A 226,011-nucleotide genomic window follows, 5' to 3' on the forward strand; every position below is an offset into this window, starting at 1 on the left:
GCGCCAACGCTGATGGCAGCGGGTGGCTGCGCGGCCAGTTCGAGGACCCGCTGGCCTTCGCCGCGATCCGCACCGCGATCGAAGCCCGCACCCGGCCGACTCCCGAGAACCGGGGCACCACCGCGGCGGAGCGCAACGCGGCCGCCATGGCGGAGATCTGCGGGTTCGCCCTCGACCACGGCGCCTCCGGCGAGGTCGGGGGAGAACGCCCCCGCGTCACCGTCACCCTCCGCCTGCAGGACCTGGAAGACCGGGCCCGCACCGCGATGCTCGACACCGGAGGACAACTGACTCCCGGGCAACTGCGGCGGCTGTTGTGCGATGCCCACCTGGTCCCGGTCGTGCTCGACGGCGACAGCCAACCCCTCGACGTCGGCCGCACCCACCGCCTGGTCCCCACGTGGTTGCGCCGGGCGGTTGCCCTGCGCGACCACGGCTGCGCCCACCCCGGCTGCGACCGACCACCATCCTGGTGCGAAGTCCACCACGTGATCGAGTGGCAACACGGCGGCGCGACCGCCTTGGACAACCTGGTCATGCTGTGTTGCCAACACCATGATCAAATCCACGCCACCGAGTGGCGCATCGACATGTCATCCGGGAAACCGGAGTTCATCCCGCCACCCTGGATGACCGACCTCTGGGCCGCGCCATGACCAGGGCGCCACTGTGCCCTCAGGCAGGTGTGAGGCTCCACCGTCGATCGGGCGTGCGCAGCAAGGCCGCAGCGCCGGTTCGGCCGCAAACACGCTTCATCGTTTGCGGTCGGGCCGGGGCTGTGGCATCCCGTCAGGGCGACCGATCGGCGGTGGAGCCGCCCGCGGTTTCCTGCTCCACCGGAGGGAGGGTCGGGGTTCGGGGCGGAGCCCCGAGACACCACCGGTCAGCTCTCTATCCCTGTGGCCTCGTGGGGGGTGCCTACCGGTTTGGACTCGGGGGAGCCGCGTTGGCGCAGGTAGATGGACAGGGCCGCCATCGAGGCTATGGCCAGGAACTCGGACTGCCAGTTCTGCAGGGTGCGGTTCCAGAAGTCGGCGGAGGTGACGTAGCCCCACCAGGTGATTGGGTCCTCCAGTTGGAGCAGGAGCTGGTCGTTGTAGGCGGCGAGGCCGGAGATGGACTGGGCGGCCCAGGAGCCGGCGAAGATCAGGGCCATCACGGTGCCCAGGGAGTTGGCGTAGAACCACAGCACCGCGCCCCTCGCCCGGCGGGCGGGGCGTGGCGAGTCGTCGGTCGCGTAGCGGCCGATCTGCTGGTCCTCCGCGGACTCGGTGCCGGCCTCGTCGAGCTTCTTCGACTCCGGCGAGCCGCGCTGCACCAGCCACACGGTCACGATGATGTACAGGAAGAACTGCAGGTACTCCGACTGCCAGTTCTCGGCGACGTCGGTGGCGAAGTCCGACGACGTCACGTACTCGCCCCACGTCGACTCGGCGACGCCGGCGGCCACCTGCAGGTGGTTGTGGTCGGCGAGGCCGGCGAACGCCTGGCCGACCACCGACAGCGCGAACAGGCCCGCGAAGCACAGCCACAGCCCGTTGTCGCGGAGGAACGCACGCACCGTCGTCCCCCTCACCGCTGTAGCAGGCCGAGCACGACGAAGTACGCGAGCCCGACCCCGACGATCAGCAACGTGGCCACGAACGTGGTGCGCATGCATACCTCCTCAGCCGTGGACGGCGCAGTCGTACGGCCCGCCGTCCCGTGGCCGGCAACCGGCGGCCCGCACCAGCCAGTGGTCCTCGAACAGGGCCAGGAACACCACGTCCGCGTCGAACCGCACCTGGGCGCTGTCGCCCCACACCTCGACGGTCCGGACCGTGCCCGGCGCCGGCAGCTGCGCCGCCGTGGCCGCGCAGCTGCGGCCGAACGACTCGACGTCGGAACGGGCCCGAGCGGTCAGCATCGAGCACACCCGGGCGCCGTCCCCGCGGCCGGCGGCCGACGCGTACGCGTCCGCTGCGGCCCGCACCTGCGGCTCCTCCGCCGACCCGCAGCCGGCGACCAGCGCGGCCAGGAGCGCGCCGAGTGCGACCTTCGTCGGGAACAGCACGACTACTGCGTTCCCGACCACAGTGGATCCAAACGCGGACTACCGCTGCTGGGCGGGCACGCTGAACGACACGGTGGTGCCGTGCTCGCTCGCGTCGACGGTGACGTCGTCGGCGATGCGGTGCACCACCACCAGCCCCAACCCGCCCGGCCGGTCGGGATCGGACGTCGGCGGCTGCCAGCAGCCGGTGTCGCGCACGGTGGCGCGCACGGCGTGCGGGCCCAGATGCTCCAGCTCCAGCTCGATCCCGCCGCCCGGCCTGCTGCCGTCCGGGAAGTAGGCGTGCTCGATGGCGTTCGTGGCGGTCTCGCCGATCGCGAGCTGCAGGTCGTCGACCTGGCGCGGGTTCAGCCCGCACCGGATCGACCAGTCCGCGACGAGCTGGCGCAGCTCCGCCAACGACTCCGGGACTGCCGGCAGGGACGCCCGCGCCGGCGCCGGCAACCAGCGCAGCACCACGAAGGCGACGTCGTCGCCGGGCGGGTTCTCCCCGATGAGCCCGTCGAGGACGGCCTCGGCGATGGCGTCGACCGGCTCGTCGCGGTGCTCCTCGACGATGCTGCGCAGGCGCTCCAGCCCGGTGTCGATGAGCTCGCCGCGCCGCTCGACCAGCCCGTCGGTGTACGCGACGAGGATGCTGCCCGGGGCGATGCGGCGGCTCGCCTGCATGTACGGGCGGCGGCCGCGCACCCCGAGCACCACACCGGAGCCGTGCTCGAGGAAGCATGATCCGTCCGGCTCGACGAGCACCAGCGGCGGATGCCCTGCGCTCGCCCACACGATCTCGCCGGTAGCGCGGTCGAGGGTGAGGCAGATGCAGGTGCTGCCCATGGCGTCGGGTTGCCGGGCCGTGAACCGGTCCACCCGTTCCAGGGTGGCCGCCGGGGAGCGGCCGTCGAGCAGGTAGCCGGTGGCTGCGGCGGACAGCCGACCCATGACGGCGGCCGCGCGCGGCCCGTGCCCCACGACGTCGCCGACGACGAGGGCGACGTGCTGGTCGTCGATCTCGAGCACGTCGTAGAAGTCGCCGCCGGCCTGCGTGTTCAGCGCGCCCGGCCGGTACCGGGCAACGCTCGCGACGCGCTCGAGCTGGGGGAGCGTGCCGGGCAGGAGGCTGCGCTGGAGGACCTCGGCGACCTCGTGCTCGGTCTCGCGCAGCCGGGCACGGTCCAGCGCCTGCGCGTACAGCTCGGCGTGCACCATCAACGCGCTGCGGTCCGCCGCCTCCAGCGTCACCGGGCCGCCGAAGTCCATGCCGAACGCGCCGACCACGGTGCCGGCCAGCGCGAGCGGGATCGCGACCTGGCCGGGCAGCCGCGGCTCGGTATCGGCCACGACCTGCCCCTCGGGTGGGGCCCACCGCGGCACCGCCGTGCGGACGACCTCGGCGAGCGGGTGCGCCGACCCCACCGACATCCGCGCCGAGCCGTCGCCGCGGGGGCGTCCGGGCGCCGCGAGCACCCGCAGGCCGTCGCCGTCGACCATGACGACGGCGGTGCCGACGGCGCCCATGGTGGCAGCGGTCTCGGTGACGACGGCGGCGACCTGCGCCGGGCTCTCCGTGAACGACAGTGCCGCGACCAGCGCTCCGGACTCCTCGGCCTGGCGCCGCGCGAGGCTCTCCGCCGCGAGCAGCCCCGCCCGGTCCAGCGCCTGCCCGCACTGGTCGGCCAGCGCCTGCACGGAGCTCGCGCGGTCGTCGTCGAGGTCCTGGTCGGCGGCGTACCCGACGATGACCGCGCCCACCACGCGGTCGCCGACCCGCAGCGGGATCCCGCCCATGGCCGCGACCCCGCACTGCGTGACGAGCTCGACCTCGTGCTGCGGGCGGCTCGCCCACCCGTCGCGGCCGGTCAACCAGATGCGCTGCCCCGAGCGCACGAGGTCCGGCAGCAGCAGCGGCGGCTCGCCGTCGGCCCGTCGCCACAGCTGCTCCGGGAAGCCCGCCACGGCGAGGTCGACGAGCGTGTCCCCGCGCAGGTGCCACACCGCCACCATCTCCGCGTCCAGCAGCGCGGCGAACTGGCTGACCGCGACCGCGGCCACCTCCGTGGGTGTCGCCGCGGCCGACAGGTAGCCGGTCGCGGCCTGCAGCACCGCCAGACGCCGGCTGGTGGCGCGTTCCCGCTCCAGCAGCGCGACGTTGTCCAGCGCGGTCGCAGCGCGCTCCCCGATCTCGGTGAGCACCGCGAGGTCGGTGTCGTCGAAGGGCGGTGCGGTGCCGGCGCGGCCGCCCGTGAGCAGGCCGATCGTCTGGCCACGGGTGCGCAGCGGCACCACGGAGTGGCTGTGCAGGCCGAGGTCGCGCAGCTGCCGGCGCATCTCCTGCTGGCGCGGATCGGGGTTCCGGCCGGCGATCATGGCGTCGTCGAACGGGCCGGCGCGGCCCAGGGCCGGGATCGACGGGTCGTCCGGGAACCACCACGGGTCCAGCATCTCCAGCAGGTGCTCCATGGCGCCGGTCGCGGCGGCCGCGGCGACCGGCCGGCCACTCGTGACGTCGCCGGGGCGCTCGAACGCGATCAGCCGCGCGGTGTCCACCACGCCCTCGTCGACGAGGGTCCTGACCAGCAGCTGACGCCGGTGGTCGAGGGTGGTCGCGAGGTCGAGCACGGTGCCGACGACAGCGAGCAGGCGTTGGCGCTCGCGGTCGCGCTGCCGGTCGTCGACGTCGAGGCAGCCGCCCACGAACCCGGACGACCCGTCCTCGAGGGTGAACGGGGCGCCGCGGTCGAGCACCCAGCGGTAGCGGCCGTCGTCGCGGCGGATGCGGTACTCCACCTCGAACGGGGTGCGTTGCTGCTCGGCGGCGGCGCGGACCTCGGCGTAGCGGGCGCGGTCGTCCGGGTGCAGGCGGTCCTGCCAGCCCGTGCCCAGGTCGGCGTGCGACGGTCCGGCGGTGGTGTCGGACGCCGACCGGTCACCGCCGACGAGCCGCGCCCAGGCCGCGTTGGCGAGCACGCGTTCCGCGCCGGGCCCGTCCACCCAGATGGTGGTGGGCACGGCGTCGGCCATGCTGGTGAACCAGCGTTCGGTGTTGCGGCGCAACCGCGCCAGCTCGATGCGGGCGGAGACGCGGGTGCGCAGGTCGAGCGCCGAGAACGGCTTGACCAGGTAGTCGTCGGCGCCGGCGGCGAGCCCGCTGAGCGCGGCCTCCTGCCCGGCGCGCGCCGAGAGCAGCATCACCGGCACCGCCGACGTCGCGGGGTCGGCCCGCAACGCCGCGAGCAGCTCCATGCCGTCCAGCCCGGGCATCATGACGTCGCTGATCACGAGATCGGGCACGTCCGCCCGGGCGACGGCGAGTGCGGTGGCGCCGTCGCCGACCGCGGTGATCCGGTGGTCCACGGAGAGGAGCCGGGTGACGTAGTCGCGCATGTCGGCGTTGTCGTCGACGACGAGGACGTGGGTGCTGGCCTTGGTCGAGGTGACCGGCATGTGCGCGGGTTCCGCGGTCTCGTCGGGCAGCCAGCGCAGCACCTCGGCCACGTACGGCGCGGCCAGCTCGGCCACCGACGGGCCGGGCTCGATCGGGTGGTCGACGACCTGGTCGGGCGGCAGGTGCGCCGAACCCGTCGGCAGCCACACACGGAAGGACGTGCCGACGTGCTCCGTCGAGGTGACCTCGACCCGCCCGCCGTGCAGCTCGACCAGCTCCTTGATCAGTGCCAGCCCGATGCCACTGCCCTCCGCAGAGCGTCCGCGGGTGCTGAGGACCTGGTGGAACCGCTCGAACAGCCGGTCCGTCTCGGTCTCGGGCACGCCCACCCCGGTGTCGGCCACCTCCAGCACGACCCCGGAGGAGAAACCGGCCGGGTCCGGGCCGAGCGTGACGGCGATGCGGCCCTCGAACGTGAACTTGACCGCGTTCGACAGGAGGTTGAGCACCACCTTCTCCCACATCGCCAGGTCGACCCAGACCGGCCCGGGCAGCGGCGGGCAGGAGAGGTCGAGCGCCAGCCCGGCCCGCGTCACGGCGGTCTCGAACATGCTGGCCAGCTCGGCGGTGATCGCGGCGAGGTCGACGGGCTCGAAGCGCGCCTCGATCCGGCCGGCCTCGATGCGCGAGAACTCCAGGAGGTGGTTCACCAGCTTGCCCAGCCGCAGACCGTTGCGGTGGATGAGCTCCACGTCGTGCAGCAGCACCGGGTCCTCCGCGATCGCGGGAGCCTGGCGCAGCTCGTCGAGCGGGCCAAGCATCAGCGTCAGCGGGGTGCGGAACTCGTGGCTGGTGTTGGAGAAGAACGCGGTCTTCGCGCGGTCCAGCGCGGCCAGCTCGTCCGCGCGGCGGCGCTGGGCCTGGAACGCCCGCGCCCCGACGAGCGCGGCGGCGATCTGCCCGGCGGTGAGCTCGACGAACACGCGGTAGGCGTCGTCGGCGGGGCGCAGCGGGTTGAGCCCGACCACCAGCACGTCGCGCGGCGTCTCCGAGGTCGCACCCGGCGCGTCCAACCCCACCACGGCGGCCTGCTGCGCCGGCCGCCCCCACGGGCCCGACGGCAGGTACGGGAAGCGCTCGCCCAGGTCGTCGAGCACGACGGCGCGTTCGGTGGGCGCGTCGGCGATCGGCCACGCCGTCGGGTCGGCCGCCGGGTGCTCCGGGCTGATCCCGACGGCCCGCGCCACGACCGGTTCGCCCGCCTCGTGCAGGACGAGCAGCGCGAACGGGACGTCGAGCGGGTTGGCCGCCAATGTCGTGGCCATGGCCTCGGTGACGCCGTCGACGCTGCGCTCGGCGGTCAGCGCGGCGGCGAGGTCGCGCAGGGTGGCCGTGCGCCGCGCGGCGAGCACCCGCTCGGTGTCCTCCGTGACCACGCACAGGAAGCCGCCCACCTCGCCGGACGGCTCGCGCAGCGGGCTGTAGGAGAACGTGTGGTAGGTCTCCTCGGGGTAGCCGCGGCGCTCCAGCACGAGCGGCAGGTGCTCGTCCCAGGTGGCCACGCCGGTGCGCATCACCGAGTCGGCACGCGGGCCGATCTCGTGCCAGATCTCCGCCCACACCTGGCGGGCCGGCCGCCCCAACGCCCACGGGTGCTTCGCCTGCAGCGTGTCGCGCTGGTAGGCATCGTTGTAGAAGAACGCCAGCTCCGGGCCCCACCCCAGCCACATGGAGAACCGCGACGCCAGCATGATGCTGACGGCGCCGCGCAGCGTCGGGCTCCAGGTCGCGGGCGGTCCCACCGGTGTCGCCGCCCAGTCGTGGTCGGCCATCACCGCGCCCATCCGGCCGCCGCCGGCGAACAGCGGGTCAGCCATCCGTCTGGCGCACGGGCACGTGCTGGTCGAGCCCGCTGATGGACAGCACCCGCGCCACGATGCCGCCCGACGGCACGACGATCTCCCGCAGCTCCGCCGCGTGCTCGTACACGGCCTTGATCGCCGCGCTGTCGAAGTAGCGTGCCGAGGTCAGGTCCAGCACCGTGCCGCCGCCGGTGCGCGCTGCGCTGCCCAGCGCTGCCCGCAGCTGGCCCACCGTCGCGAGGTCGACCTCGCCGTCCACGACGACGGTGGCACTGCCGTCCGCGGCGGAGACGGTGTTGATCGACAGTGGCATCGGGTTCCTTCGCCGGGCGGGGGGATGGGGGGTCACGATTCTTCCGTTCCTCGGACGTGGGGTGAAGACCTTGCACCCGGCAGGTTCACGGCGCGGGGTTGCTGCGCATCCGCACGCGCGTGCCCGCGTCGTCGGTCTCGACGCGCGACCACGCCATCAGGCCGTTGATGAGGATCAACCCGTTGCCGCGGCCCGCGTCCGGCCGCTGCGGGCGCCACCGGCCGAAGTCGGTGACCACCACGTGCATCGCCCGCGGCTCGTCCACCGCCGTGACGTCGACGGTCATCCGGCCGACCTCGAGCCCCCGGTAGGCGTGTTCCACGCAGTTGCTCGCGGCCTCGCCGATCGCGAACAGCAGCTCGTCGGCGGCACTGGCCGGCCAGCGCACGGCGGAGAGCCACGTCGACACCGCGAACCGCACGACACCCACGAGATGTGGTTCGGCGTCCGCGGCGACGTGCAGTTGTTCGCTCACGACTCGATGCCTCCTGCAGAGGCTCACAGTAGTTCTCCGCGCGGCACGGCCGTGCGGTACCCGAATCATGGTGGCGGCAATCGCCGGGTAGTGATCGGGGTCACACCGGGGTGGTCGCGCCGGTGATGCCGCGGCGGCGGTCACGCGGGTACGGGACGACGGTGCGCATGACGGCGGCCGGGGTGCGCTGCAGCTGGGCCAGCGCGCCGTCCAGGTCGCGCGCGGTGCGCAGACCGGCGAGCTCGGCGGCCACCCGTCCGGGCAGCAGCATGAGGTGCGCGGTGACCCCGATGACGATGACCCGGTCGTCGTGGAAGGGATCGAGCGCGTGCTCGGCGTAGGAGCGGACGTTGCCGAGGTCGACGATCGCGTGGACGAGCCCGGGGACGTGGTCGATGAGCCTCGCCACGTGCGCGCCGGCGGTGCGGTCGAGGTCGCCGGCACAACGGAACAGGTGGACGCCGATCCCGACGCGTTCGACCGCGATCGAGAACTCACCCATGACCCGTCCCTTCACCCGTGGCGCGCAGGCTCTCCCGTGCCCGGCCGTGCACCTACCCCACCCCACCGGTAGTCAATCCATGATCGGACCGCCGGGCGGGTGAACCCCCGGATCGGTTCTGCTCACGGTGCGTGCGCATGCGTCGGTCCGGCGCGGTGCGGGTACCCCGGCGCACATGACTGCCTTCGGCTACACCCTCATGACCGAGCAGCGGGGTCCCCGCGACCTCGTCGCCGACGCCGTCGGGGCCGAGCAGGCCGGATTCGACTTCGAGGTGATGAGCGACCACTACTTCCCGTGGCTCGACAGCATGGGCCACGCGCCGTACGCGTGGAGCGTGCTCGGCGCCGTCGCCTGTGCGACCGAACGGGTGGGCCTCATGACCTACGTGACGTGCCCGACGATGCGCTACCACCCGGCCGTCGTCGCGCAGAAGGCGGCGACGGTGGGCCTGCTCTCGCAGGGCCGCTTCACCCTCGGCCTCGGCTCGGGGGAGAACCTGAACGAGCACGTCGTCGGGCAGGGCTGGCCCAGCGCCGACGTCCGGCAGGACAAGCTGGCCGAGGCGATCGAGATCATCCGCGCACTCCTGGCCGGCGGCTACGTCAACCACGAGGGGCGGCACTACCGCGTCGACTCGGCGAAGCTGTGGGACCTGCCCGACGGTGGCGTGCCGATCGCCGTCGCCGTGTCGGGGGAGCAGTCGGTCCAGCGGTTCGCGCCGGTCGGCGACGCCGTCGTCGCGGTGGAGCCGCAGGCCGAGCTGGTCAGCGGGTTCCGCGACGTGGCCGGGGCGCAGGTGCCGGCCGTCGGACAGCTGCCGATCTCCCACGACCCGGACCCGCAGGCCGCGACCGAACGGGCGCACGAGCTCTTCCGCTGGTTCGGCGGCGGCTGGAAGGTCAACGCCGAGCTGCCCGGCCCCGCCGGCTTCGACGCCGCCACCAGCTTCGTCCGCCCCGAGGACGTGGCGGCCGCGATCCCGTGCGGCCCCGACACCGACGCGCAGGTGGAGGCGGTGCGCCCGTTCGTCGAGGCGGGGTTCAGCCACGTCGCGCTCGTCCAGATCGGCGGGGAGACCCAACCCGACTTCCTCCGCCACGCCGAGGCGGAGTTGCTCCCGGCGCTGCGCAAGGAGTTCGGGGCGGCCGAGGACGCGGCGATCAGGGTCCGGTGACGCGGCGAGGCGTCACGCCGAGCCGAGCCCCTGCGGGAACCGGAAGAGCCGGTCCGGGTCGTAGGCCTGCTTCGCGGCGCGGAGCCGGGCGAGGTTCTCGCCGTGGTAGGCCTGCGCCCAGCCGTCGAGGCACTGGTCGGGGAAGTTCGGGTACACCCGGCCGGAGCCGTGGGCGTGCGCGACCGTCCAGGAGCGGTCGACGTGGTCCGGTCTCCGCCCGACGTGCTCCAGCAGGAACCGTTCGCCGCGGTGCGCGAACGCCGTCGCGTCCACGGCGACCCGGTTGTACGCGCCGCCCATGGCGGTGAAGTTGAGCTCGGCGTGCTCGTGGGCGAGGCCGTCCAGGAGGTCGGTGATCGCCGCGGCCGGCAGCGGGCGGGCGAAGAACTCGGAGCGGCTGGTCACCGGGTCGGCGGGGCCGTCGCCGGCGAACGACCGCTTGAGGTCCCGGACGGGCAGGCCGCCGCGCAGGTCCACCCGTGGCGGCGCGCCTGCCAGGTCGATCAGCTCCGCCAGCAGCGGCGACGTCGCGTCTGGGTCGCGCAGGGCCGCGCCGAAGGCGGTGACGCGCAACGGGCGGCCGGGCTCGGCGACGACGGCGAGGTTGACCGTGACGTCGTCGGGTGCGTCCGGCGCCCAGGCCTGCCAGGCGGTGATCACGTCGGCCGCCGCGGCGGCCGGCCAGTGCAGCTCGATGCGGGTGGCCACCGGCTCCGGCACGGTCGCGAGGACGAGCGACGTGACGACGCCGAACTGGCCGCCGCCGGCGCCGCGCAGTGCCCAGAACAGCTCCGGTTCCGTGTCCGCCGAGCAGCGGACGCACCGCCCGTCGGCGAGGACGACGTCCGCCTCGACGACCGCGTCGCACGTCAGGCCGTGGCGGCGGCCGAGCAGCCCGATCCCGCCGCCGAGCGCGAGCCCGGCGATGCCGACGGTCGGGCCGCATCCGGCGGGGATGGTGCGCCCGTGCGCGTGCAGCGCGTCGTAGACCTGCGCGAGCCGGGCCCCGGCGCCGATCCGGGCCCGGCCGTCGGCGTCGACGGTGACGGCGTCGAGCGGGCCGAGGTCGAGCAGCAGCCCGTCCGTCGAGGAGCGGCCGGCGAAGCAGTGCCCGCCGCCCCGCGGGACGACGTGCGTGCCCGTCGTCGCGGCGAACCGCAGGGCGCCGGCGACGTCCCGCGCAGAGGCGCACCGGACGACGGCCAGCGGGCGCACGTCGCGCCACTGCGGCAGTGCGGGGAGCCGCGCGGCGTCGTAGCCGGGCGAGTCGGGGGTCAGGAGGGTCCCGTCCAGTGCCGCGCGCAGCCCGTCCAGATCGGTCATGGAGCCGACGCTAGGGTGCCGGCGGGACGCGACGCTTGAACGAACCGCGCGTCAACCGGCCCGCACGGCGCGGGCGCGGCCGGCGAGGAACGGGCCGTAGGACGCGGCGTGGTCGTGCCCGCAGCCGCACCGGTCCTCGCTGTCGTGCAGCAGCTCGCGCGGGGTGCTCCCGGTGAGGCGCTGGCACTCGCGGCTCAGGTGCGCGTGGTCGGCGTAGCCCAGCTCGGCGGCGAGGTCGGCCACCCGCCACCCGGCGTCACCGGCGGCGGCCTGCGCCAGCGCGAGGTAGCCCTGGAAGCGCAGCGTCCGCTGCAGGACCTTCGGCCGCACGCCGACGACGGTGAGGAACCGGCGCCGCAGCTGGCTGGCCGAGATCGACAGCTGCGAGGTCAGTGCGGTGATCTCCACCGGGTGCCACGGCATCAGCCGGTGCACCGCCTCGGTGACGAGCGGGTCCGGCGGGTCCGCGCGGTCCAGCCGGGTGACCAGGTAGCGCTGCAGCACGTCGAGTGCCGCGTCCGGCCCCGGTGCTGCGGCGAGCAGGTCGCCGAGCCGGCGCGCCTCGGCGCCCCACAGGTCGTCCGTCCGCACTGTCAGGTCGACGAGCTCGTCGGCCGGCAACCCGAGCAGCGACGAGCCGGCTCCCGGCCAGAACCGCGCCCCGACGACCGTGGTGTGCGGGGGCAGAAGGTGCACGTCCGGTCCGGTCAGCGGCCCGACCAGCCGCGGCAGCTCGCCGAGCGGGCAGTGCAGCTCGACGCCGCCGGTGGGCACGTTGCGCTGCAGGTACGGCTCCGCCCCGATCGTCTGGACCCAGACCGTGCGCACCCGAGCGGCGAGCGCCGGCACGGGAAAGCGCTCGACGTAGGTCTGCGCAGGCACCACCGGGCGAACCTAGTGCGAACCTCCCCGCGGACAGCAGATGCGAATGTCACGTTCTCGGGGGCTGCGGGGTCGTACCGGTATGACGAACACACTCTCCACCGATCTGGAAGCCCGCCTCCGCGCCGTCGCGGACCGCGTCGAGATCGACGCGCTGCGCGCGGAGTTCACCGACGCGGTGATGATGCGCGACCGCCCGCGCCTCGCGGCGCTGTTCACCGACGACGGGGTCCTGCGCATGCCGAACGTCCCCGCCGAGATGGTGGGCCCGGACGAGATCCGCGTGGGCGGCGAGGCGCTGCAGGCGCAGTGGGACTTCTTCGTGCAGACCGCGCACCCGGGCACGATCCAGCTGGACGGCGACACCGCGACCGGCCGCACCTACATGCAGGAACTCGCCCGCACCCTCGACGGCCACGAAGGGCAGAACTACGCCGTCTACCACGACCGTTACCGGCGCACCCCCGACGGCTGGCGGTTCGCGGAGCGGGTGTACGAGGTCCGCTACTTCGACCCGACCCCGCTGCCCGGCTCGGCGCCCGCGCGGCCGGCCTGAGCCACCTGGACCTCCTGCTCGGCGCCGGGAGCGGTGAAGTCGAGGAGCCGGTGGCCCTCGGCGGTGATCTCCGCGACGTCGTCCGAGCTCAGCGGGCGGTGCAGGTGCACGGTCAGCCGCCCGTCCGCGAGTGTCCAGTGGCCTGCCGGGACACCGTCGACCAGTACGGCTCCCGGCTGCGGCCCACCCCGGCGCGCGAACGCCGCGCGGAACGCGTCGGTGCTGATCCGGCGCCGGTCGGCGTGGGAGAGCAGCAGGTTGTCGAAGTCGTAGAGCAGCCGGACCGGGGCGGGCGTCTCCGGGTCGGGGCGCGGGGCGTCGGGGAGGTCGAACAGCTCCCGGTCCTGGTCGTCGCGGAACGTCCGCAGCTCGCCGCGCATCGGCTCCACGACCTCGCGCAGCCGGGTGAGGCCGGACCACGTCTGGACGTCCGCGACGGTGGCGGGGCCGAACGCCGCCAGGTAGCGGCGCACCACGTCCGCGGGGGTGTGGCCGGGCCCGGTGCCGATCCAGTTCTCGGCGCTGGTGTGCGCGATCGAGCCGCTGCGCCCCCACACCCCGCGCGGGGGCACCTGGACGAGCGGGAGCATGTTGCGCACCGCGTAGGCGAGCGTCGCCGGCGGCACGTCCGGCCACGTCGGCGCCAGCAGCGCACCCAGCTGCTTCGGGGTGCGTGGGCGCTCGGCGAGCAACGGGCGGGCCGCCTCGACGACGGCCGCGACGTCCACGCCCGCGATCGCCTTCCCGTGCAGCTGGTTGGTGAACAGGTCGCGGTCGAGCACCGGCTGCACGACGGGCCGCAGCCCGTGTGCGTCGCGGGCGGTGACCAGGTGGATCGTCGAGCGCATCAGCGCGATCCGCACGAGCGACCGGTCGACGAGCCGGTCTGCCGCGTCCTCGGGCCGGAAGCCGGTGATGCGGTTCCACAGCCCGAGGTACCAGGTGTGCGGCGTCTGCGCCTGCAGGCCGACGAGGTGCTCGACCACCTCGGGCACCGACCGGGTCGTGCGCTCCAGCAGGAACTGGCGCGCCAGCAGCGCCCGGTTCAGCGCCCGCGGGCCGAGCACCTCCGTCACGTCAGCCCCGCAGCCCGGCGAAGAACTGGCGCAGGTCGCCGACCAGCAGGTCCGGCACCTCGTGCGCCGGGTAGTGGCCGCCGCGGTCGAACTCGTTCCACGACACGATGTTGGCGTGGTCGCGCTCGGCGAAGCGCCGGATGCCGGAGAAGTCGAACGCGAACGCCGCCAACCCGAGCGGCACCGTCGTCGGCCCCTGCGGCTTGTCCTCCTCGGGCACGTGCCGATCCTCCCAGTAGAACCGCATCGCCGACGCGGAGGTGCGGCTGAACCAGTGGATCGCGGCGATGGTCAGCACGAAGTCGGGGTCGACGGAGTCGCCGAGCAGCTGGTAGCACCAGGCGAGCTGGCCTGCCGGTGAGTCGGCGAGCGCGTGCGCCAGGTTCTGCGGCTGCGTGGAGTGCAGCTCGCTGTAGGCCAGCTTGTCCGCGCTGAACTCCTGCAGCGTGGTCAGCTCCGCCATCTCCTGCTCGGACATGTCGGCGAACTCGGCCGGGTCGCCGGAGGGGAACGAGTAGATCTGGTCCACGTGCACGCCCACGACGTGCTCGCCGTCGAACCGCCCCAGCTCCGGCGCGACGAACGCGCCCCCGTCGTTGCCGTGCGCGCCGTAGCGCTCGTAGCCGAGCCCGGCCATCAGCTCCGCCCAGGCGCGGGCGGTGCGGTAGCGGTTCCAGCCCGGGTCCGTCGTCGGGCCGGAGAAGCCGAACCCGGGAATCGACGGGACGACCACGTGGAACGCCTGTGCGGGGTCGCCGCCGTGCGCCCGCGGGTCGGTCAGCGGGCCGATCACGTCGAGGAACTCGACGAACGTGCCCGGCCAGCCGTGCGTGAGGATCAGCGGGAACGCGTCCGGCTCGGGGGAGCGGACGTGCAGGAAGTGGATGCGCTGCCCGTCGATCGTGGTGGTGAACTGCGGGATCGCGTTGATGCGCTTCTCGACGGCGCGCCAGTCGAACTCGTCGCGCCAGCGGCGGACCAGCTCCCGGATGGGCGCCACGCGGACGCCGTAGTCGTTGCCGCCCGCGTCGTCGAGCTCCTCGGTCCAGCGGGTGCGGGCGAGGCGGTCGGCGAGGTCGTCGAGGTCGGCCTGCGGGACGTCGATGCGGAACGGGGTGATCTCCATGTCCAGAACACTACGAGCCCATCAGGCAAGGTTCGTTCCTGATGGTGCGGCAGACTTTCGCCCATGTTGGAGACGTCGGCCCGGCTGCTGCGCCTGCTGTCCTTGCTGCAGGCGCGCCGGGAGTGGACCGGACCGGAGCTCGCGGAGCGGCTGGAGGTGAGCGAGCGGACCGTGCGCAACGACGTCGAGCGGCTGCGCGCGCTCGGCTACCCGGTCGTCGCGAACCGCGGCTCCGTCGGCGGCTACCGGCTCGGCGCCGGCGCCCAGCTCCCGCCCCTGCTGCTCGACGACGAGGAGGCCGTCGCCACGGTGATCGGCCTGCGCTCGGCCACGGGGCTCACCGGCGTCGAGGAGGTGTCGCTGCGGGCGCTGGCCAAGGTGGAGCGGGTGCTCCCACCGCGGCTGCGGCGGCGGGTGGCGGCGCTGGGCGAGTACGCGCTGCGCGTGCCGGACGACACCCCGTCGCCGCAGGTCGACGCGGACGTCCTCACCGCACTCGCCGCGGCCTGCCGCGACACCGAACGGCTGCGGTTCGACTACCGCACCCACGACGGCGGCGCGTCCCGCCGCGAGGTCGAGCCCTACCGGCTCGTCGTGTGGGGCCGGCGCTGGTACCTGCTCGCCTGGGACGTGCAGCGCGGCGACTGGCGCACCTTCCGCGCCGACCGCATCACCCCGCGCACCCCCACCGGTCCCCGCTTCACCCCGCGCCCGCTGCCCACCGACGACGTCGCCGCCTACCTGTCCGGCCGCGTCTCCGCAGCGGCCTGGCGCCACCGTGCCCGCGTGCTCGTGCACGCGCCGGCCTCGGTGATCGCACCGCGCATCCCGTCCGCGGCCGGGCACGTCGAGGCCCGCGACGACGGCACGTGCGTGCTGCACACCGGCTCGGACACCCTCGACGGCCTGGCCGTGCACCTCGGCCTGCTGGGTGTCGACTTCGAGGTGACGGAGCCCCCGGAGCTGGTGGCGCGCCTCGCCGAACTCGCCGGGCGCTACGCCCGCGCCGTCGAACGCGCGAGAGGAACGTGAGCGGGGTTCTGGGGCGGTGGATTCAAGGAGTCGTCGCAACACCCTGTCTGAACTGGGGTGATGGGGTGGCAGGTCCTCCTCGGCTGCCGCGGGAGCGCGTGCGGGAGTTCTGGCGGGCGCGGATCGCGGGCGCGTCGATCACAGCTGCAGCCTTGGTGGCGGGCGTGTCGGAGTCCACCGCGGCGAGCTGGATGGCCAAGTCTGGCGGCATGATTCCGGATCTTGCGGAGCCGTCGGGTAGGTATTTGTCGATGCAGGAACGGGAAGAGATCGCGATCCTGTGGGAACAGGGTAAATCCCGGGCGGAAATCGCCCGACAGCTCGGTCGGCATCGGTCCACGATCGGTCGGGAGTTGGCCCGAAACCGGATCGTGCGCCGGCCGGCTCCCGGGCCAGGTCTCGGGCCGCGCGCGGACGGGCCGCGGCGGCCAGGGCCGAAACCGGGCACCAACCGGGGCCGGGACCGACCCGAGCACGAGCGGCTGCGGTATCGGGCCTCGGTGGCGCAGTGGAAGGCTGAGCTGCGGGCGCGGCGACCCAAGCTGCAGCTGCGCAAGCTGGCCACCCGACCCGAACTGCACGCCGAGGTGCTCGCCCGGCTGGAGAAGCGGTGGAGCCCGGAACAGATCGCCACCACCTTGTGCCGGGACTACCCCGAGCGACCGGAGATGTGGGTGTCGCACGAAACGATCTACCAGGCCCTGTTCGTGCAGGGCCGCGGCGAACTCCGCCGCGAACTGACCCAGTGCCTGCGCACCGGGCGGGCCTTGCGCAAACCTCGCAGCGTCCCCGGAGAGCGGCGCGGCAAGCGCACCATCCCGGACGAGCTCATGATCGTCAACCGGCCGGCCGAAGTCGAGGACCGGGCGGTGTCAGGACACTGGGAAGGTGACCTGATCCTGGGCGCGGGCAACCACAGCGCGATCGGCACCCTGGTCGAGCGCAGCACCCGGTTCGTGCTGCTGCTGCACCTGCCCCACGATCACAGCGCCGAGGCGGTGCGCGACGCCATGCTCGCCGCGATCTCCACCCTGCCCGCGCACCTGCGCCGGAGTCTGACCTGGGACCAGGGCTCGGAGATGGCCTGCCACGCCGAGATCACCATGGCCGCCGACCTCGACATCTACTTCTGCGATCCGCATAGCCCGTGGCAACGCGGCAGCAACGAAAACACGAACGGACTGCTCCGCCAATACTTCCCTAAAGGCACCGATCTGTCCGTGCACAGCGCCGCACACCTGGCCTCCGTCGCCGCCGAACTGAACGAGCGCCCCCGAAAGACACTGGGCTGGACAACACCAGCCCAGGCCCTCAACGAGATACTGTCACGCCGACAACCAACCAACGGTGTTGCGACGACCCCTTGAACTCGAGCGCCCAGAAACCCCGCTCACGTTCATCTCACCCGCGTCAGGCCTGCCCGTGCGACGCGCGGGAGCGGCGGGCCAGCGCGTCGACCGCCACGGCCAGGGCCAGCACCAGACCTGTGATCATGAACCGGAACGACGAGTCGAGGTTGAGCAGCGTCAGCCCGGACGAGATCGACTGGATGACGACCACGCCGAGCAGCGCCGACCAGGCGCTGCCGCGCCCGCCGAAGAGGCTGGTGCCGCCGATGACCGCGGCGGCGATGGCGTTGAGGTTGACGTCGCCGGTGCCGCTGGACTGGTTGGCCGACGCCAGCCGGGACGCGGCGAGGATGCCGCCGACCGCCGCGAGGCTGGAGCACAGCACGAACGCCGACGTGTAGACCATGCGCACGTTGATGCCCACCCTCCGGGCGGCCTCCGCGTTGCCGCCCACGGCGAACAGCGAGCGCCCCCAGGCCGTGCGGGTGAGCATGTAGTCCAGCGCCACCGTGAGCAGCACGAAGAAGACGAACATCCAGCCCACGCCGCGGCTCTGGTTCAGGTACCAGGCCACCAGCTCCAGCACGACGAGCAGCGCGCCGGCCCGGACGAGCAGCGCGGTCGTCGAGCGTGCCGAGAGCCCGGCCGCTCGGCGGCGCGCGGCCAGCCGCAGCCCGGAGCCGAGCACCACCGCCGCCGGGACGGCCGCGAGCACGTACGCCACGACCGGCGGCAGGAACCACAGCTGCGCGAACGACACCAGCCCGGACGTGAACGGGATGTTGATCGACCCGGCGGCCCCGAGGATCCACAGCTGCAGCCCGAGCAGCGCGAGCAGCCCGGCCAGGGTGGCCACGAAGCTGGGCATGCCCAGCCGGTTGAACATCTGCGCGTACACGTACCCGACGAGCGCGGCCGCGGCGACGGCAGCGACCACGGCCAGCGCGGCCGGCCAGCCCTGGTTCACGAACAGGACGGCGAGGATCGCGCCGGACAGCCCGCTGACCGAGCCGACGGACAGGTCGATCTGCCCGGCGATCAGCACGCACACGATGCCGAGCGAGATGACGCCGACCGAGCACAGCTCCAGCGTCAGGTTGACCAGGTTGTCCGGCGAGAGGAAGACCGGGTTCGCGATCTGGAAGACCGTCCAGATCACGACCAGCCCGACGATCACGGGCAGCGACCCGAGGTCGCCGCCGCGCATCCGGCGGCCGAACTCGGCGAGCGTCCCGGACAGCCCGGACGCGTGCTCGACGCGCACGTCCTGGCGGTCCAGCTCGGTGGCCAGGTCAGACATGGTCGGCCTCCTTGCGGCGCCGGGCCCGGCGCGTGACGGCGTTGTCGTCGGCCCCGGTGATCGCGGAGACGATCGTCTCGGTGCTGGCGTCGGCCGGGAAGTCGCCGTTGTTGCGGCCGAGTCGCAGCACGACGATGCGGTCGGCGACGGCCCGGACGTCGTCCATGTTGTGGCTGATCATGATGACGCCGAGCCCGCGCTCGCGCAGCCGTTCGATGAGGTCGAGGACCTCCGCGGTCTGCGCGACGCCGAGCGCGGCCGTCGGCTCGTCGAGGATGATGATCCGCGGGTCACCGAGCAGCGAGCGGGCGATCGCGACGGTCTGCCGCTGCCCGCCCGAGAGCGCCGCGATCGGCGTGCGGACGCTCGGGATGCGCGCCGACAGCTCGCCGAGCAGCCCCCACGCGCGCACCTCCATCGCCACCTCGTCCAGCCGCGGCCGGACGAGCTCGTGGCCGAGGAACAGGTTCGCGACGACGTCGAGGTTCTCGCACAGCGCGAGGTCCTGGAACACGGTCGCGATGCCGAGCGAGATGGCCGCGGCCGGGTTCGGCACCGTGACCGGGACCCCGTCGAAGGAGATCGTGCCGCTGTCCGGCGGGTGCACCCCGGACAGCACCTTGACCAGCGTCGACTTGCCGGCGCCGTTGTCGCCCACGATCGCGACGACCTCGCCGCCGGCGACGTCGAGATCGATGTCGGTGAGCGCGTTGACGGCGCCGAACCGCTTGGAGATCCCGCGCAGCGTGAGGGCTGTCATCAGCTCACCCCGTGACGCCGATGGCCGAGCAGGCCGCGGCGTACGTGGGAGTGCAGATGTCGCCCGGCGCGACGATCTTCTTGTCGAACAGCTCCGCCTTCACGTTCGCCTTCGTGACGAGCGTGGGCTGGAAGAGCTGCGTCGGGGTGTTGAACAGGGTCGTCGGCGCCTGCGGGGCCTTGCCGGTGAGCAGGCCGACGGCGGCGTCCGCGGCGGCGCCCGCGACGATCTCGCTCGGCTTGGAGATCGTGTTGTACTGGTCGCCGGCCACCACGAGCTGCACGGCGGCCGTCGTCGCGTCGTTGCCGGTCACCGGGGGCACCGGGTTCACGCCGGCGGCCTTGAACGCGGCGATCGCGCCGCCGCCCGTCCCGTCGTTGGCGGCGACCACGCCGACGATCTTGGAGCCGAACCGGGTGATCTGGCCGGCGACCCAGTTCTGCGCGGCCTCCGGCTTCCAGTCCGGGGTGTCGTACTCGGCGAGCAGCGGGATGCCGCCCGCCTCGATGCCGGCCTTCATGCCCTTCTTGATCAGGCCGGCCGCGGCGTCGGTCGGGGAGCCGTAGACGCCGAGCACACCGGAGCCGGGCGGGATCTGCCCGGTCTTCAGCTTCTCGACCAGCGACTGCGCGATCGCCTTGCCGATGGCCTCGTTGTCGAACGAGACGTAGTAGTCGGCGGCGATCGACGGGATGGGCCGGTCGTAGGCGATCACCTTGACGCCCTGGGCCTTCGCCGTGTTGACCATGGACGCGGCCGCGGTGGAGTCCACCGGGTCGAGCACGACGACCTTCGCGCCCTGGGCGATGGCCGAGTTGAACTGCTGCTGCTGCTTGCTCGCGTCACCCGTCGCGTTGTTGTAGAGCGCCTCGCAGCGCGGGCAGATCTTTGCCAGCTGCGCCTTGAAGCCCGGGGCGTCGTGCTCCTCGTAACGGGTGGAGGCCTGGTCGGGCATCAAGAACGCGATCTTGGCCTGCAGGTCGGCGCCGGAGCCGGCGGCCGGCGCGGCGCCGGACGATCCCGAGGGCGGGTTGGTTGCGCAGCCGGCGAGGACGAGCGCGGCGGCCAGCGCCGTGGTGAGTTGGCGGATCATGTCGGCTCCTTTGCGGACAGGGGGACGTTGAACGACAGGAGGGCAGCGGTGTCGGGACCCAGCGCGATCTCGGTGATCGCGACGTTGTCCAGGCGGGGGAACACCTGCCGGTAGCGGGCGACGGGCAGGCCGAGCAACGCGCACAGGCCCAGCCGCAGCAGGGTGTTGTGCGCGACGACGAGGACGGTGTCGTCGGGTCGGGCGGTGGCGATCGCGCGGAGTGCCGTGACGCACCGCTGCGCCGCGTCGACCGGAGGCTCGGCGCCGGGGAACGGGTGCGCCACCGGGTCGGCCCGGAACCCGGCCACGACCGCGGGATCGAGCTCGTCGAGGGTGTGGCCCTCGGCGATGCCGAAGCCGACCTCGCGCAGCTCCGGGCACTGTGCGAGCTCGACGCCGAGCGCGGCGGCCGCCGGTGCGGCGGTGGCGACGGCCCGGGGCTGCGGCGAGCTGACCACCGCCGTGACCCCGCGATCGACGGCCCACCGCGCGAGCCGGTCGGCCTGGGCCCGGCCCTCGTCGGTCAGGTCGGGGTCGCTGGCGCCGCCCGCGTAGCGGTTCTCCGCATGCCAGACGGTCTGGCCGTGCCGGGCGAGCAGCAGCGTCACCGGAGCACCTCGGGGTTCGCGCAGTGCAGGGGCGGCTCGCCGCGCCGCCACCGCTCCGCCTCGGCGGCGACCATCGCGGCGGCCCGCTCGGCGACCTGGCGGCTGGCGCCGGCCAGGTGCGGGGTGGTGACGAGGTTCGGCAGGCCGCGCAGCGGGTGGTCGGCGGGCAGCGGCTCCACGTCGTAGACGTCCAGACCGGCGGCGGCGAGGTGCCCGCCGCGCAGCGCCGCGGCCAGCGCGTCGTGGTCGACGAGCGCGCCGCGCGCGCAGTTGACCAGCACCGATCCGGGGCGCATGGCCGCGATGCGGGTCGCGTCGAGCATGCCGGTGGTCTCCGGGGTGACGCGCGCGTGCAGCGTGACCACCTGGGCGGCGGCGAGCAGCTCGTCCAGGTCGACGAGCGATACCCCGGCGGGCAGCGTGTCGGGCGCCGCGTACGGGTCGTGGACGAGCACGCGGGCGCCGAACCCGAGCAGGATGCGCGCGACCCGCGACCCGATCGCCCCGCCCCCGACGACGCCGACGGTGGCGCCCTCCAGCTCCAGCCCGGACGACTCGTAGACGAAGTTGTCGGCGTCCCACCGGCCGCTCGTCACCTCGAGGTGGCCGCGGCCGATGCCGCGCGCGGCCGCCAGGATCAGCCCGATCGCGAACTCGGCGGTCGCGGTCGCGTTGCGGCCCGGCGCGTAGGTGACGGTCACGCCGTGCTCGGTGGCGGCCCCGAGGTTGGCGTTCACCGGACCGCCCCGGGACACCGCGAACAGCCGCAGGTCCGGGCTGGCCTCGATGATGCGGCGGGTCAGCGGCGCGAGGTGGGTGAGGCAGACCTGCACGCCGTCGAGCGCGGCGATCATCGCGTCCTCGTCACCAGTCGCCTCGTCGACCTCGGCCACCTTGCCGAACGGGTCGTGCGGCCACCGGGTCGCCAGCTCCCGCACGTCCCAGGCAGCGGGGTCGTCGAGCGCGGCGCGCATCAGGTCGGGCCGCACGAACAGGTCGCCGGCGGCGAGCAGCGGGATGGGTGTCATGCGGCGGCCCTCCTGCGGGCGTGGGCGGCGATGCGCGAGTCCAGCCAGCCGTGGCTGGTCAGCGCGGAGAGGAAGCGGTCGTAGCCCGGGGCCAGCGCGGCGGCGCGGGCGGGGTCGGGGTGCAGCTCGGTGCGGACGCGGACCATGCGGGCGGCGGCCCCGAGCAGGTCGCCGTCGACGGTGCCGGCAGCGAGCACCGCCATGCCGACGGCCGGTTCGGCGTTCTCCGGCACCCGGACCGGCACGCCGAGCACGTCGCAGCGCAGCTGGTTCCACCACGCGTTGCGGGCGCCGCCGCCGGTGAAGCTGACCCGGCCGCTGACGTCGGCGCCGGCATCGTCGAGCAGGTCGAAGCAGAGCCGCTCCAGGTGCGCGACGCCCAGGCAGACGGCGGCGTACCCGGCGTCGGGCCCCAGCTCGCGCTCGACGCCCCCGTCGATCCAGAAGCCGCGCGCCTCCGGGGCGACGAAGGGGAACCGCTCGCCGTGGCCGGTCAGCGGGTAGCAGAGCGGGACGGACCGAAGCCGGCGCGCGGCGTCGGTGAGCGCGTCCAGGTCGGCGCCGGGGAAGAGCTCGGTGAGCGCGCCCGCGCCCGTGCTCGACGCCCCGCCGGGCAGCCACAGGTCGCCGTGCGGTGCGCGGTGGGAGTAGACGGCGCCGGTGGCGTCGCGCAGCAGGTGCCGGGTCACGCCCTTCAGCGCGAGCGTGGTGCCGAGCACCGAGTTCCACTCGCCGGGGGCGAGTGCGCCGGCGGCGAGCTGGGCGGCGCACCCGTCGGTCATGCCGGCGACGATCGGCGTCCCCGCCGGCACCCCGGTGCTGTCCGCCGCCGCGGCACCGACCTCGCCCAGCACCGCACCCGCGGCCACCACCTCGGGCAGCACGCCGGGGTCGATGCCCAGCTCCTGCAGCACGTCGACGGGCCAGCGCCGGTCCAGCAGGTCGTAGCCGGTCTTGAGGGCGTGGCTGGAGTCGGCGGCGACGGGCCGGCCGGCCAGCCCCGCCGTGACGAGGTCAGTCTGGTGGACGAGCCGCGCCCCGTCGCGCAGCAGCCCCTGCTCCCGCCACCACAGCAGCTTCGGCAGCGCCCACGCCGGCTGCATGCGGTAGCCGAGCCGCTCCCACAGCGCCGCCCCCGCCTCCTGGACGCGTGCAGCGAGATCGCCCGCGCGGGTGTCGTCGTACATCAGGCCCGGGGTGCGCGGGGTGCCGTCGGGGCCGGTGAGCGCGACGGTGCCGGACGTGCCGCAGACCGCGATCCCGCCGATCCGCGCGCCCGCGGGCAGGGCCGCCGTCGTCTCGGCCAGCACCTCCACCGCGCGGGCCCACCAGCTCGCCGGGTCCTGCTCGTGCCGGCGGCCGTCGCGCACGCTCACCAGCGGGCGGGTGGCCATGGCCAGCTGCACGCCCGAGGAGTCGACGGCGATCGCGCGGACGCTCTGCGTGCCCAGGTCGACGCCGATCCAGATGCGGTCAGGCATGGACGACCGCCGCGCGCGTGTCGAGGAACTCCTGGTGGCGCCCGTCGTGCAGGTCGCGTACCAGCGGGTCCGGGGCTAGGCGATCCCGTTCGCGCACCAGGTCGGACGCGGCGCTCGCGAGGTCGGGGTGGTCGCCCAGCGCCGCGCTCGCGACGACCAGCGCGCCCTTGGCGCCCACCTGCGAGTCCGCGGTGCGGGTGACGGTGCGGCCGGTGACGTCGGCGATGACCTGCGCCCACAGCTCCGACGCGGCGCCGCCGCCGCACAGGTGCAGCGGATCGTCGGGGCGGCCAGCCGGTGCGGCGTCGAGGCAGTCCCGCACGACGTGCGCGAGGCCCTCCAGGGTGGCCCGCGCGAGGTGCGCCGGACCGTGCGCGAACGACAACCCGGCGACGACGCCACGGGCCGCGGGCGCCAGGAACGGGGCGCGTTCGCCGGCGGGGGAGAGGTAGGGCAGCACGGTGACGCCGTCCGCGCCGGCCGGTGCCTGCGCCGCGAGAGTGGTCACGGCGGCGGCGTCGGGCAGGCCGAGCAGCGTCACCAGCCAGTCGACGACCCCCGTGCCGGCGAGCGTCGGGAAGGCGCGCAGCGCGAGGCCGGGCAGCCCGAGGTCGAGGGTCAGCCCGGTCGGCGGGGCGTCCGGGCCGGGCACCGCGTCCGCCGGCCGGATGATCGTCTCGGTGCAGAGCGTCGTGCCGAGGATGCTCACCGACTCGCCGGGCGCGGTCGCGCCGCTGCCGATCGCGGTGGTGGCGATGTCGTACGGGGCGAGGACGACCGGGATGCCGGGCGGGAGCCCGATGTCCGCGGTCAGGGGCTGGACGCGGCCGGCGTCCTCGATCAGCGGCGGCACGAGGTGGGCGAGGTCGGCCAGCCCGTACAGCGCGACGAGGTCGGGCTCGCAGGTGCCGGTGCGCTGGTCGATCCAGGGCGCCGAGGCATCGGAGCGGTCGACGCCCAGCACGCCGGTCAGCTGCAGGAAGAGCCACCCGCCGCAGGTGAGGGCGGCGTGCGCGGCAGCGACGGCGTCCGGCTCGGTCTCGCGCAGCACGGTGAGGATCGCGTGCGGCAGGCCCGAGTTGCCGAGGCTGCCGGTGCGACGGAAGGCCTCGTCGAGCACGCCGTCGGCGCGCCAGCGCTCCACGACCGACGCGGCGCGCGCGTCGTTCCACAGGACCGCCGGCCGGACCGGGCGGCCGCCGCGGTCGACCAGCCACGCGCCGTCGCCCTGCGCGGTGAGCGCGACCGCGCGCACCGAGTCGGCGTCCCCCGCGGTGACCGCGCGCACCGCGTCGACGACCGCGGCCCAGACCTCGCCCATGTCCTGCTCCGAGCGCCCGTCGGCGAACGTGCGGACGACCGTCGGGCGCCGTTCGACCCCGAGCTCGCGGCCCGTCGCGTCGTAGCGGACCGCCTTGATCAGGGAGGTCCCCGCGTCGACGCACACCACCGTCATGGGCGGGGAGTAGACCGAACTTCACAGGACATCGCAAGAAATCACATTCTGCGCCATCGAGTACGGAATATCCGCAGGTCAGTGGATCCCGGATGGGCCGGACTTCACATGCCGGCGATCTCGACGGTCACGCCGCGGCGGCGCAGGTCGCGCACTGTCTCCGGGGTCGTGTCGGCGTCCACGACCACCACGTCGAGGTCCGCGAGCGCCACCAGCCGGTGCAGCGCGCGCCGCCCGAACTTCGTGTGGTCGATCATCGCCACCGTCCGAGCCGAGGCCGCCACGAGCGCGTGCCGCGTGATCACGGTGTCCTGCGACTGGATGTAGCAGACGCCGTCCGTGACCGCCGTCGTCGACATGACGAGCAGGTCCGCCTGCAGGTCCGCCGCCGCAGCCGCCGTCGCCTGCCCGAGGAACGACTCGTAGGCGGCGACGTAGCGGCCGCCGAGCCCGATCAGCTCGATGCCCGGCTGCTCGCCCAGGATCCGCAGCACTGGCAGGAAGTGCGTCACCACGGTCAACGGCGCCCGCTGCGGCAGCAGCCGGGCCAGCGCGAGCGACGTGGTGCTGTCGTCGAGCGCGATCACCTGCCCCGGCTCGACGCACGTCCGCAGCACGTGCTCGGCCATCGCCTGCTTCTCCCGCGCCTGCGCCTGCATGCGGTGCGCCATGTCGCCGTGGAACGTGCGGGTGGGGGCGCTGGTCGCGCCCCCGCGGACCTTCAGCAGGAACCCCCGCGCCTCGAGCTGGTCGAGGTCGCGGTGCATCGTCATGATGCTGACGCCGTGCTCGCCGGCCAGCTCGTCGACCCGGACGAACCCCTGCTCGGCCACGCGCTGCCGCACCGCCTCGCGACGCAGCTCCGGGCTGGCGTGGGAGCGGGGACGCGAAGGCACCCGCACAGCTTGGCCGATGCGGGTCGCCACCGCTCACGCACACCGTCGGGTGCTCGCGCACATGCTGGGACGTGTGCGCGAGCACCCGAACGCATGCGTGAGCGGCTAGAAGAGGACCGTCATCGGCCCGGCCACCCGGATCGCCTGCGCGGCGACGGCGGCACCGCGCCGCGCGGCCGTGCGGGCGTCGGCACCGGCGAGGGACGCCGCGATGAAGCCGCCGGCGAACGAGTCGCCCGCCCCGTCCGTGTCGACGGGCGTGACGGCGACGGCGTCGACGGCCGTCTCGCCGTCCCCGTCCCGGACGAGCGATCCGGCCGGCCCCCGCGTCGTGCAGACGGTGGCGCCGCCGGCGACGAGCGCGTCGACGTCGGCCCCGAGCGCGTCCAGCTCGCCCTCGGTGGGCAGCAGCACGTGGGCCAGCGGCAGCACGTCGAGCAGCGCCTGGACGGTACCCGGCTGCAGCGACTCCGGGCGGACGTTGGGGTCGATCGAGATGCGGGCGCCCGCGCGGTGGGCCCGGTGCAGCGCGGCGAGCGTGGTGGACGCGAGCGGCTCGCCGAAGATGAGCGCCGAACCGGACACGTGCAGCCAGGTGGCGCGCTCGGGCAGGTCGGTGAGGTCGGCCTCGCCGACCTGCGTCGCGGCCGTGCCGGTGACGGCGAAGTCGAACTCGCGCTGGTCCGCTTCGTGGTAGGTGATGTGCGCGGTGGCCGTCGGCAGGCCGCTCCCCGTGACGAGGTGACCGAGGTCGACGCCGCCCGCCGCGAGCCCGTCCTGCAGCACCTGGCCGTGCGCGTCGCGGCCGACGCCGCCGACGAACGTCGTGGGCACCCCCAGCCGCCCCGTCACGTACGCGGTGATCGCGGGCGCGCCGCTGGGCCACGGCCCGGTGTACGGGCGCCCGAGTTCGCGCTGGTAGACGACGAGCGCCTCCCCGACGATCAGGAGCACGGTTCAGACCGGGGTCGGCTGCCGCGGCTCCAGGCCGGCGGCGCGGTAGCAGGCGTCGATGGCCGCCATGTTGGCGACGGCGTCGTCGAGGTCGGTGGGGAACGGCTCGCTGCGCAGCACGGCGCCGGCGAAGGCGCGGAGCTGGAAGTTGTACGTCGGTTCCTTCGTGACGTGCTCGACGCGCTTCTCGGTGCCGCGCCGCACCCGCAGGCGGTGGGCGAACTGGGGTCCGGTGAGGTTGCGGACGTCGAGGGTGCCCTCGGTGCCCTCCACCCGCGCGCCGAGGGAGAGCAGCCGCCGCGACGCCATCGACGCCGTGATGCCGCCGGTGCGGCCGTCGGCGAACCGCATCCGTGCCTGCACGAACCGGTCGACGCCCGGCCGCGCCGTGCGGGCCGTCGCCGACACCACCTCCGGCTCGGCTCCGGCGATGGTGCGCAGCTGGTGCAGCGCGTAGCAGCCGACGTCCATCAGGGTGCCGCCGGCGAGGCGGAGGTTCCAGCGGATGTCGCGGGGCAGCAGCAGCGGGATGCACATCCACGTCTCGATGTGCCCGACCTCGCCCAGCTCGCCGCTCGCCACGATCTCCAGGACGCGCGCGGTCATCGGGTGGTAGCGGTAGTGGAACGCCTCCATGACGACCTTGCCGCTGGGCCGGGCCACCTCGGCGACGGCGCGGGCCTCGTCGGCGTTCGCGGTGAATGGCTTCTCGCACAGGACGTGCCGCCCGGCCTGGACGGCGGCGATCGTCCAGTGCCCGTGCAGGCCGTTCGGCAGCGGGTTGTAGATCGCGTCGAGCGAGTCGTCGGCGACGAGGTCGGCGTACGAGCCGTGGACGGTCGGGATGCCGTGCTTCGCGGCGAACGCGGCCGCCCGGTCGCGGTCACGGGCGGCGACGGCGACGACCTCGACATCGGGCACGACGCGAGCCGGCCTGATCAGTGCGGTCGGGGCGATGCGGGCGGCGCCGAGGACGCCGATGCGGAGGGGCACCCCGCAGATGCTGCCAGCGCCCTACTTCGGCTTGACCGGGCGGGGCCGGCCGTTCCCTGTGCACATGGCGAGTCCTTCCTGTGATCATCCGGGACGCCAGTGTGGTCCATTCGTGCGCGCCGCCGCAGGCGAATGCGAGAGAAATGCGCGAACTGGACAGAGGGTGACGTGCGCTGTACAGCCGGTATCATCGTTCGGCCCTGTCAGCGCGCTCCGGCGCCACCTACGCTGGCTGGCCGCCACGTCAGTCGAGCAGAGGACCCGGCCATGGCAGAGGTGCGCGTGCAGCGGTCGACCCTCGACACCCGCGACCCGGACGAGGCGCACGACTACCTGCGTGCCACGTACGTCGACCACGCCGTGCAGCTGTCGGGGAGCACCGACCGGTTCCGCTTCCGCCACCACGTGGCCGGCGACGACCAGTTCTTCGTCGCCCGCTACGAGCACTCGATGAACTGCCGGGTCGACACCGAGTCGTTCGGGTACCTGCTGGTCGGCCAGATGCTGAGTGGTCGGCTGCGCCTGTCCGACGGCCGGTCGGAGACGAGCCCGACGGACGGCGAGCTGTTCGTGCTCGACCCCTCGGTGCCCATGCAGATCCAGTGGGACGCCTTCCGCACCGGGCTGGTCCGCCTCGACCTCGCCGTCGTGAACCGGGTGGCGAGCGAGATCGTCGGCGCGCCGCTGCCGGGCGGTGTGCGGTTCGGGGTGGCCAAGGTGCGGTCGCTGGAGCGGGCCCGACACTGGCAGGGGCTGGTGCGCCACCTGACCCACGACTTCCTCGCCAACGACGCCGCCTACAACAGCCCGCTCATCCACGCGCAGACGATGCGACTCATCGCCGCGACCGTCCTCGACATCTTCCCCAACACGACGGCGGCGGCCGATCCCGCCCGGGCCGGCCGAGCCGACGCCGGGGTCGTCCACCGCGCCGTCGCCTACATCGACGAGCACGCCGGCGAGCCGATCGGCGTCACCGAGATCGCGGCCGCCGTCCGGGTCGGGACCCGGACCCTGCAGGACGCCTTCCGTCGCCACCTCGACACGACCCCGATGGCGTACCTGCGCCGGACCCGGCTCCAGCGGGCGCACGAGCAGCTGCACGCCGCCGCACCGGGCGAGGAGACCGTCGCCGCGATCGCCGGCCGGTGGGGGTTCGCGCATCCCGGCCGGTTCGCGGTGCTCTACCGGGAGACGTACGGCCGCTCGCCCAGCGCGACGCTCGAGAGCTAGACCTGCGCCCCGAGCTTGAACCCCTCGTCGGGCCGGGTGTAGGAGAAGCCGTCGGCACCGATCGTGACGTCGGCCTCCCGCGCCTCCGTGCGCTCCTGCGGCGCGACCGGCACGCCGTCGAGGTCGAGCACGGTGGACGCCTCGGCGTACCAGGACGGCACGACCGGCGTGCCCCACCAGTCGCGGCGCTGGTTGTCGTGCACGTCCCAGCGGACGACCGGGTTGTCCGGGTCGCCGGTGTAGTAGTCGTGGGTGTAGATCTCGACGCGGTGCCCGTCGGGGTCGCGCAGGTAGAGGTAGAACGCGTTGGAGACGCCGTGCCGGCCCGGGCCGCGCTCGATCCTGTCGGACTGCCGCAGCGCCCCGAGGTGGTCGCAGATGTGCAGGATCTGGCTGCGCTCGTGGGTCGCGAAGGCGATGTGGTGCAGCCGCGGCCCGTCGCCGCCGGTGAGCGCGACGTCGTGCACGGTCGCCTTGCGGTACAGCCACGCCGCGTAGACGGTGCCGGCGGCGTCCTCGATGTCCTCCGAGACCGTGAAGCCGAGGCCCTCGTAGTACCGCTGGGCGGCCGGCACGTCGGGGGTGACGACGTTGAAGTGGTCGAGCCGGGAGATGGCGCCCGCGCCGTGCACGTCGTAGCGGCGGGTGAAGCGCTCGACGTGCTCGGCGTCGTGGAAGAACTCGATCGGGAAGCCGAGCGGGTCCTGGACGCGCACGGCCTCGCCGATGCCGCGCGTGGCGCCTGCCGGCACCCGTTCGACGCGGACGCCGAGCGCGCGGTGGTGCGCCTCGGCGAGGTCGAGGTCGCCGGGGGTGCGCACGCGGTAGGCGAGCCGCGCGCAGGCGGCGGTGTCGCCGCGCCGCAGCACCAGCGAGTGGTGCAGGTACTCCTCGAAGGCCCGCAGGTGGATGGCGTCGTCGTCCTCGAAGGTGACGACGAGCCCCAGCACGTCGACGTAGAACGCGCGGGAGGCGGCGAGGTCGGTGACGACCAGCTCGGCGTAGGCGCAGCGGATGACGTCCGGAATGCTCATCGCGGGTCTCCTCCGGCGCCGAAGCGGGGCGTGTGGACGTCGCCGAGGGTGAGGTGGACGGCCTGCTCCTCGGTGTAGAAGTCGATCGAGCGGTAGCCGCCCTCGTGGCCGAGGCCGGACGCCTTGACCCCGCCGAACGGGGTGCGCAGGTCGCGGACGTTGTGCGAGTTCAGCCAGACCATGCCGGCCTCGATGGACGGGGCCACGCGGTGGGCGCGGTTCAGGTCGCGGGTCCAGACGTAGCCGGCGAGGCCGTAGCGCACGTCGTTGGCCAGCGCGATCGCCTCGGCCTCGTCGTCGAACGGGGTGAGCGCGGCGACCGGGCCGAAGATCTCCTCCTGGAAGATCCGGGCGGTGGGCGGCACGTCGGCGAACACGGTCGGTTCCAGGAAGTTGCCCTCCGGCAGGTGGTCGGGCCGCTGCCCGCCGGCGACGAGCCGGGCCTCGCCCTTGCCGATCTCGACGTAGCCGAGCACGCGCTCGTAGTGCTCGGGGTGCACCAGCGCGCCGACCTCGGTGCGCGGGTCGTGCGGGTCGCCGACGACGATGGCGCGGGCGCGGTCGGCGAACCGCTCCACGAACTCGTCGTACACGCCTTGCTGGACGAGGATCCGCGAGCCGGCCGTGCAGCGCTCGCCGTTGAGGGAGAACACGCCGAAGAGCGCCGAGTCCAGCGCGGCGTCGAGGTCGGCGTCGGCGAAGACCACCACGGGCGACTTCCCGCCGAGCTCCATCGACAGGCCCTTGAGGTGCGGCGCCGACTCGCGGAAGATCGTCTGCCCGGTCGTGGTCTCGCCGGTGAACGAGATCAGCCGCGTGCCCGGGTGCGCGACCAGCGCCGCGCCCGCCTCCTCGCCGATGCCGTTGACCAGGTTGAACACGCCCCTGGGCAGCCCGGCCTCGGTGAAGATCTCCGCCCACAGGCTCGCCGAGAGCGGGGTGAACTCGGCAGGCTTCAGCACCACCGTGCAGCCCGACGCGAGCGCCGGCGCGAGCTTCCACGACTCCAGCATGAACGGCGTGTTCCACGGAGTGATCAGCCCCGCGACGCCGGCCGGCTTGCGGTGGACGTAGTTCAGCTGGCGGCCGGGCACCTGGTACGCGTCGTCGGACTGGGCGACGATCAGGTCGGCGAAGAACCGGAAGTTCTCCGCGGCGCGCTGCGCCTGCCCGAGCGCCTGCGTGATCGGCAGGCCGGTGTCGAACGTCTCCAGCTCGGCCAGCCGCTGGTCACGGGCCTCGACGAGGTCGGCGACCGCGTTCAGCACCCGGGCCCGCGCCCGCGGCACCATGGTCGGCCACGGGCCGTCGACGAACGCCCGCCGGGCCGCGGTGACGGCGGCGTCGACGTCGGCGGCCTGGCCGGCCGCGGCGGTGGCGTAGGTGCGGTTGGACACCGGGTCGAGGACGTCGAACGTCGCGCCGTCGACGGAGTCGCGCGGCTCTCCGTCGATGAAGTGCGGCTGGTGGCTCGGCACGCCGGTCATGCGACCACCTCGGCGGGGGTCAGGTACTTCGCTCCGGCCTCGGCGAGCGCGCGCACCCGCTGCTGCCCGGCGTCGGTCAGCCCGAGCAGCGGCGGCCGGACGTGGTCGGAGGCGATGAGCCCGCGCTCCTTCATGAGCCACTTTGCCGGGGCCGGGTTGGTCTCGGTGAACAGCAGGTCGACCAGCGGATGCACGCCGTAGTGGATCTCGCGGGCCCGATGCAGGTCGCCCGCCGTCGCGGCCTCGTACATCTCCGCGACGGCAGCGGGGGCGATGTTGGCCAGCGCCGACACGAACCCGACGCCGCCCAGTGACAGGATCGGCAGGCAGAGCAGCTCGATCCCGGACCAGACGAGCAGCTCGGGCCCTGCCGCGTGCAGCACGCGCGAGAAGTGCTCGAAGTCCTTCGTCGTCTCCTTCACGCCGACGAAGTTGTCGTGCTCGCGGAACAGCCGCGCGACCGTCTCCGGCGCGATCTCCACCGCGGTCCGCGACGGCACGTTGTAGGCGACGATCGGCAGGTCGGGGAACTCGCGGGCCACCGTCGAGTACCAGACGTGCAGGGCCTCCTGGGTGGGCCGCGCGTAGTACGGCGTGATGACGAGCGCGGCGTCCGCACCGGCGTCGCGCGCGGCCGCGGTCAGCTCCAGGGTCTCGTCGAGCTTGGCCGAGCCCGTGCCGGGCAGGAACGGCACCCGGTCGGCGATCTCGGCGGCGACCGTGCGGATGCCCGCCGCGCGCTCGGCGATCGTCTGGGCGGACGGCTCGCCCGTCGAGCCGCCGAGGGAGATGCCGTGCGTGCCCGCGGCGAGCTGCCAGCGGACGAGGCGGCGCAGGCTGTCGTGGTCGACGTCGCCGGCATCGGTGAACGGCGTGACGAGCGGCGCGATCGACCCGCGGATCCGTGCGGGATCGGAGCGGAACCTCATGCTGGTCCTTCCGGTGCGGCGGCCCGGCTGCGCAGGACCGCGTCGAGGGTGGCGAGGCGGTGGGCCCGCGCGGCAGCGTCGATCTCCGCTGCCGGGGCACCGCCGGCGATCAGGTCGAGGAGCGCGTCGTGCTCGGCGACGGACCGGCGGGCGCGCTCGGGGATGAACGAGAACACCGAGGTCCGCAGCGTGGACACCTGCGCCCACCCCCGTTCCACCAGGTCCCGCAGCTGCGGGTTGGGGCAGGGGGCCGACAGGACGTGGTGGAACCGCTGGTTCAGCCGGCTGTGCCGGACCGGGTCGAGGTCGTCGAGGCCCGCCCGCATGGCGTCGTTGATCTCGCGGGCCTCGGCGAGCGCGGCACCGCCCAGGTGCGCTGCGGCGAGGCCGGTGGCCGCGCCCTCGACGACGGCGAGCGTCTCCACCGTCCAGCGGTACTGGGCGGGGTCGAGCATGCGCACGGTGGCACCGACGTTGCGCACCACCTCGACGTGCCCCTCGGCCTCCAGCCGGCGCACCGCCTCGCGCACCGGCACGGCCGACACCCCGAGCTCCTTGGCGAGCGTGCCGAGCACGAGCCGGTAGCCGGGGGTGTACTCACCGTCGAGGATGCGCCGGCGGATCACCTCGTAGGCGAGGTCGACCTTGGAGACCGTTCGGTCCTCGGAGGTGATCACGCGTTCTCCTCGTCGTAGCGGGCGCGCCAGGCTCCCGCGAGCGGGTACAGGCCGTCGAGGGCGGCGCCCTCGCCCACCCGTGCGGCGATCCAGGCCTCCTCGCGCTCCTGCTCCTCGGCCGCGGCGACCACCTCCTCGACGAGGTCGGGCGGGATCACCAGCACACCGTCGTCGTCGGCGACGATCACGTCCCCGACCTGCACCGTGGCGCCGCCGCACGCGATCGTCACGTCCGTCTCCCACGGCACGTGCCGGCGACCGAGCACCGCCGGGTGCGCACCGGAGGAGTGGACGGGCAGGCCGAGCGCCGCGACGGCCGCGGCGTCGCGGACCGCCCCGTCGGTGACGATCCCGGCGGCGCCGCGCACCTGCGCCCGCAGCGCCAGGATGTCGCCCAGGGTGCCCGCCGAGGAGTCGCCGCGGGCCTCCATCACCAGCACCTCCCCGGGCTGCAGCGCGTCGACGACGCGCTTCTGGGCGTTGTGGCCGCCCCCGCGTGCGGCGAACAGGTCCGGCCGGAACGGGACGTAGCGCAGGGTGCGGGCCGTGCCGACGATCCGCCGGCCGGGCACGAGCGGGCGCACCCCGTCGATGCTCGTGTGGTCGAAGCCGCGGCGACGCAGCTGGACCGAGAGCGTGGCGACGGCGACGCTGCCCAGCCGTTCGCGCAGGTCGGGGGCCAGCGCAGGGGCGGGCGTGCCCCAGGCGTCGGCGCGGACCGCGTCGTCGACGGCGGCGGCGGAGCCCCACGGGCCCAGCGGCGGACCGGTGACCACCTCGGTGCGCAGCCGCCCGGTGCTGCGGCCGCCGTCGAGCGTGCACACCTCGACCTCGACGACCTGCCCCGGCCGGGCGACCGACGCCCCGGCCGGCGTGCCGGTGAGCACGACGTCGCCGGGTTCGAGGGTGAGCATCCGCGACAGGTCGGCGATCAGGTGCCCGAAGCCGAACAGCAGCGTGTCGCTCGTGTCGTCCTGGACGAGCTGCCCGTCGAGCCACGTGCGGACGCGCAGCCCGTCCGGGTCGACGTCGGCGGCCGCCAGCAGCGCGGGCCCGAGCGGGGTGTAGCCGTCGCCGCCCTTGGACCGCACGTTGGAGCCGCGGTCGGCCGCGCGCAGGTCGTGCAGCCCCAGGTCGTTCGCGGCGGTGACCCAGCCGACGTGCGCCCAGCCGTCCTCCGGCCGGACGCGCCGGGCCGTGCGCCCGACGACCAGCGCGATCTCCCCCTCGAACGCGAGCAGCTCGGTGCCCTCCGGCCGCTCGACGGTGCCGCTCCCGCAGAGCGAGCTCGACGGCTTGACGAAGTACGACGCCGCGGTCGGGGTGCGCCCGCGCTGGGCGGCCCGCGACGGGTAGTTCAGGTGGACCGCGACCACCTTGCCCGGCCGGGTGCCGAGCGTCGCGGTCACCGCGTCGGCCTGGTCTATGTCGTCGCCCCTTCCGCAGCCTGATCGTCTACGAAATCGTATATGGCACGGTCCAACACGGTGTCGCCGCGCTCCTGCTCGGCCTGGTTGTCCGGGCCGAGGTCGATGCCGGCCCGGTCGCGCAGGAGGCCGCACGCGGCGGCGGCGAGCGCGGCCATCCCGAGCAGGTAGCAAGCACCAGCGTCGCGACCAGGAGGTGGGGGAGGGGGACATCGAGGCTCCTCGTCGTCGAGGCGGGTCGTGTACGAAATCATATACGATTCGGATCCGGTTGAGTAAGTCACCCGTACAGCGTTTGCTCCAGATGCCGGACCGGCGGAGACTCACTGACTGCGCCGCCATCCACCTGCGGAGCGCTCGAGCGACAGCGGCGCCAGTGGGGAGGAGGGAGTTGTGCACGTACCGTCGGACTCTCCCGACCGCCGGGTCGTCACGGGTCTCCGCGCGCGCCACGAGCGAGCCGCACCGGGTGAGGCGGTGCTGGTGGTCGAGGGCGAGGTCGACCTGGTCACGGTGCCGGCGCTCACCGAGCTCCTCGACCAGGCACTCGCGAACAGCAGGCGGGTGATCCTCGACCTGGGCGGGGTCACCTTCTGCGGCGCCGTCGGGGTACGGGCGCTCGTGCGCGCCGCGGCGACTGCGCGGGCGGCCGGCGCCGAGCTCCGCCTGCGCGGCGCGAGCCCGATCCTGCGCCGGATCACGGCACTGTGCGACGCCGACAGCGAACTCTCCTGGGTCGAGCAGCGGCGCACGGGTCAGGTGGACGCCGGATGAAGTGGTCCGACCGACTGCTCAGCACGCGGACCGTGGAGGTCGCGGGCGTGCCGGTGGTCGAGCTCGACGGGCTCCTCGCGCGCCGTTCGACCGCGGAGCTGCACACCTTGCTCCGGAAGATCCTGCTGGATCGCGGACGGGTGCTGGTCGACGCCGACCGGCTGCGGATCTCCTCGACGGCGTCGCTGGCCGTCTTCCCGACCGTCCTCGCGCGGGTCGGCGGATGGCCCGAGGCGCGGCTGGTCGTGGTCGCGGCCGGCGGCCCGGTCATGGAGGGCATGCGCGCAACCGGCCGGCACCGGGAGGTCGCGGTCGCGCCGGACCTGGCCTGGGGCTTGCGACTCCTCGAGCGCCGCCCGCTGCGCGTGCGCCGCACCACGTCGCTGCCCCGGGCACCGGAGGGCACGACCGCGCTGGCCCGCGTCCTGTGCCAGGTGGCCTGCACGGACTGGGAGATCCCGAGCCACTACGCGGAGCGGCTCGAGTTCGTGGTGAACGAGCTGGTGACGAACGCTGTTCAGCACACGCAGAGCGAGCTGGAGCTGAGCCTGTCCCTCGACGGGGACGGGTTGCGGGCGAGCGTGCGCGACGGGCGCCGCGACGGCGTTCCGGCGCCCGGGTCCGGGCGGTACGGGATGCGCATCATCGCCGAGCTGTCGGACGTGTGGGGCGTCACCACCCACGCCGACGGCAAGACGGTCTGGGCGTTGCTGCGCGCCTCCTTCCCCGAGGAGGTCTGACGGGCTACGGCGTGCCGTTCTCCGGCGTCTCCTCCATCGTCAGTATCGCGCCCACCACGGACTCGTCGGCGCCGCGCAGCGGGCTGGCGATGACGCGCACGTCGATGCTGCGTCCACGGCGGTTGACCGCGGGCACCGTGATCTCGTGCAGGCCGTCCTCGCCGGTGAGGGTCCGGCGCACCACCGGACGCACCTCGTCGAGCGGCAGCCCGATGTCGAGGTTGAGCAGGTGCTCGCCGACCGCCTCGTCGCGGCGCAGTCCCCACAGCTCCTCGGCCTGCCGGTTCCACACCTGGACGTGCAGCTCGGAGCCGACGACGACGACGCCCGCGCGCAGGCTGGTCAGGATGGTCTCGAGGAACGCGTTGGTGCGGTCCAGCTCGCCGGTGCGGTCCTGCAGCTCGTCGTTGATCGTCTGCAGCTCGTCGTTGGTGGACTGGAGCTCCTCGTTCATCGTCTCGAGCTCCTCGTTCGTCGACTGGAGCTCCTCGTTGGTGGTCTCCAGCTCCTCGACGGTCGACTGCAGCTCCTCGTTGGTGGTCTCCAGCTCCTCGTTGGTGGACTGCAGCTCCTCGTAGGCCGTCTCCAGCTGGCGGTTCGCCTGCTCCAGGTCGTCCTGCAGGCGGCGGAAGTCGGTGACGTCGTGGAAGGCGACCGCGACGCCGAGCACCTCCGTGCCGGCGCCGACGAGCGGGATGACCTGCACCTCCAGGTGCACCACCTCGGGTCCGCGGTGGTGGACGACGTCGGTGACCCGCACGGAGCGCCGCTCGCTCTGCGCCTTCTCGATGTGGCGGCGCAGCTCCAGCGGGCGGTAGGACAGCTCCAGGTCGCGGAACGGCCGGCCGACGTCGCGACCGGAGACGCCGAACAGGCCTTCGAGCTGCCGGTTGACCCCCGCGATCAGCCCGTCAGAGGTGATGGTGAGCTGGGCCAGCGGTGCCGCGAGGGCGGCCTCGTCGCGCAGCACGTCCCGGCCGGTCAGCTCGGTGCGGCCACCGCCGGGCAGCGGGTCGAGGAACAGCGCGCCGTTCTGCGGTGCCGCCCGGGGAGCCCTGCGGAACAGGCGCCGCTTCAGGTCGATCGGCGTGAAGAGCGCGCCGTGGCTGAGCAGCATCTCGGCCTTGCCGAGGAACAGCACGCCGGTCTCGCCGAGCGCGAAGTGGAACCGCGAGAGGATGCGCGACTGCGTCTCGGCGTTGAAGTACATCAACGTGTTGCGGCAGACCAGCAGGTCGATCCGCGAGATCGGCGCGTCCTGGACGAGGTCGTTGCGCCCGAAGATGACCGAGCGGCGCAGGTCCTTCCGGAACGCGAACCGCCCGTTCACCTGGTCGAAGTAGCGTTCCAGCAGGTCGGACGGGATTCCGCGCACCTCCCGCTCGGTGAACACGCCCTGGCGCGCGTGCGCGAGCGCCTCCTCGTCGACGTCGGTGGCGTAGATCTTGACCCGGTCGCGGAACTCGGCGACGCCGAGCATCTCGGCCAGCACGATGGCGAGCGTGTACGCCTCCTCGCCGGTGGCGCAGCCCGCGCTCCACACCCGCACCGGCTCGGTCGGCCCCTTGCTCGCGAGCAGGGCCGGCAGCACCTCGGTGCGCAGGTGGTCCCAGGCCTCCGGATCGCGGAAGAACCCCGTGACGTTGATCAGGATCGTGTTGAACAGCGTGGTGAACTCCTCGGGATGGAGTTCGAGCCGGTCGAGGTACTCGGTGTAGTCGGCGGCACCGACCTGCGCCATCCGCCGGTCCACCCGCCGCAGCAGGCTCGACCGCTTGTAACCGGTGAAGTCGAAGCCGCGGCTGCGTTTGACGTGCTGCAGCAGCAGCTCCAGGTCCTGCTCGGATCGGCCCGGCGAGGCGGCTCCCAGCTCGTCCGCCGTCGGGTCCTCGCTCACGTCCGTCCTCCCTCGCTGGTCAGCATCCGGCGCAGCACCGCAGCCTCCGCCCCCGCCTGCGCGGCCTTGTCACGATGCCGGGCGGCCGAGCGCTGCCGCCCTGCGGCGCTCGCGTCGTCGGCCAGCCACCGCAGCAGCGCCGCCTTCTCCTCCAGCGCGCGCAGCGCCGACCACAGCACGACGTCGACGGTGGTCTCGTGCTCGCCGACCAGGCTCACGGGCGACCAGGCGTGGCCGACGCGGCAGCGGAACCGCGGATGCGGCGCGCCCGGCAGCTGGAACAGCACCCCGTCGCAGTCGGGGCACGACAACGGGGAGGCCACCGCCCCGTCGAGGTCGACGGTCGACGCGTCGGGATCGACGGCGGCGATGTCGACCTCGGCGGCCAGCAGCGGGTCCGGGCCGGTCGCGGGGCCGTCGGCGCGACGGGGGATCAGCGCCGCGATGGCCGCGCCCAGGTCCGCGGCCGGCACCGGCTTCGCCGACGGCACCGCGGCGAGCGCGCTGCGCGGCATGTCGGGGTAGAGCGCGTCCGCGGGTTCCTGCACCAGGCACGCCCCACCGTGGCGGGCGATCGCCACCAGACCCGCCGAGCCGTCGTCCCGGTTGCCCGAGAGCACCACGCCGACGGCGTGCGCGCCGAAGTCGGTGCCGGCCGAGCGGAAGAGCGGGTCGATCGCCGGCCGGTGCCCGTTCTCCACCGGTCCGCGGGACAGGTGCAGATACCCGTCGACGACGAGGACGTGCCGGTCGGCGGGGGCGACGAAGATCGTGCCGGGTTGGAGCCGCTGCGCGTGCGCGGCCGGACGGGCCGGCAACGGCCCGGCGCGCTCCAGGATCGCCGGCAGCGCGCTGGGCGCGTCCCGCGGGATGTGCAGGACGACCACGACGGCGGCCGCGAGGTCCGGCGGCAGGCCGGCCACCAGCGAACGCAGCACCTCCACCCCGCCGGCGGACGCGCCGACCACGACGATGTCGGTGACCAGCGGCGCAGGCGACTGCGACACGGTGCTCGTCCCTCCGGGTGCGCTCCGTCCGGCAGACGCGACGTTGCCGGCCGTGCCCCGGATCTGGCTGCTGGCAGCGTACTCGTCCCCGCAGCTCGCGTCGGTCGGCGATCACGGTTGAGCCCCGCTCAGCGGGGAACCCGCACACATGGCCCCCGTGCTGCTCGTCGTCGGCGCCTCCGCCGGAGGTGTCGAGGCGCTGCGCGCGCTCGTCGCCGGTCTGCCCGCCGCCCTGCCGGCTGCGGTCCTGGTCACCGTGCACGTCGGCGACCGGCAGGAGAGCCACCTGCCGCAGATCCTCTCCCGCTCGGGACCGCTACCGGCCGAGCACGCCCGCGACGGGCAGCCCGTGGAGGCGGGCCGGATCCTCGTCGCGCCCGCGGACCGGCACCTCATGGTCCGCGACGGCCGGGTCGTGCTCAGCCGCGGCCCGCGGGTCAACCGCTACCGGCCCTCCGTCGACGTCATGTTCGGCTCGGCCGCCCGCGCCGGCGGCCCGTCGGTGATCGGGGCCGTGCTCTCCGGCGCGCTCGACGACGGTGCGGTCGGGGCCGCGTTGATCGACAGCCGGGGCGGCGTCGTCGCCGTCCAGGATCCCGACGACGCCGGTACCGACTCCATGCCGCGGGCTGCGCTCACCGCCGTTCCGCACGCCATCGTCGCGTCGGCTGCCGACCTCGGGCCCCAGCTCGCGGCGCTGGTGCACAAGGTGATCGGGGAGGGAGTCTCGATGATCGAGCGCGACGACGAACCGGCCGCCGGGCAGACGATGAGCGAGTCGGCCGGCCCGGGGTCACTCGCCGGCGACGAATCCGCCGCGCTCCGGGTGGCCTGCCCGGACTGCGGCGGCGTGCTCGCCCGGATCGACCTGCCGCGCATCACGTACTTCCGCTGCCACGTCGGCCACCAGTACAGCCCGCTCACGCTGGAGCGCGCGCAGCGGGAACGTGCTGAGAACGCGCTGTGGACGGCGGTCGCCGCGCTGGAGGAACACGCGGTGACGGCCCGGTTCGTCGCGACGAACCAGCCGGAGACGGACGCGGACCGGGCCGGTTACGTGCGGGCGGCCGAGCGGTCCGACGCCGTCGCCGACGCGGTGCGCAGCCGGATCGACCGCACCGCGGACGCCTAGATCCCGGCGAGGTGGCCGGCGAGGTGGGTGACGATGTCGTCGGCGTCGGCGCCCGCTCCGTCAATGAGGGTGGACTTGCGGCGGCGCAGGAACGGCAGCCCGATCACGTAGAGCCCGGGGCTCGCGGTGACGACCCCGCCGTCGTGGCGGATGCGGCCCTTGCGGTCCCAGACCGGCAGGTCGCCGAGGAACCCGAGATCGGGCCCGAGGCCCGTCGCCCAGACGATCGAGCGGATCGCGCCACTGCGCAGGTCCAACTCCTGGGGGGTGGTGACGGGCAGGACGGTCGGCTCCACCGGCTCGCCGTCGGGGAACCCCGCGGTCCGCTCGGCGCCGGCGGTCGCGGCCCACTCGTCGAACGTCGCGAGCAGCCGCTTGACCTTGAGGTCGGCGAGCGTGCACACGTTGGGCAACGAGCCGGACAGCTGCGCCACCCCGTCCCGCAAGCCGGCCAGCCGGCCCACGAGCTGCACGCCGGCGCGGGTCAGCGCGTTCAGGTCGAGCGTCGCGCGCTCGGGCGTGCCGACCAGCTGCATCGACGGCAGGACCCGCGCCCGCTGCAGGTCCGGGATCTCGTCGTAGCGGTCGTCGAACAGGCCGGTCGCGTCCATCCACCACAGCACGTCCTGGCCGCGGTAGAGGCGCGGCATGCGCACGTGCTCGCCGACGGCGAGGGTCACCGGCCGCCCGGACGCCTGCACCTCCTGCGCGATCTGGATCCCGCTCGCCGACGGGCCGACCACCAGCACTCCGCCGTCGGGCAGGTCGTCGGGGCTGCGGTAGCCGGCGACCGCGCCGCCCGCGACCCGCTGCTCGATCCCGTCCGGCACGGCGTCGCGCAGCTCGGGCACCGACGGCACGGTCGCACCGCCCGCGGCGAGGACGACCGTGCGCGCGTGCCACGTCTCCTGGTCGGTCTCGACGGCGTAGCCGTCGTCGGTGCGGCGGACCGCGACGACGGTGGTGTTCGCCCGGACCGGCGCCGCGATCTCCTTGGCGTAGTCCTCGACGAACGCCGTCACCTCGGCTGCCGCGAGGTAGCCGTCCGGGTCGTCGCCGCGGTAGGCGTGGTCGGGCAGCCGGGTCATCCAGTTGGGGGTGAGCAGGCGGAGGGAGTCCCAGCGCTGGGTCCGCCACGAGTTCGCCACCTCGCCGCGTTCGAGCACGACGTGGTCGATCCCGCGCCCGGCGAGGTGGCGGCTCACCGCCAGCCCGCTGTGGCCCGCGCCGATCACGACGCTGGTCACGTGCGGCATGGGACTCCCTCCTCCGGTCCGCTCGATCAGTTGACGTCGACGGCGACCGCGACCGGGTTGGTCAGGCTGTCGTAGACCGCCGAGCGCTTCTGCGACTGGGCGACCACCGCGGCGATCTCGTCCGGGGTGGCGTCGGCGTCGATGTCGAAGTGCACCTTGATGCTCTTGAACCGGTTGGGCACCTCCGGGTCGGCGCCGAGGATGCCGAGGATGTCGTGCTCGCCGGTGATGGTGGCCTTCACCGAGCGCAGCTGGATGTTGCGCAGCTGCGCGACGGACGCGACGCCGCCGGTCAGGCACGCGCCCAGCCCGACCAGCACGATCTCCACCGGGGTGGCGCCCTGGTCCTCGGCGGCGAAGTGCTCCGGGTGGTCGGCGTCGAAGGTGAACGTGGAGATGTGCTCCTGCTCGCCGCCCAGGCCGTGGAAGGTCTTCACGGTGCCGCGGGAGTGGGTGCCCTTCAGCCACTCGGTCTCGGCGCGCCACTGGAACTGGGCGCCTGCGGGGGCGTCGGAGAGAGCGGCGCGCGCGTCGAGCAGCGCGCCCACGTTCACGCCGTTGTCGACGGCGGGGGATTCGGTGGAAGTCAAGGTGGCTCCTTGGGTCTGGTACGGATGGGCAGGCACGGACGGGCGTCGTGCTGCGCCGGGGCGCGTGGCGACACGGCGGTGCGCCTCGCACAGCGCAGGGAGGGGCCTACGTCCTCGGTTCCGCCGGAGCGGCAGTGATCAGCGGAGGATCAGCAGGAACCCGGACAGGCGCACGTCTGGACCAGACCGTGGTCGACGTGCCGACGCCGCACGAGCAGAGGGGCGGCGAACATGCGACGTTCGTACCATCCCGGCGCGGGCATGCCAAGGGCCGGGCTGAACGCGACAAGGGCAGAAGGTCGCCGGGAGCGATCTTCTGCCCTTGTCGGGTGATGCGGGTGGCGCGTGGGGCTGACCGATGGGTCAGGTGCGGATCAGGGCTTGCGACCGACCGCGCCGACGATGCACCGCTGGATCGGCGCCAGCGGCTTGACGTGCGGACCGTCCGGCCACCAGTTGGCGCACAGCACCAGTCCGGGTTCGACGAGCTCGAGCCCCGGCATCATGCTCAGGATCTGCTCGCGCGTGCGGAACCAGCCGCTGCCCATCGGGCTGTGCAGGAACACTTCCTCGAGCTTTCGCGCGAGCGGGCTGTCCTCGTTCTCGGGGTCGTAGAAATGGCTGACCGCCACGAACGATCCGGACGGGATCGCGTCGATGTACTCCTGCATGATGTCGGCGTAGTCGTCGCCGCTGTAGTGGTGGATGGTGCCGCACTGGTAGAGCGCGACCGGCTCGGAGAAGTCGATGGTCTTGCGCACGACCTCGTTCTCGAGCACCTCGCGCGGCTTGAAGATGTCGGCGCCGATCAGGTGCGTCTGGTCGTTCTCCTCCAACAGCGCCCGGCCGTGCGCCATCACGACCGGATCGTTGTCGACGTAGACGATGCGCGATTCCGGCTCGATCCGCTGCACGACCTGGTGGGTGTTCTCCGCGGTGGGCAGCCCGGAGCCGCAGTCCAGGTACTGCTTGATCCCGGTCTGGCGGGCGATGAACCGGCTGGCCCGAATCAGGAATTCGCGGTTGTCCCATCCCAGCTGCGTGGCTTCAGGCGCAACCTGCTGGATCCGCCGCAGCACCTCGCGGTCGATCTCGTAGTTGTCCTTGCCGTTGAGAAAGGCGTCGTACACCCGCGCGACGCTGGCCTTCGACACGTCGATGTAGGCCGGAATGGCGTCTTCGGAAGTGGCGGGCTCGGCGGCAGGCATACTCATCCCCTCGAGACTTGCGTCTTCTGAGGCGGCTTCGACCTCAGGTGGCGGAGTCTAGCGACAGCTACCGTGCGAGATGAAGTCGTGCCGCCGCGTGTTCGATACATGCTGCAACGTGTACGGTTCACTGTCGAGCCAGAGTGGGCGCCTCCCCCGCGATCACACCGGGTGTCGCGCGGTGTGCGCCCCCGGATCACGGAAGGTGCACGGGAGGAGCCATGGAGGAAGCCGGCAACTCCGAGGACGTCACACCTTCCGCCTTCGGCCGCGGATCCACCGCGCGCCGCATCGTGCTCGGCAACGCGCTCCGCAGGCTGCGTGAGCAGGCGGGCATCTCGCGCGCCGAGGCCGGCTACCAGATCCGCGCCTCGGACTCGAAGGTCTCGCGACTCGAGCTGGGTCGCGTCGCGTTCAAGGAACGCGACGTCGTCGACCTGCTCACGATGTACGGCATCACCGACGAGGGCGAACGCGAGATGTTCCTCGGGATGGTGCGGCAGGCCAACCAGCCGGGCTGGTGGCGGCGCTACTCGGACGTGATGCCCAACTGGTTCCAGGACTACGTGGGGCTGGAGGAGTCCGCGTCCCGGATCCACTGCTACGAGCTGCAGTTCGTGCCCGGGCTGCTGCAGACCGAGGCGTACGCGCGGGCCATCGCCACCCGTGGGCGCCCCGACTTCGCGCCGCCCGACATCGAGCGCCGCATCACGCTGCGCATGCAGCGGCAGCGCATCCTCACCGGCGTCAACCCGACCACTCTGTGGGTGGTGCTCGACGAGTCCGTGCTGCGGCGACCGATCGGCGGCCGCCGGACCCTGCTCGACCAGATCGACCACCTCATCGAGAGCGCGCGCCAGCCCAACATCACGATCCAGGTCGTGCCCAAGCAGCTGAGCGGCTACGCCGCCGAGGGTTCGTTCACGATCCTGCGCTTCTCCGAGCCCGAGCTGCCCGACGTCATCTACATCGAGCACCTCGGCGGCGCGCTCTACCTCGACAGCCTCGACGACATGGAGCTCTACGGCCGCGCGCTCGACCGACTGGCCGTCGACGCCGAGACGCCGGACAACTCCCGCCAGCTGATGGACAAGATCAGGTCAGAGGTCGCCGCCGGCAACCTCTGACCCGCTTGCGTTGCGCCGGCGTCAGCGCGGGAACTCGCCGCTCTCGACGCCCTGCACGAACGCGGTCCACTCGGCCGGCGTGAAGATCAGCGCGGCGTCGGCGGGGAACCGGGAGTTGCGGACGGCGATCTCGCCGGAGTCCAGCGCAGCCACCTCGACGCAGTTGCCCTGGTAGCCGCTGAAGCTGCTCTTGCGCCACTCGGCGCCGACGAGCAGGGCCGCCGACTCACCGTTGCGGTACTCGTGCTGCATGTCATCACCCATCTCGAAGCGACACCTGTTGCGACCCTCAAGGTACAGGCTTGCAGATGCACCTGCATCTGCAACCGGGAAATGCATCCGGCGAAGTTCTCGGCGCCTGCCGCCCTCGGGACTGGGACGGTTGCTGCGTATCTGCAGCTCAGAGGGGTATGCCGCCTTGCGGCGGCGTCGGAGGTAATATGGCCCGTGCGGATGCACGTGCACGTGCACGCGCCGTCTGCATGACTTGAGTGCATCTGCACGACTTCCTTGCATCTGCATGCCGGCACAGGCGATACTGCTCTCCGTGCACAACTCACCACTGATCGCGACGGACTCATGAGTACCGTGATCGGGGGGAGTGAGCCTCGCACACACCCTGGACGGGCTCCCGCTTCGGCATCTGCCGGGTCTCCGCACGGAGGCTTCGTTGCCCCGACTGGCACGCAATCCGATGGGAGCCGCAGTATGGACCGGGAGCCGTTCGACCAGATCCAAGGCATCGCCGAGATCCTCGCGGCCTCCTACACGCCCGAGGCGGTGCGCGGGATCCTCGCCGAGCACACGCCCGACGAGAGCGGGCACTGCCGCGGCTGCCGGCTCCCGTCCACCGCCGCCCCGGTCTGGCCCTGCCGGCTGTACGTGATCGGCAAGGAGTCGCAGCGCATCAAGCAGGCCCGCGCCGCCTCGTGATCCTCTGCACGTGCAGATGCACGCTCCCGGGCGGCCGCCGGGGCGCGGCGTGATGCCGGCGAGTCGCGGTTTCCGCGCGCGCGAGTCGTGGTTCCGGCGCGCGAGTCGTGGATCTCGTGATGGCGAGTTGCGGTTCTCGTCGTGAGGACCGCGGTAGGCCCGCGGTCCTCACGACGATCCGTCAGATCCGTCAGATGGTGAGCAGGCGCTCGAAGAACTTCCGGTAGCGCTGCATGGCCTGGCGGAGGTCCTCCGTGGACGTGCCGTCGTTGTCGAGGCCCTGCTCGAGGCGTGACCGATGCTCCGTGAACACCCGCCCGATCTCGTCCAGCACGTCGCCGACCAGCGCGTCCGCCTTGCGGACCGCGTCACGCGGCTCGTCGACGAACTCGCCCTTCACCTCGGCCCACCGCGCCGCGAAGCCCTTCGCGCGATCGGCCGGGACGAACTTCTCCGGGTCCGCCGGCACGTCCTGTGCACCCGCTGCACCGCCGTCACGCTCGGCGTGAGCCGCCTCGGGCCGCTCCGTCCGGTCCGCGGTCACACCCGCCGCGCCGGCCGTCGCGGTGGACCCGCCGTCGACGGAGGAGGACTGGTGCCGTCCGCCCGACTCGGTGCTGTCGGTCGTGCCGGCAGTGGTCATGTTGTCGACGCTGTCGTTGGTGCGGACCGTGGCCCGCGGGTCGGCGTCGGTGTCGATCGGGCGCTCCGGCTCCTGGTCGGTATCGGTGGAGTCGGTGTCCGTGGAGTGGGCGGCGCTCGACTCGGCGGCCGGTTCGGTGCTCGTGGGTGCCCCGGGGGTGCCGTTCGGTGTGCCGGTCGTCTCCTCGTCCGGTCGTCGACCGGGTTCCGACCAGGCCGACCGCCGGGACTGCTCGGACCCGGCCGGACCGCCCTGCTGCGGTACGACGGCCTCGGACGGCTGCTGCGGCGGCCGCGACCGGTCCTGCTCCTGCAGGTCGTCCTCGTCGGTCGGCGCCGGTGGCGCCTGCCCGGTTCCCCGGGCGTGCCCGGCGGCTGCTCCGGCGTGCACGGGCTGCTCCTGCGGCGCGGCCTGCTGAGAGGGGATGCGGTGGGCGGTTCCCTGCTGCGGAAGCCGCTCGGTGGCCGCGCCGGCGTCGGCCGGCTGCATGCCGCTGGCGTGCTGCGCGGACAGTTCGGGTCGCACGTCCGCCGGATGCGCGGCGCCGCTGAGCGGGGCGCGCTCGTCGTGGCGTTCGGTCTCCTCGTCGCGGGCGTCGTCGCGGGATCCGACGGCCTCCCGCCACGCCGACTTCAACCTGTCCATGGGGCCCTGCTCGCCACCGTGGTCGTTGCCGTGGCTCGTCATCGCGTCTGCTCCTTCGCGTGTTCGGCCGCGTGCTGGTCGCCCAACAGTGCCTCGACGAGGTCGCGGTAGGAAGTGATGGCGTTCCGTTGGGTCTCGGTGTCCACCGATCCCTGGTTCGTGGCGTCGCGGACGGCTCGGGCGTCGCGGTAGCGCTGCGCGATCTCGGGGTGGTCGACCGCGATGTCGTCGGTGCGCCGGTCGGCGTCGTCGGCCGGGAAGCCGCGCGTGCGCATGATCTCGACGACGAGTGCGTCCGCCTCGCGCACCGCCCGCACCGGGTCGTCGACGAACCCGCGTTGGACCTCCGTCCACGACGCTGCGAAGTGCTGCCGCTCCTCGGCGGAGAGGTCGCGCACGTCCAGCTTCTTGCGCCGGGCCTCCCGCTCGGCCAGCTCGGCCTCGGCCGCCCTGCGGTCGCCGGTCTCGTCGAGGCTGCGCTGGTACTCGGGGCCGTAGCGGTCCTGGAGCTGCTGCGAGCGCCGGGCCCGCGCGAGCATGAACCCACCGATGGCCACGACCAGCACGAGCACGATCACGACGATGATCAGGACGAGCGTCGTGGTGTCCACTTGCGATCACCCCTCCCTGGGTGTGCGACGTCGTCGTTCGGCGTTCCCGCAGGTCGCGGACGGTGAAACATCTGTCCCTCGCTTGGCTCGCGCCCGATCGGCTTCCTGAGCTACCCCTTCGCTGTCCTGGTCGCACGAGCGGTCGTTCTGGCGCTGCCGGGGTTCTCAAACGAATAATGTGGTCGACCTGGCGGCCGTACCCGACTCGGAACTCTGTCTGGCTGCCTCTCCTCGCTTTGCTTGCGTGGGCAACTGGCCGTGGTGCCGATTTCGAACACTTGTTTGGCGTGCCTGTTTTCGGTAGGATACAGGTATGTCCACGTCTGTCTTGGTTGCGCAGCTCGCTGAGGCTGTCGCGCGGCTCGAAGAGCAGAAGAATGCTCTCGCCGCGCAGCAGGCTGCGGCGATTCTTGCGCTCGGGCGGGCGGTGGCGGCTGAGCAGATCGACGCCGGTGTCACTGATCCCGACGATGTGCAGCGGGTCGTTGCCGAGCAGGTCGGGCAGGCGTGCCGGGTCTCCGCCTCCGAGGGCGGGAAGCGAGTACGGATCGCCCGGGATCTCCACGCCGGGCACGACCGGGTCCGCGCTCTGTTCGCGGCCGGACTGCTCAACGAGCAGAAGATCACCTTCATCACCAGCGCCGGGTCACACCTCGACCCCGACGAGCGGTCCTGGGTGGACGAGCAGCTCGCCGAGCGCGGCGTCGAAACCTTGAGCGTCCGACGCATCCACGACCTGGCCCGGAAGCTGGCGGCGGAGGTGGCGCCGGAGAAGTTCGCCGCACGCTGCGCCCGGGCCCGGTCCGGGCGGCGGGTGTCGGTGCGGCCTTCCACCGAGCCCGGCATGGCGGATCTGACCGCGCACCTGCCGGTGGAACAGGCGGTGGCCTGCTACGCGGCATTGCGCAAAGCCGGGAACGAAGTCTGGGTGCGACCGGAGCCGGTGCGGCGGGGGCGGGGCGAGATCATGGCCGACACCCTGGTCGAACGGCTCACCGGACAGGCCCAGGCCGAGGACATCGACGTCCAGGTGCAGATCATCGTGCCGTTCGAGTCGCTCCTTGACCCGGACAGCCCGCTCCCGGCCGAGGTCCCCGGCCACGGGCCGATCCCCGCCGACATCGTGCGCACCGGTGCCGGCCGCAAGACGTTCCGCCGGATCGTGACCCGCGACGGCATCGTGATCGGCGGCGACTCGGTGCAGCGCACCTTCACCGGTGTGCTGGCCGACCTGATCAAGATCCGGGACGGCGGCCGCTGCACCGCCCCCTACTGCGACGCACCCATCAGACACATCGACCACATCGAACGCTGGCGCGACGGCGGCCGAACCGAGTTCGACAACGGCCGCGGGCTATGCGAATTCCACAACCACCTGCGCGAAATCGGGACCACAGCCAGTCGACCACACAAGCAACGGAAGCGAAGGCACGCAGGCAGAGTTCCCAGTCGGGTACGGCCGCCAGGTCGACCATATGATGCAGTGAAAACCCCGGTCGAACTCCGACGAACCGGGACGCCCGAGCCGGAAAACCCCACTCGCGCCTAGGCGAAGCCGAACACCTGAAAGTGCCGGCTGACAGCGCGCAGAATGAGCTCACCGACGAGAAGAAGACGCGTAGCGCGCGGCCACTACGTGGAAGGATTCTTGGGCATCCAGGCCGTAGGGTCCTCGGCCGAGACCTTCACGACACCGAACCCGGCCTTGTCGAGGTCCCGGCGCGGGTCCGAGTGGTGGGGGTAGCCGGGCAGGGCGAAGGCGAAGACGAAGCAGCCGTGCACGCCGGACGCTGCGTAGAGGTCGATCAGCTCGCCCAGGTAGCGGGCCTGGGTCTGCTCGCTCCTCGGATGTTCGCCTGTGATCGTGGGCTCCTCGGCGGACCAGTCGACGATCCGAAACGCGGCCGGGCCCCTGCGTTTGGCGCCCTCGTAGGCGCCGCAGCCGAACTCGTTGACGACACTGACCCGTAGCCGACCGGGCCGCGGAACACCCGCCGCGCTGTCTCGGCCGCCCGGCCGAGCCGGACGTCGAGCCGCCGCCGCATCCGACGTCGCACCAGCGGGCGGGCCGCGAAGATCACCCGCAGGCGGAGGATCCCGCGGACGGTGTGGGTGAGCTCGCTGCCGACCAGCAACGTCACCCGTCCTCTCCAGGTGCGCGAGCACCTCGGGCCCGCGGCGGTCCACCAGGTGCGGCCGGATCCACGCGTCGAGCCCGATGTCCACCGCAGGACGTGCTCCGGCGCGTCGCCCACCAGGTAGTTCATCCCGCGAACGGTCGGCATGACCGCCATGATGCCGTTCTGGCATCAGTCGATGCCGACTTGGTGTTGGACGAGCATCGGCTGCGGCTCCTAGCGTCCTGGCATGCACCGGGACGGGGTGGGACAGGCGATCGACGTCGGCTCCTCGACGGTCCCGCGGCGCGTGCCGACGAGGTTCCTCGTGCTCGGGCTGATCTTCATCGTCACCACGATGAACTACGCCGACCGGTCCAGCCTCTCCCTGGTCGGGAGCAGCCTGCAGACCGACCTCGGCTTCAGCTCCGTGCAGCTGGGCTACATCTTCTCGGCGTTCAGCTGGGCCTACGTCGTCGGGCAGCTGCCGGGCGGGGTGCTGCTCGACCGGTTCGGCGCTCGCCGCGTGTACGGGGCGAGCATCGCGCTCTGGACGGTGGTGACGTTCGCGCTCAGCTTCGTCGGGCTGGTCACGCTGCCCGTCGTCGTCTGGGTGGCGGTGATCTTCGCGCTGCGCGTGCTGCTCGGGGTGTTCGAGTCGCCCGCGTTCCCCGCGAACGCCCGGGTGACGATGACGTGGTTCCCCACCGCCGAGCGCGGCCGCGCCACCGCGATCTTCAACTCGGCGCAGTACTTCGCCACCGCCCTGTTCGCGCCGATCATGGGCTGGGTCACGCACGAGTTCGGGTGGCGCTGGGTGTTCGTGCTGCTCGGCGTGATCGGGATCCTCCTCGCCGCGCTGTGGCTGCGCTGGATGCGCCCGCCCCGCGACCACTCCCGCCTGGACGCCGCCGAGCTGGCGACGATGGAGGCCGGGGGAGCGCTCGTCGACCTCGACACCGCGGGCACCACCGAACGGCGCGCACCGCTCAACCGGACGACGATCGCCCGCATCTTCTCCTCGCGCGCGCTGTGGGGCGTCTACGTCTCCCAGTACGCGGTGAACGCGCTGACCTACTTCTTCATCACCTGGTTCCCCGTCTACCTGGTGAAGGGCCGCGGTCTGACGCTGCTGGAGGTCGGGTTCGTCGCCGCGCTGCCGGCGCTGTGCGGGTTCCTCGGCGGGCTGGCGGGCGGGTCCGTCTCCGACGCGCTGCTGCGCCGGGGTGCCCCGCTCACAGCGGCGCGCAAGGTGCCGAGCGTCGTCGGGATGGCGCTGGCCACGGCCATCGCGATCTGCAGCCTCACCGACTCGACGGCGCTGATCATCGCCCTGATGACGCTGGCGTTCTTCGGCAAGGGCCTCGGTTCGCTGGGTTGGGCGATCACCACCGATCTGGCTCCTCCGCAGGCCGCGAGCTTCGTCGGGTCGACGATGAACGCGTTCGGCAACGTCGCCGGGATCGTCACGCCCATCGTCATCGGTTACACCGTCGACGCCACCGGCTCGTTCGACGTCGCGCTGTGGTTCGTCGCCCTGCACGGCCTGCTGTCGATCGTCGCGATGGCCGTCATGGGCCCGATCCGGCGCATCCAGCTCGACCCCGCGACATGATCCTCGCGCTGAACCGGGACGAGTACCGTCCTGGACCTGTGTACTCCCTCGACCAGGTGCGCGCCTTCGTCACCGTGGCCGAGGAGCGCAGCTTCCGGCGGGCCGCCGAGCGCCTGCGCATGACGCAGCCGCCGCTGTCGCGCCAGGTCCAGAAGCTGGAACGGGAGATCGGCGTCGTCCTGTTCGACCGCAGCAAGCGGCAGGTCGAGCTCACCCCCGCCGGCGCGACGTTCCTCGTGGAGGCCCGCCGCCTGCTGGCGCTGGCCGACGCGGCGCCCGACACAGCCCGGCTCGTCGCCGACGGGCACGCCGGGACCGTGCGGATCGGGTTCACCGCGGCGTCGGGCTTCGACTTCCTCGGCCGGCTCATCACCCGCATCGAGGAGGGCGCGCCAGGTCTCGAGATCGTGCTGAACGAGCTGGTCAGCTCCGAGCAGCTCGCCACCCTGCACAGCGGCGGCCTCGACCTGGCACTGGTCCGCCCGCCGGTCGGCGACGGGTTCGCGACGCGCGTCGTGCAGGTCGAACCGCTCGTCCTCGCCGTCCCCACCGGCCACGCACTCGACGTCGACGGGCCCGTCGCGCCGGCCGACCTCGGCGGGCAGACGCTGCTGCTCTACACCCGCGACCGCGCCCGCTACTTCGCCGACCTCACGGCCACCGTGCTGGCCGGGGTGCCGTTCCGCGCGGCCCACCAGCTCACCCAGATCCACACGATGCTCGGGCTCGTCGTCGCCGGGCGCGGGCTCGCGCTCGTGCCGGCCAGCGCGGCGGCGCTGCGGCGCGACGGGATCCGCTTCCGGCCCGTGTCGAACAGCCCCGACGTCGTGCTGGTCGCAGCCTGGCGCAGCGACCAGATCGGTCCCGCGCTGCAGCGCATCCTGGCGCTGCTCCCCCAGATGCACGAGGAGCCGTCATGACCGCGTCCGCCACCCTTGACCGGATCACCGCCGTCCGGCTCTCGTCGGTCACGCTGCCGCTGGCCACCGCGATCAGCGACGCCAAGGTGCTGACCGGTCGGCAGAAGCCGATGACCGAGGTCGCGATGCTGTTCGCGGAGATCTCGACCGAGTCCGGCGTGGAGGGCGTCGGGTTCAGCTACTCCAAGCGAGCCGGCGGTCCCGGCCAGTTCGCCCACGCCCGCGAGATCGCGCCGGCGCTCATCGGGGAGGACCCCAGCGACATCGGGCGGCTCTGGGACAAGCTGGTGTGGGCGGGCGCCTCGGTGGGCCGCAGCGGCCTGTCGGTGCAGGCGATCGCCGCCTTCGACGTCGCGCTGTGGGACCTCAAGGCCAAACGTGCCGGGCTGCCGCTGGCGAAGCTGCTCGGCGCCCACCGCGACGCGGTGCGCTGCTACAACACGTCCGGCGGGTTCCTGCAGGCGCCGGTCGAGGAGGTCGTCGAGAAGGCGCAGGCCGCCCTGGCCTCCGGGATCGGCGGCATCAAGATCAAGGTGGGGCATCCCGACCACGCCGTCGACCTCAGCCGCGTCACCGCGGTGCGCGAGGCGATCGGCCCGGACACCCCGCTCATGGTCGACGCCAACCAGCAGTGGGACCGGGCCGCCGCGCGCCGCATGTGCCGGGCACTCGAACCGTTCGACCTGACGTGGATCGAGGAACCCCTCGACGCCTACGACAACGCCGGGCACGCCCAGCTCACGGCGACGTTCGACACGCCGATCGCCACCGGCGAGATGCTGACCTCGGTGGCCGAGCACGCTGCGCTGATCAGCGCGTCAGGCGCGGACATCGTGCAGCCCGACGCGCCACGGATTGGGGGCATCACGCAGTTCCTCAAGGTCATGGCCCAGGCCGACGCCGCGCACCTGCAGCTGGCCCCGCACTTCGCCATGGAGATCCACGTGCACCTCGCCGCGGCGTACCCGCGCGAGCCGTGGGTCGAGCACTTCGAGTGGCTCGACCCGCTGTTCGACGAGCACCTGGAGATCGCGGACGGCCGCATGCACGTGTCGGCCCGCCCCGGCCTCGGCGTGACCATCAGCGAGCAGGCCAGGGCCTGGACGGTCGCCACCGAGACCGTGAAGGGCTGACCGATCTCAGGTGGTGGCGCCGGCGGCCCGCCGCTTCGTCCAGATGTCGTACGCGACGGCCGCGAGCAGCACGAGACCCTTCACCAGCATCACCCGCTCGCTCGGCGCCCCGATCAGCGACATGCCGTTGTTGATCACCGCCATGATCAGGCCGCCGGTGATCGCGCCGACCACCTTGCCGACGCCGCCCTGCACCGCGGCGCCGCCGATGAACGCGGCGGCGATGGCATCGAGCTCGAAGTTGATGCCCGCGGTGGGGCCGGCCTGGTTGAGCCGGCCCGCGAAGATCACGCCGGCGATCGCGGCCAGCACGCCCATGTTCACGAAGATCCAGAACGTGACCGACTTGACCTTCACGCCGGACAGCGTTGCGGCCTGCTTGTTGCCGCCGATGGCGTAGATGTGCCGGCCGAAGACGGCCCGGTTGGTCAGCAGCGTGTACCCGACGACCAGCGCCGCGAGCAGGATCAGCACGTAGGGCAGGTTGCGGAACCGCGCCAGCTGGACGATCACGAACATCATCACGATCGCCGGAACCGCGATCTTGAGGACGAACACGGGCAGCGGGTCGACGGCCTGGTCGTACCCGATCCGCGCGCTGCGGGCCCGCCACTGCGTGGTCGCGGCGACGGCGACCGCGGCGAGCCCGAGCAGCAGCGTCACGATGTCGGCGCCGCCGAGCGGGCCGAGGCCCACGTTGCCGAGGAAGCCGGGCGTGAACCCGTTGGCGAGGGTGCGCACGGCGTCCGGGAACGGGCCGATGCCCTGGTTGCCGAGCACCGTGAGCGTGACCGCGCGGAAGACGAGCATGCCGGCGAGCGTCACGATGAACGCGGGGATGCCGAAGTACGCGATCCAGTAGCCCTGGAACGCGCCGATCGCGGCCCCCACCAGGAGCGTGATCAGCACGGCGAGCGGCCAGGGCAGGTCCATGTTCACCATGAGCACGGCCGACACCGCACCCGTCGCGGCGACGACCGAGCCGGCCGACAGGTCGATGTGCCCGGCGATGATGATCAGGATCATCCCGATCGCGAGGATCAGGATGTAGGAGTTCTGGACGACGATGTTGGAGATGTTCTGCGGCTGCAGCAACGCACCGTCGGTCAGCACCGCGAACAGGGCCACGATCAGCGCGAACGCCACGTAGATGCCGCTCTGGCGCGGGTTGAGCGAGATCCGCCGCCGGCCGCCGGCGGGCGGCTCGGACGTGGTCGGGGGCGTGTCGGTCCCCGCTGGGACAACGCTGGTCACGACACGAGCTCCTGTCCGTTCGGGACCTGGGTCATCAACTGCATGAGGCGCTCCTGGGTGGCGTCCGCGCGGTCGAGGACGCCGGTGATCCGGCCGGCCGCGAGCGCGTAGATGCGGTCGCAGATGCCGAGCAGCTCGGGCAGTTCCGAGGAGATCACGAGGATCGCCTTCCCCTCGTCGGCCAGCCGGTTGATGATGGTGTAGATCTCGTACTTCGCGCCGACGTCGATACCGCGGGTGGGCTCGTCGAGGATCAGCACGTCGGGATCGGTGAAGATCCACTTCGACAGCACGACCTTCTGCTGGTTGCCACCGGAGAGCTGCCCGGTGACGCTCGCGACGGTCGGTGCCTTGATGTTCATGCTGCGGCGGAAGTCCTCGGCGACGCGGTACTCCGCGCCGCCGTCGACCCAGCCGCGGCGCGCGAGCTTGTCGAGCCCCGCGCCGGAGATGTTGCGCTTGATGTCGTCGATGAGGTTGAGGCCGTAGCGCTTGCGGTCCTCGGTGGCGTAGGCGATGCCGTGCTCGATCGCGTCGCGCACCGAGCGCACCTCGATCGGCTTGCCGTCCTTGACGATCCGCCCCGAGATGCCGACGCCGTACGAGCGGCCGAAGACGCTCATCGCCAGCTCGGTGCGGCCCGCGCCCATCAGCCCGGCCAGCCCGACGATCTCGCCGCGCCGCAGGGTCAGCGACGCGTCCCGCACGACGGCTCGTTCGGGCTGGCTGGGGCTGTGCACCGTCCAGTCCTCGATGCGCAGGACCTCGTCGCCGATGGTCGGCTCGTGCGGCGGGTAGCGGTGCTCCAGGTCGCGGCCCACCATGCCGGCGATGATGCGGTCCTCGGTGACGCCGCCGGAGCGCATGTCCAGCGTCTCGATGGTGCGCCCGTCGCGCAGGATCGTCAGCGTGTCGGCGACGGCGGCGATCTCGTTGAGCTTGTGCGAGATCACCACGCACGTGATGCCCTGGTCGCGCAGCTCGCGCAGGAGGTCGAGCAGGTGCGCGGAGTCGTCGTCGTTGAGGGCGGCGGTGGGCTCGTCGAGGATCAGCAGGCGCACCTGCTTGGACAGCGCCTTCGCGATCTCGACGAGCTGCTGCTTGCCGACGCCGATGTCGAGCACCGGCGTCACCGGGTTCTCCCGCAGGCCCACGCGGGCGAGCAGCTGCGCGGCCTCGTGGTTGGTGCGGTTCCAGTCGATCAGGCCGCGGCCCAGTCTCGAACCAGTGCGCTCGTTGCCGAGGAACATGTTCTCGGCGATCGAGAGCTGCGGGCACAGCGCGAGCTCCTGGTGGATGATCACGATCCCGAGGGCTTCGCTGTCGCGGATGCCGGCGAACGCGCACGGCTCCCCGTCGAAGACGATCTCGCCCTCGTAGGAGCCGTGCGCGTACACGCCGGACAGGACCTTCATCAGCGTGGACTTGCCCGCGCCGTTCTCCCCGCAGATCGCATGGATCTCGCCCCGGCGGACCGTGAGGTTCACGTCCGCCAGCGCGACGACCCCGGGGAACGTCTTCGTGATGCCCCGCATGGTGAGGATCGCGTCGGAGGTCGGCACGGCGGGGCTCACTGCAGCTGGGCCGCGGTGTAGTAGCCGGAGTCGATCAGGACCTTCTGGTAGTTGTCCTTGTAGACCACGACCGGCTGCAGCAGGTACGACGGCACGACCTTGACGCCGTTGTTGTAGTCGCTGGTGTTGTTGACCTCGGGCTTGCCGCCCTTGAGCACGGCGTCGGCCATCTTGACGGCCGTGTCGGCGAGCTGGCGGGTGTCCTTGTAGATGGTCGCGAACTGCTCACCGGCGATGATCGACTTCACCGAGGCGACCTCCGCGTCCTGACCGGTCACGGCCGGGTACGGCTGCGCTGGCGTGCCGTAGCCGTTGCTCTTCAGGGCGGAGAGGATACCGATCGATAGGCCGTCGTAGGGCGACAGGACGCCGTCGACGCGGGCTCCGCTGGAGTACGTCGAGGTGAGCACGTCCTCCATGCGCTTCTGCGCGGTCGCCGGGTCCCACCGCAGGATGGCGACGGTGTTGAAGTCGGTCTGCTTGCTCTTGACGACGAGGGTGCCCTTGTCGATCAGCGGCTGCAGCACCGACATGGCGCCCTTGAAGAAGAACGTGGCGTTGTTGTCGTCGGGTGAACCGGCGAACAGCTCGATGTTGAACGGGCCGGCCTTGCCGCCGTCGGAGCCGTCCTCCTTCTTGATCCCGAGCCCGACCAGCAGCGACTCGGCCTGCTGCACGCCGACCTTGAAGTTGTCGAACGTGGCGTAGTAGTCGACGTTCGGGCTGTTGCGGATCAGCCGGTCGTAGGCGATGACCGGGATCTTGTTGTCCTTGGCCGACTGCAGCTGCGTGGTGATCGCGGTGCCGTCGATCGAGGCGATGATCAGCAGCTTGGCGCCGCGGGTGATCTGGTTCTCGATCTGGTTCACCTGCGTCGGGATGTCGTTCTCCGCGTACTGGAGGTCGACGGTGTAGCCGAGCTTCTCCAGGGCCTTCTTGATGTTGTCACCGTCGGCGATCCAGCGTTCGGACGACCGCGTCGGCATGGTGACGCCGACCAGTGCGCCCGCCGCGGAGCCGGAACCGGCGGCCGGGGCCTGGTCGGCCGTCTTCGCGCTGGAGCCGCATGCGGCCAGCGTGACGGACAGGGCCACTGCCGCAGCTGCGGCGGCCCATCGGGTCAGTCTCATGGTCTCTCCGTTGAGTCGGTTCCGAAGCGGAGCACGATGCGGGTGGTGTGTTCCTCGCCGGGGCGCAGCACGGTGGCGGGGAAGTCGGGACGGTTGGGGGCGTCGGGGAACTGCTGGGGTTCCAGGCAGAACGCGCCGTGCCGGCGCACCCGCCGCCCGTCGTGGGTGATGGTGTCGATCCGGTTGCCGCTGTAGAACTGCAGGCCGGGTTGGTCGGACAGGACGGTGAGCGTGCGGCCGCTGCCCGGGTCACGGACGATCGCGGCGGGGCGCAGGCCGGTGCCGCGCACGACGAAGCAGTGGTCGAAGCCACCGGTCGTCGCGAGTGCGGGGTCGGCGAGCCGGTCGCCGATCCGCGTCGGTACCCGCAGGTCGAACGGCGTGCCCGTGACGGGATCGGGTCCGCCGGCCGGGATCAGGTCCGCGTCGACGGGCAGGTAGAGATCGCCGAGCACGGTGATCTCGTGGTCGGCGATCGTGCCCCGGCCACCCAGGTCGAAGTAGGCGTGGTTGGTCAGGTTGACCACGGTCGGCGCGTCGGTGGTCGCGGTGATCGTGATCGCCAGCTCGGGCCCCCGCACCGTGTAGGTGACGGTGACACTGAGCGTGCCCGGGAAGCCGCCGTCACCGGCCGGGCTGGTGTGCCGCAGCGTGACGGTCTGCCCGCCGGGGACGGCGGTGGCCGGTCCCGCGGCGAAGTCGGCGTGGTCGAACCCGGCCGGGCCGCCGTGGAGGGTGGCGCCCGGCTCGTTGCGCGGCAGCACGTACCGCCGCCCGTCGAGGACGAACTCGCCGCCCGCGATGCGGTTGGCGTAGCGGCCGACGGTGGCGCCGAGGTAGGCGGTGTCGGCCTTGTAGTCGGGCTCGGCCAGGCCGACCACGACCTGTCCCGGCCGGCCGTCCCGGTCGGGTGCGGTGAGCCGGGCCAGCCGCGCGCCGTGGGGGACCACGGCGGCGGCCAGCTCTGGGGAGCGGAGCTCGATCATGATCAGTAGGACCCGGCGAGGTGGTGGTAGACCTGGTTCCAGCGCAGTTCCTGGGTGAACCGGCGGGTGGTCGTGTCGTCGTCGATCACGAGGAGCTCGGTGCGGGCGAGCTCGGCGAGGTCGTGCACCTCGTCGGTGGTCAGCGCCGTCGAGAGCACGGTGTGGTGCGGTGCCCCGGCGAGGATCCAGGCCTCGGTCGAGGTGCGCAGGTTCGGCCGTGGCTCCCACACCGCCCGCGCGACGGGCAGGTTCGGCAGCGGCTCGTCCGGCTCGACGACGTCGACCTCGTTGAGCACGAGCCGGAACCGGCTGCCCATGTCCGACATGCCGACGACGACGGCCGGGCCGGGGGCGGTGTCGAACACCAGCCGCACCGGGTCCTCGCGCGCGCCGATGCCGAGCGGGTGGATCTCCAGGCGCGGCCGGTCGGCCGCGATCGACGGGCAGACCTCCAGCATGTGCGCGCCGAGGATCCGCTGCGGGCCGGGGCCGAGGTGGTAGGTGTAGTCCTCCATGAACGACGTGCCGCCGGGCAGGCCGGCACCGGCCACCTTGAGCGTGCGCAGCAGCGTCGAGGTCTTCCAGTCGCCCTCGCCGCCGAAGCCGTAGCCGTCGGCCATGAGCCGCTGCACGGCCAGGCCCGGCAGCTGGCGCAGCGGGCCGAGGTCCTCGAAGTTCGTGGTGAACGCCTTCGCACCGGCCGCGTCCAGCAGCGCCCGCAGGCCCAGCTCGATGCGGGCGCCGTAGCGCAGCGACTCGTGCCGCTCCCCGCCGCGCCGCAGCTCCGGCACCACGTCGTAGGCGTCCTCGTACTCGCCGACGAGCCGGTCCACCTCGGAGTCGAGGCTCGCGTGCACGGCGTCGGCCAGGTCGGAGACGGCGTACGCGTTGACGGTGACGCCCCAGCGCCACTGCGCCTCCGTGCGGTCCCCCTCGGTCACGGCGACGTCGCGCATGGTGTCGCCGAAGCGCGCCAGCCGCAGCGAGCGGACCTCGGCCCAGCCCAGCGCCGCCCGCGTCCACGACTCGACGCGGGCCACCACGATCGGGTCGTTGACGTGCCCGGCGACGACCTTGCGCACCACGCCCAGCCGCGCCCCGATGTACCCGAACTCGCGGTCGCCGTGGGCGGCCTGGTTCAGGTTCATGAAGTCCATGTCGATCGTCGACCACGGCAGCGCCTCGTTGGCCTGCGTGTGCAGGTGCAGCAGCGGCGCGCGCAGCGCGTCGAGGCCGTGGATCCACATGCGGGCAGGCGAGAACGTGTGCATCCACGCGATCACCCCGACGCAGGACGGGTCGGAGTTCGCCTCCAGCATCGCCTTCTCGATGCCGGCGGAGTCGGTCAGCACCGGGCGCCACACCACGTCGACGGTGGGGAGCTGCCGGTCCAGCGCCTCCGCGAGCTCCCGGGACTGGTCGGCGACCTGCTTGAGCGTCTCCTCCCCGTAGAGGCCCTGGCTGCCGGTGAGGAACCAGACCTGCGCGCTCATGCCGTCACCTCTTGTCCGTAGGCGGTCGTGTAGCGCTTGTGCAGGGCGTCGATGTCGTCCTGCGGGATCGGGACGAGCTCGCCGAGCTGGCGCGCGATGTGGGTGGTGCGGGCGACGTCCTCGCACATCACGGCGGCCTTCACCGCGGCACGCGCGTCGGGGCCGATCGAGAACACGCCGTGGTTGGCCATGATCACGGCGGGGGAGCGGTGCCCGGTGAGCGTCGCGACGATGCCCTCGCCGATCGAGGAGTCGCCGATCCGCGCGAACGGGCCGAGCGGGATCTCGCCGCCGAACTCGTCGGCCATCGCGGTGAGCGCGCAGGGCACGGCCTCGTGCCGCGCCGCCCACGCGCTCGCGTACGTCGAGTGCGTGTGCACGACCCCGCCGACGTGCGGCATGTGGCGGTAGACGTACGCGTGCGCCGCGGTGTCGCTGGACGGGCGCAGCCCCGGCTCGACCGGGTTGCCGTCGAGGTCGCAGACGATCATGTTCTCGGGCGTCAGCTCGTCGTAGTCCACGCCGGACGGCTTGATCACGAACAGGTCCTCACCGGGCACGCGCCCGGAGACGTTCCCGGCCGTCCAGGCGACCAGGCCGTAGCGGACCAGCTCGGCGTGCAGATCGCACACCTGCTTCCGCAGGTCGTGCACGGTCATCGAACTTCCTTCCGGGAGAGCGCCGCGACGCGGATCGCGTGCAGGCGGTGCAGGACGTCGTTGCCGCCCCGTCCGAAGTGGTCGTGCAGCAGCCGGTACTCCGCGTAGAGCGCGTCGTACGCGGCGGCGCGGTCGGGGTCGGGCCGGTAGCGGGCCCGCTCGACCTTGCCCATCGCGGCCGCTGCCGTGGGGACGTCGGGGTGCGCCCCGGCCGCGACGGCCGCGTGGATCGCCGACCCGAGCGCGGGGCCCTGCTCGGAGGCGATGACGGAGAGCGGGCGGTTGCAGACGTCGGCGTAGATCTGCATGAGCAGCGCGTTCTTCAACAGCCCGCCGGCCACCACGAGCTCGGCGACAGGCACGCCGGCGGCCTCGAAGGCCTCGATGATCGTCCGGGTGCCGAACGCGGTGGCCTCCAGCAGCGCGCGGTAGGTGTGCTCGGGGCGGGTGGCGAGCGTCTGCCCCACGACGACAGCCGACAGCTCGTGGTCGACGAGCACGCTGCGGTTGCCGGAGTGCCAGTCGAGCGCCACCAGCCCGTGCTCGCCGATCTCCTGCGCCGCGGCCAGCTCGGTGAGCAGCGCGTGGACGCCGATCCCGCGCGCGGCGCCCTGCTCGTGGTACGCGGGCGGCACGCACGTCTCGACGAACCAGCCGAAGATGTCGCCGACGCCGGACTGGCCGGCCTCGTAGCCCCAGCGGCCGGCGACGATCCCGCCGTCGACGACGCCGCACATGCCCGGCACCTCGCCGAGCTGGTCGGACACCATCACGTGGCACGTCGAGGTCCCCATGATCGCGACCATCTGGCCGGGCTCCAGCGCGTTCGCCGCCGGCGGGGTGACGTGCGCGTCCACGTTGCCGACGGCGACGGCGATGCCGGCGGGCAGGCCCGTCCAGGCGGCGGCCTGCGCGGTGAGCCCGCCCGCCCGCGCACCCAGCTCGCCGATCGGGTGCTCCAGCTTCTCCTCGACGAAGCCCGCGAACTCCGGGTTCAGGGCGGCCAGGTACTCCCGTGACGGGTACTGCCCGTCCTGGCGGATGCCCTTGTAGCCGGCCGTGCACGCGTTGCGGACGTAGGTGCCGCACAGCTGCCACACGATCCAGTCGGCGGCCTCGATCCAGTACCGGGTCCGCGCGTAGATCTCCGGGTCCTCCTCCAGCAGCTGGAGCGCCTTGGCGAACTCCCACTCGCTGGAGATGCGGCCGCCGTAGCGGGCCAGCCAGGTCTCGCCGCGCTCCTCCGCGACCCGGTTGATGCGGTCGGCGTGCGCCTGTGCGGCGTGGTGCTTCCACAGCTTCGGGTAGGCGTGCGGGCGGTCGGCCAGCTCGGGCAGCTCACAGAGCGGGGTGCCGTCCTCCAGCGTGGGCAGGACGGTGCAGGCGGTGAAGTCGGTGGCGATGCCGATGACGTCGCGCGGGTCGACCCCGGACGCCGCCACGGCCTTCGGCACGGCGGTGCGCAGCACTTCCAGCCAGTCGGCCGGCACCTGCAGCGCCCAGTCGGGGGGCAGCGCCGCACCGGTGGCCGGCAGCTCCCGCTCGACGGCGCCGTGCCGGTAGGGGTGGACGGCGTCGGCGAGCTCGGCGCCGTCGGCGACACGCACGACGACGGCGCGCCCCGACAGGGTGCCGAAATCGACGCCGACGGTGACTGCCCGCTCGAACGGCACGGACGGGCTGGTCATCGGCGACCTCCTGGTTGTGTGGGGGCCTCGGCCATCAGCCGGGCCTGCGGACGAGCACGCGCTGGAGGACGACGAACACCAGCAGCAGGCCGCCGATGACGATCTTGGTCCACCAGGAGCTGAGCGTGCCCTCGAACGAGATGAACGTCTGGACGATGCCGAGCACCAGCACGCCGACCAGCGAGCCGACGACGAGCCCGACCCCGCCGGAGAGCAGGGTGCCGCCGATGACGACGGCGGCGATGGCGTCCAGCTCGGTGCCGACGGCCGCGAGGCTGTAGCCCGACAGCGAGTAGAAGGCGAAGAGCAGCCCGCCCAGCGAGGAGCAGAAGCCGCTGATCACGTACACGGCGACCCGGGTGCGGGCCACGGCGAGACCCATGAGGAGCGCGGACTGCGCGTTGCCACCGACGGCGTAGACCGTGCGCCCGAACCGGGTCCAGGCCAGCACGTACGCCGCGACCGCCACCACGACGACGGCCACCAGCACCGACGGGCTGACGTACAGGTCGGTGCCGGGGATGTAGACCGCGCCGGTGGCGAGGTCGGTGAACAGCGGGTCGCGGATCGGGATCGACTCGACGCTGATCACATAGCAGAGGCCGCGGGCGAGGAACATCCCCGCGAGCGTCACGACGAACGGCTGGATCTCCAGGTAGTGGATCACCACGCCCATGGCGAGACCGAGCGTCGACCCGATCAGCAGCACCAGCAGCATCACCGGGATCGGCGCCCATCCCTGGGCGAGCAGCTTGGCCGCGAGCACGCCGGAGAGCGCGACGACCGAGCCCACGGACAGGTCGATGCCGCCCGTGAGGATCACGAACGTCATGCCGACCGCGAGCACGATGAGGAACGCGTTGTCGACGAACAGGTTGAGCAGCACCTGGCCGGAGAAGAACCCGTCGTAGCGCAGCGAACCGGCCGCGAACAGCACCACGAACAGCACGAACGTGGCGATGGTCGGGAGCGAGCGACGGCCGATCCGGCCACGGCCACCTGCAGCCGGGGTCGGCCCGACCAGCGGGGGCAGGGTCGCGGTCATCGTCCGCCCCCCACCACGCCGCGAGTTGCCCCGTTCAGGACGGTGAGTTGGCCGGATCGGGACTCCCGAGATCCGCAACTCGCCGTCGCGATCCGGGCAACTCGCCGTCCCGATCGGGGCAACTCGCCGTACGGGTGCGGGCAACTCGCGGTCATCGCACGTCCGCCTTCTCGAGAGCCGGGGCAGCCGCCGGCGTCGGACCGGATGTCGGTGGTGGGGCCTGCCGCCGGCGCAGCGCGCGGATCTTGGGCGACTGCGCCAGGCAGACGACGATGATCACGGCCGCCTTGAACACCAGCGTCACCTCGGGCGGGATGCCCATCGTGTAGACGGTGGTGGTGAGCGTCTGCAGGATCAGCGCGCCGACCAGCGTGCCGCTGATCGAGAACCGGCCGCCCGACAGCAGCGTGCCGCCCACGACGACGGCCAGGATCGCGTCCAGCTCGATCCACAGCCCGGCGTTGTTGGCGTCGGCGGCGGTGACGTTCGAGCTGATCAGCAGGCCGGCCGCACCCGCGCACAGCGCGGTGAAAACGTAGCCGCCCCAGATGATCCCGCGGGCGCGCACACCGGCGAGCCGGCTCGCGGCCGGGTTGATGCCGACCGCCTCGATCAGCATGCCCAGCGCCGTGCGCCGCACGACCAGCGCGACGACGGCGAACACGAGCGCCGTCAACACCACGGCGACCGGCAGGCCGATCAGATAGCCGCCGCCGAGCTCGCCGAACAGCGGGTTGCTCACGGTGATGATCTGCCCGTCCGTGATGAGCTGGGCGATCCCGCGACCGGCCGTCATCAGCACCAGCGTCGCGATGATCGGCTGGATGCCGAAGACCGAGACGAGCAGGCCGTTCCAGGCGCCCAGCAGGAGCGCGAGCCCGAGGGCGACCAGGGCGCCGGTGACGGCGGCGCCGGGAGCGGTGGGGTCGGGGGAGCCGGCGATCCACGAGCAGGCCACGGATCCGGCGATGGCGACGGTGGCGCCGACGGAGAGGTCGATGCCCCGCGTCGCGACGACCAGCGTCATGCCGAGCGCGATCAGCGCGGTGGGCGCGCCGTTCTTCAGTACGTCGATGACGCTGCCGTAGAGGTGCCCATCGTCGACGCGCAGCGCGAAGAACCCGGGGTTGAGCAGCAGGTTCAGCAGCAGGAGCGCCAGCAGCGCCACCACCGGGCGGACCAGTGGCGCCTGCAGGGCCTTACGCATCGCTGCCGCCTCCGCTCGCGATCAGCTCCATGACGCGGCCGGTGGAGGCCTCGTCGCGGGTCAGCTCGGCGATCTTGTGCCGGTCGCGCAGCACGGCGACACGGTCGGACAACCGCAGGACCTCCTCCAGTTCGGCGGAGACGAACACGACGCCCATGCCGTCGCCGGACAGGTCCGCAACGAGCTTCTGGATCTGCGTCTTCGCGCCGATGTCGATGCCGCGGGTGGGTTCGTCGAGGATCAGCAGCCGCGGTTCGGTGATCAGCCAGCGGGCCAGCAGGCACTTCTGTTGGTTGCCGCCGGACAGGTTGCGGATGAGCGCGTCGGGATCGGCCGGGCGGATGTCCAGCGCCGCGATCCACTTCTCGACCAGCGCGTCGGCCGTGCGGCGGGGGATCCGCCGCGCCCAGCCGCGCCGGGCCTGCAGGGCCAGCACGAGGTTCTCCCGCACGGTCAGGTCGCCGACGATGCCGTCGGCCTTGCGGTCCTCGGCGCAGTAGGCGATGCCACGGGCGATGGCCGGGAGCGGGGTGCGCAGGGCCACCGCCTGCCCGTCGACGACGATCTCGCCGGAGTCGGCGCGGTCGGCCCCGAACAGCAGCCGCACCAGCTCGGTGCGGCCCGAGCCGAGCAGCCCGGCCAGCCCGACGACCTCGCCGGGTCGCACGGCGAGGTCGGCCGGGGCGATCGCCCCGGTGCGGCCGACACCCGTCGCGGCGAGCAGGGGCGCCTCGCCCTCGACCGGCGCGGCCGGAGCACGGTCGAGGTCCTCCAGCTCGGCCAGCTCGCGGCCGATCATCTTGGCGACCATCTCCACGCGCGGCAGCTCGGCGATCCTGTACTCGCCGACGAGCCGGCCGTTGCGCAGGATCGTCGCCCGGTCCGCGATCGCGTAGACCTGCTCGAGGAAGTGCGAGACGAACAGCACCGCCACCCCGCGGTCGCGCAGGTCGCGGACCACGCGGAACAGCTCCTCGACCTCGCGGGCGTCGAGGCTCGACGTCGGCTCGTCCAGGACGAGCACCGCCGCGTCGACGTCGACGGCCCGCGCGATCGCGACGAGCTGCTGGGTGGCCAGCGGGTGGTCACCCAGCAGCGAGTCGGGATCGAGGTCGAGGTGCAGCGACGCCAGCAGCTCGCGGGTGCGTCGCCGCATCGTCTTCCGGTCGATCCGCCCGGCGCGCCGCGGCTCGCGGCCGAGCAGGATGTTCTCCGCCACCGTGAGGTTGGGGCAGAGGTTGACCTCCTGGTACACGGTCGCGATCCCAGCTGCCTGGGCGTCGGCGGGCGCGGCGAACACCGCATCGCGCCCGCCGACGACGACCGTTCCGGCGTCGATCGAGTACACGCCGGTCAGAGCCTTGATCAGGGTGGACTTGCCCGCCCCGTTCTCACCCATGAGGGCGTGCACCTCGCCGGGCAGCAACCGGAAGTCGACGCCGTCGAGCGCCTTGACCCCGGGGAAGCCGATCTCGATGCCACGCATCTCCACGATCGGAGGGTTCTGTGGGGCGGTCATGGCTCAGTACTGCCGGCTGGGCAGGGCCTCGGCAGCCTTCGCCTGGTCGAAGGTCGTCTCCTCGGTGAGCACGCGCTTCGGCACCTCCTGGCCGGCCTTGACCTTCTTCGCGAGGTCCATCAGCTGCGGGCCGAGCAGGGGGTTGCACTCGACGATGTAGTTGATCTTGCCGGCGGCCAGCGCGGTCATGCCGTCCTTGACGGCGTCGACCGAGATGATCGTGATGTCCTTGCCCGGCACCTTGCCGGCGGCCTCGATCGCCTCGATGGCACCCAGCGCCATGTCGTCGTTGTGCGCGTAGACGACGTCGATCTTCGGCTGCGACTTCAGGAACGCCTCCATGACCTGCTTGCCGCCGGAGCGCGTGAAGTCACCGGTCTGCGAGGCGACGACCTTCAGGTTCGGCGCGACCTTCGTGGCCTCGGCGAAGCCCTCCTTGCGGTCGATCGCCGGCGCGGCGCCGGTGGTGCCCTGCAGCTCCACGATCGCGACCGGGTCGGTCTTGCCCTGGTACTTCTGCACCAGCCACTCGCCGGCCTTCTTGCCCTCGACGGTGAAGTCCGAACCGAGGAAGGTCTTGTAGAGGCTGGTGTCGGGCGAGTCGATCGCGCGGTCGGTGAGGATCACCGGGATGTTGGCGCGCTTGGCCTCCAGCAGCACCGCGTCCCAGCCCGTCTCGACGACGGGGGAGAAGGCGATGATGTCGACCTTCTGCTGGATGTAGGAGCGGATCGCCTTGATCTGGTTCTCCTGCTTCTGCTGCGCGTCGGAGAACTTCAGGTCGACCCCCGCCTTGGCGGCCGACTCCTGGATCGACTTCGTGTTGGCGGTGCGCCAACCGCTCTCCGCGCCGACCTGCGCGAAGCCCATCGTGAGCTTGTCTCCGCCACCGGATCCGCCGGCGGCGGGGGCGCTGCCGCCGCCCGATCCGCAGGCGGCCAGTGCGGTCGCGAGCACGGCTGCGGTAGCGGCTCGGGCCAGGAATCGGCGCCGAGTGGAGCTCGGGAGTGTCGTCGTCGACATCGGGTGGTTCCTCCGGTGGAGTAGCCGGGCGCGGCTGATGTGCGGCGTAGTGTGAACGTGAACATTCGATCGCGTCAAGGGTGTCGCGCACAGCGATTTCTGCAGTACTGTGCCCCCGCATCGGGCGACCACGTTGTAGTGATCGCTCTCAACACGCGCGCCGCGATCCGTCGGATACGGTGGGTCGACACGGAGCCGGTGAGGAGACGATGCGGTGCCGAAACTCGTGCGGGACCCGTCGATCCTCGACGTCGCTCGGCTCGCGGGCGTGTCGCACCAGACCGTCTCGCGCGTCCTCAACGACCATCCCAACGTTCGCGACACCACCCGGCAACGGGTGCGCTCCGCCATCGCGGAACTCGGGTACCGGCCCAACCGGGCCGCCCGCGCCCTGGTCACCGGCAGCTACCGGTCCATCGGCGTGGTCGCCCCCCGCTCCACCCTCTACGGCCCTGCGTCGCTGCTCGCGGCGTTCGAGGAGCAGTCGGCGCTGGAGGGGTTCACGGTCACCGTCACGCGGCTGCGGACGTTCACCACGTCCGTCGTCCGCGAGGCCGTGGGCGGCCTGCTCGACCAGCGGGTCGCGGGCCTGATCGTCATCGCGCCGCTCGCGGCCGCCGCGGACGCCCTCGACGACCTCCCCGACGACCTCCCCCTCGTCGCCGTCGACGGGCACCCCTCGCGGGCCGGGTCCAGCGCCACCGTCGACCAGGTCACCGGCGCACGCCTCGCCACCGCGCACCTGCTCGACGCCGGCCACGGCACCGTCTGGCACGTCTCCGGGCCACCCGACTGGTTCGACGCCGCCGGCCGCGTCACCGGGTGGCAGGCCGAGCTCCGCGCCCGCGGCATCGACCCGCCCCCCGTCATCGACGGCGACTGGACCGCCGACTCCGGCTACCGCGCCGGCCAGCTCCTCGGCCGCATGCCCGAGGTCACCGCCGTGTTCGTCGCCAACGACGCCATGGCCGTCGGCGTGCTGCACGCCCTGCACGAACACGGCCGCCGCGTCCCCGACGACGTCAGCATCGTCGGCTTCGACGACGTGCCGGAAGCCGCCCACTTCATCCCCCCGCTCACCACCGTCCGGCAGGACTTCGACGCCGTCGCCCGCGAGAGCCTCGCCCTCCTCATCGAGCGCATCGACGGCTCGGAGTCCGTCGAGGGGCGGCTCGTGGTGCCCAGCCTCGTGGTCCGGTCCAGCGTGGCGCCCCCGCCTGGTCGGTGACGGTTCTCGTTCTCCCGTTCGTTGTGTTGTTCCGCGCGGCTCGGGTCCCCGGGGCTCCGCCCCGGACCCCGGCCTTCCCTCCGGTGGGGCCTCCGCTCTTCCGGTGATGGCTCGCGCGTGCGGCAGACCACGGTAGTTCTGGCCGGCTGGAACAGCGCTGGTGTGCCGCTCGCGCGCGTTGTCGGCCGGGCCCGTCGTCGGCCGCCCGGCTCGTCCGTGATCAAGGGCAAAATGTCGCTGTTCAAGATCGTCTGACGACCTTTTGCCCTTGATCACCGCAACCAGCCCCAGCCGCACCCGCCCGGGTCACGGTTCGGTAACGGCCGTTGACTCGATCTTTGACTACGTAGACATTTGCCGCCTTGACTACGTAGTCGGACCGACAGGAGCCACCGATGGCGCGCACGTCCGAGCCCGGTACCCGCCGCCGGCCGCCGGGGAGCACCGACGTGGCTCGCCTCGCCGGGGTGTCGCAGAAGACCGTGTCGCGGGTCATGAACGACGAGCCGCACGTCACGGACGAGGTGCGGCAGCGGGTGCTGCAGGCCGCGCAGCAGCTCGGCTACCGGCGCAACAACGCCGCGCGCGCCCTCACGTCCGGGCGGAGCAACTGCATCGGGGTCGTGTCGCTGGGCAGCGCGCTCTACGGGCCCGCGACGGAGCTGGTCGCGCTGGAGCGGGCGGCGCGGCGCACCGGTTACGCAGTCAGCATCGTCAACACCACCAGCGGCGATCCGGGCGGGATCGCCGGCGCCATCGACACCCTCCTCGAGCAGGGCGTGGACGCGATCGTCCTCTCCGAGCCGATCGACGAGGGGCCGGTGGAGGTCGCGCTGCAGGTCCCGGTGCTCGCGCTCGGGCCGGCGCCCGGGGTGACAGCCCCGCACGTGATCACCAGCCTCGGCGGCATCGGCACGCCCCCGGCGTACGAGGCCACCGAGCACCTGCTGTCGCTCGGGCACCGCACGGTCCACCACGTGGCCGGTCCGCAGCCGTGGTTCTCCGCGCGCGAGCGCGTCGACGGCTGGCGCCAGGCGTTGCGTGCTGGGGGCGCGGTGGAGCCTGCGGTCCTCGCGGGCGACTGGTCGGTGGCGTCGGGCTACGCGGCCGGCCGCGCGCTGGCCGCCGACCCGGCCGTCACCGCGGTGTTCGCCGGCAACGACGACATGGCCATCGGGGTCATCCGGGCCATGGTCGAGGCCGGCCGCGCCGTCCCCGACGACGTGAGCGTCGTCGGCTTCGACGACATCCCGATCGCCGCCTACCTGAACCCGCCGCTGACGACCGTGCTCCAGCCGTTCGACGAGATCGTGCAGGCCGGCATCGCGGCGCTCGTCCAGGTCCTCGAACGTCCGGACGACCCGGCCCCGGACGTCACACCACCGCAGTGCCGGCTCGTCGTGCGTTCCTCGACGGCGCCGCCCCGATAGGCCACTTTTCTGCTTCTGGAAAGGGAGTGCGCACGATGACGTCCACATTTTCCCGGCGACGGCTGCTGGCCGCCGCATCCGCCCTCGCCGTCGGCACGGTGCTCGCCGCGTGCGGCGGGGGCGCGAGCAGTGGCGCGAACCCGGCTGCGCCCGCGGCCGTCACGCAGGCCGAGATCGACAAGGCCATGCAGACCCCGACCGAGCTCACGTTCTGGACCTGGGTGCCCAAGATCGAGAAGGAGGTCGCCCTCTTCCAGCAGAAGTACCCGGCGATCAAGATCAACGTCGTGAACGCCGGCCAGGGCGAACCGCAGTACACCAAGCTGCGGACCGCGCTGAAGGCCGGCACCGGCGCCCCCGACGTCGCGCAGATCGAGTTCCAGTACATCCCGACGTTCTCGATCACGAAGAGCCTCGTCGACCTGCGCCCGTACGGCGCGGAGGGGCTGAAGGACAAGTTCGTCGACTGGACGTGGGGCCAGGTCGTCGGAGCCAACGGCGAGGTGTGGGCGTACCCGCAGGACACCGGCCCCATGGGCATGCTCTACCGCAAGGACATCTTCGACGCGCACGGCATCACGCCGCCGACGACGTGGGACGAGTTCGCGCAGGCCGCGAAGAAGCTGCACGCCGCCGACCCGAAGATCGCGATGACGAACCTCGCCAACAACCAGAACGGCGCCTGGATGGGCCTGCTCTGGCAGGCCGGCATCAAGCCGTTCGAGGCCACCGCGCCGGACTCGGTGAAGGTCGCCGTCAACGACCCGCGCTCGAAGGACCTCGGGAAGTACTGGCAGGGCCTGATCGCCGACGGGTCCGTCTCCACCGACCCGGACTTCACCGACTCCTGGTACCAGGGCCTCGCCCAGGGCAAGTACGCCACGTGGCTCACCGCGGCGTGGGGGCCGGTGTTCCTGTCCGGCAGCGCCGGCTCGACGTCCGGGCTGTGGCGGGCGGCCCCGCTGCCGCAGTGGGACGCGAGCAAGCCTGCGTCCGGCAACTGGGGCGGCTCGACCAGCGCCGTCGTCGCCGGCACGAAGAACCCGATCGCCGCGGCCAAGTTCGCCGAGTTCCTCAACACCGACCCGGCCTCGACGAAGGCGTTCGCCACCGAGCAGTTCCTCTTCCCCGCGACGAAGGCGCTGCTCGCCGACCCGTCCTTCACCCAGCAGAAGCCGGACTTCTACGGCGGCCAGACCGTGAACCAGATGTTCGCCGAGGTCAGCGACACCGTGGACACCAAGTTCCAGTGGCCGCCGTTCCTCGACCAGGCCGTCACCGACTGGGACGAGACCGTCGGCAAGTCGTTCGCCGACAAGGGCGACGTCGGCGCGGCGCTGGACTCCTGGCAGCAGCGCATCGTCGACTACGCCAAGAACCAGGGCTTCACGGTCGCGACGCCATGACCGCCACTCCGCGGGCCAGAGCCGGGTACCTGTTCGTCGCGCCGTTCCTCGTCGTCTTCGTCGCCCTGTTCCTGCTCCCGCTCGGCTACGCCGGCTACCTCAGCCTGTTCCGGGAACGGCTGATCGGCGGCGTCACCTTCGCGGGCCTCGACAACTACGTCCGAGCACTGAGCGACGAACGGCTGGTCGCCGGCGTGGTGAACGTCGGGAAGTTCTTCCTGCTGCAGGTGCCGGTCATGCTCCTGCTGGCGCTGCTCGCGGCGCTGGCCGTCGACAGCGGGCTGCTGCGGGCGGCGAAGGTGTTCCGGCTCGGGATCTTCGTGCCGTACGCCGTGCCGGCCGTGGTCGCCACGCTGATGTGGGGCTACCTGTACGGCCGCGACTTCGGGCCGTTCGCCCAGCTCGCCGAGGCGACGGGCGGCGCGCCGCCGGACTTCCTCGCCCCCAGCGCGATGCTCGGCTCGATGTCGAACATCGTCACCTGGGAGTTCACCGGATACAACATGATCATCCTGTACGCCGCGCTGCGGACGATCCCGACGGAGCTGTACGAGGCGGCTGCCGTCGACGGTGCCGGGGCGTGGCGGATCGCGTGGAGCATCAAGGTCCCCGCGATCCGGCCGGCGCTGATGCTGTGCCTGATCTTCTCCGTGATCGGGAGCTTCCAGCTGTTCGCGGAGCCGCAGCTGCTGCAGCGGCTCGCGCCCAGCGTGATCGACGGCGCGTACACGCCGAACCTCTACGCCTACACGCTCGCGTTCACCGGCCAGGAGGTGAACTACGCCGCGGCCGTGTCCTTCCTGCTCGGGCTGGTGATCGTCGTCGTGTCGTCCGCGGTGCTGTTCGTCTCCCGGCGAGGAGGACGCCGGTCATGAGCGCGACCCTCCTCGACGCACCCGCCATCCCGGACGTCCCGGCGCCGGCCCGCCGCGCGCGTCCCCGGCGCAGCAACCTGCTCACCCTGGCCATGCTGGCCCTGCTGATCTACTTCCTGATCCCGCTGTTCTGGCTGGTCGTCGCCTCGACGAAGACGACGGGTGACCTGTTCTCCACGTTCGGCCTGTGGCTGGCGCCGGACTTCTCGCTGTTCTCCAACATCGGCGAGCTGTTCACCTACGACGGCGGCGTCTTCACGAAGTGGCTCGCCAACACCGTCCTGTACTCCGTGGTCAGCGCCGGGGGAGCGGCGCTGCTGTGCGCGATGGGCGGCTACGGGTTCGCGAAGTACCGCTTCCGCGGCAACGACGCGCTCTTCGGCATCGTCCTCGGCTCGATCATGGTGCCCACGACCGCGCTCGCCATCCCGACGTACCTGCTGTTCAGCAAGGTGGGTCTGGCCAACACGGTGTGGGCGATCATCCTGCCGAGCCTGGTCAGCCCGTTCGGGCTCTACCTCATGCGCGTCTACGCCCAGGACGCCGTGTCCGACAGCATCCTGGAGGCCGCCCGGATCGACGGGGCGGGGGAGCTGCGGATCTTCTTCCAGGTGGTGCTGCGCAGCCTCGCCCCGGGCATCGTCACGGTGCTGCTGTTCACCCTCGTGGCGACGTGGAACAACTACTTCCTGCCGCTGATCATGCTGAACGACCCGAACCTCTACCCGATCACGGTCGGGCTCTCGGCGTGGTCGTCGCAGGCGGTCGGGGGTGGCGGCGGCACCGCGCAGCTCCTGGCGCTCGTCGTCACGGGCTCGTTGATGTCGATCATCCCGCTCATCGCCGCGTTCCTCATGCTGCAGCGCTACTGGCAGTCGGGGCTCACGGCGGGCGGGGTCAAGGAGTGAAAGGACCATCCGTGCCGGCACTGCCTGCCCGTGTGCTCTTGGGCGCTGCCTACTACCACGAGTACCAGCCCTACGACCGGTTGACGACCGACCTCGACCTGATGGTCGAGGCCCGGTTCTCGGTCATCCGCGTCGGCGAGTCCGTGTGGTCGACGTGGGAGCCGGAGGACGGGCAGTTCGAGCTCGACTGGCTGCAGCCCGTGCTGGACGGCGCGCACGAGCGCGGCATCGCCGTCGTGCTCGGCACGCCCACCTACGCCGTCCCGCCGTGGCTCGTCCGGCTGCACCCCGAGATCGCGGGTGAACGCGGTACCGGCCGGCCCATTCCGTGGGGCGCGCGGCAGGAGGTCGACTTCACCCACCCCGCGTTCCGGTTCCACGCCGAACGCGTGATCCGCGCGATCGTCGCCCGCTACGCCGACCACCCCGCCGTGATCGGCTTCCAGGTCGACAACGAGCCGGGCAACGAGCTGCTGCACAACCGCGGGGTCTTCCAGCGGTTCGTCGACGACCTGCGCCGCACCTACGGCGACGTCGAGACGCTCAACCGGGAGTGGGGCCTCGTCTACTGGTCGCACCGGCTCTCCACCTGGGCGGACCTGTGGACGCCCGACGGCAACGTCCAACCCCAGTACGACGTGGCATGGCGGCGCTTCCAGGCCCGCCAGACCACCGAGTTCATCGCCTGGCAGGCCGGGATCGTCCGGGAGTACGCGCGGCCGGAGCAGTTCGTGACGACCTGCATCTCCTACAACCGCCCCGCCGTCGAGGACGACGAGCTCACCGACGCCCTCGACGTCACCGCGGGCAACCCGTACTACGGCATGCAGGACGCGCTCGCACTGCCCGACCGCCGCACGGCGGTGCAGGACTGGACGACCACCGGCACCTGGGCGCTCTACCACAGCGCGGACCGCATGTACTCGTCCCGGCAGGAGCCGTTCCTCGTCACGGAGACCAACGCGTCGAGCATCGGTGGTCCGTGGTCGAACCGGCCCGCCTACGACGGGCAGTGGCGGCAGGCGGCGTGGGCGCTGGTGGCCCGCGGTGCCCGCATGATCGAGTACTGGCACTGGCACACGCTGCACTTCGGCACCGAGACGTACTGGGGCGGCGTGCTTCCGCACAGCGGCCGGCCGGGCCGGACCTACCGGGAGATCGCGCAGCTCGGCGCCGAGCTGGAGACGGCGGGCGAGCTCGTCGCCGGGCTCGTCCCGGACGCCGACGTTGCGGTGGTGCACTCGCTGCCCAGCCGGTGGCTGATGCAGAAGTACCCGCCGCTGGCCGACCCGGACGGCGGCCCGGACGACAACGCGTACCACGGCATCGCCGACCCGTTCTACCGCGGCGCGTTCGACGCCGGGCTGCAGGTGCGGATCGTGCACGCCCGCCAGCTCCTCGACGTCGAGCCGGCCGAGCTGGCCGCGCGGCACCCCGTGCTCGTCGCGGCCGGTCTCTACGTCGTCGACGACGTCACGCTCGACCACCTCGTCGCCTACGCCGAGGCCGGCGGGCACCTCGTGCTCGGCCCGCGCACCGGGTACGGCGACCACGAGGGCCGGGCGCGGGCCGAGCGCGCCCCCGGGCGGCTCGCCGAGCCCGCCGGCGTCTGGTACGACGAGTTCTCCAACATCTCCGGCGAGCTGCCGGTGCACGCCGTCGACGGTTCCCCGTTGCGCATCGGGGCTGCGGCGACGGCGACCCGCTGGGTCGACGGCCTGAACGCGGCCGGCGCCGAGGTGCTGACGCGCTACGAGCACCCCCACTTCGGTCGCTGGCCCGCCATCACGACGCGCGAGCACGGCGCCGGCCGCGTCACCTGCGTCGGCACGGTGCCGAACCAGGAGCTGGCCGCCGAGCTGAGCCGCTGGCTGGTCCCGAACCCGCGGCACGGCTGGCAGCAGGTGCCCGCGAGCGTCACGGTCACCACCGCGACCGCGACCGACGGGCGGCGCGTCCACGTCGTCCACAACTGGGCGTGGGAGACGACGACGGTGACCGCCCCGGTGGAGCTGCGCGACGTGCTCGGCGACAAGGTGCAGCCGGCGGAGCAGTCGCTCGTGCTCGAGGCGTGGGACGTGCGGGTGTTCGTGGAAACCGGGTCACGCCGCGGGCTTGCGGGGTAGGAACAGCGCCGACACCAGCGCCAGCACGAGCAGCACCAGTGCCCAGCCGAACGTCGACGCGTAGGCGGCGGCCAGCGGCGCGGCCAGCGGGCCCGGGTCGCGCGGCGCCACCGGTGCCGCCCCGACCGCCGTGAGCCGGCTCGCGATCTGGTGGGTGAGCACCACCGACAGCGTCGCGGTGCCGATAGCGGCAGCGCTCTGCTGGATGATCGTCAGGCTCGTCGAGCCGCGGGCGATGTCGACCGGCTTCAGCGTCTTCAGCGCGATCGACATGTTCGGCATCCCGACCAGGCCCATCGCGGCGCCCAGCACGAACAGTGCCACGGAGATCACCCAGTACGGCGTGGTGTCGGTGAGCTGCGTGAGCGCCGCTGCCACGCCGATCGTCACCAGGATGCCCAGCGGGACGATCCGCGCCGCGTGACCGCGGTCGACCAGCCGGCCGGCGATCGGCATCACGAGCATCACGCCGATGCCCTGCGGCACGAACAGCAGCCCCGCCTCCAGGGCGCTCTCCCCGCGCACCTGCTGGAAGTACAGCGGGAACAGCAGCAGCGACCCGAAGACCGACACCATGAACAGCACCATCGTGATCGTGGCGACCGAGAACCCGCGGTCGCGGAACAGCTTCAGGTTGATCAGGGCGTGCGGGATGCGCGCGGCATGCCACAGGAACACGGCGATCAGCACGGCGCCCGCGCCGGCGGGCAGGAACACCTGGGGATGCCCGAAGCCCTCGTGCGCGGGCACCTGCGCGAGCCCGTAGATCAGCGCGGCCAGACCGGGGGAGAGCAGGAGCAGACCGAGCACGTCGAGCTTCGCCGCCGGGCGCGGCTCGTCCGCTGGCAGGATGCGCGCGCCCAGCGCCAGCGTCAGGATCCCGACCGGGACGTTCACGAAGAAGATCGCCCGCCACGACACCCCGTCGACCAGCCAGCCACCCAGCACCGGCCCGACGATCGGGCCGAGCTGCATCGCGATGCCGAGGACGGCCATCAGCCGGCCGATCCGCGCCGGCCCGGCCGCGCCGACCAGGATCGTCGTGCTCAGCGGCAGCAGCATGCCGCCGCCGAGGCCCTGCAGAACGCGGAACCCGATCAGCGATCCGGCCGACCACGCGCAGCCGGCCAGCGCCGAGCCGACGACGAACAGCACGATCGCGGTGAGGTAGACCCGCTTGGTGCCGAACCGGTCGGCGGCCCAACCGGACAGCGGGATGACGGTGGCGAGCGCCAGCGTGTAGCCGGTCGCCACCCACTGCATCGTGGCGAGGGTGGTGTCGAACTCGGTGATCAGGCGGTCGAGCGCGACGTTGACCACGGTGATGTCGAGCATCGCCATGATCGCGCCGAGCACGATCACCCCGCCGATCGCGAGGATCCTCCGGTCGAGCTTCTCGGGCGCGGGTCGCGCGTCCGCAGTCGTCGTCGGAGCGGTGTCTTGCGTCATGGATCGTCCCTGCCTGGCGGCCCAGAGAGGCCGCCGTCGTCCGTCAGCCGGATTTACGATCGGCAATGGTGAGGGACGACCGGGGTCTTGCCGCAAGCCCCGGGGTGCGCTATACGTTGAACATGGCGGGAAGGGTCTTCCCCCGCTCCCCGGTCAATTCGGCCAGCTTCGCCGTGACCTCCGCCGCCGTCTCGACGGCGATCTCCACCGCCCGTGCCGCCAAGGGCGACTGCGACGACGTGGCCGGCCAGTGCAGGTGGATGCCCCGGCTCGGCGCCGGCTCCAGCGCGTGGATGGAGAGTCTTTCGTCGGACTGCGCGTTCGACCCGTAGAGGGCGAGCCACGGCAGCACCGTCCAACCGAGACCCGCCCGCACCATCGACAGGATGGTCTCGTTGCCCGGCGTGCGGAAGACGATCCGCGGCCGCGCACCGGAATGGGCCAGCACCGGATCCATCCACGCCTGGTCGCACGCCAGGTGGCAGCCCACGATCGGGCGGCCGTCGAGCTCCGCCTGCGCGACGGGACCGTCCGGCAGCTCGCCCGGGCGCGTCACCAGCAGGTACGGGTCGTCGAGCAGCGTGATGTGCTCGACGTCGCCGTCGACGACCCGGTCGTAGAACAGCAGGTCCAGACCGTCGATCTGCGGGTCCGCCGCCGGGGCGTCGGCCAGCCGGATCTCGCACGTCGGGTGCTCCTCGCGCAGCCGCCGCATGAGCGCGGGCAGGATCACCGTGGACACGCTCTGGAACGTGCCGACGTCGATCCGGCCGTCGCCCGCCTTGAACCGGTCGACGGCGTCGGCCAGCTCCGCCGCCTTCGCGAGCAACTCGCGTCCGTGCTCGAGGACGACCGCGCCGAGCGGGGTGATGCGGACGGGTCTCGGTCCGCCCGGGCGTTCGAACACCGGGCCGCCCACGGCCTTCTCCAGCGCCGCGATCTGCTGGCTGATGGACGACTGGGTGTAGCCGAGGCGCTGGCCGGCGCGGCCGAACGTGCCCTCGTCGACGATGGCGGCCATCGTTGTGAGGTGTCTCAGCTCGACGTCGCTCACGTGGTTGAGGGTAGCTCTCGGCAGTCCGTTGTGATCGCGGTCGTTGGGCCTCCTGAACTACCCCTTCGCTCTCCTGGTCTTCGGTTTGTAGTCCCCGGTGTTGTTCGCACGAGCGGGGTAGCGCGGTTGGGGTGCTCCTTGTGGTTCTGGCGCTGCCCGGGTTTTCAAACGAAAAATGTGGTCGGCCTGGCGGCCGTACCCGACTCGGAACTCTGTCTGACTGCCTCTCCTCGCTTTGCTTGCGTGGGCAACTGGCCATGGTGCCGATTTCGAACACTTGTTTGGCGCGCCTGTTTTCGGTAGGATACAGGCATGTCCACGTCCGTCTTGGTTGCGCAGCTCGCTGACGCTGTTGCGCGGCTCGAAGAGCAGAAGAATGCTCTCGCCGCACAGCAGGCCGCGGCGATTCTTGCGCTGGGGCGGGCGGTCGCGGCGCAGCAGATCGATGCCGGTGTGGTTGACCCTGATGATGTGCAGCGGGTTGTTGCCGAGCAGGTCGGTCAGGCTTGCCGCGTGTCAGCTGTCGAGGGTGGGAAGCGGGTGCGGATCGCTCGGGATCTGCATGCCGGGCACTCCCGGGTGCGGGCCCTGTTCGCGGCCGGACTGCTCAACGAGCAGAAGGTCGCCTTCATCACCGGCGCCGGGTCGCACCTCGACCCCGAGGAGCGGTCCTGGGTCGATGAACAGCTCGCCGAGCGTGCTGTCGAGACCTTGAGCGTCCGGCGGATCCACGATCTCGCCCGGAAGTTGGCGGCGGAGGTGGCGCCGGAGAAGTTTGCCGAGCGCTGCCGGCGCGCCCGGTCCGGGCGGCGGGTGTCGGTGCGGCCTTCCACCGAGCCTGGCATGGCGGATCTGACCGCGCACCTGCCGGTGGAACAGGCCGTGGCCTGCTACGCCGCGTTGCGCAAGGCGGTCAACGACGTGTGGGTCAAGCCGGAGCCGGTGCTGCGGGGGCGGGGCGAGATCATGGCCGACACCCTGGTCGAACGGCTCACCGGTCAGGCCCAGGCCGAGGACGTCGACATGCAGGTGAACATCGTGGTCCGGGTCGAGGACCTGCTCGACCCCGACAGCGCACTGCCCGCGGAGGTCCCCGGCTACGGTCCCGTCCCGGCCGACATCCTGCGCACCGGCGCGGGCCGCAAGACGTGGCGACGGTTGTTCACCCGGGACGGGGCGATCATCGGCGGCGACTCGGTGCAGCGCTGCTTCACCGGGGTCCTGGCCGAGCTGATCAAGATCCGCGACGGGGGCCGGTGCACCGCCCCGTTCTGCGATGCCCCGATCCGCCACATCGATCACATCGAGCGGTGGCGCGACGGTGGCCGCACGACTTTCGACAACGGCCGGGGCTTGTGCGAGTTCCACAACCATCTGCGGGAAATCGGGACCACGGCCAGTCGGCCACGCCCCGCAATGCAAGCGACGGCAATCAGACAGAGTTCCCAGTCAGGTACGGCGCGCCAGGCGCAGATTGAGCTCACCGTCACCGACGTGTCGCTGACTCCTCGCGAAACAGCCCGTACAGAACGGCGTCGTAACCGAGCCGCACCACACCGGCGACGACGAAGGGCAGTCCGATCCAGGAACTCTGCAACAGCACAGCGCTGACGAGGGGTGCGCCGGCTCGCGCCGCGTAGCGGGCGATGTTCGTGTACGCGGCGGCCGGGGTGCGTTCTGCCGGATCGACGATGGTGGCGACGTAGGCCTGGCGGGCCGGGACGTCCATCTGGGAGAGCGCGGCCCGGGCCAGGAGCAGGGCGAGGGCGATCGGGAGGGTCGGGGCGAGCGGGACGGCGGCGAGCAGCAGGTTCGCGGGCGCGTGCGTGAACACCATGGTCTGGAGCAGCCCGAACCGCTCGCCCAGCCGGCTCGCCACCACGCTCGACGCGGCCTGCAGCAACCCGGCGGCGAAGAACACGACACCCATGAGCTGCGGGGTGGCCTCGAAGTAGCGGGTGAACCAGAACACCAGGAAGGCCTGGACGACGAAGCCGCCCGCGAACGCGTCCACGGCGAAGAGTGCGGCCAGCCGGCGCACCGTGCTGCGGGAGCGGACCAGGCGCCCGCTGGATCCGTGATCGGGCGGCGGTTCGACGGCCTGGCCGAGTCGGGAGGCGACCAGGGCGGCCAGGATCGCCGCCGCGGACAGCACGAGCAGCCACCGCTGATCGGCGGGAACACCCGGCCACACCGCACGGAGTGCAGCGGGGCCGCCGGCGAGCAACGCGCCGAACGACCCGGCGAGGTAGGCGACGGCGTTGTAGTGGCCGAACACGCGGACGCGGGCCGAAGAGCCGCCGATCATGGCCTGTTCCAGAGTGGTGATCGGCCCGGACTCGTTCGGGTCGGTCGACAACGTGCCCGTCAGCGCGGCGAGCAGCAGCAGCGGCACCCGGTCGGTGAGGGCGAACACTGCCGCCGCGACGGCCATGACCAGCAGCAGCGCGACGTAGCTGCGCCGCCGCCCGAAACGGTCCCCGAACCGGCCCACCAGCAGCGCGGACACCGCCGTCCCGGCGAGCATGGCCGAGAACACCGCCCCCACGACGGCGGTGGAGAGGCCGGCCGTCGCGAGCGCGGTGCCGAGCAGCACGCTGCCGAACCCGTACCCGAACGCGCGCAGGCCCTGCACCGCCAGGATGCGGCGGAGGTCGCGCTCCACTAGGGAGTCGCCGCGCTGAGCCGGTAGGTCGTGCCCGCGGTGGCCGTCCACGTCAGGCGCGGTCGGCCACCGGGCCCGGCGGCCGTCGCGCGTCCGCCCCGCAGCGGCGGGGTGCCGGCGGGGACCTCCACAGTGAGCTCCCCGTCCGCGCCTGCGACCACGGTGGCGTCGACGACGACGCCGTCGCGCCACTCGACGTCGACGCGGTGGCCGCCGCGGCACCGGATCCCGCGGACGCGACCGGCCGGCCAGCTCGGCGGGAGCGCCCGCAGGAGGGCGAGCACCCCGTCGTGGCTCTGCACGAGCAGCTCGGCGATGCCGGCGGTGGCGCCGAAGTTGCCGTCGATCTGGAACAGCGCCTTCTCCGGTCGGTAGTCCGCCGGGTGCAGGTCGAGCAGCGACGCCGACGACAGGTCGTCCAGCAGCACGGCGAGCGACCGCTCGGCCAGCTCCGCGTCACGCAGCCGCGCGGCCAGGCACAGGATCCACGCCTGGCTCCAGCCGGTGTAGCCGCTGCCGTTGTCGAGCCTGATGCGCAGCGCGCGGCGCACCGCCTCGAACTCGTCGGGGGTGCCGGTCTCGGAGATCCGCGTGCCGGGATAGAGGCCGTAGAGGTGGGAGACGTGGCGGTGGCCCGGTTCCAGCGGCGCCCGCTCGTCGGCCCACTCGAGCAGGTCACCGCCGGTGCCGATGGCGACGGGACGCAGCGCGGCGAGCGCGTCCGCGGCCCGCGGCGCGAGCGCGGCGTCCGCCGCGTCGCCGAGCTGGGCGAGCGCGCCGAACCGGCTCAGCACCTCGTGCACGAGCTCCTGGTCCATCGCCGAGCCGGCGGAGACGGCAGCGTTGCCGTCGGTCGTGAGGAACCGGTGCTCCGGTGACGTCGACGGGCTCACGACCAGCCGCCCGTCCGCGTGCGGCACCAGCATGTCGAGGGCGAACGCGGTGGCGGCGCGCAGGACGGGCAGCGCGGTCGTCGTGGCGAAGTCAGGCGGGGCCCCGTGGTCGAGGTGATCCCACACGTGCGCCGCGAGCCACAGCAGTCCCGACGGCCAGTTGGACCACTGCGGGTCGCCGTCGACCGGGGCGCTGAACCGCCAGAGATCGGTGTTGTGGTGCACGGCCGAGCCACCGGCGCCGTAGAACTGCTGCGCGGTGCGCGCGCCGGTGACGACCAGCTCCCGGAGCATCGCGAAGAGCGGTTCGTGCAGCTCGGGCAGGCCGGTGGGCTCGGCCGGCCAGTAGTTCATCTCGACGTTGATGTTGGTCGTGTAGTTGCAGCTCCAGCCCGGCCGCAGGTCCGCGTTCCAGATCCCCTGCAGGGTGGCCGGCTGGCTGCCCGGCCGGGACGACGCGATGAGCAGGTAGCGGCCGTGGTGGAACAGCAGCTCGGCCCGAGCGGGGTCGGCCGACCCCACCGGGTACGAGGGCGAGAGGTCGAGGTCCACCCGGTCGAACAGGGCGCGGTGGTCCCGCACGTGGGCGTCCCGCAGCTCCCCCGTGCCGATCGCGAGGGCGGCGGCGACGCGTTCGCGCGCCACCGCGGCGAGGGCGTCGACGTCCGCGCTCGGCCGCTGGTCGAACCCGCGGTGCCCGCACTCGGCGCTCACGATCATCCGCACCTCGCCGGGCCCGACGCGCTGCACCGCCACAACGACGGCGAAGCCCATCCCGGCCGGCACCGTGCCGTCGGGACCGGGTTCGTCGTCGGCGTAGACGACCGCCGGCTCGCGGTCGACGTAGTCCGGCAGCGCGACGGCGGGCGCCCGACCGGTGGCGACCAGCCAGCCCGGCTCGGTCGTCACCGCGGTCGGGTGGACGTGCAGGAACCGCGGCAGGGCGAGCGGCAGCTCCGCGTCGGCGGTGGCCGTGCAGACGAGCACGCCGGCCGGCGCTGAGACGAACGCGGCCAGCTCGACCGGTCCGTAGGAGGTGGTCGCGACGGCGTCGGCGAGGTGCAGTTCGCGTTGGTAGGAGCCGTCCGCGGCAGGCCCGTAGTGCCACAGCAGCGAGCCGAGCGGCTGGTAGGCCTGCGTCCAGCCGGGGCTCTGCAGCTGCCGGGCGAGCGCGTCGGCAGTCGTGAACGCGCCGTCGTGCACGGCGGCCCGCAGGGCGGGCAGCTCGGGCGGCGGCGCGTCCGTGGCCTGGTCGGGGCCGCCGGACCAGAACGCGTCGAGGTTGAGGTCGATCATCTCGGTGGCCGGGCGGCCGCGCATCATGGCGCCCAGCCGGCCGTTCCCGAGGGGAAAGCCGTCGTGGAAGACATCGGCGGGTTCGGACAGGACGATGCGGTGGCGCACGGGACTCCCGGATCTCGACGTGACGCTATTTATCTTAGCTCCATCGACAATTCCTCGTTGACGCCAGTCCGGTGGGCCTGGATATCGTCGTTGCTCCGGTCTTTCCGCATTCCGGGGGGAATCCACCAGATGTCGCACGCCTTCGCCGCCGGGCGGATCGCCTGGCAGGCGGCGCCGGTCCACGTCGCCGCGCAGGTGGTGCTGGCCGCAGTGGCCGCCGGGCTGCCCGTGCTGTCGGCGTGGCTGACCAAGTCGATCGTCGACGGTCTGACGGCCGGTTCGCCCGCGGTCTCCGCGATGCTGGGCCTCGCCGCAGGCCTGATGGCGGCGGGACTCGCGCTCGCGCTGCTGCCGCGGGTGGTGCACCACCTCGAGCAGGAGGCCGGCCGGGCCATCACGGTGCTGACGCGGGACCGGCTCTACGCCGCGGTCGGGCGGTTGCAGGGGATGGCCCGGTTCGAGGACCCGGCGTTCCTCGACCGGCTGCGGATGGCGCAGCAGGGCGGAGGCCAGTCGCCCGGTGACGTCGTCGGCTCGGCGCTGGCGATCGGCAGCGGTGCGCTGACGTCCGTCGGGTTCGTCGGGGCGTTGCTGCTGATCAGCCCGGTGATGGCGATGGTGGTCGTGGCGGCGGCCGTGCCGGTGCTGGTGGCGCAGCTGCGGCTGTCGCGACGGCGCGCCGCGATGATGTGGAGCATCGGGTCCGTCGAGCGCCGCGAGCTGTTCTTCGAGTCGCTGCTGCTGGACGTCCAGGCGGCCAAGGAGATCCGGCTGTTCGGCGCCGCCGCGTTCCTGCGCGGGCGGATGCAGGCCGAACGGCGGGCGGCCGACGTCGCCCGCCGGCGCATGGACCTGCGTGACCTGCGCACCCAGGGCGGGCTGAGCACGCTCTCGGCCGGGGTCGCGGGCGGCGGACTGGTGTGGGCGGTGGTCACCGCGGCCGGCGGCGCCATCACGCCCGGCGACGTCATGCTGCTCGCCGCGGGGGTGGCAGGCGTGCAGGGAGCGCTGACGTCGGTGGCGACGTCGATCGCGAGGCTGCACCAGCAGCTGCTGATGTTCGGGCACTACGTCGACGTCGTGTCGGCAGAGCCGGACCTGGAGGAGGTCGCGGACCCGCGGCCCGCGCCGGAGCTGCGGAACGGGATCGAGCTGCGGGACGTGTGGTTCCGCTACGCCGACGACCTCCCGTGGGTGCTGTCCGGGGTCACCGTGCTGATCCCGGCAGGGCAGGCCGTCGCGCTCGTCGGGCGCAACGGCGCCGGCAAGAGCACGCTGGTCAAGCTGCTGTGCCGGTTCTACGACCCCACGAAGGGCGCGATCCTCTGGGACGGGATCGACATCCGCGAGCTGGACGTCGCGTCCCTGCGCAGGCGGATCGGCGCGGTGTTCCAGGACTTCATGGACTACGACCTGACCGCGGCCGAGAACATCGCGATCGGTGACGTCGACGCCCTCGACGACCGCCCGCGCCTCGCCGAGGCCGCCCGGCGGAGCGGTATCCACGCGACGATCGACGCACTGCCCCGCGGCTACGACACGATGCTCTCCCGGATCTTCACCACGGAGGACGGCGCGGACGACCCCGCCACGGGCGTCGCCTTCTCGGGCGGGCAGTGGCAACGGCTGGCCCTGGCCAGGGCGTTCGTGCGGGAGGGCCAGGACCTGCTCATCCTCGACGAGCCCAGCTCCGGCCTCGACGCGGTGGCCGAGCACGAGGTGCACACGAGCCTGCGCGAGCACCGGCGGGGACGCACCAGCGTGCTGATCTCGCACCGGCTCTCCGCGGTGCGGGCCGCTGACCGGCTCGTCGTGCTCTCCGGCGGTGCGATCGTGGAGGAGGGCACGCACGACGAGCTGCTGCGCACCGGCGGGGTGTACGCCGAGCTGTTCCGCCTGCAGGCCGCCGGCTACGCCGAGGACGATGCGAACGCAAGCATTTCGCAGGGGCCGGACAATCGGTCCGACAATGGTGGAAACGACGATTCTTCTGGCGCTTCCCGCGATATGCTGGAGTCCCCTCGGTGATCACCTGATGGAGGTTCCATGAAACTGCTGAGAACGGTGGGCGATCGATTGCTGGAGGTGCTCGCCCCTCGGGCGACTGCCGCCGCCGGAGTGAAGTGCACCGAGCGGCGCTGTGCCTGCGTCTCGAACGGGATCGGCACGCGCGTCATGATGTACGAGCTGTGGGACGAGCTCCACGGCACCCGCTGCGGGCCGTGCAACATCCCGCACGAGATCTGCTGATCGCATGAGCAGGCAGCGCGAGGGCACCTCGCGCTGCCTGTCACACGGGCGGGCGATCCGGGGCGCGCGCGACCTCGTCCAGCACCGCGAGGATGTGCTGCCGGGACGAGCCGGCGCGCAGCGCGTTCGTCAGCACCGCCCGCACCTCCTCGAGAGCCGCGAGCTGCTGCTCCGGTAGCGGGTGACGGACCGTCACCGCGCGGCCGCGCCCGAAGTCGAGCACCCCCTCGCTGCGCAGCAGCCGGAGTGCGCGGAGGACGGTGTTCTCGTTCGCGCCGAACTGGGCGGCCAGCTGTCGGGCGACCGGCAGCCGGGTGCCCGGAGCCAGGTGCCGGCGATGGATCTCCCGGCGGATCCTGTTCGCGATCTCCAGGTAGCGGACCTGCACCCGGTCACCGTAAGGACCGGGATCGGGGATGTGACCCTTCCTCCCACGATCTTCCAACTGTTCGTGGCAGGCTGCGCGCATGCCGAGGCTGGTGCCCGCTGTGGTGCGGGCCTTCGACGTGCTGGAGCTGTTCCTCGGCGACCAGGTGGAGCTGACGGCCCAGGAGATCGCCGAGCGCTCGGGCATCCCGCGATCGTCGCTGCACGAGCTGCTGACCACGCTGGTGGCGCGGGGCTACCTGGACCGCTCGACGGGCGCCGGCGGCGGGTTCCGGCTCGGCCCGCGGCTGCTGGAGCTGGGGTCGCGCTACAAGGATCGGCTCGACCTCGGATCGGCGGCCGAGGCCGTCGCCCGCGTCGTGGCCGCGGAGTGCGACGAGACCGTGCAGGTCGGCGTCCTCGACGGGCCCGACGTCGTCTACATCGCGAAGATCGACTCGACGCACGGCGTGCGGCTGATCTCGGCCGTCGGCAGGCGGCTGCCGGCGCACTGCACGGCCATCGGGAAGGTGCTGCTGGCGCAGCTGTCCGACGCCGCCTTCGACGAGCTGCTGCCGCCGGAGCTGCCGGCGTTGACCCGCAACAGCATCACGTCGCGCGAGGTCCTGCGCGAGCAGCTGCGCGAGGTGCGTCGCGACGGGGTCGCCCATGAGCGCTCGGAGTCCAACCTCGACGCCGGCTGCGTCGCCGCCCCCGTGGTGGACGAGGCGGGCCGGTGGATCGCGGCCATGAGCATCACGGTGCCCACGTCCCGGCAGACCCCGGAGGGCTGGACGGGCTGGACGGCGCTGGTGCGGCGCGGCGCGGCGGAGCTGTCGCGCCGGCTCGGTGCGACGGGCTGAGGACGTTACGCCGGCGCCGGCACCGCGAGGTCCGGCGCGGGCGCCGTGGACGGTCGCGCGTCGGGCAGCTCCCGCCGCAGGTGGGCCAGGCCGATCTCGGCGCGGCGGACCCGTTCGCGGGCGAGCTGGCAGCTGAGCGCCTCCAGGTGGGTGCCGCTCGGGTAGAGCGCCGGCGCGTTGCGCAGCCCGAACTTGAGGTACACGGGCGCGCAGACCCGCACGATCTCGGCGATCTCGTGGTAGCGCAGGTAGCCGCCGAGGTCGTCCGGGGACTCGATGTAGATGTCGAGGGGGATGTCGACGGCGGCGCGGATGTCGGCGAGCTGGGGGAGCGTGAGGTCGGTCGGCACGTTGTAGGTGTCCGCGCCCAGCGACGCCGCGACGCGGATCGACGCGGGGTTGGCGAGCCCCATCTGCACGCTCGCCTTGAACACCATCCCCGCCGGCAGGTCGCCGTCGCGGCGCATCCGGTTCGCGATGTCCAGCACGCCGACGTCGGTGAGCAGGACGCTGCGGATGCCGTGGTCGGCGGCGCGCTGCACGTCGGCGAGGACGGCGGCGAGCTGCTCGGACCCGCGGGCCTGCGCACCGACCGGTGCGCCGCTGGGGGTGAGGTGCGTCGAGCCGGTGCCCCAGCCGGCGAGCGGCCGCGCGAACAGGCTGACCTCCATGCCGTGCTCAGCGCCCAGCTCGGCGGTGCGGTCCAGCTCGTCGTCGGTCAGGAGCAGCACGCCGCTGCCCTGGGAGATGCGGTCGACGTGCACGCCGCGGCGGGCGGCCTCGTCCAGCACGGCCGCCATCGTCGCGGGACCCTCGACGCTCGGGATCTCGACGCGGTACTGCGCACCGTCGGCGAACCGGAGCGGGCTCTCGGGCAGCCCGGTGCCGGTGCGGGGGAGTCCGTGCTTGGCGAGGAGCTCGCTCACATCGATCCGATCCGATATGTCGGAGTACATCCGGTATTTCGACGGTAGGGTGGCGTCCGATGCCTGGTCAAGGGCTTCCCCCACGCGCTCGACGATGTCGCGAGGAGATGTGATGACCGAACCCGCAGCGCTCCGCAGGGTGTCCTGGGTTCCGCGGGCGCATCCGCTGTCGTGGGCGACGCTCGCCGTCACGACCGGCGCGATCCTCATGACCGCGGTCGACGGCGGGATCCTGCCCGCGGTGCTGCCGGCGATCCAGGCGGAGTTCGGCCTGACCACGGGCCAGGCCGGGCTCACCAACTCGGTGTTCTTCGCCGGGTTGATCGTCGGGGCGCTGCTGTTCGGCTGGGCGTCGGACCGGATCGGGACCGGCTACCGCCGCACGTGGACGTGGAACGTCGCCATGGCGATCGGCATCCTCGGCGGCGCGGCGACGTTCGGGTTCGCCGGCAGCTTCGCCGCGTTCCTGCTGCTGCGCATCCCGATGGGCATCAGTCGCGGTGGCTCCGAGCCGGTCAACGTCGCGCTCGTCGGCGAGTGGTGGCCGAAGGAGCACCGCGGGTTCGCGATCGGCGTGCACCACACCGGGTTTCCGCTCGGCCAGTTCGTCACCGGCGCGCTGATCGCGGCCGTACTGGGCGTGGCGGGCTGGCGGGAGGCGTTCCTGCTGATCCCGCTGCTCGGTATCCCGGTGATACTCGCGCAGGCGTTCATCGGCACCCGGCGCAACCAGGAGCGCGTCTACGACTGGATCGACGGCCGCGGGCTGACCCGGCCGCAGCCGGAGCTGTCGAGCCGGCTCAGCGGCGGCGCGCTCGCGCCGGTGCGGGAGGCGCTGCGGCACGCCAACGTCCGCTGGTCGGTGGTGCTGATCTTCCTGTTTCTGTGGGCGGAGGCCGGCGCGGTGACGTTCCTGACCACGCAGCTCGTCGGCACCGGGATGGGCCTCGGCGAGGCCGCGTTCCTCTCCGGGGTTTCGGGGCTCACCGGCTGGATCGGGCAGATCGTGTGGGGCACGTGGTCCGACCACGCCGGCCGCAAGTTCGCCATCCGGTTCCTCGTGATCGGGTGGGCCGTGACGCTGCTGGCCATGATCGGCATCGCCGGCGCGGTGAGCGCGTGGATCGTGCTGCTCGCGTGGGGCCTGTTCCGCAACGCGCCCTTCCCCGTCGTGTACGCGCTGCTCATCGACTCGGTGCCGCGCTCGGCCGGCACCGCGATGGGGATCATGATCGGGCTCGCGCTGGGGGTGTCGGGCGTGCTCGCCGCGGCTGTGTCCGGCCTCGTCATCGACGCCTTCGGATTCGGCGTGCACTACGTTCTGCTGGCGGTGATCTGCCTGCTCGGGCTGATCCCGCTCGCCCGCATGACCGAGACCGTGGAGCCTCGTTGAGTGAACTTCTCCCCGCCGGCGCGACCCTGGAACGGGTCTGGACCGGAGCCGTGTGGACGGAGGGGCCGGCGTGGATCGCGGCCACCGGCACGCTGCGCTTCAGCGACATCCCGAACAACCGCATCCTGCAGTTCGAGCACGCCACCGGTGAGCTGAGCGTCTACCGCTCCGACGTCGGCTTCACCAACGGCCGCACCCTCGACCTCGACGGCTCGGTGATCCAGTGCTCGCACGGCGGGCGCTCGGTCGAGCGCGACCGCGACGGCGTCGTCGAAACGCTCGTCGACGGCTGGGCCGGGCACCGCTTCAACTCGCCGAACGACGTCGTCGTCAAGAGCGACGGCACGATCTGGTTCACCGACCCCGCCTACGGGATCAAGAAGCCCGAGGAGGGCTACCCGGGCGAGGTCGAGTACGGCGACTACTACGTCTTCCGCTTCGATCCGGCCGACGGCTCGATCACCCCGGTCGTGATGGACGTCGAGATGCCGAACGGGCTCGCGTTCTCCCCGGACGAGTCGCTGCTCTACGTCGCCGACTCCGGCATCGCCCCACCCGACGGCGTGCGCCCCGCGGACCGTCCGGGCGGGCACTCCATCCACGTCTACGACGTCTTCGACGGGCGCTACTGCAAGAACGGCCGCGAGTTCGTCGAGATCAACCCGGGGCTGCCGGACGGCTTCCGCGTGGACGAGTCCGGCAACGTGTGGACGTCCAGTGCGGACTCCGTGCAGGTCTTCGACCCGGCCGGGACCCGCATCGAGCGCATCCCGGTGCCGGAGACGATCGCCAACCTCACCTTCGGCGGCCCCGACGGCACCACCCTGTACATCACGGCCACGACCAGCCTCTACCGCATCGAGACGCACGCACGGGACGCGGCGGCCCCGTACCGCCGCTGAGGCTCATCGCCTCAGCGGCGAGGTCGTGCACCTTTGTCGTACGCGAAGAGCGTTCTGCGGCTGACGATCCGGGGGCCGGGGCGGCGCAGGCTTCCAGCCATGACGACTTCCCTCCCTGACCCGAACCGGTTCCTCCGCCCGATGCAGGGCGCCGCCCTGATCCTCGGGGCGGCGCTGTTCGCCGCGTCGACGTTCTTCTGGCTGCCGACCGGGACGTACGGTGCGGCGTCGGGCACGGTGATCGTGCTGGCGCTCGTGTTCATGACCTACGGCCTGCTCGGCCTGCTGGAGGACATGCGGGAGCGCCTGCCGCTCTACTCGAGCATCGTCGGGCTCGTGCTGGTCTACGGCGCGTTCGGCGGTGCCGCGTTCGGCGTCCGCGGCCTGTACGACGAGCTGTTCCACTTCTCCCGGCAGGCCTCGACCGCGGCGGTCGAGACCTTCCCGTTGGCCGCGGACCTCTTGTTCTACTGGCCGGGGCCGCTGTTCCCGCTCTCGCTCCTCGCGATCGGCATCGGGCTGGCCCGCAGCCGCACCAGCCCGCTCTGGGCGGCGCTGCTGCTGTGCGCGGCCGGGGTGGCCTTCCCGTTCTCGCGCGTGCCGCGGGTCGGCTGGGTCGCGCACGTGGTCGACGCGGCGATCCTGCTGGCCTTCGCCTACCTGGGCTACCGGCGTTTGCAGCCGCAGCGCCGGCTCGTCGCGGCGTAGCGTCCGTCCCCGTGAGTCGGAGCTACCGGGACCTGCTCGTCTTCGTGCGGAGCCCGGCAGGGGACGCGGCCGTGCTCGGCGCCGTGGCGGTGGCGGTGTTCGCCGGGACGCCTCTGCTCGCGGCGCACGATCCCGCCGCCCGGCCGCTGTGGCCGGGAGGCGCCGGGCTGCTCGCCGTGGCCGTCGGCGTGCTGATGTGGCGTCGGCAGCGGCCAGTCGTCGCGTTGACGATCACGGCGGCCGCCGCCGTCGCCTACTACCTGCTCGGGTACCCCGCCGGCTTCGAACCGCTCCCGTTCGTCGTCGCCCTCTACGGGGCGAGCCGGCACGGCCACCGGATCGTCGCGCTGGCTGCCGCGGTGCTGGCGGCGGTGCTGATCGGGGCTGTGCAGCTGGCCGCCGAGCCGCGCGTCGACCCCGGCGAGGTCATGGTGGTGCTCGGGTGGCTGCTGGTGGTGATCGTGCTCGGCGAGGTGGTCCGCAGCCGCCAGCTGTACGTCGAGCAGGTCGAGGCCCGGGCCGCGGACGCCGAACGCAGCCGCGAGTCGGAGGCCGTCCGCCGGGTCGTCGAGGAGCGGCTGCGCATCGCGCGCGAGCTGCACGACGCGCTCGCCCACCACATCGCGGTGATCAGCGTGCAGGCCGGGGCGGCGATCCTGCACAGGGACGACCGGCCCGCCATGGCGCACGAGATGATGCCGACGATCAAGGAGGCGGCGGCAGCGGCTATGCGTGAGCTGCGCGCCACCGTCGGTGTGCTGCGCCACCCCACCGACGACCCGGCGCTGCTCGCTCCGCCGCCGGGACTCGACCGGCTCGCCGAGCTCCTCACCGCGGGCGGCCCTGCCGTCTCGATCGACGTCGTCGGGGCGCGGCGCCCGCTGCCGGCCGACGTGGACGTCGCGGCGTACCGGATCGTCCAGGAGGCGCTCACCAACGCCGGCCGGCACGGGCAGCCGTCGGCCGTCTCGGTGCGACTCCGCTATCTGCCCGACGAGCTGGAGATCGTCGTGGACAACGACGGACCCGTCGTCGCCGAACCCGTGGCCGGCAACGGGCTCGTCGGGATGCGGGAACGGGCGGCAGCGGTCGGCGGCACGGTCGTCGCCGGCCCCCGGACCGGGGGCGGTTTCACCGTGCGCGCCACCCTCCCGGCAGGCTCTGCGGGATGATCCGCATCCTGCTCGTCGACGACCAGCCGCTCGTCCGGGCCGGCCTGCGCGCGATGCTCGACGGGCGCGAGATCAGCGTCGTCGCCGAGGTCGGCAACGGTCTCGACGCGGTGCGGGAGGCGCTCCGGCTGTGCCCCGACGTGGTTCTGATGGACATCCGCATGCCCGAGCTCGACGGACTCGAAGCGACCCGGCGGATCCTCGTCGACGACGAGACCGGCACGATCCGCGTGATCGTCCTGACCACCTTCGACCTCGACGAGCACGTCTACCGCGCGCTGCGCGTCGGGGCCAGTGGCTTCCTGCTGAAGGACGCAGAGCCCACCGACCTGATCCGCGCGATCCGCGCCGTCGCGAACGGCGACGCGATGCTGTCGCCGTCGGTCACCCGGCGGCTGCTCGCGGAGTTCGCCACCCGCGCCGCCCCGACCGGCCCGCCGCTCGCCGTCGACCAGCTCACCAGCCGTGAACGCGAGGTCCTGCGGCTCGTCGTCGCCGGCTTGACCAACGAGGAGATCGCCGGACGGCTGGTCATCAGCCTGGCCACCGCCAAGACGCACACGAGCCGGATCCTCGCGAAGCTCGGGGTGCGCGACCGCGCGCAGCTGATCGTCATGGCGTACGAGTCGGGGTTGGTCCGGCCGGGCGCGAGGGACTAGCCGTGGCGGCGGTGGTGCTGGGCGTCGTGGCGTTGCTGGTCTGGGGCGAGGTGGAGCACTGGCGGGCGTCCCGGCGCCGGCTGGGGGAGCCTGGGCACGCCGTGACCGAGGTCGTCGTCGTGCTCGGGTACCGCAACCGGGGCCGCCGCATCAACGCGATCAACCGGTGGCGCGTCCGGGCCGGGCTGCGGTCGATCGAGAGCCCCGAGTCCCGGCTCGTGCTGAGCGGCGGGCCGGTCGGCGGCGGGCGACCGGAGGCCGAGCTGATGGCGGAGTACGCCCGCACGACGCGCGGCTACACCGGCCCGCTCGTCGTCGAGAACGCGAGCCGCTCGACGTGGGAGAACGTGCGGAACTCCGTCCCGTTGATCGAGGACGCCGACCGCATCAAGATCGTCTCGAACTCGCTGCACGCCGAGAAGGCACGCGCCTACCTCTGGCGGCAGCGCCCCGACCTGGCAGCCCGCCTGGCCCGCGGGCGGGACTACCGCCCCGGCGAGCTGCTCCTGCTCAAGCCGGTGCTCGCGCTCATCGGCCTGCGCGGCCTGCGCCGGTGACCGGCTCAGCGCACCGGCTGCTCCGGCACCGACACCGGCCGGTTCTCGGCGTCGTCGGCCAGCAGCTCGGTCAGCACCTGCACGGCACCGTCGATGCGCAGGAGCGTCTGCTGCAGGTCGGCCCGTTTCGCGTCGAGCTCGGCCAGCATCTGCCGGCCGCTCTCGAGCTCGGTGGTCAGCTCCTTGAGCCGCAGTTCCAGCTGGTCACGCATGGTTTCTCCTAGCGGGCGTCGAGGCGGGCGGTGAGGTGGTCGATGGCGCGCTGCTGCTCCTTGATCGCCTCCACCAGCACCGCGGTCAGGTGGCTGTAGCGGATCCGCTTGTAGCCGTCGGCGTCGGTGACGACGAGCTCGGGCACGACGCGCTCGACGTCCTGGGCGACGAAGCCGAGGTAGTCCCCGTCCAGCTCGTCGACGATGCGGCGGCGCTCCTCCGCCTGGACGCGTTCGTCGTCGACCGCGGAGGCGCCGGGGCCCGCGCACAGGCCTGCGACGGCATCCCGGGTGAGGTGGTCGAGCCCGTCGGCGGCCCACCGGTACCGCACCCCCGCCAGCCGGGCCACCATGTCGCCCGCGCCGCGGATCGGCGCCACCGCGGTCTTCAGCCGCCCGTCGGAGACCTGGCCGACGTCCATCGCGCCGCAGACGTTGAGCGGCATGGTGCTCGACGGGATGTTCTCGATCTGGCGCCAGCCGTTCATCCAGGCGAAGCGGATCCTGCCGTTGACCCACAGGTTCTGCTGGACGAACGCGTCGCCCTGCACGGACAGCTTGTACTTGCCCGGGTCCTCACCGCCGATCACGACGCTGCCGTTGGACGTGACGGCGAGTCCCACGCCCCCGTTGAGGAGCCCGATGCTGTCCTTCGTCGCGCCGACGAAGCGGTTGGTGCCCAACCACATACCGCCGTCCGGGCTGTCCGTGCGGAGGGTCCCACTGATCAGCAGGTCGACGTTCTTGCCGCCGAGGCCGGCGATGTGCACCGGGGCGATCGGCTCCTCGGTGCCGATCCCGACGCGGCCCTTGCCGTCCACGACGAGCCGCCACCCGCCGGCGGTGCCGCCGGTGAACAGGCCGAGCTTGCCGCGTGTCAGGCCGACGAGGTTGTCCGAGTCGAGCCAGACCCCGGCGGCGGGTCCGCTGGCGCGGATGCGCCCGCTGACCAGCAGGTCGACGTTCTCGCCGCCCAGCCCGACGACTTCCAGGCGCGCGGTCGCCGGGCGCTTGCCGGTGCCCATGCCGACGTTGCCGTTGGGGGCCACGGTGAGGTGGGTCGTGCGCGCGGTGGCCACGCTCACCGTGTACGCACCGTCCGTGCCGACGACCATCCCCGGCGGGGCGTCCCATGCCCCGCTCTCGTGCACGAGGATCCGCCCGTCCATCTTCGGTGTGCGGAGCGACAGCTTGGCGCTCGTCCCGTAGACGTCGACGTTGCCGCCCCAGTTGCCGTTGTTCTCCGGTTCGGTCGTGCCGATGCCGACGTGCCCGTTGGGCAACACGGACAGCCGGAACACACCGCCGGTGTAGAACCCGACCCGGTCGCGGTAGCCGCCGACGAACCGGTCGGGGCCGATCCAAAGGCCGCCGTCGTTGCTGTTGGACCGGATGCGGCCCTCCACCAGCAGGTCGACGCTGGTCGCGCTCGCTCCGGCCACGTGCAGCCGCGCCGTCGGCGTTCCGGTGCCGACGCCGACGTTGCCGCTCGCATCGACGGTCAGCCGGGACGCGCCGGCCGTGCCGAGGCTGACCGGATGTGCGCTGTGGGTGCCGACGACGAGCCCGGCGGGCGCGTTCCAGGTGCCGGAGTCGTGGGCCGCGATCCGGCCGTTCACGGACGCGGTGCGCACCGACAGCTTGGCGGTCGTGCCGTAGACGTCGACGTTCGTGGCCCAGCTCCCCGCGTTCTCCGGGCTGGTGGTGCCGATGCCGACGTGGCCGTCCTGGCCGACGGACAGGCGCCACGCGCCGCCGGTCTGGATGCCGACCCGGTTGCCGGAGTGCCCGCCGACGACCCGGTCGGTGCCGACGGCGAGGCCGCCGTCGTTCGACAGCGTCTGGAACCGGCCGCTGACGCGGACGTCGCCGACGACGTCCAGCGGGGCCTCAGGGGTCGACGTGCCGATCCCGATCCGGCCGGGGACGCGCAGGCCGGCGCGCAGGGTGGCCGGCGCGTCCACGGTGATCGCCCCGGAGTCCGAGACGACCAGCGTCGCGAGCGGCACCGACGGCCCGTCCCAGGTGGGCGTCGCGCCGAGCGGGGCGACGGCGACCGCGCCGTCGGGGCTGGTCGCAGCCAGCTTCGGGGACTCGTCGAAGCGCCGGTGGCTCTCGCTGCCGGTCTGCGCGAGGTCGGTCGGCAGCTCCTGGTGGACGAGCACGAGGTCGACGTCGCGGGTGCCGGCGAACTGCGCGGACGGCAGCGTCAGCGCGAGCTCGGCGGCGAGCACGAGCTGGCGGCCGCGCTCGTCGACGGCCACGCCCGGCGTGACCCGCACCTGGTAGGGGCCGGGCGAGGTGACGGCGAGCCCCGTCACGACCCCGCGGAGGCCGACGAGCGCGGGTAGGCGCCGGCCGCGGTCGAGGTGGTAGCGCTGCTCGTCGATGAGGTCCTGCTCCTGCAGGAACTGCCCGTCGAAGAAGCGGACCCGCTTGTTGACGACGTCGGGTTGGGTGTAGTCCGCCATCACGTGCCCTTCCGGTTGCCGTCCTGGGAGCCGAGCCAGGTGTTGCGGCCCAGCAGCAGCAGCTCCCCGCCCTCGGCCTGCTGCTTCGCGACCGAGAGCAGCCGCATGGTCGGGATGACGATCTTGAGCGCGTAGAACGTGTGCGCGGGCTTCTCGCGGTCGATGATCGCCCGTGCGATCTCCTGCGTGGCCCGCAGCCGCGTGGCGTCCGCGTCGGCGAGGGTCAGCCGGACCTGGAAGAAGTGCGCAGGCCATGCCGGGTCGTCGAGGATCACGACGTCGTCGCGGGCGGAGCTGCCGTCGAGCGGGCGCAGGTAGATCTCCAGCATCCGCTGCAGGCCGGCCGCGGTGCCGCGCAGCCGGTACAGCGGCACGACCTCGGCGAGGAACCCGCGCTGCGTGTCGACGTCCCAATCGGCGCGCAGGCTGAACGCGACCCAGCCGGCGAGCCACGGCAGGAAGTCCGCGGGCGCGGTGCGCGGATCGAGGTGCTCGGCGATCCGGCCGACCAGCTGGGCGAGCCCCTCGACGCCGTCGCGGCCGTGCAGGACGGCCTCGAACGCGAGCAGGAACCGCCCGACGAACTCGTCCTCGGCGTAGGTCGCGGGCAGGTGGTCGAGGTAGCTGCTGGTCACGCCGGCCACCAGTGGAACGGGTGGGTGCGGCCGACCGCGTCGTAGCCGACGAGGTCGACGCTCGTCAGGCGGATCAGCTCGTGGGCAGCCGGATCGGCGCCGGTCAGCACGACGTCTTCCACGTGGTCGACCAGCGGCGTGCCGGCCAGCACCGCGCAGGCCTCCGACGGGTGCACGGGCCGGCCGAACGGCCACCCGGCGGTCGGGTCGAGGTGGGCCGCCAGGCGTGCGCAGGCGGCGTCGAGGGTGGCGACGGGCGGCGCCCCGTCGGCGAGGGCGACGTTCGCGGTGACGGCGACGTCGACCCAGCCGGGGCCGACGACGTGGTGGTGCGTGGTCAGCAGCCGGCGCGGGCGCAGGAACTCCTCGATCGCGGCGACGAGGGCGGCGTCGGGTTCCGGGTACCGGTCGTCGGGGCCGGTGGGCCGCGGCACCACGACGACGCTGACGTGCCCCGGCTCGCCGGGCAGGCAGCGCACGCGGGCCGGCACGCCCCACGGCGCGGCCTCCGGCGTGGTCGGCCAGACCTCGGCCACCAGGTGCTCGTAGTCGTCGGCAGTGACGGCGCGGTAGCGGGCCCGCAGGCCGCGCACGGTCGTGCGCACGGCGGCGTCGAGATCGGCCGGTGGCGTCCAGCCGGGCCCGTTGAGCAGCCGCAGGAACGCGACCGTGTGCGCGTCGGGGATCTGCTCGACGCCGTACACGAGCATCTCGGTGAGCCAGGCCAGCAGCTCGACGAGGGTGATGCCGGGGTCGCCCGGATTGTGGTCGGTCCATCCCGGCGCCAGCGCCGGGATGCGCGCGCGGGCCTGCGCGACGAGGTCATCGAACGTGAGGTCGTCGAGGACCGGCAGCGGGATGGGCACAGGTGTCGACTCCTCAGCGCAGCGTGACGGTGATGTCGTGGCCGCCGGCGTAGACCAGCGCCCGCTCCAGCCACCTGGTCAGGTCGGGTGCGGGCGGCTGCGCGGCCGTGTCGGCCATCGTCCTGGCGAGGACGGCCTCCAGCCGCGCGCCGATCTCGGCGGACTCGGGGGTCAGCGCGACGTCCAGCGCGCGGACGTGGTCGACCCCCGCGAGGCCCTCGACGACGGCGAGCAGCTCGGACCGGTGCGGCTTGCGGCCGAACGCCCAGCCGGTGCCGTCCCGGCCGCCGGTCAGCGGGTGCAGGTGCCGGTCCAGGGCGGCGCGGACCTGCGCGGCCAGCTCGTCGGCGGTGTCGGCGCCGGTCGCCACGACGGTCGCCGTGACCTGCACCCGGATCCACTCCGGCCCGGCCACCCACACGTCCGTCGTCGCCGCGCAGCGGGCCCGCAGGTGCTCCTCGACCAGGCGCAGCAGCGCGAGACCGGGTGCCGGCCGGGCGGCGGTCTCGTCGGGCACGACGACCACCCCGAAGCGGCCGGCGTCGGCGGCGGTGTGCTCGGCGGTCGGTGCGGCGCCCGGGTCGAGCCACAGGTTGAGCGGGTCGAACTCCGCCGGCAGCACGGCCCGCACACGCGCCACCTCCGGCGCGGCGCCGAACGCGAGGTCCTCGACGTCCTGCGCGGTGACGGCACGGCCGCCGTGCCGCAGCGCCTGCGGGCCGCGGGCGCGCAGCCGGTCCAGCGGCTCGGTCCCGTACCCGCCCTGCGCGGGCACGTGGTTGGTCACCGCGTCGATGTACGGGACGGCCGAGCCGAGCGTCGTGACGGTGCCGGCGGCGCGGTTGCCGGCCGGGCCGCCGCCGGTGCGGTAGGTGATCCGCACGTTGCCGGCACCGGGCGGGAGCACCCGGCCGAACCGGCCGTCGCCGACGCGGACCTCGCCGCTGACCGGGTCGAGCGCGTAGTGGGCGTCGTCGGGGCCGGAGCCGTGGAAGTCGCCGACCGCCGTCCACGCCGTCCACTGCTCGCCGTCGCGCACCTCCAGCCGGTGCCCGTCCAGCACGGGCACCTGGGCGGTGGCCAGCACCTGGCCCGGATCGCCCGTGCCCGAGCCCAGCACCTCGTCCGTGACCGTGACCGCCTGCACCGCGACGACCGTGTTGGGCAGCACCCGGCGCAGCACCGGCTGCAGCGGGAACTGCCCGCGCCGCCAGCGCAGCCGCAGCCAGTGGCAGTGGTGGTCGTAGCGGTCGGCGGGGACGAGATCGGCGGGCCCGACGAACTCGACGGTGCCGCTCGCGGCGAGCCCCTCGGTGCGGTCGACGGCGGCCAGCGGGCTCCAGCCGTCCGGCGACGAGTACTCCCACACCAGTTCGGGTCGGGTGCTGCGGTCGACGTCGGCGAACCGATCGGCGGCGACGTCCTCCGGGGCCGGTTGCTCGACCTGCAGGTACAGCGTCACCGGCAGCGGGTCGAAGGGGCGGTCGAAGCCGAGGTACAGCGCCGGGTCGGCGTCCGGGCCCGGGGTGAACGGGGTGAACACGGAACCGGCCGGGTGTTCCTGGACGACGACGTCGTTGCGGCTGACGACCGCCGTGGCCGGCACGTCGGAGCGTTGGAAGGAACCGAACGTCAGCGTGCGCACCAGCGGCGCCGAGAACGTCGCGGGGCGCACCGTCCAGCCGCCGCTGGACTGGACGTACTCGGCGGGCTTGCCGTAGTTGCCGCGCACCAGCCGGACGCGCAGCCACCAGCCCGGCTGTCCGGCCACCTCGGTCTGCCCCCACGCGGCCGGTGGCGTGAGCGCGAGGGTCGCGTCGGCGGTGAACGCGAACGCCGGCCGGTCGAGCGTGACGGCTCGCCACCCGTCCGCCGTCCACGCCTCCCAGGCCAGCACGGGGGAGCCGTCGGTGGTGACGGCCGGGACCGGCCCGCCCGCGGTCGCGTTCGTCATCGCGACGGTGACGGTGACCGGCGCGCCGCCGAGGTCGTCGGGGCAGGCCAGGTAGAGGGTGTCGTTGAACGCGGGCTCGGTGCCGAAGGGCCGGAAGTCCATGGTCAGGTCGACCGGCGTCGGCCCGGCGAACGCTGCGGCGGGTGGGCGCGGGGGGACGGGCGTGGCCGGGGCGACGGTGACCGCGCCGAGGGTCGGCAGCTCGAAGCGGTAGCCGGCGACGATCCCGGCCAGGCGCGGCGGCGTCGCGTAGCCGCCCGCGACCAGCTCGGCGCGCAGCCAGCGGCCCATCCGGCCGCGGTGGGGTGCGCGCGGCCACTGCGCCGGCACCGTGAAGCTCACGGTGCCGGGGCGGGTGAGCGCCCGCGACGTGTCGCGCAGCGCCTGCCCCGCGACCTGGTCCGTCTCCGGGCCGGCCGCGCCGAGCGGGCGCCACTCGCTGCCCACCTTGTACGTCCACGCCAGCCGCACGGCCGTGCCGGGCGCGGCGACGCCGGCGCGGTCGAGCGCCAGGTCGAGCCGGGCGGTCGCGCCGCCGGCGGCTATGGCCTCGTCGACGGACAGGTAGAGGTAGCGCCCGCTCGCGCCGAACGGTTCGAGCCCGGCGACGTCGTCCTGCGGGGCCCGGCTGCCCACCGCGACCGCCTCGGGCGGCAACCCGGACCGGCCGCGCGGCAGCGCCATGTCCAGCGACGCCCGCACCCAGCTCGCCGTGGTGCCGCGGATCGTGCGCGGGGGCAGCTCCGGCAGCCCGGTCAGCGTCACCCGCCAGACCCCGCCGGCGACGGTCGCCGTCGCGTCGACGGGTCGCCATCCGGCTCCGTCCCAGCAGGACCAGTCGACGTGCCAGTCGGCCAGCGGGCCGGGGGACGGCGCGGCGAGCACGAGCGTGATGTCCGGCGCGCCGGCCACGGCCACGTACAGCTCGTGCGGCACGGGCCGGTCGCCGACCAGCGCCGGCCACGCGGCGTCGGTCGTGGTGCGGTCGCTCCACATGTCGTTCTCGGCGTCGCCGACGAGCACCGCCTGCAGCGCAGCGCCCGTCACGACCAGGTCGGTCTCGGTGCTGAACGCGACCTCGTCGGTCTCGCCGGGCAGCTGCTGCGCGGCCACGCGGGTGCCAGCCGGGACGAGCGCGCTGGCCGGCCCGCCCTCGGCGAGGGTGAACGTCAGCGGCACCCGCGCCGGCAGCGGCGGCGCCGGCTCGGTGCCGATGAGGTTGAGGAACGCCAGGTAGTTGCGGTCGGGGGCGCGGTTGATCCGGTCGACGAGCTGCTCGGCGAACCCGGCGAACACCTCGACCAGCGCGCCACCCACGTCGCCGGGCGCGGGCTGCCAGCCGCTGTACGCGGTGGCGAGCGCGGCCGTCTGCGCGGCCAGCGCGGCGCGGTCGCGGCGGTCGACGGGCGGGTGCGTCACGACAGGTAGAAGGGGTAGACGAGGTTGGCCCGGCTGTTGCTGGACCGCAGCTCGTAGTTGACCTCGATCAGCAGCAGTCCCGGCTCGCTCGGGTCCGGTGCCACGTACACGTCCAGCACGGCAATGCGCGGCTCGTGCGCGGCCAGCGCCTCGCGCACGACGCGCGTGACGGTGCCCGCCGTCGCCGCGTCCAGCACGTCGAAGACGAGGTCGTGGATGCCGCAGCCGTAGTCGGAGCGCATCACGCGCTCGCCCGGGGCCGTCGACAGGATGGCCCAGATCGACTGCCGCACCGCGTCCTCGCCGTGCGCGGTGCGCAGCCCACCGGCCGTGTCCGCGGTGACGGGGAAGGCCCAGCCACTGCCCAGGAACGAGGTCACCCGATCATCACCGTCCCCGCCGCCACGACCGTGCCCGACGGGAGGTCGGACGGGTCGTTGCAGGTCGTTGCGGGATCACCGGCACGGGCGGCGGGCTTGCCGTTGATCAGCACGGTCGTGCTGCCGCGCAGCACGGTGGCCTTGTTGGTGGGCGGGCGCTGGAACGAGTTGCCCGGCGCGGCCGGCACGTGGGCGGGGGTGTTGTCGGCGGTGCTGCCGACGGTGGCGGCCGGTTTCCCGCCGATCAGCACGTTGCTGGAGAGGCCACCCGTGAGCATGCCGGCGAACGGGTGCGGCAGCGGTGTCGGCACCGGGTCCTTCATCGGCACCGGCACCAGCACGATGTGCACGTCCGTGCCGACCACCCGATCGCCCTGCTTCGCCGCGGGCTGCCCCACTGCACCCACCTCCTAGTTGATCTCGACGATCTGGCCCTTGACGGTCATCCGGGCCTGCGCCTTCGCCGCGACCGTCGCCCCCTCGACCGTCACGCTCTGCTGCGCCTTGATCGCGACGTCCTTGCCGCGCAGCGTCAACGTGCCCTTCGCCGCCTCGACGACGACGTCGGTGTCGCCGGAGACCGTCACCGTCCCCTTCGCGGTGTCCACCACGATCCTGTTGCGGCCGGACTTGTCGGCGATCTCGATCTGCTCCTTGCCCGACGCGTCGACCAGCCGGATCACGTGCCCGCTGCGCGAGCGGATCACCCGCACGTCGTTGTGGCCGTCGGCGTTCTTCTCCGGTGGGGTGTCCTTGCCGTTCCACAGCCCGCCCAGCACGTACGGGGACGCGGGATCGCCGTGCTCGAACGCGACGAGCACCTCGTCGTCGACCTCGGGCAGGAACCAGAACCCGCGGTTCTTCCCGGCAGCCGGCGCGAGCACGCGCGCCCACGCCGTCTCGACGTCGTCGGCGAGCCAGGGCAGCGCGACCTTCACCCGGCCCAGCCCGTCCGGGTCCTTGTTGTTGGTGACGATCCCGACCGTCACGCCGAGGAAAGGGTTCACGTCGCGTTCCGGGCGACGTCGAGGTCGGTGCGCAGGGCCGCGCCGGGGGAGAGCGTGTGGGTCACGGTGCGCACGTAGTAGTCGCCGCTGAACCGGGTGCCGGCGCCCTTGATCTGCACGACCGCGCCGGCCCGCAGCCGCGCGTCGCCGCTGCAGCGCGCCTCGCCCGTGACGAAGTCGAGCATCCGCGTCTCGAACACGGCGCCGGCGACCTGGTCGGCCCGCTCCCGCACCGGCACCGGCGTCCCCACGCCGATGTCCGCCGCGGCGCCGAACGCGCGCTTGGCCTGCGCGCCGCCCCCGGTCCGCCCCATCAGCGTGCCGGGGCGGGCCGCGCCGACCACCGCAGCCTTCTTCTTGACGTCCCAGCCCCGCACGCTGACCTGGTCGACCTGCGAGAGCGTCCGCAGCCGCGGCGTGAACTCGACGATCTCCCGCCCGACCTCCAGCACCGGCGCGCCCGTCGCCCGCAGGGGCGGCGGCGCGAAGTGCAGCACCTTGTCCCGCACGTACACCTCGTAGCCGAGCAGCGCGGCGCGCTCGCGCAGGAACTCCAGGTCGGTCTGGTTGTGCTGCACCACGTACTCGTGGACGACCTTGCTGTCGGCGACCTGGGCGCGCAGCCCGGCCGCCCGCGCCACCTGCGCGGCGATCGCGCTGTCCTTCTGCCGCGCGTACGTGCGGGTGCGCCGGTCGCGGGCCAGCCGGTGCCCCAGGTCGTAGCCGCGCACCGTCAGCATCGGCGGCGCGTCCGCGCCGAACGTCGGCTCCAGCCCGGTGACCTCGCCGGTCAGCACCTTGTGCAGGTCGTCGACCTCGCCCAGCCACACCTCCACGGCGGCGCCGGGCGCGAACAGCGCCGCGTCCGACCAGGTCACCGTCAGCCCGTCGGCGTCCCAGTTGTGCAGCACCAGCTCGACCATCGACAGGCCGCCCACGTCGTCGACGACGGTGACGGACGCGACGTCGGCGCGGGCGGCCAGCGGCAGCTCCTTGCCGTTGACGACGATGCGCAGGTCCGCGACGGGCACGGCAGGCGACGGCTGTATCGACATGGGTCAGCCCACCAGCTTCGGGATCGCGAGGACGGTGCCCGGGACGAGGGCGAGCGGGTCGACGATCCCGTTGGCGCGGGCGATCACCCGCCACTTCGTCGCGTCGCGGTACTCCTGCGCGGCGATCGCCGACAACGTGTCGCCGCGGCGCACCACCCGCGTCTTCGCCACGTCGGCCGACTGGGGCTCACGCACCACGCCGGAGTGCGCCCGCGTGAACAGCTCGACGAACGTGCAGGTCAGCGTCGCGCGCACCGGGGTGCCGTCGGCCAGGAACATCGTCAGGCGCTGGTCGAGCTGGGTCAGCACGCCGCGGAACAGCACGTTGCTGCCCCACGTCAGCCAGCAGACCGGCGGGCGGTGCAGGTCGAAGTCCGGGAGCGCGAGGTCGGCGACACGGCCCGTGTGCACGGTGACGTCGGAGGCGTCGCCCGTGGCGAACGGGTTCGTCGGGGCGATCAGCGCGGTCAGCGACACCCCGTCGCGGGACTCGTAGGTGTCGAAGAACAGCTCCAGCGTCAGCGTCTCGGGGGCGACCGCGACGAACTGCTGCGTCGCGTCCGACCAGGTCGCGCCGTACGCCTGGACGGCGACCTTCTTCTCCTCCCAGCTCACCGAGCGGGAGAAGTTCAGCTCTCCGGGGTTGAACAGGGCGACGATCGGCTTGTCCCCGTCGTGCCCGTCGTGGACGATGCGCAGCTTCTGCAGGCCGCCGCCGACCGACCCCAGGCCGGCCAGCGCGGCCGCCTTGTTCAGGCCCTTCATCGAGCGGCCCGCCGATCCGCCTCGACCGCCAGCCTGCGCACGAGCCGGCGGTGCACGGCGTCGACGATCCGGTCCACGTCGACCGGCGGCGGTTGCGGCGCCCGGCGCACGGGCTCGGGGCGCGGCTCCGCTGCGGGGCGGGTCGCGGCCTGCACGGCCCGGGTCGTCGCCGCGGCGACGTCGACGAGCGGGAGCCCGGTCCGGCGCGGGGCGGAGGGGACCGGGGTCGGCGGCGCGTGCCGGGCCCGGCTCGGAGCGACGACGGGCCGGTCGTTCGGCGCGCCGGGTTGCCTCGGGGCAGGCGCGACGATCGGCAGTGCCGCGACCTCTGGGAGTGCTGCAGCAGCATGGAGCGCTGCGCTCCGCTGGGGGGCTGCTCTCTTGTGGAGGGCTGCGGTGCGGCGGGGTGCTGCGCTCCTTCGGTCTGGCGCACCCGTCGGATCCGCTCCGCGCGCCTGGACCGCATTACTCCCCGGAGGCTCTGGGCTCGGAGGGGGTGCCGCGGTCGGGAGGGCTGTTGCGGTCGGCGGCGGTGTTGCGCTCGCGCGAGGTGTTGTGGTCGGGAGGGACGCCGCATTCGCGAGGGGTGTTGCCCTGGCGAGAGGCGCTGCGCCGACGAGAGGCGCCGCGCTCCCGAGAGGAGCCGTGCTCGGAAGACGCGATGGGCCCGGATGGGGTACCGCGCCCGGGAGTGGTGCGGCGCTGGGAAGGGGAGTGTCGCTCGGTGGGAGCGCTGCGCTCGGAGAGGATGCAGCGCGCGGTCGGGAGGCAGTCCTCCCTTGGGAGGCAGCGCTCCCATCTGATGCAGCACTCTTTTGCGGTGCAACTCTCTTCTGGAGTGCAGCGCTCCACTCAGCCGTAGCGCCCTCCCGGAGTGCTGCGCTCTCGTGCACCGCTGCGCTCAGCCGGGGTGCGGCGACCTCGGGGAAGGCGAGGGCGGCCGGGACAGCGGTACCGTCCCGCGGCCCGGTCGGGCCGGCCGGTCGGGCACGGCCGGACGTTCCGACGTTGTCCGGTGCGGCACCGCGTCGGGGCGGGGCGACCGGGTTCGACGGTGGTTCCGGTGGAGCGGGGGTTGCGCCCGGCGCCACCGCTGCGGCGGGGACGCGCACGACCGGGCCGTCCGTGCCCACAGGCCCCGCCACGGCAGGTACGGCCGGCGGCACCGGCACCGCGAAGACGATCGGCAGCGCGGGACCGGCGGCGTCGTCCGGAACGTGCCGGGCGGCGAGGTCGGCGAGCGGCAGCGCGGGCAGCATGCGGTCGCGGCGGACCGCGATGCGCCGGGCCGGGTCGCGGCCGACGACGCCGGCGCGCTCGACCCGTCCTCGCAGCCGTCGCACCAGCCGCGGGTCGGGCACCCAGCCGGACGAGGTCGAACCGGTCACTGCGCGGCCAGCCGGGCGGCCTCGTAGCCGAGCGCGGCGGCCTGGCTGAGCAGCGGCTTCGTCAGCCCCTCGTGCACGAGCTCGACGGCCTCGAAGCCGACCTCGCCGGAGCGGGCGTCGAACGTCGGGCCGGTCCAGCGCACGGGCAGGGCATTGCTGAAGTTCCACCACATGACGGGGATCTGCCGCGGGTCCAGCAGCATGATCGTGCCGTTGCGGCGGTGGATGACGCCGCGGACGGTGTCGTCGTACCAGTTCCACAGCGTCGAGAGCGCCGTGAGCCCGTGCCGCAGCGTGAGCGTGCCGGGGTTCGCGACGGTCGGCAGCTTGTGCGTGAACCCGTTGACGCCGCCCTCCCGGTACGGCTCGGTCTCCAGCTCCGCCTCCAGGCCGTTGACCTCGCTGAACCCGCCGACGAGCAGCCCTTCCACCTCGACGGCGAAGTTGAACGTGGTGAACGGCTGCAACGGCCGGACGCCGGGCACCCAGTTCAACCCGATCGCCATCCCGGACGAGATCATGTCCGGCCTCCTGCCTGCTCGTTGATCCGCTGGTTGATGCGGGCGATCTCGGTGACCCACCGCTGCCGTTCACGGTGGTCCAGCTGCATGACCTCGTCGTGGGCCCAGTGGAAGTGATAGGCCACGTACGCCACCTCCTCGTGCAGCTGATCCGCGGGGTAGCGCGTCATTCCCCCAGGCCGACCTCCACCTCGAACGCGCCGGCGCAGTGCGGGCACTCGACGGTGAGCCTGCTGTCGCCGGTGGCGTTGATGCGCTGGTAGAAGTCCTGCAGGTAGGCGAGGTCGGCCGCGTAGAGGTTCTCGACGGTCGCGGTGCTCACGTGCTCCAGCTCGCCGAGCCGGGTGATCACCCGGGCCAGCAGCACGATCACCAGGTAGCCGGGGTTGGTGCGCACGCGCGGGTCGCGCAGCGGCTCGATCTCGTCGAACGCGGTCGCCAGGCGCATCCGGCCCTCCTGGTGGACGCGCCCGTCCGGCATCGCGAGCCCGCGGGGGAGCCGGAACGCGAACTCGGTGAGCGTCGGTGCCGCGCTCAGCTCCACTGATCGACCTCGACGCGCTCGCAGGCCAGCGTCAGCTGCTCGATCGCGACCTCGTTGGACGACGCCGACAGGCTGGGCCCGCTCCACGACTTCGGCCAGCAGTCGAAGAGGTTCCAGGTGATGCGGGCGTTGCCGAGGTCGTCGAGGAGGGTGATGGAGATGTCGTGCCGCTCGACGGCGCCCTTCATGGCCTTCTCCCGCCACTCCCAGAGCTTGCGGTCGCTGGTGAAGCCGCGGGAGAGCGTGATGTCGCCGTAGGTGTTGAGGCCGGGGATCTTGCGCACCGCGAGGTTGCGGTCGGTGCCCTCCCGGTACTCGCCGGCGTCCTGGCTGGTCTCCAGTCCCGAGCACTCCCGGAACCCGGCCCGGGTGATGCCGTCGAGCTCGACGGAGAAGTTGTACCCGGCGTACGGGTCGACCCTTGCCATGTCAGTCCTCCTGTCCCGGCATGCGGAGCTCCACCCCGCTCGCCCCGTGGATCACCCGGATCACCACGAACTCCGCCGCCACGCTGGGCGCGACGCCGACCTCCGTGACGACCATGCCCGCCTCGACGACCTCGGGCGGGTTGGTCTGCTCGTCGCAGCGCACGGAGAACGCCTCCTCCGACGTCCGCCCGCGCAGCGCGCCCTGCCGGTGCAGGCCGTCCAGGTAGGCGCCCACTTCACGCAGCACCCGCACCCGCAGCCGCACATCGTGCGGTTCGTGCACCATTCCGGCCATGAACAGTTCCAACCATCGTGCGATCGTGACGAGCACGCGGCGCGCGGACAGGTCGCGGGCGGCCGGCTCGCCGGAGAGCGTCCGCGCTCCCCACGCCCGCACCCCGCGCCCGCGCAGTGCCCGGATGCAGTTCACCCCGCCCGCGTACAGGTCCCCGACCTGCGCGGCGTCGAGTCCGACCTCGACGTCCCACACGTCGGCCAGCTCCTGGTTGGCCGGTGCCTTGTGCACGCCCACCTCGCGGTCGCCGCGCGAGGCGATCCCGGCGATGTGCCCGCACGGCGGCACCGGACCGTCCACGACGAGCCACGGGTGGTAGAGCGCGCCGTACGCTCCGTCGGGCCCGGTCAGCGCCGCGGCCTGCGCGGCGACGTTTCCCGGTGGCCGGACGGCGTCGAGCAGCGCGACCCGGTCGCCGCGCGCCGCGCAGTGGGCGAGGACCGCCCGCTGGCCGGCGATCGTGTCACCGCCGGCTGCGAGATCGGGTGTGCACACGAGGTCGATCTCGTCCAGGTCGGCGATCGCGTCGAGCCCCGCGTGCAGCGACGACGTGCGCACCACGTGGCACACCAGGCCGCCGCAGGCGAAGAACCCGCGCACCGCGCCGGCCAGCGGGCTCGGACCGGGCCCGTAGAGCTGCACGAACTGCGGCCACGTCGCCACCCGCTGCGGCGTCCACAGGCCCGACGCCGCGGCGCCGAGGAACACGGGCACCCCGGTGAGCAGGCTCGGCGGGGCTGCGGGAAGGCGTCGACGCGGTGGACGCCGGGAGAGCTGAAGGGCACTACTCGCTGCCCGACCACTGGCTGACCCGGAACACCACGAACTCCGCCGGCCGCACCAGCGCCACCCCGATCTCGGTCACCACCTGGCCCAGCTCGCGCACGGCGGCGGGGTTGGTGGTCTCGTCGCAGCGCACGAAGAACGCCTGTTCAGGGGTGGCGCCGAGCAGTGCCCCGTCGCGCCACACGGTGGTGAGGAACGCGCCGACGTTGCGCCGGATCTTCGACCACAGCTCCGGCGCGTTCGGCTCGAACACCACCCACTGGGTGCCCTCGTCGATGGACTCGCGCAGGAAGTTGAACACCCGCCGCGAGCTCACGTAGCGCCACTCGGCGTTCTCCTTGCCGGCCAGCGTGCGCGCCCCGTAGATCGTGGTGTTGCCGCCGAACTGGCGGATCACGTTGATGTCGTCCGGGTTCAGCCCGGCCTGGCCCTGCTTGCCGACCGCCGTCTCGACGCCGAGCGCGCCGCGGATCACCTCGTTCGCCGGGGCCTTGTGCACGCCGCGCTCGGTGTCGACGCGGGCGTAGACGCCGGCGATGTGGCCGCTCGGCGGCACGTACACCGGGGCGCCGTCGTCGTCGCGCTCGCCGACGTCGATCCACGGGTAGTAGATGGCGCCGTAGCTGGAGTCGCGCACCGCGCCCTGGATCGCGGACTTGGTGAGCGTGGTGGTGCGGCGCCCGTCGAGGATGGCGAACCGGTCCTGCAGGTAGGCGTTCTCGCAGTGGTCGAGCAGGGCCACCTGCACGGCGTCGCTGGTGGAGCCGGGGACCGCGACGATCGCGATCTCGTCGATCGTGGTGAAGCCCTCCAGCGCGCCGATCAGCGCGGCGTCGGTGTCGGACGCGACGCGGGTGACCCAGCAGCGGCCACCACCGTTGTTGAAGAACCCGTAGACGGCGTGGGCCAGCACCCGGTTGCCGTCCTGGATGTCGCCGAACGCCGTGACGAACGCGTGCCATCCGTCCACCAGCTGCGGCTCCCCGGCTGGGGCGAGCGGGTAGCGGTCGGCGGGCTCTGGCGTGTCGTCGGCCGTCACGCCGGTGCGGCCCGGCTGCAGCGGCAGCTCGACGTCGTCGTCGACCACACCGACGAAGCCGGCCGTGCTCGTCCCGACGCCGGCGATCGGGCGGATCGCGGACGGGACCTCCTCGACGTACACGCCGGGCGCCAGGTACTGCGGCATCGGTTCAGCTCCTCAGGCTCAGGTTCGTGACGTGCTCGGTGACCTCGGGACCGACCTCGACGGGCTCGGCGACCGCGACGGAGAGCGTCACGCCGTAGTGCAGCGTCGCCTTCGGCTTGCCGCCCATCGCCTGCCAGAACTCGCCCATGCTCTGCAGCTGGCCCTCGCCGACGATGCGCGTCGGCACCGGCGGCTCCTGCCCCTGCAGCTCGCCCTTCAGGTAGCGCTCCGGGATGCGCCGGTGCCGCAGCAGGACCGTGAGCACCGCGCCGAGCAGCTTGTGCTCGTCGCGGGCCGGGTCGGGTGCGCCCTCGCCGGGCCAGGCCGTGATCAGGTACGAGCAGTCGACCCGCACGGGCGGGCGGGTGCGGGTCGTGACGCCGTCGGCGCGCTGCTCGGTCTCCCACACCGTCGACCGCAGCTCGGTGTTCTCCCGCACGTCGTACAGGAAGAACGCGACGGCCGGCAGGTTGACCGTCGACGGCGGGAACTGGTCGTCCGGGCCGGCGAAGCTGACCGCCACGTCGGGCAGCCCCAGCTCGCCCTGCAGCAGCGCGGCGAGGGTGGCGTCGAGATCGTGGAACACGCGCCCCCCTCCGTCCCGGCGTGACCGCGGAGGTATATCCGGCCGCTCGTCGCCGCAGCGTGCGTCGCGGCGTCTCGGGGGCGTCTCACGGCATTGCGCAGGCCACGAGGCACCCGCATGCTCGGCTGGTGCGGGCTCCAGCGTTCGACGTCGCGGCTCCGGTCGCCGCCACCGTCGGGGCTCCGCTCCGGCGCCCGGCGGGCCGTGGCCGCCCCCTCGACCCGGCCGTTCGTGAGCGGATGGCGGCGGCGTTCGGGACGGGGTTCGACGCGGTGCGGGTGCACACCGACGGCGCGTCCGACGCGTTCAACCGGGAGGTGAGTGCGAGCGCGTCGACGCTGGGCGACCACATCTACTTCCGGTCCGGTGCCTACCAGCCGGGGACGGGTGCGGGGCAGCGGTTGCTGGCGCACGAGCTGACCCATGTGGTGCAGCAGCGGGGCTCGAGGGGTGGGGCGCCGCGGCTGGGTCCGATCGGTGGGACGGCGGAGGCGCAGGCGGACGCTGCGGCGGCGCGGGTGGCCGCGGGCGGGAGCGTGGACGCGGGAGCGCTGGCCCCGGTCGCGGCCGGCACGGTGCAGCGCAAGTACCTCGACGCGGCGTCGTTCCGTGAGGGGTGGACGGCCTTCTACGAGGACACGAAGAGCCGGAAGTCGACAAACCCACGCCACAACCGCGGGCAACTCGCCAAGTACGACAGCCTCCTGCAGGACATCTACGCGGCCGACCCGGCCCTTCCCCAGTACGGCAGGTTGCTCGACGATCTCGAGGAGTTCGTACAGCAGTCGAAGTACCTCAGTGACTGGGCCAAGGGGACCGACACCTTCGACCGGCGAAGGTCGGCGTTCCTCCTGCTGCTCCGGGAGATCGCCGAGGCGCGCAGCCGTGCGGGGTGGAAGAAGGCACCATCGACCACCACGACCCCGCAGGTCCACGAGTCGCCGTCGCAGTCGGACACGGGGTCCATGGCGACGTTCCTGAGCGTCCCGCCGGACGACCACTGGTCGATCGTCCATCCGGAGGAGCCCGAGCCGATCCCTGGGATCCGGATCCCGGAAGAGGAGCCGGAGCCGGAGTTCTTCGTCGACCTGGAGCCGGCGGACGGATCCCAGGCGGCGCAGGTGTCGGACCTGCGAGCGCTCGCCGTCGAGCTCCCGTATCTGACGCTGCAGCAGCTGCGCGCGCAGCGGGCCTGGCAGCTGGGCTCGCCGTCGCAGCTCGACGCGCTCTACCGCACGCTCGACGCCGCCCTCTATCTGGAGCGGGTCGTCGGTCTCGACACCAGATTCATCGACCAGTGCTACCCGATCGAGATCAACGGCCTGTGCCACGCCAGTCTCGCCCTCCGAGCAGGACAGCCCCACCGGGCGCAGGCGATCTTCGACATGCTCAATCCCCCGTCGAAGGCGACCGGTCACGAGCGGCCGAAGGGCTGGCGGCCCGACGGGTTCGACATGGTGCGTCCGGGCGTGATCTTCGACATCAAGCGGGACAGGGCTGACATGCTCAGCGCCCAACGTCAGCTGATGGTCCACCACGCGCAGGACATCGGCGGGCTCTACGGGCAGCTCATGACCTACAAGCCCTACAGCCCGACGAAGGGGAACGCGCCGCTGACGGACGCCGAGGCCCGGCAGGGCGCGCGCTACTTCAACGCGGCGGAGCTGCGCGACTGGGGCACCTTGATCACCTACGGCGACAAGGGCTTCGCGCCGCTGAAGGACGCGAAGGAGCTCGGCGCCAAGGACGAGGCGGAAGAGTACGACACGGCGAGCGCCAAGCGGCAGGAAGCCAAAGGGCTGGCGCCCAAGCCGAAACGAAAGGCCCTCGAACCCGACGAGGTCACGGCCCTGCGCATCTACACGGCCGACGAGTACCGCGAGATCAACGCGGTGCTGCGCGACTTCCGCATCGGCAACCCGACTGCGAACTGGTTGAAGTACAGCGCGATCGCCCGGCTGGCGATCTCCGGGCTGTACAAGCTGCCCAAGGTCCGCAACACCGTCAGCTACCGCGGCGACGATGACCTCTCCCACTCCGGCAACAACCTCCTGCTGCAGCGCGGCAGGAGGTTTCACACCCCCTTCTTCTACAGCACATCCGTCGCCCCGGGAGCCGCCTTCCCCGGCGCGCTCGGCTACGTGTTCATCAACAGGAAGCGCGGTCGGGACGTCTCGCCGTTCTCGGCCGTCCCTGGCGAGGGCGAGATCCTCATCCCGCCGGGGACGCCGTTCGAGGTCATCGAGGAATGGCGCTACGACTCTCAGACCTGGCTGTGGAGAGAGGCGGGCGGCGCCGTCGGGCTCCGGGGGTTCGCGAAGCTGATCGAAAAGGCGCCGCCCAACCACTACAAGCGCACGACGATCCTGGTCCTCAGGGAGATCGTCTGAGAGCTCCGGCGTCGCGACAGTGACCGTGCGGAGGGCAAGCCCGGCCGCTCGCCGCTGCAGTGTGCGTCGCGGCGTCTCGGGGGCGTCTCACGGCATTGCGCAGGCCACGAGGCACCCGCATGCTCGGCTGGTGCGGGCTCCAGCGTTCGACGTCGCGGCTCCGGTCGCCGCCACCGTCGGGGCTCCGCTCCGGCGCCCGGCGGGCCGTGGCCGCCCCCTCGACCCGGCCGTTCGTGAGCGGATGGCGGCGGCGTTCGGGACGGGGTTCGACGCGGTGCGGGTGCACACCGACGGCGCGTCCGACGCGTTCAACCGGGAGGTGAGTGCGAGCGCGTCGACGCTGGGCGACCACATCTACTTCCGGTCCGGTGCCTACCAGCCGGGGACGGGTGCGGGGCAGCGGTTGCTGGCGCACGAGCTGACCCATGTGGTGCAGCAGCGGGGTTCGGGCGGTGGGGCGCCGCGGCTGGGTCCGATCGGTGGGACGGCGGAGGCGCAGGCGGACGCTGCGGCGGCGCGGGTGGCCGCGGGTGGGAGTGTGGATCCCGGGTCGCTGGCCCCGGTGGCCGCCGGCACGGTGCAGCGCCGCTACCTCGACCGGGACGCGATCACGGGCCGCCGGAATTGGATCACCGACACACCGAGCGAGAAGGACGGCTCCGTGAAGTCCCGGGGAGCTCTCGACACCGTCGACCGCCTGCTGCGGAAGGCTCTCGCGGCGAAGGGTTACCACCGGTGGCACGAGCTGCTGATCAGGCTGGACACGGCCCTGGAAGACACGGCCTACTACGCGCAGAGCGTCTTCAAGACGAGGGAGCACTTCACCCAGCGCGAGGCAGCCGTGCAGCGCCTGCATGGGGAGATCTACGCCGAGCTCCCCTCGGACCAGCCGAACGTTGCCGCGCTCCAGGTGGTCGGGCTCGCTCGGGAGTACCTGGAATCCCTGCCGTCCGGGCAGCTGGACGAGCTGTACACGGCGCACGCAGCGCTGGCGAGGAAGGACTGGCAGCAGGCACAACTTTCTCTGGACACGCTCAACCCGCCCGTCATGAACCCGGCGAGAGCCAAGCGAGGAAGGCTGGGTTGGCGGCGCGAGGAGTACAAGAGCGAGAAACTCGCAGAGTTAGGCGGGCGTTTCGATTTCGAGCGGACGCGGGACGACATGATGGCTGCGCAGCGCCAGCTGCTCGCCTATCACGCACCCACGATCGGCGGCACATACGCGACCCTCATGAGCTACAAGCCGTACAAGGCCAAGCCTTTGAAGGCTGAGGTTCGCAAGCGCATCGGCGACAAGTACCTCAACCCCGATCGGGTGCGGAGATGGCGCTACCTCGAGGATCCTGGACAAGGGGGTGCGCCGACGCTGGACTCCGCGACTGCCGAGACGGCCCCCAAGATCCGTGATGAGTACACGATGGCGAGCGCCACCCGGATGGCGGAGCAGGGGAGGTCGAAGAAGGGGGCCAAGGAGCTCCTCACGCGCGAGGAGATCGCCGCGTTGCGGGTCATCACCGGCGACTCCTACCGGGAACTCAACGCGGTGTTCCGCGACTTCCGGGTGCACGGCCACACAGCGAACTGGGTCGCGTACTCCAACATCGCCAAGCTCGCGGTGTCCGGGCTGGGGAAACTGCCCAAGCTCCGCGGGAACACGATCACCTTCCGCGGGGACTACGACATCGACCACGGCGGCCACCAGGGCGTGCTGAAGCAGGGCGCGATCTTCCGTTTGCCCAACTTCTACAGCACCACCAGGGATTGGATCGCTGCCTTCCCCGGGACCCTCGGATACGTGTTCCACAACAAGCAGGCCGGTCGGCACATCCGCGATCTGTCGACCTCCCAACACGAGGACGAGGTTCTGATCCCGCCCGGTACGCCGTTCAGGATCACGAACGTCTTCCGGCGGTTCGGCGACGAATCGTGGCGCAGTGACGACGGACTGGACCTGACCGCCGCCGCGCCCGCCGTCCGGCGGCTTGCGAAGAACCCGATGAGGCGGCGGCAGGTCGTGATCGAGCTCGAGGAGATCGTGCGGACGCCCGCCGGCTGACGCGTGCAGCGGCTCAACTGCCCAGCCCGACCGGCAGGTCCACCGTCCCCAGCTTCCGGTACTCGCGCCCCGCGGCGGCGAGGACGTGCGCCATGGTGACGACCCCGCCGTCGGCCGCCGCGCGGAAGGCCGCGGCGAGGGCGATGTTGTGGATGTTGCCACCGGCCAGTGCCACCTCGCGGGCCAGCAGCTCCAGGTCCAGGTCCGCGCGGGGCACGCCCGCCGGCCACACGCCCTGCCACAGGCGCAGCCGGTCGGCGGCGTCGGGCAGCGGGAACTCGACGGTCGCGGCCAGCCGGCGCGTGAAGGCATCGTCCATGTTCTTGCGCAGGTTCGTCGCGAGCACGACGACGCCGTCGTGCGATTCGAGGCGCTGCAACAGGTAGCTGGTCTGGAGGTTGGCGTAGCGGTCGTGGGCGTCGCGCACCTGGGTGCGCTTGCCGAAGAGCGCATCGGCCTCGTCGAAGAACAGCACGGCGGTGCCGCCGGCGGCCGCGTCGAAGACCTTCCCGAGGTTGCGCTCGGTCTCGCCGATGTACTTGCTGACGGTCGCGGCGAGGTCGACGACGTACAGGTCGAGCCCGAGGTCGCGGGCCAGCACGCCGGCGGCCATCGTCTTGCCGGTGCCGGGCGGGCCGGCGAACAGCAGCGTCACGCCCTGCCCGCCGGCCGCCGAGCCCGGGAAGCCCCACTGCTCGTGCACGACGGCGCGGTGGCGGACCTGGTCGGCGATCTCGCGCAGCTGCGCGGTCCGGTCCGCCGGCAGCACGACGTCGGCCCAGGTGTGGTGACCATCCACACGGCGGGCCAGCCCGTCCAGGGCCAGCCTCGTGTGCTCCCGTGCCGCGGCCCCGACGTCGTCGGCGGACGGTGTGGCCGCTCCGCGGGCCCGGCCGATGGCGGTCGCTGCGCCCGCGATCGCGTGCACGCGGCCCGCGCCGATCCGGTAGCGCGCCGCCGCGGTCTCGGCTGCGGGGCCGAGCGCGTCCGACCACAGCCGGACCCGGTCCGCGTAGCCCGGCGCCGGCACCTCGACCGGGACGACGCCGAGCCGCGGCTCGTCGGGCGCCCACGCCGCGCGCGTGCAGACGATCACGGGGCCCGGGTGCTCGGCGAACGCGTCGAGCACGACGCGCCGCCGCTGGTCGGACGCGAGGAGCTCGTCGAACTCGGCCCAGCACGGGACAGCGCCGTCCAGGAGGGTCTCGCGGTCGATCGCCCGCAGCAGGTCGGGCAGCGCGTCCGGCGGGGTCGCCGCGACCTGCGCGCTGTCGACGGTGAGCAGCGCCGCGCCCCACTCTGCGGCCAGCGCCGCGGCGATCGCGCCCCGTCCGGCACCGGGTGCTCCGCGCAGGTGGACCACCAGGTCGGCGGCGGGCCGGGCGGCCAGACCCTTGAGCGCGGTCGCGACGGGCTCGGGCAGCACCAGCTCGCCCAGCCCGGCGCTCGGCAGCTCGACCCGGCACACCGCCGCGAGCGCGGGGTCGGGCGCATCCTCCTCCAGCAGGAACCCCGCGACGCGCCGCTCCAGCACCACCGCGACGCCCGGCAGGGCAGCCGGGCGGTCGGGCTCGACGAGCCGGACGAGCCCGTGCCGGCGCAGCGGCGCGTCGGCGGCGAACCGTCGCCGCCCGGCCAGCCGGGCGGGCAGGTCGCGGCCGCACAGCAGGTCCAGCAGCAGGCCGACGCTGGGGTGTGCCCGTTCCGCGTCGTCGTGCAGGAGCGCGTACCGCCGGCCGTAGGAGGCGTCGACCTCCGCGGCGAGGCAGGCCACGACGACGTCGACGTCGAAGGCGGCCAGCCCGAACATCTGCCCCAGCACCACCAGCCGCAGCGGCGCCTCCGTCGCGGCGACGGCGGTGTCGATGTCGGCGGCGAGCTGATCGACGTCCGGGGTCGAGATCGATGCCTCGGCGGCCGCGAGGTGCCGCAGCCGGGCGTCCAGCAGCGCGAACTCGGCCGCGAGGTGGTCCGTCGACCCCGTAAAGCCCACCGGCTCGGTCACTCCGGGCGCCGCAGCGCCGGGTGCCGCGTCCGGGGGACGTGCCGCCCGGCCGGTTCGGCGGGGCGGCGCAGGTTGCGCGCGACGAGGTCGTGCAACGCGTCGACGCTCGCCTGCAGCATGCCCAGGCGGGCGTCGATCTCGGCGACGAGGGAGTCGCCGTCCTCGGTCGGACGCGCCGCGTCGCGGACGGTGCGGCCGGCGCGGATCCGGTCGCGCAGCGCCGTCGTCGCAGGCGACGGCGCGACGTTGAACTCCTCGTCGAGCAGCCGTGCGCACGTCTCGAACTGGCGCAGCGCCGCGCCGCGGTCGCCGATCGCGGCGTAGAGCCGCATCAGCTGGCGATGTGCCGGCTCCCGGGCCGGGTCGTGCTGCAGGACCGCCCGGACGTGGTCGATCCCGCGGGCGTGCAACCGGTGCGCCTCGCAGAACGCGGCGAGCTTCTCCAGCAGGGCGACGAGGATCTGCCGGCGTCCTTCCCGCTGGTCGACGCACCAGTCGTGGTACCAGGCGGCCATGAGGTCGCCGCGGTGCAGGTTCACCGCCCGGTCGAGGTCACGGATCTGGCCGGCGTCGAGGTCGCCCGCCGCGACGTCGCGGGTGCTCCGGTAGACGGCGTCGACGACGTGGACGTCCACCCACCACCGCGACGGCGTGTCGAGCTGGATCCACCGCGGGTCGCTGATCACGAACTTCTCGGCGGGGCTGGTCGCGCAGCTGCTGAGCACGGTGCCCAGCCGCCACAGCGTCTGCCGCAGGTACCGCCGGGCGACGGCGCGGGTCGTGTCGGGCCACAGGGCGTCGGCCAGCGTCTCGCGGGTGTGCGGCCGGTCGGCGTGCACCAGCAGGAAGCAGAGCAGTTCGAGGGCCTTGGTGGAGGAGAAGGCGAGGGGGCGGTCACGGTGGGTGATCTGGATCTCACCGAACAGCCGCACGTGCAGGTCACCCAACGCAACTCCCCGGATACGCGTGTGGGTGATTCTGGGGCCTGTCCGGAGGGCCGAGAAGGGCTTTCCCGACGTCTCACCCGAAGCGATGCGCAGCCGCGGATCGCGCGGGTTCGGGGCAGGCGCGAATGGAGCACCCGCCGTCCGCGCACACGGTGATCCGGGGCCGGACTCCGGTCAGCGAGCCTTCCGTACCGCCGACCGGGTCGGGCGGGTGGCTCGATCGGGTCGGATCTCGACGCGGCCCTGCGACGGAGGGTTGCGGGCTCAGCCGGCGACCCCGCCACGCAGTGCACTGAACAGCCGGGTCACCCGGGCACGATGATCGTCGAGCAGCTCTTCCGGGGCGGCGCCGGCGAGCCGCCGTCGCGCCGTCGCCACCAGCACCGTGGCGTAGCCGGCGACGAGGAAGGCGGCGAGCAGGGCCGCGTCGCCGTCGAACGCCGGGTCGCGGTCCAGCTCGTCGGCGAGGGCCTCCTCGATCTCAGCTGCGATCTCTCGTGCGCGCGCGATCAGCGCCGGCGACGCGGCGACGGTGCGGAAGAAGGGGAGGGAGCGTTCGTCGAGCCCGGAGAGCGGGTGCCGGGCCTCGGCGAGCCGCTCGGTGGCGTGCTGCAGCGACGCCAGCACGTCGACGCCCGGGCCGCGGTCCCGCACAGCGGCGCGCACCAGTTCGACGGCGTCGTCCTGGCGGTCGAGGAACAGGTCCTCCTTGCGCGGGAAGTGGTTGAAGACCGTCACGCTCGAGACGCCGGCGGCGCGCGCGATCTCGGCGACGGTGACCGCGTCGTACCCGCGCTCGACGAACAGGCCGGTCGCGACCTCCAGGATCCGCGCGCGGGTCTGGGGGCCGCCGCGTGCTCCGGTCCGGGGCATCCGAGCTCACACTCCTCTATCTTGTATCACTAAATTTAGTCACTTAATCTAATCGCATGCCCGATCGACCCCGATCCTTGCGCGCCGCGTGGCCCGCCCTCACCGGCCTGTCCGCCGTGTTCCTGTTCGAGATGCTGGACAACTCGATCCTCACCGTCGCCCTTCCGACGATCGGGCGCGAGCTGCAGGCGTCGACGACGCAGCTGCAGTGGGTGACCGGCGCCTACGGCGTCGTCTTCGGCGGGTCCATGCTGGTCTTCGGTGCGCTGGCCGACCGGTTCGGCCGCCGCCGCGTCATGCTCGTCGGGCTCGTGCTGCTCGGCGTCGCGAGCCTGGCCACGGCCCTCGTGACCACTGCCGAGCAGCTCATCGCCGTCCGGGTCGCGACGGGCGTCGCCGCCGCGATGACGACCCCCGGCTCGATGGCGCTCGCCTTCCGCCTCTTCGACGACGACGGCCTGCGCGTCCGCGCGCTCAACATCATCTCGACCGTGGGCCTGGTCGGACTCGCCGTCGGCCCGACGGTGAGCGGGCTCGTGCTGGCGGTCGCGCCGTGGCAGGTCCTGCTGCTGGTGAACGTGCCGGTCGCGCTGCTCGCGATCGCCGGCCTGCGCGCCGGCGTCGCCCCCGACGTCGCGGCGGAGCTGCACCGCGATCCCGTCGACGTCGCCGGCGCGGTGCTCGGGACCGCGGCCATCGTCCTCGCGCTCGTCGCGCCGACGCTGTTCGTCGAGCAGGGTGCCGCCGCCTGGACGCCGTGGCTCGCCGCCGCCGGCGCCGCGGCGGGCGCCGTCCTGTTCGTCGTGCGGCAGCGCACGGCCCGTCACCCGCTGCTCGACCTGCAGCTCGTCGCCCGCCCGCTCGTCGCAGCCGGGCTGGCCTACCGCGCCGCCGCCGGGCTCGCCACCGCCGGACTCGGGTACGTGGTGACGCTGCAGCTGCAGCTCGACTGGGGCTGGCCGCCCGCCCTCGCCGCGATCGGCATGCTGCCGCAGGTCGTGGTGCTGGTCGCGGGCAGCGCGTTCGTCGGGCCGTTCGTGGAGTGGGCCGGGCTCGACCGCGCTGCATGGCTCAGCTCGGCCGCGATCGTGGCGGGGCTCGCCGTCCACGCCGCGCTGGGCCGGCTCGGGTACGTGTGGGTCGCGCTCGCGCTGGCCCTCGTCGCTGCCGGCATGCGGGTGGTCGGGGTCGTCGCCGGGACCAACGTCCTACGCGGCCTGCCACCGGACCGCACGACGATCGGCGCCGCGCTCGTCGACACCGCGGCCCAGCTCACCACCGGCATCGGCATCGCCGTCGCCGGCATCGTCCTCACCGCGATGGTCACCGGCGACATCACCGCGACGAGCTGGAGCGCGGAGCAGACCGCGCAGTTCCGCGACGCCGTCACGGTCGTCGGCATCGTCCTCACCGCCGTCGCGGCCGCGCTCGTCGGCTGGGCGTACACCCGGGCACGGGCGACCGTGGCCCCGCCGGCTCGGACGCCGTGAACCGGCCTATCGCGTCGTGGTGTCGACGCCGGCGGTCAGGGCGACGGTGTAGCCGGCGGTGGGGTCGCCGGTGACCGTGGCGAGCTGGTGGGCGGCGTTGTCGTCGCGGAACACGGTGTCGGACGCGAGCGTGATCCGCGCCAGGTTGGTGACCGACTGCTGGTAGCCGGGCTGGGCGTACACCGCCGTGCAGACGTCCTGGGGGAGCGCGACCTGGGAGGTGGCGATGGCGTTGTTCGCGTCGGTGATGCCGGCCTGGTTCGGGTAGACCTCGAAGTGGATGTGCGGCCAGCGGCCCGAGTAGCAGGCGGGGACGATGCTGGTGAAGCGGACCTTCCCGGCCGCGTCGGTGACCTGCACGCCGCGCAGGTAGTTCTCGTTCTCGACGCCGCTGGAGTACAGCGAGTACCGGCCCTCGCGGTCGCAGTGCCAGACGTACACCGCGACGCCGGCGAAGGGGACGTTGCCGCCCGCGATGTCGGTGATGGTCAGTTCCAGCGTCATCGGCACGCCCCCGGCGGTGGCGCTACCGGTGCCGAAGCTTGATCGGATGTCGCTGCGCACGATGCCGCTCTCGGTCAGGACGTTCGTGCCGTTCGAGCCGTCGCCGGGATAGGGACCCGCGGTCTCCTCCGGGATCTCGCCGGCGCTGGTGCTGCTGGTCCGCGCCGGAGCGGTGCTCGTACCGCAGGCGGCGAGCCCGACGGCGGCCGCACCCAGGCCCAGCGCGCGCAGCACCCGCCGTCGCCCGAGCACGGTGCCCAGGTCGAAGGCGAGACCCTGGTCCTGGACCTCCTCGCCGGGTCGCGGCAGCACGCGCCCCTCGTACCGGGCCGGGGTGTGGTCGGGATGCACGACGTTCTCTCCGCTCGTTCGGTTACGGCACGAACGTACGAGTCGGCGCTGGGTGTCGGGTGAGCGGTGGCTGTGCGTCTGCTGTGCCGGGGTCGTCCGTGTCGGGTTGCGGCGCGGCGTTGTTGCGGTGATCAAGGGCGGATTGTCGTAGATCAAGATCGTCGAGCGACGTTTTGCCCTTGATCACCAACCGGTCGGTCCGCGGTGACGGCGTTGTTGCGGTGAGAGGAAGCCATCGGCGGGGATGTCGTTGATCATGGGCAAAACGTCGCTTCCCAAGATCGAGCTACGACGGTCTGCCCATGATCAACCGCGGCTCGACCCCGCGGTGTGCGGGCGCTGCGGTCAGGCCACTACACGCGCACGACGCGGGACGGAGCGGCGTCGGACGCGGAAGAGCCAACAGGGTCTGATCAAGAGCAGAGATCATCGACCGGGATCGTCGGACGACGGTTTGCCCATGATCACCGAAGGGTGGTCGGGGGTGGTCTGCCCCGCGGGCTGTGCTGCTGCTGCGGTGATCAAGGGCAAAGCGTTCTCAACCGAGGTCGAAGAGCGACATTTTGCCCTTGATCACCGCGCCGCCCGCGCCCGCGCCGCGGCGCCGGCCCGACGTCGTTGATCATGGGCAAAACGTCGCTCCACAAGATCGAATCACGACGTTCTGCCCATGATCAACACGTGAGCGCCGGCCCGGCCGCGCCCGCCCGCCCGTGCCCGCCCGTGCCCGCCCGCCGCGCCCTTGATCAACCCTGAGCCGACCGGATCGGCGATGATGCCTCCGTGACGGTTGATCTCGACGGGCGCCGGTTCGCCATGGTGTCGTCCTCCGCGAGCGTGGTGGACCCGCTCTCGCCCACGGTGTTCGACTACCACGAGCGGGACGGCCTGCTGTGGGGCGAGTACCAGGGCGACACGGTCCGCATCGGACGGTTCGTCGGCACCCGCGACGGGGAGCGGATCTCGATCCGCTTCACCCACGTGGTCGACCGGACCGGCGAGGTGGTGGACGGCGCCGCGCACAGCCGCATCGAGCAGGGCGAGGGCGGGTTGCGGCTCGTCGAGGACTTCCGCACGGCCGACGGCGACCAGGTCAGCGTCTGCGCCGAGGTCACTCAGAGCTGATCCAGCGCGGGGTGCCCGTCGCCGGTCCTGATGAAGCGGGTCATGCCGACGGCCTGTGTGGGGGCGGCGACGTGCGGGACGTCGCCGGGCAGCAGGTAGGGCCGGCTCACCACCTCGTCCATCACCAGGACCGACTCGACGGCGCGGATCTCGGGCAGCACCGACAGCACGGTGGTGACGAACTCGTGCACCTCGGCGACGTCGCGGGCGCGGACGAGCAGCATCGCGTCGTGCTCGCCGGTGGTGACGGCGCAGTACTCGACCTGGCTCATCTCGGCGACGCGCACGCGGAACGTCGCCCACGTCTGCGGCCGCACGGTGACGAACACGAGCGTGCAGATGCCGAAGCCGACCCGGCGCGGGTCGACGCGCGCGCTGAAGCCGGTGATCACGCCGGCGTTGACCAGGTTCTCCACGCGCGTGTAGACGGTGGCCCGGGAGACCCCGACCTGTTCGGCCAGCGCCGACATCGAGATGCGGCCGTTGTCGCGGAGCCCGGCGAGGATCCGGTGGTCGACGTCGTCGAGCGGATCACCCATTCGTCCAGGAGGAGGGCTGCCGGACTCCTGGCTCCGAGACATTCCGCGCCCCCTGACCCGCTTCGGGTGGATTACGTCCGACGTGACGTGGATCCCCTGTACGAACTGGGACCTCTGGCGCCATGATACCGCGGAATCGTCCAGTCGAAGTGGGTCGCGGAGGCAATCCGTCGAGCCGCCGGAGGTGCCCATGTCCCGTCCGATGTCCCTGCGCCGCCGCGCCCGGTGGCTGGTGCTGGCTGCGGTGGCCGCCACCGCGCTCGCTGCGTGCGGTGGCGGCGGTGGCGGCGGCGGTTCGGCGCCGAAGGGCGGCGGCACGCTCGTCATCGACTCCAGCTTCGACCTCAAGACGACCGACCCCGGCCGCGAGTACGAGCTCACCGGGCAGATGCTCACCAAGGGCATGTACGAGACGCTGCTGACGTTCGCGGGCAACGACCTCACCAAGCCCGTCGGCGGTCTCGCCAGCTCCTACCAGCTCTCGCCCGACGCCACGACGCTCACCCTGCCGCTCGCGCAGGGCCGCGTGTTCTCCGACGGCAGCCCGGTCACCGCGGACGACGTGGTCTTCTCGCTGAACCGCCTGATCGGCATGAAGGGCAACCCGTCGTTCCTGCTCGACGGCGTGACCGTCGCGAAGAAGGACGCCTCCACGGTGGTCCTGACCAGCGCGAAGCCGAACCCGGCGCTGCCGTTCATCCTGCCCAACCCGGCGCTGTCGATCGTCAACTCCAAGGTCGTGACGGCCAACGGCGGCACGACCGACGACAAGGACGCCGCCGAGAAGTTCCTCAACGGTGCCTCGGCAGGTTCCGGCCCGTACGTCCTGAAGACGCTCGACGTCGCGAGCCAGGCCGTGCTGACGAAGAACCCCGCCTACAACGGGCCGGCCAAGCCCACCTACGAGACGATCGTGGTCCGCAACGTCAAGGCGCCCACGCAGGTGCTGAACGTGCAGAAGGGCGACTCGCAGGTCGCGCTCGACCTCTCCGGCGACCAGGTGGCCGGGCTGGACCAGGGCAAGGTCACGGTCACCAGCGGTGCGTCCGCGTACACGATCTTCCTGTTCCTCAACCAGGGCGCGGCGGTCTCGCCGGTCACGAGCAACGCGAAGTACGTGTCGGCCGTGAAGAAGGCCATCGACTACGCCGGTCTGCTCGGTGTGGCGGGCAAGGGCTCGGTGCAGCCGGCCGGGGTCATCCCGTCGATGCTCGCCGGCACGCTGCCGCCGGAGAAGGCGCTCAAGCAGGACGTCGAGGGCGCCAAGGCCGACCTCGCGGCCAGCGGCGTCGGTGGCCAGAAGGCCAAGCTCGCCTACCCGAGCGACCTCACCCTCAACGGGCTCAGCTTCCAGACGCTCGCCGAGAAGCTGCAGTCCCAGCTGGCGGCCGCCGGCATCGCCGTGGACCTCGCGCCCGCGCCCGTCGCGACCGAGCTCGACAACTACCGCAACGGCAAGGAGCAGATCGGGCTCTGGTACTGGGGCCCGGACTTCCCGGACCCCTCCAACTACCTCGCCTTCGCCCCCGACGGGCTGATCGGCAAGCGCGCCAACTGGCCGGCCAGCGCGGCACCCGCCATCGACAAGGCCGCCACCACGGCCGCGACGACGACGGACCCCGCGCAGCGCGACGCGCTCTACCAGCAGTTCCAGGAGGCGCTCAACGCCGGCGGCCCGTTCATCCCGCTCGTGCAGCCGCCCACGAACATCGTCACGGCGAAGACGGTGACGGGTGCGGCGTACAACCCGATCTGGACGGTCGATGTCAGCGGAATCGGCACCAAGTAAGGGATCGATCCGGTACCGGGCGGGCCATCCGCTCGTCCGGTACCTGGTCCGCCGGATCGCGGTGTCGCTGCTGCTCGTCGTCGGCGTCACGCTGGTGACGTTCGTGCTCACCAACCTGGTGCCCGGCGACCCGGTGGCGGCGAACGTCGGGCAGCGGGCGGCGGAGGACCCGGCCATCGTCGCCGCGTACCGCGCGCACTACGGCCTGGACCAGCCGCTGCCCGTCCAGTACGGCACCTACATCGGCAACCTGGTGCGCGGTGACCTGGGGGAGTCGCAGCAGACGCACCGTTCGGTGCTGACCGACCTGCAGGCCGCCGTCCCGGCGACGCTCGAGCTCGCGCTCGGTGCCATCGTGCTGTCCGTGGTGATCGGGGTGGGCTTCGGCGTGGTCGCGGCCGTCCGGCGCGGGCACCTGTCGGACAGCGCGCTGCGGGTCGTCTCGCTGGTGGGCATCTCGGTGCCGACGTTCTGGCTGGCGCTCGTGGCGTTCTACGTCTTCTCGTTCCAGCTCGACCTCGCGCCGGGGTCGGGGCGGTTGTCGCCGGCCACGTCCGCGCCGCCGGACGTCACCGGCCTCTACACCGTGGACGCGCTGCTGGCGGGGGAGTGGGAGACGTTCGGCGACGCCGTCGCGCACCTCATGCTGCCCACGCTCGTGCTGACGCTCTACACCGTCGGGCTGCTCACCCGCTTCACCCGCTCCGCGGTGCTGGAGGTGCTGGAGCAGGACTTCGTGCGCTCGGCCCGGGCCAAGGGGCTCCCGGGACGCACCGTCCTGTTCCGGTACGTGGTGCGCGCCGCGATGGTGCCGATCCTGACGGTCGTCGGCCTGGCGTTCGGCGCGCTGCTGTCGGGGACGGTGCTGGTGGAGCAGGTCTTCTCCTGGCCGGGCGTGGGGTCCTACGCCTACCAGGCGGCGTCGCACCTCGACCTGCCGGCGGTGATGGGGGTCGGCCTGTTCGTGGGCGTGGTGTACCTGGTGATCAACCTCGTCGTCGACGTGCTGTACGGGGCGATCGACCCGCGGGTGCGGGTCTCGTGAGCGCCCCGATCGCCGCGCCGCTGCGCGCCCGCTTCCGCAAGGGCGTCCCGCAGGCGTGGCGCACCCCGCTCGGCGTCACCGGGGCCGCGGTGGCGCTGCTGTGGATCCTCGTCGCCGTGCTGGGGCCGGTGCTGTGGCCGTACGGCCCGCTCGCCCAGGACTTCCCGCGGCTGGAGGCGCCGAGCGCCGCGCACTGGTTCGGCACCGACGAGCTGGGCCGCGACGTGTTCACCCGGGTGCTGGCCGGCGCGCAGGTCACCGTGCCGCTCGCGCTGCTGCTCGTCGGGCTGTCGGTGCTGATCGGCGGCGTGCTGGGCCTCGCCGCCGGCTTCTTCGGCCGCTGGGTCGACGAGACCGTCATGCGCGTGACGGACCTGGTCATGGCCTTCCCGACGGTCATCCTCGCGATGGTCGTGGCGGCGTCGTTGGGCGCCAGCCTGATCAACGCGGTGCTCGCGGCGCTCGTCGTGTCCTGGCCCGCCTACGCCCGCGTCACGCGAGGGCTCGTGGTGGGCACGCGAGGCGCCGACTTCGTGCTCGCCGATCGGTTGCTCGGCTTCTCGGCGCTGCGCTCGCTGCGCACCGACATCGTCCCGATGGTGGTCGGTCCGGTGCTGATCCTCGCGAGCCTCGACATCGGCACGGCGACGCTGCTGCTGTCGGGCCTGTCGTTCCTCGGGCTGGGCGCGAAGCCGCCGACGCCGGAGTGGGGCTCGATGGTGGCGACGGCCGTGCAGAACTTCGACGCGTGGTGGATGGGCGTGTTCCCCGGACTGGCGATCCTGACCGTCGTGATGGCGTTCAACTTCCTCGGCGACGCGCTGCGCGACGCCCTCGACCCGCGCACCGCGGGCGTGCTGGGGAAGGCGGAGACGCGGTGACGGTGCTGGACATCGCCGGGCTGACCGTCCGGATCCGGGGGACGGAGATCCTCCGCGGGGTCGACCTGAGCCTGGAGGCGGGCCGGATCCAGGGGCTCGCGGGGGAGTCCGGCTCCGGCAAGACGATGACCGGGCTCGCCGTGATGGGCCTGCTCCCGGCCGGTGCCGTCGTGGACGGCAGCATCACCTACGGCGGGCGGGAGCTGCTCGCGCTCTCGGCGCGCCAGCACAACGCACTGCGCGGCACCGAGATCGCGATGGTCTTCCAGGACCCGTCGACCAGTCTGCACCCGATGCTCGCGGTCGGCGCGCAGCTCACCGACCACCTGCGCCACCACCAGCGCATCGGCCGGGCGTCCGCGCGGCAGCGGGCCGTCGACCTGCTCGGCCGGGTGCGGATCCCCGACCCGGCCGGCGCGCTGCGCCGCTTCCCGCACGAGTTCTCCGGCGGGCAGCGGCAGCGGATCGCCATCGCGATCGCGCTGGCCTGCTCGCCGAAGGTGCTGATCGCCGACGAGCCGACGACCGCACTCGACGTCACCGTGCAGGCCGGGGTGCTGCACCTGCTCCGCGACCTGGCCGCCGACCTGGGGCTGGCCGTGCTGCTCGTGACGCACGACCTCGGCGTCATGAGCGCGGTGGCCGACCGGGTCGCCGTGATGCGCCACGGCGAGGTCGTGGAGAACGGGGAGCGTCACCAGGTGTTCACCGCGCCCGCGCACCCCTACACGGCGTCGCTCCTGGCCAGCCTGCCCGGCGCGGTCGGCGGCGTGCAGACCCTCGACGACGTGCGCGCGCTGGAGGGATCGTGATGCTCGACATCGCCGGGCTGCAGGTGATCTACCGCGGGCGGCCGCCCGTGCACGCCGTCGACGGTGTCGACCTGACCGTCGCCGCCGGCCAGGTGGTGGGGCTGGTGGGGGAGTCCGGCTGCGGGAAGTCGACGCTCGCGCGGGCCGTGTGCGGACTGGTGAAGCCGGCGGCCGGGACCGTCACGTTCGACGGGCTGCCCGTGCCGCCGCTCGGCCTGCGCCGCCGCCCGGCCGAGCTGACCCGGATCCAGATGGTGTTCCAGGACCCGTACGGCTCGCTGCACCCGCGCCGGCCCGTCGGGGCGCAGATCGGGGAGGGCGTGCGCGCGGCGGCCGCCCGCGGGGTGGCGTCGGTGTCACCCGCCGAGTGGCTGGGGCGCGTCGGGCTCGACGCCTCCGCCGCACGGCGGTTCCCGCACGAGTTCTCGGGCGGGCAGCGGCAGCGGATCGCCATCGCGCGGGCGCTCGCCGCCCGTCCGGACCTGCTCATCGGCGACGAGCCGATCTCCGCGCTCGACGCGTCGACGCAGGCAGTCGTGGCGGCGCTGATGCGGGACCTGGCCGTCGAGAGCGGGGCCGGGCTGCTGTTCATCTCCCACGACCTGTCCGTCGTGCGGCTGATCGCCGACCGCCTCGCCGTGATGTACCGGGGGCGCGTCGTGGAGTCGGGTCCGGCGCAGCAGATCTGGGACGATCCACGGCACCCGTACACGCAGGCGCTGCTGGCCGCGGTTCCGGTTCCGGATGGTTCGGGGACGCTGCCGGCTCCTCCGCTCGAGGGCGTGACCTATGCCGAGGCGCCGGTGGTGCGCTGAGGTTGCGGGGTTGCGGTTCCTGCTTCCGGGGCTCCGCCCCGGGCCCCGGCTGGGTCGCCGATGGTGCGGTCTCCTCCGGGGCTCTGCCCCGGACCCCGGCCCTTCCTCCGGTGGAGCTGTTTCGGGCCGGCTCCACCGTCGCTCGGTCGCCCTTCGGGATGCCACATCGCCGGCCGAGCCGCAAACGATAGAACGTGTTTGCGGCTCGGCCGGCGCTGCGGCTTTGCTGTGCACGCCCGACCGACGGTGGAGCCTCTTCAGGCTGGCGCCAAACGGTTTCTGACCTGCGGTAATCGGCATCCGTTCGAACCTGTGTTCGGGTAGAATCAAGGCATGACCGAGAACCCACTCGCCCAGGCCGCGAGCCTGATCGAGCAGGCGTTCACGCTCATTTCCGACAACGACGACCCGCTCGCCGCGCTTCTGGTTCTCGAGGGTGTGTCGCGGCAGGTCGACCGCGCCAAGGTTGTCCAGATCGCCGCCGTCGAGCGCGACGGCGCCCTGGCAGAGAAGGGCTACCGCAACACCCTCGCTGGGCTCAAGGATCTGCTCGGATGGGATCACGACACCGCCCGCCGGCATGTCACCGTCGCCGAACACGTCGGGCCCCGGGTCGCCCTGGATGGCGAGCCGATGGAGCCGGTGCTCCCGGCCACCGCGGCCGCCTTCGAGGCTGGCGCGGCCACGATGCGGCATGTGGACACCATCGCCGCGCTGATGAACTCCCGCCCGGCATCGCGGATCAGCCTGGCCGATCGGGTCTCGATCGAGGCCAGCCTGGGCGAGGCCGCCCGCAGCTTCACCCCGCGCGAAGTTCGTGTCATGGGGCTGGAGCTGCTCGCCGCCGCCGATCTGGACGGGCCGGAGCCGGATGAGCGGCCTGGTCGTAACGAACTGCACATGGGTGCCAACGCTGATGGCAGCGGGTGGCTGCGCGGGCAGTTCGAGGACCCGCTGGCGTTCGCGGCGATCCGCACCGCGATCGAAGCCCGCACCCGCCCCACGGCGGACAACCGCGGCACCACCGCGGCCGAACGGAACGCGGCCGCGTTGGCCGAGATCTGCGGGTTCGCCCTCGACCACGGCGCCTCCGGCGAGGTCGGTGGGGAACGCCCCCGCGTGACCGTCACCCTTCGGCTCGACGATCTGGAAGACCGGGCCCGTACGGCGATGCTGGACACCGGGGGACAGTTGACTCCCGGTCAGTTGCGGCGGCTGTTGTGCGATGCCCACCTGGTCCCGGTCGTGCTCGACGGGGACAGTCAACCCCTCGACGTCGGCCGCACCCACCGCCTGGTCCCGCCCTGGCTGCGTCGCGCGGTTGCCCTGCGCGATCACGGTTGCGCCCACCCCGGGTGTGATCGACCACCATCCTGGTGCGAAGTCCACCACGTGATCGAGTGGCAACACGGCGGCGCGACTGCCTTGGACAACCTGGTCATGTTGTGCTGCCAACACCATGATCAAGTCCATTCGACCGAGTGGCGAATAGACATGACCTCGGGCAAACCGAGGTTCATCCCGCCACCGTGGATGGCTGATCTGTGGGCACAACCATGACCGGGGCACCACTGTGCCCGCAGGCAGGCCACAGGCTCCACCGTCGATCGGGCGTGCGCAGCAACGCCGCAGACCCGGTCGGCGGGCAAACACGCCGTTTCGTTTGCGCGTCGGCCGGGGCTGTGGCATCCCGTCCGGGCGACCGAGCGGCGGTGGAGCCGACCCGCTCGTTCCCGCTCCACCAGAGGAGGGCCGGGGTTCGGGGCGGAGCCCCGACACAATCAGGTCACCCGGCGATGACCGGTTCGGTGGCGGGGGCCTTCGTCCGCGGCCTGCTCGCCACGACCAGCGCGATGATCGCGAGGGTCAGCGCCGCTGTGACGGTTCCGGTGCCCAGGCCCAGGCCGCCGCGGTCGCCGCCCGCGGCGAGCCAGTCGGCGAAGGACGCGCCGAGCGGGCGGGTGAGCACGTACGCGGTCCAGAACGCGGGCACGCCGGCCAGGCCCAGCCAGCGGTGGGCGATCCACGGCACGGCGATGAGCGCGGTGAACACGACCCCGGAGGTGAGGTAGCCCAGGCCCGATGCGGCGGCGAGGTCGCCGGCCGCCGTTCCCAGGGCGAAGGTGGCGCCGACGGTTGCCCAGTAGAAGCCTTCGCGCGGTCGCGTTGTGATGCTGTGCACCGCGATCGTCGGCTGCGTCGCCCGCCACACCGTGATGATCACGGTTGTCGCCACGGCGAACACGAAGGTGGAGGTGAGGTAGCCGACGTCGAGCACGACGTGCACGGCGTCGGCCGCCATCGTGCCGACGACCGCGACCATCGTGACGGTCGCCCAGTACAGGCCGTGGCGATAGCGCGCGGCCCGGATCTGCACGACCAGAAGACCGGCGAGTACCAGGCCGCACAGCGGGACGACGAGCGTCGGGTCGAACCGGCGCACGAGGAAGTCCGACGCGGTCTCGCCCATTCCGGTGGTCAGGATCTTGATCACCCAGAACAGTGCGGTGACCTCGGCGACCTTGGTTCTCAACTGCGCTCCATCGGGGTGGGAAGCGAACTCGCCGCACCATATCGGGAGGTCGATGGGCATCGGGTTCGCAGCAGATGTTTTTGCCGTCCGCTCACGTTCTTCGGGGAATCCGTGAACATTTCTCCGGCGCGCTGGGTGAATCACGAGCTTCGTCCAGATCGGGTCGACTGCGTGCCCGGTGCGCCGAGCGGACGCGTGCGTCTGCCACTGTTGGACCGACAGGGAGGAGGGGGAGTGATGACCGCAGAACCGGCCGACGAGGCGCTCGCCCCGCCGAGCCTGGTCGAGATGGCCGTGATCCGGCTGCGGTCGGAGATCCTCAGCGGCGCGCTCGCGCCGGGCGAGCGGATCGTCGAGGGGCAGCTCACCCAGCGGTTCGGCACGAGCAGGGCACCGCTGCGCGAGGCGCTGCGGCTGCTCGGCGAGCAAGGGCTGGTCGAGCACCTGCCGCGACGCGGGGTGCGGGTCACGCGGCTCTCGCCCCGGGACATCGACGAGCTGTTCACCCTCCGCGACGCGCTGGAGCAGTTCGCGGTGCGCTGCGCGCTGAGCGGGCCCGCCCGGCTGCCGGTCGACGGTGTCCGCGCCGCCGTCGAGGAGATGGAGCGCGCCGCCGCCGACGGCGATGCCCTGCGGAAGGCGGCCGCGCACCGGGAGTTCCACCTTGCGCTGGTCGCGCTGGCCGGCCACCACCACCTCATGCGCGCCTACGAGCCCGTCCTGCTCCGGCTGCAGCTGTACATGGCGACGAACATGCGCCGCGAGGCCGAGGACCGCTCGGCGCTCGACGGTCCGCAGCGGCACCGCAGGCTCCTCGACGCGATCGAGAGCGGTGACGTGGAACGGGTCCTGCTGGAGCTGCACCACCACGGCGGCCGCACCTACCTCGCGCCGGAGCTGCGGGGCTGACAGGGCCCGCGTGATCACGGGACGTGACAAGCCCGTAACGCGGCAGGCCATCGCCTGACACCAAACGGTCGACAATCGACCAAGTGCTGATCCCGCTGGCAGTGCGCGACACCGTCCCGACGACGGTGCGCGGCCTGCGCGCCGCTCTGGCATCCGGCGCGCTGGACGTGCACGCCGTCGTCGAGGCGGTGCTCGACCGGATCGCCGCTCGCGGGTCCGACGCGACGTGGATCTCGCGCACCACCCCCGAGGCGTTGCACGCGCGAGCGGCCGAGCTGGCCGCCGCCCGCGCCGCCGGCGCCGACCTGCCGCTGTACGGGGTGCCGTTCGCGGTCAAGGACAACATCGACGTCGCGGGGCTGCCCACCACCTGCGCCTGCCCCGACTTCGCGTACGAGCCGGTCACCGACGCCACCGCGGTGCGGCGGCTGCTCGACGCCGGCGCGATCGTCGTCGGCAAGACCAACCTCGACCAGTTCGCCACCGGTCTGGTCGGCACCCGCTCGCCGTACGGGGCGTGCGAGAGCGTGTTCGGCGGCGATCTCGTGTCCGGCGGGTCCAGCTCGGGCAGCGCCGTCGCCGTCGCGGCCGGGATCGTGCCGTTCGCGCTGGGCACCGACACCGCGGGCTCCGGCCGGGTCCCGGCCGCGCTCAACGGCATCGTCGGGCTCAAGCCGACCCGCGGGCTCGTGCCCACCACCGGGGTGGTGCCGGCGTGCCGCTCCCTCGACTGCGTCAGCGTCTTCACGACCGACGTGCCCGACGCCGCCGACGTGCTCGCCGTGTTGGCCGGGCCGGACCCGGACGATCCCTGGTCGCGCACCGGGACGCCGACGACACCCGGCACCCGGACGGCCGTGCCCGCCCCGCGCGAGCTCGACGTCGACGACGGCACGGCCGCGGTGTTCGCGTCCGTCGCCGCGCGCTGCGAGATCACCGCCGAGATCCCGCTGGGCCCGCTCGTGGAGGCGGGTGACCTGCTCTACGGCGGCCCGTGGGTCGCCGAGCGGCTCGCCGACCTGGAGGCGTTCCTCGAGGCCCGCCCGGAGTCGGTGCTGCCCGTGACCCGGATGCTGATCGAGCGCGGACGGGACTTCGACGCCGTCGCCGCGTTCCGGGGACGGCACCGGCTCCAGGAGCTGCGTGCGTGGTGCGCGCGGATCTGGGAGCACGCCGACGTGCTGCTGCTGCCGACCGTGCCCACGACGTTCACCCGCGCGGAGATCGCGGAAGAACCGGTGGCGCGCAACCTCGTCCTGGGCCGCTACACGCAGTTCGCGAACCTGCTCGACCTCGCCGCGATCGCGGTGCCCGTCGGCACGACCGCCGCCGGGCGACCCGTCGGCGTCACGTTGTTCGGCCCCGCCTTCGCGGAGGACCGGCTGATCACCGCAGCGCACGAGCTGGCCGTCAGGGAGGCCGCATGACGAGCACGCAGGTCGGTAACGCACTCATCGGCCCGGTAGCGGCCAACCCCTACCCATGGCCGTACGACGGCTCGGTCGCCGCTGTCCGCACGGCGCTGATCTGCATCGACTGGCAGGTCGACTTCTGCGGTCCGGGCGGCTACGTCGACCGCATGGGCTACGACCTGGCCCTCACGAGGGCCGGCCTGCCCGCGGCTGCGGCGATGCTCGCCCACGCGCGGGCGACGGGGATGCTCGTGATCCACACCCGCGAGGGCCACGCACCGGACCTCTCGGACCTGCCCGCGAACAAGCGCTGGCGCTCCGCCCGGATCGGCGCGGAGATCGGGTCGGCCGGCCCGGCCGGGCGCATCCTCGTCCGCGGCGAGCCCGGCTGGGAGATCGTGCCCGAGGTGGCGCCGGTCGACGGCGAGGTGCTCGTCGACAAACCCGGCAAGGGCGCGTTCTACGCCACCAACCTCGACCTCGTGCTCCGCACGCACGGCATCACGCACATCGTGCTCTGCGGCATCACCACCGACGTCTGCGTGCACACCACCATGCGCGAGGCCAACGACCGCGGCTACGAGTGCCTGATCCTTGCCGACGCCACGGGCGCCACCGATCCCGCCAACCACGAGGCCGCGCTGCGCATGGTGACCATGCAGGGCGGGGTGTTCGGCGCGGTCGCCACCTCCACCGCCGTCATCGAGGGGACCGTCCATGCAGGTTGAGGCCGACCCGTACCCGTTCGAGCTCGACCTGGCGACGACCGCGCTGGTGATCATCGACATGCAGCGCGACTTCGTCGAGCCCGGCGGTTTCGGCGAGACCCTGGGCAACGACGTGTCGCTGCTGCAGTCGGTCGTGCCGCCGCTGCGGAAGGTGCTCGCGGCCTGCCGAACGGCCGGCATGACCGTGATCCACACCCGCGAGGGGCACGTCCCCGACCTGTCCGACTGCCCGCCCGCCAAGCTGCACCGCGGTGCCCCGAGCCTGCGCATCGGCGATCCGGGCCCGAAGGGCCGCATCCTCGTCCGCGGCGAGTACGGCCACGACATCATCGACGACCTCGCCCCGCTGCCGGACGAGCTGGTGATCGACAAGCCCGGCAAGGGCTCGTTCCACGGCACCTCGTTCGGCGCGGAGCTCGAAGCTCGGGGGATCACGCGGCTCGTCGTCACCGGCGTGACCACCGAGGTGTGCGTGCACACCACCGTCCGCGAGGCCAACGACCGAGGCTACGAGTGCCTCGTCCTCTCCGACTGCACCGGCTCGTACTTCCCCGCCTTCCACGAGGCCGGCCTCGCCATGATCGCCGCCCAGGGCGGGATCTTCGGCTGGGTCGCTCCGTCGGGGGCCTTCCTGTCCGCCCTCGCCCTCCAGGAGGTCGCGTCGTGACCACTGCAACGACCGAGAAGCCGCTCGAGCTGCCCTGGTGGGTCGGCGGCGACACCAACGCGTTCTTCGGGCTCGGCTTCAACACCATGGTCAACGTGCTGGTCCTGTCGGGCCTGTGCCTGGGCGTGGTGAACATCCCGGGCGCCGAGGTCTTCGGCGTGATCCTGCCCGCGCTGGGCGTCCAGCTGCTGATCGGCAACGTCTACTACACCTACCTCGCGCGGCGGCTCGCCCGCCGCGAGGGCCGCACCGACGTCTGCGCCATGCCGTACGGGCCGTCCGTGCCGCACATGTTCATCGTCGTCTTCGTGATCATGTTGCCGATCTACCTGGCGACGAAGGACCCCCTCGCCGCGTGGGCGGCCGGGCTGGCGTGGTCGTTCATCATCGGCATCATCGTGCTGATCGGCGCGTTCGTCGGGCCGTACATCCGCAGGTACACGCCGCAGGCGGCGATGCTCGGCACCCTCGCGGGCATCTCGATCGCCTTCATCTCGATGCGTCCGGCCGCCCAGATGTTCGCGGCGCTGTGGATCGCGCTGCCGGTGATGGTGATCATCCTGATCGGCTTCTTCACCGACCTGAAGCTGCCGGGCAACATCCCGGTCGGGTTGGCCGCCCTGCTCCTCGGGTCGGCCATCGGCTGGATCGGCGGCTACATGTCGGTGCCCGACGTCGTCAAGGCCGCCGGGGACGTCGCGGTGTCGCTGCCGACGGCCAACTTCGGGCGCCTCGCCCACGGCCTCGCCGACGTCGCGCCGCTGCTGGCCACGGCCATCCCGCTGGGCATCTACAACTTCACCGAGGGCATGACCAACGTGGAGAGCGCCGCCGTCGCCGGTGACGAGTACAACCTGCGCTCGATCCTGCTCGCCGACGGCGCCGGCGCCGTGGTGGGCTCGGTGCTGGGCTGCCCGTTCCCGCCCGCGGTCTACATCGGCCACCCCGGCTGGAAGGCGGCCGGCGGGCGGACGTCGTACTCGCTGGCCTCCGGGATCGTGGTCGCGCTGTTCTGCTTCCTCGGCCTGTTCGGGCTGCTCGGGGCGCTGCTGCCGCTGCCGGCGATCGTGCCGATCCTGCTCTACATCGGGCTGCTCATCGGCGCCCAGGCCTTCCAGGAGACGCCGAAGCGGCACGCCATCGCCGTCGTCATCGCGATCATCCCCAACATCGCGTCGTGGGCGGCCGGGCTGATGGACAACGCGCTGGCCGCCGCCGGGACAAGCGCGGCGAAGCTCGGCGAGGACGCGCTCACCGGCGCGGGCCTGGTCTACCACGGCACGAAGCTGCTCGGCGGCGGCGCGATCCTCGCCGGACTGGTGCTCGGCGCGATCGTCGCGTTCATCGTGGACAAGCGGTTCTTCTCGGCCGCGGCCTACTGCTTCGCCGGCGCGGTGCTGGGCTTCATCGGGCTGATCCACGCCGAGCAGGTGGGGTGGAACGTCGGCGGGCAGATCGCGCTCGGCTACGCCTTCGCCGGTGTGCTGCTGCTGGCGTTCGGGCTGGTGGAGCGGCGGCGGGCCGACGCCGTCGAGGCTCCTGCGGCGCAGGATCCGGTGGCCGACGGCGTCGCCGCGTGATCACCGATGAGGTGGTGATCGACCGGCCCGAGGTGGTGGCGCAGGTCACGGCGGCGTTCGAGCGCTACGAGCAGGCACTCGTCGACGGCGACGTGGCCGTGCTGACCGAGCTGTTCTGGGCGGACCCGCGGTGCGTCCGGTTCGGGGTGGCGGACCGGCAGGACGGGGCGGCCGCGATCGCGGCGTGGCGGGCGACCCACCCGTCGGTGCCGGCCGGCCGGCGGCTGCACGGCACCCGCGTGGTCGCGATCGACGACACCGCGGCCGTCGTCACCACCCTGTTCGGCTACCCCGACGGGGCCGTCGAGGGCCGGCAGAGCCAGACCTGGTTCCGCTTCCCGCACGGCTGGCGGATCGTCGCCGCGCACGTGTCCGAGGTGCCGCCGGGATGACCGATCGCACGACGCTCGCCGTCGTGGCGGCCCACCGGACCGGCCAGCCGCTGCACCACGAGCTCGTGGCACTCGGCGCGCGGCTCGTGGGGTGCACGTGGACCGCACCCGCCTACCGGCTCGTCGCGCTGCCCGGACCGGGGCTGCGGCGCGGCGGGCTGGTCGCGGCAGTCGACGGCGGCGCGGCGGTGGAGGTCGAGCTGCACTGGCTGCCGACCACCGCACTCCCCGTCCTCGCGGCCCGGCTGCCGGCACCGCTGGCGCTGGGCACCGTCGAGCTCGTCGACGGGCCGGTCACGGGCATCGTCTGCACAGCGGCGCCGGCCGGTGCCGTCGACGTCAGCGAGCACGGCAGCTGGCCCGGCTACCTGGCGGCGGCCGGCGGCTGACGCGGTCATCCGGGGTCGCGGCGCGGGCTCGCGGTCCCGGTGGCGAGGTGGACGCGGTTGCGCCCTTCGGCCTTGGCGCGGAACAGGGCGGAGTCGGCGGCCAGCAGGAGGTCGGTCAGCATCGCCCCCGGGTCGGTGTGGGGGTGCTGGTCGCTGTGGCTGCCGCCGAGCGAGACCGTGACGGTCAGCGCCGGTCGCTCGGCACGGGTCGGCACGGTGAGCTCGGCGATCCGGGTGCGCAGGGTCTCGGCGGTCGCGGCGAGCTCGTCGGGGGTGGTGTCGCACAGCAGGACGGCGAACTCCTCGCCCCCGAACCGGCCGGCGACGCCGTCGACGGGCAGGTGCTGGGAGATGGTGGCGGCCACCGCGCGCAGGGCCATGTCGCCGACGAGGTGGCTGTGCCGCTCGTTGATGGTGCGGAAGTGGTCGACGTCGAGCATGAGCAGCCCGACCGGCTGGTGGTGGCGCAGCGCGCGGGCGAGCTCGCGGTGGGCGACGTCGTCCCAGCGGGTCGGGTTGAGCAGGCCGGTCTTGCCGTCGATCCGGGCCAGGTCGCGGACGACGGGGAACTGGGCGGCGTGGTCGAGGACGACCAGCTGCAGCAGCACGAACGGCACGAGTGCCGGCTGCGCGACCGCCATGAGGGCGAGGAGCACCCCCAGCGCGGAGGCGGCGATCTCGAAGGCGTGGACGGCCGGTGCCGCGAAGCTCGCCGGGAGCCGAGGCGGGGTCCGGTTGGCGAGCACGACGGCTGCGGCGACGAGCCCGGAGTAGGCGGCGTCGCGGACGATGATCGCGGCCAGCACCGCGACGACCGTGGTGCCGAGCGCGGGGAGCTGCGCCGGCCCGACGCCGCCCACGGCGAGGATCTCGATCGCGAGGCGCGTGCTGACCAGGTTCGCGGCGCCGGAGAACACGATGCGGTAGAGCGGGGTGCGGCGGTCCACCCGCAGCCGGAGGTGCAGCACCGTCGCCGCGATCAGCCCGGCCACCAGCGGCCACGGGACCAGCAGCATCCCGGCGACGATCCACACCGTGTCGGTCGTGATGTGCACCGTCTCGGGCGCTCCGAGCCTGCGGAGGCGTTCCTTCCCGCGGGCGAGCTCGGCGTGCCCGACCATGCCGGCCACGAGGGCGGCGAAGGTCGCCCACTGGCCCACGCCGGTGGGCCGATCGGGTGCGTACCCGACCAGGGTCACCGCAATGGCGTCGACGAGGAGGACGTAGGTCAGCGATCGGGTGGTCAGCCGCCACAGCTTCCACCCGCGAGGATCTATCACCGACCGTGGTTGGTCAGTCATCCTGGGTGAGCGGGGTAGCCCGCCGTCGGATCCATCAACCCGCCCCCAATCACCGTCCGTCACAGCTCTGTGACGGCGCGTGGTCTGCTGACGCTACCCAGCCCGCGGTCCTGCGAAGAGATCCAAATGGATGATCAGCCCGATGACAGGGGGTGATCAGCATGCGCGGCTACGAGTGGAGCTGAGGGTGACGTAACGCCAGGTCAGCGGGCGCGCGGTGGGGCAGCGCGCCCGCCGCCCCGGCACCGGAGTGCATCGTCACCGACAGCCACCGGCGCTGCCCCGCGGAGCGACCGGTGCGCCCCGTGCGCCGCCCCGGGCGCCGGCAGGCGGTAACTCGACAGGGCGATCACCGTGCAGGGTGATGACCGCGTCAGCGCACGAGCCGGAAGAAGGTGCGCACCTCGCTGGTGAACAGCTCGGGTTGTTCGAAGGCGGCGAAGTGGCCGCCGCGCTCGGGTTCGCCCCAGTGGCGGATGTCGGTGTAGCGCTTCGCGGCCCAGCGACGGGAGGGGCGGGGCATCTCCTTGGGGAAGACGGAGCAGCCGGTGGGCACGTCGACGGTGTCGCTGGTGGCGGTGCTGAACCATTCCCCGACCTCGCGGAAGCTCTCCCAGTACAGCCGGGCGGACGAGGTGGCGGTGCGGGTGAGCCAGTACAGGGTGATGGTGTCGAGCATCTCGTCGCGGGTCAGGACGGTGTCGGGGCGGCCACCGCTGTCGGTCCAGGAGGCGAACTTCTCCACGATCCACGCGCACAGCCCGGCCGGGGAGTCGGTGAGCGCGTAGCCGACGGTCTGCGGCTTGGTGGTCATCTGCTCGGCGTAGCCGGACTCGTGGGCCTGGGCGTGCCGCAGGTCGGCGAGCGCGGCCTGTTCGGCGGGGGTGAGGTCGTCGAAGGTTGCGGGGTCGGGCGCGGCGATCGGCGGGACGACGTGGATGCCGACGAGCCGGCCGCTGTCCTGCTGGGCCATGCTGGTGGTGATGCTGGTGCCCCAGTCGTGGCCCTGGGCGCCGTAGCGTTCGTAGCCGAGTCGGTCCATGAGCTCGTGCCAGGCGGCGGCGATCCGCTGCACCGTCCAGCCGGTCCCGGTGGGTCGGTCGCTGAACCCGTACCCGGGCAGTGACGGGATGACCAGGTCGAACGCGTCGGCGGGGTCGTCGGGGACGGTCAGTGGCCGGATGACCTTCTCGAACTCCAGCACCGAGCCGGGCCAGCCGTGGGTGAGCACGAGCGGCAGCGCGTTCGGGTGCGGGGAGCGGATGTGCAGGAAGTGGATGTTCACGCCGTCGATCTCGGTGCGGAACTGGGGCAAGGCGTTGAGGCGGCGTTCGGTGGCCCGCCAGTCGTAGCCGTCGGCCCAGTAGGCGCACAGCTCGCGCAGGTAGGACAGGGGCACGCCCTGGGACCAGTCGTCGACGGGTTCGGGGTCCGACCAGCGGGTGCGGCGCACGCGCTCGGTCAGCTCGGTGAGCTCGGCGTCGGGGACGTCGATGCGGAACGGGATCACCGCAGGGCTCCTGTCGGTCGGTGCGGCGCTGCTGCGGCGGCGAGCGCGGTCAGCGCGTGCTGGTCGAACGGGCGTCCGGCGACGGCGGTGAGCGCGCCGGCCCAGCCGGCGACGAAGTAGTCCCAGCCGTCCATGGTGGCGGCGCCGAGCGCGGCGGCCTGCCGGAGGAAGGTGAGGTCGCCGCGGTAGTTGAGGTCCCACGCCAGGGTGCCGGGGCCGAGCGGTGCGTGGTCGGTGAGGGGGCTGCCGGGGCGGTCCTTGCCCAGCCCGGTCGCGTTGACCACGAGCGCGGCGCCGGCGACGACCTCGTCGGCCGGGCCGGTCAGGTGCACCAGGGTGGGCCGGGCGCCGATCCGGTCGGCGACGGCGTGCAGCTCGGTGAGCGCGGCGGGGTCGATGTCGGCGAACACCATGTCCGGCGGATCGGGCCGCGGTGTTCCGGTGGCGACGTCGAGGTGGAGCGCGAGCAGCAGCGCGGTGGCCGCGCCGCCCGCTCCCAGGCACACGACCCGTCCGTCGGGCGGGTCGAGGATGGCGGTGAGGGAGCGGGCGTCGCCTGCGTGGCCGGTGGCGCGTCGGTGGTGGTCGAGGGCGACGGTGTTGACCTCGCGGGTGAGCTCGACCAGCGGGTCGCCGGCGCCCAGGTCCGCTGCGCAGGCGCGGTGCAGCCGCAGCTTGTGCGCGGTGATCACCGCCCCGTCGACGTGCGGGTTGTCCCGCATCGCCGCGAGCAGGCGGCGGTAGGTCGCTGCGGTCGTGTCCGGCGGCAGGTCGACCCCGCGCAGCGTCCACGGCCGGTCGAGCGCGGCCGCCCAGGCGTCGAAGACGGTGTGCGCGGTCGACCCGCCGGTGCTGATGCCGACGAAGAGGACCAGCGGCCCGCCGGTCCAGCCGTCGATCTCGTCGAGCGTGAGCACGCGGTCGTTCATCGTCCCCCCGTCGGTGTGGTGCTCGCCCCGAAGTGGACCATCCTGCCCGTGCGCGGCTACGGCCGCAGGCTCCGGTCGTTGTGCTTCTCCGGGCTGATCACCGACGACTGCAGGCGGCCGTCGGCGGTGGCGGTGGCGGTGGCGGTGGCGGTGCATCCATACCCGTAGAGACCACAGGCACGACGTCCATCGCTTTGCAGCTCAGATCCCGACGGCTCGGGCGGTGCGGGCGGCCTCGAGCACGGCGTCGACGACGCGGAGCGCGGCGAGCCCGTCCCGACCGCTGCAGACGGGTTCCGCCGTGCCGCGGATGACGTCGGCGAAGTGGGCGATCTGGTTGGCGAGCGGATCGCCGTGGACGACCGGGATCGTCGACGTGCGGAACGGCTCGTACCAGGAGCGTTCGCCGGGGTAGTCCCGCAGGCGCAGGGACGGCACGGAGAGCGAGCCCCGGGTTCCCGCGAGGTGGTAGCAGTCCTCGTCGGGATGGGTGGGGTAGTCGGCGTTCTCGCCGGAGGTCTGTTCCCAGCTGCGGGGCGACGCGGCGGTGTCGCTCAGCAGGAAGGTGCCCAGTGCGCCGTTCGCGAAGGTGAACACCATGGCGGCCGTGTCCTCGACGGGGAAGCCGCGGGTCGCGGACGACGTGGTCGCCTGGACGCGGACGATGTCGCCGGCGAGCGACATCAGGCAGTTCACGTCGTGGATGAGGTTGAGCAGGATCGGGCCGCCGCCCGGGCGTCGCCGCCAGCCGTCGTTGACGTCGAAGTAGCCGTCGGGTTTGTGGAACAGCGCCGTGCCCGTGACCGCGACGATGTCGCCGAGCGCGCCGCTCGCCACCGCGGCGCGGGCGGCGGCCATGACGGGGGAGTGGTTGCGGTGGTGCCCGGTCATGATCGGGACACCGGCCCGGTCGCCGGCCTCGACGAGGCGGGTGGCGCCGTCGATGCTGTCGCCGATCGGCTTCTCGACGATCACCGGGACGCCGGCCGCGACGCACTCCAGCCCGCCGTCGACGTGCATCCGGTTGGGCGTGGCGAGGATGACGCCGTCGGGGCGGTCACCGGCGAGGAGCTCGGCGAGCGAGTGGTGCAGCGGCACGCCGTGCTGCGCGGCGAGCACCGGTCCGGCGGGGCCGGGATCGACGACGGCGGTCAGGTCGGCTTCCGTGCTGGCGACCAGCTCCTCGATGTGGCGCCGGCCGATCAGCCCGGCGCCCACGACGGCGATGCGCGGCCGGTCCACGGTCACGAACCCTGCGACAGCGCGTGCAGCGCCAGCGCGTACCCGTGCACGCCGAGCCCGACGATGGTCCCGGCCGCGACGGGCGAGACGTAGGAGTGGTGCCGGAACGGCTCGCGGCGGTGGACGTTGGAGATGTGCACCTCGATCACGCGGAGCTGGGCGCCCTCGATGGCGTCGTGGATAGCGATGGAGGTGTGGGTGTGGGCGCCGGGGTTGTAGACGGCGCCGACGCAGGTCCCGGCCTGCTGGGCGGCGCCGAACTCGTGGATCCAGTCGATGATCTGGCCTTCGTGGTTGGACTGGCGGCAGACGGCGTCGAGGCCGAGGTCGCCCGCGGTCCGGCGGCACAGGTCCTCGAGGTCGGCGAGGGTGGTCGTCCCGTACACCTCGGGCTTGCGGGTGCCGAGCAGGTTGAGGTTGGGGCCGTTGAGGACGAGGACGTCGGGCATGCCTCGACTCGACCTTCCGGCGGCGGCCCGGTCAAGGTGTCGGGGGCGGGCTTCCGCCCAGCGACAGGCGTCAGCGGGGGCGCCGTTGTCCAGGACCCGGGTCAGCAGTGCCACCAGCTGCTCCCGCTCGGCGTCGTCGAGGGCGGCGGTCAGGTCGATCTGCACGCCGTCGACCAGGCGGTCGAGCTGGGCGAGCCGCCGGTGGCCCGCGGGGGTGATGGTGACGAGGTTGCGGCGTGAGTCGGCAGGGTCGGATCCGCGCGTCGCGTAACCGGCGGACACGAGACCGACGACGATCGTGTGGGTGTTGCTGCGGTCGATGCCGCAGCGCCGGCCGAGCGCGATCTGGCTGGCCGGACCGAACTCGTCGAGCGCGGCGAGCAGCGCGAACTCGAAGCCGTGGCCGTCGACCGGAGCGAGGGCCGCGGCGAGCTCATCAGCGCCGCCCACCAGCGCGCGGCCGAGATCGGCGCACGGGTCACGGTCGCGATCACCGACGAAGGCGGCCACCTGCAGGCACTCGGGCGGATGGACGGCGCGCCGCCGCTGTCGGCCAGGATCGCCGAGCGCAAGGCGGCGAGCGTGGCCCTGATCCGCCGGGACGGCGCCGGACTGCGCACGATGCAGGAGTCGTGGCCGGCGCTGTTCGACCGGTTCAGCGAGATCGCCGGCGGTGCGGTGCTGGCCGGCGCCGGCTCGCTGCTGATCCGCAGGGGCGACGTCGTCGTCGGCGCGATCTCGGTGAGCGGTGGCGACCGCCCCGGCCAGGACGACGACGTCGCCGAGGCCGCACTGGCGTCGGATCAGGCCCCGGCTCCGGTCGCGTCGTAGCGCAGTTCCACCAGTTGTGAGTCCGGCAGTACCCGAGCCGCGAGCAGTGCCAGACCCGCACGCGATCCCGAGTAGAGCTTGGATCCGCTGCCGAGCAGAGCGGCACCGACAAGGACGACCAGCTCGTCGACCAAGCCGGCCGCGAGCAGCGGACTCCAGGTCGTCCCGCTGCCGAACACGAGCAGGTCGCCACCGTCGCTCTGCTTGAGCCGCGCGATCTCCCGCGGAGCCTCGGCGCGTGACACCACCCGCGTCGTCGCTGCCCACGGGTCGTCGGGGGCGACCGTCATCGAGTCGCTGATGACGACGGCGTCCAGGGAGGTGACGAGCTCGGCGATCGCGTGATCGCGCTCGTTCTGCGACGGGTCGGCAGCCACCGCGGTCCAGTGCGCCCAGCTGGCGTGCCGTGACCGTAACTACGCGGTTTCGAGCAGGTCGAGTGCCCGCTGCCAGGTGCGGAGGGCAGTGGGCTCGTGGTGGTCGGGCTGTTCGGGGTCGGTGAAGAAGTGGCCACCCTCGGGATAGGTGAACAGCTGCGGATGGGCGGGCGTCCGGGCGGTCGCGTCGAGCCAGGCGGTGACGCGGACGGGCGGGTTGAGCAGGTCGGCGTCGGCGACGTGGAGGTGGACGGGCAGACCCGCACGCACCGTCGTGGGGATCACGGCGACCCCGTGCAGCAGCAGGACGGCGCCGGTGTCGGGCCGGTCGGGAAGCAGCTCGTGCACGACTCCGCATCCCATGGAGATGCCGGCCAGTACGGTCTCGGGCGGCAGGTCCTGCACGGCCTCTCGGCCGCGCTGCGCGATGGTCGCCCAACCGACGACCTCGTCCTTCAGCACAAAACCCTCGTCGAGGGTCCGCGCGGTCCGGCCCGCGTAGAGGTCGGGTGTGACGACCTCGTGCCCTGCAGCGCGCATCAGGTCGGCGGCGCGCCGCTCGACCGCGCGCAGCCCCAGCATGGAGTGGAACAGCACGACGTGTGCCACGGGAGGTCCCTTCTACCGGGCCGGCACGGAGTGGTCGTACTGGAAGTTGAGGCGCTCCCAGCTGTGGGTGGGCACCTGCGGCCAGCCGGCGGGCGAGTCCTCCCAGTCCTCGCCGCGTCCGTACGGGGTGAGGTCGAGCAGCGCGCGGAAGGCGCCGGCGTACTCGACGCCGCGGCCGGTGGTGAAGTAGGTCTGGAAGATGTCGGTGTAGTTTGCCGCGTCCTGGCGCAGGAACACGCTGAGCCCGAACTTCGCGCCGCGCGCGGTCACGAAGTCGTGGTGGAAGGTCGTGCCATAGCTGGAGTACCAGGGGAACGTCCAGCCCATCCGGGCCCGGACGGCAGCGATCTCGGAGACGCGGGCGGCAGACACCATGACGAAGGTGGTGTCGCGGGCCCGCAGGTGCGCCAGGTTGCCCAGCCCGTCGCTGAACAGGGAGCAGCCCAGGCAGACGTGGTCGTCGTCGGCGGTGAGCATGTTGTGGTAGACGATCAGTTGCCGGCGCCCGTCGAACAGCTCCGCGAAGGAGCGCCTGCCGTCCGGGTCGCTGAACGTGTAGGTGGCGTCGACCCGGGTCATGGGCAGCCGCCGCCGGGCGGCGTTGAGCCGGTCCTGGGCCCGGGTCAGCGCCTTCTCCTCGACCAGCAGGTCTGCCCGGGCGTCCTCCCAGGTCGAGCGATCCACGATCGGCGGTGCAGCGGTCTCGTTCATCGGGCTTCCCATCTGTCGGGGGTCGGGACGAGCAGGTCGTCGACGGTGAGGTGGAGCAGGGGCGGCCAACCCCGTTCGTGCGCGCCGGATGCGACGGCGGCGGCGAGCTCGGCGCCGCTGCCGTCGCCGGCCAGGAGGACGCGGTCGGGATCGGCGCCCAGCTCGCGGGCGTGGTCCGCCGCCCATCCGGTGGCGAGGAACGCGTCGTCGCGCCCGTCCGGCCAGAGCGGTCGGCGGTAGGAGACGGACAGGACGACGACACCGGCACCGACGCACAGCTCGCGGCTGCGTCGGTCGGCGTGCTCGATGTCGTCCGCCGGCAGGAACACCAGCAACGGCGGGGTCGTGCTCGTCGAGGGCCAGTACGTGCGTGCCGGCTGCGGCCCGGCCGGCCCCCGCAACCGGGTGTCGGCGACGAGCCGCACCGTTCGTCGATCGGGCATGGGATGAGGTTGGCAGCGACGTGACCGGCAAGGGAAAGGCCGATGGTGCATGACGGTCGTGCCGACCGCGCATCACCACCGAGGCGGCCGGCGGCCCGATAATCGTCGGCATGGCGACCGAGCACGACCGCGACGAGCCGGCGCCGGCCGGGCAGGTGTTGCCGCTCCCGCCGGCACCGGACGCCATCGAGCTGCGCCACCTCAGGGCCTTCGTGGCGGTCGCCGAAGAGCTCAACTTCGGTCGGGCCGCGGCGCGGCTGTTCCTGTCCCAGCCGGCGCTGAGCCGGCAGATCCGCACGCTCGAACGGCTGATCGGCAACGACCTGCTGCGCCGCTCGACGCACCGGGTGGAGCTCACGCTGGCCGGGGACGCACTGCTGGACCGGGCCCGGCGGCTGCTGACCGACGTCGACGACGCCGTCCGGTCGACCCGCTCGGTGGGCGGCGAGCTGGCCGAACGGGCCGCCAAGGCGTGGCGTCCGGTCCACGATCTGACCAGCGCCGATGCCTCGATCCACCGGATCCGTGCTGCGACGGAGGAGTTCCACGCCGAGATCGAGCCGCCCGAAGGCACCGTGGCGCGACCGGTGAACGCCGGTGGTGTGCCGGCCCTGTCGGTGTCGGACGGGCCGCCTCGTCCCCTCACGGTGCTGCACCTGCACGGCGGCGCGTACGTCGCCGGCTCGGCCTTCGGGTTCCGCCCCTTGGCGGGAGCGCTCTCGCTCGCCGCCGGTGCCGGCGTGCTGCTGCCGGAGTACCGGCTGGCACCCGAGCACCCGTTCCCGGCCGCCGTCGACGACGCCGTGCACGCCTATCGATGGCTGCTCGACACGGGCGTGCCCGCGGAGCGGATCACCGTCTCCGGCGACTCCGCGGGCGGCGGGCTGGCGCTCGCGCTGCTGCTGACCCTGAAGGAGCAGGCGGTGCCGCTGCCGGCGCAGGTGCTGCTGCTGTGCCCATGGGTGGACCTGACCTGCGACCTGCAACCGGCGCACGAGCCCCAGCCGTTCCTCGATCCCCGGCAGCAACGCGCGTTCGCCACGGCCTACGTGGGCGACCACGACCCGGGCGATCCGCGGCTCAGCCCGCTGACCGCGGACCTCGCCGGGCTGCCGCCGATGCTCGTGCAGAGCGCCACCGGCGACCCGCTGGCCCGCGACGCCCAGCGCGTGGTCGAACGAGCGAGATCGTTCGACGTCGACGCACGGCTGGAGATCTACTCGGCAGCCACCCACGTGTTCCAGTACTTCTGGTCGTTCCTGCCCGAGGCCGCCGACGCGCTGACGCACGCAGGTGCATTCATCTCCCGCGTCGCCGACTGATCCTTCTCACATCGGCGTGAGGAAGTAGGTGATCTCGTCGATCATCGCGCCGCGGAGCGTGAGCACGGCCAGGTGGTTCGGCACGAGGGGGCCGCCCGCGTCCCCGCCGTGGGCCATGACCGCGAGCTGACCGTTCGCGCGGGTGGGGGTCAGCCGCCACGCCATCCGGCCGCTGAGCGCCAGCTGTCCGAGACCGGTGGCCACCGCGCTCCGGCCGCGGTACCACGTCGCGGTCGGCGGCATCGCGATCGCAGCGGTCTCGGTCAGCATCGCCGCGATCGCCGCCACGTCGTTGCGCTCCCACGCGCTGACGTAGCGGTCCACGATCGCGCGCAGCTGCTCGTCCCCCAGCGATCGCAGGGTCGCCTGCTGGCTGAGCTCGGGGATGCGCTGCTCGACGGTCAGGTGGGCACGCTGCAGCGTGCTGTACACCGCCGCCGGCGTCGTCTCGAGCGCCGCGGCGACCTCCGCGCCGGAGAAGCCGAGCACGTCGCGCAGGATCAGCACCGCCCGTTGTCGGGCGGGCAGGTGCTGGAGCGCCGCGACGAACGCCAGCTCGATGCTCTCGCGCTGCTCGTACCGCGCTTCCGGGCCGACCGGTCCGTCGCCGAGGTCGAGCCCCTCGTCGGGATACGGCTCGATCCACGTCGACTCGGCGAGCGGCGCACCGAGCGGCCCGTGCGGATCGGCGGGCGGGCCGTAGCCGATCGGCAGCACCCGCCCCGGTCGCCGCTCGATCGCCCTCAGGCAGACGTTCGTCGCGATCGTGTACAGCCACGACCGCAACGAGCTCCGCCCTTGGAACGACGACAGGTTCCGCCACGCCCGCAGGTACGTCTCCTGCACCGCGTCCTCGGCGTCGTGGACCGAACCGAGCATCCGGTAGCAGTGCGCGTGCAGGAGACGTCGGTGCGGCTCGACGAGGTCGGCGTAGGCGCTCTCGTTCCCCGCGACGGCGGCGTCGAGCAGCTCCGACTCGGTCATCCCGTTCCCTTCAGGAGTGCCTGCTTCGGCTGCCAGAGCGCGATCTCGCCACCCGCGCTCGACCGCAGCACGCTGCTCCATCCCGCAGGACCCTCCCATGGCTGGAGCAGCACCGACGCGCCGAGCCGGCGGGCCAGCTCGGTGATCGCCTCGATCTCCGCGACCTCCACGTACGGCAGCCACGTCGGGTGCGCCGTCCCGCACTCGACGATGCCGCCGTCGAGCGGACCGCGCATCGCGAGCGCATGGTACGAACCGCGGGGAACGTCGATCCGCTCCGTGCGCCACCGCAGCAGCTCGTCGTAGAACGCGCTCGCGCCGTCGAGATCAGGGGTGTGCAGCTCCAGGTGCACGAGCCGGTTCACGAACGGCCCTACGCCGGGACCGCGACGATCGCCGCCAGCTGCTGCTCCGAGGTCTTGGGCGAGGCGTGGAACTGCTCGCCGAAGGCCACGGCGAACGGGTCCGGGAAGATGTCCTCGACACCCGCCTCGACGCCGTCGAGGATCGCGTTCGCGACGATGTCGGGCGCGGTCTTCGCGAACTGAGGTGGGAGGTCCTTGGTCATCTCGGTGTCCACCGGCCCCGGGTAGACGCCGTGCACGCTGACACCCCGACCCGCCAACAGGGCACGCGCGGCCTGCGTCAGCGAGTGCAGCGCCGCTTTCGACGCGCTGTACGTGGGCTGCAGCGGCACGTTGGTGAGTCCGGCCACCGAACCGACGTTGACGATGGCGCCGCCGCGGCGCACCAGCGTTCCCTCGAAGCCGTGCAGCATCCGCAAGGTCCCGAAGTAGTTGACCTCCATCTCCCGACGGGCCACCTCGACGATCCCCTCGTCGGACAGCTCCGTCGGTTCGAACGCGCCCGCGTTGTTGACCAGCAGATCCACGTCCGTGGCCGCGTGCACGGCCGCGGCGACCTGGTCGGCGTCGGTGACGTCGAGCCGCACCACGACCACGCGGGCGCCGTGGCGCTCCTGCAACGCCCCGAGCGTCTCCGGGTCGCGCGCCGCGGCGTAGACCTTCCCCGCGCCGCGCTCCAGCAGCGCCTCGGCGATCGCGCGGCCGATGCCCCGGTTGGCGCCGGTCACCAGCGCCACCGATCCGTCGATCCGAGTAGGACCCAGCATGTCTCGCTCCTTCGGTTGAGTCGTCGTAGGTGGAGATCCGGGGATGTGCCGGAATCCATCGGTCGACGGCTCGATGGAGGAGAACCTGGTGACGGGTCAGGCGGCTGAGTCGGGCAGGAGGTCGACGGTGTCGAGGGCGGGCAGTGGTCGGGTGGTGCACTCGTGTGCGTCGGCGGCGTCGAGGCCGAGCATGCGCAGCAGGTCCTCGGTCACCTGGTCGGTGGCCTCGGCGTCGTCGCGCTCGGGCTGGCGGTGCAGGAGTTGGCCGAGGCCGATGGCGGCGCCGGCGATGGTGACCACGGCGAGTTCGGTGTCGCGGACGGTGAAGCGGCCGGCGCGCACGGCGGCGTCGATGTCGCGACGGACGCGGGGGGCGAGCCCGTGCGCCGAGGTGGCCAGCTCGTGCCCGTGGTGCAGCAGCACCTTGCTGAGTTCGGGGCACTTGCGGTGCATCCGTCCGGTCAGCCGGAAGCTCTGCGCGAACACCTGCGCGGGGTCGTCCAGATCGGTGGTCAGCTCGTCCAGCACGGCACCGAGGGTGTCGAGCGCGTCCTCGACCGCTGCCTGGTAGAGCTGCTCCTTCGTCGGGAAGTGGTTGTAGAACGACCCCAGCCCCACGTCCGCGGCCTGGGTGATCTCCAGGACCGACACGGCGGTCCGGCCCTCCGCGATGAGCGCCTGGGCGGCCCGCACGAGGGCCGCGCGGGTCCGTGCCTTGCGCCGCTCCAGCCGGCTCGCGGCCTGCTCCGACATCCGTGCTCCTGACTACCGGCGTTCGTCGCGGCCATCGTAGCCCGCTCCGTCAACAGTGAAGAAATCGTCAGAAACTCTTGACTGACGGTAGCTTCGTAACTGACGATGTCGTCATCAAGGTGGGTGGAGGGAGCAGCCGTGCTGGACCGTCACGACCCGCACGCCGGCCTGCACAGCGAGCGCGGGGCGCTCGCGGGCGAGCACCCGGGCCGTGCGGCGAACCCGGTGATCAAGGTGCACGACGTGGCGTGGCTGGAGTTCGAGAAGCCGGACTTGCAGCGGGCCGAGGTGTTCGCCCGGGCCTTCGGCTTCACCCCGACGCTCAGCACCGGGCACGAGCTGCACCTGCGGGGCACCGACCCTGGCGCGCCGTGCGTGCTCATCCGCAGGGGCACGCGGTCGCGGTTCCTCGGGCCGGCGTTCCGGGCAGCCTGCCTGGGCGATGTCCTGCGGCTGGCCAAGGTCACCGGGCGGCAGGTCACGAGGTTGCCCGACGCACTGGGTGGCATCGCCGTCGACCTCGCCGATCCGAGCGGCCTGCGCGTCCGGGTCGTGTCGGACGTCGACGAGCTGCCGGCGCTGCCGTCGCAGCAGCCGCACACGCTCAACGTCGGGCACGAGGTCCTGCGGGTCAACGCCGCGCAGCGCCCCCCGCGGGCACCGGCGCGCGTGCAGCGGCTCGGGCACATCGTGCTGCAGTCGACGAGGTACCGGCAGACGCTGGACTGGTACCTCGAGCACCTGGGGATGATCGTCAGCGACTTCCTGTTCCACGCCGGGCAGCGCCAGCGCGGTCCGGTGATGAGCTTCATCCGCTGCGACCGCGGCACCACCCCGACCGACCACCACACGCTGGCGCTGACGCTCGGCCCGACGAACCGCTACGTCCACTCCGCGTACCAGGTCGCCGACCTCGACGCGCTGGCCGCGGGCGGGGAGTACCTGCGCGAGCACGGTTACCACCACTCGTGGGGCATCGGGCGCCACATCGAGGGCAGCCAGATCTTCGACTACTGGCGCGACCCGGACGGGTTCATGGTCGAGCACTTCAGCGACGGCGACCTGTTCGACCACACCGTCGAACCCGGCTGGGCCCCGATGACCGCCTCCGGCCTCGCGCAGTGGGGGCCGCCGGCCAGTGCCGACTTCCTCGGCGTCAGGCCCGGCAAGGAGTCCCTGCGCGAGCTGCGCGCCGTGCTGGCGGCGCTGCGGGAGGACAACGAGTTCGACGCCCAGCGCCTCATCGGCCTGCTCAAGGTCGCCCGCAGCTGACCCCCCACGGAGAATCCCCATGAGCACCTCGATCCTGCGCACTGCCGACGCCTGGTACGTCGCCGCCGGTGCCGCAGCCACGAAGATCGACACCGCGGCCACGACCACCGCCGAGCTGCTCGCCGACCAGCGCGCGGTCACGGCGGCGGCCGCGGGGTCGGCGACCGACCGGGTCGCGGACCTCCACCTGGTCTCGCCGGTCACCGCGCCCTGCCGCGTCGTCGCCCAGATGACCAACTTCGTCTCCCACGTCACCGACGCGGGGATGGATCCGACGACCGTGCCGCTGACGTTCTTCCGCAAGGCGTCCGGGTCGATCTCCGGCCCGTTCGACGACGTCGTCCGGCCGGCCCACGTGGGCCTGCTCGACTACGAGGTGGAGGTCGGGCTCGTCATCGGTCGGACGATCCCGGTCGGCACCGAGATCACCGCCGACAACCTGCACGAGTGCATCGCCGGGCTGGTGGTCACCGACGACGTCTCCGCCCGGGACGTCCAGCTGCCCCAGACCCAGTTCTACGAGGCCAAGTCGTACCCGACCTTCACGCCCGTGGGACCGGCGCTGGTGCTGCTGGACCGCGCCGAGCTCGCCCGGTTCACCGAGCTGCGGCTGCGGCTGGCCGTCAACGGCTCGGTCCGCCAGGACGCCGTCGTGGGCGGGGACATGATCTACCAGCCGCTGCAGGCACTGCAGGCGCTGAGCCGGTTCCAGCACCTGGACGCCGGCGACCTGGTGCTGACCGGCACACCGGTCGGCACCGCGCTGTCCGCTCCGCCGAAGGCCGTCCAGAAGATGGCCGCGTTGCTGCCCGAGTCGCTCAAGTGGAAGCTGTTCTTCGACGGGCAGGCGAAGAACCCGAAGTACCTCGCCGACGGCGACGTCGTCGAGGCATCGGTCGCGACCGACGACGGCGCCCTCGACCTCGGTACCCAGCGCACGATCGTGCGGCACAAGTGATGACCGGCACCGCGCTGTGGCCGCGCTACGCCGGGCCGGGTGACCTGGCCGCGATCGAGGCCGTCCCGCTGGCCGACCGGGGTCTGCCGGAGTCGACGTACGCGCTGCTCCGGCGGGCCGCCGCCGCGTGGCCGGACCGCCGCGCCACCACCGTGCTGCCCGTGGCCGCGCGGTGGCAGGAGCCCGTCCGGCGCACCTTCGCCGAGCTGCTCGCCGACGTCCACCGCTACGCCAACCTGCTGCGGGAGCTGGGGGTCCGGCGCACCGACGCGGTGGCGCTGATGGCACCCAACTGCGCGGACCTGATCCCGGCGACCCTGGCCGCGCAGCTCGCCGGCATCGCGTCCCCGCTCAACGGGGGCCTGTCGCGGGCCCACCTGAGCGAGCTGCTGCGGCGCTCGGGCGCGCGCGTGCTGATCACCGCCGGACCGGAGCTCGCGCCGGAGATCTGGGACACCGCGCAGGCGCTCGCCCCCGAGCTCGACGCGATCCTCGTGCTGGCGCCGACGGCCGGCGGTACCACTGCGCTGCCCGCCCTCGACGGCGTGCGCACGGGCTACCTCGCCGACCTCGCATCGGCGATGGAGCCCTCCGCGTTCAACGGCATCCCGCCGTCGGCGTCCGACCTGGCCGCGTTCTTCCACACCGGAGGCACCACCGGAGCCCCGAAGCTCGCCGCGCACACCCACGCCAACGAGGTCGCGGACGCGTGGATGATCGCGGCCAACTCGTTGCTCGGCGCCGACTCGGTGGTGTTCGCCGCGCTGCCGCTGTTCCACGTCAACGCGCTGGTGGTCACGGTCCTCGCGCCGCTGTTCCGCGGCCAGGAGGCGGTGTGGGCCGGGCCGCTCGGCTACCGCGAGCCGGCGCTGTACGGACAGTTCTGGACGATCGTCGAGCACCACCGGATCGCCGCGATGAGCGCGGTGCCGACCGTGTACGCGGTGCTCGCGCAGTGCCCGGTCGACGCCGACGTCTCCAGCCTGCGCTTCGCCATGGTCGGCGCCTCGCCGCTGCCCGCCGCCGTGCGGGAGGGCTTCCAGAACCACACCGGCGTCACGCTGGTCGAGGGCTACGGGCTGACCGAGGCCACCTGCGCGAGCGCGCGCAGCTTCCCCGACGCCCCGCGCCCCGGCACCGTCGGGCAGCGCCTGCCGTACCAGCAGCTGAAGGTCGTCGATCCGGCCACGGGTGCGGAACTTCCGCCGGGGGAGACCGGGGTCCTGGCCATCAGCGGCCCGACCGTGTTCCCCGGCTACGTCGTCGGACGGGACGGGAGCGGTCACCTGCTGGACGGCCTCGGCACGCTGGCCGAGGGGTGGCTGGATACCGGCGACCTGGCCCGGATCGACGCCGACGGCTTCGTGCACCTGGCAGGGCGGGCCAAGGACCTCATCATCCGCGGCGGGCACAACATCGACCCGGCCACGATCGAGGACGCCCTGCTCGCCCACCCCGAGGTCACCGCTGCGAGCGCCGTGGGCCGCCCCGATCCGCACGCGGGGGAGGTGCCCGTCGCCTACGTGACCTGCGCGCCCGGTGCCACGGTCACCGAGGAGGAGCTGCTGGCCTGGGCCGTCGGCCGCGTGCCGGAGCGGGCTGCCGCACCCAAGGCCGTCACGGTGCTGGACGCGCTGCCCGTGACCGCCGTCGGCAAGCCCTACAAGCTCGCGCTGCGCGCCGACGCGACCCGCCGCGCGATCGCCGAGGCGCTCGCCCCGGTCGACGGCGCGGACGGCGTGGGCGTCGACGCGGTGATCGAAGACGGCACCGTGGTCGTCACCGTCGCCCTCCCGTCCGAAGCGGACACCTCCGCGGTCGCGGCCGCCCTCGGCCGCTACACCGTGCCGGTCCGGCTGACCCACCGAGGAACCCCATGACCGTCCTGACCGTGTCGGCCATCGCAGTCGCGGCCGTCTTCGTCCTGGTCGGCGCGGCGAAGCTGCTCGCGCTCGCGCCGATGCGCGAGCGGGCCGCGCACGCCGGGTTCTCCGTCGCGGCCTACCGCGGCATCGGCGCGCTGGAGGTGGCGGGCGCCGCCGGCATCGCGCTGGGCCTGCTCGTGCCGGTCCTGGGTGCCGCGGCCGCCACCGGCCTGCTGCTCCTGCTCGCGGGCGCGGTGATCACGCACGTCCGCAACCGGGACGCCGTCCGCGACCTCGTCCCGGCCGCGGCCTGCGCGGTGCTCGTCGTCGGCTACCTCGCCGTGCTGGTGTCGTCGTGAACGTGCCCGTGGTGATCGTCGGCGCGGGACCCACCGGGCTGACCGCGGCGTCCCTGCTCGGCCGGTACGGCGTCGAGTGCCTGGTCCTGGAGCGGTGGGAGTCGGTCTTCCCGCAGCCCCGCGCGGTGCACCTGGACGACGAGGTGCACCGCATCCTCGGGCGCCTCGGGCTGGCCGGCGAGTTCGCCGCCATCTCGTGGCCCTGTCACGGGCTGCGGCTGCTGGGCCCGGACCTGCGGGTGCTGGCCGAGTTCCGGCGCGCCCCCGGCCACGGCCGCCACGGCTACCCGCAGGCGGCCATGTTCGACCAGCCCGACCTGGAGCGGCTGCTGCGGGCCGGCCTGCGGGCGATCCCCGCGGTCACCGTGCGGGGCAACACCGAGGTCACTGCCATCGAGCAGGACGACACCGGTGTGCGCGTCGAGGTGACCGACCGCATCAGCGGTGCGCGCGAGACGATCCACGCCGACTACGTGCTCGGCTGCGACGGCGCCAACAGCGGCACCCGGTCGGCCATCGGCGCGTCGATGACGGACCTCCGGTTCGACCAGCGCTGGCTCGTGGTCGACATCGCCACCACCGCCGATCTCGGCGAGTGGGAAGGCGTGCACCAGGTCTGCGATCCCGGGCGCGCCGCGACCTACATGCGCATCGGCAGGACCCGGTACCGCTGGGAGTTCCAGTTGCTGCCGGGGGAGCGCGGCGACGACTTCCACGACCGCGACCGGCTGCACCGGCTGATCGCGCCGTGGACCGAGGACATCCCGGTGGACGAGCTGCAGGTCGTCCGCCTCGCCGAGTACACCTTCCGCGCGCAGGTCGCGGACCGGTGGCGGGACCGGCGGGTGTTCCTGCTCGGCGACGCTGCCCATCTGACCCCGCCCTTCATCGGGCAGGGCATGGGTGCCGGGCTGCGCGACGGCCTCAACCTCGCGTGGAAGCTGGCCGGGGTCCTCGACGGAAGCCTCCCCGAGCAGGTGCTCGACACCTACCAGGCCGAACGCGGGCCGCACGCCGCCGCGATGATCCGCACGGCCAAGCTGGTCGGCACGGCCATGACCGAGGGCGGCCGGCTGGGCAACCTGATCCGGCGGGTGCTGGCGCCGCGACTGGCTCTCGTGCCCGGCCTCTCCGCCCAGGTCCTCGACGGCGAGACACCCCCGCTGCGCCGACGACGCCTCGGGCGGTCGCTCGAGGGCCGCCTCTGCCCCAACGCGGTCGTCGACAGCGGCCGGCGGCTCGACGAGGTGACCGCCGGACGGTTCGCCGTCGTCACGGTGGACCGGCCGGCAGAGCCCGAACGTGCGGCCATCGACCGGTGCGGCGCGGTCCTCGTGATCGCCGAACCCCCCAGCGACCTGCACCGGTGGCTGCGCGCCGGCCGCGCCACCGCCGCGGTCGTCCGCCCGGACGGAACCGTGCTCAGGGCCGGTCGGGGGGTCGCGCAACTGTGCCGGGAGCTGCCCCGGTTCGACCGCGATCTCAGCCGTTTCTCGGAGATGGAGCGATGATGCCCGACCTCCCGACCTACCGCCCTGACATCTACTCGCCCCAGGCCATCCTGGATCCGTACCCGCACTACGCGCGGCTGCGCGAGCTCGGGCCGGTGGTGTGGCTGAGCAAGCAGAAGGTCTACGCGCTCCCGCGCTACGCCGAGTGCAAGGCCGTTCTGCGCGACGACGCGACCTTCCGCTCCGGGGAGGGCGTCGCCCTCAACCCCATCGCCAACCGGCTCTCCCGGGGCACGACCCTCAACAGCGACGGCGCGGACCACGCCCGGCGCCGGTCGCTGCTCGCCCACCGGCTCACCCCGCGGGCGCTGCGCGCGATGACCGATGTCGTGGAACGCCAGGCCACCGAGGTCGTCGACGCCGCGGTCGCCCGGCGGACCGTCGACGGGGTCGACGTCGCGGCCGCGCTGCCCATGGCCGTGGTTCCCGACCTCGTCGGCTGGCCGGCCGACGGCCGCGAGCACCTGCTCGCTTGGGGTGCGGCCACCTTCGACGCGCTCGGCCCGCTGAACGGGCAAGCGGTCAAGGCGGTACCCGGCGGGGTGGCGATGATGCGCTACGCCAACGCGGTCGCCGGGCGCCGGAAGGTCCTGCCGGGCAGCATGGGCGACGACCTCCTGCGCGCCGCGGACGCGGGCAAGCTCGCCCACGCCGAGTGCCCCGCGCTGATGATCGACTACCTGGCGCCGTCGCTGGACACCACGCTCAGCGCGATCGCCAGTGCCCTGCACCTGTTCGCCACGCACCCGGACCAGTGGCAGCTGCTCAGGGACGACCCGAGCCTGATCCCCAACGCGGTGAACGAGGTCGTCCGGTTCGAGTCCCCGCTGCGGGCCTTCAGCCGCAAGGTGGCGCAGCCCACCGAGATCGCCGGCACCGCGCTGCCCGCGGGCTCGCGCGTGCTGGTCGTCTACGCCTCGGCGAACCGCGACGCGCTGGAGTGGGACCGTCCCGACGCCTTCGACGTCCGCCGCGACGCGTCCCGCCAGCTGGGGTTCGGACACGGCACCCACGGCTGCGCCGGGCAGGGCCTCGCCCGGCTGGAGACGCAGGCGATGCTGCGCGCGCTCACCGCCCGCGTCGCCCGGATCGAGCCCGTCGGAACCCCCGAGTGGGCGCTCAACAACATCATCCACCGGCTCGAGCGGCTCCCGCTCGAACTCGTCCCGGCCTGAGAGGTAACCCCGATGGAGATCTCCGTCGACCGCGACCGCTGCGAGGGCCACGGCCTGTGCGCCGAACAGGCGCCCGCCGTCTTCGACCTCGACGACGACGCCCAGGTCGTCCACCACTTCGACGGCCGCGCCGTCCCGGAGGACCAGGTGGCCGCGGCGCGGGCCGCCATCAACTCCTGCCCCGTCGCCGCCCTGCGCGAGCTCACGTGACCGTGCGCCGCGCGCGGTCAGGCGACGGTGCGGTCGTCGCGGCTGGTTGATCGGCGCGATCGCTCGGGAGGGTTCCCGACGCGGATCGAGTGCACTTCTCCCGTTCGCCGAACGTCGCCGCACTCGCCGCGGTCGCCGCCACGACGCTGCTGCTGCCCGGTCGGGCACAGGCCGCGCCGGCCTGCCCGGACGCCGACATGCCCCTGCACGGCTACTCCTGGTTCCTCCGGGAACACCCCGGCAACGGCCTCGGGGCGATGTTCGCGCTGGCCGACGAGCAGGCCAGGGCCTCGCGCGCGGTGGCCTGCCTGGTCGACGCCGAGCGGCACGCCAACGGCCTCCCGCCGCTGAAGCGGCTGGAGGGTGTCGACACCTCGGCCTACATCTACGCCCGCGCGGCCGCCGGCCGGAAGTGGTGGACGGACAAGGCCGACAAGCACGCCGACCCGCGCGATCCCCGCGAGACCTCGGTGCAGATCCACGACCGCATCAGCCGCCAGCACCCGTGCACCACCTACGTCGGCGACGGGCACCAACTGCTGGCCGACGCGGAGAACGTCTACGACGGTTGGGGGGACCCGGAGGCGGGCGGGCCCGAGAAGAGCACGCCCGCGGGTGCCTTCGCGTGGTGGAAGAAGAGCCCGCCGCACGAGGCCGCGATCCTCGACGGGCGCTGGACCCACACGTCGGTGGGCGTGGTCGCCGGCACCGCCGATCCCGCAGCGGGCGATGCCGATCCGAGCGGGGTCTACGTGCAGCACTTCATGGCGTGCAGCTGAGAGGCGCGATGCCGGTGCTGGCCCTGATGTCCGCACGGCCCGCGATCCCGAGCACGCACATCGAGTGGAGCCCGCTCTCCCGGGAGGTCGGGAGGCGGTCGTACCGGCGGCGCCCGCCCACAAGATCGTTGACCGCCTTCGCAGAGGAGCGCGGCCGCACCGTCCTGGAGCCGGCCGTCGCCTGGCTGGTTGCACTCCCGGTCCGATCGTCCGCCTGCGGTGGAGCAAGCGCTTGATAGCGATCCGGCTCTGTGCTGGAGTGGACCGATGGACGACACCGCCCACCGGGACGTGCGGCGGTGGATCGACAGGCAGGAGATCGGCGGGGACCTCGCGCGTACGCACATGCGGTCCACCGGCGCGACCGGAGCCTCCTGTGCACCTGCTACCACCCGCGCCACCGTTCACCACGCCGGGCACGACGGCGACATCGCCCGCAGCGCGTCCTGCGGCATCTCCACCCACCGCTACATCGGCGAACCCGACCTGCATCACACGTCCGGCTGCCGCTACGTCGACCGGACGGCGGCGAGTGGCTCTCCGACCTGCCGGGACGGCCGCCTGCCCGGACGAAGGGCTGAGCGATGCAGTTCGACCTGATCCTGCCCGGCGTCAGCCACATCCCGGGCCTCATGCCGTGGTCGCACCACCTCGGTGCCGAGGGCTTCCGGCAGGTGCTCGCCGTCGCCGACGAGCTCCGCTACGGGGCGGTGCTGATCTCCGAGCACCTGGGCATGCCGTACGGCGAGGTGCCCCGGCTGGGCCCGTTCTGGCACGAGCCGCTGTCGCTGATGGCCTTCGCCGCCGCCTGGACCCGGCGGATCCGGGTGGACCACACCGTGCTGGTCGCGCCGTACCACCACCCGCTGCGGCTGGCCAAGACCCTGGCGACGATCGACCTGCTCTCCGGCGGCAGGGTCAACGTCTCGGTCGGTGTGGGGCACGCCGAGCAGGAGTTCGCGGCGATGGGCGTGCCCTTCCGCGAGCGCGGCGCGCTGACCGACGAGATCCTGGCTGCCCTCGACACGCTGTGGACCGCCGACGAGCCGGAGCACCACGGCAAGTACTTCGAGATCGCCGGGTTGGCACTCGAGCCCAGGCCGGTGCAGAAGCCGCGCCCGCCGATCCACGTGGGCGGCAACTCCAAGCCGGCGCTGCGCCGCGCCGCACGCTTCGACGGCTGGCAGCCCAACCCCACGAACTTCACGATCGAGGAGATCCCCCCGCTCTACGACTACCTGCGCGCCCAGCCCGAGTTCGCGGGCAAGGCCGACAGCTTCGACCTGACCTGGCTCAAACAGCCGGTCGGCGTGCGGCTGCCGTCCGGGTTCGCGGACGCCACCCCGGCCCAGCTGCGGTCGTACCGCGAGCAGCTGCTGGACGCCTACTGTGGCCGGTACGTCGACGTCGGGATCACCCGGACGGTGGCGAACGCGCCCGGTATCAGCTCGCTGCCGGAGTACCTGGACTTCCTGCGCTGGTTCGACGCGGAGGTCGGCAGCGCCTCACACAGCTGAACCAAGCGCTTGCTCATGTAGTATCGTCGCTTCGCGCGGGAACGGAGTGGTGGCATGGCCGACAAGGTGCTGACCGAGGCGGACGTCGTTTCCCGGCTGCGGTCGGGGATGACGATCGGGATCGGCGGATGGGGCTCGCGCCGCAAGCCGATGTCGCTGGTCAGGGCGCTGCTGCGATCCGACGTCACGGACCTCACCGTGGTCTCCTACGGCGGGCCGGACGTCGGCCTGCTGCTGGCGGCCGGCAAGGTGCGCCACCTGGTGTACGGCTTCGTCTCGCTCGACTCGATCCCGCTGGAGCCGCACTTCCGGGCCGCGCGGGAGAGCGGCGCCGTCACCGTCACCGAGTACGACGAGGGCATGCTGCAGTGGGGCCTGCGGGCCGCGGCGAACCGGCTGCCCTTCCTGCCCTGCCGCGCGGGGCTGGCCTCGGACGTCCTGCGGTCCAACCCCGACCTGCGGATCGTGCGCTCGCCGTACGGGGACGAGGAGTTCGTGGCGATGCCCGCGATCCGGCTGGACGCCGCGCTGGTGCACATGAACCGGGCCGACGCCACCGGCAACGCGCAGTACCTGGGCATCGACCCGTTCTTCGACGACCTGTTCTGCCAGGCGGCCGACCAGGCGTTCGTGTCGGCGGAGCAGATCGTGCCCACCGCCGAGCTCCTGGCCGGGGGGCCGCCGCAGAGCCTGCTCCTCCAGCGCTGGCACGTCGCGGGCGTCGTGCACGCCCCGCGCGGGGCACACTTCACCTCGTGCGAGCCGGACTACGGCCGCGACGAGGCCTTCCAGAGCGAGTACGCGCAGGCCGCGGGGGACCCGCAGGCGTGGACGGAGTTCGTGCAGCGGTACCTGTCCGGGGACGAGCAGCACTACCAGCAGACGGTGGGGGCGCACGCATGACCGAGGTGATCACGACCGGCGCGCCGGTCGACCACGACCCGGACTCGGCGACCCTCGCCGAGATCTGCGTCGTGGCCTGCGCCCGTGCCTGGGCGGGCGACGGCGAGATCCTGGCCAGTCCGATCACCCTCATCCCGACGATCGGGGCCCGGCTCGCCCGCGCCACCACCGACCCGGATCTGCTGCTGTCCGACGGCGTGGCGTCACTGGGTGCAGGGACCTGGCCGGTCGGCGACGCACCGGCGGTCGTCGAGGGCTGGCTGCCCTACCGCACCGTGTTCGACCTGGTGGCCTCCGGGCGCCGGCACGTCATGATGGGGCCGGTGCAGCTGGACCGCTACGGCAACGCGAACCTCTCGGCGATCGGGGACTTCGACCGGCCGAAGCGCGCGCTGCTCGGGATGCGCGGTGCACCGGGCAACACCGTGAACCACCCCACCAGCTACTGGGTGCCCCGGCACGGGACGCGGGTGTTCGTGGAGAAGGTGGACGTGGTGTGCGGCATCGGGTACGACACCGCGAAGGCCGCGGGGCCGACCGCGCTGCAGTTCCTGGACCTGCGGCGGGTCGTCACCAACCTCGGCGTGCTGGACTTCGGTGGGCCCGACCACGCCATGCGGCTGGTGTTCACCCACCCCGGTGTCACCGTCGAGGAGGTGCAGGAGGCCACCGGCTTCCCGCTCGCACTGGCGGACGAGGTGGCGACCACGCCCCTGCCGACGCCGGTGGAGCTGCAGCTGATCCGCGAGGTCATCGATCCGAAGGCCTTGCGCGAGCGCGAGGTCAAGCCGCGATGACCGGGTTGCGCACCCGCATCACCGAGCTGACCGGGGTCCGGTACCCGATCGTGCAGACCGGGATGGGGTGGGTCTCCGGCCCGGAGCTCACCTCCGCCACCGCGAACGCGGGCGGGCTGGGCATCCTGGCGAGCGGCACGCTCTCCAAGGACGAGATGGTTGCCGCCATCCGGGCGGTCAAGGAGCGCACCGACAAGCCGTTCGGGGTCAACCTCGTCGGTACCGCGCCGGACGTCGAGGAACGGGCGGCGGCGCTCGTCGCCGAGCAGGTGCCGGTCGCCTCGTTCGCGATGGCGCCGAAGCAGCGCGTGTTCGGGCTGCTCAAGGACGCCGGCGTGGCGATCATCCCGTCGGTCGGCGCCCGCCGGCACGCCGAGAAGGTCGCGGCCTGGGGCGCGGACGCGGTGCTGGTGCAGGGCGGCGAGGGCGGCGGGCACACCGGCGCGGTGCCGACCAGCCTGCTGCTCCCGCAGGTGGTCGACGCCGTCGACCTGCCGGTGATCGCCGCGGGCGGCTTCTTCGACGGTCGCGGCCTGGTCGCGGCGATGGCCTACGGCGCTGACGCCATCGCGATGGGCACCCGCTTCCTGCTCACCGCGGACAGCACGGTGCCGCCCCAGGTCAAGCAGGCCTACCTGGACGCAGGAGTGGACGGCACGGTCGTCACGGACCTGATCGACGGCGTCCCGCAGCGCGTGCTGCGCACCCCGCTCGTCGAACAGCTCGTCGCGGGCGGCGGGCGGGGGCCGAGAGCCCTGGTGCGCTCGGTGCGCAGCGCGGTCGCGCTGAAGAGGCAGGTCGGGTCGAGCTGGCCGGACATCGTCCGGCAGGGGCTGGCGATGCGCACCCAGCGGCAGCTCAGCCTGCGGCAGGTGCTCATGGCCGCCAACACGCCCATGATGATCCGCACCGGCATGGTGGACGGGCGGGTGGACGTCGGGAGCCTGGCCAGCGGCCAGGTCGCCGGCCTGATCGACGAGCTGCCCACCTGCGCCGAGCTGATCGACCGGATCGTCGCCGAGGCCGAGAAGACTCTCGCCCGGCTGGGCGGCGCGCCATGAGTGCGCCCACCCCGCCGCCCGGTCGGGACCTGCTGCGCGACAAGGTGGTGCTGGTCACCGCCGCCGCGGGCACCGGGATCGGTTCGGCCACCGCGCTGCGCTGCCTCCAGGAGGGTGCGGAGGTCGCGATCAGCGACCGGCACGAGCGCCGGCTCGCCGAGACCGCCGAACGGCTCGCCGAGGAGACCGGGCGCAAACCGCTGGCCGTCGTCTGCGACGTCACGGACGAGGACCAGGTCCAGCGCGTGATCGCGGCGACCACCGAGTCGTTCGGCCGGCTGGACGTGCTGGTGAACAACGCCGGTCTCGGCGGCAGCGCCAGCATCCTGGAGATGACCGACGAGCAGTGGTCCGCGGTGCTGGACGTGACGCTCACCGGCACCTTCCGCTGCACCCGCGCCGCGCTGGCGGTGATGGCGCAGCAGCGCTCCGGCGTGATCGTCAACAACGCCTCGGTCGTCGGCTGGCGCGCGCAGCGCGAGCAGGCGCACTACGCGGCCGCGAAGGCCGGTGTGATGGCACTGACCCGCTGCTCCGCCATGGACGTCGCGCACCTGGGGATCCGGGTGAACGCCGTGGCGCCGAGCATCGCGGCGCACCAGTTCCTCGCCAAGGTCACCACGCCCGAGCTGCTCGACGAGCTGGCCGGCCGCGAGGCGTTCGGCCGGGCCGCAGAGCCGTGGGAGGTCGCCACCGTGATCGCGTTCCTGGCCAGCGACTACTCGACGTACATGACGGGCGAGGTCGTGTCCGTGTCCAGCCAGCATCCGTGAGGAGCTCGTCGATGAGCACCGTCGTTCCCACCACCCACGGCATCGCCGTCGCCGACGCCGGCCACGGCGTGGTCGAGGTCGTGATGGACGCGCCGCCGGTGAACGCGCTCACCGCCGCCGGATGGTTCGCGCTGGCCGACGCGCTGACCGCGGCCGGAGCCGACCCGGCCACCCGGGTCGTGGTGCTGCGGGCGGAGGGCCGCGGGTTCAACGCGGGCGTGGACATCAAGGCGATCCAGGCCTGTCCGGACAACTCCGAGATCATCGGGGTGAACCGCGGCTGCTTCGCCGCGTTCGCCGCCGTCTACGACTGCCCGGTGCCGGTGATCGCCGCGGTGCACGGCTACTGCCTGGGCGGCGGGATCGGCCTGACCGGCAACGCGGACGTGATCGTCGCGAGCGAGGACGCCACGTTCGGCCTGCCGGAGGTCGACCGGGGTGCGCTCGGTGCGGCCACCCACCTGTCCCGGCTGGTGCCCCAACACCTCATGCGCGCGATGGTCTACACCGCCAAACCCGCCACCGCAGCCCAGCTGCACCAGTTCGGGTCCGTGCACAGCGTGGTCCCGCGGGAGGCGTTGCGCGACACCGCCCTGCAGCTCGCCCGCGAGATCGCGGCGAAGTCCCCGACGATCATCCGGGCGGCCAAGGAGTCGCTGAACGGGATCGACCCGTGGGACGTCAAGCGCAGCTACCGCTACGAGCAGGGCTTCACGTTCGAGCTCAACCTGTCCGGGACGGCGGACGAGGTCCGCGACACGTTCGGGAGGTGAGCGCGTGGACCTGACCTGGACCGAGGAGCACGAGGCGTTCCGGGCGCAGGCGCGGGCCTGGCTCGAGGCGAACGTGCCAGAACGGCCGCTGCCCTCGGGAGACACCCGGGAGGGCTTCACTGCGCACCTGGAGTGGGAGCGCCGCCTGTTCGACGCCCGCTGGTCGGTGGTGTCCTGGCCGGTGGCCTACGGCGGCCGGGACGCCTCGCTGTGGGAGTGGCTGATCTTCGAGGAGGAGTACTACCGGGCAGGGGCTCCGCAGCGGGTGACCCAGAACGGGATCTTCCTGCTCGCCCCGACCCTGTTCGAGTTCGGCAGCCAGGAGCAGCGGGACACGCTGCTGCCCAGGATGGCCGCAGCCCAGGACCTGTGGTGCCAGGGCTGGTCCGAGCCCGGCGCCGGGAGCGACCTGGCCGGGCTCAGCAGCCGCGCCACGCAGGTCGACGGGGGCTGGCTCCTCTCCGGGCAGAAGACCTGGACGACCCGCGGGGCGTTCTGCACGCACCTATTCGGGTTGTTCCGCTCCGACCCGGAGGCTGCGCAGCACAAGGGGCGGCACAAGGGCCTGACCTACTTCCTGGTCCCGCTGGACGCCGCGGGCGTCACGGTGCGCGGGTTCGGCCGGCTCGACGGCGACGAGGGCTTCGCCGAGGTCTTCTTCGACGACGTGTTCGTCCCCGACTCCGGCGTCCTGGGCGGGGTCGGCGAGGGCTGGTCGGTGGCGATGGCCACCACAGGCTCCGAGCGGGGCCTCACCCTGCGCTCGCCGGGCCGGTTCCTGGCGTCGACGCGGCGGCTGGTGGAGCTGGCGGCCGCGCGTCCCGAGGCACTGTCCGGGCGGCTGCGCGACGACGTCGTGGACGCGGCGATGCGCGCCGACGCCTACCAGCTGTTCACGCTGTCGCAGGTGAGCGGCCTGGTGATGGGGGAGAAGCCGGGCGCCGAGTCGAGCCTCACCAAGCTCTACTGGTCCGAGCTGGACGTGCACACCCACCGCACCGCGCTCGCCCTGCTCGGCGCGGACGCCGCCGTCGACGACGCCTGGAGCCGCGGGTTCCAGTTCGCGCTGGCCGGCCCGATCTACGCGGGCACCAACGAGATCCAGCGCACCATCGTGGCCGAGCGGCTGCTCGGGCTGCCCCGGGTCGGGCGGTAGCCGTGGACTTCAGCCCGTCGGAGCTGCAGCGGGAGCTGGCGGAGGGAACCCGCGCGCTGCTCGCGGACCGCTGCCCGCCGGCCGTCGTGCGGGCCGCCTGGGAGAAGCCGGGCGAGAACGGCCCGTTGTGGGTGGCGCTGACCGAGCTGGGGCTGCCCGGCGCGCTCGTGTCGGAGGCGGCCGGCGGTCTCGGCCTGACCGTGAGCGACCTGCTGCCCGCGCTGGTCGAGACCGGCCGTGCCGCGGTGCCCGCGCCGATCGTGGAGACGGCGCTGGTCGCCGTGCCGCTCCTGGTCGCGGCCGGTCGTGCGGACCTCGTCGACGGCGTCGTGACCGGTGAGGTCGTCGCGACCGCGGCGCCGGCCGGTGCGCTGGTGCCGTGGACGGCGGCCGCCTCCCACGCGCTCGTCCTCGACCGGGCCGAGGCCCGGCTCGTCGAACAGGCCGAGCTGGACGGGGAGCCGGTCGCCGCGGTGGACGGGTCGCGCCCGCTGACGCGGATCGCCCCCGGTGCCGGCACCCCGCTGGCCGTGGACGCGGCGCAGGTCGGACTGGCCAGGGCCCGCGCTGCCCTGGGTGCCGCCGCCCAGCTGGTCGGGCTGGGCGAGCGCCAGCTGGCGATCACCGTCGAGTACGTGAGCACGCGGCGCCAGTTCGGGGTGCCGGTCGGCAGCTTCCAGGCCGTCAAGCACCACCTGGCGGACGCGCTGCTCGGGATCCGGTTCGCCGAGCCGCCGGTGCGCGCGGCGGGACTGGCACTGGACGAGGGCGCCGACCCCACCCGGCCCGTCGCGCTGGCCAAGGCGCTCGCTTCGGACGCCGCCGACCAGGTGTCCCGCACGGCGATCCAGTGCCACGGGGCCATCGGCTACACCGACGAGTACGACCTGCAGCTCTACGCCAAGCGCACCTGGGCGCTGGCCGCCGCGTGGGGCACCGCGGGGGAGCACCGCGCGGCCTACGGCGACGCGCTCGGACTGGGTCGATGAAGGAGAGGAAGTCCCGATGACCGCCACCGAAAACGCGGCCGAGCCGGTCGTCCGGTACGAGGTCGTCGACGGCATCGCGTTCGTCACGATGAACCGGCCGCAGTACCGCAATGCGCAGAACTCGGCGATGACCTACGCGCTGGACGAGGCGTTCTACCGCGCTGCCGCGGACGACGCGGTGTCGGTGATCGTGCTGCGCGGCGAGGGCAAGCACTTCAGCGCCGGCCACGACATCGGCACCCCGGGCCGCGACGTCGACCAGTCCTTCGAGCGCCGGGCCGGGCTGTGGTGGGACCACGTCGGACGTCCGGGCGGCGAGTCCCGCTACGCCCGCGAGTCCGAGGTCTACCTGGGCATGTGCAAGCGCTGGCGGGAGCTGCCGAAGTCGGTGATCGCGCAGGTGCACGGCGCCTGCATCGCAGGTGGCCTGATGCTGGCCTGGATCTGCGACTTCATCATCGCCTCCGACGACGCGTTCTTCGCCGACCCGGTGGTGCGGATGGGCATCCCCGGCGTCGAGTACTTCGCGCACCCGTGGGTGATGGGCACCCGCCAGGCCAAGGAGTTCCTCTACCTCGGCGAACGGATCAGCGCCCAGCGGGCCGAGCAGTGGGGGATGGTCAACCACGTCGTGCCGCGCGCCGAGCTGGCGGAGTTCACGGAGTCGATGGCGCGACGGATCGCGGTGATGCCGCGCTTCGGGCTCGCGCTGACCAAGAAGGCGATCAACCAGGCGGAGGACCTGATGGGCCTGTCCACGGGGATGGACTCCGTGTTCGGCCTGCACCACTTCGCCCACGCCCACAACGCCGAGGTCGGACAGGACTCGCTGGCCGGTCAGGACGCGCGCAGCATGCGGGACTCCCGCCGCGGCGCCGAGGGAGGCGACGCATGAGGGTCGTCATCGTCACGGGGGCGGGGCAGGGGCTCGGCCGCGCGCACGCCCACGCGTTCGCCGCGGAGGGTTTCTCGGTCGTCGTCAACGACGTCGGCGAGGCCGCCGAGACCGTCGTCGCGGAGATCACCGCGGCCGGCGGGGTCGCCGTCGCCTCGGTCGGGGACGTGTCGGACTGGTCCTACGCCGAGCGGCTGGTCGGCACGGCCGTCGAGACGTTCGGTGACCTGCACGTCCTGGTCAACAACGCGGGCCTGGTGCGCGACCGGATGCTGGTCGGGATGAGCGAGGCCGAATGGGACCTCGTGCTGCAGGTCGACCTCAAGGGGCACTTCTGTCCGCTCCGCCACGCCGCCGCGCACTGGCGGGCGCAGGCCAAGGCGGGCCGTCCGGTGAGCGGTCGGATCATCAACACCAGCTCCGGAGCCGGGTTGATGGGCAGCGTCGGGCAGGGCAACTACTCGGCAGCCAAGGCCGGGGTGCTCGGGCTGACGTTCGTGGCCGCGGCCGAGCTGGCCCGCTACGGCGTCACGGTCAACGCGATCGCGCCCGCCGCTCGCACGCCGATGACCGCGGCCGTGTTCGCCGACATGATGGCCACCCAGGACGCGGCGTTCGACGCGATGGCCCCGGAGAACGTCTCTCCGCTGGTGGTGTGGCTCGGCGGCGAGGAGGCGGGCTCGGTCACCGGCCGGGTGTTCGAGGTCGAGGGTGATCGGATCGGGCTGGCGGACGGCTGGCGCTACGGCCACCGCCGCGAGATCGGGCGCCGGTTCGAGGTCGCCGAGGCCGGCAAGGCGGTGCTGGACCTGATCGCCGAGGCCGCGCCTCCCACCCCGGTGTACGGGGCCTGACGTGGACCTGCGCTTCGACGAGGCGGACGAGGAGTTCCGCCGCGAGGTGGCGGCGTGGCTGGCCGCCAACCTGACCGGCGAGTTCGCCGACGTCGTCGGCACGGGCGGACCGGGGCGGGAGCACGAGCACCTCGCCGAGCGCAAGGCCTGGGAGCGCCGCCTCGGCGAGGGCGGCTGGATCGGGTTGGGCTGGCCGGAGGCCGACGGCGGCCGCGGCCTGTCCTGGGAACGCCAGGTGATCTTCCACGAGGAGTACGCACGAGCGGGCGCGCCCGGCCGCGTGGGGCACATCGGCGAGCAGCTGCTGGGCCCCACACTGCTGATGTTCGGCACCGACGAGCAGAAGCGCCGGTTCCTGCCCGGCATCCTCGCCGGCACCCAGCTGTGGTGCCAGGGCTACTCCGAGCCCGGCGCCGGCTCGGACCTGGCCGCCGTCGCCACCCGCGCAGTGCTGCGGGGCGGGGAATGGCACATCGACGGGCAGAAGGTGTGGACCTCGCTGGCCACCGAGGCCGACTGGTGCTTCGTCATCGCCCGCACCGAACCGGGGTCGCAGCGCCACCGCGGACTGTCCTACCTGCTGGTGCCGATGGACCAGCCCGGCGTCGACGTGCGGCCGATCGTGCAGCTCACCGGCACCTCGGAGTTCAACGAGGTCTTCTTCGACGACGCCCGGGCCGCCGAGGCGGACGTCGTGGGCGCTCCGGGGGAGGGGTGGAAGGTCGCGATGGGCACGCTCGCCGTCGAGCGCGGGGTGTCGACGTTCGGCCAGCAGATGGGCTTCGCGCGCGAGTACGAGCAGGTGCTGGCCACCGCGCGGGCGACCGGGGCCGCGTCGGACGGCGCCATCGCCGAGCGGTTGCTGGACTCGTGGATGGAGCTGCAGGTGCTGCGGCACACCGCAGTGATGACCCTCGGCGCCCCCGCCGGCTCGACGCCGGGGAGCGAGGCGAACATCGCCAAGCTCCTGTGGGCGCCGTGGCACCAGCGGCTGGGCGAGCTGGCCGTGGACGTGCTCGGCGTGTCGGGCACGGTGGCCGCCGGGTTTGGTGAGGGCGAGCTGACGCCCGCCCAGCAGCTGTACCTGTTCACCCGTTCGGACACGATCTACGGGGGCTCGAACGAGGTGCAGCGCACCGTGATCGCCCAGCGGATGCTGGGCCTGCCCAGAGGACCCGCCTGATGGACGTCACGTTCTCCGACGAGCAGCGCGACCTGCAGGCCATGGTGCGCGACCTGCTCGCCCGCGAGCCCGCCGAGGGTCTGGGCTCGGCGGTGTGGAAGCGGCTGTCCGCCGAACTGGGCTTGACCGGGATCGCGGTGCCGGAGGAGCACGGCGGCGCCGGTGCGGGCACCGTCGAGCTGGGCATCGTGCTGTCCGAGCTGGGCCGCGCCCTCACACCCGTGCCGTACCTGCAGACCGTGGTGGCCGGGCTGGTGCTCTCCGCCACGGACGCCCCGGCGGCCGCCGCAGCGCTACCCGCGATCGCGGCGGGCGAGGTCGTCGCCGGACTCGCCACCCCTGGCGGGCCGGCGCCCGAGGCGACCGCTGCCGGGGACGGACTGCGGCTGACCGGGACGCTCGACAACGTCGTCGACGGACCGCACCTGGGTCTGCTGGTCACCCCGGCCCAGCTCGACGGCACCGAGGTGCTCGCGCTGGTGTGGCTGCAGGAGCCGGGGGTCGAGGTGACCGCGCTGCCGACGCTGGACCGCACCCGGCCACAGGCCCGCATCGCGCTCTCGGGAGCCGCGGCGGCACACATCGGGGACGCGGCCGCCGCGTCCCGTGCGGTCGACCTCCTGCTCGCGGCGGTCGCGGTGGAGAGCGCCGGCGCGGCCCGGTTCTGCCTGGACGAGACCGTGCGCCACCTCATGACCCGCGTCCAGTTCGGGCGGCCGATCGGCACGTTCCAGGCCCTGCAGCACCGTTGCGCCGACCTGGCCGTGCTGGTCGAGGCCGCGAGCTCCACCGCCTGGTACGCGATGTGGGCGGCCGGCGAGGGCGGCGCGGTCGACCCGGTCTCCGGGCCGCTGGCCAAGGCCTACTGCGCCGACGCGTTCCGCACCGTGGCGGGCGAGATGATCCAGCTGCACGGCGGCATCGGGTTCACCTGGGAGCACCCGGCGCACCGCTACTTCAAGCGGGCGACCTCGACCGATCTGCTCTTCGGCGGCCGGTCCTGGGTCCGGGCCCTGGTCGCCCGGCGCGCCGGGCTGGCGGAGCTCAAGGCCGGCGTTCCGGTGGGAGCGTGGCCGTGAACCGCGCCGGGAACTCGCCGCCCCCGGTCACGGCCAGGTCAGCGCCGCTGACGTAGCCCGCCAGGGGCGAGGCGAGGTAGAGGCACGCGGATGCGACGTCGTCGGGAGTGGCCATCCGGCGGGCCGGGATCGTCCGGTCCAACCGGGACAGGACGGCCGCGCCGCTCTCGACGTCCGAGGCGTACCAGTCGGCCATGCCGGCCGTGGCGACCTGGCCGACCGTCACGTGGTTGACCCGCACGGTCGGCCCCCACTCCAGGGCCAGCGCCTTCGTCATCATCAGGAGCCCCGCCTTCGCGACGGAGTACGCCGCCGTGCCGGGGCTCGGGTCCTGCCCGCTGATGCTGCCGATGTTGACGATGCAACCCCCACCGTGCTCCTGCATCACGGTGTTCGCGGCCTGCGCGGTGTAGAAGGCCGCGTGCAGGTTGAGCGCGAGGACCCGGTCGAAGAACCGGGGGGACATCGTGGCCGCATCCGCGGCCGGGGAGCCGCCCGCGTTGTTGACCAGCACGTCGAGCCGGCCCAGCCGGTCCGCGGCGGCGCGCACCGCGGTCGCGGCCTGGTCGGCCTCCCGCAGGTCGGCCGCCACGAACCCGGCCACCCGCCCCGCGGCCTCCGGCACCGACTCGGGCTCCGTGCGGCCGCAGACCACCACGTCCGCGCCGCTCGCGAGGAACCGGGTCGCGATGACCCGGCCGATCCCGCGGGCTCCACCCGTGACGAGCACCGCGTGCCCCTTCAGGTCCCAGGGGTTCTGCGCGTCCTGCACGGTCAGCCCAGGCGCTCGATGATCGTGACGTTGGCCTGGCCGCCGCCCTCGCACATGGTCTGCAGGCCGTAGCGGCCGCCCGTGCGTTCGAGCTCGTGCAGAAGGCTCGTCATCAGCCGGGCGCCGGTGGCGCCCAGCGGGTGGCCGAGCGCGATCGCGCCGCCGTTGACGTTCAGCTTCTCCGGGTCGGCCTTCGTCTCCTGCAGCCACGCCTGCGGGATCGACGCGAACGCCTCGTTGACCTCGAAGAGGTCGATGTCGTCGATGCTCATGCCGGTGCGCGCCAGCGCGTGCGCCGTGGCGGGGATCGGCGCGGTGAGCATCCACACCGGGTCGGCGCCGCGCACCGACAGGTGGTGCACGCGGGCGCGCGGGGTCAGGCCGTGGCGGCGCACGGCCTCCTCGGACGCGACGAGCAGCGCGGCCGCGCCGTCCGAGATCTGGCTCGACACCGCAGCGGTGACGGTCCCGCCCTCGCGCACCGGCTCGAGCGAGCGGATCTTCGCCAGGTTCGGCTCGCGCGGGCCCTCGTCCTGGGCGACGCCCGCGACCGGCACGATCTCGCGCTCGAACCGGCCCTCGGCGCGGGCGCGCAGCGCGCGTTCGTGCGAGCTGACGGCGAAGGCCTCCATGTCCGCCCGGGACAGGCCCCACTTCTCGGCGATCATCTCCGCCGAGCGGATCTGGTCGACCTCCTGATCGCCGTAGCGCGTACGCCAGCCGGTGGAGCCGGAGAACGGATCGGGGAAGCCGAGCGGCTGGGCCAGCGTCATCGCCGAGCTGATCGGGATGGCGCTCATGTTCTGCACCCCGCCCGCCACGACGAGGTCCGCCGTGCCGCTCATCACGGCCTGCGCGGCGAAGTGCACCGCCTGCTGGGAGGAGCCGCACTGCCGGTCGATCGTGACGCCCGGCACCTCCTCCGGCAGGCCCGCGGCGAGCCAGCACGTGCGCGCCACGTCCCCGGCCTGCGGGCCGACGGTGTCCACGCAACCGAAGATCACGTCGTCAACGGCGGCGGGATCGATCCCCGACCGTTCGACCAGCGCGGTCAGCACGGCCGCGCCGAGATCGGCCGGGTGCACGGTGGCCAGGCCGCCGCCGCGCCTGCCGACGGGTGAACGGACCGCCTCCACCAGGTATGCCTCGGGCACCGGTGACCTCCTTCGGGGTGCTCCCAGCATGCGATTCACCAAGCGCTTGGTCAAGGGCGGCCGTGGTCGGGTCCGCCTCGCCGGGGTCGACGATAGGCGTTCGCGATGGGGCCGACGCGGCGCCGGGAGCGGTCAGTGGGTGGCGGTCGCGCGGAGCTGCGCCTTGGCCACCTTGCCCGTCGCGGCGCGCGGCAGCTCCGGCAGCACCACGACCGCGCGCGGCACCTTGAAGTTGGCCAGCTTGTCGCGGCACCAGGCGATCAGCTCGTCCGTCGAACCGAGCGCCGCGCCCTGGCGCAGCACCACGAACGCGCACCCCACCTCGCCGAGCCGTTCGTCGGGCACCCCGATGACGGCGGCCTCCGAGACCGCAGGATGGCGGCACAGCAGCTGCTCCACCTCGGCGGGGGCGACGTTGAACCCGCCCACGATGAACATGTCGCCGAGCCGGCCGGTGATGTGCAGGTTGCCCGCATCGTCGAGGCGGCCGACGTCGCCGGTGTGCAGCCAGCCCTCCTCGTCGATCGCCGCGGCAGTGGCCTGCGGGTCGTCGAGGTAGCCCGCCATCACGTTGTAGCCGCGGACCAGGATCTCCCCGGCGCCGTCCGCGCCGGCCAGGGGGGCGATGCGGATCTGCACGTCGGCGACGGCGCTGCCGCTGGTGACCTCGACGACCTCGTCCGGGTCGCCGAGCCGGCACATCGTGACCACACCGGTCGACTCGGTCAGGCCGTACGCGGTGAGGATGTCCCGGAAGCCGAGGTCGGCCCGCATGCGGCGGATGAGCTCCGTCGGGATCACCGCCGCCCCGGTCACGGCGAGCCGCAGCGCCGAGAGGTCCCGCCCGGGCAGCGTCGGGTCGTTGAGCAGCGACGCGTACAGCGTGGGCGGGCCCGGGACGCCGGTGACCCGCTCCCGCTCGACGAGGTCCAGCACGGCGGCGGTGTCGAGCCGCCGCACCGGCAGTGCCGTCGCGCCGCGGATCAGGCAGGACAGCAGCCCGGCCAGCAGCCCGAAGCTGTGGAAGAACGGGTTGACGATCAAGTAGCGGTCGGCGGCCCGCAGACCCAGGTTGGCGGTGTACTCCGTGTAGAGCCGCACCACCTGGCCGTGGGTGTGGGGGACGCCCTTGGGCCGGCCCGTCGTGCCCGACGTGAACATGACGTCCAGGCGGGTGTCCGGCCCGACGGCGTCGACGGCCGGGGCGACGAGCGCGGCGCCGGCGGGCGCGGCGGCGCGGAACTCGCTCCAGCCGATCGGCCCGCCCGGACGCGGGTCGCCGAGGGTGACGACCGTGCGGAGCCGGGGCAGCGCGCCCGCGGCGGCCAGCATCCCGGAGTAGTCCTGTTCCAGGAAGCCATCCTCCAGGAAGACCGCGGCAGCTCCGCTGCGCTCCAGGACGTGGTGTGCCTCCTCGCCGCGGTACCGGGTGTTCACCGGGACGATGGCGATCCCCACGTACATGCAGCCCAGCGCGGCCAGTGCCCAGCGCGTGGAGTTGGGTGCCCACACCGCCACGGTGTCGCCCGGGTTCAGGCCACCGGCCAGCAGCGCCGCGGCGACCTGCTCGACCTCGACGAGCAGCTCCGCGTAGGTCAGCCGCTCTCCGCCGTCGACGATCGCCTCCAGGGTGCCGTGGTGGGCGGCGGCCTGGCGGAGCATCGCCGGCACGGTCTCCGCGTCCGCTGCCGTGCCCGCCCGTTCGCCCTGCGGGGCCTGCGTCGTCGCCATCCCACCCCTTCCGCTCGGCGCCGCCGGCCCGGCGGCCCGTCCGCCATGGTGGCACGGATCACGTCCCTGACCAAGCGCTTGGTGTTGTCCGCGCGACGCAGGCCGTCCTGTTCAGCCCGGTCCGGGCGTTCAGGTCCGGGCGGCGTCGAACAGTGCGGCGAAGCGGGCGGTGAACAGGTCCGCACCTTTGCGCGCGACGACCTCCTCGACGGACGCGGGTGTCGCGCCACCATCGGGCGTGGGGAGTTGGCCGACGCCGTGCCGGGTACCCAGCGGCAGCAGGATCCGCTCGGCAGATGCCGGCGTGTAGATGCTGCTGGGCTGCTCTCCCCGCAGTTGGGCGGTCAGGTTGTCGATCACGGTCCGCGCCTGGACCATGGCGTGGGTGGCCATCTTCGCGGCGGGCAGGTCGGCGATGTCGCCCACCGCGTAGACGTGGTCGTACGTGGCTACTGGCCCGATGACGTTGAGGTGTTCGTCGACCGGCACGGTGTGCCGCTCCGTGAGCTCGACGAGCCGACCGTCGGCCAGGTAACCGGTGTTGGGGCGTGAACCGAACGTGCGGAACCAGATGTCGGCCGCGATCTGTTCGCCGGCGTCCGTGACGACGGTGAACGAGGAGGTCGTCGCGTCGGGGACGGGAGGCGGCGAGGTGAGGGTGGTCTGCAGTCGTAGGTCGATGTCCAGCTCTTTGAGCTGGCGCAGGAGCTCGTCGCGCACGTCGGAGAGGTAGCCGGGCAGCAGGTGCGCGGACGGATCGATCAGGGTGATGTGCTTGCGCGGCCACGCCTCGCGGATCTCGCCCGCAAGCTCCAGGCCGGCGGGGCCGGCGCCGAGGATCAGCACGCATCCCGACCGCGCGAGTTGCTCGTTGGTGGCTCGTAGGTCGTCCGCGGCGTCCGCCGCGTTCGTCGTCGCCTGACGGGGCCGCGCCGGATAGCGATGACTCGACCCGGTCGCCAGGACGAGGTGGTCGGCTTCCACGCGTCCGCCCCCGGCCAGGGTGACCGCTGCCGGATCGGCCGACGTCACCGCGTCACGGATCACCCGCCCGCGCCCCAGCAGCGTCGCGTAGTCGAAGAACGGCACGTGTGCCCAGTCCGACCGTGCTACCGCCCGCATCGAGCTCGACACGTTGACGAACGCGTCCCGCGGATCGACGAGGGTCACCTCCGCCAGGCTGTCGAGGGCCTTCGCCACCATCGTGCCGGCGTAGCCGCCGCCGACGACCACCACGGTTCGACCCATCGCGCCGCTCCCCGTTCGCAGAGTTGACACGTCAACACTAGGCGCAGGCGAGTTGTCACGTCAACTTCAGGTTGGTAGCGTCGGGCCCATGGCCGAACCCGCTCCCCTGTCCGAGCGGGAGTGGGCGTTCTGGAGCGCGTGGATGCAGGCCCAACGGGTACTGACCCGAGAGCTCGACCGCGCGCTGCAACGCGACTTCGGGATCTCGAAGGCCGAGTTCAGCGTTCTCTTCACCCTGCACGGGGCGGCGGAGGGCAGCATGCGCGTGACCGCGCTGGCCGACTCCCTCGACTGGGACAAGAGCCGGGTCGCCCACCAGCTGACCCGCATGGAACGGCGCGGCCTGCTCACGCGCGACGAGGCCGGCGCCGCCGGCCGCCGCACCGGCATCACGCTGACCGCGACGGGCCGCGACGTCGTGGAGCGCGCCGTGGTCGGCCACGGGACCGCCATCCGCCGCCTCGCCCTCGACCGGCTCTCACCGGACCAGGCTGCCGCCATCGAAGCATGGAGCCGCCGACTCGTCGCAGAGGTCGGCGACACCTGAACGATCGATGCGCGGGTCGGTGCTGGTCACGCCGTACCTTCGAGGATCGTGCGGAGCCGGGCCACGGCGCTGCCGAGCCCGGCGGGGTCGGTGAGCGCGGCGAGGTAGCGGTCGGGGCGCACGACGGCGATCGGCGGGCGGTGCTCGAACCAGCCGGTCAGCACGCCCTCGACGTCCTCCACGGCGGTGCAGCGGTCCGACACCGCCGGTGGCCGCGAACGGGATCGCCCGACGGCGACGAACCGGGTGCCCAGGTCGGTCAGGTAGGCGACGGTGTCGGCGTCGAGCACGGCGGTCGGGTCCTGGTCGTGCCCGATGACGGCGAACCCGTCACCGAGCACGTCGTCGAGCCGGACGACCTCGCCCGTGGCGTGCTCGACGAGCGGCTGGGGGAACATGCGCCCGACGGCCTCGTCGCGGTCGGGTTCCAGCACGACACCGCGGCGGTAGTGCGGCATCGGCTTGAAGCGCATCTGCAGCACCCAGTCCTTGACGCCCGGCACGTGCCCGCTCGCGCGGACCGCGACGTCGCGCAGCCGCCCGTACACCGGCCGGCTCGGGGCGAGGATCCGGCCGAGGGTGGTCGAGAGGTCGATCATGGCGGCGGCGTGGGCCCGGCGCTCGTCGTCGTAGGTCTGCAGGAGCCCGTGGCCGGCGTGGCCCTTGCTGATGAGCGCGAGCTTCCAGGCGAGGTTGGTGGCGTCGCGCATGCCGGTGTTCAGCCCCTGCCCGGCCCACGGCGGCATGAGGTGCGCGGCGTCGCCCGCGAGCGCCACCCGGCCGCGGACGAACGTGGACGCGAGTCGGGAGTGGTGGGTGTAGACCCGCGCCCGGATGACGTCGACGGTGTCCGCGTCCGGGACGTGCTGGGCCAGCAGCGCGCGGACCTGCTCCCGGTCCGGGACGGGCGCGGCGTCCTCGCCGGGGTGCAGCATGAACTCCCAGCGACGCAGCCCGCGCGGGAGGTGGGCGCTGACGTAGGGTCGCCGGGCGTCGCAGTGCAGGCCGGTGCACACCGCGCCGCGCTGGTCGAGCGCGTCGATGACGACCCACTTGCGCGGGTGCGTGGCGCCGACCAGCGGGATGCCGAGCAGCTCCCGCATCGGGCTGCGGCCCCCGTCGGCGGCGACGACGTGGTCGGCCCGGACGGTGCCGAGACCGTCCACGGTGAGCTCGACGCCGTCGGCGTCCTGGGTCAGCCCGACGACCTCGTGCCCGGGGAGGAACGTGACGTGCGGATAGCGCGCCAGCCCGGCCCGCAGGACCCGCTCGAGCTGGGGCTGCAGGAAGATGTTGCGCCGGTACCAGCCGAACTCGCGGGTGCTGGGCCGGATGTCGGCGAAGCAGCGGCCGGCGGCGTCGAACATGCGCAGCGGGACGTTCTGGACGACGTCGCGGAGCACCTGCTCGTGCAGGTCGATGCCCTGGATCGTGCGCAGGCACTCGTCGTCCATGCCGGCGGCCCGCGGGTAGTCGATGATCTCGGTCTCGCGGTCGAGCAGCACCGTCTCGACGCCGAGCTGGCCCAGCGCGTTGGCGACGGTGGCCCCGACCGGTCCGGCCCCGACGACGGCGACCCGTGTCCTCACGAGACGTTCACCCAGACGCTCTTGGTCTCGGTGTAGGCGTCGAGGACGGCGCGGCCCATCTCGCGACCCCAGCCGGACTGCTTGTAGCCGCCGAACGGCGACGCCGGGTCGGTGTAGTTGTAGCAGTTGATCCAGACGGTGCCGGCCTTGATCCGCGCGGCGAGCCGGTGCGCGGTGGCCAGGTCGCGGGTCCAGATCCCGGCCGCGAGCCCGTACGGGGTGTCGTTGGCGAGCCGGACGAGCTCGTCGGTGTCGGTCCAGCGCATGACGGCCAGCACCGGCCCGAAGATCTCCTCGCGGACGATCCGCATGGAGTGGTCGGCGTCGGCGAAGATCGTCGGCTGCAGGAACCAGCCGTCCGCGTACTCGGCGTCGAGGCCGGTGACGGGCCCGCCTCCGGCGACGACGGTGGCGCCCTGCGCGCGGCCCGCGTCGAGGTACGCGCCGACCGCGGCGAACTGCCGGGCCGACACGAGCGGGCCCATCTGCGTGGCCGGGTCGCTGCCCGGGCCGACCCGGATGGACCGGGCGCGCTCGGCGAGGCCGTCCAGCACGGTGTCGTAGACGTCAGCGTGCACGTAGAGGCGGGACCCGGCGGTGCAGACCTGGCCCTGGTTGAAGAAGATCGCGTCGGCCGCGGCGTCGACGACGGCCGCGAGGTCGGCGTCGGGCAGCACGACGTGCGGGGACTTGCCGCCGAGCTCCAGCGAGACGTTCTTCATGTTGCCGGTGGCGGCGCGGGCGATCTCCCGGCCGATCGCGGTCGACCCGGTGAAGGCGATCTTGTCGACGTCCGTGTGCGCGGCGAGCGCCGCACCGGCCGTCGCGCCGAGGCCGGTGACGACGTTGACGACCCCGTCCGGGAAGCCGGCCTCGCCGATCAGCTCGGCCAGGCGCAGCGTGCTGAGCGAGGTCAGCTCGGCGGGTTTGAGGACGACGGTGTTGCCCATGGCCAGCGCGGGCGCGAGCTTCCACGAGGCCATCGACATCGGGAAGTTCCACGGCACGATCGCGCCGACGACGCCGACCGGCTCGTGGACGGTGTAGTTGAGCACGCGCAGGCCGCCGCGAGGGGAGACGGGGATCGTGGCGCCCTCGAACTTGCTGGGCCAGCCCGCGAAGTAGCGGAACAGCTTCATCGTCGTGCCCACGTCGACGGCGCGGGCGGTCGCGACCGGCTTGCCGTTGTCGCGCGACTCCAGGAGGGCGAGCTCGTCGGCGTGCTCCTCGACGAGGTCGGCGAGGCGGTCGAGCAGCCGGCCCCGGTCCAGCGGGGTCAGGTCCCGCCAGCGGGGGTCGTCGAGCGCAGCGCGGGCGGCGGCGACGGCCCGGTCGATGTCGGCCCCGTCGCCGGCCGGGATCGAGGTGAGGACCTTGCCCGTCGCCGGGTCGAGCGAGTCGATGCGCTCGCCGGAGCGGGCCTCGACCCACTGCCCGCCGACGAGCATGCGGCGGGGGACGGCGAGGAAGTCCGCGACGCTCACCGCAGCACCACGACCTCGGCCAGGAACGCCTCGACGAGCGCGGCGAACTCCTTCGGCCGGTCGTCGTGCACGTAGTGGCCGGCGCCGGGGATCGTCACGGTGCGCGCGGACGGGTGCCGGCGGCGGACCTCGGCGAGCGTGTCGAGGTCGCTGAAGTCGGAGTCGCCACCGCAGATGAACAGCGTGCGCTGCGGCAGGGCGGGCACGGCCGGCCACAGGTCGACCGGGGGCCGGGCGGGGTCGATGCGGGCGGCGCCGATGCCGGCCATGTCGGCGATCCACTCCCGCCCGCCGTCCGGGGTCGGCCGCGTCGTGTGCCGCACGCGGTCGGCGATGGCCGCGTCGGGCGCGGCCGGGCGCAGGGTGCGCCAGTAGGCGAACGCCGCGGCGTCGTCGGCGAACGCGGTGGGGATGCCGGACAGCTCGCGGCGGATCCGGTCGGCTCCCGCGCCGCGCAGCGACGAGCCGGGCAGCATGTCCTCGACGACCAGCGCGTCGACGCGATCGGGGTGGGCGGCGGCCCACAGCATCGCCGTCGCGCCGCCCATCGAGTGCCCCAGCAGCGTCACCCGCTCCGCCCCGAGCTGCTCGACCAGCAGCGACAGGTCCGGGACGTAGCGGTCGGTGTGGTAATTGCCGTGCGGGTCCCAGTCGCTGCCGCCGCGACCGCGCGCGTCGGGCGCGACGCAGCGCCAGGTGCCCTTGAGGCGCTGCGCGAGCGGCTCGTAGGTGGCGGCGTAGCTGCGCAGCCCGTGCAGCATGACCAGCACCGGGCCGTCCTCGGGACCCCATTCGAGCCACCGCAGGCGCAGCCCGTCGTCCGTCGTGAGGTGGTCGACCCTCATCGCAGCCCGTCCTCGCCGACGACGTCGGCGGCCGACGGCCCGCCCAGCCGCGCGTGCAGGCGGCCACGGGTGGCGACGGCGACCGCCACGATGACCTCGTCCGGCGCGGGGGCGTCGGAGAAGGTCACCGTGGCGGTGTCGTAGTGGGAGCGGACGTAGAGGGCGTTCTTGTGCGCGAGCGGGATGTCGAGCGACGTGCCCGGACCGCCGCGCTTGCCGGTGGACGGCATCCACGCGATGGCGCCGCCGAGCGCGTCGCGGACGGGGGTGGCGAACTCGGTGGTGAGCCAGGCGTTGCCGTGCTCGTACTCGCCGTTCACCCCGACCAGGCACGCCTTGCCGTAGCTGGCGAGCTCGGCACCGTCCGCGGCGGCCTTGATCCGGGTCGCGAACTCCGCGCCCAGAGCGGCCGACGCGGCGAACACGCCGGTGAGGTCGTCGCCGAACGTGCCGGCGTACGGGTTGCGCACCGCCGCCGCGACGACGATCTTGACCACGGGTGCCCCGTCGGCGGGCCGGCCGGACTCGGTCGCGTGCGTCTCCTCGCGCTGCACGAACCACTTGCGCACCTGCGGTGTCACGGCTGCACCTCCGCCGCGTAGAGCGGCTCGACGTCGATGGGCTCGCTGGGGGCGCCGTAGCGGCGCAGGATGCGCTTGCCCTCCTCGTCGTCGGTGACGGTCTCGTGGAAGAACTCGAAGCGGTTGCCGTCGGGGTCGGTGAAGTAGATCCCGAACCCGATCTTGTGGTCGGTGGTCTTCACGACCGGGACGCCCTTGGCGATCAACCGGCCGTAGAGCCGGCGCCAGGCGTCGAGGTCGCCGTCGACCTCCAGCCCGTAGTGCTGCAGCCCCAACCCGCCCTGGACGGCCCCCTCGGGCGCCTTGATCAGGGCGATGTCGTGGTGCTTGACGCCGAACGACAGGAACACCCAGCCGTCGGTGCTGGCGGTGACCTCCATGCCGAGCACGTCGACGTACCAGCCGGCCAGCGCCTGCGGGTCGGTCACGAACAGCGACAGGTGGGTGCGCCGCACCCGCGGCGGTTCGTCGGGCACAGCGTCGTCGACCGGTAGCGGGGTCGGCTCGTCGGTGTGGCCGAGCACGGTCTCGTCCGGGTCGACTGCGGTGTCGAGCTCGCTCATCAGAGGTTCCGTTCAGTGGGGGTTGGTCGGGTTCGCGACGGCCGGGGTCCAGGTGACGGCGGTGATCTCCGGGAACTCCCGCCACTCCTTCACCCAGCTGCGGCCGCCGTCGACGGAGCGCAGCAGGTGCCCGTACTTGGTGCCGGCGAAGACCAGCGCCGGGTCGGCCGGGTGCACGCCGAAGCCCCAGACGGTCGAGTTCGGCTCGACGTCGAACGTGGTCTCCTGCCAGGTCGCGCCGATGTCGTCGGAGCGGTAGACGCGGGTGACGGTGCCCGGGGTGCCGTCGCCGCAGGCGAACAGCAGCGTGTGCCCGTCGGGGAGCACTGCGACGGTGCGGGCGTAGCGGTAGCCGAAGGCCTCGCGGGAGATCCGGCCCTCCCACGTGGCGCCGCGGTCCCGGCTGGTCCACAGCGCGTTGACCGTCACGACGAGGTGGGTCTTGGGGTCGCCGGGGTGCACCAGCACGGCGTGGACGTCGGAGTTGGTGACGGCGCCGGCGGTGCCGGGATCCGCGTCCAGCCGCTCCCAGCTGTGGCCGCGGTCGGCGCTGTGCCACAGCCCGCCCTCCTCGATGCCGAACCACAGGTGGTCGGGGTCGGACGGGTCGACGGTCGAGGTGAGGATCCGCGGCTTGCTGACGCCCGCGCAGGTGGCGGGGATCCGCGGCGGCAGCTCGGTCCAGGTGGCGCCGGCGTCGGCGCTGCTCCAGACGTAGGCGCGGTCGGGGGCGCCGGAGCCGACGAGCAGGAAGTCGGGATCGTTCGGGTCGATCGACAGCGTCCACAGCTGGGTGTCGTCGAACGGGCCGGAGACGCGGGTCCAGGAGAAGCCGGCGTCGTCGCTGCGGACGAGCCCGACCTCGGCCCCGGCGTACACGACCTCGGGCCGGGTCGGGTGCACGGCGATGCAGCGCACCACGCTGTCGAACTCCAGCGCCTGGTCCAAGGGGGTGCGCGCCCAGGTGGCGCCGTCGTCGCTGGAGCGCAGCACGCCCTGGCCTGCGGTGGCGACGAGGATCGTTCCCTGCATGGGTGTCTCCTTCTCCTACAGGAAGATGCCGCGGGTCAGGCCGCCGTCGATGCCGACCGACTCGCCGGTGATCCCGCCCGCGCGGGGCGAGGCGAGGAACGCGACGAGGTCGGCGATCTCGGTGGCCGCCAGTACCCGGCGGATGGGGGTGCGGTCGATGAAGCCCTGCTCGACGGCGGCCGCCGTGGTGCCCTGCTTGCGGGCCTCCCGCTCGTAGAGCTCGTGGATGTGCTCGGTCTCGACCACGCCGGGGTGGATCGTGTTGACGGTGATGCCGGCGGGCCCGAGCTGGTCGGAGAGCACCTTCGTCAGGTGCACGACGGCGACGTTGCGCATCCCGGACAGGGCGTGGCTGGACCGGCCGGTCAGCCCGCCGATGTTGACGATGCGCCCGTACCCGGCCTGGCGCATGTGCGGCGCGCACGCCTGCGCGCACCGCAGGTAGCCGACGACCTTGGTGTTCAGGTCGGCCAGCAGCAGTTCGGGGTCGGCCTCGTGGAGGCTGTTGCGGACGAGCCCGGCCGGCGCCGCCGCCCCGTTGACGAGGATCTCGACGCGGCCGAAGCGCTCGACGGCCTCGTCGACCATCCGCCGCACGGATGCGGTGTCGGAGGTGTCGGAGGCGATCGCGGCGACCTCGGCGCCGGTGCGTTCGGTGATCTCGGCGGCGGCCTTCTCGAGGGTCTCGATGCGCCGCGAGGTGATGACGACCGACGCGCCCTCGCGGGCGAGGGTCTCGGCGACCACTCGCCCGATGCCGAGCCCGCCGCCGGTCACGCAGGCAACGCGGCCGGTCAGTTCCAGGTCCATTGCTTCTCTCCTCAGAGCGCCATCTCGATCAGTGCGGGCCCGCCTGCGGCCAGTGCCCGGCCCAGCTCGGCGGTGAGGTCGGGCACCGAAGCGGCCCGCACGGCGGGCACGCCGTAGCCGGTGGCCAGCTCGACGAACCCGATCGACGGTTCGGTCAGTGCGGTCAGCGACCGGGTCGCGGGCCCGTCGAGCGGCGCGCCGATGCGGCCGAGCTCGGCCTGCAGGACGCCGTAGCGCTGGTTGGCGGCGACGAGCACGGTGATCGGCAGCTGCTCGCGCGCCATCGTCCACAGCGCCTGGATCGTGTACTGCGCGCTGCCGTCGGACTGCAGCGCGATCACCCGTCTGCCGGGAGCGGCGATCGCGGCGCCGACCGCGACCGGCAGGCCCTGCCCGATCGCGCCGCCGGTGTTCGTGATCGTCGTGTGCCGGGCCGCGCGGGCCGACGCGGTGAAGAACGGGTAGCCGCAGGTCCCGCCCTCGACCGAGACGATCGCGCCGTCCGGCAGGTGCGCGGCGAGCACCGCGCCGACGGTCTGCGGCGTCAGCTCCCCGGACTGCGGTGCGGTGATCGGGTCGACCGTTGCCGCGCGTGCCGGGGGCGCACCCAGCGCCTCCGCGAGGTCGGCGAGGGCGCCGGCACCGTCCTCGCCCGGGCGGGCCAGCGTCCGCACGCTGCCCGGGGGCGCCAGCAGCGCGGGGATGCCCGCGTAGCCGAAGTAGGACACGGGTTCGCGCGCCCCGACGAGCAGGACGAGGTCGGCCTCGGCGAGCGCCTTCTGCGCGACCTCGGGGAAGTAGGGCAGCCGGTCGACGTCGGGGAGCCCGCCGCCGCGCTCGGCGACGGCCGGGAACGTCTCGCTGAACGCGGTGGCCCCGGTGGCTGCCAGGATCGCGGCTGCCGCCCGCTGCCCGCGCTCGGTGAGCGCGTCGTCGCCGAGCAGCAGGACGGTGGTGCGCGCGGCGCGCAGGGCCTTCGCGCACTCCTCCACGACGTCGCCCCCGACCCGGGGACGGGTCGGCACCGGGCCGGGAGCGGGCACTCGGGCGGGCACCGTGGCCTGCTGGTGGTCGAGCGGGACGACGAGCGTGGCGGGCAGGCGCGGGAAGGTGCTGGTCGCGTGGATCGCCGCGGCGGTGTCGGCCGCCAGCCGGTCGGCCGCCGCGCACGTCGCGACCCAGCCCGACACCGGGCGGGCCAGCGAGTGGATGTCGCTGGTCAGCGGGGCGTCGTAGGCGAGGTGCCAGCTCGCGTGGTCGCCCACCACGTTGAGGACGGGGGAGTGCGCGCGCCGCGCGTTGTGCAGGTTGGCGATGCCGTTCGCGAAGCCCGGCCCCAGGTGCAACAGCGTCGAGGCGGGCCGGCCGGCGATGCGGGCGAACCCGTCCGCGGCACCGGTGCACACGCCCTCGAACAACCCGAGCACCGGCCGGATCGCCGGCACAGCATCGAGGGCCTCGACGATCGGCATCTCGGTGGTGCCCGGGTTGGCGAAGCACACGTCGATGCCGTGCGCCGCCGCCGTGTCGAGCAGGACGCGGGCTCCGGTCGTCACGACGGGTCCGGCGCGGCGCAGTGGCCCGCGGCGTGGGTCGGCGGCGGCACGTCCAGCGCCGGGTTGCGGTCGAAGAACCCGGCGGGCTTGAGGGAGAAGCCGACGTAGTCGCAGGGCATGATCGGCCAGTCCTCCGGACGGGGCAGGTGCGAGGTGCCGAACGTGTGCCACAGGACGACGTCGGTGTTCTCCAGGTCGCGCTCCTGCTTGACCCACTCGCCGATGCCGTCGCCGGGGTGCTGGTTGGGGTAGTCGCCGGCCGCGTGCAGCTCGCGCGGGTCGTAGCGGGTGACCCACAGGTGGTGGCGGGCGAACTCGGCGCGGCGGGCGAGGTCGCTCTCCGGCGCCGCGAGCAGGGTCGGCCCGGTGAAGGGCACCAGCTTGTACCCGACGGGCTCGCCGAGCCGGTTGGTCACGTCCGGGTTGACGATCTTCCAGGTGCGTGCGGTGGCGGCGTTGCACGCGCGGCGCGCGTCGCGCTCGTTGGTGATGGCGGTCGTGCGGGCGACGATGGCGTTGCCGTGCTCGTTGCCGGGCCCCATGGGCAGGCCGACGGCGTCGACCTCGTAGACGGTGTTGCGCGGCCCGTCGACCTCGAGGTCGAGCCGCATGTTGAACAGGTGCTGGTGGTTGGGGGCGTCGAGACCGGGGGCGACGAGCGTGCCGAAGCCGGGGGTCTCGCCGGGCGCGACGGCGCGGGTCTGCACGATCCCCGTCAGCTTGGCCTCGAACGCGATGGTGCCGTCGAGGTAGAGGCACCAGAAGAAGCCGTACTCGTAGTTGCCGATCGTGTGGATGGCGGAGACGACCATGCGGCGCGAGCGGCGCACCTCCGGCTGGTCCTGGTACCGGAAGTTCCAGTGCTTCCAGAGGATCCCGTAGTCCTCCTCGTGCAGGCAGATCGCGTTCGAGATCGTGTGCGGGCGGCCCGACTCGTCGGCGAGGACGGCGTCGAGGTAGCGGATCTCGCCGAGGCAGTCACAGCCCAGCGACAGCGAGCCGACGGTCTTGCCGAGGTTGTACTCGCCGGCGTCGAAGACGTTGCGGAAGTAGAAGTCGCCGCTGGTGTCGCCGTACGGCACGACCATCTCGCTGATCGCGGCCCGATGCAGGATCGACCGGCCGGTGTAGGAGACGTCGCTCAGGACGAGCCCCTCGACCGGGTCGACGTGGACGTGCAGCCGCCAGCGCTGCCACTCGATCACGTTGCCGTCGACGGTGAACGACGGCCCCTCGGGCTGGGTGATCTCCAGCGGGCGCAGGTCGGTGCGCAGCTGTCCCACGCTCGCGACGTCGTAGTTGCCGCTCTCCGGCGGCAGCGGGATCGGGTCGCCCTCCTCGATCGCGACGACGGTGCGCTCGTTGCAGTCGACGACGAACACGAGGTTGCCGACGGGGCGCGCGTACCCGTTGTCCTCCGCGAACTCCCGCACGTAGGCCGAGGCCCGGATGATCCGGCGCCGGGCGTCGACGCCAGGGACGGGCAGGGTGCCGGTGGACCAGGGGTCGATCTGCAGCAGGTCCAGGTCGGTCACGCCGTGGCGCGCCAGTGCGGCCACGGCCTCCGGGCTCTTCCGGACGATCGTGTCCAGCTCCATGATCTCCTCGATCATGATCGCGGGCTGGACACCGGGCAGGTGCTCCCACGCCGTGACCGTGCCCGACGCGAGCTGCACGCGGGCCTCGTAGGTCGCGGCGTCGGCGCGGTCGTAGACGACGAGGAACGCGGCGCGCTCGGTGTCGTGGCCGGTGCGGACGGCGTCCTTGGCCGGCGGGTCGGTGCGCACCAGCGGGAAGCGGGGTTCGGTGAGCTCGGTCCGCGCGGCCAGCACGGCGGCGACCGCGGCGGTGATCTCGTCGGCGCTCAGCGGGTCGTAGGGGTGCGTCACTGCTGACCACCGGCCGGGACCGGGGCGGGCACGGCCGGGGTTCGGCGGCTCACGACGAACGACCAGACGATGCCGAGCAGGATCCACACCCCGAGCACCCACGGGACCGTGTCGAGCGGGCTGGCGGCCTGGTAGACCGCGCCGAACACCGCTCCGCCTGCGACGAGGATCCCGGCCGCCGCGGCGACGACCAGCTTCACCCGGTTGACCTGGTGCCACAGCCCGCGGGCGCCGGCCACGCTCACCGCCAGGTACATCAACGCGAGCCCGGCGCCGGCGACCCCCGCCATCCAGCCGAACATCGGCGCCCACTGCGGCGCCAGCGTGGCGGGGTCGGCGGTGGCACGGGAGAAGACGCCGTCGGTCACGACGACGAGCAGGATCGCCACGAACGAGACGGCCGCGATGAGCGCGGCCCCGCCGACCGGGGTGCGGAAGCGCGGGTGCACGGTGCCCAGTACAGCCGGCAGCCGGCCGGCCCTGGCCATGGACAGCATGCCGCGGGTCGCCGCGACCCCGACGCCGATGGCGACGGCCGCGATGTCGAGGATGATGATCACCGCCATGATGCCGCCGAACACGGGCGAGCCGAAGTCGGCGCCGGACGCGAGTGCCTGCAGGGGGAACACGCTGGCCTTCCACGCCTCCGCGTCGAGCCCGAACCCGACGGCCTGGGCGTAGGCCGTGATCACGAAGTAGACGCCGACGATCGTCAGGGACCAGAGCACCGCGCGGGGGATGTGGCGCTTCGGGTCGTCGGTCTCCTCGGCGAGGTTCGCGGCCGACTCGAAGCCGATGAACATGTTGATGCCGTAGAGCACGCCGTAGAGCAGGTCGAGCCCGCCGACCGAGAACGGGTTGAGCGGGGCCGCCGAGAGGCTGTGCCCACCCAGTCCGCCCTGCGCGATGATGACGATCGAGAAGATCAGCACGGCCGCGGACGAGATCAGCACCAGCGCGAGCTGGGCGCGGACCGAGACCTGCACGCCGACCACGACCACCGCCGTCACGGCCGCGAGGAACAGCAGCGCGAACACCCACCACGCCACGTCGACGCCGAACGTGGTCAGCACGAAGTCCTGGGTCAGGCCGCCCAGCACGAGGAACGTCGCCGCGGCCAGCACGAGCATGGCGCCGAAGTACAGCCAGCCCGCGACGATGCCGGTGCGCGGCCCGAACGCGTCGCAGATGTACTCGTACAGCGAGCCGCAGAGGTGGATGCGCTTGGCGTACTGCGCGATCACCCACCCCGCGCCGAAGATGCCGATCCCGGCGATGACGACCGCGATCGGGGTCGCCACGCCGGCACCGCGACCGGAGGCCGAGAGGCCCACGATCAGCGGGAGCAGGGTGGCCACGGAGAAGACCGGGCCCATGAACCCGACGGACTGCGTGAGCACCCCGGTCATGGACACGCGGCCGCGTCCCAGTGTGGTGGGTGAATCGCTCATGGGGGCTCCAGGGGAGAGGAGGGCTACGACCGACGTGCCACGCCACCCCGACCGTGACGTCCGATAAACGAACAGCAAGCTCAAATATCGAACGCATGGTGCGCCGTGGGAGCGGGCGGTGTCAACAGGGGCGCGAGTGGCCCCGCACCTCGCAGAGGTTGAAGGGTCCTCGCAGAACGTGGAACTCCTGCGAGGACGCCCTTCGGTCTGCGACGTGCGCTCGGCGTGACGCCGTCAGCGGTCGGCGGCGGCCGGGCGGGTGTCGCCGGCCAGCTCGCGGGCGGCGTCGGCCGCTGCGTCCACGACCAGTCGGGGGATGTCGGGATCGGAGATCGCGGAGCCGAGCCGGACGATGCCGATGCTCGCGGTCGCCCAGTCGGACGTCCGGATGGGGGCCGCGACGCCCCAGGCGCCGGGCTGCATGGCGCCCGCGGTGAAGGCGAAGCCGTCGCGGCGGGCGCGCCGCACGTCGGGCGAGTCCTCGGCCGACGGCGGGCGGCCGGACAGGATGGCGACGCCGTGCGCGCCGACCTGCAGGGGGTGGCGGGAGCCCTGGCGGAGGGCGAGGTGCAGCGCGCTCTGCGGCGGTTCCTCGGTCAGCAGGATCATGGCCTCGTCGCCGTCGGCCACGGAGAGCAGCGAGGTGCTGTCGGTCTGCCGGCTGAGCCGACGCAGGATCGGCAGGACCGTCGCCTGCAGGCGTGGCCGCAGGTGGCTGGCCAGCTCCGCGATGCCCATGCCGAGCACGTAGCGGGTGTCGACGCGCCCGACGAGCTGGTGGCTCTCCAGCGTGCGGACGAGCCGGTACACGACCGCGCGGGCGGTGGACAGCGCCTCCGCCAGCTCGCTCGCCGTCATGCCCTCGGGGCTCTGCGCGAGCAGCGACAGCACGGTGAGCCCGCGGTCGAGCGTCTGCGAGATCTCGCCGTCGGGAGTGCGCATGGTGGTGTCCGAGCCCTTCGTGCAGGTCGTGCGGCATGTGTAGCACGGCGGGGGCCCGGCCCCCCGTTGACGGGCCGATGCCGATGTCTTAGCGTACGATTATCGGTCGCAGAGAACGGTAATCGAACATGACGTCACGCGCGAACGCCGAGGAGCGGGTCGGTCATCTGCCGTCCGTCCCGTACGTGGACGGCCGCTGGCACGAGCCGGCCGGTGCACCGACCATCGATGTCGTCGACCCGGTCACCGAGCGGTCCCTCGCGACCGTGACCGAAGCCGACGCCGATGCGGTCGACCGGGCCGTCGCGGCTGCCCGGAGGAGCCTCGACGGCGAGTGGGGCCGGATGGACGGCGCGACCCGCGGACAGCTGCTGTTCGACCTCGCCCAGCGCATCGAGGACCGCGCCGAGGAGTTCGCGGACCTCGAGTCGCTGGAGGTCGGCAAACCGGGCATCGAGCCGCGCGTGATCGACCTGCCGCAGGCCGTCGGCGCGTTCCGCCACTACGCGGGCTGGGCGGACAAGCTGGCCGGTCACGCGATCCCCACCCCGGGCTACGCGGGCCGCCCCACGCACAGCTACACGATCCGGGAGCCGGTGGGCGTCGTCGCGGCGATCACCCCGTGGAACTCACCGACGATGATCGCCTCCTGGAAGCTCGCCCCCGCACTCGCCGCGGGCTGCGCCGTCGTGCTGAAGCCGCCGGAGGACGCGCCGCTGACGTCCCTGCTCCTGGCCGCGCTCGCGGAGGAGGCCGGCTTCCCGGCCGGCGCCCTGAACGTCGTGCCCGGGCGGGGCGAGACGACGGGCCGGGCGCTCGTCGAGCACCGCGGGACCGACAAGATCTCGTTCACGGGAAGCCCGGAGACCGGCCGGTTCGTCGCCACGACCGCCGCGCAGCGGTTCCTGCCCGTCACCCTCGAACTGGGCGGCAAGAGCCCGCAGGTCGTGTTCGCCGACGCCGACCTCGACGCCGCGGCGCAGGGTGTGGCGCTGGGCGTGTTCGCCAACCAGGGCGAGGTCTGCGCGGCCGGCAGCCGGATCCTCGTGGAGCGCGCTGTCCACGACGAGTTCGTCGAGCGGCTCGCCGCGCGCGCCGCGGACGTCGTCGTCGGCGACCCGTTCGACGCCGGGACGACGATGGGCGCGCTGATCAACGCACGGCAGCGCGACCGGGTGCTGCGCTACGTCGAGGCGGGTCACCGCGAGGGTGCCCGGCTGGTCGCCGGCGGTGGCCGCCCCGACCGCAGTGGCTACTTCGTCGAGCCGACGCTCTTCGCCGACGCGTCCACCACGATGACGATCGCCCGCGAGGAGATCTTCGGCCCGGTCGGCACGATCATCGGGTTCGAGGGCGACGACGAGGCGGTCGCGCTCGCCAACGACACCCCGTACGGCCTCGCCGCCACCGTCTGGACCCGGGACCTGACCCGCGCGCACACGCTCGCCCGGCGCCTGCGAGCCGGTGCCGTCGCCGTCAACGGCTGGAGCCCGCTGGACCCGCGCCTGCCGTGGGGCGGGTCGGGCCTGTCCGGCCAGGGCCGCGAGCTCGGCTGGGCCGGCATCGAGGCCACCACCACGTTGAAGACCGTCACCGTCGTCCTGTGACGACCGCAACCAGAGGAGTTCCCGTCATGGCGCCCCGCGTCCTGATCACCTACTACAGCGCCACCGGTTCCGTGCACCGCCTCGCCGAGGCCGTCCGCGAGGGCGCGGAGGCCGCCGGCGCCGAGGTCCGGCTGCGCCGCGTCGCCGAGCTCGCCCCCGCGGAGGCCGTCGCGTCGAACCCCGAATGGGCCCAGCACGAGCGCGACACCCACCCGAACGTCGAGGTCGCGTCGCTGGCCGACCTGGAGTGGGCCGACGGTTACGCGTTCGGCACCCCCACCCGCTACGGCGCGCCGGCCGCCCAGCTCAAGCAGTTCATCGACTCCGCGAGCAGCCTCTGGCACGAGGGCAAGCTGGCCGACAAGCCGGTCACGGTGTTCGTGTCGTCCGCGGAGCAGCACGGCGGGCAGGAGTCGACGATCCTGTCGCTCAACAACGTCTTCTACCACTGGGGCAGCATCATCGTGCCGCTCGGCTACACCGACGACGTCGTGTACGCGGCCGGCGGCAACCCGTACGGGACGTCGTGGCCGGCAGGTTTCCCTTCGACGATGCCCGACGAGGTCACCCTGGAGTGCGCCCGCTACCAGGGCCGCCGCCTCGCCCGGTTCGCCGAGGTGCTCGCCGCCGCCCGGACCGAAGCCGCGGCCGCCTGACAGCATCGCCGGTCATGACCGTCACCATCGACATCTGGTCGGACATCCACTGCCCCTGGGCGCTGGTCGCCGTGCACCGGTTACGCGCTGCCCGCGCCGCCCAGGGCGTCGACGTGGTGTTCGCGCCGCGGGCGTGGCCGCTGGAGTGGGTCAACCGCCGTGGCACGCCCCGGTCGATCGTGACGGCCGAGACCGCGGTGCTGGCCGGTCACGAGCCGGAGATCTTCAACGCCTACCGCGACGAGTCGTGGCCATCGACATTCCTGCCGGCCTTCGAACTGGTCGCTGCGGCCCGCCGCGTGGGCGGGCCGCGCGCCGCCGAGGACGTCGACTACGCGCTGCGGCTGGCGTTCTTCCGCGACAGCGTCGACGTCAGCATCGAGGCCGGGCTGGCGGCCGCGCTGGACATCGCCGCCGGCCTGGCTCCGGCGCTCGCCGCGGACGAGGTGCTCGACCTGTGGCGCCACGGCAACCCGCGCGCCGACGTCGTCGCCGACTTCCGGCGGAGCGCCGAGCTGCCGATCCAGGGCAGCCCGCAGATCTTCTGGCCGGACGGGACCACCACCCACAACCCGGGCATGACCGACCACCGCTGGGTCGGTGACCTGCCGCGGATCGCGAGTACCGACCCCGGCGCCGCGGCGCGCCTCCTCGCGGAGCGGACACCAGCGCGCGGACGCTGAGCGCAGCGCCCGGGCCGCGCCGGGCAGGTCGGACCGGAAGCTGCACGAACGCGCCTGCTCGGAGACGGTCCCCGGCTCGTCGGTCAGTGCCCCGCGGAGCGGCGAAGGGCCGGCCCGGACGTGGCAGGTGTCCACATCGTCAGGGTGACCTGTCCCGGCGGTGAGGAGTCCGTGCCGGTGCGGGGGAGTCCGCCGAGGGCGTGGAACCGCGAGGCTTCGCGGGTCGCTGTGGCAACGCCCTCGTCCTCAGGAGCCGACATGTCCCGCATCCTCATCGGCACGGTCGCTGTGCTCGCCACCTCCGGCGTCGTCGGACTCCCGGGCGCGACCGCCGCGACCTCGGCTGCTGCCAAGGTCGCACCGGTCGCCTCGGCCGTCGTCGTGCCGGCCGTCGATCTGCCCTACGGACCCGACACCTGCGTCAACGGCTTCGTCTGGCGCGAGGCCCGGCCCGACGACCACGTGTGCGTGACGCCCGAGACCCGGACGCTGACCGCGGAGGAGAACGCCGCCGCGGAGTCGCGCCGCGACCCCGGCCACGGCGGCTACGGGCCGCTGGCCTGCGCCGTGCCGTACGTGTGGCGCGAGGCGTTCGACGGCGACGCCGTGTGCGTCCCCGTGGACCGGCGCACCCAGGCCCGCGACGACAACGCGCACGCCGCCGAGCGGTTCGTCCGCAACCAGCAGACCCAGGAGAAGGTGCAGGACAAGCTGGGCAACGCGCTGAGCCAGTGGATGGACGCCAACCACGTCGCCAACGCCAGCATGGCGGTCATGAACCAGGACGTCCTCGTCGGCGAGTTCGACAAGGGCGACCAGAGCGGAGCCGAGGCACCCGCACCGCTCGCGTCGCTGTCGAAGGCCGTCACGGCCGTGGGCGTCATGACCTTGATCGACGACGGCCGGCTCACGTTCGACACGACGGTGGCCAAGCTGCCCCAGGACTTCCTGACCCGGACCGGGCTGGCCGACCACCTCGACACGTTCGGCGCGGTCACCATCGGTGACCTGCTCCGTCACCGCAGCGGTCTCACCTACGACCCGGTCGCGGCGAACCTCCTCGTCGGGGTGCCGGACACCGACGACGCCGATCTCGTGCTGATCAAGGAGGCGTTCGGTAAGCCGCTGGGCACCCGCGGCAAGGAGGTCTACAACAACGTCAACTACGCGATCCTCGGTCGGTTGATCAGCTCGATGACGGGCGAGGGCTACGAGAGCTACGTGAAGCGGATGGTGCTGGCCCCGCGCGGCGCCCCCGGCGCGCACATCGAGGTCCGCGCACTGGGCGCCTACGGCGGCTGGGTGATGTCGCCGGTCGAGTACGCGCAGTTCGCGAGGGCGTTCAGCCCGGGAGCGCGGCTGCTCAGCCAGCGCGCCCACACCTTCATCGACGCGATGGCCGTCGCGGACAAGGGCACGTACGCCCTCGGCGTCGTGGTGAAGAAGCCGACGCAGGGCCGCAACCTGTGGCACTTCGGCAACTGGCCCGGCTCGACGGCGGTCCCGCAGAAGTTCGGCTCCTACTTCGCGATGTGGAACAACGGGATCGCGGTGACCGTCGCCGTCGACACCAACCTCAGCGACAGCCAGCAGGCCAGCCTCGACACCGCGCTGCGCAACGCCGCCGGCATCGCCTGAGCGTCGCCTCCGTCCCTCCGCTCAGCACGCGCGCCCGGGGCGCGCTCGACGGCGAGGCCACCTGCAGGCGCCCTGCCCGCGACACGGTCAGGGCAGGAGGTCCTGGATCGCGTTCCTCAGGTTGGCCATGCCGGCGTGGTAGAAGGTCGGCCCGAACGACACCCGTGCGACGCCGAGCTCGCGCAGGGCGGGCAGGTCCAGTTCGGGCCCGACGTTCGCGTTCACCGGGCCCGGGAGCTCGGCGAGCAGGGTGGTCAGGTCGCTCCTGCTCCGCACCCCGATGGGGTAGATGCAGTCCGCGCCGGCTGCGCGGTAGAGCTTGCCGCGCCGGACGGCTTCGGCGATCCGGTCGCCCTCCGGCACGGCGCTCGCCGGCAGGAACACGTCGACGCGGGCGTTGACGACGATCGGGACACCGGCTGCGTCGGCTGCGGAGCGCACGTCGGCGAGCCACTGCGCGTGCACGTCGGGATCGGTCAGCCCGCCGGCCCGATGGTCGGTGTCCTCCAGGTTGCAGCCGACGGCACCGATGTCGAGAAACCGGTCGACGAGCTCGCGCGGGCGCATCCGGTAGCCGGCCTCGGCGTCCACCGTGACGGGAACCGACACGGCGCGCGCCACCCGTCCGGCGGCGGCGAACATCTCCTCCCACGGTGCGCCCTCGCCGTCGGGATGTCCGAGCATCGCGGCGATGGCGTTGCTCGCGGTGGCCACCACGGGGAACCCGGACTCCACCACGATCTTCGCGCTGGCCGCGTCCCACGCGTTCGGCAGCACGAGCGTCTGCCCGCCGTGCAGCTCGCGCAGCCGCACGGCCTTCGCGGTCAGATCGGTCGGATCACCAGCCATCGAATCCTCCAGCAACGGGTCGTCTCACAGGTAGGACACCGCGGAGGCCGGGAAATGATCGGCGCACTACTGCGGTGCGCTCGCCCGATCGCCGCTCCACGGCTCGGTGACCGCGCGCAGGAGTCGCTCGACGACCGGCAGGTCCCCGACGACGGAGACCCGGCCGTCCGCGCAGGCAGCTGTCAGCGTGCCCGGGTCGGAGAGCAGGGCGCTGAGCGTCGCGGGTTCCGTGCGCAGCGAGACCGCCGCCGTCGCGGGCGCACCGGGCAGCACCTGTACCCGGCCCGACGCGACGCGGACGGTCCACACCCGCCCGTCGAGCTCGAGGGAGCAGTCCATGGGCGGTGCCTCGGGGTCGGGCCGGGCGGCACCCTCCAGGAAGATCAGCACGGAGGTGGCGCTGAGCGAGCTCGGAGACGGCGGCTGCGGCGCGTCGATCCCCCAGTCGCCCAGCGCCCGCAGCATCGGTTCCAGCTTCCTGCCCCACTCGGTGAGCTCGTAGATCCGCGGACCCTCCGTCGGCGCCGACCGGCGGACCACCCCGTTGTCCTCGAGCTCCCGCAGCCGGTCGGAGAGCAGGTTGGAGCTGACGTTGGGCAGGGCGCGCCGCAGCTCGGAGAAGCGTTGCGGCACCAGGAGCAGCTCACGCACGACGAGCAGGGCCCACCGTTCCCCCACGACGTCGAGAGCCCGGGCGACCCCGCACGAGTCCCGATAGCTACGGCTGGTCGGCATGGTCCCTCCCTGGTCCGCCGGTCCAAAACTATCACAGCAAGTGGTTGTTATTCAGGATCAATCATGGTTCAGTTCTGCAACCACATGATGGAGAGGGGACGGACCATGGGGCAGGCACACCTCGCCGGGTCGAGTCAGGCCAGGACGAACCTCGTGCTGGCCACGCTGTTCTGCGGGATGTTCGTGCTGGGCAGTGGCGAGCTGCTCGTGGTCGGCGTGCTGGACCTGATCGCCGCCGACCTGCACGTGACCATCCCCGCGGCCGGCGTGCTGGTCACCGCCTACGCGCTGGGCCTCGCCGTCGGCGGCCCGATCCTCGCCGCGTCGACGATCGCGCTGAACACCAGGACGGTCCTCATCGGGACGCTCACCCTGTTCACCGCGTGCACCCTGGTCGCGGTGCTGACCGCCGACTACGGCACGTTCCTCGCGGTCCGGGTCCTCACCGGCGCCCTGCAAGGCATGTTCATCGCGAGCGCGTTCACGGCGGGCACCTCGGTCGTCCCACCCGACCGCACGGGACACGCGATCGGGGTCATCGTCTCCGGTGTCTCGGTGGCGACCGCTCTCGGTGTGCCGCTGGGCACCCTCGTCGGCCAGACCCTCGGGTGGCGCGGTTCGTTCGCGGCGATCGCGGCGATCACCGTGCTGACCCTCATCGCCACGGCGGCGCTGGTCCCGTCGGTGCCGCCCGCCGGCACCGGTGCCGCCCGCCAGGCCAGGTACGCGTTCGCGCCCAGGGTGCTCGCCGTGCTGTTCCTGAACTTCGTCGTGTTCGCGGCGACGTTCGCGGCACTGACCTACATCGTGCCGTTCCTGCAGAGCGTCACCGGGATCTCCGGGGCCGTGCTGAGCGCGTTCCTCCTGGCCTACGGGGTCGCCACGGCCGTGGGGTCGTTCAGCGGCGGCCGGTTCGCCGACCGGGACGCCGGGCGCACCCTGATCGTCGGGTCCGTCGGCATCGCGGCCTCCCTCCTGGCGCTCCACGTCGTCGGCGCGAGCGCGTGGCTCGTCGCGCTCGTGCTGCTCGTGTGGGGTCTGTGCCAGTACGGCATCGTGCCGTCGCTGCAGGTCCGGGTGATCGACCTGGCCGGTCCGGGCGGCCAGCTCGCGCAGTCGCTGCCGGTCTCCGCGGCCAACATCGGCATCGCGTTCGGCGCGTTCGTCGGCGGTATCGCCATCGACCGCTTCTCCGCTCCGGCCACCGTCATCACCGGCCTGATCCTCGCCGTGATCACCATCGCCGTCGCCTGGGCGACCAGCTTCCTGACCCCGCCCGCGGCCGCGGACGCCACCGCGGCCGCCGCGGACGCGACCTCCGAACCTGCCTGACCCCTACCGATCGAAGGAGAGGACGACCATGAGCGGTCTGCTGCTCGAGAACAAGAACGCGGTGATCTACGGCGGCGGCGGTGCCATCGGCGGCGCCGTCGCCCGGGTGTTCGCCCGCGAAGGCGCGCGGGTCTTCATCGCCGGCCGGACGAAGGCGACGCTCGACGCGGTCGCGCGCGACATCACCGCCGCAGGAGGAACGGTCGACACCGCACCCGTCGACGTCGAGGACCAGCAGGCGGTCGAGGACCACGCCGATGCGGTGGCGGCGAACGCCGGGAGCATCGACATCGCCCTCAACGCCGTCAGCGTCATGCACGACCAGGGGACGCTGCTGGCCGACCTCTCGCTCGAGGAGTTCATGCGGCCGATCGACGGCTTCCTGCGGCCGCTGTTCATCACCAGCAAGGCCGTGGCGCGGCACATGGGCCGCTCGCGCACCGGTGTCATCCTCACGCTGTCCGAGCCCGGCGCCAAGCTCGCGCTGGGCGGCATCCTGGGCCACGGCGTCAGCGCCGCCGGCAAGGAGGCGTTCTCGCGGCTCCTGGCCGCGGAGCTGGCTCCCGCCAACATCCGTGTCGTCGACATCCGCCCGCACGCCGTCGCCGACGCGCCGGCAGCCGGGTCCTACACGAAGGAGCTCTTCGGGCCCATGGCCGCCGCCGGCGGACAGACCACCCAGGAGTTCCTCGAGAACGGGCTGGCGCAGGGCACTCTCCTCAAGCGGCTGCCCACGCTCTCCGAGATCGCGGAGACCGCGGCGTTCCTCGCCTCCGACCGCGCCGGAGCCATGACCGGAACGGTGGCCAACCTGACCGCCGGCGCGCTCGTGGACTGACGCCGCCGGCACGGGATCAGGCGCTGGGCGCGTTCCTTCCGGTACGCGCCCGGCGCCGTCCCGGGGACTCCGCGCGTCGCACCGGCTACCGGGTGGCCGCCTCAGGGCTGTCCGAGGCGTTCGCCGCGGCCAACTCGTCGAGCACGTCGATGGCCTGCTCGATGTCCGCGCGCGAGGTCTCCGGGTGGGTGGCGCACAGCCGAAGCACCGGGCGCCCGTCCAGCTCGGTGGTGGTGACCAGCACTCGGCCGTCTCGCAGGGTGGCCGCGGCGATCCGGCGGGTGAGGCCGTCGACCGCGTCCGGGGGTAGCCCCGACCGGGCGGGGCGGAAGGTGAGGACCGCGAGCTGCGCGGGTGTCACGATCTCCCAGCCCGGGCTGGTCCGCAGCATCTGCTCGGCGTGTTCGACGAGGCCGATCCCGTGGTCGACGGCCCGTCGGAAGGCGTCGAGCCCGAAGGTCCGCATCGACATCCACATCTTGAGCGCCCGGAAGCTGCGGGTGAGCTGCGGGCCGAGGTCGTAGAAGTTCAGCGGGACGTCGTCCGCGCGGGTCTCGCGCAGGTACTCGGCCTCCATCGCGAACGCGGCCTCGAGCAGCGAAACGTCCCGCACCAGCACGCATCCGGCCTCGTAGGGCTGGAACCACCACTTGTGCGGGTCCAGCGCGACCGAGTCGGCGCGGCCGAGACCGGCCAGCAGGTGCCGGTGCTGCTCCGACAGCACCGCGGCAGCGCCGTAGGCACCGTCGACGTGCAGCCATGCGCCGTTCTCGGCACAGACCTCGGCAAGCTCGTCGAGCGGGTCGACCGCGCCGGTTCCTGTCGTGCCCGCCGTCGCGACGACGCACAGCGGCGGGACACCTGCCCGACGGTCCGTCGCGAGCATCGTCCTGAGCTCGTGGACCTCCATCCGGTACCGGTGGTCGAGGGGCACGACCCGGACCCGGGCGTCGTCGATCCCGAGGAAGCCGAGACCTCTGCGGATCGACCGGTGGGTATGGGCGGAGACGTACACGGCGCCGGCGCCGTGGTGCACCCGGGCGGCGTGCACGGCGATCAGGGTGGCCATCGTCCCGCCGCTCACGAACAGCCCGCCTGCACCGTCGGGAAGACCGCAGAGCTGCCGCAGCCAGTCGACCGTGATCCGCTCCATCACTGCTGGGCCAGGGGCGACGAGACCCTGACCGGCGAACACGTTGAGGCCTGCCGCGACGAAGTCCGCCACCGCACCGACGTAGTTGCTGGGCCCGGGCACGTAGGCGAGGAACCGCGGATGGTCGGTGCGCACGATGGTCGCCAGTACGTCGCGCACCACCTCCTCCAGCACGTCGACGGGATCGGTGGGCGCGTCCGGGAGACGGCTGTCGAAGAGCCCGGCCAGCAGCTCGGGGTCGGGCGGGCCGCCGACCGGTTGCGTCCGCTGCGTCGACAGGTGCTCGACGACGAGGTCGGCAGCGCGGTGCCCGAGCCGGCGCATCTCCGCCGGCGGCAGACGAAGTGGGATGGTCATGCCGGCACACTGGCACCCGGCCGGGCGTGGGTCTTGGACGATCTGCTCAGTGGCCGGCGCGGAAGCGGCCCGGGGTGACACCGACGCATCGGGTGAACTGCCGGTGCAGATGGCTCTGGTCGGCGAAGCCGGTTCGGGCAGCCACCTCGACGATCGGTGTGCCGCGCCCGAGCATGTCCTTGGCCCGGTCGATCCGCCTCGACAGGAGGTAGCGGTGGGGCGTCATGCCGATCTCGTCCTGGAACCGCCGCATCAGCGTCGCGACGCTCACCTGGGCGAGTTCGGCCAGCTCGACGAGAGTGACCAGCTCGGACGAATGCCGGTCGAGGTGGTCGCAGACCGTGCGGACGGTGTTCGAGGTCCCTTCCGCCGATGCAGCCGATCGGCCGGCGTGCCGGGTGAACAGCTGCGCGAGCACGGCAGCGAACGCGTTCTCTGCCGGGGCCCTCGCTCCCGCGTGCTGCAGGCGGTACGCCTCCCGTAGACCGGCTGCGCACTGGGGATCGTCGATCACGCAGGAGGCGAAGGTCGGCACGCCCTGCCTGCCGTGCAGCTTCGTCGCCGTGTCCTCGTCGAGGTCGACGACGACGTAGTCGAGACCGTCCGTGCGGTGCGTCCGGCTGCGGTGCGCCTCACCGGGGTGCAGCACGGTGACGGCGCCCGCGCCGGCGACGTGGGAGCCGCGGGACGCGCGCAGGTCGGCAGCGCCGGCCTGGACAGTGGCCACCGACCAGCCGGCGTGCGCGTGCACGGGGAAGACGTGCCCGCAGCCGACCAGTCGTCGCGTCGCGTGCACGGTTCGAGGCTAGCCCGGGCGATCCTCGATGGCGCGACGCCACGGAACGTGCCGGTAGCCGGCCTCGCGCGCATCCGGTCGTGCCAGCGACGGCCTACGTACGTGGTGCCGGACCTGTCGAGCGGCGCGGGATCAGCGTCGGCGTGGCGGTCACGGTGCGTGGCGGGTTGCCGCGTCCGCTGTCGCGGAGCAGGTCGAGGGCGGTCGTGGCGATCTGCTGGAACGGCACGCGGACGGTGGTGAGCGGGACCGGAAGGCGGCTGACGACGGGGATGTCGTTGTAGCCGACGAGGGAGAGGTCGTCGGGGATGGTCAGGCCGAGTGCGTGCGCTGCTGCCATGACGCCGATCGCGGTGTTGTCGTTGACGGCGAAGACGGCGGTGGGTCGGTCGGCGCGGTCGAGGAGGGTGCGGCCGGCGAGCTCGCCGGACTCCATGGAGAAGGCGTTCCCGGCGATGAGGGTCTCGTCCACGGCGAGTCCTGCGTCGTGCAGTTCCTGGCGGTAGCCGGCGTGCCGGTTCTGGGCGCTGGAGGCGTAGTCGGGGCCGCCGACCAGGGCGATGCGGCGGTGGCCGTGGTCGAGCAGGTGTCGCACGGCCAGGCGCGCGCCGAGGTGGTCGTCGCCGACCGAGGCCGGGCCGATCCCGTCGGAGCGCAGCGCCAATGCGTGCGGGACGCCTTGGGCGGTGGGGGTGCCGAGGCGGGCGGTGGTGAGGATCAGGCCGTCCACCCGGCGTCGGACGAGGGTCTGGACGGCGAGGTCCTCGGTCTCGGGTCGGTCCTCGGTGGTGGCGACGACGGCGAACAGGCCGCGGTCGGCCGAGGCGGAGACGATCTGCTCGTAGAGCATCGCCATGACGGTGTCGGTCAGCCGCGGAACGATGACCCCCACGGTGTTGGTGCCTGAGCGGCGCAGCCCGGACGCGAGCGGGTCGCGCACGTAGCCGAGTTCCGCGGCGACCTGGCGGACGCGTTCGGCGGCCGGGCTGTTCGAGCGCGGCAGCCGTTCGTCCAGCACCCGCGAGACCGTCGACTTGCTGACCCCGGCCGCCCGGGCGACATCGAGGATGGTCACCACGGCGGCCAGGCTACTGGGCCGCTCGGCCGCAGATCGCAGGACTTCTGCGGGTGGGCTGTTGACGGCCGGGCTCATCTGATGCATCGTGTGGGAACGTTCCCGCGAACGTTCCCAAGCGCATCATCGACGATGGAGGAGCACGACGATGACCCTCGACCACGGCCTGGACCTGCGCGGCCTCAACCCGGCTCCGGTCACCCCGTTCACACCGGACGGCGAGGTGGACCACGCCGCCATGGCGAAGCTGGGCACGTGGTTGGCCGGCCACGAGGGGGTGACGAGCCTGGTCATCCTGGGGCACGCGGGGGAGGGCACGTTCCTGACCCAGGAGGAGCAGGTCGCGACGATCGCGAACCTGACCCAGGCGGTGGACGTCCCCGTCGTCGCCGGGATCACCGGTGAGGGCACGGCGGTCGCGGTGGCCGAGGCGAAGCGGGCCGTGGCGGCCGGGGCGAAGGCCGGCCTGATCTACCCGTCGCACGGCTGGCTGCGGTTCGGCTACCAGCAGGGCGCCCCGCAGGACCGCTACCGGGCGATCTACGAGGAGTCCGGGCTGCCCTGCATCCTGTTCCAGTACCCGGACGCCACCAAGGCCAACTACGACCTCGACACCCAGCTCGAGATCGCCGCCCAGCCCGGTGTGTTCGCCACGAAGAACGGTGTGCGCAACATGCGCCGGTGGGACACCGAGATCCCCGTGCTGCGCCGCGAGCACCCGGACCTGCAGATCCTGTCCTGCCACGACGAGTACCTGCTGCACACCATGTTCGACGTCGACGGCCTGCTCGTCGGCTACGGCAGCCTCGCCCCCGAGCCGCTGCTCGACCTGATCGCCGCCGGCAAGGCCCGCGACTACGCCGCCGCCCGCGCCGTCCACGACCGCCTGCTGCCGGTGACCAAGGCCGTGTACCACCGCGGCTCGCACATGGAGGGCACGGTCGCGCTCAAGCTCGGGCTGAAGGCCCGCGGCATCCTCGAGCACGCCACCGTCCGCTCCCCGTTGATCGACCTCTCCGCGGAAGCCGAGCAGGAGATCGTCCAGGCGCTCACGAGCGCTGCCCTGATCTGATCCCCGCTGATCTGATCCCCGCTCATCCGATCCCTCGAACGAGCCCCGGCGCGCAGTTCGCGCCGGACGGTGACACTGATGTCCCACTACTCCGCGCCGTCGCGGAGGGCGAGGAACGACGACTCCATGACGACCTACGCTGCCGGCGGCCCCAACGCGGCCGCCAACGCCAACGCCGCGCTGCTGGCCCGGCTCGAGCGGATCCCGGTCACCCGCCGGCTGTCCCTGATCCGCATCATCATCGGCACGGCCACGTTCTTCGACGCCTACACCGTCCTGGTCATCGCGTTCGCGATGCCGAAGCTGGTCACCGAATGGCAGCTCACGCCCGTGTGGGTCGGCGCGATCCTGTCGGCCGGCTACGTCGGGCAGTTCATCGGCGCCATCCTGTTCGGCTGGCTCGCCGAGCGCATCGGGCGCCTTCCCACGCTGCTGATCACCATCGTGCTGTTCGTCTCGATGGACGTCGCCTGCCTGTTCGCGTGGAGCGGCGCCTCGATGCTGGTCTTCCGCTTCCTGCAGGGGATCGGCACCGGCGGTGAGGTCCCGGTCGCCAGCGCCTACATCAACGAGTTCGTCGGCGCCCGCAAGCGCGGCCGCTTCTTCCTGCTCTACGAGGTCATCTTCCCGGTCGGGCTGCTGTTCGCCGGCCTCGCCGGCTACTTCCTGGTCCCCGCGTTCGGGTGGCGCGCGCTGTTCGTCGTCGGCCTGATCCCGGCCGTCCTGATGATCCCGCTGCGCATGCTCATGCCCGAGTCGCCCCGGTGGCTGGCTGCCAAGGGCCGGTTCGACAAGGCCGACCAGGTCGTGTCCATGCTCGAGCGCGAGGCGGTCAAGGAGGGCAAGCCGCTGCCCGAGCCGGTCGCCGCCCCCGTCGACGCCCAGCCGACGGCTGCCTCGAACTGGAGGGAGCTGTTCCGCGGCATCTACCGCAAGCGCACCCTGATGATCTGGGGGCTCTGGATCACCGTCTACCTGGTCAACAACGGCCTGGTGACCTGGCTGCCCACCCTCTACCAGCAGGTGTTCAAGCTCCCGCTGCAGACCAGCCTGCTCTACGGCTGGATCACCTCGGCCGTCGGCGTCGTGGCGTCCATCGTCTGCGCCCTCTCCATCGACAAGGTCGGGCGCAAGCGCTGGTACGGCATCGCCTTCCTCGCCGGAACCGTCCCGCTCGTGATCCTCGCCGCGCTCGGTGCCACGACCGCCACCCAGGTCGTCGTCCTCGCCCCCATCGCCTACGCGATCCTGCAGACCATCGCGTTCTCCCTCTACCTGTACTCCGCCGAGCTCTACCCGACACGACTGCGCGCCGTCGGCACCGGGTTCGGCAGCGCCTGGCTGCGCGCCGCCTCCTCCGCCGGCCCGCTGCTGGTCGGGTTCGTCGTCGCCGACCTGGGCATCCGCTACGTCTTCGCCGCCTTCGCCGTCGTCACGCTCCTCGGCGCGGTCGTCACGATGCGCTACGCCGTCGAGACCAAGGGCAGGGTGCTCGAAGAACTCTCGCCATGATCAGGCCGACGGCCTGCCGGACCGCCCGACCCCGCTCAGCCCGATCGCGTGCGGCTGCGCTGCGACGGGCCGTGCACCCACCGACGATGCTCGCTCCTAGAGGAAGTAGAGCCGGGAGAGAGCGACCGAGTCGGCCGGTGTCGAGGAGACGTGCTCTCCGTCGACGGTGACGCGGCCGGTCCGCTCCTCCAGCCGGACCTCGGCGGTCCGATCGTTGTGGATCATGTCGGCCGGTCCGATGCCGCGGGTCCCGCGCACGCCCACGCGCCGTCGACGGGTGGTCAGGCGATCGTCCTCCGACTCGGCGGCGGCGCCGCTGACGAACGCGACCGACAGGTCGGCGGGTGTGGGACCGTGTCCTCCCAGCTGAGGGCCGATCACCAGCGGCTGCGCGCTGTCGATGCTCGCGTTCGGGTCGCCCGTCACGCCGTACGCGGGGAAACCGGCCTTGAGCACGAGCTCCGGTTTCGCGCCGAAGTGGTCCGGGCGCCACAGCACGATGTCCGCCAGCTTCCCCGCTTCCAGGGACCCGATCTCGTGCGCCATGCCGTGGGCGATCGCCGGGTTGATCGTGAGCTTGGCGATGTAGCGCACGGCCCGGTCGTTGTCGTGCCGCAGGTCCACCGCGCCGCGCTCGTCCTTCATCTTGGCGGCCATGGCGAACGTGCGCCGGAACGTCTCGCCCGCCCTGCCCATCCCCTGGGCATCGGACGACGTGATGGCGATGATGCCCAGGTCGTGGAGCACGTCCTCGGCGCCCATCGTGCTGGCGCGGATCCGCTCGCGGGCCATCATTGCGTCGCCGGGCAGGTCCGCCTTCAGGTCGTGGGCGTCCATGATCATGTGGAAGTGCTCGTCGACCGCGTCGCGGCCGAACGGAAGCGTCGGGTTCGTCGAGGACGCGATGACGTTGCGCTCCCCGGCCAGCCGCATGACATCGGGCACGTGCCCGCCGCCGCACCCCTCGACGTGGAAGGCGTGGATGGTCCGCCCCGCGAGCACGGCCAGCGTGTCCTCCACCGAGAGGCACTCGTTGAGGCCGTCGGTGTGCAGCGCCACCTGGACGTCGAACTCCTCGGCGGCGGTGAGCGCGGAGTCGAGCGCACGTGCGTGGGCGCCGATGTCCTCGTGGACCTTGAACCCGCACACGCCGCCCTCGACGAGGGCCTCCACCAGCGGCTCCTGGGCAGAAGCCGAGCCGCGGCCGAGGAAGCCGATGTTGATCGGCCACGCGTCGAACGCGGTGAACGCGTGGCGCAGCGCCCACGGCGTGCCGATGCCCGGCCCCCACACCGGCCCGAACTCCTGGCTGATGACCGTCGTGACGCCGGAGGCGAGCTCGGCCTCGACGACCCGGGGCGACAGGAGGTGGACGTGGGTGTCGATCGCGCCGGCCGTGGCGATCAGGCCCTCGCCCGCGATGATCGTCGTTCCGGTGCCGACGACGATGTCGACGCCGTCGAGCGTGTTCGGGTTGCCGGCTCGTCCGATGCCGGCGATCCGGCCGTCCCGGATCCCGATCGACGCCTTGCGCACGCCCTGGACGGCGTCGATCACCAGCACGTTGCTGATGACGAGGTCGCAGGTCTGCCGCGCGGTCGCGGCCAGGATGTGCAGCCCGTCGCGCGCCGTCTTCCCGAAGCCGACGACGAACTCGTCGCCCGGTCTGCTGGCGTCGGACTCGACCTCGACGACGAGGCCGGTGTCTCCCAGCCGCACCCGGTCGCCCTTCCGGGGCCCGTAGGCGGCGACGTAGTCGCTCGGAGTGAAGCTCACGATCGGTCCTGTTCCTCGTGCTGGTAGCCGCAGGCGACGGCGCGGCGCAGCGCCTCTTCCTTCGCTCCGGGCGCGTCCAGCGGGCCGTCGACGAGCCCGGCGAACCCGACGGCGACCCGGTCCCCGCCGATGGGGGTGAGCTCCGCCGCCTTCCGCTCGCCGGGGCCGAACCGGACGGAGGATCCGGCCGGGATCGCCAGCCGCATCCCGTACGCCGCGGCGCGGTCGAACCGGAGGCGAGGGTTCGCCTCGAAGAAGTGGAAGTGCGAGGTCACGCTGATGGGCACCGTCGCGGTGTTGGTGACGGACACGGTCACCGCCTCCGGCCATTCGGCCAGCGGTTCGGGTCCGAGAAGGACCGCGCCGGGTGCGGACTCCGCGGGCGGCGCACCGATCGGGTCGGTCACGACGACCAACCGCGTGCCGTCGTCGAACACGGCTTCGACCTTCACGTCACCCACGACCTCCGGCACGCCGGGAAGCACCTGGTCAGGACCCAGCGCGGCCCGACCGGCCGCGATCGCCTCGTGGAGCCGCCGCCCGTCGCGGGCGGCCTCGCACACCGTGTCCGCGATCAGGGCGGTCGCCTCGGGAACGTTGAGCCGCAGCCCCCGGTCCAGCCTGCGCCGCGCGAGCTCGGCGGTGGTGAAGATCAGCAGCCGGTCCCGTTCACCCGGTGTGAGTCGCACGGTCGATCACCACCCCTCCGTGAGCACCCGGTCGAGGCGCAGCGGCGGCTTCACCTTGCTGTCGATGCGACGGCGGCACGGCCCGGCTGATCGCCGTGATGCCGGGAGCCGAACACGCCGACCGGGGTGCGCTGCAGGATCGGATCCACGTCGCTCAGGGGTCGCACGGCAGTTGGCGGGCACACCGTAGCGTGGCATGCCGCCAGGATCACCTCGCCGATGTCGTCGCCCGGGAGGGAGCCGACACGCTGCGGACGGCTTCGAGGATCGTCTCGGTGACGGCTGCCGGTTGGGAGACCATCACTGCGTGCGAGGAGGCCACCGTGCCGAGGATCGCCCCCGCCCGTTCGGCCATCCAGCGCTGACCGGCGGGCGGGATGGCGTTGTCCTGCTCGGCCACCAGCGCCCAGCTCGGCAGGTCGTGCCAGGCGGGCCGTTCGCCGGCGACGCCGGTCAGCGCGCTCGTGGACAGGGGGCGTTGCTCGAACGCCATCAGCCGGACCTGCTCCTCGGGCAGGTCGGCCGCGAAGACGTCGGCGAAGTGCTCGGTCGCGATGTAGAGGTCGGTGTCGACCCCGTTGGGGCGCTCGATCGTCGTCGCGGGGCCGAGCAGGCCTCCCGGAAAGCGCGCCGGGTCGAGGACGTCGCCGATGCTCTCGCCCTCGTCGAGGATGTACGCCGCGACGAAGACGAGCGCGACGACGTTGTCCGTCCCGCGGGCGGCCTCGCCGATGACGGCACCTCCGTACGAGTGGCCGACCAGCACGACGGGTCCGTCGATGCTGCTCAGCACACTGCGGACGTAGTCCGCGTCCGCGGCGAGGCCGCGCAGCTGGTTCGGGACGGCGATGAGCGGCAGCCCCGCTCGGTCCAGTGAGCGCAGCGTCGAGGACCAGGAGCTGGAGTCGGCGAATGCGCCGTGGACGAAGGCGACGGTGGGTTCGGTCGTCATGGAGCCCTCCTGGGCGGTGATGGGTGGGACGAGGTCCTCGGACGGTGGCCCGACCTGCGCGCCGCGCGCTTGAGTGCGACGACTGGCTCGGCGACTGTTCCGGCGGACCACTCCTGCAGCGGGGAGCGGGTGGACGGGGCGCGGCTGCGTGTCCCATGCTCGGCACATGGCCGTGACCGCCGGCGAGCAGTTCTTCGGCCGCGAGGACGTTCTGGGTCGCCTGCTGGGCGCCCTGGGCGAGGTCGAGGCCGGCGGGTTCGGCATCGGCGTGGCCGGCGAGCCGGGCGTCGGGAAGAGCGCGCTGCTGCGCCGCCTGGCCGAGGGAGCGGAGTCCGCCAGGTTCACCGTGCTGAGCGCGCAGGGCAGCCAGTCCGAGACGCACCTGCCCTACGCGAGCCTGCACCAGCTGCTCGGGCCGCTGCTGTCCCAGGCGCACGGATTGCCCACCCAGCAGGAGCAGTCGCTGCTGGCCTGCTTCGGCATGGTCGAGGCGGTGGACGTCAACCCGTTCTTCACGGCTCTTGCGGTCCTCGAGCTGCTCGTCGAGGCATCGAGCGAGCGCCCTCTGCTGGTGGCACTGGACGACCTCCACTGGATGGACCGGCCCACCACGGACGCGTTGGCCTTCGTGGCGCGCCGCATCGCCGATGAACGCGTCGTGCTGCTGTGCACGTCGCGCGCGCAGTCGCCGCTGCTCGGTGACGACCAGGTGGTGCGCTGGATCGAGCTGGACGGTCTCCCGACCGGCGCCGCGGAGGCCCTCCTGCGCTCGCGCGCCCCCGACCTCGCGCCCGGCGTGCGCCGGCGCGTCATCGCGCACGCCGGCGGCAACCCCCTCGCACTGGTCGAGTTCGCCGCCGCGCTGCAGTCGGGGACGGATCCGTGGACCGAGCTGGACACCGACCTCCCGATGACCACCCGTCTGGAGCGGGCGTTCGCGGCACGGGCCGACGAGCTGGAGCCGACGGGCCGCACGGTCCTGGACGTCGCTGCGCTGGACGACGGCGACGACCTCGACGAGGTGCTGACCGCCGCCGGTCTGGTGTCCGGCCGCGCCGTCGACCGCACGGCGGCGTTGGCGGCCCTCGACCTCGGCCTCCTGACGATCTCGGGTCCGACGTACGCGTTCCGCCATCCCCTGATGCGGTCGGCGCTGCGCCACGCGATGTCGCAGGAGCGGCGGGAGCGGGGTCACGCCGCTCTGGCGAGCGCGCTGGCCGCCCACCCGGAGCGCGCGGTGTGGCACCGGGCGAACTCGATCCCTGGACGCGAGGAGTCCGTCGCCGCCGAGCTCGAGCGATCGGCAGCGGAGGCCCGGCGCCGCGGGGCGTTCGCCACGGCGCTGACCCGCCTCGAACGAGCGCCAGCGCTGAGCCCGGACCCGCGCGACCAGGCCGCACGGCTGCTCGGCGTGGCCGAGCTGGGTTATGAGCTCGGCCGGTTCGCCCGCGTCGAGGAGATCAAGGCGCAGGTCACGCGGCTGACCATGCGACCACGGGACCGCGCCCGCCTCACCTGGCTGGAGGGAGCCTTCCACGACGGTGCCGCCAGCGAGCCGGCGGACGTGCGCCGCCTGGTCGACCTGGCGCGCCGCGCGACCGGCCAGGACGACACCGACCTCGCCATGCAGCTCCTGTTCGGCGCCGCCCGCCGGGTGTGGTGGCGCGATCCCGGCGAGGCGGTTCGGGAGGAGATCATCGGGGCCGCGCGCGCGGTTCCCCTCCCGGCCGGCGATCCCCGGTTGCTGGCCGTGCTCGGCCTCGCAGAGGCCCCTGAGCTGAGCGGACCGATCATCGATCAGCTGAACGGCTGGCCGGCCGACGGAGGCGGCCGCGCCGACCTCGCGGTCCTGCTCGGCATCGCCGCGTTCTGCGCGGGCGACTTCGTGCGTGCCGAGTCGTACCTGTCGACCGCCATCCGTGAGCTGCGCGCCGAAGGCCGCCTGAGCCTGCTGGCCGAGGCCCTCGCGATCCGGGCGTGGGCCGAGATCAACCTGGGGGTCTTCGACACGGCACGCTCGGCCGACGAGGGCGTGCGGCTGGCCGACGAGACCGGCCAGCAGGTGTGGGCCGGCACCGCGCGGCTCGCGGTGGCCCTCGTCGACGCCATCGGCGGGAGCTGGAGCGCTCGCCATCCCCTGCTCGCCCAGGCCGAGAGCACCGCGCTGCAGCTACCGAACGCGAGCTCGTCGCTGCTGGCCGGAGCGCAGCTGGTCCGCGGGGTCGGCGAGCTCGGCGCCGACCGCCCCGAGCAGGCCTACAGCGAGCTGCGGCGGGTGTTCGTGCCGACCGACCCCGCCCACCAGCGCGTGCAGCAGCTGTGGACGGTCAGCTACCTCGCCGAGGCCGCCGTCCGTTCCGGTCGTCGCGTCGAGGCCGCCGCGCAGGTCGACGCCGTGGAGCGGCTGGCGAACGGCACTGCTGCCGTCGGCACCGCGATCGCGCTGGAGTACTCCCGCGCCGTGCTGGCCGAGGACGCAGCTGCCGAGGACCTGTTCCGCACCGCGGTCACCGGCGCCGCGCACCCCTTTCCGTGGCACCAGGCCCGCGCCCAGCTCGCGCACGGTTCCTGGCTGCGCCGGCAGCGACGGGTGACCGAGTCCCGCGAGCCGCTGCGCGCGGCTCGCTCCGCGTTCGACGCGCTCGGCGCCAAGGCGTGGGCGGTGCGCGCGGACCAGGAGCTGCGCGCGACCGGTGAGCGGGGGTGGCAGCCCACGACGACCGACCGGGCGCAGCTCTCGGCCCAGGAGGCGCAGATCGCCGAGCTGGCCGCTCAGGGGATGTCCAACCGGGAGATCGGTCAGCGCCTGTTCCTGTCGCACCGCACCGTCGGCTCACACCTCTACCGGATCTTCCCGAAGCTCGGCATCACCAGCCGCCAGCAGCTCGCCGGCGCCCTGGGCGGGGACGTACTGCACGCGGCTCAGTCATCGGACTGAAGCCGTTCGACCACCGGTCGTCCTAGCGTGCTGCGACGCCGTGGTGCACCCAGCGCCCCGGCACCGGCCGAGGGAACAACTGTGACTACACCTGTGCTCTTCATCCACGGGCTCTGGCTGCACGCAACGTCGTGGGAGCAGTGGATGACGCTGTTCCGCGCGGAGGGGTACGAGCCCCACGCGGCGGGCTGGCCCGGCGACGGCGAGACCGTCGAGGCCTCGCGCAGCAACCCGGACGCGATCGGCGACCACGGCATCGACGACGTCGTGGCGCACGTCGCCGGCATCATCGACGGGCTTCCCGAAGCGCCCATCCTGATCGGGCACTCCTTCGGCGGCATGATCGCCCAGAAGCTGCTCGGCCAGGACCGGGCCAAGGCCGCCATCGCGATCGACGCCGCCCAGATCAAGGGCGTGCTGCCCGTGCCGCTCTCCGCGCTGCGCGCCACCCTGCCGGTCTTCCGCAACCCGGCCAACAGGCACCGCGCGGTCTCGCTGACGAGCGACCAGTTCCGGTTCGCCTTCGGCAACGCCGTCTCGCCGGAGGAGTCGGACGAGCTGTTCGAGCGCTGGACCATCCCCGCACCGGGCCGACCCCTGTTCGAGGCGGCCACAGCCAACTTCGACCCGCACTCCCCGGCCAAGGTCGACACCGGCAACCAGACCCGCGGGCCGCTCCTCCTGATCGCCAGCGGGAAGGACCACACCGTGCCGGAGTCGGTGACGCGCGCGACCCTCAAGCAGTACCGGCACTCCGAGGCCGTCACCGACCTGCTGACCTTCCCGGACCGCGGCCACTCGTTGATCATCGACTCCGGCTGGACGGACGTCGCCGAGACCTGCCTGGCCTGGCTGCGGAAGCAGTCGCTGTGAAGCTCGACCTCGCCGGCAGGAGGGCCGTCGTCACCGGCGCCAGCAAGGGCATCGGCCTCGCCATCACCCGGGCACTGCTCGACGAGGGAGCCCGCGTCGCCGCCGGTGCGCTCACCGGATCGCCGGAACTGAGCGCCCGGGCCGAGGACGGTCAGGCGGCCGTCGTGCTCGGCGACCTCACGACCGCCACCGGGTGCCAGGCCCTCGCGGACGAGGCGGTCGCGCGGTTCGGCGGCATCGACCTGCTCGTCAACAACGTCGGCGGGGTGCGACCACGCACCGAGGGCTTCCTCCACATCACCGACGCCGACTGGCAGTGGGCGCTGGAGGTGAACCTGCTCTCCGCGGTGCGGGCGACCCGGGCCGCCGTGCCGCACCTCGTCGCGAACGCCCCGTCCGCCATCGTCACGATCTGCTCGGTGAACGCCACCCTGCCCGACCCGGGGGTCGTCGACTACAGCGCCGCGAAGGCCGCGCTGCGCAGCTTCTCCAAGTCCCTCTCCAAGGAACTGGGGCCGGTCGGCGTACGGGTCAACACGGTCAGCCCGGGTCCCGTGGAGACCGCGCTCTGGCTCGGCCCCGGCGGCGTCGCCGAGACCGTCGGACGAGCGCAGGGCCTCGACCCCGCCACGGTCCGGAACGCGGCCGTGGCCGGCACCCCTACCCGACGGTTCACCCGCCCGGACGAGGTCGCCCAGCTCGTGCTGCTCCTCGCCTCGGGCACCGCGGGCAACGTGACCGGGTCCGACGTGCTCATCGACGGCGGCATGGTCACCACCGTCTGAGCCACCGCCCTGCACGGACCGGCGAGGGATGGTGCGCGCAGCCACCACAGGAGTGCGCTGAACGACCACGCGCACCTGCCGCCCGGTTGATGAGGTGTCCTCCACGTCCTCGGCCGCTCCCGGCGGTCGAGGTGTTCACCGGGAGGGGATGCCTGTGGGCCGGTCGCGTCGATCGCACGCCCGCGCTGTCCGGCCGCGCAGGGGACGAGCCGCTGCCGTCCGCGCCGTCCGATGACGGCGGTGGTCGAGGTGGCGCTCGCGACGCTCACGCAGTTCGGGCTGTTCGGGCTGCTGGCTCTGTCCCTCGCGCTGGTGTTCGGGGTGAGCCGCGTCGTCAACCTCGCGGTGGGTGACCTCGCGGCCGTCGGTGCCTACGCGATGATCATCACCGCCGGTCTGCCGTTCGCGGCCAGGATCGCCATCGCGCTGCTCGTCCTCGCGCCGGCCCTGTACCTGGTGGAGAAGGTGCTGCTGGGCCGGATCCGGGACGGCCTGGCCGGACTGCTGGTGACGTGGGGCATCGGTCTGGCGATCCGGCAGCTGTTCGAGGTCTTCTACACCGCCACACCGCGGTCGGTGCCGGCCCCGATCGAGGAGACGGTGCTGGTCCTCGGGTCCGTGTACCCGGCCTACCGCGTCGCGATCGCCGTGATCAGCCTGGCGGTGGTCGCAGCTGTCCTCCTGCTCGCCTACCGGACGCGGGTCGGGCTGCGGCTGCGAGCCGTCTCGGACAACGCCGACATGGCCGCGCTGCTGGGCACGAACCCCGCCAGGACGCGCTCCGCCGCCTTCGCGGTGGCGGGCTTGCTCGCCGTCCTCGCGGGTGCGCTCTACAGCCCCTTGCTCGGCGTCACCCCGTCGATGGGCTTCAGCCTGCTGGTGCCCGGGTTCGTCGCGCTCCTGCTGGCCCGGCCCGGTTCGCTCCGCGGTGCCGTGCTCGCGGTCGGGCTCCTCGTGCTGATGCAGGTCGTGCTCCGGCGCGCGTTCACCGACACCGTGGCCGAAGCGGCCTTCTACCTCGTGGTCCTCGTGGCCGTGATCGTTCGTGCCAATCCGCACATCAGGAGGTTCGCGTCATGGTTCGTTCGATCGGTTCGGGCCCCGCGCGGGAGCACCGCATGAGGCGTCGACTGCGCACCGCCGTAGCCGCGCTCCTCGTGCCGACGACGCTGCTGCTGGCCGGCTGCGGGTCCAGCGTCGGAGCAACCGCTCGGTCCACCGGGAACGACCTGCGGCTCGGGTTCATCGTCCCGGCCACCGGACCGGTCTCGGCCACCGGCCTCGCGATGCAGGCCGGCTTCGAGATCGCGGTCGCGGAGGTCAACGACGCCGGTGGCGTGAACGGGCAGCCGATCACCTACGACGTCCAGGACGACGGCAGCGACCCCGCCGCCTCCACGCAGATCGCCCGTCGATACAGCCAGGACGCGGGCGTCGACATGCTGTTCGGGACGATCACCGGCGATACCGCCGCGGCCGTCACCCCGGTCGCCGAGCAGGCCGGCATGGCCTTCGCGACGGCGATCCTCGGCGACCCGTCCGACTGCTCGGCGGTCGCCTTCCCCTTCGGGGAGACGAACCGTCAGCTGCTCGTCCCGCAGGTGAAAGCGCTCGTGGCCGCCCACGGTCCGCGCATCGCGTTCGTCGGCTCGGACTACAACTTCCCCCGCGACTACGCGGCGGCCGCTGCCGAGATCCTCGCCCGGAACGGCGGCCAGCTGGTCGCCGAGGAGTACAGCCCGCTCGGGACCGCGGACTTCGAGTCGACCATCGCCCGGCTGGCAGCCGCCCGGCCCGACGCCATCCTGTCCATGGTCGTCGGGAGCGACGCGGTGACCTTCACCCAGCAGGCGGCCGCGTTCGGCCTGCTGACCCCGAAGATGGGGTACGAGGGGGCACCCCTGGACTCCGACTACTACCCGGCCGTCGCCGCCCTCGTCACCGGGCGCGAGCACGTCGTCCGGTGGGCGGACGGAGTCGCCGACCCGCAGAGCCGGGCCTTCGTGGCGGCCTACCGCGCGAAGACCGGGAGCAGTGCACCGATCCCGGAGGTGGCCGCCAACGCCTACTTCGGCGTGAAGTTCATCGCCGCGGCGGTCGATGCGGCGAAGGCGGGCTCCCGCGAGGAGATCATCAAGGCGCTGGCCGCCTTCTCCCTCGACTCACCCCTCGGCCGCGGCACGCGCTTCGTGACCGACGGCAAGGGCGGCCGGGTCTTCCAGGCGCACATGCTCACCGCCACCATCGGCGCCGGCGGCTACGCCGTCGCGCGCGACGAGGGCGTCATCGACGACCTGCGGACGTCATGTCGGTGAGGACCGAGCCCGTGGCGGCGGCGGACGCGACGCGCCCCGATCCGCCGGACGCCCGCCGGCGCCGCTGGGCACCGCCGACCGCCGCCCTCGCCGTCGCCGTGCTCCTCGCCGCGCCGTTCGGGCTAGCGCCGTACGCCCTGGGCATCCTCACCCTCGGACTGGTCTACGGGTTGTTCACCTACGGCCTCGACCTGTCGTGGGGCCGGGTCGGGTTGATCAGCGTCGGGCACGCCGCGTTCTTCGGGACCGGCGCCTACGCCGTCGCCGTCGCGGCAGACGCCGGTCTGCCCATGGTGGTCGGGGGGCTCGCCGGTCTCGTGCTGGCCACCGCACTGGCCGCAGCGGTGGGCTCGGTCGCCCTGTCGGTGCCGGAGTCGACCGGGGTGCCCCTGCTGATCCTGCTCACCCTCGGCGTCAGTCAGCTGCTCCAGCGCACGGCGACGTCGTTGCCCGGGCTCACCGGAGGGGCGAACGGCACGGCGGTCCCGATCCTGGACCTGGTGAGCGGCTACTACGCGGTGGTGGCCGCGTGCGTCCTCGTCGTCGCGCTGACCCACACGTGGTTGGGGAGGAGCCGGCGCGCCCTGTTCCAGACGGCCGTGCTGAGCAACCCGGTCCGCGCGGAGCACCTCGGGATCGACCAGCGATCGACCCGGCTGGTCGCCTTCACCGCCTCGGGTGCCGTCGCGGCGTTGGCCGGGTGCCTCTTCGCGCCGGTCGCGGGCATCGTCACGCCGGCAGCGCTCGGTCTCGCCCTCTCGTCGGGAGTCCTCACCTGGCTCGCCGTCGGTGGGAAGGGCTCGGTCGCCGGCCCGTTCGTCGGCGCGGTGCTGCTCACGGTCGGCACCCAGGCTCTGGGGGGAACGTGGCAGAGCTGGTACGTCCTGGGCACTGCGGCGGTCTTCGTCGTCGTCGTCCAGGTGGCGCCGTCCGGGCTCGCCGGCCTCGTCCGGCGCCTGGTGGGCGGCGGTCGCGACGTGCCGGCCCTGCCGCCGCGCCTCCGCGCCTGGACCGCCGCCGGAACCTGGAACGGCGGTGCCGACCGGACGCTGCTGCGGGTCGAGGGCGTCGAGGTCTCCTTCGGGGGGACCCCGGTCCTGCGCGGTGCCTCGCTGACCGTCGAGCGCGGCGAGTGCGTCTGCCTCATCGGTCCCAACGGCGCCGGCAAGTCGACCCTCCTGGGCGCGATCTCCGGATCGGTCGAGGTGGCGCGCGGCTCGATCGTGCTCCGCGGTGAGGACGTCACGCATCAGCCGAGCTTCCGCCGCACGCGGCAGGGGATGGGGCGCATGTTCCAGGTGCCCCGCGTGTTCGACGAGCTGACCGTCGCCGACAACCGGCGTGCTGCCGCGGTGATGGCCGGGCAGGACCACCCGGCTGCGCCGAGCGAGGTCGGTGTCCTGGCCGGCGAGCTCTCGATGGCCGAACGGCGCAACCTCGAGCTGGACATGGTCCTCGCCGGACCTCCCGACCTGCTGCTCCTCGATGAACCGGCCGCCGGGCTGTCCCATGACGAGACGACCCGGCTCGCCCGGCGGATCCGGGCGGTCGCCGCCACCGGACGCTGCGGTGTGGTGGTCGTCGAACACGACATGGAGCTCGTCCGCGAGCTCGCCGACCGGGTCGTCGTCCTCTCCGCCGGAGAGGTCATCGCCGACGGGTCGATGGACGAGATCGTCGCGCACGACGCCGTCCGGGCCGCCTACCTGGGGGTCGTGTGACTCTGTTCCGACTCGCCGGTCTCACCGGCGGCTACGGTGCCGTACCCGTCGTGCACGACCTCGACCTGGAGATCCGTCCCGGCGAGGTGGTCGGCATGGTCGGGCGCAACGGGATGGGCAAGTCGACCGCCCTGCGGACGGCGTTCGGACTCGCCACCCGGCACGGCGGGACGGTCACCCTGGCCGACGCGCCGGTTCCCCCGCGCCGGCCCGACCTGCTCGCCCGCCGCGGCGCCAGCCTGATGCCGGAGGACCGCGGCGTCTTCCCCACGCTCACGGTGGAGGAGAACGTCCGGCTGGCGCAGGTGCGCGGCTACCGGCCTGCGGTCGACCCGCGCGACGTCTTCCCGCTGCTCACCCAGCGCGCCCGCCAGCCGGCCGGAACGCTGTCGGGCGGGCAGCAGCAGCTCGTCGGGCTCGCCCGGTCCGTGCTCGCCGGCTCCCGGCTCGTCGTCGTCGACGAGGTGACGCAGGGCCTGCAGCCCTCGATCGTCACCGAGGTGATGGAGCTGGTCGCCGCGCTCGCGGCCGACGGTGTCGGCCTGCTGCTGGTCGACCAGTCCCCGCAGACGCTCGTCCGGGCGTGCCACCGCGTGCTGGTGATGGAGCGCGGCCGGCTGGTCCTCGACGAGCCGGTCACGCCCGCAACCTCGGCCCGCGTCGCCGACCTGCTGCAGCTGCGCTGAACGGCCCGACGCCGCCCGTCGACGCCCGATTACGGCGCCCGATTACGGAGGACCCGTGTTCGACCCCTTTCTCCCGGTGACCGAGCTCGCCCGACTGATCCGCACCCGCGCACTCAGCTCGACCGAGGTCGTCACGACGTACCTAAACCGGATCGAACGGCTCGACCCGAAGGTCAACGCCATCGTCTGGCGGGACGCCGACGCGTCCCTCGCCGCGGCGCAGCAAGCCGACGCCGCGCTCGCCGCCGGGGCGGAGGTGGGTCCGTTCCACGGCGTCCCGATCCCGATCAAGGACCTCACCGAGGCAGCCGGGCAACCCTGCTTCTACGGCTCGCTCGGCACGTCCGACGAACCCGTGACGACCAGCGAGCCGGTCGTCGAGCGGCTGGTCGCGGCCGGCTTCGTCCTGATGGGCCGGACGGCGGCACCCGAGGCGGGGACCATGACGGTCACCGAGTCCCGACGGTTCGGGGTCTGCCGCAACCCGTGGGACCCCAGCCGGTCACCCGGCGGATCCAGCGGCGGCGCCGCCGCTGCGGTGGCCGCGGGGCTCGCGCCGGTCGCGCACGCGTCGGACGGCGGCGGGTCGATCCGCGTGCCCGCGTCCAGCTGCGGGCTCGTCGGGCTGAAGCCGTCGCGCGGACGCGTGCCGGTGCGCGTCGCGGGGTGGGAGCACGCGGCCACCGACGGCGCGGAGACCCGCACCGTGCGCGACGCGGCCGCGGTGCTCGACGTGATCGGCACGCCCGACCCGCTGGCGATGTACAACGCACCGCGCCCGTCGCGGCCGTTCACCGCGGAGGTCGGCGCCCCGCCCGGGCGGCTGCGCATCGGGCTGGCGCTCGAACCCCCGACGGGGGTGGCCGTCGACGACGAGTGCCTCCGCGCCGCGACGGCGACCGCGACGGTCCTCGCCGACATGGGGCACACCGTGGAACCGGTCGCGCCGCTGAGCTACAGCGAGCGGGCCGTCACCGGGTACCTGACCCACATCATGGACGCATCGGTCGCCCAGCTCCCCTACGCGGACCCCGCGCTGGCGGAGCCGTACCTGCAGTTCCGCATGGAGCGCGCCCGGCGGGCCACCGCCGCGGACTACGTCACCAGCGCGTTGTTGCTGCAGCTCGAGAGCCGCGACGTCGTGGCGCAGTTCGGCCGTGACTTCGACCTCGTCCTCAGCCCGACCATGGCGACCCTGCCGGTGCCGGCGGGAGTGCTCGTCGCCGAGGCCAACGCGGACCCCGAGGGACCGCGCCTCACGGAGATGCGGATGGTCTCGTTCACGAGCTGGGTCAACCTCGCCGGCCTGCCCGCCGTCTCGCTCCCGCTGCACGTCTCCGCGGAGGGGCTGCCGGTGGGGACGCAGCTCGTCGCCGGACCCTGGCAGGACGACCTGCTCATCCGGGTGGCGAGCAGTCTGGAGGAGGCGATGCCGTGGCGCTCCCGCCGGCCTCCGGCGTTCGCCGAGCCCGTCAGCGCTCCGCGAGTCGGTTCCGGTACTCCCGGGGACTGACCTGGTAGCGGCTGCGGAAGGCCTTGCTCAGGTAGCTGGGGTCGAGGATCCCTCGACGTCGCGCCAGCGCGGACACCGGCTCCAGCGCCTTGGCGGGATCGCCGAGATCCCGGCGAAGGAGCTCGAGGCGGCGGGCGCGGACGTACCCCGCGACGGTGACCTCGTGCCGGGAGAAGACCTTGTGCAGGTAGCGGGTCGAGATGTGGTGCGCGCTCGCGATCGCGTCCGGGGCCAGGTCCGGGTCGTGGAGGCGTTCCTCGATCCAGGACAGGACCTCGTCGAACAGCCGATCGGCCGGCGGCGAGACGTCGTGGAGCGACCGGAGCCCACCCGACAGCAGCGTGGCGACGACGTCGGCGGTCTCGAACCGGGAGATCGTGCCGAGCCGGGGAAGCTGGTCGGGCAGCTCGCCCAGGAGGCCGGCGAGCAGGCACGCCGACGGTGTGGCGGCGAGCTCCGCGTTCACCGCGGCGTGCCGGAGCCCGCGCTCGTCGAGCCCGAGCTCGGCGGGGACGAGCTCCAGCACGAGGTAGTGGTACGGCCCTGCCAAGGACAGCCGGAACGGCTGGTCATGGGAGTAGACGACCATGCCTCCTGCGGTCAGCTCGACGCTGCGCTCCCGGCCGTCGCAGGAGCGCTGGGTCAGGCTGCCCCGCCCGGCGAGCTGCAGGCCCAGGTAGAACACGTTGCGGCGCACCGGTCGCCACGGGGTGACGACCACGTCGGCCGGATCGCGGAAGTCGCACGCCGCGATCCGGCCGAGCTGCCAGGAGTTGGCGTCGGCCCGGTAGGTCGGCGTGCTGCTGCGCACCAGCACGGCGTCCCGGTCGTCAGCAGCCGTACCGGGCTGTCCGAGGTAGGTGTGCACGACCGTGCCGCGGGAGCGCTCGACTCGATGCACGTCTGGTTCCGTCCTGGGGCGTGGTGACGCGAGTGCAGGCAGCGTAGTCCGCCCGGGGCGGAAGCGAACGTACTCTCGGCCGCGGGCTACCCGGCGACGCGGCGCAGGACGGTGAGGGCTTCCGCGCGCCAGTCCCGGGCTGCCGCCATGACCTTGGTGAACCCCGGCGAGATGTGGATGTGCCCGGGTTGGAGGGAGAAGGTCGCGGGCACGCCCGCGTCGGCGAGCCGCTCGACGTAGCGTTCGCCGTCGTCGCGCAGCGGGTCGTACTCGGCGTCGCCGTCGCGGTGAGCACGGGCCGCCGGGGGACCGGACTGGTCGCGCTCGCGATCATCACGACGAAGATCCTCGCGCTGGTCGACGCCGCAGCCCCGCCGGCACCGGCCGACATGGGCGAGATCCTCACCGTCGTCCAGCGCGCGAGCACCTGAAGCGGGGTCAGCGCGTGATCACGATCTTTCCGCGCGCCTTGCCCTGCTCGACGTAGGCCATCGCGTCGAGCGTCTCGCCGAAGTCGAAGGTGCGGTCGAGAACGGGGCGGAGGGTGCCGTTGTCGTACAGGGCGGCAAGTGTCGCCAGCTGGGCGCCGTCGGCGCGCATGAAGAAGAAGGAGTACCGGACTCCGCGTCGCTTCGCCCGGCGGCGGACCTTGCGGCTCAGCAGCGCCATGAGCGGCTTGAACACCGGCCGGCCGAGCTGACCGGCGAATGCCGGGTCGGGTGGGCCGACCACGCTGATCGCCAGGCCGCCGCGCTTGAGGACTGTCAGCGATCTGTCGAGGCTCGTGGGGCCGAGTGAGTCGAGGACGACGTCGTAGTCGCGTACGACGTCGGTGAAGTCGGTGGTGGTGTAGTCGATGGCTTCGTCCGCGCCGAGGGTGCGTACCTTGTCGATGTCCCGGGTGTGTGCGGTGGTGGCGACGTACGCGCCGAGGTGCTTGGCGAGTTGGACGACCGTGGAGCCGAGACCGCCTGCGCCGGCGTGGACGAGGACCTTCTGGCCCGGTTGCACGTCGGCGAGCTCGACGAGCGCCTGCCACGCGGCGAGTGTGACCAGCGGGACGGCTGCTGCCTGCGCGAACGACAGCGTCGTGGGCTTGAGCGCGACGTCGTCGGCGTCGATCGCGATCGTCTCGGCGAAGGTGCCGATGCGCAGGTCGCGGGGGCGCGCGTAGACCTCGTCGCCGACGGTGAAGTCGCGGACGTCGGGTCCGACCGCGGTGATGACGCCGGCGAGGTCGTGGCCGAGCGGGAACGGTCGTCGGTATCGCAGGAGCTGCTTGAACTCGCCGTTGCGGACCATCTTGTCGAGGGGGTTGATGCTGGCTGCTCGCACGTCGACGAGGACGTCATGACGGTCGACGGTCGGTGTGGGGATCTGGGCTTCTTCGAGGCCGTCGGGCCCGTAGTGGGTGACGACGAAGGCTTTCATCTCGGCTCCCGATGGCTGGGTGTGGCGGGGCGCGCGTCGGCGAAGTTATCTGCTGATCATAATATTACGTGCGTCAGACCATGGACTAGGATGGGTGTGAGGTAACGGCACGGCGGAGTTGAGGGAGGGGCCCTGTGGCGCGCTACGCCAAGGAGCACAAGCAGGCGACGCGGCAGCGGATCATCGACCGGGCCGGCCGGCGGTTCAAGCAGGACGGCATCGACGGTTCCGGCATCGCGACGCTGATGTCGGACGCCGGGCTCACCAACGGGGCCTTCTACGCCCACTTCGAGTCCAAGGACGACCTGGTCGCGAACGTGGTGGCGGATCAGCTGGGCGCCCAGCTGAGGAGCTATGCCGCGCTGCGGCCCGGCCGCGAGGGGCTCGAGGACTTCCTGCGCGAGTACCTGTCGCCCGAGCATCGGGACAACCCCGGCGAGGGGTGCCCGTCCGCCGCCCTGCTCGATGAGATCGGCCGCTGCGGCGAGGGCGCCAAGGGTGCCTACACCGAGGGTGCGCGGGCCATCGTGGACGAGATCGCCGCCCGGCTGGCGCCGGCGGATCCGCACTCTGCCCGGGGGAGGGCCATCGGCCTGTTCACCTTGGCGGTGGGGACGTTGCAGCTGTCGCGCGCGCTCGCCGACCGGGGGCTCTCCGACGAGGTCCTCGCGCGGGGGATCGAGAACGGGCTCAGCCTGATGGGCTGAGCTCATGGATGGGTTCGGTTACGGCCGTCCGAAGAATTCGAGGGCCTTCGCCACGAACTGCTCGTGGAACTGGAAGATGCCGCCGTGGCCGGCGTCGGGGTAGATCACCAGCTCCGCGTTGGGGAGGCGCCGGGCCAGGTCGGCCGAGTTCGGTGTCGGCACCATCCGGTCGTCGTCGCCGTTGGCGACGAGCACGGGCTGGGTGATGGCGGAGAGGTCCTGCGGGCGCGCCAGTCCCCAGCGGTGGATGGCCTTGAGCTGGGAGAGGTAGGCGGTGGGCCGGATCGCCTTGTCCCGGTGCTGCGTGCGCTCCTTGAGGCGGGTGAGGAACTCCTTGCCGGCCCGGCGCCCGTTCGCGGTGCGGGTGAAGAAGAGGAACTGCTTCGGGTCCTGGAGGGTGAGCAGTGCCCGGAGGGTGTCGAGGTGGGAGATCCGGGTGACGTTCTTGATGCCCTCGCCGCCGGCCGGGCCGGTGCCCGCGAGGATCAGCCTGCGGATGAGCTGTGGATCGGTCTGCGCGATCACCTGGGCGATCATGCCGCCCATCGAGAAGCTCAGGACGTCCACCTGCTCGAGTCCCAGTGCCCGGATGAAGGTGACGGCGTCGGTGGCCATCTCCTCGATGGTCGTCGGCGTCGAGCCGGTGGACGCGCCGACGCCCCGGTTGTCGAAGGTGATCACCCGGTGCTGGGCGGCGATGCCGTCGACCACGCGGGGGTCCCAGTTGTCGAGCACGGCGGCGAGGTGGGTGATGAAGACCACCGGGACGCCGGTGCGGGGGCCGAGGTCACGGTAGGCGTAGGTCACTCCTCCGGCGGTGACGGTGCGGGTCGGGGCGTCCTTGTACGACGTCACCACGTCGCCCGGTGATCCCTGCGTGTTGCTCACGGTCGTGCCCTTCGGTGTGGGGGTTGCCGACTGCGGCTGCAACGGCCATTGAAGTATGACCATAATTCAATGGCCGCACAAGGGGCTCATTGGATTACGTTCGGACTACAATGGCGGAGGCCGCGGAGGGTGAGCGGAGGGGGTGGAGGTGCGGTACAGCGACGAGCACAAGCGGGCCACCAGGCAGCGGATCATCGAGTCGGCGGGCCGCCGCTTCAAGGAGGACGGCATCGACGGCTCCGGCATCACGGCGCTCATGAAGGACGCCGGCCTGACCAACGGCGCCTTCTACGCCCACTTCACGTCCAAGGACGAGCTCGTGGCCGCCACGATCGCCGACCAGTTGCAGGCGCAGAACGCGAGCATCGTCGCGCACGCGGAACCCGGCCGCGCCGGCGTCGAACAGATCGTGCGCTGGTACCTGTCGCCCTGGCACCGCGACGGTCGCGACGCCGGCTGCCCCTCTGCCGCCCTGCTCGACGAGCTGGGGCGCTGCACCCACCCGATCAAGCAGGCCTACACCGACGGCGTGCTGGTGGTCGCAGGCGGCATCGCCGCCCGCCTGGCGCCGGACGACCCGCTCTCGGTTCGCACCAGGACCCTCGGCGCCTACGCCATGATGGCCGGAACGCTCCAGCTCTCACGGGTCCTCGTCGACCCCCAGCTCGCCGACGACGTCCTCGTACAGGGCATCCACGACGCGCTCGCGCTGCTGGGTGTCGAGCCCGAGCGCGAGCGGACGGCGCACCGACCCGCCACCGCGCCCGGCGCGGCCTGATCGCGGCCCAGGAGCGCCATCGATCGGTCGTAAGTAGGTGCCCTTGCGGGCGGCGTCAGGATGACCTGCGCAAACGCGCCGCCCGTTCCGGCTAACGGACGCATGATCGCCAACGAATAGCAGGCACGGTCTGTGTCGTGGGTCACTCGACCGCCCCGTCCGAGGCTAGGGGATGATGGTGGTGCTGGTTACGAGCCCGCTCGACTTCAACACCGACCGGCTGTTCATCGACCTCCGGTCGGTGCTCGGACTTCCGGTGTTCCTCAAGTGCGAGGGCTTCAACTTCGCCGGTTCGGTGAAGATGAAGGCCGCCCTGAACATGGTCGACGACGCCGAGCGGACGGGGTGGTTGAAGCCGGGATCCGTGCTGGTCGAGTCGTCATCGGGGAACCTGGGCGTGGCCCTCAGCATGGTCGCGGCGAGCAAGGGGTACGGCTTCGTCTGCGTGACCGACCTGCGCTGCAACGAGACCACCCGGCGGACGATGGAGGCACTCGGCGCGCGCGTGCACGTCGTCCGCGAGCCCGACCCGGAGGGCGGCGGCCTCCTGGGCAGCCGCATCAAGTACGTGAAGTCATTGGTCGCCTCCGACCAGCGCTACGTGTGGTTGAACCAGTACGCCAACCCCGCCAACTCGGCTGCGCACTTCGCCACCACCGGACCGGACATCGCCGCCGAGTTCCCCGAGCTCGACGTGCTATTCGTCGGCGCAGGCACGACGGGGACGCTGATGGGCTGCTCCCGCTACTTCCGGCAGCGCCAGCAGGACGGGCACAAGGCGGTGCGCGTGGTCGCCGTCGACGCCGTCGGCTCGGTGACCTTCGGCGGCCCGGCCACGTCGCGCATGATCCCCGGCCTGGGCACCGGCGTCCGGCCGCCGCAGCTCGACGAGGAGCTCGTCGACGACGTCGTGCTCGTCGAGGAGACGGACACGATCCGGACGTGCCGCTGCCTGGCCGGCCGCGGGTTCCTGTTCGGGGGATCCACCGGCACCGTCGTCAGCGGCGCCAGGACGTGGCTGGACGTGTACGGCACCCCCGAGCTCACCGCCGTCGCGATCGCCCCCGACCTGGGCGAGCGCTACCTCGACACCGTCTACCACGACAGCTGGGTCGAGGGGATCTACGGGCGCGAGGTCCTCGACCCGTCAGCCACGACCGCGCCGCACCGAGCGGCCTAACGTGTCCGCCCCCCAGCCCCCGTCGAAACAGCCCCCGTCGAAACAGCCCCCGTCGAAGCCGCCCCCGGACGACGAGACCGTCGCCTTCGGCGCGGCCCCTGACGACGCCACCGTCGCCGCGGAGCAGCCGGTCCGGCCGGAGGACCCGACCGTCGCCGTGACCCGGCTGCCCCGGCTGTCCTCGGGGCACACCGTCGAGCTGGGGCAGCTGCGCAAGCAGGTCGCGCAGTTGCTGAACCGCGTCCACCAGCTCGAGGAGGGCGCGGAATCGAAGGCCAAGGCGGCACCGCGACCCGAGGCGGTGCCCACCCAGCGGCCCGCGGCGCCGCGGACCGATGCACCACCCGCGACGAAGGCCCGGCCCGGCGGCGGCCCCTCCGCCACTCCGGGACGACCGGGCGGCGGCGCCCCGTCCACACCAGCACGGCCCGGCAGCGGCCCGAACGCTCCTGCGCGGCCGGTCGCCGGTCCGTCCGCACCCGCGCGTCCCGGCAGCAGCAGCCCCTCCGCCCCGGCGCGACCCGGCAGCCCTTCCGCTCCTGCACGACCTGGCGGCCCCTCGACCCCCGCACGAGCCGGCGCCAGCCCTTCCGCGCCGGCAGGACCCGGCAGCCCTTCCACTCCCGCACGACCCGGCGGCCCCTCCACCCCGGCACGACCCGGCAGCCCTTCCGCACCTGCCCGACCCACGGTTGGCCCCGCCAAGCCCGCGCGGCCGGAACCGCCGGGCAGCCGACCCGCCGACCCACGACCGGTCGCGGCCACCGCGGTGGCCCCGGACGGCGACTTGGAGGCCGGGTACGCGGCGCTGCTGGCCGAGGTGCTCGGCGTGCCCCGGGTCGCGACCACCAGCAACTTCTTCGACGACCTCGGCGCCGACTCGATGGTCATGGCCCGGTTCTGCGCGAAGGTGCGCGGCCGGGCCGACCTGCCGAACGTCGCGATCAAGGACATCTACCGCGCGCCGACGATCGCCGAGCTCGCCAAGGCCGGCGCGAAGGCGGCCACCAAGGCACCGGTCAGCCCGACCGACACGGTGACGATCAAGCTGGCCCTGCTCCGCCAGACCGACGTGGCCGCGGTCGAGCAGGACCCGGCCATGGCCCCGGTCCACACCGTGACCTACCTGATCTGCGGCTTCCTCCAGCTGCTGGTGCTGCTCGGCTACCCCGCGCTGATCGCGTTCGTGTTCGCCGCGGGTGCGGAGTGGGTGCTGGCGGGGACCACGCCCCTGGACCTCTACGAGCGCGCGGCGGCGTTCACCGGCGGCCTGTTCCTCGGCACCGCGCTGCTGCCGATCCTGGTGAAGTGGCTGCTCGTGGGCCGGTGGAAGCCCACCCAGTTCCCCGTCTACGGATTCCGCTACTTCCGGTTCTGGCTGGTCAAGACCCTGGTGCGGACGAACCCGCTGGTGCGGTTCGTCGGCACCCCGCTCTATCCCGTCTACCTGCGCCTGCTCGGCGCGAAGATCGGCAAGGGAGCGACGATCCTGTCGCCCACCGTGCCGGTGTGCACCGATCTGCTGACCATCGGCGCCCACGCCGTCGTCCGCAAGTCGTCGTCGTTCACGGCCTACCGGGCCCAGTCCGGCATGATCCAGACGGGCCCGGTCTCGATCGGCGCCGACGCGCTGGTGGGCGAGGCGACCGTGCTCGACGTCTTCACCTCGGTGGGCGACGGCGCGCAGCTCGGGCACACGTCGTCGCTGCACGCCGGGCAGTCGGTGCCGGCCGGCCGGCGCTGGCACGGCAACCCGGCCGAACCGACGACGGTCGACTACCGCGCCGTGCCTCCCGCGAAGGGCGGCACCCTGCGCAAGGCGGTGTACGCGCTCGTGCAGCTGGTGGTGCTCTTCGGTATCGCGCTGCCGGCGGGCGAGGCCGGCGTGGCGCTGCTCGTGCGCGAGGTCCCGTTCGTCCAGCAGCTGTTCGTGAGCCTCGAAGCCGGCGCGGATGTCACGCCGCCGGTCGTCGACGCGCTGGTCGTGGCCGCCGTCGTGCTCTTCGGCGGGATCGTCGGCGGGTTGCTGGTCATGACCACGGTCCCGCGGCTGCTCGCGGTGCTGGTGCGCCCGAACAAGGTCCGCCGCACGTACGGCATCGCCTACTGGGCGCTGCGCTCGATCACGCGGCTGACCAACAGTCCGTTCCTGATGCGCGTGACCGGCGACAGCTCGTACGTCGTCGGCTACCTGCGGGCCATCGGCTACAAGTTCGACCGGGTGGAGCAGACCGGCTCGAACTTCGGCACGGTGGTGAACCACGACAGCCCGTTCCTCTGCAAGGTGGGCAGCGGCACCGTCGTCGCCGACGGGCTGACCTTCGTGAACGTCGACTACTCGGCCAACCGGTTCGTGGTGTCCCCGGCGAAGATCGGCGCGCACAGCTTCCTCGGCAACGGGATCTTCTACCCGGCCCGGTCACGGGTGGGCGACGACTGCCTGCTGGCAACGAAGGTCATGGTCCCGATCGACGGACCCGTCCGGCGGGGCATCGGACTGCTCGGCTCCCCGAGCTTCCCGATCCCGCGCTCCACCGACCGCGACGACCGGCTCGGCGTCTCCCCGGCGCAGCGCCGCGCCGGGGTCGCGGCGAAGGACCGGCACAACGCGGTGAGCATCGCGATGCTGCTGGTCAGCAGGCTGCTCTACCTCACCGTCGTCTTCCTGCTCCTCCGGCTCTCGCTCGAGCTGTACCCGCGGTTCGGGTCCGTGACCATCGCCGCGCTGGGCGTCGTCGAGCTGCTGTCCACCTTCGGCTACTTCGTGCTGCTCGACGCCGTCGTCCGCCGGCTGGTCGCCCTGCGGCCGCAGGGCGTGTCGATCTACGACCGCAGCTTCTGGCGCCACGAGCGCTACTGGAAGGTCAGCGCCGATCTCTACATCCAGCGCCTCAACGGCACGCCGTTCAAGGCCGGCCTGTGGCGGGCGCTCGGTGTCAAGGTGGGTCGCCGGCTCTTCGACGACGGTCTCGGGCTGACCGAACGGTCGCTCGTCACCATCGGCGACCACTGCTCGATGAACGACCGCAGCCTCATCCAGTGCCACTCCCAGGAGAACGACGCGTTCAAGTCCGACCGGGTCGTGGTCGGTTCGAACGTGACGGTCGGGGTCAGCGCGTTCATCCACTACGGGACCCGGCTCGGCGACGGTTCGATCATCGAGGCCGACTCCTTCGTCATGAAGGGCGAGGAGACGGGGTCCTTCACCCGCTGGGGCGGCAACCCGGCGGCCGAGCTGGGGTCCGCCCCACAGCTGCCCATCGCGTCGCGGAGGAAGCCATGATCGTCCCTGCGGGAACCCAGCGCCTGTTCTGGACCGAGCTGCTCGACAAGGCCGGCCGCACCACGATCCCGCGATGGCCCGCACCCGGCACCTCGACCGTGGCCGAGCACGTCGAGCCGCTTCCCGCGGACCTGCCTGCGCTGCGTCCCGGGCAGCTGGCGGCAGCGCACGCCGTCGTGCTGGCGGCGCTCTCCGGCGAGCGCGAGGTCACCGCCGGGTACCGCAGCGGGCCCGGCGACCCGGCCGTGCCGCTGCGGCTCGGCACCGCGGCCCCGTGCCGCGAGCTGGTCACCGCGGCCGCCCGTGCCGAGCAGTGGGTGCTGTCCTGCCACGAGGTCACGTTCGACGACGTCGCCGCGGAGCGCGGCCACACCGAGCCGCTGTTCGAGACGGAGCTGGACCCCACCGCGGCCGACGCCGAGTTCGCGTGGCACACGGTGCTGCAGGTCGCCGCACCGGACGGCGCGTTGCGCCTGCGCTACCGCACCGACGCGATCGACGGCGCCGCCGCGGCCCGCATCGCGGGCTACCACGTCACCGCGTTGAGGCAGCTCACCACCGATCCCGACGGACGGCCCGCCTCGCTGCTGTCGGAGGAGGAGCGCACCTTCCAGATCGACGGCCTCGCCGGACCCGAGCGGGAGCTTCCCGACCAGCGCTTCCACGAGCTGTTCGAGCAGCGCGTCGCCGCCCACCCCGACGCCGTCGCGGCCGAGCACCGGGACCGGCAGTGGACCTACCGCGAGCTCAACGCCCGGGCCAACCGCCTGGCGCGGGCGCTGCAGGCGCGCGGCCTGCGCCGCGAGGGCGTGGTGGCGGTGGTCTCCGAGCGCAACCTCGACTGGCTCGCGGCGGTCATCGCGATCTTCAAGGCCGGCGGCGTGTACCTGCCGATCGAGCCGCAGTTCCCCGCCGAGCGGATCGCCACCACCCTCAACCGCGCCGAGTGCGGGCTGGCGCTGACCGAGCCGGGCAGCGACGAGATGCTCGGCAAGGCGCTGGCGACCGCGACCGGCACCCGGACCGTCCTGTTCGAGGAGGCCTACGCCGAGGGGCGGGCCGACGACGACCTGGGCACTCCGGTCGGCCCCGACCAGCTCGCCTACATCTACTTCACCTCCGGCTCCACCGGCGAGCCCAAGGGCGCCATGTGCGAGCACGCCGGGATGCTCAACCACCTGCTCGCCAAGATCGAGGACCTCGGCATCGACGAGGGCGCCGCCGTCGCCCAGATCGCGCCCCAGTGCTTCGACATCTCGCTGTGGCAGCTGGTCTCCGCGCTGCTCGTCGGCGGGCGCACCGTGATCGTCCCGCAGGACACCATCCTCGACGTCGAGCGCTTCGTCGACGAGATCACCGCCCGGCGCGTCGCCGTCATGCAGGTCGTGCCGTCCTACCTCGAGGTCATCGCCACCTTCCTCGAGCACCGCGGCCGCGAGCTGCCCGACCTGAAGATCGTCTCCGCCACCGGAGAGGCGCTCAAGTTCGAGGTCGTCCAGCGCTGGTTCGTCGTCGCCCCCGACATCCCGCTGGTCAACGCCTACGGGCTCACCGAGACCTCCGACGACACCAACCACGAGGTGCTGCGGGAGGCGCCGCGGTCCGGGCGGATCTCGCTCGGACCCCCGGTGCGCAACGTGCGGGTCTACGTCGTAGATCCCGACCTGAACCCCGTCCCGCTGGGCGCGCCCGGCCTCATCGCCTTCTCCGGCGTGTGCGTCGGCCGCGGGTACGTCAACGATCCCGAGCGGACCAGCCAGTGCTACCTGACCGACCCGCACAAGCCCGGTCAGCGCCTCTACCTCGGTGGCGACTACGGCCGCTGGCTGCCCGACGGCAAGCTGGAGTTCCTCGGCCGCCGCGACAGCCAGGTCAAGATCCGCGGCTTCCGCATCGAGATCGGCGAGATCGACAGCGCGCTGCTGCGCGTGCCCGGCGTCCGCGACGCGGCCGTCGTCGTGGCGCAGCGACCGGACGGCAGCGCGCACCTCGTGGCGTTCTACGCCGCCCCCAGACCGATCCCGGCCGAGGAGCTCGCCTGGCGGCTGGGCGAGACACTGCCCGACTACATGGTCCCGGTGGCGTTCCACTGGCAGGCGTCACTGCCGTTGACCCCGAACGGCAAGATCGACACGAAGACGCTGCGGGTGTTCGCCGCCGAGCTCGCGGACATGGAGGACGACGTCGTCGTCCCGCCGTCCACCCCCACCGAGAAGATGCTGGCGGCCGCGTTCGCCAAGGTCCTGGACGTGCCCCTGGACCGCATCGGCCGCAACGACAACTTCTTCGACCGCGGTGGCACGTCGTTGACGGCGGTCAAGCTCGCCATCGCCACCGGCCGGGTGGTGTCGCTCAAGGCCATCACGCAACAACCCGTCCTGGCCGACCTGGCCGCCCACATCGACCGGCCCAACGGCTGACCCTCGGAACGACCGATCACCGGCGGAGGATCCGATGACCATGACGAACCCGCTTCCCGTGCAGACCGCGCCCGGCAAGCCGCCGCTGGTGCTGGCCGACTGCGGTCCCGATGCCGAGGGCTGGACGGCCCACCACCGCGCCGCGCTGCGGGGCGCGGTCGCGCAGCACGGGGCCGTGCTGGTGCGCGGTCTCGGCCTGCGCAGCCCCGACCGCATCGCGACGGTGTTCCGGATGATCGGCGGCGACCTGATCCCGGAGCGGGAGCCCTTCGCGCCGCGCGAGCACTTCCCGAACGGCCTCCAGTCGACCACGCCGTGGCCCGCCAACCAGCAGATGTGCATGCACCACGAGCAGAGCTTCGCCTCGGCCGTGCCCGGCCTCATGATGTTCGCCTGCATCACCGCACCGACCCGGGGCGGCGAGACCGGTGTCGCCGACGGCGCCGCCGTGCTCAACGCCCTGCCACCGCCGCTGGTCGAGCGGTTCGCGCGCGAGGGCTGGGTGCTCGCCCGCAACTACAACGACGAGATCGGGGCCTCGTTCGCCGACGCCTTCGGCACCGCCGATCACCACGCCATCGAGGCGTACTGCCGCGCCAACGCGATCGAGTTCCAGTGGCAGCCC

General features: G+C 72.8%; 212 protein-coding genes and 2 pseudogenes (2 of these 214 cut by a window edge). 97 read left to right on the forward strand and 117 right to left on the reverse strand.

Translation table 11 applies throughout. The annotated features are described in order from the left end of the window. Positions 1-656, forward strand: the final stretch of a protein-coding gene (locus tag ACQEVB_RS35290; protein ID WP_432982231.1) for a DUF222 domain-containing protein. The gene continues 724 nt to the left of window position 1, outside the view; 656 of the gene's 1,380 nt are visible here — the last part of the coding sequence; its start codon lies off the left edge, out of view; its stop codon occupies positions 654-656. Positions 657-883: 227 nt separating this feature from the next. Here the strand turns inward: ACQEVB_RS35290 and ACQEVB_RS35295 are convergent, their stop codons facing one another. From ACQEVB_RS35295 to ACQEVB_RS35320, 6 genes are all read right to left on the reverse strand, one after another. Next, the gene (locus ACQEVB_RS35295) at positions 884-1,561 is read right to left on the reverse strand and encodes a DUF6766 family protein (protein ID WP_432982234.1); all 678 of its coding nucleotides are present in this window, start codon (positions 1,559-1,561) and stop codon (positions 884-886) included. A gap of 105 nt (positions 1,562-1,666) precedes the next feature. Next, complete coding sequence (locus ACQEVB_RS35300) at positions 1,667-2,053, reverse strand: hypothetical protein (protein ID WP_432982237.1); 387 nt, start codon at positions 2,051-2,053, stop codon at positions 1,667-1,669. Positions 2,054-2,092: 39 nt separating this feature from the next. Continuing rightward, positions 2,093-7,309, reverse strand: coding sequence for a SpoIIE family protein phosphatase (locus tag ACQEVB_RS35305; RefSeq protein WP_432982240.1), 5,217 nt, complete (start codon positions 7,307-7,309; stop codon positions 2,093-2,095). Then, positions 7,302-7,607: an STAS domain-containing protein gene (locus ACQEVB_RS35310; RefSeq protein WP_432982243.1), complete on the reverse strand. Its 306-nt coding sequence runs from the start codon at positions 7,605-7,607 to the stop codon at positions 7,302-7,304. Before ACQEVB_RS35310 ends, ACQEVB_RS35305 begins: the two co-directional genes overlap by 8 nt. Positions 7,608-7,692: 85 nt before the next feature. Continuing rightward, entirely contained in the window at positions 7,693-8,082 is a 390-nt protein-coding gene (locus ACQEVB_RS35315; protein WP_432982246.1) for an ATP-binding protein, read from the reverse strand. 100 nt (positions 8,083-8,182) lie between these two features. Continuing rightward, a complete protein-coding gene (locus ACQEVB_RS35320) occupies positions 8,183-8,584 on the reverse strand; it encodes a hypothetical protein (RefSeq protein WP_432982249.1) in 402 nt (133 codons plus the stop codon). Positions 8,585-8,759: 175 nt separating this feature from the next. On the opposite strand from ACQEVB_RS35320, the gene ACQEVB_RS35325 reads away from it, so the two are divergent. Then, positions 8,760-9,761: a TIGR03557 family F420-dependent LLM class oxidoreductase gene (locus tag ACQEVB_RS35325; RefSeq protein WP_432982252.1), complete on the forward strand. Its 1,002-nt coding sequence runs from the start codon at positions 8,760-8,762 to the stop codon at positions 9,759-9,761. Positions 9,762-9,773: 12 nt separating this feature from the next. On the opposite strand, the gene ACQEVB_RS35330 is transcribed toward ACQEVB_RS35325, so the two are convergent. Further along, positions 9,774-11,084 (reverse strand): FAD-binding oxidoreductase, encoded by a 1,311-nt coding sequence (locus ACQEVB_RS35330; protein WP_432982255.1) that lies wholly within the window; start codon positions 11,082-11,084, stop codon positions 9,774-9,776. A gap of 51 nt (positions 11,085-11,135) precedes the next feature. After that, positions 11,136-11,969: a DUF6597 domain-containing transcriptional factor gene (locus ACQEVB_RS35335; protein WP_432982258.1), complete on the reverse strand. Its 834-nt coding sequence runs from the start codon at positions 11,967-11,969 to the stop codon at positions 11,136-11,138. Between the two features lie 79 nt (positions 11,970-12,048). On the opposite strand from ACQEVB_RS35335, the gene ACQEVB_RS35340 reads away from it, so the two are divergent. Beyond that, positions 12,049-12,522, forward strand: a complete 474-nt coding sequence (locus ACQEVB_RS35340; RefSeq protein WP_432982261.1) for a nuclear transport factor 2 family protein — start codon at positions 12,049-12,051, stop codon at positions 12,520-12,522. Here ACQEVB_RS35340 and ACQEVB_RS35345 read toward each other — a convergent pair. Further along, positions 12,471-13,598 (reverse strand): winged helix DNA-binding domain-containing protein, encoded by a 1,128-nt coding sequence (locus tag ACQEVB_RS35345; protein ID WP_432982264.1) that lies wholly within the window; start codon positions 13,596-13,598, stop codon positions 12,471-12,473. The genes ACQEVB_RS35340 and ACQEVB_RS35345 overlap by 52 nt on opposite strands. A gap of 1 nt (position 13,599) precedes the next feature. Next, positions 13,600-14,724 carry an epoxide hydrolase family protein gene (locus ACQEVB_RS35350; RefSeq protein WP_432982267.1) on the reverse strand — a complete coding sequence of 375 codons (1,125 nt, stop codon included), beginning with the start codon at positions 14,722-14,724 and terminating at the stop codon, positions 13,600-13,602. A gap of 63 nt (positions 14,725-14,787) precedes the next feature. Between ACQEVB_RS35350 and ACQEVB_RS35355 the strand changes: the two genes are divergently transcribed. Further along, on the forward strand, positions 14,788-15,756 hold the full coding sequence (locus ACQEVB_RS35355) for a helix-turn-helix transcriptional regulator (RefSeq protein WP_432982270.1): 969 nt from the start codon (positions 14,788-14,790) through the stop codon (positions 15,754-15,756). 65 nt (positions 15,757-15,821) lie between these two features. Beyond that, positions 15,822-17,123, forward strand: coding sequence for an IS30 family transposase (locus ACQEVB_RS35360; RefSeq protein WP_432982273.1), 1,302 nt, complete (start codon positions 15,822-15,824; stop codon positions 17,121-17,123). 43 nt (positions 17,124-17,166) lie between these two features. Here the strand turns inward: ACQEVB_RS35360 and ACQEVB_RS35365 are convergent, their stop codons facing one another. The 10 genes from ACQEVB_RS35365 to ACQEVB_RS35410 all read right to left on the reverse strand — a co-directional run bounded on the left by ACQEVB_RS35365 (position 17,167) and on the right by ACQEVB_RS35410 (position 27,674). After that, positions 17,167-18,405: a sugar ABC transporter permease gene (locus ACQEVB_RS35365; RefSeq protein WP_432982276.1), complete on the reverse strand. Its 1,239-nt coding sequence runs from the start codon at positions 18,403-18,405 to the stop codon at positions 17,167-17,169. Next, positions 18,398-19,165 (reverse strand): ATP-binding cassette domain-containing protein, encoded by a 768-nt coding sequence (locus ACQEVB_RS35370; RefSeq protein ID WP_432982279.1) that lies wholly within the window; start codon positions 19,163-19,165, stop codon positions 18,398-18,400. The genes ACQEVB_RS35365 and ACQEVB_RS35370 overlap by 8 nt, the downstream gene beginning before the upstream one ends. 4 nt (positions 19,166-19,169) lie before the next feature. Next, complete coding sequence (locus ACQEVB_RS35375; protein WP_432982282.1) at positions 19,170-20,258, reverse strand: substrate-binding domain-containing protein; 1,089 nt, start codon at positions 20,256-20,258, stop codon at positions 19,170-19,172. Next, entirely contained in the window at positions 20,255-20,866 is a 612-nt protein-coding gene (locus tag ACQEVB_RS35380) for a histidine phosphatase family protein (protein WP_432982285.1), read from the reverse strand. Before ACQEVB_RS35380 ends, ACQEVB_RS35375 begins: the two co-directional genes overlap by 4 nt. Continuing rightward, complete coding sequence (locus tag ACQEVB_RS35385; protein ID WP_432985460.1) at positions 20,863-21,885, reverse strand: NAD(P)-dependent oxidoreductase; 1,023 nt, start codon at positions 21,883-21,885, stop codon at positions 20,863-20,865. Before ACQEVB_RS35385 ends, ACQEVB_RS35380 begins: the two co-directional genes overlap by 4 nt. A gap of 5 nt (positions 21,886-21,890) precedes the next feature. Further along, positions 21,891-23,375 carry an FGGY-family carbohydrate kinase gene (locus ACQEVB_RS35390; RefSeq protein ID WP_432982288.1) on the reverse strand — a complete coding sequence of 495 codons (1,485 nt, stop codon included), beginning with the start codon at positions 23,373-23,375 and terminating at the stop codon, positions 21,891-21,893. Beyond that, a complete protein-coding gene (locus tag ACQEVB_RS35395; protein ID WP_432982291.1) occupies positions 23,368-24,831 on the reverse strand; it encodes an FGGY family carbohydrate kinase in 1,464 nt (487 codons plus the stop codon). The genes ACQEVB_RS35390 and ACQEVB_RS35395 overlap by 8 nt, the downstream gene beginning before the upstream one ends. A gap of 104 nt (positions 24,832-24,935) precedes the next feature. Next, a complete protein-coding gene (locus ACQEVB_RS35400) occupies positions 24,936-25,727 on the reverse strand; it encodes a DeoR/GlpR family DNA-binding transcription regulator (protein WP_432982294.1) in 792 nt (263 codons plus the stop codon). 105 nt (positions 25,728-25,832) lie between these two features. Beyond that, the gene (locus ACQEVB_RS35405) at positions 25,833-26,681 is read right to left on the reverse strand and encodes a carbohydrate kinase family protein (protein WP_432982297.1); all 849 of its coding nucleotides are present in this window, start codon (positions 26,679-26,681) and stop codon (positions 25,833-25,835) included. Between the two features lie 3 nt (positions 26,682-26,684). Continuing rightward, a complete protein-coding gene (locus tag ACQEVB_RS35410; protein WP_432982300.1) occupies positions 26,685-27,674 on the reverse strand; it encodes a Gfo/Idh/MocA family protein in 990 nt (329 codons plus the stop codon). 267 nt (positions 27,675-27,941) lie between these two features. Here ACQEVB_RS35410 and ACQEVB_RS35415 point away from each other — a divergent pair, with 267 nt between their 5' ends. Further along, positions 27,942-28,907 (forward strand): AraC family transcriptional regulator, encoded by a 966-nt coding sequence (locus ACQEVB_RS35415; RefSeq protein ID WP_432982303.1) that lies wholly within the window; start codon positions 27,942-27,944, stop codon positions 28,905-28,907. On the opposite strand, the gene hpaD is transcribed toward ACQEVB_RS35415, so the two are convergent. The 6 genes from hpaD to ACQEVB_RS35445 are packed head-to-tail and all read right to left on the reverse strand — an operon-like array spanning position 28,904 to position 34,619. Next, positions 28,904-29,941: a 3,4-dihydroxyphenylacetate 2,3-dioxygenase gene (gene hpaD / locus ACQEVB_RS35420; protein WP_432982306.1), complete on the reverse strand. Its 1,038-nt coding sequence runs from the start codon at positions 29,939-29,941 to the stop codon at positions 28,904-28,906. The genes ACQEVB_RS35415 and hpaD overlap by 4 nt on opposite strands. After that, entirely contained in the window at positions 29,938-31,428 is a 1,491-nt protein-coding gene (gene hpaE, locus ACQEVB_RS35425) for a 5-carboxymethyl-2-hydroxymuconate semialdehyde dehydrogenase (RefSeq protein ID WP_432982309.1), read from the reverse strand. The genes hpaD and hpaE overlap by 4 nt, the downstream gene beginning before the upstream one ends. Beyond that, positions 31,425-32,357, reverse strand: a complete 933-nt coding sequence (gene dapA, locus ACQEVB_RS35430) for a 4-hydroxy-tetrahydrodipicolinate synthase (RefSeq protein WP_432982312.1) — start codon at positions 32,355-32,357, stop codon at positions 31,425-31,427. The genes hpaE and dapA overlap by 4 nt, the downstream gene beginning before the upstream one ends. Next, positions 32,354-33,031, reverse strand: a complete 678-nt coding sequence (locus ACQEVB_RS35435; RefSeq protein WP_432985463.1) for a GntR family transcriptional regulator — start codon at positions 33,029-33,031, stop codon at positions 32,354-32,356. The genes dapA and ACQEVB_RS35435 overlap by 4 nt, the downstream gene beginning before the upstream one ends. After that, positions 33,031-34,443, reverse strand: coding sequence for a fumarylacetoacetate hydrolase family protein (locus ACQEVB_RS35440; RefSeq protein ID WP_432982315.1), 1,413 nt, complete (start codon positions 34,441-34,443; stop codon positions 33,031-33,033). Before ACQEVB_RS35440 ends, ACQEVB_RS35435 begins: the two co-directional genes overlap by 1 nt. A gap of 14 nt (positions 34,444-34,457) precedes the next feature. Further along, entirely contained in the window at positions 34,458-34,619 is a 162-nt protein-coding gene (locus ACQEVB_RS35445) for a hypothetical protein (RefSeq protein WP_432982318.1), read from the reverse strand. A 235-nt stretch (positions 34,620-34,854) separates the two neighbouring features. Between ACQEVB_RS35445 and ACQEVB_RS35450 the strand changes: the two genes are divergently transcribed. Together ACQEVB_RS35450 and ACQEVB_RS35455 are read left to right on the forward strand one after the other, a co-directional pair. After that, positions 34,855-35,235 carry an STAS domain-containing protein gene (locus tag ACQEVB_RS35450; protein ID WP_432982321.1) on the forward strand — a complete coding sequence of 127 codons (381 nt, stop codon included), beginning with the start codon at positions 34,855-34,857 and terminating at the stop codon, positions 35,233-35,235. Continuing rightward, a complete protein-coding gene (locus ACQEVB_RS35455; RefSeq protein ID WP_432982324.1) occupies positions 35,232-35,975 on the forward strand; it encodes an ATP-binding protein in 744 nt (247 codons plus the stop codon). The genes ACQEVB_RS35450 and ACQEVB_RS35455 overlap by 4 nt, the downstream gene beginning before the upstream one ends. A 4-nt stretch (positions 35,976-35,979) precedes the next feature. On the opposite strand, the gene ACQEVB_RS35460 is transcribed toward ACQEVB_RS35455, so the two are convergent. Together ACQEVB_RS35460 and ACQEVB_RS35465 are read right to left on the reverse strand one after the other, a co-directional pair. Then, a complete protein-coding gene (locus ACQEVB_RS35460; protein ID WP_432982327.1) occupies positions 35,980-37,872 on the reverse strand; it encodes a CheR family methyltransferase in 1,893 nt (630 codons plus the stop codon). Then, positions 37,869-38,879: a chemotaxis protein CheB gene (locus tag ACQEVB_RS35465; RefSeq protein WP_432982330.1), complete on the reverse strand. Its 1,011-nt coding sequence runs from the start codon at positions 38,877-38,879 to the stop codon at positions 37,869-37,871. Before ACQEVB_RS35465 ends, ACQEVB_RS35460 begins: the two co-directional genes overlap by 4 nt. 148 nt (positions 38,880-39,027) lie before the next feature. Between ACQEVB_RS35465 and ACQEVB_RS35470 the strand changes: the two genes are divergently transcribed. Next, positions 39,028-40,011 carry a chemotaxis protein CheB gene (locus ACQEVB_RS35470; protein ID WP_432982333.1) on the forward strand — a complete coding sequence of 328 codons (984 nt, stop codon included), beginning with the start codon at positions 39,028-39,030 and terminating at the stop codon, positions 40,009-40,011. Here the strand turns inward: ACQEVB_RS35470 and ACQEVB_RS35475 are convergent. From ACQEVB_RS35475 to ACQEVB_RS35485, 3 genes are all read right to left on the reverse strand, one after another. Then, positions 40,008-41,267, reverse strand: a complete 1,260-nt coding sequence (locus ACQEVB_RS35475) for an NAD(P)-binding domain-containing protein (protein ID WP_432982336.1) — start codon at positions 41,265-41,267, stop codon at positions 40,008-40,010. The two genes, ACQEVB_RS35470 and ACQEVB_RS35475, sit on opposite strands and share 4 nt — an antisense overlap. Before the next feature lie 26 nt (positions 41,268-41,293). Continuing rightward, a complete protein-coding gene (locus tag ACQEVB_RS35480) occupies positions 41,294-41,857 on the reverse strand; it encodes an OsmC family protein (RefSeq protein ID WP_432982339.1) in 564 nt (187 codons plus the stop codon). A 374-nt stretch (positions 41,858-42,231) separates the two neighbouring features. Further along, entirely contained in the window at positions 42,232-43,065 is an 834-nt protein-coding gene (locus tag ACQEVB_RS35485; protein WP_432982342.1) for an SAM-dependent methyltransferase, read from the reverse strand. A gap of 221 nt (positions 43,066-43,286) precedes the next feature. On the opposite strand from ACQEVB_RS35485, the gene ACQEVB_RS35490 reads away from it, so the two are divergent. Continuing rightward, the gene (locus ACQEVB_RS35490; RefSeq protein ID WP_432982345.1) at positions 43,287-44,192 is read left to right on the forward strand and encodes a helix-turn-helix domain-containing protein; all 906 of its coding nucleotides are present in this window, start codon (positions 43,287-43,289) and stop codon (positions 44,190-44,192) included. A gap of 21 nt (positions 44,193-44,213) precedes the next feature. On the opposite strand, the gene ACQEVB_RS35495 is transcribed toward ACQEVB_RS35490, so the two are convergent. After that, positions 44,214-44,444 carry a DUF397 domain-containing protein gene (locus tag ACQEVB_RS35495; protein WP_432982348.1) on the reverse strand — a complete coding sequence of 77 codons (231 nt, stop codon included), beginning with the start codon at positions 44,442-44,444 and terminating at the stop codon, positions 44,214-44,216. A 456-nt stretch (positions 44,445-44,900) separates the two neighbouring features. On the opposite strand from ACQEVB_RS35495, the gene ACQEVB_RS35500 reads away from it, so the two are divergent. Continuing rightward, positions 44,901-45,125, forward strand: coding sequence for a hypothetical protein (locus ACQEVB_RS35500; RefSeq protein ID WP_432982351.1), 225 nt, complete (start codon positions 44,901-44,903; stop codon positions 45,123-45,125). A gap of 190 nt (positions 45,126-45,315) precedes the next feature. On the opposite strand, the gene ACQEVB_RS35505 is transcribed toward ACQEVB_RS35500, so the two are convergent. Both ACQEVB_RS35505 and ACQEVB_RS35510 read right to left on the reverse strand, forming a co-directional pair. Continuing rightward, positions 45,316-46,455: a hypothetical protein gene (locus ACQEVB_RS35505; RefSeq protein WP_432982354.1), complete on the reverse strand. Its 1,140-nt coding sequence runs from the start codon at positions 46,453-46,455 to the stop codon at positions 45,316-45,318. After that, positions 46,452-47,024: a hypothetical protein gene (locus tag ACQEVB_RS35510; protein ID WP_432982357.1), complete on the reverse strand. Its 573-nt coding sequence runs from the start codon at positions 47,022-47,024 to the stop codon at positions 46,452-46,454. Before ACQEVB_RS35510 ends, ACQEVB_RS35505 begins: the two co-directional genes overlap by 4 nt. Before the next feature lie 313 nt (positions 47,025-47,337). Here ACQEVB_RS35510 and ACQEVB_RS35515 point away from each other — a divergent pair, with 313 nt between their 5' ends. Continuing rightward, the gene (locus tag ACQEVB_RS35515; RefSeq protein WP_432982360.1) at positions 47,338-48,573 is read left to right on the forward strand and encodes a DUF222 domain-containing protein; all 1,236 of its coding nucleotides are present in this window, start codon (positions 47,338-47,340) and stop codon (positions 48,571-48,573) included. An 83-nt stretch (positions 48,574-48,656) separates the two neighbouring features. Here ACQEVB_RS35515 and ACQEVB_RS35520 read toward each other — a convergent pair whose 3' ends face one another. Then, on the reverse strand, positions 48,657-48,806 hold the full coding sequence (locus ACQEVB_RS35520) for a hypothetical protein (protein WP_432982363.1): 150 nt from the start codon (positions 48,804-48,806) through the stop codon (positions 48,657-48,659). A gap of 585 nt (positions 48,807-49,391) precedes the next feature. On the opposite strand from ACQEVB_RS35520, the gene ACQEVB_RS35525 reads away from it, so the two are divergent. From ACQEVB_RS35525 to ACQEVB_RS35535, 3 genes are read left to right on the forward strand one after another with little or no spacing between them, the layout of a single operon-like run. Next, positions 49,392-50,756 (forward strand): MFS transporter, encoded by a 1,365-nt coding sequence (locus ACQEVB_RS35525; RefSeq protein WP_432982366.1) that lies wholly within the window; start codon positions 49,392-49,394, stop codon positions 50,754-50,756. Between the two features lie 38 nt (positions 50,757-50,794). Further along, on the forward strand, positions 50,795-51,676 hold the full coding sequence (locus ACQEVB_RS35530; protein WP_432982369.1) for a LysR substrate-binding domain-containing protein: 882 nt from the start codon (positions 50,795-50,797) through the stop codon (positions 51,674-51,676). Next, a complete protein-coding gene (locus ACQEVB_RS35535; protein ID WP_432982372.1) occupies positions 51,673-52,809 on the forward strand; it encodes an L-talarate/galactarate dehydratase in 1,137 nt (378 codons plus the stop codon). Before ACQEVB_RS35530 ends, ACQEVB_RS35535 begins: the two co-directional genes overlap by 4 nt. A 6-nt stretch (positions 52,810-52,815) precedes the next feature. Here the strand turns inward: ACQEVB_RS35535 and mmsB are convergent, their stop codons facing one another. From mmsB to ACQEVB_RS35590, 11 genes are all read right to left on the reverse strand, one after another. Then, positions 52,816-53,988, reverse strand: a complete 1,173-nt coding sequence (gene mmsB, locus ACQEVB_RS35540) for a multiple monosaccharide ABC transporter permease (RefSeq protein ID WP_432985466.1) — start codon at positions 53,986-53,988, stop codon at positions 52,816-52,818. A gap of 71 nt (positions 53,989-54,059) precedes the next feature. Then, complete coding sequence (mmsA, locus tag ACQEVB_RS35545) at positions 54,060-55,598, reverse strand: multiple monosaccharide ABC transporter ATP-binding protein (RefSeq protein WP_432985469.1); 1,539 nt, start codon at positions 55,596-55,598, stop codon at positions 54,060-54,062. A 35-nt stretch (positions 55,599-55,633) separates the two neighbouring features. After that, the gene (gene chvE / locus ACQEVB_RS35550; protein ID WP_432982375.1) at positions 55,634-56,767 is read right to left on the reverse strand and encodes a multiple monosaccharide ABC transporter substrate-binding protein; all 1,134 of its coding nucleotides are present in this window, start codon (positions 56,765-56,767) and stop codon (positions 55,634-55,636) included. Beyond that, entirely contained in the window at positions 56,764-57,753 is a 990-nt protein-coding gene (locus ACQEVB_RS35555) for an aldose epimerase family protein (protein WP_432982378.1), read from the reverse strand. The genes chvE and ACQEVB_RS35555 overlap by 4 nt, the downstream gene beginning before the upstream one ends. A gap of 2 nt (positions 57,754-57,755) precedes the next feature. Beyond that, positions 57,756-59,246, reverse strand: coding sequence for an L-arabinose isomerase (araA, locus tag ACQEVB_RS35560; RefSeq protein ID WP_432982381.1), 1,491 nt, complete (start codon positions 59,244-59,246; stop codon positions 57,756-57,758). Beyond that, entirely contained in the window at positions 59,243-59,905 is a 663-nt protein-coding gene (locus ACQEVB_RS35565; RefSeq protein WP_432982384.1) for an L-ribulose-5-phosphate 4-epimerase, read from the reverse strand. The genes araA and ACQEVB_RS35565 overlap by 4 nt, the downstream gene beginning before the upstream one ends. Further along, the gene (araB, locus tag ACQEVB_RS35570; RefSeq protein WP_432982387.1) at positions 59,902-61,593 is read right to left on the reverse strand and encodes a ribulokinase; all 1,692 of its coding nucleotides are present in this window, start codon (positions 61,591-61,593) and stop codon (positions 59,902-59,904) included. The genes ACQEVB_RS35565 and araB overlap by 4 nt, the downstream gene beginning before the upstream one ends. A 34-nt stretch (positions 61,594-61,627) precedes the next feature. Further along, positions 61,628-62,638 (reverse strand): galactofuranose ABC transporter, permease protein YjfF, encoded by a 1,011-nt coding sequence (gene yjfF, locus ACQEVB_RS35575; RefSeq protein ID WP_432982390.1) that lies wholly within the window; start codon positions 62,636-62,638, stop codon positions 61,628-61,630. Positions 62,639-62,789: 151 nt separating this feature from the next. Continuing rightward, a complete protein-coding gene (locus ACQEVB_RS35580; protein ID WP_432982393.1) occupies positions 62,790-63,845 on the reverse strand; it encodes an ABC transporter permease in 1,056 nt (351 codons plus the stop codon). Continuing rightward, positions 63,838-65,331 carry a sugar ABC transporter ATP-binding protein gene (locus ACQEVB_RS35585; RefSeq protein WP_432985472.1) on the reverse strand — a complete coding sequence of 498 codons (1,494 nt, stop codon included), beginning with the start codon at positions 65,329-65,331 and terminating at the stop codon, positions 63,838-63,840. The genes ACQEVB_RS35580 and ACQEVB_RS35585 overlap by 8 nt, the downstream gene beginning before the upstream one ends. A 36-nt stretch (positions 65,332-65,367) precedes the next feature. After that, on the reverse strand, positions 65,368-66,387 hold the full coding sequence (locus ACQEVB_RS35590; protein WP_432982396.1) for an ABC transporter substrate-binding protein: 1,020 nt from the start codon (positions 66,385-66,387) through the stop codon (positions 65,368-65,370). A 214-nt stretch (positions 66,388-66,601) separates the two neighbouring features. Between ACQEVB_RS35590 and ACQEVB_RS35595 the strand changes: the two genes are divergently transcribed. From ACQEVB_RS35595 to ACQEVB_RS35625, 7 genes are all read left to right on the forward strand, one after another. After that, positions 66,602-67,615 (forward strand): LacI family DNA-binding transcriptional regulator, encoded by a 1,014-nt coding sequence (locus ACQEVB_RS35595; RefSeq protein WP_432982399.1) that lies wholly within the window; start codon positions 66,602-66,604, stop codon positions 67,613-67,615. 117 nt (positions 67,616-67,732) lie between these two features. After that, positions 67,733-67,870 (forward strand): hypothetical protein, encoded by a 138-nt coding sequence (locus ACQEVB_RS35600; protein ID WP_432982402.1) that lies wholly within the window; start codon positions 67,733-67,735, stop codon positions 67,868-67,870. A 140-nt stretch (positions 67,871-68,010) separates the two neighbouring features. Further along, entirely contained in the window at positions 68,011-69,045 is a 1,035-nt protein-coding gene (locus ACQEVB_RS35605; RefSeq protein ID WP_432982405.1) for a LacI family DNA-binding transcriptional regulator, read from the forward strand. 35 nt (positions 69,046-69,080) lie between these two features. Beyond that, the gene (locus tag ACQEVB_RS35610) at positions 69,081-70,451 is read left to right on the forward strand and encodes an ABC transporter substrate-binding protein (RefSeq protein WP_432982408.1); all 1,371 of its coding nucleotides are present in this window, start codon (positions 69,081-69,083) and stop codon (positions 70,449-70,451) included. Further along, positions 70,448-71,326, forward strand: coding sequence for a carbohydrate ABC transporter permease (locus tag ACQEVB_RS35615; protein ID WP_432982411.1), 879 nt, complete (start codon positions 70,448-70,450; stop codon positions 71,324-71,326). The genes ACQEVB_RS35610 and ACQEVB_RS35615 overlap by 4 nt, the downstream gene beginning before the upstream one ends. Before the next feature lie 92 nt (positions 71,327-71,418). Further along, complete coding sequence (locus ACQEVB_RS35620; protein WP_432985475.1) at positions 71,419-72,234, forward strand: carbohydrate ABC transporter permease; 816 nt, start codon at positions 71,419-71,421, stop codon at positions 72,232-72,234. A gap of 11 nt (positions 72,235-72,245) precedes the next feature. Further along, positions 72,246-74,360, forward strand: a complete 2,115-nt coding sequence (locus tag ACQEVB_RS35625; protein ID WP_432982414.1) for a beta-galactosidase — start codon at positions 72,246-72,248, stop codon at positions 74,358-74,360. Here the strand turns inward: ACQEVB_RS35625 and ACQEVB_RS35630 are convergent. Both ACQEVB_RS35630 and ACQEVB_RS35635 read right to left on the reverse strand, forming a co-directional pair. Beyond that, positions 74,337-75,809 (reverse strand): DHA2 family efflux MFS transporter permease subunit, encoded by a 1,473-nt coding sequence (locus ACQEVB_RS35630; protein WP_432982417.1) that lies wholly within the window; start codon positions 75,807-75,809, stop codon positions 74,337-74,339. The genes ACQEVB_RS35625 and ACQEVB_RS35630 overlap by 24 nt on opposite strands. Positions 75,810-75,918: 109 nt before the next feature. Next, positions 75,919-76,863 (reverse strand): LysR family transcriptional regulator, encoded by a 945-nt coding sequence (locus ACQEVB_RS35635; RefSeq protein ID WP_432982420.1) that lies wholly within the window; start codon positions 76,861-76,863, stop codon positions 75,919-75,921. A 312-nt stretch (positions 76,864-77,175) separates the two neighbouring features. Between ACQEVB_RS35635 and ACQEVB_RS35640 the strand changes: the two genes are divergently transcribed. Next, entirely contained in the window at positions 77,176-78,474 is a 1,299-nt protein-coding gene (locus tag ACQEVB_RS35640; protein WP_432982423.1) for a DUF222 domain-containing protein, read from the forward strand. Between the two features lie 352 nt (positions 78,475-78,826). Here ACQEVB_RS35640 and ACQEVB_RS35645 read toward each other — a convergent pair. Both ACQEVB_RS35645 and ACQEVB_RS35650 read right to left on the reverse strand, forming a co-directional pair. After that, a pseudogene (locus tag ACQEVB_RS35645) lies at positions 78,827-79,579 on the reverse strand (MFS transporter); the annotation flags it as partial. Then, a complete protein-coding gene (locus ACQEVB_RS35650) occupies positions 79,528-81,825 on the reverse strand; it encodes a glycosyl hydrolase family 95 catalytic domain-containing protein (RefSeq protein ID WP_432982426.1) in 2,298 nt (765 codons plus the stop codon). The gene ACQEVB_RS35650 and the pseudogene ACQEVB_RS35645, both read right to left, overlap by 52 nt. Before the next feature lie 129 nt (positions 81,826-81,954). Here ACQEVB_RS35650 and ACQEVB_RS35655 point away from each other — a divergent pair, with 129 nt between their 5' ends. Both ACQEVB_RS35655 and ACQEVB_RS35660 read left to right on the forward strand, forming a co-directional pair. Further along, positions 81,955-83,853: an ABC transporter ATP-binding protein gene (locus ACQEVB_RS35655; RefSeq protein ID WP_432982429.1), complete on the forward strand. Its 1,899-nt coding sequence runs from the start codon at positions 81,955-81,957 to the stop codon at positions 83,851-83,853. 18 nt (positions 83,854-83,871) lie between these two features. After that, positions 83,872-84,075 carry a hypothetical protein gene (locus ACQEVB_RS35660; protein WP_432982432.1) on the forward strand — a complete coding sequence of 68 codons (204 nt, stop codon included), beginning with the start codon at positions 83,872-83,874 and terminating at the stop codon, positions 84,073-84,075. 40 nt (positions 84,076-84,115) lie between these two features. Here the strand turns inward: ACQEVB_RS35660 and ACQEVB_RS35665 are convergent, their stop codons facing one another. Beyond that, the gene (locus ACQEVB_RS35665; RefSeq protein WP_432982435.1) at positions 84,116-84,463 is read right to left on the reverse strand and encodes a GntR family transcriptional regulator; all 348 of its coding nucleotides are present in this window, start codon (positions 84,461-84,463) and stop codon (positions 84,116-84,118) included. A 79-nt stretch (positions 84,464-84,542) separates the two neighbouring features. On the opposite strand from ACQEVB_RS35665, the gene ACQEVB_RS35670 reads away from it, so the two are divergent. Next, positions 84,543-85,304, forward strand: a complete 762-nt coding sequence (locus ACQEVB_RS35670) for an IclR family transcriptional regulator (RefSeq protein ID WP_432982438.1) — start codon at positions 84,543-84,545, stop codon at positions 85,302-85,304. A gap of 5 nt (positions 85,305-85,309) precedes the next feature. Here ACQEVB_RS35670 and ACQEVB_RS35675 read toward each other — a convergent pair whose 3' ends face one another. Next, positions 85,310-86,230, reverse strand: coding sequence for a U32 family peptidase (locus ACQEVB_RS35675; RefSeq protein ID WP_432982441.1), 921 nt, complete (start codon positions 86,228-86,230; stop codon positions 85,310-85,312). A gap of 112 nt (positions 86,231-86,342) precedes the next feature. Between ACQEVB_RS35675 and ACQEVB_RS35680 the strand changes: the two genes are divergently transcribed. The 6 genes from ACQEVB_RS35680 (at position 86,343) to ACQEVB_RS35705 (ending at position 91,621) form a co-directional block, all read left to right on the forward strand. Then, positions 86,343-87,623: an MFS transporter gene (locus ACQEVB_RS35680; RefSeq protein ID WP_432982444.1), complete on the forward strand. Its 1,281-nt coding sequence runs from the start codon at positions 86,343-86,345 to the stop codon at positions 87,621-87,623. Continuing rightward, positions 87,620-88,525 (forward strand): SMP-30/gluconolactonase/LRE family protein, encoded by a 906-nt coding sequence (locus ACQEVB_RS35685; protein ID WP_432982447.1) that lies wholly within the window; start codon positions 87,620-87,622, stop codon positions 88,523-88,525. The genes ACQEVB_RS35680 and ACQEVB_RS35685 overlap by 4 nt, the downstream gene beginning before the upstream one ends. 99 nt (positions 88,526-88,624) lie before the next feature. Further along, entirely contained in the window at positions 88,625-89,233 is a 609-nt protein-coding gene (locus ACQEVB_RS35690; protein WP_432982450.1) for a hypothetical protein, read from the forward strand. Between the two features lie 11 nt (positions 89,234-89,244). Continuing rightward, a complete protein-coding gene (locus ACQEVB_RS35695; protein WP_432982453.1) occupies positions 89,245-90,405 on the forward strand; it encodes a sensor histidine kinase in 1,161 nt (386 codons plus the stop codon). Next, positions 90,402-91,064 (forward strand): response regulator, encoded by a 663-nt coding sequence (locus tag ACQEVB_RS35700; RefSeq protein ID WP_432982456.1) that lies wholly within the window; start codon positions 90,402-90,404, stop codon positions 91,062-91,064. The genes ACQEVB_RS35695 and ACQEVB_RS35700 overlap by 4 nt, the downstream gene beginning before the upstream one ends. Before the next feature lie 2 nt (positions 91,065-91,066). After that, complete coding sequence (locus tag ACQEVB_RS35705; protein WP_432982459.1) at positions 91,067-91,621, forward strand: YdcF family protein; 555 nt, start codon at positions 91,067-91,069, stop codon at positions 91,619-91,621. A gap of 5 nt (positions 91,622-91,626) precedes the next feature. Here ACQEVB_RS35705 and ACQEVB_RS35710 read toward each other — a convergent pair whose 3' ends face one another. The 18 genes from ACQEVB_RS35710 to ACQEVB_RS35795 all read right to left on the reverse strand — a co-directional run bounded on the left by ACQEVB_RS35710 (position 91,627) and on the right by ACQEVB_RS35795 (position 108,119). Further along, positions 91,627-91,833 carry a hypothetical protein gene (locus ACQEVB_RS35710; RefSeq protein WP_432982462.1) on the reverse strand — a complete coding sequence of 69 codons (207 nt, stop codon included), beginning with the start codon at positions 91,831-91,833 and terminating at the stop codon, positions 91,627-91,629. A gap of 8 nt (positions 91,834-91,841) precedes the next feature. Then, the gene (locus tag ACQEVB_RS35715) at positions 91,842-94,304 is read right to left on the reverse strand and encodes a tail fiber domain-containing protein (RefSeq protein ID WP_432982465.1); all 2,463 of its coding nucleotides are present in this window, start codon (positions 94,302-94,304) and stop codon (positions 91,842-91,844) included. Then, complete coding sequence (locus ACQEVB_RS35720; RefSeq protein WP_432982468.1) at positions 94,304-94,939, reverse strand: phage tail protein; 636 nt, start codon at positions 94,937-94,939, stop codon at positions 94,304-94,306. The genes ACQEVB_RS35715 and ACQEVB_RS35720 overlap by 1 nt, the downstream gene beginning before the upstream one ends. Next, complete coding sequence (locus ACQEVB_RS35725) at positions 94,936-95,805, reverse strand: hypothetical protein (RefSeq protein WP_432982471.1); 870 nt, start codon at positions 95,803-95,805, stop codon at positions 94,936-94,938. The genes ACQEVB_RS35720 and ACQEVB_RS35725 overlap by 4 nt, the downstream gene beginning before the upstream one ends. Before the next feature lie 13 nt (positions 95,806-95,818). Then, positions 95,819-99,178 carry a putative baseplate assembly protein gene (locus tag ACQEVB_RS35730; RefSeq protein ID WP_432982474.1) on the reverse strand — a complete coding sequence of 1,120 codons (3,360 nt, stop codon included), beginning with the start codon at positions 99,176-99,178 and terminating at the stop codon, positions 95,819-95,821. Continuing rightward, complete coding sequence (locus ACQEVB_RS35735) at positions 99,175-99,558, reverse strand: GPW/gp25 family protein (RefSeq protein ID WP_432982477.1); 384 nt, start codon at positions 99,556-99,558, stop codon at positions 99,175-99,177. Before ACQEVB_RS35735 ends, ACQEVB_RS35730 begins: the two co-directional genes overlap by 4 nt. Beyond that, on the reverse strand, positions 99,555-99,956 hold the full coding sequence (locus tag ACQEVB_RS35740) for a PAAR domain-containing protein (protein WP_432982480.1): 402 nt from the start codon (positions 99,954-99,956) through the stop codon (positions 99,555-99,557). The genes ACQEVB_RS35735 and ACQEVB_RS35740 overlap by 4 nt, the downstream gene beginning before the upstream one ends. Before the next feature lie 12 nt (positions 99,957-99,968). Beyond that, entirely contained in the window at positions 99,969-100,565 is a 597-nt protein-coding gene (locus ACQEVB_RS35745) for a phage baseplate assembly protein V (RefSeq protein WP_432982483.1), read from the reverse strand. Next, entirely contained in the window at positions 100,562-101,620 is a 1,059-nt protein-coding gene (locus ACQEVB_RS35750; protein WP_432982486.1) for a phage late control D family protein, read from the reverse strand. Before ACQEVB_RS35750 ends, ACQEVB_RS35745 begins: the two co-directional genes overlap by 4 nt. A gap of 3 nt (positions 101,621-101,623) precedes the next feature. Continuing rightward, a complete protein-coding gene (locus ACQEVB_RS35755; protein WP_432982489.1) occupies positions 101,624-102,385 on the reverse strand; it encodes a LysM peptidoglycan-binding domain-containing protein in 762 nt (253 codons plus the stop codon). Further along, entirely contained in the window at positions 102,382-102,540 is a 159-nt protein-coding gene (locus tag ACQEVB_RS35760) for a hypothetical protein (protein WP_432982492.1), read from the reverse strand. Before ACQEVB_RS35760 ends, ACQEVB_RS35755 begins: the two co-directional genes overlap by 4 nt. A gap of 1,229 nt (positions 102,541-103,769) precedes the next feature. Further along, a complete protein-coding gene (locus ACQEVB_RS35765) occupies positions 103,770-104,294 on the reverse strand; it encodes a phage tail protein (RefSeq protein ID WP_432982495.1) in 525 nt (174 codons plus the stop codon). Then, positions 104,291-104,464 carry a DUF6760 family protein gene (locus ACQEVB_RS35770; protein WP_432982498.1) on the reverse strand — a complete coding sequence of 58 codons (174 nt, stop codon included), beginning with the start codon at positions 104,462-104,464 and terminating at the stop codon, positions 104,291-104,293. The genes ACQEVB_RS35765 and ACQEVB_RS35770 overlap by 4 nt, the downstream gene beginning before the upstream one ends. Further along, entirely contained in the window at positions 104,461-104,838 is a 378-nt protein-coding gene (locus tag ACQEVB_RS35775; RefSeq protein WP_432982501.1) for a hypothetical protein, read from the reverse strand. The genes ACQEVB_RS35770 and ACQEVB_RS35775 overlap by 4 nt, the downstream gene beginning before the upstream one ends. Continuing rightward, positions 104,829-105,266 (reverse strand): phage tail protein, encoded by a 438-nt coding sequence (locus tag ACQEVB_RS35780; protein WP_432982504.1) that lies wholly within the window; start codon positions 105,264-105,266, stop codon positions 104,829-104,831. The genes ACQEVB_RS35775 and ACQEVB_RS35780 overlap by 10 nt, the downstream gene beginning before the upstream one ends. A 1-nt stretch (position 105,267) precedes the next feature. After that, positions 105,268-106,275: a phage tail sheath family protein gene (locus ACQEVB_RS35785; protein WP_432982507.1), complete on the reverse strand. Its 1,008-nt coding sequence runs from the start codon at positions 106,273-106,275 to the stop codon at positions 105,268-105,270. A 70-nt stretch (positions 106,276-106,345) separates the two neighbouring features. Further along, entirely contained in the window at positions 106,346-107,533 is a 1,188-nt protein-coding gene (locus tag ACQEVB_RS35790; protein ID WP_432982510.1) for a phage tail sheath family protein, read from the reverse strand. Between the two features lie 4 nt (positions 107,534-107,537). After that, positions 107,538-108,119 (reverse strand): DUF4255 domain-containing protein, encoded by a 582-nt coding sequence (locus ACQEVB_RS35795; protein WP_432982513.1) that lies wholly within the window; start codon positions 108,117-108,119, stop codon positions 107,538-107,540. Positions 108,120-108,247: 128 nt separating this feature from the next. On the opposite strand from ACQEVB_RS35795, the gene ACQEVB_RS35800 reads away from it, so the two are divergent. Both ACQEVB_RS35800 and ACQEVB_RS35805 read left to right on the forward strand, forming a co-directional pair. Beyond that, positions 108,248-110,509, forward strand: coding sequence for an eCIS core domain-containing protein (locus tag ACQEVB_RS35800; protein WP_432982516.1), 2,262 nt, complete (start codon positions 108,248-108,250; stop codon positions 110,507-110,509). A gap of 130 nt (positions 110,510-110,639) precedes the next feature. After that, a complete protein-coding gene (locus ACQEVB_RS35805; RefSeq protein ID WP_432982519.1) occupies positions 110,640-112,565 on the forward strand; it encodes an eCIS core domain-containing protein in 1,926 nt (641 codons plus the stop codon). A 13-nt stretch (positions 112,566-112,578) separates the two neighbouring features. On the opposite strand, the gene ACQEVB_RS35810 is transcribed toward ACQEVB_RS35805, so the two are convergent. From ACQEVB_RS35810 to ACQEVB_RS35820, 3 genes are all read right to left on the reverse strand, one after another. Further along, positions 112,579-114,570, reverse strand: coding sequence for an ATP-binding protein (locus tag ACQEVB_RS35810; protein WP_432982522.1), 1,992 nt, complete (start codon positions 114,568-114,570; stop codon positions 112,579-112,581). After that, positions 114,567-115,517 carry an AfsR/SARP family transcriptional regulator gene (locus ACQEVB_RS35815; protein ID WP_432982525.1) on the reverse strand — a complete coding sequence of 317 codons (951 nt, stop codon included), beginning with the start codon at positions 115,515-115,517 and terminating at the stop codon, positions 114,567-114,569. Before ACQEVB_RS35815 ends, ACQEVB_RS35810 begins: the two co-directional genes overlap by 4 nt. Positions 115,518-115,781: 264 nt before the next feature. Beyond that, positions 115,782-116,390, reverse strand: a complete 609-nt coding sequence (locus ACQEVB_RS35820) for a TetR/AcrR family transcriptional regulator (protein ID WP_432982528.1) — start codon at positions 116,388-116,390, stop codon at positions 115,782-115,784. 56 nt (positions 116,391-116,446) lie between these two features. Between ACQEVB_RS35820 and ACQEVB_RS35825 the strand changes: the two genes are divergently transcribed. Further along, positions 116,447-117,880, forward strand: a complete 1,434-nt coding sequence (locus ACQEVB_RS35825; protein ID WP_432982531.1) for an MFS transporter — start codon at positions 116,447-116,449, stop codon at positions 117,878-117,880. A gap of 6 nt (positions 117,881-117,886) precedes the next feature. Here ACQEVB_RS35825 and ACQEVB_RS35830 read toward each other — a convergent pair whose 3' ends face one another. Beyond that, complete coding sequence (locus tag ACQEVB_RS35830) at positions 117,887-118,735, reverse strand: intradiol ring-cleavage dioxygenase (RefSeq protein WP_432982534.1); 849 nt, start codon at positions 118,733-118,735, stop codon at positions 117,887-117,889. A 460-nt stretch (positions 118,736-119,195) separates the two neighbouring features. Here ACQEVB_RS35830 and ACQEVB_RS35835 point away from each other — a divergent pair, with 460 nt between their 5' ends. Both ACQEVB_RS35835 and ACQEVB_RS35840 read left to right on the forward strand, forming a co-directional pair. Next, positions 119,196-119,357: a hypothetical protein gene (locus ACQEVB_RS35835; protein WP_432982537.1), complete on the forward strand. Its 162-nt coding sequence runs from the start codon at positions 119,196-119,198 to the stop codon at positions 119,355-119,357. A gap of 161 nt (positions 119,358-119,518) precedes the next feature. Next, positions 119,519-119,860: a hypothetical protein gene (locus ACQEVB_RS35840; RefSeq protein ID WP_432982540.1), complete on the forward strand. Its 342-nt coding sequence runs from the start codon at positions 119,519-119,521 to the stop codon at positions 119,858-119,860. Here the strand turns inward: ACQEVB_RS35840 and ACQEVB_RS35845 are convergent. After that, entirely contained in the window at positions 119,851-120,399 is a 549-nt protein-coding gene (locus ACQEVB_RS35845) for an Lrp/AsnC family transcriptional regulator (protein WP_432982543.1), read from the reverse strand. The genes ACQEVB_RS35840 and ACQEVB_RS35845 overlap by 10 nt on opposite strands. 190 nt (positions 120,400-120,589) lie before the next feature. Between ACQEVB_RS35845 and ACQEVB_RS35850 the strand changes: the two genes are divergently transcribed. The 6 genes from ACQEVB_RS35850 (at position 120,590) to ACQEVB_RS35875 (ending at position 127,301) form a co-directional block, all read left to right on the forward strand. Then, positions 120,590-122,188 (forward strand): ABC transporter substrate-binding protein, encoded by a 1,599-nt coding sequence (locus ACQEVB_RS35850; RefSeq protein ID WP_432982546.1) that lies wholly within the window; start codon positions 120,590-120,592, stop codon positions 122,186-122,188. Next, positions 122,163-123,233, forward strand: a complete 1,071-nt coding sequence (locus ACQEVB_RS35855) for an ABC transporter permease (RefSeq protein WP_432982549.1) — start codon at positions 122,163-122,165, stop codon at positions 123,231-123,233. The genes ACQEVB_RS35850 and ACQEVB_RS35855 overlap by 26 nt, the downstream gene beginning before the upstream one ends. Further along, positions 123,230-124,114 (forward strand): ABC transporter permease, encoded by an 885-nt coding sequence (locus ACQEVB_RS35860; RefSeq protein WP_432982552.1) that lies wholly within the window; start codon positions 123,230-123,232, stop codon positions 124,112-124,114. Before ACQEVB_RS35855 ends, ACQEVB_RS35860 begins: the two co-directional genes overlap by 4 nt. Further along, complete coding sequence (locus ACQEVB_RS35865) at positions 124,111-124,926, forward strand: ABC transporter ATP-binding protein (protein WP_432982555.1); 816 nt, start codon at positions 124,111-124,113, stop codon at positions 124,924-124,926. The genes ACQEVB_RS35860 and ACQEVB_RS35865 overlap by 4 nt, the downstream gene beginning before the upstream one ends. After that, positions 124,926-125,741, forward strand: a complete 816-nt coding sequence (locus tag ACQEVB_RS35870; RefSeq protein ID WP_432982558.1) for an ATP-binding cassette domain-containing protein — start codon at positions 124,926-124,928, stop codon at positions 125,739-125,741. Before ACQEVB_RS35865 ends, ACQEVB_RS35870 begins: the two co-directional genes overlap by 1 nt. 333 nt (positions 125,742-126,074) lie before the next feature. Next, on the forward strand, positions 126,075-127,301 hold the full coding sequence (locus tag ACQEVB_RS35875; protein ID WP_432982561.1) for a DUF222 domain-containing protein: 1,227 nt from the start codon (positions 126,075-126,077) through the stop codon (positions 127,299-127,301). A gap of 226 nt (positions 127,302-127,527) precedes the next feature. On the opposite strand, the gene ACQEVB_RS35880 is transcribed toward ACQEVB_RS35875, so the two are convergent. Next, entirely contained in the window at positions 127,528-128,274 is a 747-nt protein-coding gene (locus ACQEVB_RS35880) for a COG4705 family protein (RefSeq protein WP_432982564.1), read from the reverse strand. Between the two features lie 237 nt (positions 128,275-128,511). On the opposite strand from ACQEVB_RS35880, the gene ACQEVB_RS35885 reads away from it, so the two are divergent. From ACQEVB_RS35885 to ACQEVB_RS35915, 7 genes are all read left to right on the forward strand, one after another. Continuing rightward, the gene (locus tag ACQEVB_RS35885; RefSeq protein WP_432982567.1) at positions 128,512-129,183 is read left to right on the forward strand and encodes a GntR family transcriptional regulator; all 672 of its coding nucleotides are present in this window, start codon (positions 128,512-128,514) and stop codon (positions 129,181-129,183) included. A gap of 83 nt (positions 129,184-129,266) precedes the next feature. Next, entirely contained in the window at positions 129,267-130,610 is a 1,344-nt protein-coding gene (gene atzF, locus ACQEVB_RS35890; RefSeq protein WP_432982569.1) for an allophanate hydrolase, read from the forward strand. Then, complete coding sequence (gene biuH / locus ACQEVB_RS35895; protein WP_432982572.1) at positions 130,607-131,323, forward strand: biuret amidohydrolase; 717 nt, start codon at positions 130,607-130,609, stop codon at positions 131,321-131,323. Before atzF ends, biuH begins: the two co-directional genes overlap by 4 nt. Next, positions 131,313-131,990 (forward strand): cysteine hydrolase family protein, encoded by a 678-nt coding sequence (locus ACQEVB_RS35900; RefSeq protein ID WP_432982575.1) that lies wholly within the window; start codon positions 131,313-131,315, stop codon positions 131,988-131,990. Before biuH ends, ACQEVB_RS35900 begins: the two co-directional genes overlap by 11 nt. After that, positions 131,987-133,570, forward strand: a complete 1,584-nt coding sequence (locus ACQEVB_RS35905) for a regulator (RefSeq protein ID WP_432982578.1) — start codon at positions 131,987-131,989, stop codon at positions 133,568-133,570. Before ACQEVB_RS35900 ends, ACQEVB_RS35905 begins: the two co-directional genes overlap by 4 nt. Next, on the forward strand, positions 133,567-133,962 hold the full coding sequence (locus tag ACQEVB_RS35910; RefSeq protein WP_432982581.1) for an AtzH-like domain-containing protein: 396 nt from the start codon (positions 133,567-133,569) through the stop codon (positions 133,960-133,962). The genes ACQEVB_RS35905 and ACQEVB_RS35910 overlap by 4 nt, the downstream gene beginning before the upstream one ends. Beyond that, entirely contained in the window at positions 133,959-134,351 is a 393-nt protein-coding gene (locus ACQEVB_RS35915; RefSeq protein WP_432982584.1) for an allophanate hydrolase-related protein, read from the forward strand. The genes ACQEVB_RS35910 and ACQEVB_RS35915 overlap by 4 nt, the downstream gene beginning before the upstream one ends. 5 nt (positions 134,352-134,356) lie before the next feature. Here the strand turns inward: ACQEVB_RS35915 and ACQEVB_RS35920 are convergent, their stop codons facing one another. The 3 genes from ACQEVB_RS35920 to ACQEVB_RS35930 all read right to left on the reverse strand — a co-directional run bounded on the left by ACQEVB_RS35920 (position 134,357) and on the right by ACQEVB_RS35930 (position 138,091). Beyond that, complete coding sequence (locus ACQEVB_RS35920) at positions 134,357-135,631, reverse strand: diguanylate cyclase (RefSeq protein WP_432982587.1); 1,275 nt, start codon at positions 135,629-135,631, stop codon at positions 134,357-134,359. Positions 135,632-136,025: 394 nt separating this feature from the next. Then, the gene (locus tag ACQEVB_RS35925; RefSeq protein ID WP_432982590.1) at positions 136,026-137,162 is read right to left on the reverse strand and encodes an epoxide hydrolase family protein; all 1,137 of its coding nucleotides are present in this window, start codon (positions 137,160-137,162) and stop codon (positions 136,026-136,028) included. Further along, positions 137,159-138,091, reverse strand: a complete 933-nt coding sequence (locus ACQEVB_RS35930; RefSeq protein WP_432982593.1) for a hypothetical protein — start codon at positions 138,089-138,091, stop codon at positions 137,159-137,161. Before ACQEVB_RS35930 ends, ACQEVB_RS35925 begins: the two co-directional genes overlap by 4 nt. Before the next feature lie 18 nt (positions 138,092-138,109). On the opposite strand from ACQEVB_RS35930, the gene ACQEVB_RS35935 reads away from it, so the two are divergent. Then, entirely contained in the window at positions 138,110-138,259 is a 150-nt protein-coding gene (locus ACQEVB_RS35935; RefSeq protein WP_432982595.1) for a hypothetical protein, read from the forward strand. Positions 138,260-138,292: 33 nt separating this feature from the next. Here ACQEVB_RS35935 and ACQEVB_RS35940 read toward each other — a convergent pair whose 3' ends face one another. From ACQEVB_RS35940 to ACQEVB_RS35950, 3 genes and pseudogenes are all read right to left on the reverse strand, one after another. Then, a complete protein-coding gene (locus tag ACQEVB_RS35940) occupies positions 138,293-139,333 on the reverse strand; it encodes a Gfo/Idh/MocA family protein (protein ID WP_432982598.1) in 1,041 nt (346 codons plus the stop codon). Between the two features lie 2 nt (positions 139,334-139,335). Next, positions 139,336-139,782: a type II 3-dehydroquinate dehydratase gene (aroQ, locus tag ACQEVB_RS35945; RefSeq protein WP_432985478.1), complete on the reverse strand. Its 447-nt coding sequence runs from the start codon at positions 139,780-139,782 to the stop codon at positions 139,336-139,338. Positions 139,783-140,025: 243 nt separating this feature from the next. Further along, positions 140,026-140,292: pseudogene (locus ACQEVB_RS35950) on the reverse strand (MarR family transcriptional regulator); the annotation flags it as partial. Between ACQEVB_RS35950 and ACQEVB_RS35955 the strand changes: the two are divergent. Beyond that, positions 140,182-140,613, forward strand: coding sequence for a GlcG/HbpS family heme-binding protein (locus tag ACQEVB_RS35955; RefSeq protein ID WP_432982601.1), 432 nt, complete (start codon positions 140,182-140,184; stop codon positions 140,611-140,613). The pseudogene ACQEVB_RS35950 and the gene ACQEVB_RS35955 overlap by 111 nt on opposite strands. Here the strand turns inward: ACQEVB_RS35955 and ACQEVB_RS35960 are convergent. The 4 genes from ACQEVB_RS35960 to ACQEVB_RS35975 are packed head-to-tail and all read right to left on the reverse strand — an operon-like array spanning position 140,586 to position 142,753. Beyond that, the gene (locus tag ACQEVB_RS35960) at positions 140,586-140,990 is read right to left on the reverse strand and encodes a dihydrofolate reductase family protein (protein ID WP_432982604.1); all 405 of its coding nucleotides are present in this window, start codon (positions 140,988-140,990) and stop codon (positions 140,586-140,588) included. The genes ACQEVB_RS35955 and ACQEVB_RS35960 overlap by 28 nt on opposite strands. A 39-nt stretch (positions 140,991-141,029) precedes the next feature. Further along, complete coding sequence (locus ACQEVB_RS35965; protein WP_432982607.1) at positions 141,030-141,599, reverse strand: dienelactone hydrolase family protein; 570 nt, start codon at positions 141,597-141,599, stop codon at positions 141,030-141,032. Between the two features lie 12 nt (positions 141,600-141,611). After that, positions 141,612-142,310 (reverse strand): DUF899 domain-containing protein, encoded by a 699-nt coding sequence (locus ACQEVB_RS35970; RefSeq protein ID WP_432982610.1) that lies wholly within the window; start codon positions 142,308-142,310, stop codon positions 141,612-141,614. Beyond that, positions 142,307-142,753, reverse strand: a complete 447-nt coding sequence (locus ACQEVB_RS35975; protein WP_432982613.1) for an alpha/beta hydrolase — start codon at positions 142,751-142,753, stop codon at positions 142,307-142,309. Before ACQEVB_RS35975 ends, ACQEVB_RS35970 begins: the two co-directional genes overlap by 4 nt. 110 nt (positions 142,754-142,863) lie before the next feature. Here ACQEVB_RS35975 and ACQEVB_RS35980 point away from each other — a divergent pair, with 110 nt between their 5' ends. Continuing rightward, on the forward strand, positions 142,864-144,075 hold the full coding sequence (locus ACQEVB_RS35980) for an alpha/beta hydrolase fold domain-containing protein (RefSeq protein ID WP_432982615.1): 1,212 nt from the start codon (positions 142,864-142,866) through the stop codon (positions 144,073-144,075). A 6-nt stretch (positions 144,076-144,081) separates the two neighbouring features. Here ACQEVB_RS35980 and ACQEVB_RS35985 read toward each other — a convergent pair whose 3' ends face one another. From ACQEVB_RS35985 to ACQEVB_RS36000, 4 genes are all read right to left on the reverse strand, one after another. After that, on the reverse strand, positions 144,082-145,059 hold the full coding sequence (locus ACQEVB_RS35985; RefSeq protein WP_432982618.1) for a sigma-70 family RNA polymerase sigma factor: 978 nt from the start codon (positions 145,057-145,059) through the stop codon (positions 144,082-144,084). Continuing rightward, positions 145,056-145,424, reverse strand: a complete 369-nt coding sequence (locus tag ACQEVB_RS35990; RefSeq protein ID WP_432982621.1) for a VOC family protein — start codon at positions 145,422-145,424, stop codon at positions 145,056-145,058. Before ACQEVB_RS35990 ends, ACQEVB_RS35985 begins: the two co-directional genes overlap by 4 nt. An 8-nt stretch (positions 145,425-145,432) precedes the next feature. Next, positions 145,433-146,191 (reverse strand): SDR family oxidoreductase, encoded by a 759-nt coding sequence (locus ACQEVB_RS35995; protein ID WP_432982624.1) that lies wholly within the window; start codon positions 146,189-146,191, stop codon positions 145,433-145,435. A gap of 96 nt (positions 146,192-146,287) precedes the next feature. Continuing rightward, on the reverse strand, positions 146,288-146,944 hold the full coding sequence (locus ACQEVB_RS36000) for a TetR/AcrR family transcriptional regulator (protein WP_432982626.1): 657 nt from the start codon (positions 146,942-146,944) through the stop codon (positions 146,288-146,290). A gap of 138 nt (positions 146,945-147,082) precedes the next feature. Between ACQEVB_RS36000 and ACQEVB_RS36005 the strand changes: the two genes are divergently transcribed. The 20 genes from ACQEVB_RS36005 to ACQEVB_RS36100 all read left to right on the forward strand — a co-directional run bounded on the left by ACQEVB_RS36005 (position 147,083) and on the right by ACQEVB_RS36100 (position 167,053). Then, a complete protein-coding gene (locus ACQEVB_RS36005; protein ID WP_432982629.1) occupies positions 147,083-148,216 on the forward strand; it encodes a VOC family protein in 1,134 nt (377 codons plus the stop codon). Between the two features lie 19 nt (positions 148,217-148,235). After that, positions 148,236-149,174, forward strand: coding sequence for a fumarylacetoacetate hydrolase family protein (locus ACQEVB_RS36010; protein WP_432982632.1), 939 nt, complete (start codon positions 148,236-148,238; stop codon positions 149,172-149,174). Beyond that, on the forward strand, positions 149,174-151,054 hold the full coding sequence (locus ACQEVB_RS36015) for an acyl-CoA synthetase (RefSeq protein ID WP_432982635.1): 1,881 nt from the start codon (positions 149,174-149,176) through the stop codon (positions 151,052-151,054). The genes ACQEVB_RS36010 and ACQEVB_RS36015 overlap by 1 nt, the downstream gene beginning before the upstream one ends. Further along, the gene (locus tag ACQEVB_RS36020; RefSeq protein WP_432982638.1) at positions 151,051-151,398 is read left to right on the forward strand and encodes a DoxX family protein; all 348 of its coding nucleotides are present in this window, start codon (positions 151,051-151,053) and stop codon (positions 151,396-151,398) included. The genes ACQEVB_RS36015 and ACQEVB_RS36020 overlap by 4 nt, the downstream gene beginning before the upstream one ends. Beyond that, positions 151,395-152,909, forward strand: coding sequence for a bifunctional 3-(3-hydroxy-phenyl)propionate/3-hydroxycinnamic acid hydroxylase (locus tag ACQEVB_RS36025; protein ID WP_432982641.1), 1,515 nt, complete (start codon positions 151,395-151,397; stop codon positions 152,907-152,909). The genes ACQEVB_RS36020 and ACQEVB_RS36025 overlap by 4 nt, the downstream gene beginning before the upstream one ends. Beyond that, positions 152,909-154,084 (forward strand): cytochrome P450, encoded by a 1,176-nt coding sequence (locus ACQEVB_RS36030; protein ID WP_432982644.1) that lies wholly within the window; start codon positions 152,909-152,911, stop codon positions 154,082-154,084. The genes ACQEVB_RS36025 and ACQEVB_RS36030 overlap by 1 nt, the downstream gene beginning before the upstream one ends. Positions 154,085-154,096: 12 nt before the next feature. Next, a complete protein-coding gene (locus ACQEVB_RS36035; protein ID WP_432982647.1) occupies positions 154,097-154,294 on the forward strand; it encodes a ferredoxin in 198 nt (65 codons plus the stop codon). Between the two features lie 89 nt (positions 154,295-154,383). Beyond that, entirely contained in the window at positions 154,384-155,073 is a 690-nt protein-coding gene (locus ACQEVB_RS36040) for a CAP domain-containing protein (protein ID WP_432982650.1), read from the forward strand. Between the two features lie 584 nt (positions 155,074-155,657). Beyond that, positions 155,658-156,590, forward strand: coding sequence for a TIGR03619 family F420-dependent LLM class oxidoreductase (locus tag ACQEVB_RS36045; protein ID WP_432982653.1), 933 nt, complete (start codon positions 155,658-155,660; stop codon positions 156,588-156,590). 54 nt (positions 156,591-156,644) lie between these two features. After that, positions 156,645-157,493 (forward strand): CoA transferase subunit A, encoded by an 849-nt coding sequence (locus ACQEVB_RS36050; protein ID WP_432982656.1) that lies wholly within the window; start codon positions 156,645-156,647, stop codon positions 157,491-157,493. Beyond that, positions 157,490-158,290, forward strand: a complete 801-nt coding sequence (locus ACQEVB_RS36055; RefSeq protein WP_432982659.1) for a CoA-transferase subunit beta — start codon at positions 157,490-157,492, stop codon at positions 158,288-158,290. Before ACQEVB_RS36050 ends, ACQEVB_RS36055 begins: the two co-directional genes overlap by 4 nt. Before the next feature lie 5 nt (positions 158,291-158,295). After that, positions 158,296-159,351 carry an NAD(P)H-dependent flavin oxidoreductase gene (locus ACQEVB_RS36060; protein ID WP_432985481.1) on the forward strand — a complete coding sequence of 352 codons (1,056 nt, stop codon included), beginning with the start codon at positions 158,296-158,298 and terminating at the stop codon, positions 159,349-159,351. Continuing rightward, complete coding sequence (locus ACQEVB_RS36065; protein ID WP_432982662.1) at positions 159,348-160,124, forward strand: SDR family oxidoreductase; 777 nt, start codon at positions 159,348-159,350, stop codon at positions 160,122-160,124. The genes ACQEVB_RS36060 and ACQEVB_RS36065 overlap by 4 nt, the downstream gene beginning before the upstream one ends. 11 nt (positions 160,125-160,135) lie before the next feature. Then, the gene (locus ACQEVB_RS36070) at positions 160,136-160,897 is read left to right on the forward strand and encodes an enoyl-CoA hydratase family protein (protein WP_432982665.1); all 762 of its coding nucleotides are present in this window, start codon (positions 160,136-160,138) and stop codon (positions 160,895-160,897) included. 4 nt (positions 160,898-160,901) lie between these two features. Next, positions 160,902-162,053 (forward strand): acyl-CoA dehydrogenase family protein, encoded by a 1,152-nt coding sequence (locus ACQEVB_RS36075; protein WP_432982668.1) that lies wholly within the window; start codon positions 160,902-160,904, stop codon positions 162,051-162,053. A gap of 2 nt (positions 162,054-162,055) precedes the next feature. Continuing rightward, entirely contained in the window at positions 162,056-163,042 is a 987-nt protein-coding gene (locus tag ACQEVB_RS36080; protein ID WP_432982671.1) for an acyl-CoA dehydrogenase family protein, read from the forward strand. A 16-nt stretch (positions 163,043-163,058) separates the two neighbouring features. Then, positions 163,059-163,937 (forward strand): enoyl-CoA hydratase, encoded by an 879-nt coding sequence (locus tag ACQEVB_RS36085; RefSeq protein WP_432982674.1) that lies wholly within the window; start codon positions 163,059-163,061, stop codon positions 163,935-163,937. Then, entirely contained in the window at positions 163,934-164,791 is an 858-nt protein-coding gene (locus tag ACQEVB_RS36090) for an SDR family oxidoreductase (RefSeq protein ID WP_432982677.1), read from the forward strand. Before ACQEVB_RS36085 ends, ACQEVB_RS36090 begins: the two co-directional genes overlap by 4 nt. Before the next feature lies 1 nt (position 164,792). Next, positions 164,793-165,974 carry an acyl-CoA dehydrogenase family protein gene (locus tag ACQEVB_RS36095; protein WP_432982680.1) on the forward strand — a complete coding sequence of 394 codons (1,182 nt, stop codon included), beginning with the start codon at positions 164,793-164,795 and terminating at the stop codon, positions 165,972-165,974. Then, entirely contained in the window at positions 165,974-167,053 is a 1,080-nt protein-coding gene (locus ACQEVB_RS36100) for an acyl-CoA dehydrogenase family protein (RefSeq protein ID WP_432982683.1), read from the forward strand. The genes ACQEVB_RS36095 and ACQEVB_RS36100 overlap by 1 nt, the downstream gene beginning before the upstream one ends. Here ACQEVB_RS36100 and ACQEVB_RS36105 read toward each other — a convergent pair. The 4 genes from ACQEVB_RS36105 to ACQEVB_RS36120 form a co-directional block, all read right to left on the reverse strand. Further along, positions 167,019-167,825 (reverse strand): SDR family oxidoreductase, encoded by an 807-nt coding sequence (locus tag ACQEVB_RS36105; protein WP_432982686.1) that lies wholly within the window; start codon positions 167,823-167,825, stop codon positions 167,019-167,021. The genes ACQEVB_RS36100 and ACQEVB_RS36105 overlap by 35 nt on opposite strands. A gap of 2 nt (positions 167,826-167,827) precedes the next feature. Beyond that, positions 167,828-168,979 carry an acetyl-CoA C-acetyltransferase gene (locus ACQEVB_RS36110; protein WP_432982689.1) on the reverse strand — a complete coding sequence of 384 codons (1,152 nt, stop codon included), beginning with the start codon at positions 168,977-168,979 and terminating at the stop codon, positions 167,828-167,830. Between the two features lie 132 nt (positions 168,980-169,111). Next, complete coding sequence (locus tag ACQEVB_RS36115; protein ID WP_432982692.1) at positions 169,112-170,710, reverse strand: FadD3 family acyl-CoA ligase; 1,599 nt, start codon at positions 170,708-170,710, stop codon at positions 169,112-169,114. A gap of 129 nt (positions 170,711-170,839) precedes the next feature. Then, positions 170,840-171,958, reverse strand: coding sequence for an NAD(P)/FAD-dependent oxidoreductase (locus tag ACQEVB_RS36120; RefSeq protein ID WP_432982695.1), 1,119 nt, complete (start codon positions 171,956-171,958; stop codon positions 170,840-170,842). Between the two features lie 88 nt (positions 171,959-172,046). On the opposite strand from ACQEVB_RS36120, the gene ACQEVB_RS36125 reads away from it, so the two are divergent. Then, positions 172,047-172,505, forward strand: a complete 459-nt coding sequence (locus tag ACQEVB_RS36125; protein WP_432982698.1) for a MarR family winged helix-turn-helix transcriptional regulator — start codon at positions 172,047-172,049, stop codon at positions 172,503-172,505. 26 nt (positions 172,506-172,531) lie between these two features. Here the strand turns inward: ACQEVB_RS36125 and ACQEVB_RS36130 are convergent, their stop codons facing one another. The 11 genes from ACQEVB_RS36130 to ACQEVB_RS36180 form a co-directional block, all read right to left on the reverse strand. Next, entirely contained in the window at positions 172,532-174,094 is a 1,563-nt protein-coding gene (locus ACQEVB_RS36130) for a bifunctional 3-(3-hydroxy-phenyl)propionate/3-hydroxycinnamic acid hydroxylase (RefSeq protein WP_432982701.1), read from the reverse strand. Beyond that, positions 174,091-175,578 (reverse strand): aldehyde dehydrogenase family protein, encoded by a 1,488-nt coding sequence (locus tag ACQEVB_RS36135; protein ID WP_432982704.1) that lies wholly within the window; start codon positions 175,576-175,578, stop codon positions 174,091-174,093. The genes ACQEVB_RS36130 and ACQEVB_RS36135 overlap by 4 nt, the downstream gene beginning before the upstream one ends. Continuing rightward, a complete protein-coding gene (locus ACQEVB_RS36140; protein ID WP_432982707.1) occupies positions 175,575-176,423 on the reverse strand; it encodes an alpha/beta fold hydrolase in 849 nt (282 codons plus the stop codon). Before ACQEVB_RS36140 ends, ACQEVB_RS36135 begins: the two co-directional genes overlap by 4 nt. Continuing rightward, entirely contained in the window at positions 176,420-177,004 is a 585-nt protein-coding gene (locus ACQEVB_RS36145) for an amino acid synthesis family protein (protein WP_432982710.1), read from the reverse strand. Before ACQEVB_RS36145 ends, ACQEVB_RS36140 begins: the two co-directional genes overlap by 4 nt. Then, positions 177,001-177,567: a VOC family protein gene (locus tag ACQEVB_RS36150; protein WP_432982713.1), complete on the reverse strand. Its 567-nt coding sequence runs from the start codon at positions 177,565-177,567 to the stop codon at positions 177,001-177,003. The genes ACQEVB_RS36145 and ACQEVB_RS36150 overlap by 4 nt, the downstream gene beginning before the upstream one ends. A gap of 12 nt (positions 177,568-177,579) precedes the next feature. Further along, positions 177,580-178,599, reverse strand: coding sequence for a WD40/YVTN/BNR-like repeat-containing protein (locus tag ACQEVB_RS36155; RefSeq protein ID WP_432982716.1), 1,020 nt, complete (start codon positions 178,597-178,599; stop codon positions 177,580-177,582). Between the two features lie 15 nt (positions 178,600-178,614). Next, entirely contained in the window at positions 178,615-179,409 is a 795-nt protein-coding gene (locus tag ACQEVB_RS36160; RefSeq protein ID WP_432982719.1) for an SDR family NAD(P)-dependent oxidoreductase, read from the reverse strand. Positions 179,410-179,420: 11 nt separating this feature from the next. Then, on the reverse strand, positions 179,421-180,965 hold the full coding sequence (locus ACQEVB_RS36165; RefSeq protein ID WP_432982722.1) for an acetolactate synthase large subunit: 1,545 nt from the start codon (positions 180,963-180,965) through the stop codon (positions 179,421-179,423). Further along, a complete protein-coding gene (locus tag ACQEVB_RS36170; RefSeq protein ID WP_432982725.1) occupies positions 180,962-182,854 on the reverse strand; it encodes a primary-amine oxidase in 1,893 nt (630 codons plus the stop codon). Before ACQEVB_RS36170 ends, ACQEVB_RS36165 begins: the two co-directional genes overlap by 4 nt. Beyond that, the gene (locus tag ACQEVB_RS36175) at positions 182,851-184,305 is read right to left on the reverse strand and encodes an APC family permease (RefSeq protein WP_432982728.1); all 1,455 of its coding nucleotides are present in this window, start codon (positions 184,303-184,305) and stop codon (positions 182,851-182,853) included. Before ACQEVB_RS36175 ends, ACQEVB_RS36170 begins: the two co-directional genes overlap by 4 nt. 234 nt (positions 184,306-184,539) lie before the next feature. Then, complete coding sequence (locus tag ACQEVB_RS36180; protein ID WP_432982731.1) at positions 184,540-185,247, reverse strand: IclR family transcriptional regulator; 708 nt, start codon at positions 185,245-185,247, stop codon at positions 184,540-184,542. Positions 185,248-185,375: 128 nt separating this feature from the next. Between ACQEVB_RS36180 and ACQEVB_RS36185 the strand changes: the two genes are divergently transcribed. The 4 genes from ACQEVB_RS36185 (at position 185,376) to ACQEVB_RS36200 (ending at position 189,831) form a co-directional block, all read left to right on the forward strand. Continuing rightward, on the forward strand, positions 185,376-186,854 hold the full coding sequence (locus tag ACQEVB_RS36185) for an aldehyde dehydrogenase family protein (protein WP_432982734.1): 1,479 nt from the start codon (positions 185,376-185,378) through the stop codon (positions 186,852-186,854). A 26-nt stretch (positions 186,855-186,880) separates the two neighbouring features. Beyond that, complete coding sequence (wrbA, locus tag ACQEVB_RS36190) at positions 186,881-187,510, forward strand: NAD(P)H:quinone oxidoreductase (RefSeq protein ID WP_432982737.1); 630 nt, start codon at positions 186,881-186,883, stop codon at positions 187,508-187,510. 14 nt (positions 187,511-187,524) lie between these two features. Beyond that, positions 187,525-188,193 (forward strand): DsbA family oxidoreductase, encoded by a 669-nt coding sequence (locus ACQEVB_RS36195; RefSeq protein WP_432982740.1) that lies wholly within the window; start codon positions 187,525-187,527, stop codon positions 188,191-188,193. 258 nt (positions 188,194-188,451) lie between these two features. Continuing rightward, positions 188,452-189,831, forward strand: a complete 1,380-nt coding sequence (locus ACQEVB_RS36200) for a serine hydrolase domain-containing protein (RefSeq protein ID WP_432982743.1) — start codon at positions 188,452-188,454, stop codon at positions 189,829-189,831. An 87-nt stretch (positions 189,832-189,918) separates the two neighbouring features. Here ACQEVB_RS36200 and ACQEVB_RS36205 read toward each other — a convergent pair whose 3' ends face one another. Together ACQEVB_RS36205 and ACQEVB_RS36210 are read right to left on the reverse strand one after the other, a co-directional pair. Next, the gene (locus tag ACQEVB_RS36205; protein ID WP_432982746.1) at positions 189,919-190,680 is read right to left on the reverse strand and encodes an isocitrate lyase/PEP mutase family protein; all 762 of its coding nucleotides are present in this window, start codon (positions 190,678-190,680) and stop codon (positions 189,919-189,921) included. Positions 190,681-190,746: 66 nt separating this feature from the next. Next, a complete protein-coding gene (locus tag ACQEVB_RS36210; RefSeq protein WP_432982749.1) occupies positions 190,747-191,415 on the reverse strand; it encodes a winged helix-turn-helix transcriptional regulator in 669 nt (222 codons plus the stop codon). Positions 191,416-191,520: 105 nt separating this feature from the next. Here ACQEVB_RS36210 and ACQEVB_RS36215 point away from each other — a divergent pair, with 105 nt between their 5' ends. Beyond that, positions 191,521-192,747: an MFS transporter gene (locus ACQEVB_RS36215; protein WP_432982752.1), complete on the forward strand. Its 1,227-nt coding sequence runs from the start codon at positions 191,521-191,523 to the stop codon at positions 192,745-192,747. 28 nt (positions 192,748-192,775) lie between these two features. Further along, complete coding sequence (locus tag ACQEVB_RS36220; RefSeq protein ID WP_432982755.1) at positions 192,776-193,585, forward strand: SDR family NAD(P)-dependent oxidoreductase; 810 nt, start codon at positions 192,776-192,778, stop codon at positions 193,583-193,585. An 85-nt stretch (positions 193,586-193,670) separates the two neighbouring features. On the opposite strand, the gene ACQEVB_RS36225 is transcribed toward ACQEVB_RS36220, so the two are convergent. From ACQEVB_RS36225 to ACQEVB_RS36235, 3 genes are all read right to left on the reverse strand, one after another. Further along, a complete protein-coding gene (locus ACQEVB_RS36225) occupies positions 193,671-195,095 on the reverse strand; it encodes a pyridoxal phosphate-dependent decarboxylase family protein (protein WP_432982758.1) in 1,425 nt (474 codons plus the stop codon). A 46-nt stretch (positions 195,096-195,141) separates the two neighbouring features. Next, positions 195,142-195,891, reverse strand: coding sequence for an AraC family transcriptional regulator (locus tag ACQEVB_RS36230; RefSeq protein WP_432982761.1), 750 nt, complete (start codon positions 195,889-195,891; stop codon positions 195,142-195,144). Positions 195,892-195,985: 94 nt separating this feature from the next. Then, positions 195,986-196,969: a LacI family DNA-binding transcriptional regulator gene (locus ACQEVB_RS36235; protein WP_432982764.1), complete on the reverse strand. Its 984-nt coding sequence runs from the start codon at positions 196,967-196,969 to the stop codon at positions 195,986-195,988. A gap of 145 nt (positions 196,970-197,114) precedes the next feature. Between ACQEVB_RS36235 and ACQEVB_RS36240 the strand changes: the two genes are divergently transcribed. Both ACQEVB_RS36240 and ACQEVB_RS36245 read left to right on the forward strand, forming a co-directional pair. Further along, the gene (locus ACQEVB_RS36240; protein WP_432982767.1) at positions 197,115-198,038 is read left to right on the forward strand and encodes a dihydrodipicolinate synthase family protein; all 924 of its coding nucleotides are present in this window, start codon (positions 197,115-197,117) and stop codon (positions 198,036-198,038) included. A 126-nt stretch (positions 198,039-198,164) separates the two neighbouring features. Next, positions 198,165-199,550: an MFS transporter gene (locus ACQEVB_RS36245; RefSeq protein ID WP_432982769.1), complete on the forward strand. Its 1,386-nt coding sequence runs from the start codon at positions 198,165-198,167 to the stop codon at positions 199,548-199,550. A gap of 96 nt (positions 199,551-199,646) precedes the next feature. Here ACQEVB_RS36245 and ACQEVB_RS36250 read toward each other — a convergent pair whose 3' ends face one another. From ACQEVB_RS36250 to ACQEVB_RS36260, 3 genes are all read right to left on the reverse strand, one after another. After that, positions 199,647-201,326: an urease subunit alpha gene (locus ACQEVB_RS36250; protein ID WP_432982772.1), complete on the reverse strand. Its 1,680-nt coding sequence runs from the start codon at positions 201,324-201,326 to the stop codon at positions 199,647-199,649. Beyond that, positions 201,323-202,015: an urease subunit gamma gene (ureA, locus tag ACQEVB_RS36255; RefSeq protein ID WP_432982775.1), complete on the reverse strand. Its 693-nt coding sequence runs from the start codon at positions 202,013-202,015 to the stop codon at positions 201,323-201,325. The genes ACQEVB_RS36250 and ureA overlap by 4 nt, the downstream gene beginning before the upstream one ends. A gap of 208 nt (positions 202,016-202,223) precedes the next feature. Further along, positions 202,224-202,967, reverse strand: a complete 744-nt coding sequence (locus tag ACQEVB_RS36260; RefSeq protein ID WP_432982778.1) for an alpha/beta fold hydrolase — start codon at positions 202,965-202,967, stop codon at positions 202,224-202,226. Between the two features lie 166 nt (positions 202,968-203,133). On the opposite strand from ACQEVB_RS36260, the gene ACQEVB_RS36265 reads away from it, so the two are divergent. From ACQEVB_RS36265 to ACQEVB_RS36300, 8 genes are all read left to right on the forward strand, one after another. Next, the gene (locus ACQEVB_RS36265; RefSeq protein ID WP_432982780.1) at positions 203,134-205,905 is read left to right on the forward strand and encodes a helix-turn-helix transcriptional regulator; all 2,772 of its coding nucleotides are present in this window, start codon (positions 203,134-203,136) and stop codon (positions 205,903-205,905) included. 81 nt (positions 205,906-205,986) lie between these two features. Continuing rightward, positions 205,987-206,778: an alpha/beta hydrolase gene (locus ACQEVB_RS36270; protein WP_432982783.1), complete on the forward strand. Its 792-nt coding sequence runs from the start codon at positions 205,987-205,989 to the stop codon at positions 206,776-206,778. Beyond that, positions 206,775-207,563, forward strand: a complete 789-nt coding sequence (locus ACQEVB_RS36275; RefSeq protein ID WP_432982786.1) for an SDR family NAD(P)-dependent oxidoreductase — start codon at positions 206,775-206,777, stop codon at positions 207,561-207,563. Before ACQEVB_RS36270 ends, ACQEVB_RS36275 begins: the two co-directional genes overlap by 4 nt. A 231-nt stretch (positions 207,564-207,794) precedes the next feature. Further along, complete coding sequence (locus tag ACQEVB_RS36280; RefSeq protein ID WP_432982789.1) at positions 207,795-208,685, forward strand: branched-chain amino acid ABC transporter permease; 891 nt, start codon at positions 207,795-207,797, stop codon at positions 208,683-208,685. Further along, the gene (locus tag ACQEVB_RS36285; RefSeq protein WP_432982792.1) at positions 208,682-209,878 is read left to right on the forward strand and encodes an ABC transporter substrate-binding protein; all 1,197 of its coding nucleotides are present in this window, start codon (positions 208,682-208,684) and stop codon (positions 209,876-209,878) included. The genes ACQEVB_RS36280 and ACQEVB_RS36285 overlap by 4 nt, the downstream gene beginning before the upstream one ends. After that, positions 209,875-211,599, forward strand: a complete 1,725-nt coding sequence (locus ACQEVB_RS36290; RefSeq protein ID WP_432982795.1) for a branched-chain amino acid ABC transporter ATP-binding protein/permease — start codon at positions 209,875-209,877, stop codon at positions 211,597-211,599. The genes ACQEVB_RS36285 and ACQEVB_RS36290 overlap by 4 nt, the downstream gene beginning before the upstream one ends. Next, positions 211,596-212,285, forward strand: coding sequence for an ABC transporter ATP-binding protein (locus tag ACQEVB_RS36295; RefSeq protein ID WP_432982798.1), 690 nt, complete (start codon positions 211,596-211,598; stop codon positions 212,283-212,285). The genes ACQEVB_RS36290 and ACQEVB_RS36295 overlap by 4 nt, the downstream gene beginning before the upstream one ends. 55 nt (positions 212,286-212,340) lie before the next feature. Next, positions 212,341-213,798, forward strand: coding sequence for an amidase (locus ACQEVB_RS36300; RefSeq protein ID WP_432982801.1), 1,458 nt, complete (start codon positions 212,341-212,343; stop codon positions 213,796-213,798). Here ACQEVB_RS36300 and ACQEVB_RS36305 read toward each other — a convergent pair. Further along, positions 213,758-214,699, reverse strand: coding sequence for a helix-turn-helix domain-containing protein (locus tag ACQEVB_RS36305; RefSeq protein WP_432982804.1), 942 nt, complete (start codon positions 214,697-214,699; stop codon positions 213,758-213,760). The genes ACQEVB_RS36300 and ACQEVB_RS36305 overlap by 41 nt on opposite strands. Before the next feature lie 86 nt (positions 214,700-214,785). Beyond that, on the reverse strand, positions 214,786-214,959 hold the full coding sequence (locus tag ACQEVB_RS36310) for a hypothetical protein (RefSeq protein WP_432985484.1): 174 nt from the start codon (positions 214,957-214,959) through the stop codon (positions 214,786-214,788). On the opposite strand from ACQEVB_RS36310, the gene ACQEVB_RS36315 reads away from it, so the two are divergent. Further along, the gene (locus tag ACQEVB_RS36315) at positions 214,879-215,130 is read left to right on the forward strand and encodes a hypothetical protein (RefSeq protein ID WP_432982807.1); all 252 of its coding nucleotides are present in this window, start codon (positions 214,879-214,881) and stop codon (positions 215,128-215,130) included. The two genes, ACQEVB_RS36310 and ACQEVB_RS36315, sit on opposite strands and share 81 nt — an antisense overlap. A 7-nt stretch (positions 215,131-215,137) precedes the next feature. Here ACQEVB_RS36315 and ACQEVB_RS36320 read toward each other — a convergent pair whose 3' ends face one another. Beyond that, complete coding sequence (locus tag ACQEVB_RS36320; protein WP_432982810.1) at positions 215,138-216,130, reverse strand: NADP-dependent oxidoreductase; 993 nt, start codon at positions 216,128-216,130, stop codon at positions 215,138-215,140. A 134-nt stretch (positions 216,131-216,264) separates the two neighbouring features. Here ACQEVB_RS36320 and ACQEVB_RS36325 point away from each other — a divergent pair, with 134 nt between their 5' ends. Further along, positions 216,265-216,837: a TetR/AcrR family transcriptional regulator gene (locus ACQEVB_RS36325; protein WP_432982813.1), complete on the forward strand. Its 573-nt coding sequence runs from the start codon at positions 216,265-216,267 to the stop codon at positions 216,835-216,837. An 18-nt stretch (positions 216,838-216,855) separates the two neighbouring features. On the opposite strand, the gene ACQEVB_RS36330 is transcribed toward ACQEVB_RS36325, so the two are convergent. Next, positions 216,856-217,725: an alpha/beta fold hydrolase gene (locus tag ACQEVB_RS36330; RefSeq protein WP_432982816.1), complete on the reverse strand. Its 870-nt coding sequence runs from the start codon at positions 217,723-217,725 to the stop codon at positions 216,856-216,858. A 142-nt stretch (positions 217,726-217,867) separates the two neighbouring features. Here ACQEVB_RS36330 and ACQEVB_RS36335 point away from each other — a divergent pair, with 142 nt between their 5' ends. The 5 genes from ACQEVB_RS36335 to ACQEVB_RS36355 all read left to right on the forward strand — a co-directional run. Next, positions 217,868-218,503 (forward strand): TetR/AcrR family transcriptional regulator, encoded by a 636-nt coding sequence (locus ACQEVB_RS36335; protein WP_432982819.1) that lies wholly within the window; start codon positions 217,868-217,870, stop codon positions 218,501-218,503. A 178-nt stretch (positions 218,504-218,681) separates the two neighbouring features. Further along, positions 218,682-219,683, forward strand: coding sequence for a 2,3-diaminopropionate biosynthesis protein SbnA (gene sbnA / locus ACQEVB_RS36340; protein ID WP_432985487.1), 1,002 nt, complete (start codon positions 218,682-218,684; stop codon positions 219,681-219,683). 787 nt (positions 219,684-220,470) lie between these two features. Beyond that, the gene (locus ACQEVB_RS36345; RefSeq protein WP_432982822.1) at positions 220,471-222,966 is read left to right on the forward strand and encodes a Pls/PosA family non-ribosomal peptide synthetase; all 2,496 of its coding nucleotides are present in this window, start codon (positions 220,471-220,473) and stop codon (positions 222,964-222,966) included. After that, positions 222,963-225,386, forward strand: coding sequence for a non-ribosomal peptide synthetase (locus ACQEVB_RS36350; protein WP_432982825.1), 2,424 nt, complete (start codon positions 222,963-222,965; stop codon positions 225,384-225,386). The genes ACQEVB_RS36345 and ACQEVB_RS36350 overlap by 4 nt, the downstream gene beginning before the upstream one ends. Before the next feature lie 34 nt (positions 225,387-225,420). Further along, positions 225,421-226,011, forward strand: the 5' portion of a protein-coding gene (locus ACQEVB_RS36355; RefSeq protein WP_432982828.1) for a TauD/TfdA family dioxygenase. It continues 402 nt past the right edge of the window; only the first 591 of its 993 coding nucleotides appear in the window; the start codon lies at positions 225,421-225,423; its stop codon lies off the right edge, out of view.

Source organism: Pseudonocardia sp. CA-107938, from assembly GCF_050936315.1.
In the GTDB taxonomy this organism is placed as follows: domain Bacteria; phylum Actinomycetota; class Actinomycetes; order Mycobacteriales; family Pseudonocardiaceae; genus Pseudonocardia.

What these genes read in the sequence shown, in the direction of transcription:
- ACQEVB_RS36065 (WP_432982662.1), top strand. Translation starts at nt 159,348, where the DNA reads ATGAGTGCGCCCACCCCGCCGCCCGGTCGGGACCTGCTGCGCGACAAG.
- ACQEVB_RS35970 (WP_432982610.1), bottom strand. Translation starts at nt 142,310, where the DNA reads ATGAACGAGACCGCTGCACCGCCGATCGTGGATCGCTCGACCTGGGAG.
- ACQEVB_RS35500 (WP_432982351.1), top strand. Translation starts at nt 44,901, where the DNA reads ATGGACCGGGAGCCGTTCGACCAGATCCAAGGCATCGCCGAGATCCTC.
- ACQEVB_RS35780 (WP_432982504.1), bottom strand. Translation starts at nt 105,266, where the DNA reads ATGGCAAGGGTCGACCCGTACGCCGGGTACAACTTCTCCGTCGAGCTC.
- hpaD (WP_432982306.1), bottom strand. Translation starts at nt 29,941, where the DNA reads ATGAGCATTCCGGACGTCATCCGCTGCGCCTACGCCGAGCTGGTCGTC.
- ACQEVB_RS35555 (WP_432982378.1), bottom strand. Translation starts at nt 57,753, where the DNA reads ATGATCGAGCTCCGCTCCCCAGAGCTGGCCGCCGCCGTGGTCCCCCAC.
- ACQEVB_RS35370 (WP_432982279.1), bottom strand. Translation starts at nt 19,165, where the DNA reads ATGACAGCCCTCACGCTGCGCGGGATCTCCAAGCGGTTCGGCGCCGTC.
- ACQEVB_RS36175 (WP_432982728.1), bottom strand. Translation starts at nt 184,305, where the DNA reads ATGAGCGATTCACCCACCACACTGGGACGCGGCCGCGTGTCCATGACC.
- ACQEVB_RS36155 (WP_432982716.1), bottom strand. Translation starts at nt 178,599, where the DNA reads ATGCAGGGAACGATCCTCGTCGCCACCGCAGGCCAGGGCGTGCTGCGC.
- ACQEVB_RS35755 (WP_432982489.1), bottom strand. Translation starts at nt 102,385, where the DNA reads ATGAAGGGCCTGAACAAGGCGGCCGCGCTGGCCGGCCTGGGGTCGGTC.
- ACQEVB_RS35490 (WP_432982345.1), top strand. Translation starts at nt 43,287, where the DNA reads ATGGAGGAAGCCGGCAACTCCGAGGACGTCACACCTTCCGCCTTCGGC.
- ACQEVB_RS35845 (WP_432982543.1), bottom strand. Translation starts at nt 120,399, where the DNA reads ATGGGTGATCCGCTCGACGACGTCGACCACCGGATCCTCGCCGGGCTC.
- ACQEVB_RS36090 (WP_432982677.1), top strand. Translation starts at nt 163,934, where the DNA reads ATGAGGGTCGTCATCGTCACGGGGGCGGGGCAGGGGCTCGGCCGCGCG.
- ACQEVB_RS35590 (WP_432982396.1), bottom strand. Translation starts at nt 66,387, where the DNA reads ATGTCGACGACGACACTCCCGAGCTCCACTCGGCGCCGATTCCTGGCC.
- ACQEVB_RS36220 (WP_432982755.1), top strand. Translation starts at nt 192,776, where the DNA reads ATGAGCGGTCTGCTGCTCGAGAACAAGAACGCGGTGATCTACGGCGGC.
- ACQEVB_RS35395 (WP_432982291.1), bottom strand. Translation starts at nt 24,831, where the DNA reads ATGACGGTGGTGTGCGTCGACGCGGGGACCTCCCTGATCAAGGCGGTC.
- ACQEVB_RS36195 (WP_432982740.1), top strand. Translation starts at nt 187,525, where the DNA reads ATGACCGTCACCATCGACATCTGGTCGGACATCCACTGCCCCTGGGCG.
- biuH (WP_432982572.1), top strand. Translation starts at nt 130,607, where the DNA reads ATGACGAGCACGCAGGTCGGTAACGCACTCATCGGCCCGGTAGCGGCC.
- ACQEVB_RS35620 (WP_432985475.1), top strand. Translation starts at nt 71,419, where the DNA reads ATGCTGGCCCTGCTGATCTACTTCCTGATCCCGCTGTTCTGGCTGGTC.
- yjfF (WP_432982390.1), bottom strand. Translation starts at nt 62,638, where the DNA reads ATGACCGCGACCCTGCCCCCGCTGGTCGGGCCGACCCCGGCTGCAGGT.
- ACQEVB_RS36100 (WP_432982683.1), top strand. Translation starts at nt 165,974, where the DNA reads ATGGACGTCACGTTCTCCGACGAGCAGCGCGACCTGCAGGCCATGGTG.
- ACQEVB_RS35375 (WP_432982282.1), bottom strand. Translation starts at nt 20,258, where the DNA reads ATGATCCGCCAACTCACCACGGCGCTGGCCGCCGCGCTCGTCCTCGCC.
- ACQEVB_RS36180 (WP_432982731.1), bottom strand. Translation starts at nt 185,247, where the DNA reads ATGCGCACTCCCGACGGCGAGATCTCGCAGACGCTCGACCGCGGGCTC.
- ACQEVB_RS35605 (WP_432982405.1), top strand. Translation starts at nt 68,011, where the DNA reads ATGGCGCGCACGTCCGAGCCCGGTACCCGCCGCCGGCCGCCGGGGAGC.
- ACQEVB_RS36280 (WP_432982789.1), top strand. Translation starts at nt 207,795, where the DNA reads ATGACGGCGGTGGTCGAGGTGGCGCTCGCGACGCTCACGCAGTTCGGG.
- ACQEVB_RS36045 (WP_432982653.1), top strand. Translation starts at nt 155,658, where the DNA reads ATGCAGTTCGACCTGATCCTGCCCGGCGTCAGCCACATCCCGGGCCTC.
- ACQEVB_RS35980 (WP_432982615.1), top strand. Translation starts at nt 142,864, where the DNA reads ATGGCGACCGAGCACGACCGCGACGAGCCGGCGCCGGCCGGGCAGGTG.
- ACQEVB_RS35455 (WP_432982324.1), top strand. Translation starts at nt 35,232, where the DNA reads ATGAAGTGGTCCGACCGACTGCTCAGCACGCGGACCGTGGAGGTCGCG.
- ACQEVB_RS36115 (WP_432982692.1), bottom strand. Translation starts at nt 170,710, where the DNA reads ATGGCGACGACGCAGGCCCCGCAGGGCGAACGGGCGGGCACGGCAGCG.
- ACQEVB_RS35330 (WP_432982255.1), bottom strand. Translation starts at nt 11,084, where the DNA reads ATGACCGATCTGGACGGGCTGCGCGCGGCACTGGACGGGACCCTCCTG.
- chvE (WP_432982375.1), bottom strand. Translation starts at nt 56,767, where the DNA reads ATGAGACTGACCCGATGGGCCGCCGCAGCTGCGGCAGTGGCCCTGTCC.
- aroQ (WP_432985478.1), bottom strand. Translation starts at nt 139,782, where the DNA reads ATGCCCGACGTCCTCGTCCTCAACGGCCCCAACCTCAACCTGCTCGGC.
- ACQEVB_RS35310 (WP_432982243.1), bottom strand. Translation starts at nt 7,607, where the DNA reads ATGCCACTGTCGATCAACACCGTCTCCGCCGCGGACGGCAGTGCCACC.
- ACQEVB_RS35390 (WP_432982288.1), bottom strand. Translation starts at nt 23,375, where the DNA reads ATGCCTGACCGCATCTGGATCGGCGTCGACCTGGGCACGCAGAGCGTC.
- ACQEVB_RS36215 (WP_432982752.1), top strand. Translation starts at nt 191,521, where the DNA reads ATGGGGCAGGCACACCTCGCCGGGTCGAGTCAGGCCAGGACGAACCTC.
- ACQEVB_RS36320 (WP_432982810.1), bottom strand. Translation starts at nt 216,130, where the DNA reads ATGAAAGCCTTCGTCGTCACCCACTACGGGCCCGACGGCCTCGAAGAA.
- ACQEVB_RS35825 (WP_432982531.1), top strand. Translation starts at nt 116,447, where the DNA reads ATGCCCGATCGACCCCGATCCTTGCGCGCCGCGTGGCCCGCCCTCACC.
- ACQEVB_RS35485 (WP_432982342.1), bottom strand. Translation starts at nt 43,065, where the DNA reads ATGCCTGCCGCCGAGCCCGCCACTTCCGAAGACGCCATTCCGGCCTAC.
- ACQEVB_RS35445 (WP_432982318.1), bottom strand. Translation starts at nt 34,619, where the DNA reads ATGGCCGCGCTCGCCGCCGCCGCGTGCGGCCTCCTGCGCGACCGGGCC.
- ACQEVB_RS35640 (WP_432982423.1), top strand. Translation starts at nt 77,176, where the DNA reads ATGTCCACGTCCGTCTTGGTTGCGCAGCTCGCTGACGCTGTTGCGCGG.
- ACQEVB_RS35630 (WP_432982417.1), bottom strand. Translation starts at nt 75,809, where the DNA reads ATGACGCAAGACACCGCTCCGACGACGACTGCGGACGCGCGACCCGCG.
- ACQEVB_RS35690 (WP_432982450.1), top strand. Translation starts at nt 88,625, where the DNA reads ATGACGACTTCCCTCCCTGACCCGAACCGGTTCCTCCGCCCGATGCAG.
- ACQEVB_RS35355 (WP_432982270.1), top strand. Translation starts at nt 14,788, where the DNA reads ATGTTGGAGACGTCGGCCCGGCTGCTGCGCCTGCTGTCCTTGCTGCAG.
- ACQEVB_RS35915 (WP_432982584.1), top strand. Translation starts at nt 133,959, where the DNA reads ATGACCGATCGCACGACGCTCGCCGTCGTGGCGGCCCACCGGACCGGC.
- ACQEVB_RS35900 (WP_432982575.1), top strand. Translation starts at nt 131,313, where the DNA reads ATGCAGGTTGAGGCCGACCCGTACCCGTTCGAGCTCGACCTGGCGACG.
- ACQEVB_RS36140 (WP_432982707.1), bottom strand. Translation starts at nt 176,423, where the DNA reads ATGAGGGTCGACCACCTCACGACGGACGACGGGCTGCGCCTGCGGTGG.
- ACQEVB_RS35715 (WP_432982465.1), bottom strand. Translation starts at nt 94,304, where the DNA reads ATGGCGGACTACACCCAACCCGACGTCGTCAACAAGCGGGTCCGCTTC.
- ACQEVB_RS36125 (WP_432982698.1), top strand. Translation starts at nt 172,047, where the DNA reads ATGGCCGAACCCGCTCCCCTGTCCGAGCGGGAGTGGGCGTTCTGGAGC.
- ACQEVB_RS36015 (WP_432982635.1), top strand. Translation starts at nt 149,174, where the DNA reads ATGACCGGCACCGCGCTGTGGCCGCGCTACGCCGGGCCGGGTGACCTG.
- ACQEVB_RS35875 (WP_432982561.1), top strand. Translation starts at nt 126,075, where the DNA reads ATGACCGAGAACCCACTCGCCCAGGCCGCGAGCCTGATCGAGCAGGCG.
- ACQEVB_RS35700 (WP_432982456.1), top strand. Translation starts at nt 90,402, where the DNA reads ATGATCCGCATCCTGCTCGTCGACGACCAGCCGCTCGTCCGGGCCGGC.
- ACQEVB_RS35470 (WP_432982333.1), top strand. Translation starts at nt 39,028, where the DNA reads ATGGCCCCCGTGCTGCTCGTCGTCGGCGCCTCCGCCGGAGGTGTCGAG.
- ACQEVB_RS35655 (WP_432982429.1), top strand. Translation starts at nt 81,955, where the DNA reads ATGTCGCACGCCTTCGCCGCCGGGCGGATCGCCTGGCAGGCGGCGCCG.
- ACQEVB_RS35610 (WP_432982408.1), top strand. Translation starts at nt 69,081, where the DNA reads ATGACGTCCACATTTTCCCGGCGACGGCTGCTGGCCGCCGCATCCGCC.
- ACQEVB_RS35505 (WP_432982354.1), bottom strand. Translation starts at nt 46,455, where the DNA reads ATGACGAGCCACGGCAACGACCACGGTGGCGAGCAGGGCCCCATGGAC.
- ACQEVB_RS35850 (WP_432982546.1), top strand. Translation starts at nt 120,590, where the DNA reads ATGTCCCGTCCGATGTCCCTGCGCCGCCGCGCCCGGTGGCTGGTGCTG.
- ACQEVB_RS36050 (WP_432982656.1), top strand. Translation starts at nt 156,645, where the DNA reads ATGGCCGACAAGGTGCTGACCGAGGCGGACGTCGTTTCCCGGCTGCGG.
- ACQEVB_RS35680 (WP_432982444.1), top strand. Translation starts at nt 86,343, where the DNA reads ATGACCGAACCCGCAGCGCTCCGCAGGGTGTCCTGGGTTCCGCGGGCG.
- ACQEVB_RS35365 (WP_432982276.1), bottom strand. Translation starts at nt 18,405, where the DNA reads ATGTCTGACCTGGCCACCGAGCTGGACCGCCAGGACGTGCGCGTCGAG.
- ACQEVB_RS35975 (WP_432982613.1), bottom strand. Translation starts at nt 142,753, where the DNA reads ATGCCCGATCGACGAACGGTGCGGCTCGTCGCCGACACCCGGTTGCGG.
- ACQEVB_RS35660 (WP_432982432.1), top strand. Translation starts at nt 83,872, where the DNA reads ATGAAACTGCTGAGAACGGTGGGCGATCGATTGCTGGAGGTGCTCGCC.
- ACQEVB_RS35750 (WP_432982486.1), bottom strand. Translation starts at nt 101,620, where the DNA reads ATGTCGATACAGCCGTCGCCTGCCGTGCCCGTCGCGGACCTGCGCATC.
- ACQEVB_RS35615 (WP_432982411.1), top strand. Translation starts at nt 70,448, where the DNA reads ATGACCGCCACTCCGCGGGCCAGAGCCGGGTACCTGTTCGTCGCGCCG.
- ACQEVB_RS35320 (WP_432982249.1), bottom strand. Translation starts at nt 8,584, where the DNA reads ATGGGTGAGTTCTCGATCGCGGTCGAACGCGTCGGGATCGGCGTCCAC.
- ACQEVB_RS36245 (WP_432982769.1), top strand. Translation starts at nt 198,165, where the DNA reads ATGACGACCTACGCTGCCGGCGGCCCCAACGCGGCCGCCAACGCCAAC.
- ACQEVB_RS36185 (WP_432982734.1), top strand. Translation starts at nt 185,376, where the DNA reads ATGACGTCACGCGCGAACGCCGAGGAGCGGGTCGGTCATCTGCCGTCC.
- araA (WP_432982381.1), bottom strand. Translation starts at nt 59,246, where the DNA reads ATGAGCGCGCAGGTCTGGTTCCTCACCGGCAGCCAGGGCCTCTACGGG.
- araB (WP_432982387.1), bottom strand. Translation starts at nt 61,593, where the DNA reads ATGACCAGCCCGTCCGTGCCGTTCGAGCGGGCAGTCACCGTCGGCGTC.
- wrbA (WP_432982737.1), top strand. Translation starts at nt 186,881, where the DNA reads ATGGCGCCCCGCGTCCTGATCACCTACTACAGCGCCACCGGTTCCGTG.
- ACQEVB_RS35670 (WP_432982438.1), top strand. Translation starts at nt 84,543, where the DNA reads ATGCCGAGGCTGGTGCCCGCTGTGGTGCGGGCCTTCGACGTGCTGGAG.
- ACQEVB_RS35585 (WP_432985472.1), bottom strand. Translation starts at nt 65,331, where the DNA reads ATGCGTGGCATCGAGATCGGCTTCCCCGGGGTCAAGGCGCTCGACGGC.
- ACQEVB_RS35820 (WP_432982528.1), bottom strand. Translation starts at nt 116,390, where the DNA reads ATGCCCCGGACCGGAGCACGCGGCGGCCCCCAGACCCGCGCGCGGATC.
- ACQEVB_RS35305 (WP_432982240.1), bottom strand. Translation starts at nt 7,309, where the DNA reads ATGGCTGACCCGCTGTTCGCCGGCGGCGGCCGGATGGGCGCGGTGATG.
- ACQEVB_RS36350 (WP_432982825.1), top strand. Translation starts at nt 222,963, where the DNA reads ATGATCGTCCCTGCGGGAACCCAGCGCCTGTTCTGGACCGAGCTGCTC.
- ACQEVB_RS35765 (WP_432982495.1), bottom strand. Translation starts at nt 104,294, where the DNA reads ATGATCTCGTCCGGGATGGCGATCGGGTTGAACTGGGTGCCCGGCGTC.
- ACQEVB_RS35350 (WP_432982267.1), bottom strand. Translation starts at nt 14,724, where the DNA reads ATGGAGATCACCCCGTTCCGCATCGACGTCCCGCAGGCCGACCTCGAC.
- ACQEVB_RS35535 (WP_432982372.1), top strand. Translation starts at nt 51,673, where the DNA reads ATGACCGCGTCCGCCACCCTTGACCGGATCACCGCCGTCCGGCTCTCG.
- ACQEVB_RS36240 (WP_432982767.1), top strand. Translation starts at nt 197,115, where the DNA reads ATGACCCTCGACCACGGCCTGGACCTGCGCGGCCTCAACCCGGCTCCG.
- ACQEVB_RS36265 (WP_432982780.1), top strand. Translation starts at nt 203,134, where the DNA reads ATGGCCGTGACCGCCGGCGAGCAGTTCTTCGGCCGCGAGGACGTTCTG.
- ACQEVB_RS36150 (WP_432982713.1), bottom strand. Translation starts at nt 177,567, where the DNA reads ATGAGCGAGCTCGACACCGCAGTCGACCCGGACGAGACCGTGCTCGGC.
- ACQEVB_RS36020 (WP_432982638.1), top strand. Translation starts at nt 151,051, where the DNA reads ATGACCGTCCTGACCGTGTCGGCCATCGCAGTCGCGGCCGTCTTCGTC.
- ACQEVB_RS36055 (WP_432982659.1), top strand. Translation starts at nt 157,490, where the DNA reads ATGACCGAGGTGATCACGACCGGCGCGCCGGTCGACCACGACCCGGAC.
- ACQEVB_RS35930 (WP_432982593.1), bottom strand. Translation starts at nt 138,091, where the DNA reads ATGAACGACCGCGTGCTCACGCTCGACGAGATCGACGGCTGGACCGGC.
- ACQEVB_RS36085 (WP_432982674.1), top strand. Translation starts at nt 163,059, where the DNA reads ATGACCGCCACCGAAAACGCGGCCGAGCCGGTCGTCCGGTACGAGGTC.
- ACQEVB_RS35525 (WP_432982366.1), top strand. Translation starts at nt 49,392, where the DNA reads ATGCACCGGGACGGGGTGGGACAGGCGATCGACGTCGGCTCCTCGACG.
- ACQEVB_RS36205 (WP_432982746.1), bottom strand. Translation starts at nt 190,680, where the DNA reads ATGGCTGGTGATCCGACCGATCTGACCGCGAAGGCCGTGCGGCTGCGC.
- ACQEVB_RS35495 (WP_432982348.1), bottom strand. Translation starts at nt 44,444, where the DNA reads ATGCAGCACGAGTACCGCAACGGTGAGTCGGCGGCCCTGCTCGTCGGC.
- dapA (WP_432982312.1), bottom strand. Translation starts at nt 32,357, where the DNA reads ATGAGGTTCCGCTCCGATCCCGCACGGATCCGCGGGTCGATCGCGCCG.
- ACQEVB_RS35340 (WP_432982261.1), top strand. Translation starts at nt 12,049, where the DNA reads ATGACGAACACACTCTCCACCGATCTGGAAGCCCGCCTCCGCGCCGTC.
- ACQEVB_RS35515 (WP_432982360.1), top strand. Translation starts at nt 47,338, where the DNA reads ATGTCCACGTCTGTCTTGGTTGCGCAGCTCGCTGAGGCTGTCGCGCGG.
- ACQEVB_RS36120 (WP_432982695.1), bottom strand. Translation starts at nt 171,958, where the DNA reads ATGGGTCGAACCGTGGTGGTCGTCGGCGGCGGCTACGCCGGCACGATG.
- ACQEVB_RS35835 (WP_432982537.1), top strand. Translation starts at nt 119,196, where the DNA reads ATGATCACCGAAGGGTGGTCGGGGGTGGTCTGCCCCGCGGGCTGTGCT.
- ACQEVB_RS35995 (WP_432982624.1), bottom strand. Translation starts at nt 146,191, where the DNA reads ATGCTGGGTCCTACTCGGATCGACGGATCGGTGGCGCTGGTGACCGGC.
- ACQEVB_RS36030 (WP_432982644.1), top strand. Translation starts at nt 152,909, where the DNA reads ATGCCCGACCTCCCGACCTACCGCCCTGACATCTACTCGCCCCAGGCC.
- ACQEVB_RS36210 (WP_432982749.1), bottom strand. Translation starts at nt 191,415, where the DNA reads ATGCCGACCAGCCGTAGCTATCGGGACTCGTGCGGGGTCGCCCGGGCT.
- ACQEVB_RS35580 (WP_432982393.1), bottom strand. Translation starts at nt 63,845, where the DNA reads ATGCGTAAGGCCCTGCAGGCGCCACTGGTCCGCCCGGTGGTGGCGCTG.
- ACQEVB_RS36200 (WP_432982743.1), top strand. Translation starts at nt 188,452, where the DNA reads ATGTCCCGCATCCTCATCGGCACGGTCGCTGTGCTCGCCACCTCCGGC.
- ACQEVB_RS36160 (WP_432982719.1), bottom strand. Translation starts at nt 179,409, where the DNA reads ATGGACCTGGAACTGACCGGCCGCGTTGCCTGCGTGACCGGCGGCGGG.
- ACQEVB_RS35710 (WP_432982462.1), bottom strand. Translation starts at nt 91,833, where the DNA reads ATGCGTGACCAGCTGGAACTGCGGCTCAAGGAGCTGACCACCGAGCTC.
- ACQEVB_RS35870 (WP_432982558.1), top strand. Translation starts at nt 124,926, where the DNA reads ATGCTCGACATCGCCGGGCTGCAGGTGATCTACCGCGGGCGGCCGCCC.
- ACQEVB_RS35325 (WP_432982252.1), top strand. Translation starts at nt 8,760, where the DNA reads ATGACTGCCTTCGGCTACACCCTCATGACCGAGCAGCGGGGTCCCCGC.
- hpaE (WP_432982309.1), bottom strand. Translation starts at nt 31,428, where the DNA reads ATGACCGGCGTGCCGAGCCACCAGCCGCACTTCATCGACGGAGAGCCG.
- ACQEVB_RS36285 (WP_432982792.1), top strand. Translation starts at nt 208,682, where the DNA reads ATGAGGCGTCGACTGCGCACCGCCGTAGCCGCGCTCCTCGTGCCGACG.
- ACQEVB_RS36035 (WP_432982647.1), top strand. Translation starts at nt 154,097, where the DNA reads ATGGAGATCTCCGTCGACCGCGACCGCTGCGAGGGCCACGGCCTGTGC.
- ACQEVB_RS36225 (WP_432982758.1), bottom strand. Translation starts at nt 195,095, where the DNA reads ATGACCATCCCACTTCGTCTGCCGCCGGCGGAGATGCGCCGGCTCGGG.
- ACQEVB_RS35475 (WP_432982336.1), bottom strand. Translation starts at nt 41,267, where the DNA reads ATGCCGCACGTGACCAGCGTCGTGATCGGCGCGGGCCACAGCGGGCTG.
- ACQEVB_RS36070 (WP_432982665.1), top strand. Translation starts at nt 160,136, where the DNA reads ATGAGCACCGTCGTTCCCACCACCCACGGCATCGCCGTCGCCGACGCC.
- ACQEVB_RS35790 (WP_432982510.1), bottom strand. Translation starts at nt 107,533, where the DNA reads ATGCCGCAGTACCTGGCGCCCGGCGTGTACGTCGAGGAGGTCCCGTCC.
- ACQEVB_RS36010 (WP_432982632.1), top strand. Translation starts at nt 148,236, where the DNA reads ATGAGCACCTCGATCCTGCGCACTGCCGACGCCTGGTACGTCGCCGCC.
- ACQEVB_RS35770 (WP_432982498.1), bottom strand. Translation starts at nt 104,464, where the DNA reads ATGACGCGCTACCCCGCGGATCAGCTGCACGAGGAGGTGGCGTACGTG.
- ACQEVB_RS36260 (WP_432982778.1), bottom strand. Translation starts at nt 202,967, where the DNA reads ATGACGACCGAACCCACCGTCGCCTTCGTCCACGGCGCATTCGCCGAC.
- mmsA (WP_432985469.1), bottom strand. Translation starts at nt 55,598, where the DNA reads ATGCGGGGCATCACGAAGACGTTCCCCGGGGTCGTCGCGCTGGCGGAC.
- ACQEVB_RS35985 (WP_432982618.1), bottom strand. Translation starts at nt 145,059, where the DNA reads ATGACCGAGTCGGAGCTGCTCGACGCCGCCGTCGCGGGGAACGAGAGC.
- ACQEVB_RS35415 (WP_432982303.1), top strand. Translation starts at nt 27,942, where the DNA reads ATGGCAGAGGTGCGCGTGCAGCGGTCGACCCTCGACACCCGCGACCCG.
- ACQEVB_RS35855 (WP_432982549.1), top strand. Translation starts at nt 122,163, where the DNA reads ATGTCAGCGGAATCGGCACCAAGTAAGGGATCGATCCGGTACCGGGCG.
- ACQEVB_RS35885 (WP_432982567.1), top strand. Translation starts at nt 128,512, where the DNA reads ATGACCGCAGAACCGGCCGACGAGGCGCTCGCCCCGCCGAGCCTGGTC.
- ACQEVB_RS35565 (WP_432982384.1), bottom strand. Translation starts at nt 59,905, where the DNA reads ATGACCGTGCACGACCTGCGGAAGCAGGTGTGCGATCTGCACGCCGAG.
- ACQEVB_RS36000 (WP_432982626.1), bottom strand. Translation starts at nt 146,944, where the DNA reads ATGTCGGAGCAGGCCGCGAGCCGGCTGGAGCGGCGCAAGGCACGGACC.